Source organism: Qipengyuania flava (assembly GCF_011762005.1).
Lineage (GTDB): Bacteria > Pseudomonadota > Alphaproteobacteria > Sphingomonadales > Sphingomonadaceae > Qipengyuania > Qipengyuania flava.
Map to the genome: position 1 here is coordinate 55097 of NZ_JAASQU010000003.1, position 226115 is coordinate 281211.

The 226115-nt window shown below is 63.5% G+C and carries 221 protein-coding genes, 4 tRNA genes and 1 pseudogene (2 of these 226 running past the window's edge); 109 read left to right on the forward strand and 117 right to left on the reverse strand.

Annotation, left to right across the window (positions count from 1 at the left end):
• Nucleotides 1-196 carry the 5' portion of an ArsR/SmtB family transcription factor gene (locus tag FHS69_RS10745; RefSeq protein WP_166777705.1) on the reverse strand. 143 nt of this gene lie to the left of the window's left edge, so 196 of the gene's 339 nt are visible here — the first part of the coding sequence; its start codon is at nt 194-196; its stop codon lies off the left edge, out of view.
• Nucleotides 193-864 (reverse strand): peroxiredoxin, encoded by a 672-nt coding sequence (locus tag FHS69_RS10750; RefSeq protein WP_166777706.1) that lies wholly within the window; start codon nt 862-864, stop codon nt 193-195. The genes FHS69_RS10745 and FHS69_RS10750 overlap by 4 nt, the downstream gene beginning before the upstream one ends.
• A 75-nt stretch (nt 865-939) precedes the next feature.
• On the opposite strand from FHS69_RS10750, the gene FHS69_RS10755 reads away from it, so the two are divergent.
• The 12 genes from FHS69_RS10755 to FHS69_RS10810 all read left to right on the forward strand — a co-directional run bounded on the left by FHS69_RS10755 (nt 940) and on the right by FHS69_RS10810 (nt 10811).
• The gene (locus FHS69_RS10755; RefSeq protein WP_094062591.1) at nt 940-1869 is read left to right on the forward strand and encodes an MBL fold metallo-hydrolase; all 930 of its coding nucleotides are present in this window, start codon (nt 940-942) and stop codon (nt 1867-1869) included.
• Complete coding sequence (locus tag FHS69_RS10760) at nt 1866-2315, forward strand: YeeE/YedE family protein (protein ID WP_166777707.1); 450 nt, start codon at nt 1866-1868, stop codon at nt 2313-2315. Before FHS69_RS10755 ends, FHS69_RS10760 begins: the two co-directional genes overlap by 4 nt.
• On the forward strand, nt 2312-2734 hold the full coding sequence (locus tag FHS69_RS10765) for a DUF6691 family protein (protein ID WP_166777708.1): 423 nt from the start codon (nt 2312-2314) through the stop codon (nt 2732-2734). Before FHS69_RS10760 ends, FHS69_RS10765 begins: the two co-directional genes overlap by 4 nt.
• Entirely contained in the window at nt 2731-3153 is a 423-nt protein-coding gene (locus FHS69_RS10770) for a TIGR01244 family sulfur transferase (RefSeq protein ID WP_166777709.1), read from the forward strand. The genes FHS69_RS10765 and FHS69_RS10770 overlap by 4 nt, the downstream gene beginning before the upstream one ends.
• Before the next feature lie 14 nt (nt 3154-3167).
• Complete coding sequence (locus FHS69_RS10775; protein ID WP_166777710.1) at nt 3168-4394, forward strand: NAD(P)/FAD-dependent oxidoreductase; 1227 nt, start codon at nt 3168-3170, stop codon at nt 4392-4394.
• Between the two features lie 2 nt (nt 4395-4396).
• Nucleotides 4397-6205, forward strand: coding sequence for a SulP family inorganic anion transporter (locus FHS69_RS10780; protein ID WP_166777711.1), 1809 nt, complete (start codon nt 4397-4399; stop codon nt 6203-6205).
• On the forward strand, nt 6205-6366 hold the full coding sequence (locus tag FHS69_RS10785; protein ID WP_156492905.1) for a helix-turn-helix domain-containing protein: 162 nt from the start codon (nt 6205-6207) through the stop codon (nt 6364-6366). Before FHS69_RS10780 ends, FHS69_RS10785 begins: the two co-directional genes overlap by 1 nt.
• Nucleotides 6367-6423: 57 nt before the next feature.
• On the forward strand, nt 6424-7878 hold the full coding sequence (locus tag FHS69_RS10790; protein ID WP_166777712.1) for a cytochrome ubiquinol oxidase subunit I: 1455 nt from the start codon (nt 6424-6426) through the stop codon (nt 7876-7878).
• Nucleotides 7868-8875, forward strand: a complete 1008-nt coding sequence (gene cydB, locus FHS69_RS10795) for a cytochrome d ubiquinol oxidase subunit II (RefSeq protein ID WP_067467915.1) — start codon at nt 7868-7870, stop codon at nt 8873-8875. Before FHS69_RS10790 ends, cydB begins: the two co-directional genes overlap by 11 nt.
• Nucleotides 8875-8997 carry a DUF2474 domain-containing protein gene (locus tag FHS69_RS10800; protein ID WP_082834808.1) on the forward strand — a complete coding sequence of 41 codons (123 nt, stop codon included), beginning with the start codon at nt 8875-8877 and terminating at the stop codon, nt 8995-8997. The genes cydB and FHS69_RS10800 overlap by 1 nt, the downstream gene beginning before the upstream one ends.
• Before the next feature lie 301 nt (nt 8998-9298).
• Nucleotides 9299-9874: a PilZ domain-containing protein gene (locus FHS69_RS10805; RefSeq protein WP_166777713.1), complete on the forward strand. Its 576-nt coding sequence runs from the start codon at nt 9299-9301 to the stop codon at nt 9872-9874.
• Nucleotides 9875-10139: 265 nt separating this feature from the next.
• Entirely contained in the window at nt 10140-10811 is a 672-nt protein-coding gene (locus FHS69_RS10810; RefSeq protein WP_166777714.1) for a response regulator transcription factor, read from the forward strand.
• A gap of 3 nt (nt 10812-10814) precedes the next feature.
• Here the strand turns inward: FHS69_RS10810 and FHS69_RS10815 are convergent, their stop codons facing one another.
• Together FHS69_RS10815 and FHS69_RS10820 are read right to left on the reverse strand one after the other, a co-directional pair.
• Entirely contained in the window at nt 10815-13490 is a 2676-nt protein-coding gene (locus FHS69_RS10815; protein ID WP_166777715.1) for a PAS domain S-box protein, read from the reverse strand.
• A 45-nt stretch (nt 13491-13535) separates the two neighbouring features.
• Nucleotides 13536-13682 carry a hypothetical protein gene (locus tag FHS69_RS10820; RefSeq protein ID WP_166777716.1) on the reverse strand — a complete coding sequence of 49 codons (147 nt, stop codon included), beginning with the start codon at nt 13680-13682 and terminating at the stop codon, nt 13536-13538.
• Between the two features lie 219 nt (nt 13683-13901).
• On the opposite strand from FHS69_RS10820, the gene FHS69_RS10825 reads away from it, so the two are divergent.
• Complete coding sequence (locus tag FHS69_RS10825) at nt 13902-17468, forward strand: hydantoinase B/oxoprolinase family protein (protein WP_166777717.1); 3567 nt, start codon at nt 13902-13904, stop codon at nt 17466-17468.
• A gap of 6 nt (nt 17469-17474) precedes the next feature.
• On the opposite strand, the gene FHS69_RS10830 is transcribed toward FHS69_RS10825, so the two are convergent.
• Nucleotides 17475-18896, reverse strand: a complete 1422-nt coding sequence (locus FHS69_RS10830; protein ID WP_067672795.1) for an aldehyde dehydrogenase family protein — start codon at nt 18894-18896, stop codon at nt 17475-17477.
• 123 nt (nt 18897-19019) lie between these two features.
• Here FHS69_RS10830 and FHS69_RS10835 point away from each other — a divergent pair, with 123 nt between their 5' ends.
• The gene (locus tag FHS69_RS10835) at nt 19020-20156 is read left to right on the forward strand and encodes an acyl-CoA dehydrogenase family protein (protein WP_166777718.1); all 1137 of its coding nucleotides are present in this window, start codon (nt 19020-19022) and stop codon (nt 20154-20156) included.
• On the forward strand, nt 20153-20884 hold the full coding sequence (locus FHS69_RS10840; protein WP_166777719.1) for an acyl-CoA dehydrogenase family protein: 732 nt from the start codon (nt 20153-20155) through the stop codon (nt 20882-20884). Before FHS69_RS10835 ends, FHS69_RS10840 begins: the two co-directional genes overlap by 4 nt.
• Here the strand turns inward: FHS69_RS10840 and FHS69_RS10845 are convergent.
• Nucleotides 20881-21879, reverse strand: a complete 999-nt coding sequence (locus FHS69_RS10845; RefSeq protein ID WP_243844639.1) for a helix-turn-helix transcriptional regulator — start codon at nt 21877-21879, stop codon at nt 20881-20883. The two genes, FHS69_RS10840 and FHS69_RS10845, sit on opposite strands and share 4 nt — an antisense overlap.
• 84 nt (nt 21880-21963) lie before the next feature.
• On the opposite strand from FHS69_RS10845, the gene cysD reads away from it, so the two are divergent.
• Together cysD and cysN are read left to right on the forward strand one after the other, a co-directional pair.
• A complete protein-coding gene (gene cysD, locus FHS69_RS10850) occupies nt 21964-22884 on the forward strand; it encodes a sulfate adenylyltransferase subunit CysD (RefSeq protein WP_166777720.1) in 921 nt (306 codons plus the stop codon).
• Entirely contained in the window at nt 22884-24803 is a 1920-nt protein-coding gene (gene cysN, locus FHS69_RS10855) for a sulfate adenylyltransferase subunit CysN (RefSeq protein WP_166777721.1), read from the forward strand. Before cysD ends, cysN begins: the two co-directional genes overlap by 1 nt.
• An 83-nt stretch (nt 24804-24886) precedes the next feature.
• Here the strand turns inward: cysN and FHS69_RS10860 are convergent, their stop codons facing one another.
• The 4 genes from FHS69_RS10860 to FHS69_RS10875 form a co-directional block, all read right to left on the reverse strand.
• The gene (locus FHS69_RS10860) at nt 24887-27925 is read right to left on the reverse strand and encodes a CHAT domain-containing protein (RefSeq protein ID WP_243844640.1); all 3039 of its coding nucleotides are present in this window, start codon (nt 27923-27925) and stop codon (nt 24887-24889) included.
• Nucleotides 27918-34217 carry a beta strand repeat-containing protein gene (locus FHS69_RS13920; protein ID WP_166777722.1) on the reverse strand — a complete coding sequence of 2100 codons (6300 nt, stop codon included), beginning with the start codon at nt 34215-34217 and terminating at the stop codon, nt 27918-27920. The genes FHS69_RS10860 and FHS69_RS13920 overlap by 8 nt, the downstream gene beginning before the upstream one ends.
• Nucleotide 34218: 1 nt before the next feature.
• Complete coding sequence (locus tag FHS69_RS10870) at nt 34219-35892, reverse strand: ShlB/FhaC/HecB family hemolysin secretion/activation protein (RefSeq protein WP_243844641.1); 1674 nt, start codon at nt 35890-35892, stop codon at nt 34219-34221.
• A gap of 372 nt (nt 35893-36264) precedes the next feature.
• Nucleotides 36265-37989 (reverse strand): sensor domain-containing diguanylate cyclase, encoded by a 1725-nt coding sequence (locus FHS69_RS10875; RefSeq protein ID WP_166777724.1) that lies wholly within the window; start codon nt 37987-37989, stop codon nt 36265-36267.
• A gap of 448 nt (nt 37990-38437) precedes the next feature.
• Between FHS69_RS10875 and FHS69_RS10880 the strand changes: the two genes are divergently transcribed.
• Both FHS69_RS10880 and FHS69_RS10885 read left to right on the forward strand, forming a co-directional pair.
• Nucleotides 38438-39637: an acyl-CoA dehydrogenase family protein gene (locus FHS69_RS10880; RefSeq protein WP_130587161.1), complete on the forward strand. Its 1200-nt coding sequence runs from the start codon at nt 38438-38440 to the stop codon at nt 39635-39637.
• A 27-nt stretch (nt 39638-39664) separates the two neighbouring features.
• Nucleotides 39665-40795: an acyl-CoA dehydrogenase family protein gene (locus FHS69_RS10885; RefSeq protein ID WP_166777725.1), complete on the forward strand. Its 1131-nt coding sequence runs from the start codon at nt 39665-39667 to the stop codon at nt 40793-40795.
• Nucleotides 40796-40940: 145 nt separating this feature from the next.
• On the opposite strand, the gene FHS69_RS10890 is transcribed toward FHS69_RS10885, so the two are convergent.
• The 3 genes from FHS69_RS10890 to FHS69_RS10900 are packed head-to-tail and all read right to left on the reverse strand — an operon-like array spanning nt 40941 to nt 46511.
• The gene (locus FHS69_RS10890) at nt 40941-42329 is read right to left on the reverse strand and encodes an efflux transporter outer membrane subunit (protein WP_243844642.1); all 1389 of its coding nucleotides are present in this window, start codon (nt 42327-42329) and stop codon (nt 40941-40943) included.
• Complete coding sequence (locus FHS69_RS10895) at nt 42326-45430, reverse strand: efflux RND transporter permease subunit (RefSeq protein ID WP_166777726.1); 3105 nt, start codon at nt 45428-45430, stop codon at nt 42326-42328. Before FHS69_RS10895 ends, FHS69_RS10890 begins: the two co-directional genes overlap by 4 nt.
• A complete protein-coding gene (locus FHS69_RS10900) occupies nt 45420-46511 on the reverse strand; it encodes an efflux RND transporter periplasmic adaptor subunit (RefSeq protein WP_166777727.1) in 1092 nt (363 codons plus the stop codon). Before FHS69_RS10900 ends, FHS69_RS10895 begins: the two co-directional genes overlap by 11 nt.
• Nucleotides 46512-46827: 316 nt before the next feature.
• Between FHS69_RS10900 and FHS69_RS10905 the strand changes: the two genes are divergently transcribed.
• Nucleotides 46828-47448 (forward strand): DUF305 domain-containing protein, encoded by a 621-nt coding sequence (locus FHS69_RS10905; protein ID WP_166777728.1) that lies wholly within the window; start codon nt 46828-46830, stop codon nt 47446-47448.
• On the opposite strand, the gene FHS69_RS10910 is transcribed toward FHS69_RS10905, so the two are convergent.
• The 3 genes from FHS69_RS10910 to FHS69_RS10920 form a co-directional block, all read right to left on the reverse strand.
• Nucleotides 47449-48210, reverse strand: a complete 762-nt coding sequence (locus tag FHS69_RS10910; protein ID WP_208380325.1) for a glutaredoxin family protein — start codon at nt 48208-48210, stop codon at nt 47449-47451.
• Nucleotides 48210-48686, reverse strand: coding sequence for a DUF411 domain-containing protein (locus FHS69_RS10915; protein WP_166777729.1), 477 nt, complete (start codon nt 48684-48686; stop codon nt 48210-48212). Before FHS69_RS10915 ends, FHS69_RS10910 begins: the two co-directional genes overlap by 1 nt.
• A gap of 64 nt (nt 48687-48750) precedes the next feature.
• Nucleotides 48751-49023 carry a metal-sensitive transcriptional regulator gene (locus FHS69_RS10920; RefSeq protein ID WP_166777730.1) on the reverse strand — a complete coding sequence of 91 codons (273 nt, stop codon included), beginning with the start codon at nt 49021-49023 and terminating at the stop codon, nt 48751-48753.
• Nucleotides 49024-49098: 75 nt separating this feature from the next.
• Here FHS69_RS10920 and FHS69_RS10925 point away from each other — a divergent pair, with 75 nt between their 5' ends.
• Together FHS69_RS10925 and FHS69_RS10930 are read left to right on the forward strand one after the other, a co-directional pair.
• Nucleotides 49099-50799 carry a copper resistance system multicopper oxidase gene (locus FHS69_RS10925; RefSeq protein WP_166777731.1) on the forward strand — a complete coding sequence of 567 codons (1701 nt, stop codon included), beginning with the start codon at nt 49099-49101 and terminating at the stop codon, nt 50797-50799.
• The gene (locus tag FHS69_RS10930) at nt 50796-51797 is read left to right on the forward strand and encodes a copper resistance protein B (RefSeq protein WP_166777732.1); all 1002 of its coding nucleotides are present in this window, start codon (nt 50796-50798) and stop codon (nt 51795-51797) included. Before FHS69_RS10925 ends, FHS69_RS10930 begins: the two co-directional genes overlap by 4 nt.
• 161 nt (nt 51798-51958) lie before the next feature.
• On the opposite strand, the gene FHS69_RS10935 is transcribed toward FHS69_RS10930, so the two are convergent.
• From FHS69_RS10935 to FHS69_RS10960, 7 genes and pseudogenes are all read right to left on the reverse strand, one after another.
• Nucleotides 51959-52034 (reverse strand) — tRNA-Thr (locus tag FHS69_RS10935).
• 265 nt (nt 52035-52299) lie between these two features.
• On the reverse strand, nt 52300-53625 hold the full coding sequence (locus tag FHS69_RS10940; RefSeq protein ID WP_166777733.1) for a hypothetical protein: 1326 nt from the start codon (nt 53623-53625) through the stop codon (nt 52300-52302).
• Nucleotides 53626-53832: 207 nt separating this feature from the next.
• Nucleotides 53833-54294: pseudogene (locus FHS69_RS13975) on the reverse strand (TniQ family protein); the annotation flags it as partial.
• Nucleotides 54237-55268, reverse strand: a complete 1032-nt coding sequence (locus tag FHS69_RS10945; protein ID WP_166777734.1) for a TniB family NTP-binding protein — start codon at nt 55266-55268, stop codon at nt 54237-54239. The pseudogene FHS69_RS13975 and the gene FHS69_RS10945, both read right to left, overlap by 58 nt.
• On the reverse strand, nt 55265-57613 hold the full coding sequence (locus tag FHS69_RS10950; RefSeq protein ID WP_166777735.1) for a DDE-type integrase/transposase/recombinase: 2349 nt from the start codon (nt 57611-57613) through the stop codon (nt 55265-55267). The genes FHS69_RS10945 and FHS69_RS10950 overlap by 4 nt, the downstream gene beginning before the upstream one ends.
• A 96-nt stretch (nt 57614-57709) precedes the next feature.
• Nucleotides 57710-58525: a hypothetical protein gene (locus FHS69_RS10955; protein WP_166777736.1), complete on the reverse strand. Its 816-nt coding sequence runs from the start codon at nt 58523-58525 to the stop codon at nt 57710-57712.
• Nucleotides 58526-58777: 252 nt separating this feature from the next.
• Nucleotides 58778-59047 (reverse strand): hypothetical protein, encoded by a 270-nt coding sequence (locus FHS69_RS10960; protein ID WP_166777737.1) that lies wholly within the window; start codon nt 59045-59047, stop codon nt 58778-58780.
• A 475-nt stretch (nt 59048-59522) separates the two neighbouring features.
• Between FHS69_RS10960 and FHS69_RS10965 the strand changes: the two genes are divergently transcribed.
• The gene (locus FHS69_RS10965) at nt 59523-60296 is read left to right on the forward strand and encodes a hypothetical protein (protein WP_166777738.1); all 774 of its coding nucleotides are present in this window, start codon (nt 59523-59525) and stop codon (nt 60294-60296) included.
• A gap of 269 nt (nt 60297-60565) precedes the next feature.
• Here the strand turns inward: FHS69_RS10965 and FHS69_RS10970 are convergent, their stop codons facing one another.
• Entirely contained in the window at nt 60566-61312 is a 747-nt protein-coding gene (locus tag FHS69_RS10970) for a hypothetical protein (RefSeq protein ID WP_166777739.1), read from the reverse strand.
• A 358-nt stretch (nt 61313-61670) separates the two neighbouring features.
• On the reverse strand, nt 61671-62066 hold the full coding sequence (locus FHS69_RS10975; RefSeq protein WP_166777740.1) for a MerR family transcriptional regulator: 396 nt from the start codon (nt 62064-62066) through the stop codon (nt 61671-61673).
• 67 nt (nt 62067-62133) lie between these two features.
• Between FHS69_RS10975 and FHS69_RS10980 the strand changes: the two genes are divergently transcribed.
• From FHS69_RS10980 to FHS69_RS11020, 9 genes are all read left to right on the forward strand, one after another.
• On the forward strand, nt 62134-62754 hold the full coding sequence (locus FHS69_RS10980; RefSeq protein ID WP_166777741.1) for a cation efflux transmembrane domain-containing protein: 621 nt from the start codon (nt 62134-62136) through the stop codon (nt 62752-62754).
• Entirely contained in the window at nt 62747-63130 is a 384-nt protein-coding gene (locus FHS69_RS10985) for a DUF3703 domain-containing protein (protein WP_166777742.1), read from the forward strand. Before FHS69_RS10980 ends, FHS69_RS10985 begins: the two co-directional genes overlap by 8 nt.
• Nucleotides 63131-63213: 83 nt before the next feature.
• The gene (locus tag FHS69_RS10990) at nt 63214-63552 is read left to right on the forward strand and encodes a hypothetical protein (protein ID WP_166777743.1); all 339 of its coding nucleotides are present in this window, start codon (nt 63214-63216) and stop codon (nt 63550-63552) included.
• Between the two features lie 65 nt (nt 63553-63617).
• Complete coding sequence (locus FHS69_RS10995; protein ID WP_166777744.1) at nt 63618-64871, forward strand: TolC family protein; 1254 nt, start codon at nt 63618-63620, stop codon at nt 64869-64871.
• An 11-nt stretch (nt 64872-64882) separates the two neighbouring features.
• Nucleotides 64883-66046 carry an efflux RND transporter periplasmic adaptor subunit gene (locus FHS69_RS11000; RefSeq protein ID WP_166777745.1) on the forward strand — a complete coding sequence of 388 codons (1164 nt, stop codon included), beginning with the start codon at nt 64883-64885 and terminating at the stop codon, nt 66044-66046.
• A 58-nt stretch (nt 66047-66104) separates the two neighbouring features.
• The gene (locus FHS69_RS11005; protein ID WP_166777927.1) at nt 66105-69368 is read left to right on the forward strand and encodes an efflux RND transporter permease subunit; all 3264 of its coding nucleotides are present in this window, start codon (nt 66105-66107) and stop codon (nt 69366-69368) included.
• 22 nt (nt 69369-69390) lie between these two features.
• A complete protein-coding gene (locus tag FHS69_RS11010) occupies nt 69391-69762 on the forward strand; it encodes a SpoIIAA family protein (protein WP_243844643.1) in 372 nt (123 codons plus the stop codon).
• Nucleotides 69759-70397, forward strand: coding sequence for a cation diffusion facilitator family transporter (locus tag FHS69_RS11015; protein ID WP_166777746.1), 639 nt, complete (start codon nt 69759-69761; stop codon nt 70395-70397). Before FHS69_RS11010 ends, FHS69_RS11015 begins: the two co-directional genes overlap by 4 nt.
• A complete protein-coding gene (locus FHS69_RS11020) occupies nt 70394-71362 on the forward strand; it encodes a cation diffusion facilitator family transporter (RefSeq protein WP_166777747.1) in 969 nt (322 codons plus the stop codon). Before FHS69_RS11015 ends, FHS69_RS11020 begins: the two co-directional genes overlap by 4 nt.
• Here FHS69_RS11020 and FHS69_RS11025 read toward each other — a convergent pair.
• Genes FHS69_RS11025 through FHS69_RS11040 form a run of 4 tightly spaced genes read right to left on the reverse strand, consistent with a single transcriptional unit; the run spans nt 71359 to nt 75427 of the window.
• Nucleotides 71359-72498 carry a copper resistance protein B gene (locus tag FHS69_RS11025; RefSeq protein WP_166777748.1) on the reverse strand — a complete coding sequence of 380 codons (1140 nt, stop codon included), beginning with the start codon at nt 72496-72498 and terminating at the stop codon, nt 71359-71361. The genes FHS69_RS11020 and FHS69_RS11025 overlap by 4 nt on opposite strands.
• Nucleotides 72495-74363, reverse strand: coding sequence for a copper resistance system multicopper oxidase (locus tag FHS69_RS11030; RefSeq protein ID WP_166777749.1), 1869 nt, complete (start codon nt 74361-74363; stop codon nt 72495-72497). Before FHS69_RS11030 ends, FHS69_RS11025 begins: the two co-directional genes overlap by 4 nt.
• 55 nt (nt 74364-74418) lie before the next feature.
• A complete protein-coding gene (locus tag FHS69_RS11035; RefSeq protein WP_341801774.1) occupies nt 74419-74979 on the reverse strand; it encodes an RNA polymerase sigma factor in 561 nt (186 codons plus the stop codon).
• A 7-nt stretch (nt 74980-74986) separates the two neighbouring features.
• Complete coding sequence (locus FHS69_RS11040) at nt 74987-75427, reverse strand: periplasmic heavy metal sensor (RefSeq protein WP_166777750.1); 441 nt, start codon at nt 75425-75427, stop codon at nt 74987-74989.
• 427 nt (nt 75428-75854) lie between these two features.
• On the opposite strand from FHS69_RS11040, the gene FHS69_RS11045 reads away from it, so the two are divergent.
• From FHS69_RS11045 to FHS69_RS11075, 7 genes are all read left to right on the forward strand, one after another.
• Nucleotides 75855-76493 (forward strand): DUF2231 domain-containing protein, encoded by a 639-nt coding sequence (locus FHS69_RS11045; protein WP_166777751.1) that lies wholly within the window; start codon nt 75855-75857, stop codon nt 76491-76493.
• A gap of 615 nt (nt 76494-77108) precedes the next feature.
• On the forward strand, nt 77109-77387 hold the full coding sequence (locus tag FHS69_RS11050; protein ID WP_425128225.1) for a DUF411 domain-containing protein: 279 nt from the start codon (nt 77109-77111) through the stop codon (nt 77385-77387).
• The gene (locus FHS69_RS11055; protein WP_279588322.1) at nt 77384-78160 is read left to right on the forward strand and encodes a glutaredoxin family protein; all 777 of its coding nucleotides are present in this window, start codon (nt 77384-77386) and stop codon (nt 78158-78160) included. Before FHS69_RS11050 ends, FHS69_RS11055 begins: the two co-directional genes overlap by 4 nt.
• Nucleotides 78157-78573 carry a potassium channel family protein gene (locus FHS69_RS11060; RefSeq protein ID WP_166777753.1) on the forward strand — a complete coding sequence of 139 codons (417 nt, stop codon included), beginning with the start codon at nt 78157-78159 and terminating at the stop codon, nt 78571-78573. Before FHS69_RS11055 ends, FHS69_RS11060 begins: the two co-directional genes overlap by 4 nt.
• A gap of 64 nt (nt 78574-78637) precedes the next feature.
• Complete coding sequence (locus tag FHS69_RS11065; protein ID WP_166777931.1) at nt 78638-79168, forward strand: DUF305 domain-containing protein; 531 nt, start codon at nt 78638-78640, stop codon at nt 79166-79168.
• On the forward strand, nt 79165-79650 hold the full coding sequence (locus FHS69_RS11070; protein ID WP_166777754.1) for a DUF6692 family protein: 486 nt from the start codon (nt 79165-79167) through the stop codon (nt 79648-79650). The genes FHS69_RS11065 and FHS69_RS11070 overlap by 4 nt, the downstream gene beginning before the upstream one ends.
• Nucleotides 79651-79962: 312 nt before the next feature.
• Nucleotides 79963-81315 (forward strand): rhodanese-like domain-containing protein, encoded by a 1353-nt coding sequence (locus tag FHS69_RS11075; protein ID WP_166777755.1) that lies wholly within the window; start codon nt 79963-79965, stop codon nt 81313-81315.
• A gap of 131 nt (nt 81316-81446) precedes the next feature.
• Here the strand turns inward: FHS69_RS11075 and FHS69_RS11080 are convergent, their stop codons facing one another.
• Complete coding sequence (locus FHS69_RS11080) at nt 81447-81722, reverse strand: ArsR/SmtB family transcription factor (protein WP_166777756.1); 276 nt, start codon at nt 81720-81722, stop codon at nt 81447-81449.
• A gap of 138 nt (nt 81723-81860) precedes the next feature.
• On the opposite strand from FHS69_RS11080, the gene FHS69_RS11085 reads away from it, so the two are divergent.
• Both FHS69_RS11085 and FHS69_RS11090 read left to right on the forward strand, forming a co-directional pair.
• Nucleotides 81861-82244 (forward strand): hypothetical protein, encoded by a 384-nt coding sequence (locus FHS69_RS11085; RefSeq protein WP_166777757.1) that lies wholly within the window; start codon nt 81861-81863, stop codon nt 82242-82244.
• Entirely contained in the window at nt 82237-83094 is an 858-nt protein-coding gene (locus FHS69_RS11090; RefSeq protein WP_166777758.1) for a 3'-5' exonuclease, read from the forward strand. The genes FHS69_RS11085 and FHS69_RS11090 overlap by 8 nt, the downstream gene beginning before the upstream one ends.
• Before the next feature lie 36 nt (nt 83095-83130).
• Here the strand turns inward: FHS69_RS11090 and FHS69_RS11095 are convergent, their stop codons facing one another.
• From FHS69_RS11095 to FHS69_RS11115, 5 genes are all read right to left on the reverse strand, one after another.
• The gene (locus FHS69_RS11095) at nt 83131-84201 is read right to left on the reverse strand and encodes an SAVED domain-containing protein (RefSeq protein ID WP_166777759.1); all 1071 of its coding nucleotides are present in this window, start codon (nt 84199-84201) and stop codon (nt 83131-83133) included.
• A gap of 2 nt (nt 84202-84203) precedes the next feature.
• The gene (locus FHS69_RS11100) at nt 84204-84668 is read right to left on the reverse strand and encodes a Mov34/MPN/PAD-1 family protein (RefSeq protein WP_341801790.1); all 465 of its coding nucleotides are present in this window, start codon (nt 84666-84668) and stop codon (nt 84204-84206) included.
• On the reverse strand, nt 84652-86280 hold the full coding sequence (locus FHS69_RS11105; protein WP_341801776.1) for a ThiF family adenylyltransferase: 1629 nt from the start codon (nt 86278-86280) through the stop codon (nt 84652-84654). Before FHS69_RS11105 ends, FHS69_RS11100 begins: the two co-directional genes overlap by 17 nt.
• Before the next feature lie 86 nt (nt 86281-86366).
• Nucleotides 86367-87569 carry a nucleotidyltransferase domain-containing protein gene (locus FHS69_RS11110; protein ID WP_166777761.1) on the reverse strand — a complete coding sequence of 401 codons (1203 nt, stop codon included), beginning with the start codon at nt 87567-87569 and terminating at the stop codon, nt 86367-86369.
• Between the two features lie 556 nt (nt 87570-88125).
• Nucleotides 88126-88199: transfer RNA gene (locus FHS69_RS11115), tRNA-Cys, on the reverse strand.
• Between the two features lie 125 nt (nt 88200-88324).
• Between FHS69_RS11115 and FHS69_RS11120 the strand changes: the two genes are divergently transcribed.
• A complete protein-coding gene (locus FHS69_RS11120) occupies nt 88325-89104 on the forward strand; it encodes an acyl-CoA thioesterase (RefSeq protein WP_166777762.1) in 780 nt (259 codons plus the stop codon).
• 241 nt (nt 89105-89345) lie between these two features.
• On the opposite strand, the gene asd is transcribed toward FHS69_RS11120, so the two are convergent.
• The 6 genes from asd to FHS69_RS11150 form a co-directional block, all read right to left on the reverse strand.
• Entirely contained in the window at nt 89346-90203 is an 858-nt protein-coding gene (gene asd, locus FHS69_RS11125; RefSeq protein WP_243844645.1) for an archaetidylserine decarboxylase, read from the reverse strand.
• A 5-nt stretch (nt 90204-90208) separates the two neighbouring features.
• Nucleotides 90209-90469: a hypothetical protein gene (locus FHS69_RS11130; protein ID WP_166777763.1), complete on the reverse strand. Its 261-nt coding sequence runs from the start codon at nt 90467-90469 to the stop codon at nt 90209-90211.
• Nucleotides 90470-90707: 238 nt separating this feature from the next.
• Nucleotides 90708-90923, reverse strand: a complete 216-nt coding sequence (locus FHS69_RS11135; RefSeq protein ID WP_166777764.1) for a hypothetical protein — start codon at nt 90921-90923, stop codon at nt 90708-90710.
• 491 nt (nt 90924-91414) lie between these two features.
• Complete coding sequence (locus tag FHS69_RS11140) at nt 91415-92212, reverse strand: crotonase/enoyl-CoA hydratase family protein (RefSeq protein WP_166777765.1); 798 nt, start codon at nt 92210-92212, stop codon at nt 91415-91417.
• Nucleotides 92209-92943 carry a winged helix-turn-helix domain-containing protein gene (locus FHS69_RS13875; RefSeq protein WP_243844646.1) on the reverse strand — a complete coding sequence of 245 codons (735 nt, stop codon included), beginning with the start codon at nt 92941-92943 and terminating at the stop codon, nt 92209-92211. The genes FHS69_RS11140 and FHS69_RS13875 overlap by 4 nt, the downstream gene beginning before the upstream one ends.
• Nucleotides 92944-93049: 106 nt before the next feature.
• Complete coding sequence (locus tag FHS69_RS11150) at nt 93050-94237, reverse strand: LL-diaminopimelate aminotransferase (protein WP_094062558.1); 1188 nt, start codon at nt 94235-94237, stop codon at nt 93050-93052.
• 134 nt (nt 94238-94371) lie between these two features.
• On the opposite strand from FHS69_RS11150, the gene FHS69_RS11155 reads away from it, so the two are divergent.
• The 6 genes from FHS69_RS11155 to FHS69_RS11180 all read left to right on the forward strand — a co-directional run bounded on the left by FHS69_RS11155 (nt 94372) and on the right by FHS69_RS11180 (nt 100671).
• The gene (locus tag FHS69_RS11155) at nt 94372-96237 is read left to right on the forward strand and encodes a PHA/PHB synthase family protein (protein ID WP_166777935.1); all 1866 of its coding nucleotides are present in this window, start codon (nt 94372-94374) and stop codon (nt 96235-96237) included.
• A 106-nt stretch (nt 96238-96343) separates the two neighbouring features.
• A complete protein-coding gene (locus FHS69_RS11160; RefSeq protein ID WP_166777766.1) occupies nt 96344-97171 on the forward strand; it encodes a phasin family protein in 828 nt (275 codons plus the stop codon).
• Between the two features lie 210 nt (nt 97172-97381).
• Nucleotides 97382-97744, forward strand: coding sequence for an ATP-dependent Clp protease adapter ClpS (clpS, locus tag FHS69_RS11165; RefSeq protein ID WP_067468805.1), 363 nt, complete (start codon nt 97382-97384; stop codon nt 97742-97744).
• An 84-nt stretch (nt 97745-97828) separates the two neighbouring features.
• Nucleotides 97829-99052, forward strand: a complete 1224-nt coding sequence (locus FHS69_RS11170) for an LptF/LptG family permease (RefSeq protein WP_082834520.1) — start codon at nt 97829-97831, stop codon at nt 99050-99052.
• 9 nt (nt 99053-99061) lie between these two features.
• A complete protein-coding gene (gene lptG / locus FHS69_RS11175) occupies nt 99062-100159 on the forward strand; it encodes an LPS export ABC transporter permease LptG (RefSeq protein WP_166777767.1) in 1098 nt (365 codons plus the stop codon).
• A complete protein-coding gene (locus tag FHS69_RS11180; RefSeq protein ID WP_166777768.1) occupies nt 100156-100671 on the forward strand; it encodes a GNAT family N-acetyltransferase in 516 nt (171 codons plus the stop codon). The genes lptG and FHS69_RS11180 overlap by 4 nt, the downstream gene beginning before the upstream one ends.
• 12 nt (nt 100672-100683) lie before the next feature.
• On the opposite strand, the gene FHS69_RS11185 is transcribed toward FHS69_RS11180, so the two are convergent.
• Entirely contained in the window at nt 100684-101781 is a 1098-nt protein-coding gene (locus FHS69_RS11185; protein WP_166777769.1) for a fatty acid desaturase family protein, read from the reverse strand.
• A 148-nt stretch (nt 101782-101929) separates the two neighbouring features.
• Between FHS69_RS11185 and FHS69_RS11190 the strand changes: the two genes are divergently transcribed.
• Together FHS69_RS11190 and FHS69_RS11195 are read left to right on the forward strand one after the other, a co-directional pair.
• A complete protein-coding gene (locus FHS69_RS11190) occupies nt 101930-103093 on the forward strand; it encodes an N-acetyltransferase (protein WP_166777770.1) in 1164 nt (387 codons plus the stop codon).
• Nucleotides 103094-103217: 124 nt separating this feature from the next.
• Complete coding sequence (locus tag FHS69_RS11195; protein ID WP_166777771.1) at nt 103218-103649, forward strand: response regulator; 432 nt, start codon at nt 103218-103220, stop codon at nt 103647-103649.
• A 247-nt stretch (nt 103650-103896) separates the two neighbouring features.
• On the opposite strand, the gene FHS69_RS11200 is transcribed toward FHS69_RS11195, so the two are convergent.
• On the reverse strand, nt 103897-104643 hold the full coding sequence (locus tag FHS69_RS11200) for a Crp/Fnr family transcriptional regulator (RefSeq protein ID WP_166777772.1): 747 nt from the start codon (nt 104641-104643) through the stop codon (nt 103897-103899).
• A gap of 147 nt (nt 104644-104790) precedes the next feature.
• On the opposite strand from FHS69_RS11200, the gene FHS69_RS11205 reads away from it, so the two are divergent.
• Nucleotides 104791-105582 (forward strand): response regulator, encoded by a 792-nt coding sequence (locus FHS69_RS11205; protein ID WP_067468786.1) that lies wholly within the window; start codon nt 104791-104793, stop codon nt 105580-105582.
• Nucleotides 105583-105844: 262 nt separating this feature from the next.
• Here FHS69_RS11205 and FHS69_RS11210 read toward each other — a convergent pair whose 3' ends face one another.
• Nucleotides 105845-107563, reverse strand: a complete 1719-nt coding sequence (locus FHS69_RS11210; protein ID WP_166777773.1) for a CHASE domain-containing protein — start codon at nt 107561-107563, stop codon at nt 105845-105847.
• Between the two features lie 151 nt (nt 107564-107714).
• Between FHS69_RS11210 and FHS69_RS11215 the strand changes: the two genes are divergently transcribed.
• The 3 genes from FHS69_RS11215 to FHS69_RS11225 are packed head-to-tail and all read left to right on the forward strand — an operon-like array spanning nt 107715 to nt 109754.
• Nucleotides 107715-107906 carry a NepR family anti-sigma factor gene (locus FHS69_RS11215; protein ID WP_067575471.1) on the forward strand — a complete coding sequence of 64 codons (192 nt, stop codon included), beginning with the start codon at nt 107715-107717 and terminating at the stop codon, nt 107904-107906.
• Nucleotides 107906-108511 (forward strand): sigma-70 family RNA polymerase sigma factor, encoded by a 606-nt coding sequence (locus FHS69_RS11220; protein WP_067671574.1) that lies wholly within the window; start codon nt 107906-107908, stop codon nt 108509-108511. The genes FHS69_RS11215 and FHS69_RS11220 overlap by 1 nt, the downstream gene beginning before the upstream one ends.
• Nucleotides 108512-108569: 58 nt before the next feature.
• Entirely contained in the window at nt 108570-109754 is a 1185-nt protein-coding gene (locus FHS69_RS11225; RefSeq protein ID WP_166777774.1) for an AI-2E family transporter, read from the forward strand.
• Between the two features lie 55 nt (nt 109755-109809).
• On the opposite strand, the gene FHS69_RS11230 is transcribed toward FHS69_RS11225, so the two are convergent.
• The gene (locus FHS69_RS11230; RefSeq protein ID WP_166777775.1) at nt 109810-110421 is read right to left on the reverse strand and encodes a superoxide dismutase; all 612 of its coding nucleotides are present in this window, start codon (nt 110419-110421) and stop codon (nt 109810-109812) included.
• A 175-nt stretch (nt 110422-110596) separates the two neighbouring features.
• On the opposite strand from FHS69_RS11230, the gene glmM reads away from it, so the two are divergent.
• The 3 genes from glmM to thiD are packed head-to-tail and all read left to right on the forward strand — an operon-like array spanning nt 110597 to nt 113043.
• Entirely contained in the window at nt 110597-111934 is a 1338-nt protein-coding gene (gene glmM, locus FHS69_RS11235; RefSeq protein WP_166777776.1) for a phosphoglucosamine mutase, read from the forward strand.
• 54 nt (nt 111935-111988) lie between these two features.
• Nucleotides 111989-112213, forward strand: a complete 225-nt coding sequence (locus FHS69_RS11240; protein WP_166777777.1) for a DUF1272 domain-containing protein — start codon at nt 111989-111991, stop codon at nt 112211-112213.
• Complete coding sequence (thiD, locus tag FHS69_RS11245; RefSeq protein ID WP_166777778.1) at nt 112210-113043, forward strand: bifunctional hydroxymethylpyrimidine kinase/phosphomethylpyrimidine kinase; 834 nt, start codon at nt 112210-112212, stop codon at nt 113041-113043. The genes FHS69_RS11240 and thiD overlap by 4 nt, the downstream gene beginning before the upstream one ends.
• Here thiD and FHS69_RS11250 read toward each other — a convergent pair.
• Together FHS69_RS11250 and FHS69_RS11255 are read right to left on the reverse strand one after the other, a co-directional pair.
• Nucleotides 113025-113915, reverse strand: coding sequence for an LOG family protein (locus FHS69_RS11250; protein ID WP_067468926.1), 891 nt, complete (start codon nt 113913-113915; stop codon nt 113025-113027). The genes thiD and FHS69_RS11250 overlap by 19 nt on opposite strands.
• A 54-nt stretch (nt 113916-113969) precedes the next feature.
• Nucleotides 113970-114045, reverse strand: a tRNA-Trp gene (locus FHS69_RS11255).
• 84 nt (nt 114046-114129) lie between these two features.
• Between FHS69_RS11255 and aat the strand changes: the two genes are divergently transcribed.
• Entirely contained in the window at nt 114130-114813 is a 684-nt protein-coding gene (gene aat, locus FHS69_RS11260; RefSeq protein WP_067468765.1) for a leucyl/phenylalanyl-tRNA--protein transferase, read from the forward strand.
• Here the strand turns inward: aat and FHS69_RS11265 are convergent.
• The 4 genes from FHS69_RS11265 to FHS69_RS11280 form a co-directional block, all read right to left on the reverse strand.
• Nucleotides 114717-115250, reverse strand: coding sequence for a DUF2155 domain-containing protein (locus FHS69_RS11265; protein ID WP_067671562.1), 534 nt, complete (start codon nt 115248-115250; stop codon nt 114717-114719). The two genes, aat and FHS69_RS11265, sit on opposite strands and share 97 nt — an antisense overlap.
• A 2-nt stretch (nt 115251-115252) precedes the next feature.
• Nucleotides 115253-115651 carry an NADH:ubiquinone oxidoreductase subunit NDUFA12 gene (locus tag FHS69_RS11270; RefSeq protein WP_067468759.1) on the reverse strand — a complete coding sequence of 133 codons (399 nt, stop codon included), beginning with the start codon at nt 115649-115651 and terminating at the stop codon, nt 115253-115255.
• 62 nt (nt 115652-115713) lie between these two features.
• A complete protein-coding gene (locus FHS69_RS11275; protein WP_243844647.1) occupies nt 115714-116211 on the reverse strand; it encodes a DUF192 domain-containing protein in 498 nt (165 codons plus the stop codon).
• Entirely contained in the window at nt 116208-116792 is a 585-nt protein-coding gene (locus FHS69_RS11280; RefSeq protein WP_166777780.1) for a regulatory protein RecX, read from the reverse strand. Before FHS69_RS11280 ends, FHS69_RS11275 begins: the two co-directional genes overlap by 4 nt.
• Before the next feature lie 132 nt (nt 116793-116924).
• Here FHS69_RS11280 and FHS69_RS11285 point away from each other — a divergent pair, with 132 nt between their 5' ends.
• From FHS69_RS11285 to FHS69_RS11310, 6 genes are all read left to right on the forward strand, one after another.
• The gene (locus FHS69_RS11285) at nt 116925-118658 is read left to right on the forward strand and encodes a fatty acyl-AMP ligase (protein ID WP_166777781.1); all 1734 of its coding nucleotides are present in this window, start codon (nt 116925-116927) and stop codon (nt 118656-118658) included.
• 163 nt (nt 118659-118821) lie between these two features.
• Nucleotides 118822-120036: a toxic anion resistance protein gene (locus FHS69_RS11290; RefSeq protein WP_067468750.1), complete on the forward strand. Its 1215-nt coding sequence runs from the start codon at nt 118822-118824 to the stop codon at nt 120034-120036.
• Between the two features lie 10 nt (nt 120037-120046).
• Nucleotides 120047-120805, forward strand: a complete 759-nt coding sequence (locus FHS69_RS11295) for a hypothetical protein (protein WP_166777782.1) — start codon at nt 120047-120049, stop codon at nt 120803-120805.
• Nucleotides 120805-121107 carry a polyhydroxyalkanoic acid system family protein gene (locus FHS69_RS11300; RefSeq protein WP_067468744.1) on the forward strand — a complete coding sequence of 101 codons (303 nt, stop codon included), beginning with the start codon at nt 120805-120807 and terminating at the stop codon, nt 121105-121107. Before FHS69_RS11295 ends, FHS69_RS11300 begins: the two co-directional genes overlap by 1 nt.
• Before the next feature lie 157 nt (nt 121108-121264).
• Entirely contained in the window at nt 121265-121825 is a 561-nt protein-coding gene (locus tag FHS69_RS11305; protein ID WP_166777783.1) for a biliverdin-producing heme oxygenase, read from the forward strand.
• Nucleotides 121825-124374: an HWE histidine kinase domain-containing protein gene (locus tag FHS69_RS11310; protein WP_166777784.1), complete on the forward strand. Its 2550-nt coding sequence runs from the start codon at nt 121825-121827 to the stop codon at nt 124372-124374. The genes FHS69_RS11305 and FHS69_RS11310 overlap by 1 nt, the downstream gene beginning before the upstream one ends.
• A 24-nt stretch (nt 124375-124398) precedes the next feature.
• On the opposite strand, the gene FHS69_RS11315 is transcribed toward FHS69_RS11310, so the two are convergent.
• The 4 genes from FHS69_RS11315 to FHS69_RS11330 all read right to left on the reverse strand — a co-directional run bounded on the left by FHS69_RS11315 (nt 124399) and on the right by FHS69_RS11330 (nt 130325).
• Complete coding sequence (locus FHS69_RS11315) at nt 124399-125121, reverse strand: TonB family protein (protein WP_166777785.1); 723 nt, start codon at nt 125119-125121, stop codon at nt 124399-124401.
• 117 nt (nt 125122-125238) lie between these two features.
• Nucleotides 125239-127767, reverse strand: coding sequence for a TonB-dependent receptor (locus FHS69_RS11320; RefSeq protein WP_166777786.1), 2529 nt, complete (start codon nt 127765-127767; stop codon nt 125239-125241).
• Between the two features lie 255 nt (nt 127768-128022).
• Entirely contained in the window at nt 128023-128964 is a 942-nt protein-coding gene (locus FHS69_RS11325; RefSeq protein ID WP_166777787.1) for an isopenicillin N synthase family dioxygenase, read from the reverse strand.
• Nucleotides 128965-128978: 14 nt separating this feature from the next.
• Nucleotides 128979-130325, reverse strand: coding sequence for a NupC/NupG family nucleoside CNT transporter (locus FHS69_RS11330; RefSeq protein ID WP_166777788.1), 1347 nt, complete (start codon nt 130323-130325; stop codon nt 128979-128981).
• Nucleotides 130326-130451: 126 nt separating this feature from the next.
• Between FHS69_RS11330 and FHS69_RS11335 the strand changes: the two genes are divergently transcribed.
• On the forward strand, nt 130452-131135 hold the full coding sequence (locus FHS69_RS11335) for a queuosine precursor transporter (protein ID WP_166777789.1): 684 nt from the start codon (nt 130452-130454) through the stop codon (nt 131133-131135).
• Here the strand turns inward: FHS69_RS11335 and FHS69_RS11340 are convergent.
• From FHS69_RS11340 to FHS69_RS11380, 9 genes are all read right to left on the reverse strand, one after another.
• Nucleotides 131132-131647 (reverse strand): DUF421 domain-containing protein, encoded by a 516-nt coding sequence (locus tag FHS69_RS11340; RefSeq protein WP_166777790.1) that lies wholly within the window; start codon nt 131645-131647, stop codon nt 131132-131134. The genes FHS69_RS11335 and FHS69_RS11340 overlap by 4 nt on opposite strands.
• Before the next feature lie 44 nt (nt 131648-131691).
• On the reverse strand, nt 131692-132537 hold the full coding sequence (gene fghA / locus FHS69_RS11345) for an S-formylglutathione hydrolase (protein ID WP_208380328.1): 846 nt from the start codon (nt 132535-132537) through the stop codon (nt 131692-131694).
• Between the two features lie 2 nt (nt 132538-132539).
• On the reverse strand, nt 132540-133181 hold the full coding sequence (locus FHS69_RS11350; protein ID WP_166777791.1) for a CoA transferase subunit B: 642 nt from the start codon (nt 133179-133181) through the stop codon (nt 132540-132542).
• Nucleotides 133181-133906: a CoA transferase subunit A gene (locus FHS69_RS11355; protein ID WP_130587204.1), complete on the reverse strand. Its 726-nt coding sequence runs from the start codon at nt 133904-133906 to the stop codon at nt 133181-133183. Before FHS69_RS11355 ends, FHS69_RS11350 begins: the two co-directional genes overlap by 1 nt.
• A complete protein-coding gene (locus FHS69_RS11360) occupies nt 133906-135018 on the reverse strand; it encodes an S-(hydroxymethyl)glutathione dehydrogenase/class III alcohol dehydrogenase (protein WP_067468712.1) in 1113 nt (370 codons plus the stop codon). The genes FHS69_RS11355 and FHS69_RS11360 overlap by 1 nt, the downstream gene beginning before the upstream one ends.
• A 60-nt stretch (nt 135019-135078) precedes the next feature.
• A tRNA-Lys gene (locus tag FHS69_RS11365) sits at nt 135079-135154 on the reverse strand.
• A 63-nt stretch (nt 135155-135217) separates the two neighbouring features.
• Nucleotides 135218-135766, reverse strand: a complete 549-nt coding sequence (folK, locus tag FHS69_RS11370) for a 2-amino-4-hydroxy-6-hydroxymethyldihydropteridine diphosphokinase (RefSeq protein WP_341801784.1) — start codon at nt 135764-135766, stop codon at nt 135218-135220.
• A complete protein-coding gene (gene aguB, locus FHS69_RS11375) occupies nt 135750-136613 on the reverse strand; it encodes an N-carbamoylputrescine amidase (RefSeq protein WP_166777792.1) in 864 nt (287 codons plus the stop codon). Before aguB ends, folK begins: the two co-directional genes overlap by 17 nt.
• A 39-nt stretch (nt 136614-136652) precedes the next feature.
• Complete coding sequence (locus FHS69_RS11380; protein WP_067505781.1) at nt 136653-137477, reverse strand: class I SAM-dependent methyltransferase; 825 nt, start codon at nt 137475-137477, stop codon at nt 136653-136655.
• Nucleotides 137478-137583: 106 nt separating this feature from the next.
• Between FHS69_RS11380 and msrA the strand changes: the two genes are divergently transcribed.
• From msrA to FHS69_RS11395, 3 genes are all read left to right on the forward strand, one after another.
• Nucleotides 137584-138120, forward strand: coding sequence for a peptide-methionine (S)-S-oxide reductase MsrA (msrA, locus tag FHS69_RS11385; protein WP_067468699.1), 537 nt, complete (start codon nt 137584-137586; stop codon nt 138118-138120).
• Nucleotides 138113-139069, forward strand: coding sequence for an NAD(P)/FAD-dependent oxidoreductase (locus FHS69_RS11390; protein ID WP_208380329.1), 957 nt, complete (start codon nt 138113-138115; stop codon nt 139067-139069). The genes msrA and FHS69_RS11390 overlap by 8 nt, the downstream gene beginning before the upstream one ends.
• Nucleotides 139070-139164: 95 nt before the next feature.
• On the forward strand, nt 139165-140550 hold the full coding sequence (locus FHS69_RS11395; protein WP_166777793.1) for an alpha/beta fold hydrolase: 1386 nt from the start codon (nt 139165-139167) through the stop codon (nt 140548-140550).
• On the opposite strand, the gene FHS69_RS11400 is transcribed toward FHS69_RS11395, so the two are convergent.
• The gene (locus FHS69_RS11400; RefSeq protein ID WP_166777794.1) at nt 140551-141789 is read right to left on the reverse strand and encodes an RsmB/NOP family class I SAM-dependent RNA methyltransferase; all 1239 of its coding nucleotides are present in this window, start codon (nt 141787-141789) and stop codon (nt 140551-140553) included.
• 54 nt (nt 141790-141843) lie between these two features.
• Here FHS69_RS11400 and FHS69_RS11405 point away from each other — a divergent pair, with 54 nt between their 5' ends.
• Nucleotides 141844-142002: a DUF1674 domain-containing protein gene (locus FHS69_RS11405; RefSeq protein ID WP_151886399.1), complete on the forward strand. Its 159-nt coding sequence runs from the start codon at nt 141844-141846 to the stop codon at nt 142000-142002.
• A 39-nt stretch (nt 142003-142041) separates the two neighbouring features.
• Here FHS69_RS11405 and FHS69_RS11410 read toward each other — a convergent pair whose 3' ends face one another.
• The 4 genes from FHS69_RS11410 to FHS69_RS11425 are packed head-to-tail and all read right to left on the reverse strand — an operon-like array spanning nt 142042 to nt 147745.
• Nucleotides 142042-143442, reverse strand: coding sequence for a cytochrome P450 (locus FHS69_RS11410; RefSeq protein WP_166777795.1), 1401 nt, complete (start codon nt 143440-143442; stop codon nt 142042-142044).
• A 39-nt stretch (nt 143443-143481) separates the two neighbouring features.
• Nucleotides 143482-144510, reverse strand: a complete 1029-nt coding sequence (hemH, locus tag FHS69_RS11415; protein WP_166777796.1) for a ferrochelatase — start codon at nt 144508-144510, stop codon at nt 143482-143484.
• Complete coding sequence (locus tag FHS69_RS11420) at nt 144507-146804, reverse strand: xanthine dehydrogenase family protein molybdopterin-binding subunit (protein WP_166777797.1); 2298 nt, start codon at nt 146802-146804, stop codon at nt 144507-144509. Before FHS69_RS11420 ends, hemH begins: the two co-directional genes overlap by 4 nt.
• Entirely contained in the window at nt 146783-147745 is a 963-nt protein-coding gene (locus FHS69_RS11425) for an Mrp/NBP35 family ATP-binding protein (RefSeq protein ID WP_130587210.1), read from the reverse strand. Before FHS69_RS11425 ends, FHS69_RS11420 begins: the two co-directional genes overlap by 22 nt.
• Before the next feature lie 118 nt (nt 147746-147863).
• Between FHS69_RS11425 and hflK the strand changes: the two genes are divergently transcribed.
• The 3 genes from hflK to FHS69_RS11440 all read left to right on the forward strand — a co-directional run bounded on the left by hflK (nt 147864) and on the right by FHS69_RS11440 (nt 151505).
• Nucleotides 147864-148985, forward strand: a complete 1122-nt coding sequence (hflK, locus tag FHS69_RS11430; protein WP_067505422.1) for a protease modulator HflK — start codon at nt 147864-147866, stop codon at nt 148983-148985.
• A gap of 1 nt (nt 148986) precedes the next feature.
• Entirely contained in the window at nt 148987-149820 is an 834-nt protein-coding gene (hflC, locus tag FHS69_RS11435; protein ID WP_166777798.1) for a protease modulator HflC, read from the forward strand.
• A gap of 152 nt (nt 149821-149972) precedes the next feature.
• Nucleotides 149973-151505 carry a Do family serine endopeptidase gene (locus tag FHS69_RS11440; RefSeq protein WP_166777939.1) on the forward strand — a complete coding sequence of 511 codons (1533 nt, stop codon included), beginning with the start codon at nt 149973-149975 and terminating at the stop codon, nt 151503-151505.
• An 86-nt stretch (nt 151506-151591) separates the two neighbouring features.
• On the opposite strand, the gene FHS69_RS11445 is transcribed toward FHS69_RS11440, so the two are convergent.
• On the reverse strand, nt 151592-153775 hold the full coding sequence (locus FHS69_RS11445; RefSeq protein WP_166777799.1) for a transglycosylase domain-containing protein: 2184 nt from the start codon (nt 153773-153775) through the stop codon (nt 151592-151594).
• 102 nt (nt 153776-153877) lie between these two features.
• A complete protein-coding gene (msrB, locus tag FHS69_RS11450) occupies nt 153878-154294 on the reverse strand; it encodes a peptide-methionine (R)-S-oxide reductase MsrB (RefSeq protein WP_208380330.1) in 417 nt (138 codons plus the stop codon).
• A gap of 183 nt (nt 154295-154477) precedes the next feature.
• Here msrB and rpsT point away from each other — a divergent pair, with 183 nt between their 5' ends.
• The 4 genes from rpsT to FHS69_RS11470 all read left to right on the forward strand — a co-directional run bounded on the left by rpsT (nt 154478) and on the right by FHS69_RS11470 (nt 157963).
• Nucleotides 154478-154738 carry a 30S ribosomal protein S20 gene (rpsT, locus tag FHS69_RS11455; protein ID WP_067468665.1) on the forward strand — a complete coding sequence of 87 codons (261 nt, stop codon included), beginning with the start codon at nt 154478-154480 and terminating at the stop codon, nt 154736-154738.
• Between the two features lie 448 nt (nt 154739-155186).
• Nucleotides 155187-156647, forward strand: a complete 1461-nt coding sequence (gene dnaA, locus FHS69_RS11460) for a chromosomal replication initiator protein DnaA (RefSeq protein WP_067468907.1) — start codon at nt 155187-155189, stop codon at nt 156645-156647.
• A gap of 111 nt (nt 156648-156758) precedes the next feature.
• Entirely contained in the window at nt 156759-157193 is a 435-nt protein-coding gene (locus FHS69_RS11465; RefSeq protein ID WP_166777800.1) for a DUF983 domain-containing protein, read from the forward strand.
• On the forward strand, nt 157190-157963 hold the full coding sequence (locus FHS69_RS11470) for a HesA/MoeB/ThiF family protein (RefSeq protein WP_166777801.1): 774 nt from the start codon (nt 157190-157192) through the stop codon (nt 157961-157963). Before FHS69_RS11465 ends, FHS69_RS11470 begins: the two co-directional genes overlap by 4 nt.
• Here the strand turns inward: FHS69_RS11470 and FHS69_RS11475 are convergent.
• On the reverse strand, nt 157952-158653 hold the full coding sequence (locus tag FHS69_RS11475; protein WP_166777802.1) for an NAD-dependent deacylase: 702 nt from the start codon (nt 158651-158653) through the stop codon (nt 157952-157954). The genes FHS69_RS11470 and FHS69_RS11475 overlap by 12 nt on opposite strands.
• 72 nt (nt 158654-158725) lie before the next feature.
• Here FHS69_RS11475 and dapB point away from each other — a divergent pair, with 72 nt between their 5' ends.
• Genes dapB through nth form a run of 3 tightly spaced genes read left to right on the forward strand, consistent with a single transcriptional unit; the run spans nt 158726 to nt 160920 of the window.
• Nucleotides 158726-159454 (forward strand): 4-hydroxy-tetrahydrodipicolinate reductase, encoded by a 729-nt coding sequence (dapB, locus tag FHS69_RS11480; protein WP_166777803.1) that lies wholly within the window; start codon nt 158726-158728, stop codon nt 159452-159454.
• 4 nt (nt 159455-159458) lie between these two features.
• Nucleotides 159459-160256: an ion transporter gene (locus tag FHS69_RS11485; RefSeq protein ID WP_067505435.1), complete on the forward strand. Its 798-nt coding sequence runs from the start codon at nt 159459-159461 to the stop codon at nt 160254-160256.
• Between the two features lie 13 nt (nt 160257-160269).
• Nucleotides 160270-160920 carry an endonuclease III gene (nth, locus tag FHS69_RS11490; protein WP_166777804.1) on the forward strand — a complete coding sequence of 217 codons (651 nt, stop codon included), beginning with the start codon at nt 160270-160272 and terminating at the stop codon, nt 160918-160920.
• 312 nt (nt 160921-161232) lie between these two features.
• Here nth and FHS69_RS11495 read toward each other — a convergent pair whose 3' ends face one another.
• Together FHS69_RS11495 and dapE are read right to left on the reverse strand one after the other, a co-directional pair.
• Nucleotides 161233-162471 (reverse strand): dicarboxylate/amino acid:cation symporter, encoded by a 1239-nt coding sequence (locus FHS69_RS11495; protein WP_067468645.1) that lies wholly within the window; start codon nt 162469-162471, stop codon nt 161233-161235.
• 117 nt (nt 162472-162588) lie between these two features.
• Nucleotides 162589-163725 (reverse strand): succinyl-diaminopimelate desuccinylase, encoded by a 1137-nt coding sequence (dapE, locus tag FHS69_RS11500; RefSeq protein WP_166777805.1) that lies wholly within the window; start codon nt 163723-163725, stop codon nt 162589-162591.
• Between the two features lie 29 nt (nt 163726-163754).
• Here dapE and FHS69_RS11505 point away from each other — a divergent pair, with 29 nt between their 5' ends.
• Nucleotides 163755-164222, forward strand: a complete 468-nt coding sequence (locus FHS69_RS11505) for a cupin domain-containing protein (RefSeq protein WP_166777806.1) — start codon at nt 163755-163757, stop codon at nt 164220-164222.
• Here the strand turns inward: FHS69_RS11505 and FHS69_RS11510 are convergent.
• Nucleotides 164219-165109 (reverse strand): S1/P1 nuclease, encoded by an 891-nt coding sequence (locus tag FHS69_RS11510; RefSeq protein WP_166777807.1) that lies wholly within the window; start codon nt 165107-165109, stop codon nt 164219-164221. The two genes, FHS69_RS11505 and FHS69_RS11510, sit on opposite strands and share 4 nt — an antisense overlap.
• Complete coding sequence (locus FHS69_RS11515; protein ID WP_166777808.1) at nt 165076-165738, reverse strand: glutathione S-transferase family protein; 663 nt, start codon at nt 165736-165738, stop codon at nt 165076-165078. Before FHS69_RS11515 ends, FHS69_RS11510 begins: the two co-directional genes overlap by 34 nt.
• A gap of 214 nt (nt 165739-165952) precedes the next feature.
• Here FHS69_RS11515 and FHS69_RS11520 point away from each other — a divergent pair, with 214 nt between their 5' ends.
• A complete protein-coding gene (locus FHS69_RS11520) occupies nt 165953-166372 on the forward strand; it encodes a VOC family protein (RefSeq protein ID WP_166777809.1) in 420 nt (139 codons plus the stop codon).
• 7 nt (nt 166373-166379) lie between these two features.
• Here FHS69_RS11520 and FHS69_RS11525 read toward each other — a convergent pair whose 3' ends face one another.
• Complete coding sequence (locus FHS69_RS11525; RefSeq protein WP_166777810.1) at nt 166380-167309, reverse strand: LysR family transcriptional regulator; 930 nt, start codon at nt 167307-167309, stop codon at nt 166380-166382.
• 93 nt (nt 167310-167402) lie between these two features.
• Between FHS69_RS11525 and FHS69_RS11530 the strand changes: the two genes are divergently transcribed.
• A complete protein-coding gene (locus tag FHS69_RS11530; protein ID WP_166777811.1) occupies nt 167403-167900 on the forward strand; it encodes a lactoylglutathione lyase family protein in 498 nt (165 codons plus the stop codon).
• 71 nt (nt 167901-167971) lie between these two features.
• On the opposite strand, the gene yihA is transcribed toward FHS69_RS11530, so the two are convergent.
• From yihA to FHS69_RS11560, 6 genes are all read right to left on the reverse strand, one after another.
• On the reverse strand, nt 167972-168625 hold the full coding sequence (yihA, locus tag FHS69_RS11535; RefSeq protein ID WP_166777812.1) for a ribosome biogenesis GTP-binding protein YihA/YsxC: 654 nt from the start codon (nt 168623-168625) through the stop codon (nt 167972-167974).
• Nucleotides 168625-170403 carry a membrane protein insertase YidC gene (yidC, locus tag FHS69_RS11540; RefSeq protein WP_166777813.1) on the reverse strand — a complete coding sequence of 593 codons (1779 nt, stop codon included), beginning with the start codon at nt 170401-170403 and terminating at the stop codon, nt 168625-168627. Before yidC ends, yihA begins: the two co-directional genes overlap by 1 nt.
• A gap of 67 nt (nt 170404-170470) precedes the next feature.
• Nucleotides 170471-170680, reverse strand: coding sequence for a membrane protein insertion efficiency factor YidD (yidD, locus tag FHS69_RS11545; protein WP_067468619.1), 210 nt, complete (start codon nt 170678-170680; stop codon nt 170471-170473).
• The gene (gene rnpA / locus FHS69_RS11550) at nt 170677-171060 is read right to left on the reverse strand and encodes a ribonuclease P protein component (RefSeq protein WP_166777814.1); all 384 of its coding nucleotides are present in this window, start codon (nt 171058-171060) and stop codon (nt 170677-170679) included. The genes yidD and rnpA overlap by 4 nt, the downstream gene beginning before the upstream one ends.
• Nucleotides 171061-171147: 87 nt before the next feature.
• Complete coding sequence (rpmH, locus tag FHS69_RS11555; protein WP_067468613.1) at nt 171148-171282, reverse strand: 50S ribosomal protein L34; 135 nt, start codon at nt 171280-171282, stop codon at nt 171148-171150.
• Nucleotides 171283-171401: 119 nt separating this feature from the next.
• Nucleotides 171402-172307 (reverse strand): alpha/beta hydrolase, encoded by a 906-nt coding sequence (locus FHS69_RS11560; RefSeq protein ID WP_166777815.1) that lies wholly within the window; start codon nt 172305-172307, stop codon nt 171402-171404.
• Nucleotides 172308-172468: 161 nt separating this feature from the next.
• Here FHS69_RS11560 and FHS69_RS11565 point away from each other — a divergent pair, with 161 nt between their 5' ends.
• A complete protein-coding gene (locus FHS69_RS11565) occupies nt 172469-173977 on the forward strand; it encodes a YifB family Mg chelatase-like AAA ATPase (RefSeq protein ID WP_166777941.1) in 1509 nt (502 codons plus the stop codon).
• A 3-nt stretch (nt 173978-173980) separates the two neighbouring features.
• On the opposite strand, the gene FHS69_RS13790 is transcribed toward FHS69_RS11565, so the two are convergent.
• On the reverse strand, nt 173981-174331 hold the full coding sequence (locus FHS69_RS13790) for a hypothetical protein (RefSeq protein ID WP_199797105.1): 351 nt from the start codon (nt 174329-174331) through the stop codon (nt 173981-173983).
• A gap of 235 nt (nt 174332-174566) precedes the next feature.
• Between FHS69_RS13790 and FHS69_RS11575 the strand changes: the two genes are divergently transcribed.
• Nucleotides 174567-175376, forward strand: a complete 810-nt coding sequence (locus FHS69_RS11575; protein WP_166777816.1) for a hypothetical protein — start codon at nt 174567-174569, stop codon at nt 175374-175376.
• Here the strand turns inward: FHS69_RS11575 and FHS69_RS11580 are convergent.
• Together FHS69_RS11580 and FHS69_RS11585 are read right to left on the reverse strand one after the other, a co-directional pair.
• Nucleotides 175373-175648: a hypothetical protein gene (locus tag FHS69_RS11580; RefSeq protein WP_318254397.1), complete on the reverse strand. Its 276-nt coding sequence runs from the start codon at nt 175646-175648 to the stop codon at nt 175373-175375. The two genes, FHS69_RS11575 and FHS69_RS11580, sit on opposite strands and share 4 nt — an antisense overlap.
• 41 nt (nt 175649-175689) lie before the next feature.
• A complete protein-coding gene (locus FHS69_RS11585) occupies nt 175690-176244 on the reverse strand; it encodes a winged helix-turn-helix transcriptional regulator (protein ID WP_067463754.1) in 555 nt (184 codons plus the stop codon).
• A gap of 186 nt (nt 176245-176430) precedes the next feature.
• Here FHS69_RS11585 and FHS69_RS11590 point away from each other — a divergent pair, with 186 nt between their 5' ends.
• Complete coding sequence (locus tag FHS69_RS11590; RefSeq protein WP_067463751.1) at nt 176431-176754, forward strand: DUF8200 family protein; 324 nt, start codon at nt 176431-176433, stop codon at nt 176752-176754.
• A 74-nt stretch (nt 176755-176828) separates the two neighbouring features.
• On the opposite strand, the gene FHS69_RS11595 is transcribed toward FHS69_RS11590, so the two are convergent.
• The 9 genes from FHS69_RS11595 to hisB all read right to left on the reverse strand — a co-directional run bounded on the left by FHS69_RS11595 (nt 176829) and on the right by hisB (nt 181751).
• Nucleotides 176829-177437: an HAD-IA family hydrolase gene (locus FHS69_RS11595; RefSeq protein ID WP_425128226.1), complete on the reverse strand. Its 609-nt coding sequence runs from the start codon at nt 177435-177437 to the stop codon at nt 176829-176831.
• An 86-nt stretch (nt 177438-177523) separates the two neighbouring features.
• On the reverse strand, nt 177524-177649 hold the full coding sequence (gene ykgO / locus FHS69_RS11600) for a type B 50S ribosomal protein L36 (protein WP_050599643.1): 126 nt from the start codon (nt 177647-177649) through the stop codon (nt 177524-177526).
• Nucleotides 177650-177803: 154 nt separating this feature from the next.
• On the reverse strand, nt 177804-178187 hold the full coding sequence (locus tag FHS69_RS11605; RefSeq protein ID WP_067463748.1) for a histidine triad nucleotide-binding protein: 384 nt from the start codon (nt 178185-178187) through the stop codon (nt 177804-177806).
• Nucleotides 178188-178502 carry a phosphoribosyl-ATP diphosphatase gene (locus FHS69_RS11610; RefSeq protein WP_166777817.1) on the reverse strand — a complete coding sequence of 105 codons (315 nt, stop codon included), beginning with the start codon at nt 178500-178502 and terminating at the stop codon, nt 178188-178190. It abuts the gene before it with no gap.
• 39 nt (nt 178503-178541) lie between these two features.
• Nucleotides 178542-178697, reverse strand: a complete 156-nt coding sequence (locus tag FHS69_RS11615; RefSeq protein ID WP_156492848.1) for a hypothetical protein — start codon at nt 178695-178697, stop codon at nt 178542-178544.
• A 69-nt stretch (nt 178698-178766) separates the two neighbouring features.
• Entirely contained in the window at nt 178767-179537 is a 771-nt protein-coding gene (hisF, locus tag FHS69_RS11620; RefSeq protein WP_067500369.1) for an imidazole glycerol phosphate synthase subunit HisF, read from the reverse strand.
• 238 nt (nt 179538-179775) lie between these two features.
• The gene (hisA, locus tag FHS69_RS11625; RefSeq protein WP_166777818.1) at nt 179776-180504 is read right to left on the reverse strand and encodes a 1-(5-phosphoribosyl)-5-[(5-phosphoribosylamino)methylideneamino]imidazole-4-carboxamide isomerase; all 729 of its coding nucleotides are present in this window, start codon (nt 180502-180504) and stop codon (nt 179776-179778) included.
• Between the two features lie 34 nt (nt 180505-180538).
• A complete protein-coding gene (gene hisH, locus FHS69_RS11630; RefSeq protein WP_166777819.1) occupies nt 180539-181165 on the reverse strand; it encodes an imidazole glycerol phosphate synthase subunit HisH in 627 nt (208 codons plus the stop codon).
• Complete coding sequence (gene hisB / locus FHS69_RS11635) at nt 181158-181751, reverse strand: imidazoleglycerol-phosphate dehydratase HisB (protein WP_067500345.1); 594 nt, start codon at nt 181749-181751, stop codon at nt 181158-181160. Before hisB ends, hisH begins: the two co-directional genes overlap by 8 nt.
• 113 nt (nt 181752-181864) lie before the next feature.
• Here hisB and FHS69_RS11640 point away from each other — a divergent pair, with 113 nt between their 5' ends.
• The 4 genes from FHS69_RS11640 to FHS69_RS11655 are packed head-to-tail and all read left to right on the forward strand — an operon-like array spanning nt 181865 to nt 184508.
• Nucleotides 181865-182368, forward strand: a complete 504-nt coding sequence (locus tag FHS69_RS11640) for an SspB family protein (protein WP_166777820.1) — start codon at nt 181865-181867, stop codon at nt 182366-182368.
• Between the two features lie 35 nt (nt 182369-182403).
• The gene (locus FHS69_RS11645) at nt 182404-182820 is read left to right on the forward strand and encodes a hypothetical protein (RefSeq protein ID WP_082834735.1); all 417 of its coding nucleotides are present in this window, start codon (nt 182404-182406) and stop codon (nt 182818-182820) included.
• Nucleotides 182821-182857: 37 nt separating this feature from the next.
• A complete protein-coding gene (gene gmk / locus FHS69_RS11650) occupies nt 182858-183505 on the forward strand; it encodes a guanylate kinase (RefSeq protein ID WP_166777821.1) in 648 nt (215 codons plus the stop codon).
• A gap of 25 nt (nt 183506-183530) precedes the next feature.
• Nucleotides 183531-184508 (forward strand): GGDEF domain-containing protein, encoded by a 978-nt coding sequence (locus FHS69_RS11655; protein WP_166777822.1) that lies wholly within the window; start codon nt 183531-183533, stop codon nt 184506-184508.
• Between the two features lie 46 nt (nt 184509-184554).
• Here the strand turns inward: FHS69_RS11655 and FHS69_RS11660 are convergent, their stop codons facing one another.
• The 3 genes from FHS69_RS11660 to FHS69_RS11670 form a co-directional block, all read right to left on the reverse strand.
• Nucleotides 184555-185352 (reverse strand): SDR family NAD(P)-dependent oxidoreductase, encoded by a 798-nt coding sequence (locus FHS69_RS11660; protein ID WP_166777823.1) that lies wholly within the window; start codon nt 185350-185352, stop codon nt 184555-184557.
• A gap of 119 nt (nt 185353-185471) precedes the next feature.
• On the reverse strand, nt 185472-186611 hold the full coding sequence (locus tag FHS69_RS11665; RefSeq protein WP_166777824.1) for an acyl-CoA dehydrogenase family protein: 1140 nt from the start codon (nt 186609-186611) through the stop codon (nt 185472-185474).
• A gap of 3 nt (nt 186612-186614) precedes the next feature.
• Entirely contained in the window at nt 186615-187799 is a 1185-nt protein-coding gene (locus tag FHS69_RS11670; protein ID WP_166777825.1) for an acyl-CoA dehydrogenase family protein, read from the reverse strand.
• A gap of 179 nt (nt 187800-187978) precedes the next feature.
• Here FHS69_RS11670 and FHS69_RS11675 point away from each other — a divergent pair, with 179 nt between their 5' ends.
• The 10 genes from FHS69_RS11675 (at nt 187979) to FHS69_RS11720 (ending at nt 196045) form a co-directional block, all read left to right on the forward strand.
• Nucleotides 187979-188857 (forward strand): SDR family NAD(P)-dependent oxidoreductase, encoded by an 879-nt coding sequence (locus FHS69_RS11675; protein WP_166777826.1) that lies wholly within the window; start codon nt 187979-187981, stop codon nt 188855-188857.
• The gene (locus FHS69_RS11680) at nt 188857-190329 is read left to right on the forward strand and encodes an MFS transporter (RefSeq protein ID WP_166777827.1); all 1473 of its coding nucleotides are present in this window, start codon (nt 188857-188859) and stop codon (nt 190327-190329) included. Before FHS69_RS11675 ends, FHS69_RS11680 begins: the two co-directional genes overlap by 1 nt.
• A gap of 84 nt (nt 190330-190413) precedes the next feature.
• Nucleotides 190414-191748, forward strand: coding sequence for an acyl-CoA dehydrogenase family protein (locus FHS69_RS11685; RefSeq protein ID WP_067674819.1), 1335 nt, complete (start codon nt 190414-190416; stop codon nt 191746-191748).
• Complete coding sequence (locus FHS69_RS11690) at nt 191748-192833, forward strand: Zn-dependent alcohol dehydrogenase (protein WP_166777828.1); 1086 nt, start codon at nt 191748-191750, stop codon at nt 192831-192833. Before FHS69_RS11685 ends, FHS69_RS11690 begins: the two co-directional genes overlap by 1 nt.
• Entirely contained in the window at nt 192833-193912 is a 1080-nt protein-coding gene (locus FHS69_RS11695; RefSeq protein WP_151884702.1) for a phosphotransferase family protein, read from the forward strand. Before FHS69_RS11690 ends, FHS69_RS11695 begins: the two co-directional genes overlap by 1 nt.
• Before the next feature lie 49 nt (nt 193913-193961).
• The gene (gene dapD / locus FHS69_RS11700) at nt 193962-194786 is read left to right on the forward strand and encodes a 2,3,4,5-tetrahydropyridine-2,6-dicarboxylate N-succinyltransferase (protein WP_166777829.1); all 825 of its coding nucleotides are present in this window, start codon (nt 193962-193964) and stop codon (nt 194784-194786) included.
• An 82-nt stretch (nt 194787-194868) separates the two neighbouring features.
• Nucleotides 194869-195180, forward strand: coding sequence for a hypothetical protein (locus FHS69_RS11705; protein WP_067463702.1), 312 nt, complete (start codon nt 194869-194871; stop codon nt 195178-195180).
• A 22-nt stretch (nt 195181-195202) separates the two neighbouring features.
• Nucleotides 195203-195430 carry a hypervirulence associated TUDOR domain-containing protein gene (locus tag FHS69_RS11710; RefSeq protein ID WP_166777830.1) on the forward strand — a complete coding sequence of 76 codons (228 nt, stop codon included), beginning with the start codon at nt 195203-195205 and terminating at the stop codon, nt 195428-195430.
• Nucleotides 195430-195621 carry a DUF3008 family protein gene (locus FHS69_RS11715; RefSeq protein WP_067463695.1) on the forward strand — a complete coding sequence of 64 codons (192 nt, stop codon included), beginning with the start codon at nt 195430-195432 and terminating at the stop codon, nt 195619-195621. The genes FHS69_RS11710 and FHS69_RS11715 overlap by 1 nt, the downstream gene beginning before the upstream one ends.
• Complete coding sequence (locus tag FHS69_RS11720; protein WP_166777831.1) at nt 195602-196045, forward strand: DUF1810 domain-containing protein; 444 nt, start codon at nt 195602-195604, stop codon at nt 196043-196045. The genes FHS69_RS11715 and FHS69_RS11720 overlap by 20 nt, the downstream gene beginning before the upstream one ends.
• Before the next feature lie 13 nt (nt 196046-196058).
• Here the strand turns inward: FHS69_RS11720 and FHS69_RS11725 are convergent, their stop codons facing one another.
• On the reverse strand, nt 196059-197333 hold the full coding sequence (locus tag FHS69_RS11725) for a dipeptidase (RefSeq protein ID WP_166777832.1): 1275 nt from the start codon (nt 197331-197333) through the stop codon (nt 196059-196061).
• 177 nt (nt 197334-197510) lie between these two features.
• On the opposite strand from FHS69_RS11725, the gene FHS69_RS11730 reads away from it, so the two are divergent.
• Nucleotides 197511-197912 (forward strand): DoxX family protein, encoded by a 402-nt coding sequence (locus FHS69_RS11730; protein WP_166777833.1) that lies wholly within the window; start codon nt 197511-197513, stop codon nt 197910-197912.
• Nucleotides 197913-197916: 4 nt separating this feature from the next.
• On the opposite strand, the gene FHS69_RS11735 is transcribed toward FHS69_RS11730, so the two are convergent.
• Together FHS69_RS11735 and FHS69_RS11740 are read right to left on the reverse strand one after the other, a co-directional pair.
• Nucleotides 197917-198168: an SWIB/MDM2 domain-containing protein gene (locus FHS69_RS11735; protein ID WP_067463687.1), complete on the reverse strand. Its 252-nt coding sequence runs from the start codon at nt 198166-198168 to the stop codon at nt 197917-197919.
• A 25-nt stretch (nt 198169-198193) separates the two neighbouring features.
• Nucleotides 198194-198778: a YbhB/YbcL family Raf kinase inhibitor-like protein gene (locus FHS69_RS11740; RefSeq protein WP_166777834.1), complete on the reverse strand. Its 585-nt coding sequence runs from the start codon at nt 198776-198778 to the stop codon at nt 198194-198196.
• A gap of 221 nt (nt 198779-198999) precedes the next feature.
• Between FHS69_RS11740 and FHS69_RS11745 the strand changes: the two genes are divergently transcribed.
• Both FHS69_RS11745 and FHS69_RS11750 read left to right on the forward strand, forming a co-directional pair.
• Nucleotides 199000-200433, forward strand: a complete 1434-nt coding sequence (locus FHS69_RS11745) for a S41 family peptidase (protein ID WP_166777835.1) — start codon at nt 199000-199002, stop codon at nt 200431-200433.
• Complete coding sequence (locus tag FHS69_RS11750; protein WP_166777836.1) at nt 200430-200771, forward strand: Mpo1-like protein; 342 nt, start codon at nt 200430-200432, stop codon at nt 200769-200771. Before FHS69_RS11745 ends, FHS69_RS11750 begins: the two co-directional genes overlap by 4 nt.
• On the opposite strand, the gene FHS69_RS11755 is transcribed toward FHS69_RS11750, so the two are convergent.
• From FHS69_RS11755 to FHS69_RS11770, 4 genes are all read right to left on the reverse strand, one after another.
• The gene (locus FHS69_RS11755; protein WP_166777837.1) at nt 200768-201220 is read right to left on the reverse strand and encodes a DUF3429 domain-containing protein; all 453 of its coding nucleotides are present in this window, start codon (nt 201218-201220) and stop codon (nt 200768-200770) included. The genes FHS69_RS11750 and FHS69_RS11755 overlap by 4 nt on opposite strands.
• Nucleotide 201221: 1 nt before the next feature.
• On the reverse strand, nt 201222-201662 hold the full coding sequence (locus tag FHS69_RS11760) for a COG3650 family protein (protein ID WP_166777838.1): 441 nt from the start codon (nt 201660-201662) through the stop codon (nt 201222-201224).
• Complete coding sequence (locus FHS69_RS11765) at nt 201659-202576, reverse strand: alpha/beta hydrolase (RefSeq protein ID WP_166777839.1); 918 nt, start codon at nt 202574-202576, stop codon at nt 201659-201661. Before FHS69_RS11765 ends, FHS69_RS11760 begins: the two co-directional genes overlap by 4 nt.
• 195 nt (nt 202577-202771) lie before the next feature.
• Entirely contained in the window at nt 202772-203353 is a 582-nt protein-coding gene (locus FHS69_RS11770) for a fasciclin domain-containing protein (protein WP_067500302.1), read from the reverse strand.
• A gap of 248 nt (nt 203354-203601) precedes the next feature.
• Here FHS69_RS11770 and FHS69_RS11775 point away from each other — a divergent pair, with 248 nt between their 5' ends.
• Entirely contained in the window at nt 203602-203844 is a 243-nt protein-coding gene (locus tag FHS69_RS11775; RefSeq protein ID WP_166777840.1) for a DUF2061 domain-containing protein, read from the forward strand.
• A 25-nt stretch (nt 203845-203869) separates the two neighbouring features.
• Here FHS69_RS11775 and FHS69_RS11780 read toward each other — a convergent pair whose 3' ends face one another.
• Complete coding sequence (locus FHS69_RS11780) at nt 203870-204214, reverse strand: HPF/RaiA family ribosome-associated protein (RefSeq protein WP_166777841.1); 345 nt, start codon at nt 204212-204214, stop codon at nt 203870-203872.
• A 209-nt stretch (nt 204215-204423) separates the two neighbouring features.
• On the opposite strand from FHS69_RS11780, the gene FHS69_RS11785 reads away from it, so the two are divergent.
• Both FHS69_RS11785 and FHS69_RS11790 read left to right on the forward strand, forming a co-directional pair.
• A complete protein-coding gene (locus tag FHS69_RS11785) occupies nt 204424-204984 on the forward strand; it encodes a hypothetical protein (protein WP_166777842.1) in 561 nt (186 codons plus the stop codon).
• A 57-nt stretch (nt 204985-205041) separates the two neighbouring features.
• On the forward strand, nt 205042-205557 hold the full coding sequence (locus FHS69_RS11790; protein WP_166777843.1) for a YaiI/YqxD family protein: 516 nt from the start codon (nt 205042-205044) through the stop codon (nt 205555-205557).
• Between the two features lie 43 nt (nt 205558-205600).
• Here the strand turns inward: FHS69_RS11790 and FHS69_RS11795 are convergent, their stop codons facing one another.
• From FHS69_RS11795 to thiC, 7 genes are all read right to left on the reverse strand, one after another.
• On the reverse strand, nt 205601-205753 hold the full coding sequence (locus tag FHS69_RS11795; protein WP_166777844.1) for a hypothetical protein: 153 nt from the start codon (nt 205751-205753) through the stop codon (nt 205601-205603).
• A 309-nt stretch (nt 205754-206062) separates the two neighbouring features.
• On the reverse strand, nt 206063-206449 hold the full coding sequence (locus FHS69_RS11800; protein ID WP_166777845.1) for a type II toxin-antitoxin system death-on-curing family toxin: 387 nt from the start codon (nt 206447-206449) through the stop codon (nt 206063-206065).
• A 119-nt stretch (nt 206450-206568) separates the two neighbouring features.
• Nucleotides 206569-206796, reverse strand: a complete 228-nt coding sequence (locus FHS69_RS11805; protein ID WP_063506674.1) for an AbrB/MazE/SpoVT family DNA-binding domain-containing protein — start codon at nt 206794-206796, stop codon at nt 206569-206571.
• Nucleotides 206797-206993: 197 nt separating this feature from the next.
• Entirely contained in the window at nt 206994-207752 is a 759-nt protein-coding gene (locus tag FHS69_RS11810) for a DUF5131 family protein (RefSeq protein WP_166777846.1), read from the reverse strand.
• Entirely contained in the window at nt 207752-208651 is a 900-nt protein-coding gene (gene tcmP / locus FHS69_RS11815) for a three-Cys-motif partner protein TcmP (RefSeq protein WP_166777847.1), read from the reverse strand. The genes FHS69_RS11810 and tcmP overlap by 1 nt, the downstream gene beginning before the upstream one ends.
• Nucleotides 208652-208927: 276 nt before the next feature.
• Nucleotides 208928-209413 (reverse strand): Rid family hydrolase, encoded by a 486-nt coding sequence (locus tag FHS69_RS11820; protein ID WP_166777848.1) that lies wholly within the window; start codon nt 209411-209413, stop codon nt 208928-208930.
• 82 nt (nt 209414-209495) lie between these two features.
• Nucleotides 209496-211385: a phosphomethylpyrimidine synthase ThiC gene (thiC, locus tag FHS69_RS11825; RefSeq protein WP_166777849.1), complete on the reverse strand. Its 1890-nt coding sequence runs from the start codon at nt 211383-211385 to the stop codon at nt 209496-209498.
• 312 nt (nt 211386-211697) lie between these two features.
• Here thiC and FHS69_RS11830 point away from each other — a divergent pair, with 312 nt between their 5' ends.
• Nucleotides 211698-213752, forward strand: coding sequence for a S9 family peptidase (locus FHS69_RS11830; RefSeq protein WP_166777850.1), 2055 nt, complete (start codon nt 211698-211700; stop codon nt 213750-213752).
• Nucleotides 213753-213825: 73 nt separating this feature from the next.
• On the opposite strand, the gene FHS69_RS11835 is transcribed toward FHS69_RS11830, so the two are convergent.
• The 3 genes from FHS69_RS11835 to FHS69_RS11845 all read right to left on the reverse strand — a co-directional run bounded on the left by FHS69_RS11835 (nt 213826) and on the right by FHS69_RS11845 (nt 219302).
• On the reverse strand, nt 213826-215604 hold the full coding sequence (locus FHS69_RS11835; protein ID WP_166777851.1) for a DUF885 domain-containing protein: 1779 nt from the start codon (nt 215602-215604) through the stop codon (nt 213826-213828).
• Between the two features lie 4 nt (nt 215605-215608).
• Nucleotides 215609-217399 carry a DUF885 domain-containing protein gene (locus tag FHS69_RS11840; protein ID WP_166777852.1) on the reverse strand — a complete coding sequence of 597 codons (1791 nt, stop codon included), beginning with the start codon at nt 217397-217399 and terminating at the stop codon, nt 215609-215611.
• Between the two features lie 100 nt (nt 217400-217499).
• Nucleotides 217500-219302: a flavin-containing monooxygenase gene (locus FHS69_RS11845; RefSeq protein WP_166777853.1), complete on the reverse strand. Its 1803-nt coding sequence runs from the start codon at nt 219300-219302 to the stop codon at nt 217500-217502.
• A 304-nt stretch (nt 219303-219606) separates the two neighbouring features.
• On the opposite strand from FHS69_RS11845, the gene FHS69_RS11850 reads away from it, so the two are divergent.
• Both FHS69_RS11850 and FHS69_RS11855 read left to right on the forward strand, forming a co-directional pair.
• Nucleotides 219607-220881, forward strand: a complete 1275-nt coding sequence (locus tag FHS69_RS11850) for a sugar MFS transporter (RefSeq protein ID WP_166777943.1) — start codon at nt 219607-219609, stop codon at nt 220879-220881.
• 38 nt (nt 220882-220919) lie between these two features.
• A complete protein-coding gene (locus FHS69_RS11855) occupies nt 220920-222113 on the forward strand; it encodes an MFS transporter (protein WP_166777854.1) in 1194 nt (397 codons plus the stop codon).
• Nucleotides 222114-222139: 26 nt separating this feature from the next.
• Here the strand turns inward: FHS69_RS11855 and FHS69_RS11860 are convergent, their stop codons facing one another.
• Nucleotides 222140-224659, reverse strand: a complete 2520-nt coding sequence (locus tag FHS69_RS11860) for a glycoside hydrolase family 3 protein (protein ID WP_208380331.1) — start codon at nt 224657-224659, stop codon at nt 222140-222142.
• Nucleotides 224660-225024: 365 nt separating this feature from the next.
• Between FHS69_RS11860 and FHS69_RS11865 the strand changes: the two genes are divergently transcribed.
• On the forward strand, nt 225025-226115 hold the beginning of the coding sequence (locus tag FHS69_RS11865; protein ID WP_166777856.1) for a TonB-dependent receptor. 1837 nt of this gene lie beyond the right edge of the window; the window shows 1091 of its 2928 coding nt (coding positions 1-1091); the start codon lies at nt 225025-225027; its stop codon lies off the right edge, out of view.

The window sequence follows — 226115 nt, forward strand, 5'->3', positions numbered from 1 at the left end:
TGGCATCCTTGCGCGTGGTCACCAGCCCGGCATTGCGCAACACCGCGAGCTGCTGGGACAATGTCGGCTGGCCAATGTCGGCCGCATCGTCGATCTCGCCGACATTGCGCTCTACCCCGCTGAGCGTCTGCAGAATTCGCAGACGCACCGGATGCGCCACCGCTTTCAATCCATCGATCAATTCGTCCTGCGTCATTTGCGTTTGCCCGGCGATGCCTGGGTCAGGAACCAGTCGGTCTGACCCGGGGCGGCAAACACGTCGTCAAGCAACGCGCTGGGCTGCTGCAGCAGATCGTCGCCCGGCTCCCAGTTTGCAGGCGCCAGAACCGAACCGGAATCCACCGCCTGCAATGCGTCCAGCGTGCGGAGCATTTCCGGCGTCGAGCGCCCTACATTGGCGGGGTAGCAGGTCATCGCCCGCACCACCCCCTCGGGATCGATGAAGAAAGTGGTGCGCACAGTGCCGCTGTCATTGTCCTGCGGCGCCACCATCCCATAGGCGCGCCCGATCACCAGCGTGGGGTCTTCGACGATCGGGAACCGCACTTCGACGTCGAAGCGGTCGCGGATCATCCGCAACCACGCGAAATGCGAGAACAGGCTGTCCACCGACAGCGCCATCAACGCGCAATCCCGCCGGGCAAAATCGCCGGCCGCCCGCGCCAATGCGACAAACTCGGTCGTGCAGACGGGCGTGAAATCGGCCGGGTGCGAGAACAGCACCAGCCAGCGCCCGCGAAAGTCGGACAGGCGGATATCCCCTGCAGTGCTGCGCGCACTGAAATCGGGGGCGAGATCGCCGATGCGCAAGCCGGCACTGGATACGCCGTGAGCGGCTTCGGGACTGCTGGGCAACTGGGTCATGCCCTGTCTCTAGCACTTGACACCATCAATGCAATACATATACATAGTTTATGTAACTTATATGGAGTGAGTCGCATGACACACGACAAAGCCTTGGCCACTGCCACCGCCCAGATCAGGCGCGCCAGCGCCTCGGCATCGCATCGCCCTTCAATTGCCGGTTTCTTTGACGAGGCCACCAATACCGTCTCTTACGTAGTGCATGACCCGGCGACCAAGGAGGCCGCAATCATCGACTCCGTGCTCGATTTCGAGGCGGCTTCGGGACGCACTTCGAACGGGTCGGCCGATCTGATAATCGAATACATCACTTCCAATAATCTGAAAGTGATCTGGCTGATCGAGACGCATGCGCATGCCGATCACATCTCTGCCGCGCCCTATCTGCAAGACAAGCTCGGCGGGAAGCTGGCTATCGGACGCGAGATCATCCGCGTGCAGGAAGTCTTCGGCAAGCTGTTCAACGCCGGGACCGATTTCGAGCGCGATGGATCGCAATTCGACAAGCTGTTCGATGACGGCGAGACGTTCCAGATCGGCGAGCTCGAAGGCATCGCGCTGCACGTTCCCGGCCACACGCCCGCCGACATGGCCTTTATCATCGGCGACGCCGCTTTCGTGGGCGATACGATCTTCATGCCCGACTTCGGCACCGCCCGCGCGGATTTCCCCGGAGGCGATGCGCACCAATTGTTCCGCTCGATCCGCCGGCTGCTGTCGCTGCCAGACGCAACGCGGCTGTTCCTCTGCCACGATTACAAGGCCCCCGGGCGTGACGACTACGCTTGGGAGACCACGGTCAAACAGCAGCGCGAGGAAAACGTGCACGTAAAGGACGGCGTGACCGAAGAAGACTTCGTCGCCATGCGGACCAGCCGCGACAAGACGCTCGCCATGCCCAAGCTGATCATGCCTTCGGTGCAGGTGAACATCCGCGGCGGCCGACTGCCCGAACCCGAAGACAATGGCGTGAGCTACATCAAGATACCGGTGAACGCGGTATGACATTGCCCGGCTATCCCGAAGCGGCCCCGCTCGCGGGTCTCGCAGGCGGCGTGCTGATCGGGCTGGCTGCGGCGGTGATGCTGCTCGGCCTCGGGCGGATCGCCGGGGTCTCGGGCATCGCCGCGAAGGCGGCGGGGCTCGGCGGCAGCGGGATCGCGCGCGGCGGTGCGTGGACGTTCCTCATCGGGCTCCCCTTGGGCGCGCTGGTCGTATCGCTCGCGCAGGGGGGGATCGCAGCCAGTTTCGCGAGCGCCCCGGTGCTGGTGATCGCCGGCCTGCTGGTCGGGATCGGTACGCGCCTCGGCAGCGGCTGTACCAGCGGCCATGGCGTGTGCGGCATCAGCCGCTTCTCCGCCCGCTCGATCGTGGCGACGCTGACCTTCATGGCCGCCGGTATCGCGACCGTCGCCGCGATGAACGCGCTGGGGCTGGAGGTGCTGCCATGAATCGCACCACCCTGCCCTCGCTGCTCTCGGGTATCCTCTTCGGCGCGGGCCTCGCGCTGGGCGGCATGACCGACCCCGCCCGTGTCCGCGGCTTTCTCGACCTGTTCGGCGCCTGGGACCCAACGCTGGCCTTCGTCATGGGCGGCGCGGTCATCGTGATGGCAGTGGCCTGGCGGATGGTTGCCCGCATGCCCCAACCATGGCTCGCCGAAGCCTTCCATCTGCCGACACGCGCCGACCTCACCCCGCGCCTGATCGGCGGCGCTGCGCTGTTTGGCATGGGCTGGGGCATAGCCGGGCTATGCCCCGGACCGGGTATCGCGGCGCTGGTCATCGAACCGATGTCGGCGGCAGTTTTCGTCGCGGCAATGCTCGTCGGGATGGCCGCCGTCCGCCTGGTCGAAGGCACCCCGGCATGAACATCGCGGTCGTGTCCAAGCGTTTCGCGGTCGCACCGCAACTGGCCCCTGGGGACCTCGCGGCTGCCGCAGGCGCGGGTTACCGTGTGCTTATCTGCAACCGCCCCGATGGCGAAGAGGCGGGCCAGCCCGACGCGGCGGCCATGCACGCGGCGGCGACCGAAGCAGGCATGGAATTCCATCACATACCCATTTGGGGCGGCGCGTTTCCCGATGAAGCGATTGCTGCCTTCGGCGCGCTGCGCCGCACTGCGCCCGGCAAGGTGCTGGCCTATTGCCGCAGCGGAACGCGCTCGATCACGCTCGATGCGCTCGCCAATCCCGAAGGGCTCGATCCGGCCACGCTGATCGCGACGGCAAAGGCTGCGGGTTACGACCTGTCGGCGCTCGCGCCGCGGTTGAATGCACGGAACGGTTAGGAATGGAGAGGCTCATGGCACGCAATTCAACGCATGACATCGTCATCATCGGCGGCGGTGCCGGGGGCATCGCGACCGCCGCATCGCTGCTCAAGCGACGACCGCTGCTCGATATCGCGATCGTCGAGCCGCAGAGCGAGCATTACTATCAGCCGGGCTGGACAATGGTGGGCGGGGGCGTGTTCGATGCACCGGTAACCTGTCGCCCGATGGCCAGCGTGATGCCCGAGCGCGCGCATTGGATCCGCCGGGCCGCCGCCTCGTTCCAGCCGGAGGCGAACCGGGTCACACTCGATGACGGCAGCACGATCGAATACAAGCTGCTCGTCGTCGCTCCCGGTATCCGGCTCGCGTGGGAGCAGATCAAGGGGCTCGAAGAAGCGCTCGGTCGCAACGGCGTGACCTCCAACTATCGATACGATCTTGCACCCTACACCTGGGAGCTGGTGCGTAACCTCAAATCGGGCCGTGCGATCTTCAGCCAGCCGCCGATGCCGATCAAATGCGCGGGCGCACCGCAGAAAGCGATGTACCTGTCTTGCGACGCATGGGCCGAACGTGGCGTGCTCGATGCGATCGACGTCGAGTTTCGCAATGCGGGCGGCGTGCTGTTCGGGGTCGAGGCCTATGTCCCCGCGCTGATGGACTATGTCGCGCGCTACGGCATCGACCTCAAGCTGCAGCAGAAGCTGGCGGCCGTCGACGGCGAGGCGAAGACCGCCACTTTCGAAACCATAGAGGGGGGCGAAACCGTAGGCTTCGACATGCTGCATGCGGTGCCGCCGCAGGTCGCGCCCGATTTCCTTGCGCGGAGCCCCCTGGCACAGGCTGACAGCGGCTTCGTCGAGGTCGATAAGCACACGCTGCAGCACCCGCGCTTCGCGAATGTCTTCGGGCTTGGCGATGCCGCCTCGACACCCAATGCCAAGACTGCCGCTGCAGCGCGCAAGCAGGCACCGATCGTCGCGGTCAATGCGCTGGCGGTTCTCGACGGTCGCAAGCCAGCCGCACTGTATGACGGTTATGGCAGTTGTCCGCTGACGGTCGAGCGCGGTCGCATCGTGCTGGCCGAGTTCGGCTATGACGGCAAGTTGCTGCCGAGCTTCCCACGCTGGTTGATCGATGGCACCAAGCCGCACCGGTTGAGCTGGCTGCTCAAGTCCGAAGCGCTGCCGTGGATCTACTGGAACGGCATGCTCAAGGGTCACGAGTGGCTGGTGAAACCCAAGGAAGCCGCCTGACCATGGCCGATAGCCCCGGACCGGGCACAGCCGGCACTTCATCGCGCGGTAGCCATGCGCTTGCGCGCTACCTGCCGATCCTCGGCTGGGCGCGCAGCTACGATCGCCACGTGCTGACCAGCGATCTCGTGGCCGCGATCATCGTTACCATCATGCTGATTCCGCAAAGCCTTGCCTATGCGCTGCTTGCCGGGCTCCCTCCGGTTGTCGGTCTCTATGCTTCGATCCTCCCGCTCGTTGCCTATGCGATCTTCGGCACCAGCCGCACGCTCGCTGTCGGGCCGGTCGCAGTGGTTTCGCTGATGACCGCGAGCGCGGCAGGCGCAGTGGCGGCGCAAGGAACCGAGCTCTACCTCGAAGCGGCGATCACGCTTGCAGCGCTTTCGGGCATCATGCTGGCGGTGCTGGGTTTCCTGCGACTGGGATTCCTCGCCAATCTGCTGTCGCACCCGGTAATCAGCGGATTCATCACCGCAAGTGGGATATTGATCGCGACCAGCCAGCTCCGGCACATTCTCGGCGTCACGGCAGGCGGCGATACCTGGCCCGCAATGCTCGGCAGTCTCGCCCGGGCATTCGATACGATCAATCCCTGGACGCTGGCGATCGGACTACCCGCCACCGCCTTCCTGTTCTGGGTTCGCAAGGGATTGAAGCCCGCGCTCGTCTCGCTGAGGCTGCAACCGCGAGCGGCCGATATCGTCGCCAAAGCCGGGCCGGTGATTGCGGTCGTGGTTACCATCCTCGCCGCACTATCCTTCGACCTTGGTGCGCGCGGCGTCGACCTCGTCGGCGCGATCCCGCAAGGCCTGCCGCCATTCGCGCTGCCCTCGACCGATCCCGACCTGATCGCCCGACTGTGGGTCCCCGCCCTGCTGATCTCGGTGATCGGCTTCGTCGAGAGCGTCTCGGTCGCGCAGACGCTGGCCGCCAAACGGCGGCAGCGCATCGCTCCTGATCAGGAACTGATTGGACTGGGCGCAGCCAATATCGCGAGCGCGGTCTCGGGCGGTTACCCCGTCACCGGCGGTTTCGCGCGTTCGGTGGTCAATTTCGACGCGGGTGCCGAAACCCCCGCTGCCGGCGCCTACACTGCGCTCGGCATTGCATTGGCGGGACTGTTCCTCACCCCCCTGCTGTTTCACTTGCCGATCGCCACGCTCGCGGCAACCATCATCGTGGCGGTGCTCGCATTGGTCGACCTGAAAACCCCGGGGCAGTTGTGGCGCTATTCGAAAGGCGATTTCGCCGCCCATGTCGCAACTATAGCAATCACGCTTACCGCGGGTGTCGAACTGGGCGTCATCGCCGGGGTGGTGGTCGGCCTGCTGCTCTATCTGTGGCGCGCCAGCCGCCCGCATGCAGCGATCGTCGGGCGCGTCCCCGAAACCGAGCATTTCCGCAATGTCGAGCGACACCGCGTGTTCACCGTTCCGCATGTGCTGTCGATCCGTATCGACGAAAGCCTGACTTATCTCAACGCGCGCTGGCTCGAGGAATATGTGCTCGAAGAAGTCGCCGACCGGCCCGCGGTGCGTCACGTCATCCTGATGTGCAGCGCGGTCAACGAGATCGATGCCTCGGGCCTCGAAAGCCTCGAGGCAATCAACCATCGACTCATCGATGCCGGGATCGGCCTGCACCTTTCCGAAGTAAAGGGACCGGTCATGGATCGCCTGCAGCGAACCCATTTCACCGCCGAACTGAACGGGCGGGTCTACCTGTCGCAAAACCGCGCTTTCGGCGACCTCGCGAAGAATGGCGGTCCGCCCGAGGCGGTTCCTGCGGATATGGCGAGGGGGATGATCTGATGGCACGGATCGTGGACAAGGAAGCACGCTGCCAGCGCATCGCCGCGCTCATCGCCAGCGGCAGGGGCGTGTGCGAAAGTTGCCGCGAGATCGGCATCTCCGAAAAGACCTTTTACCGCTGGCGCGCCGAGCGCCAATCGAATGCAACACCCGTTGCGTAATTGGGGCGGGCCACCTTAGGCTGGCTCAGCTAGACCCGTCGCAAGACAGGAATGGATATGTTCGAACAGTTCGACGCCTTGCTTCTCGCCCGGATACAGTTCGCCTTCACGGTGAGCTTCCATTTCATCTTCCCGGCCTTCTCGATCGGGCTGGCGAGCTATCTCGCAGTGCTCGAGGGTTTGTGGCTCAAGACCGGCAAGCAGCTTTATCTCGACCTGTTCAAATACTGGCTCAAGATTTTCGCCATCGCTTTCGCCATGGGCGTCGTCTCGGGCATCGTGATGAGCTATCAATTCGGCACCAACTGGTCGGTCTTCTCCGACATCGCCGGGCCGGTCATCGGGCCGCTCATGGCCTATGAAGTGCTGACCGCCTTCTTCCTCGAGGCGGGTTTCCTCGGCGTGATGCTGTTCGGCATGAACAAGGTCGGCAGGAAGCTGCATTTCGCCGCCACACTCATGGTCGCGGCGGGGACGTTCATCTCGGCTTTCTGGATCCTGTCGGTAAACAGCTGGATGCAGACCCCGGTCGGCTACGAGATCGGCGCCAACGGCCAGTATCTGCCCGGCGAGAGCTGGCTGGAAATCATCTTCAATCCCAGCTTCCCCTACCGGCTCGTGCACACGGTGATCGCCGCCTATCTTACCACCGCTTTCGTGGTCGGCGGGGTCGGCGCATGGCACCTGCTGCGCGACCGGACGAATGCCCATGCGCGCAAGATGTTTTCCATGGCGATGTGGATGGCCGCCATCGTCGCGCCGATCCAGATTTTCGCGGGCGACCTCCATGGCCTCAATACGCTGGAGCACCAGCCGCAGAAGGTCATGGCGATGGAAGGACACTTCGACAGCCATCCCGACGGCGCGCCGCTTATCCTGTTCGGCATTCCGAACAGCGCGGAGAAGCGCGTCGATTACGCAATCGAGATCCCCAAGGCTTCCTCGCTCATCCTGAAGCACGATCTGGACGCGCCGCTGGCAGGGCTCGACACGATCCCCGACGACGAGGAACCGCCGGTCGGCATCGTGTTCTGGTCGTTCCGCATCATGGTCGGCATCGGTTTCGCCATGCTCGGACTTGGATTGTGGAGCCTGCTCGCGCGGGCGCGGCGCAGGCTTTACGACTGGCCGATGCTGCACCGTGCGGCGCTCGTTATGGCCCCGAGCGGTTTCGTGGCGGTGCTGGCAGGCTGGATCACCACCGAGGTCGGCCGCCAGCCCTATGTCATCTACAATTTGCTGCGCACCGCCGATGCGGCGAGCCCGCTCGATGCGCCGGCAGTCGGGGCCTCGTTGCTGGCCTTCGTCGTGGTGTACTTCTTCGTCTTCGGAGCGGGCGTCTGGTACATCCTGCACCTGATGCACAAACCGCCGCATGCCGGCGAAGTGGGTGTGAAGCGCGGCGACAAGGGCCCGATCCGGACTGCGGGCATCACGCCCGGGCCATCGCAGAACCCGGGAGATCCCGACACGCTGCCGCGCAATCACGAGGAGGCGACCGATGGCCGTTAATTTCGACCTCACTGTCATCTGGGCATTCATCATCGCCTTCGCGGTCTTCGCCTACGTGGTGATGGACGGTTTCGACCTCGGCATCGGCATCCTCTTCCCGACCTTCGAGGTCGGGCCGGAACGCGACCGCGCGATGAACTCGATCGCCCCCGTGTGGGACGGGAACGAAACGTGGCTGGTGCTGGGTGGCGGCGGCCTGTTCGCGGCATTCCCGCTGGCCTATGCGGTGGTGCTGCCCGCGACCTATCCGCTGATCATCGCGATGCTGCTGGGCCTCGTGTTCCGCGGCGTGGCCTTCGAATATCGCTGGCGCGATCCCGACCACCGGCGGCTGTGGGACGCGGCCTTCACCGGCGGCAGCCTCGTGGCGGCGATGGCACAGGGCATGACGCTGGGCGCGCTGCTGCAGGGTATCGAGGTGGTCGATCGCGCTTATGCGGGAAGCTGGTTCGACTGGCTCACTCCCTATACGCTGCTGACAGGGCTCGGAACCGTTGCTGGCTATGCCCTGCTCGGCGCGACCTGGCTGGTGTGGAAGCTCGACGGACCCAGCCAGCATCATGCGCGGCAACTGGCCAAACGTGCCGCATGGGCTACTTTGGTACTGATGGGCGGTGTAAGCCTGTACAATCTCGGCTTGCGCCCGGAATATGCCGTGCGCTGGCTGACTGCGCCGGAAATCTATTTCGTCGCGCCCGTCCCCGTCCTTACCGGCGTGGTCGCGATCATGCTGCTGCGCTCGCTATCGGTCGAACGGCACAGCAAGCCGTTCTGGCTGAGCCTCGCGCTGTTCTTCTTCGGAATGGCCGGACTTGGCGTGACCATGTGGCCCTTCGTCGTGCCTCCGGGACTGACGATCTGGGATGCCGCAGCGCCCGAACGCAGCCAGGTGTTCATGCTGGTCGGAGTTGCAATAACGATGCCGCTGATCATCGCCTACACAGCCTGGGCCTATTGGGTGTTTCGCGGCAAGGTTGCCGATGAAGGTTACCACTGATGGCTGCACCCGACGAACGCCCGCTGTGGCAGCGCTTGGGCTGGATGGCCGCGATCTGGCTGGGCAGCGTGACACTGCTCGGCGCCGTGGCCTTCGTAATCAGGACTTGGCTGAAGGTCTGACGGGCACGACCCGTAGCCCCAAACCTGCCTCCATGGACAAATCGAAGACGCGAGCCCTCGTGCTCTTCGCCGGGCACCGAGCTCGCGGCTGCGCGCTGGCTCGAATAGATCGGCTTATCGGAAGATAAGATCAGGGATTTGTTAACCATGAGAACATGGATTGGACTGGTCTTTGCCCCAAGAATCCTTGGTTAACTTGCACTAACCCGACCGATAGGAGTATTTCGATAGCACTGTTATAAGGTCTTTTACATACTCCGCCTAATCGGGCGGAGTTCGTCAAAGCCTCCGGAGACCCCCCATGGAGCGCATTCCGCAACCCGCCCCCGATTTCGACCAGGATCGTCGTCGTGTCGATCGCGCCATTCGCACGTTCCGCGCGGCCTGCATCGAGATCGACGGCAAGGCCTTTACGGTTACGATGAAGGACTTCTCCCGCCACGGCTGCGGCTTTGACGGAAAAGTGCCCATTTCCCGCGGCGATACGGTGCGCTATCGCTGGGGCAACCGTCCCTTCGTTATCGCCAATGTCATGTGGGTCGATGGCACCCGCTTCGGGCTCGAGAACGAGCGCCCCTACGATCCGGGCAGCGAGCGTGGTTTTCCCTATCGAGCCGTGCGAATACCGTTCGAGCAGGAAGCCGCTATCTATATTGCCGGACGCAGCATCGAAGGCAGCGCGATCAATATCGCGCAAAAAGGCCTCTGCGTATCGGTGACCGAGCGCGTGCCACCGGGCAATTTGTCGACGATCGAAATCGGCGGCAAGGTATTCGAGAACACCACACTGCGCTGGACCAAGGGCGCTCAGGCGGGCTTCGCGCTCAACAAGCCGATGTCGATTCCCGACCTCGCCAAATTCACCAACGACGCCTAGCCAACAATTCTTGCCCCGCGGCGCGCTGCATTTGTCGTTCGCCTTCCCAACTGATTGGCGTGCAATAACCGCAGCGCCAATTGCCGCGCTATTCGCACTTTATCGGCGCCCCTCCGCGTTGCGTTCCGCAATTGTTAATGATACTTACGGCATGTCCCGAGTAAGAACGGGGGCAGCGATCAGCTTTCGGGGCGCAAAGGTGTGCGGCCTGCCCTTTTCGAGACGAGGATCTTGCGTCCGACTTCGTTCAGCAGGGGAGGATCGATTGACTGCCGAGAACCATCAGGATTTTGCCGAAGCGAAGACTGCGCCACAGGTTGCCATCGTCGATGACGAGAGCGGAGTAAGGCAAACACTGGTGCGCGGGCTCGAGCGTCACGGCTTCCTATGTCGGCCGTTTCGCAGCGGGGTCGATTTCCTCGACAGCCTCGAATTCGAAATGCCCGATTGCGTCGTCCTCGACCTGAGGATGCCCGATCTCGACGGGATGGAAGTCCTAAACCGCATACCCGCCGAAGCGCAGGGTATCCCGATCATCTTGCTGACCTCGCATGGCGAGATCAGCCTGGCGGTCGAAGCGATGCAGAACGGCGCGGTCGATTTCGTCGAGAAGCCCGTGTCGATCAAGGAATTTGCCAAGAAGATCGGAGGTCATATCGATCAGTCGGTCGAACGTCGCCGCCAGATCGAGGAAATTCGCGAATGCCGCACGCTGATAGACCGGCTTACCCAGCGCGAACGCGAGATTGCCGACCAGATCGTGTTCGGTAGCAGCAACAAGGAAATTGCACGCGTGCTGGATATCAGCCCGCGCACGGTCGAAGTCCATCGCGCCAATATCTTCCGCAAGTTGGAAGTTCGCAATGCGGTCGAATTCGCACTGACTTTCGAAAAAGCGAAGTTCGCGGACGAAGGGGCAACTTCCACCGCCGCCTGAGCGTTACTCCTGCAGGATTTCGGCCAGGCACTCGCCCAGTTCGCGGCGCGAAAAAGGCTTGGGCAACCATGCGAACTCGCGCTGCTCGATCTTCTCGCGCAGCATCGGTTCGTTCGCCGAACCCGATGTAACCAAAACCTTCAGAGCGGGAAAACGTTCGCGCGCGGCCTGCGCCAGATCGAGCCCGTTCATATCGCCTGCAAGCGAAACTTCGGTGAACAGCAACGTGATACCCGGATCGTGCTCGAGCCGATCGAGCGCAGCCTTCGCATCCTTCGCCATGATCGCGGCATATCCTTCGGTTTCGAGAATGCGTTCGACATAGCGGCGGATGTGCTCATCGTTTTCAAGCATCAGCACCCTCGCCCTGTCGCTCGCCGGCAAGGCCGTTTCCGCGGGCTCGGTGCCCTCTGACGCTGGAACGGACTGCCGCGACTGCGGCAGGTAGATATCGATCCGTGTGCCTTCACCCGGCGTGCTGTCGATGAAGACATGTCCCCCGGATTGCTTGGCGAAGCCGAAGACCATGCTGAGACCCAGCCCGGTTCCGTCGCCGATCGGCTTGGTGGTGAAGAATGGCTCGAACACGCGCGAAGCCACTTCCGGCTCCATTCCGGTGCCGGTGTCGGCCAGCGAGATCACCACATATTCGCCCGGATCGAGAATGCCATCGAGCCGACCCGCTTCGACCGAAGTTGCGCGTGCCTCGAGCGATACCTTGCCGCCGTCCGGCATGGCATCTCGCGCATTGACCGCAAGGTTGACCAGCGCATTGTCGAACTGGCTCGGATCGACTTCCGCATTGAGCGGTGTGTCGGCGATGTCGAGTTCGAGCGTGATGTTCTCGGCCAACGCATGCCGGATGAGCTTGGCAGCCTGCGTTATGCGATTGCGAATATCCAGGCATTGCGGTGCCAACGGTTGCTGGCGCGCGAAGGACAGCAGCCGGCTGGTCAGTTCGGCGCCGTTGCGCGCGGCGTTCTGGATCAATTCGAGCAGTTCGCGCACGTCGGCACGCGGTTGCTCTTCCAGCAGCATTTCGGTGTTGCCCATGATGATCATGAGCATGTTGTTGAAATCGTGCGCTACGCCGCCGGTAAGCTTACCCAGCGCCTCGAGCGACTGGTTCTCGCGAATGTAGTCCTCGAGACGGCGGCTCTCGGTGATATCACGCACCGCTCCCACCACGCGGCTCGCGCGCCCGTCGCTGGACCGGATAATCGCCGCCCGGTCCTCCACCAACAGTGCTGATCCATCGGCGCGTTCGATGCGGTATTCCTCCTGCCAGCGGTCGACCGTCCCCTCGAGCGCGTCGCAGAAGCTCGCCACCACGCGCTGGCGGTCTTCGGGGACGATGAAGTCGTGCCATATCCCGCCTGAATAGGGTGCAAGTGAAGGATCGAGCCCCAGACGCTCGACCCCGTCGCCCGCGCGCCACAACAAATCGGTCCGCGGGTCGAGTTCCCACAACATGTCGCTCGACAGTTCGGCGACGATCCGCAGCCGTTCCTCGGAGGCCGCGAGCCGCTCCTCCTTGCGGCGCAGTTCGGTGAGGTCGCGGGTCGATCCGACGATGCGAAAGGGTTCGCCTGCTGCATCGTAATGGATCATGAATTCGGTCTGCGCGACACCCACGCCGCCGCTCGGCCTGAGGTAACGGAACTCGCGCGCAACGCGTTCCTCGCGCCGCTCGATCGCCCCCATCAGCGCTGCGGAATAATCCTCGCGGTCCTCCTCGATCACGAATTCGAAGGATTCGACGAGCGTCAACCTGGACGGCGGCTCCGATCCGAACACGGCGAGGAAGTTCTCGTTTCCCCAGAACTCACCGGTAATGAGATTCATGTCGAACACGAGGCTGTTGGTCGCGCGCGAAGCGAGTTCGAACCGTTCGCGCCCACGCTGCGCTTCCACCTTGTAGTGCCGCTGGTGAGTGATGTCGGTGAACGTCACCACGATGGCGGTGATTTCGCCGCCGAAGCCGAATATGGGGAAGGCATTGCAATTGAGCCACCGGATACTGGGTATGTCGGCAGGCTTGAGCCCCACGGTCATCCTGCGGACCGGGCGGCGCGTGGCGGCGACGCGGCGCGCGGGAAGTTCTTCGATCGGCATCGGCTCGCCATCCTCGCGCAGATAGCCGAGGTTGCGGATATTCTCCGCCGTTGCTTCCGCGGAAGAGGAAAGCCCCAGGAGCCGGCGCGCTTCCGGATTGACGCGCTCGGTCCTGCCGTCGGGTGCATGCACCACGACCCCTGCGCCGATATTCTCGAAGATCATCCGGAATTGTTCTTCGAGCTGGATGTTGCGCTGCCGCTGGACCTTGCGCTCGGTGATATCGCGGGTGATCCCGACAAAGCCGATCAGGCGCCCAAACTTGCTCCGTTGCGGTGTGATCGACAGGCTGTTCCAGAACGGCTTGCCGTCCTTGCGGTAGTTGAGGATCTCGCCCTCGAACGGCTGCCCTGCGGCGAGCGCCTTGCGTATGCGAACCCGCGTTTCGGGATCGGTATCGGGGCCCTGCAGAAAACGGCAGTTGCGTCCCACGATCTCGGAGCGGTCATAGCCGGTCAGCTCGCAGAACGAGCCGTTGGCATAGGTGATCAACTGCTCCGCATCGGAGAAGATCACGCCGTGGCCGATGGCCTCAATCACCTCGCGGCGAAACAATTTTTCCATAGCCAGCCGAACTCCCGGACCCGCGGGATAGCTCAGCCGCGCCGCTTACGCCAGTTTACGCGCTCCGATACCATGCGTCCTGCGCTTGTCACGGAAGCCGCCCTGCAGATCGACCACTGTTTCGCCGCGATGGATGATGGTGCAGGCCGCGGCTACGGGTTCGAAACCGCAGCGACCGTACCGCGTGCCCATGGCGTATCGATAGCTTGCACGACCGGCGCTCCTTGCCCGGCAACAGCAGTCTGCGACATGGTGATCCCGCGTGTCGTGCGGGCAGACCCCCTCCGCCCTGCGGCACCTGCCTACCGCACATAAGGCAACGTCCCCTTTGGGGGAATTGCGAAGGCTACGGGCACCGGTTCGACGCAGGCGGTTTGAATTTCCGGCAAACGCATGCGAGTGGCGGCGGACATGAGCGACGAGACAAACCAGCGCGCATGGCGCTTCGCGGTCGATCGCGGCGGGACCTTCACCGATGTCGTGGCAGTAACGCCCGACGGGCAGTTGGTGACCGACAAGCTGCTGTCGGAAAACCCCGGCCACTACGACGATGCCGCCAGCGAAGCGGTACGGCGCCTGATGGCGAAGCACGGAGCGGGGCCGGTGGCGGAGCTGCGCATCGGCACCACCGTGGCCACCAATGCGCTGCTCGAACGCAAAGGCGAACGGCTGGCTTTGGCGATTACGCGGGGATTCGGCGACGCGCTGCGGATCGGCAACCAGGCGCGGCCCGATATCTTCGCACGGCATATCGTCCTGCCCGAACAATTGCCCGCAGAGGTGGTCGAGATCGACGAGCGGGTCGGCGCCGATGGCACGGTGCTGCAACCGCTCGACGAGGCCGACGCACGTGCGACGTTCGCCAGGCTGCGCAAGGACGGGTTCGATGCGCTGGCAATCGTGCTGGTGCATGGGTGGAAGTATCGCGATCACGAGATGCGATTGGCCATGCTCGCACGCGACGCGGGTTTCGCGCAGGTCAGCGTCAGCCACGAAGTTGCACCGCTGATCCGGCTCGTCCCGCGCGGCGATACCAGCGTGGTCGATGCCTATCTCTCGCCCGTCCTACGGAGCTATACAGACACGCTGCAGGCCGGCCTTCCCGAAACCGAAAGCCTGCGCTTCATGCAGTCGAACGGCGGGCTTGCCGAAGTCGGCGCCTTCCGCGGGAAGGATGCGATCCTTTCGGGTCCTGCTGGCGGCGTCGTGGGCATGGTCGCGGCAAGCGAACCTCTGGGACACAACCGCCTGATCGGTTTCGATATGGGCGGCACCAGCACCGACGTGGCGCACTATGCGGGCGACTACGAACTCACCGGAAACAGCGTGGTGGCCGGGGTGCGCGTGGCGGCCCCGATGATGCAGATCCACACCGTCGCGGCAGGTGGCGGGTCGATCTGCCGCTACGACGCCGGGCGATTCCGCGTCGGCCCCGAAAGCGCCGGAGCGGACCCGGGACCCGCCTGCTACCGCAAGGGTGGCCCGCTCACGGTGACTGACTGCAACCTGTTTCTCGGCCGGATCGATCCGGCATTCTTTCCCAGCGTTTTCGGCCCTGGTGGAGACCAGCCGCTCGATCGCGATGCATCGCGCACGCGGCTTGCCGAAATCGCCGCCGCGTTGCCGGAGGAGCGCTCGCTCGAAGAGATTGCGGAAGGCTTCCTCGCCATCGCCGTCGACAGCATGGCCAATGCGATCCGCAAGATCAGCGTGGCTCGTGGGCACGATGTGACTAGCTATGCACTGGCCTGCTTTGGTGGCGCGGGCGGTCAGCACGCCTGCCGCGTAGCCGATGCACTGGGTATGGAAACCGTGCTGGTCCACCCGCTGGCAGGCATTCTGTCCGCTTATGGCATCGGCCTTTCCCCGGTAAAAGCGATCCGCGAAGTCAGTCTCGTCCGTCCGCTCGACGAGGGATTTGCTACCGAGCTCGGCGCATTGGAGGAAGAGGCGCGAACCGCGCTTGCCCAACAGGGCATCGCTCCCGACGTGGTGACTATCGAAAGCCGTGCGCGGCTGCGTTTTGCGGGTAGCGACAGCGTCATCGCAGTGACCTGCTCTCCCGACGGCGAAATGGACCGCACGTTCCGCATGCTGCATCGGCGCCAGTTCGGCTATTCGGACGATACCGCGCCGATCATTGTCGAAGCGCTCAGCGTCGAAGCGAGCGGCACTTCGGGCGGGCTCGGAGAGGCGCGCGCCGAACCTATCCCTGTGCGGGGCGAAGCGGAGGGTGGCTGGCCGACGGTAGAGCGCGCAAGCCTGTCGCTCGGGGAAAGCGTTGCGGGCCCGGTGCTGGTCATCGACCCGGCTTCGACCACGGTTGTCGAGCGTGGCTGGGAGGCTCGGCTGGCCGAGGAAGGCAGCCTGGTGTTGACGCGGTGCGAAGCGCTGGCGCGCGACCGCGCCGCCGGGACCGAGGCCGACCCGGTGCGGCTGGAGATATTCAACAACCTCTTCATGGCCATCGCCGAGGAAATGGGCGTCGTGCTCCAGTCGACCGCCACTTCGGTCAACATCAAGGAACGGCTCGACTTCTCCTGCGCGCTGTTCGATGCCGGTGGCGAACTGATCGCCAATGCCCCGCATATCCCGGTGCATCTCGGCAGCATGGGAGACAGCATTGCGCGTGTCATCGAGGCGCGCGGCCAGGCGCGCGACGGGCGGGGTTTCCGTCGCGGAGACGCCTACATGCTCAACGATCCCTATCGCGGCGGGACGCACCTGCCCGACATCACGGTAATCGTCCCTGTCTTCTACTCCGAGGACGGGAACGAGCCCGACGCCTTCGTCGCCGCGCGCGGGCACCATTCCGATGTGGGCGGGATCGCGCCCGGATCGATGCCACCCGAAAGCCGCACGATCGAAGAAGAAGGCGTTCTGATCGACAATGCGCTGCTCGTCGACGCGGGCCGCTTTCTCGAAACCGAGATCCGCGAGCTGCTAGCCTCCGCGCGCTTCCCCGCGCGCAACCCCGATCGCAACATCTCCGACCTTCGCGCACAGCTTGCCGCGTGCACGCGCGGGATGGAACTGCTGCATGGCGCGGCACGCGATCAGGGCGCAGATGTCGTCAGTGCCTACATGGCGCACGTGCTGGCTAATGCCGAAGAGAGCGTGCGCGGGCTGCTCGACCGGCTGAGCGACGGCGAATTCGCCTATGCGATGGACAATGGCGCAGTGGTCAGGACCGCAATCCGGATCGACCACGCCAATCGTTCGGCCGTGTTCGATTTTACCGGCACCAGCGACCAGCTGCCAGACAATTTCAATGCGCCGAAATCGATCACCCGCGCCGCGGCACTGTATGTCGTGCGGACGCTGGTGGACGATGCGATCCCGATGAACGATGGCTGCCTGCGGCCGGTCGAACTGATCGTTCCCGAAGGCTCGATGCTCAACCCCCGCCCCGGTGCCGCAGTGGTGGCCGGCAATGTGGAGACCAGCCAGGTGGTGACCGACACGCTGTTCGCCGCAACGGGCCGGCTCGCGCCGAGCCAGGGCACGATGAACAACTTCACCTTCGGCGATGGTGCCGACCAGTATTACGAAACGATTTGCGGCGGTTCGGGCGCGGGTCCCGACCATCCGGGTACCAGCGCGGTCCAGACGCACATGACCAATTCGCGGCTGACCGACCCTGAGATTCTCGAAACGCGCCTGCCCGTGCGGGTCGACGGTTTCGCCATCAGGCACGGGTCGGGCGGTGCCGGGCAAAATCGCGGCGGCGACGGTGTCGAGCGCCGGATAAGCTTTCTTGCGCCGGTGCGCGCCAACATGCTCGCCAATCGCCGCGCGGTCGCACCGCGTGGCATTGCCGGTGGCTGCGATGCCGAGCCGGGTCGCAACTGGGTGGAACGTGCCGACGGCTCGCGCGAGGAACTGGGTGCGACCGGCTGGGCCGACATGCGGCCGGGCGATCGCTTCGTGGTGCTGACCCCGGGCGGCGGCGGCTATGGTCCGCACCGCCCGGAGTGAAGCGGATCAGACCGCCGCGTCGCGCTTGACCGTGATGACCTGCGGATAGGTGAATTCCTTCAGACCATCGATGCCGTATTCGGCCCCGAAGCCCGATTGCTTGTGTCCACCGAAAGGCGCGAAAGGCGACAGCTGCATGAATTCGTTGATCCACACGGTGCCGGTTTCGAGCTGTTCGGCGATTTCGACGCCCTTGTCGGTATCCTTGGTCCAAACTGCGCCGGCGAGGCCGTATTCCGAATTGTTGGCGCGTTCGATCACCTCGTCGACGCTTTCGAACTTCATCAACGGCATCACCGGGCCGAACTGTTCCTCGGCGACGATGCGCGCGTCTTCGGGCGGATTGTCGAGGATCGTGATCGGCACGTAATAGCCCGTGCCCGACGGATCCTTGTCGCCCCCGGTCAGGAACTTGTAGCCATTGTCCTTCGCATCCTGGATCAGCTCGAGGACGCGCTCGTACTGTTTCTTGTTCTGGATCGGCCCGACACCCGTACCCTGCTGCGAACCGTCGCCCACGACCACGGTCTTGGCATATTCGGCGATCGCCTTGGACAGGTCGTCGTAGATGTCCTCGTGGATGTAGATCCGCTTCGCGGCGATGCAGACCTGGCCCGCATTGGAAAAGCTCGACCAGAACAGCTGTTCGGCGACCTTCTGCACATCGGCATCAGGCAGCACGATCGAGGCGTCGTTACCACCCAGCTCGAGCGTGATGCGCTTGAGGTCGCCCGCAGCACCTTCCATGATCTTCTTTCCGGTCGCGGTCGAGCCGGTGAAGGTGATCTTGTCGATATCGGGATGGCCGGTGATCAGCGGGCCGAGAGTGTCCTCGCCGGTGATGATGTTGACGGTGCCTGCCGGAACCACATCCTTGATCAGTTCGGCGATACGCAGCGTGGTCAGCGGGGTGAAGGGCGACGGCTTCAGCACGATCGTGCAGCCGGCTACCAGCGCAGGGACGATCTTCTGGATCGCCATCATGATCGGGAAGTTCCACGGCACGATGCCACCGACCACGCCCACGGGAACGCGGCGAGTGCGCGACAGGCGCGTATCGTCATCCTGATTGACGACGTCGTCGAGCGTCAGTGTCGACTGCGCCGCTGCCAGGCCAGCAGCGCCATAGATCTCCTGCTGCGCCTGCGCGTGCGGCTTGCCCTGCTCGGTGGTCAGCAAGCGGAACAGTTCATCCGCATTCTCCTTGATCGCCGCGGCGATGCCCTGGACGACTTGTTGGCGCTCCTCGTGCGAGGTTTTCTTCCAGCTCTTGAACGCACGACGGGCAGCGGCAACGGCGCGATCGAGTTCGTCCTTGCCCGCGGCAGGCACACGGCCGACGACCTGTTCGTTCGCGGGGTTCAGGACCTCCAGCCATTCGCCATTGTCGACCATCTCGCCGTCGATCAGGTTCTTGTAGTCGGTCATCCTCTCTCTCCTCGCCGATATGCCGGATTCGTTTGCACAACACAGTGTCGGGATTCGTTGCTCGATGCAACGGGTCTTGCGGGATCGCTGCAAATTGGGAATGAGGGCCGCGAGAGGAAAGCGATGCAAACCTTCGTTACCGAAGCGGTCGACTGGCCCGACAACGCTGCCGCGCTGCGCGAGCAGGTGCGCGCGCTGGTCGCCGAACATGGCGAGCGCGACCCGGTCAGGCGCGCCAATAGCTGGACCAAGGCGGACCCCGAATTCAGCCGCCGGCTGGGCGACGCCGGCCTGCTCGGTATGACCTGGCCCAAGGAGTATGGCGGGCACGAACGCAGCCAGCTCGAACGCTATGTCGTGATCGAGGAATTGCTTGCCGCGGGCGCCCCCGTGGGCGCGCACTGGATTGCCGATCGGCAGAGCGGTCCGCTGCTGTTGCGGCTCGGCAACGAGGAACTCAAGCGGCGCTGGGTGCCCGCGATCACGCGTGGTGAGGCTTTCGCCTGTATCGGCCTGAGCGAACCGAATTCAGGCTCCGACCTGGCCTCGGTCCGCACCGCTGCGCGCCGCGATGGCGATGAATGGGTACTCGACGGGCAGAAAGTGTGGACGACGGGTGCGCACGTCAGCCATTTCATGATCGCATTGGTGCGCACCGAGGCCGGAAGCGAGCGGCAGCAGGGGCTCTCGCAACTGGTGGTGCCGATGGATGCGCCCGGAGTTAGCGTGAAACCGATCATCGACCTGACCGGCGCGCATGAATTCAACGAGGTGTTTTTCGACAATGTCCGCCTTCCCGCGAACGCACTGCTGGGGGTCGAGGGCGAAGGATGGAGACAAGCCACCGCCGAACTGTCGCTCGAACGTTCGGGGCCCGAACGCTACCTTTCCTCGATGGTGCTGTTCCTCGAACTGGTGCGCCATGCACGGACGGAAAACGATCCGGCGCTTGTCGCACTGGTCGGCAGGCTCGCAGCCGAAGCCTGGACGCTGCGGCTGATGAGCGCCTCGGTGGCCGCCAAGCTCGCGCGCGGCGAGGACCCCGCGCTCGAGGCCACGATCGTCAAGGATCTCGGCAATTCGTACGAACAGGCGATCCCGCAACTGGTGCAGGCGGCAGTCGATTTCGGTGCAGCGGATACCGAAGTGCTGCGTTCAGTATGTTTCTACCTCCTGCAGGTCAGCCCGAGCTTCTCGCTTCGCGGCGGAACGCGCGAGATCGTGAAGGGCATTATCGCACGAGGACTCGGGCTACGATGAGTGAAAGCAGGCGCATGCTGGCCGAAATGGCCGACCCCTTGTTCGCTGAACTCGGTCCCGACGCAACCGGGGAAAGCGACGGCGCGAGGATCGATGAACTGGGGCTTCCCCTGCTGCTTGTCCCCGAGAGCGAGGGCGGCTTCGGCGGCGACTGGCTCGACGCGTTGACCGTGTTCCGTCTTGCGGGATACCACGCGCTGGGACCGGACCTGCCCGCACAGATCGTTGGCCGCGTGGCGGAAGCGGGATCGCCGCGCCAGTTCGCGCTGATGGCCTTTGCACGGACGGCGCAGATTGCGGGCGCGTTGGACGCGGCACTTGCGCTGTCGGTCGGGTACGTCAACGAACGCCGGCAATTCGGCCGCCCGCTGGGCAAGTTCCAGGCGGTGCAACAAGCGCTCGCAGGCTTTGCAGGCGAAGCCGCAGCAGCAAACTGCGCCGCAGTAGGCGCGGCGCAGGCCCTCGATCGCGAAGATGCCGCCTTCGAAATCGCCGCCGCCAAGCTGCGAGCCAACCGCGCGGTGGAAATCGGCACCACGGTCGCCCATCAGGTCCATGGTGCGATCGGTTTCACGCAGGAATACGGGCTGCACCCGTTGACGAGACGGCTGTGGCAATGGCGATCGGAGTTCGGCAACGATGCCTATTGGAGCCGCGAACTGGGCAGCAAAGTGGTTGCAGCGGGGGCAGTAGCCTTCTGGCCCGACCTGACCGCCCGCACCGGCTAGGCCAAAGCGAGAACGCCGGTGAGGATATTGCGCACCAGATCGACCTGCCCGCGGGCCCCGGTCTTGGCGTAGATCCGCTTCGAGTAATAGCGGGCGGTTTCGGTGGTAAGACCGTGAGCATCCGCCGCCTCGGCAATCGAAAGACCCTGCGCGAGCGCCCAAGCGAGACGCGCCTCAGCAGGCGTCAGGCCGAAGAGGTCGACCAGCTGTTCATGTCGGTCCGCGATCGAGCTCCGGTCGCCGCGCAGATAGACCGCCGCCACCGCCCTGCCCCCGCCTGCCAGCGTATCGACCCGCATCGGTGCCACGAGAATGTCGACCCACGGGTCCTGGCTGAGATTGATCGCGCGCGGGCGATGACGGCGGTCCTGCGCCATCGCCTTGACCAGTCCGGTCAATTGCCGATCGATTGTTGGCTGGGCCGGGACCAACCGGTCATAGGGGCCGCGCCGCAATGACCCCATCCGTTCGAGCAGGCGTTCGGCCTGTGCATCGAGCTCCACGATGCGGCAGCGCTCGTCGAGTGCGATCCAGCCGAAGTTCATCCGCCGGAACGCTTCGGCGCTGGCCGATGCGCGGCCACGTTCGCGTTCGATTGTCGAGAGCACCTGGAGCGCGACGCGCAGGTGCGGGACCAGCGCCGACAGCAGGCTGGCGATCTCCGCTCCAGGCGCGGGCGATCCGCTGACGGCGAGCGTGACCATTGCATCCGCAGCACCAACGCGCACCGCCCGAAGGCCGGATTCGGCGGCCTGCAATTCGTCGCCGGTATAAACCCTGGCTTCGCGCATCGCCTTGTCCGGGACGGCAACCCCTGCGCCTTCGCGCAGGACGACCTCGTGCCTTTCGCCCGATCCGGCGAGCATGATCGCAACTCCTTCTGCCGCGCAAACGCCCCGCAAACGGCGCATAAAGGTCTGCCACATGGGCTGTTCGAACATGCCCGAATGCAACGGCACCAACAGGTCGGTTTCACCAAGGTTGGGAATACGCATGCAAGCATTTCTATCACCTCCCATTTGGGAGGTCCAATTCGGAGATCGCGACTTATCTTGCGCGGACGAATTGCGGAGCTGACCATGATCGACACCATAACCTTGACCCATCTTCAGCGGCTCGAAGCGGAGAGTATCCACATCATGCGCGAGGTTGCCGCCGAGGCGGACAAGCCGGTGATGCTCTATTCGATCGGCAAGGACAGCGCGGTGATGCTGCATCTGGCCAAGAAGGCTTTCTATCCGTCGCCCCCGCCCTTCCCGCTGATGCATGTCGATACGACGTGGAAATTCCAGGACATGTACAAACTTCGCGAAAAGGCGGCGCAGGATGCTGGGATGGAACTGATCGTTCACCAGAATCCCGAGGCCGAAGAGCGCGGGATCAATCCGTTCGACCACGGTCCGCTGCACACCGACATGTGGAAGACCGAGGGGCTCAAGCAGGCGCTCGACAAGCACGGATTCGATGCAGCCTTCGGCGGTGCCCGCCGCGACGAGGAAAAGAGCCGCGCCAAAGAGCGCATCTTCTCCTTCCGCACCGCCACGCATGGCTGGGATCCCAAAAACCAGCGACCCGAGCTGTGGAACCTCTACAATGCGCGCAAGAAAAAGGGCGAGAGCATCCGCGTCTTCCCGCTCTCCAATTGGACCGAGCTGGATATCTGGCAGTACATCATGGCCGAGAATATCGAGATCGTGCCGCTCTATTTCAGCGCCAAGCGCCCGACCTACGAGCATGAAGGCGGGCTGTTCATGGCCGACGACATCGACCGGCTCGAAAAGGTGATGGGCTACAGGCCCGAGATCACCGAACGCTCGATCCGCTTCCGCACGCTCGGCTGCTTCCCGCTTACCGGCGCAGTAGAAAGCGAGGCAGCCACGCTGCAGGAAGTGGTGCAGGAAATGCTGCTGACCACCACCAGCGAACGGCAGGGCCGCGTGATCGACAAGGATGCGGGTGACGCCTCGATGGAGAAGAAGAAGCAGGAGGGGTACTTCTGATGACCGACCCTATCTACAAGACCGACGCGCTGATCGCCGAGGATATCGAGGCCTATCTCGACCAGCACCAGAACAAGTCGATGCTGCGCTTCATCACCTGTGGCAGCGTTGATGATGGGAAGTCCACGCTCATCGGCCGCCTGCTCTACGATTCGAAAATGATCTTCGAGGACCAGCTCGCCGCGCTCGAGAACGACAGCAAGCGCGTGGGCACGCAGGGCCAGGAGATCGACTTCGCCCTGCTCGTCGATGGCCTTGCCGCAGAACGCGAACAGGGCATCACGATCGACGTCGCCTACCGCTTCTTCGCCACCGAGAAACGCAAGTTCATCGTCGCCGACTGTCCGGGTCACGAGCAGTATACGCGCAACATGGTCACCGGCGCTTCCACCGCCGATTGCGCCGTGATCCTGACCGATGCGCGCAAGGGCGTGCTTGTGCAGACGAAACGGCACAGCTTCCTGTGCCACCAGCTCGGCATCAAGAACCTGGTGCTGGCGGTCAACAAGATGGACCTGATCGATTACGACCAGGCCAAGTTCGACGCGATCGTCGCGGATTACCGCGCCTTTGCCGACAGCATCGGCATCGTGGATTTCACGGTCATCCCCATCTCGGGACTGGCGGGTGACAACATCACGACGCGTTCGGATCACACGCCATGGTACGACGGACCGGTGCTGATCGACCATCTCGAGACGATGGAGGTCAACAACACCGCCAGCCAGGCAAAACCGTTCCGCATGCCGGTGCAATGGGTCAACCGGCCCAATCTCGATTTCCGTGGCTTCTCCGGCCTGATCGCGACGGGCGCGGTGAAACCGGGCGATGAACTGCGCTCTCTGCCCTCGGGCAAGACCAGCAAGGTCAAATCGATCGTAACCATGGATGGCGACCTCGACCGCGCCGTGGCCGGGCAGTCGGTCACCATCACGCTCGAAGACGAGATCGACTGCTCGCGCGGCGACGTGCTGGCGACGGCCGATGCGCCGCCCGAAGTTGCCGACCAGTTCGAAAGCACGCTGGTTTGGATGGACGACGAGCCGCTCGTCGCCGGACGCGGTTACTGGCTCAAGCTCGGCACGCAGATGGTCAGCGCCACCGTGGCAGAACCGAAATACGAGATCGACGTCAACAATCCATCGGGCTCGGGGTCACACCTCGCCTCGCAGCGATTGCACCTCAACCAGATCGGCGTGTGCGAGATCACAACCGACCGGCGCGTCGTGTTCGAACCCTATGCCGACAACCGCGCGCTTGGCGGATACATACTGATCGACAAGATCACCAACCGCACCGTCGCAGCAGGCATGCTGCATTTCAGCCTGCGCCGCAGCCAGAACGTTCACTGGCAGCCGACCGACATTACCCGCGAACACCACGCCGGGATGAAGAACCAGACCCCGCGCGTGCTATGGTTCACCGGGCTGTCGGGCTCGGGCAAGTCGACGATCGCCAACGAAGTGGAGAAGAAGCTGGCGTTGATGAACCGGCATACTTTCCTGCTCGACGGCGACAATGTCAGGCACGGGTTGAACAAGGACCTCGGCTTCACCGAAAGCGACCGGATCGAGAACATCCGCCGGATCGGCGAGGTTGCCAAGCTCATGACCGATGCCGGGCTGATCGTGCTGACCGCCTTTATCAGCCCGTTTCGCGCGGACCGGCAACTGGTGCGCGACATGATCACCGGTGGCGAGTTCATCGAGATTCACGTCGACACCCCGCTCGAGGTGGCCGAGGCGCGCGATGTGAAAGGGCTCTACAAGAAGGCCCGCGAAGGCAAGCTCAAGAACTTCACCGGCATCGACAGCCCCTATGAGGCGCCCGAGGATCCGGAAATCCGCGTGAACACGGTCGATATGTCGCCCGAGGAAGCGGCCGACTTCATCATCGGCAAGATCCTGCCATTGAAATAGGCAGGCAGGGCTCGAGAACAGCTAAAGGGGCGCCGCTTGGCGCCCCTTTTCATTCTCGGCGCGTCACCGCCTCGCCACCGCCGTTACTTATGCAATGGCGCCGCACCGTCGCCCACGATCGCGAAGGCGGCCCAGTAGAAGGGATGCGAGGTGTCGCTGTCGTCCATCAGCGCCTGCTGCGAACGGCGCATTGCTTCGGCAAGCTCGGCGCCTCGATCGGCGGCGAAAAACCCGTCGACCAGCCGGGTGGTCGCATCGTAATCGTCGGGCACCGGCCAGTGGCTCGCGATCACCGTCCGTCCCCCGGCGCCGACGAATGCGCGCACCAGTCCGTCGAGCGCAAAGCCGCCCCCTGCGACACCGGCCTCGAGGCTCGCGCCGAGCGTGGCTGCTCCCGCCGTATCGCAGGCCGACAGGATAACCAGATCGGCATCTATCTCCAGGTCGAAGATCTCGGCAAAGGACAGCAGCCCATCGGATTGCGCGTCTCCGAAGGAGGTGAGCAGTGCCGGCCGCGGCGGACATTCGGGCTGCGGCGCGGTAACCAGCCCGTGGGTGGCGAAATGCAGGATGCGGTATTCGTCGAGGTCCTTCATCGCGGAAACCGCCGTGTCGGTGAAGCGATCCCCGGTCAGGATTCGCTCTTCGGCACCGGCGGCTCCCAGGCTTCGCGCAGCAGTGTAAAGCTCGTCTGCCCGGATCGGGTAATCCCAGATCGATGGCGACCATAGGCAGTCTGCACCTCCGGCAAGCGCAGAGCGCGTGCCCGTGGTGCCACGCGCTTCGGTCAGCGGTGTGTTTTCGCCGAAGCCGATATACTCGTGCTGTGCGGACGAACGCGGCGCATTGCGCGCATCGCGAAAAGCCGATGGCGAGACGGCTGTCGAGATCCGCACCGCTCGTCCGAGCCAATTGGTGCCGGTAAAGTCGTATTCGTCGCCGCCTTGGGTGATCCGTTCGATGTAGCGGTCGACGCTGTCGTCGTCGCGCACGAGGAGATTGGCCGGCAACCGCAACATCGCTCCGTCGGGTTCGAACACCAGGTGCCTCAAACTGGCCAATTGGTCATCGACGGGATCGAACAGCGAACGATAGAGCGCCCGCGATCTCTCGATGTCGAACGGAAAGGTCAGCGTCTGCCCGCCTTCGACATAGGCAATAGTGGCGCGCAATGCGTCGACTTCCTCTTCCAGTGCCTCCGGGTCTATGTCCAAACGGTAGGCGCGCGCGGAATCCGCGGTGGCAAAGACAGCAAAAATAGCACCTTCGAGCGTCGCCAGCTTGAGGTAACCCTCGTCCGTGCCGAGCGTGGCTTGCAATTCCTCCAGCGTTACGCGGCCATCCGACACCGCGCGAAACCGAGGATATTGGGCCAGCCTGTCCTGCAGCGCCAATTGCTCGCTTTCGAGCCCCTGCAAGGTTGCACGCTGCGAGAGCAATTGCTCGGCTGCCATTGGATCGGTTTCTGCCTGCCCTTCGATCAGCGCTATCCGGTTGCGGAGTTGCTCGACCGAGCGGCGCAGGTTCACTGCCTTGCGGAACAGTTGCGAGGCTTCATCGCTGCCACCCGACAATTCGCGTGCGAGAACGGCCTGCGTCTGGGCAAGGCCGGGGCGTTGCAGCAGCTGGCTGGCATGGAAAAGATCCGCTGCCGCCTCATCCTGCGCAACGCCGCCATCGGTCAACAGGTCGAAGAACGGCACCAGCAGCCGACTGAGCGCGGCGGCGGGCTTGCCATCCACGGTGCCCACAAGCTCGCGATAGGTGGCCAGGGCGCGTTCCGTTTCGCCGCTGCGCGCGAGATATGCGGCCCATTGCGCCTTGCTGCTGAGCAGCGCGGGAGAGTTGGGATAGTTCGTCTCGAGCAAGCCGATCGCCTGCGCATGATAAGCTTCGACCGCCCCCGTATCGCCGCGCCCTTCGGCCAGATCGGCCAGCTCCCCCAGCACCTGAGCGCGCAACCACAAGATCGACCGCACCGATCCGTTCCGAACACCCGCCAGCTTTACATTGGCGGTGGCCAGATGGCTTTCGGCAGCGCTTCCGCGGCCGAGCAGGTTGAGCGCGGTTGCCTTGAGATACTCGGTCTGCCCGTCGAGCAATTCGGCGCGTTCGAGGACGGTGAGCCCACCGACCGTGTCGAGCGCGCCCGGTTGTTCCGCCGCGAGGCGCAATGCCAGCGCATCGGAAATTTCGAGAGCTTCGAGCGCGTCACGCGATCCGGTACCGGAAGGAAGCGGACGATCGAGTATCTCGAGCGCCACGAGCGGTGCGTCGGCATTGAGAGCATCGATCGCTTCGTAATTGCGTAACAGGCGTGCGAGCACGGGGCTGCCGGATACTTCCCCGCGCACGCTGGAGAAGCCGCGAGCCGCTTCGGCATAATTGCCGAGGTTGGACTGCAGCAAGGCCGCGTTTAGCCGGGCCTCGACGGCATCGCCACCCTGCGCCATTGCTGCCGTCTCAGCGAAGAATTCGGCAGCCTCGGCAAAATCGCCGCTGTTGCTGCGCCGATAGGCTTCGGCGAGCAATGCGTCTTCCGCCAAGGCGCGGGCCTGCGCACGCGCGAACGCAACCGCATCATCGCTCTCGGTCAGCGGTATCTCGACATTGCCTTCGACCAAACGGTCTTGGGCCAGCGCGACCAGACCAAGCCGTACCGCATCGGCATAGGCGGTAATCGCCTCGCCGGCATACAGTCTCCCATCCATCTCACCGGCGGCGAACACCCGGCGCGTGCCCATTTCGGGATCGGTGCATGCCGCGCTGGTCCCTGTGCCCAGCAGGTCCGGCAAGGCATCGCTGTCGGCCGCTTGGCAGTCAGCGTCGGGAAGAAGGCGCGTCGCCGCCTCGGCCAGATCGGCATTGCGCTGCACCCACAGCTTGCCGACCGGCGCGGCCGCATCGCGGCACACGATCGCATAGCTGCGATCGAACAAGCCTGCACCTGCTTCGGGTGGCAGGATCTGGGCCTCGCACAGGCCATTCGATCCGATCGGGAAACTGTCGGCATAGCTGATCGCGCGCGTGCTCTCCTGCGCCGGTGTCGGCACCGCGGTCAGCAGCATGGCTGCACCGCAGGCTGCAATCGCCAAGCCGCGCGAAAGCCTCGGGCTAGTCATCGTTGCCCTCCCCATCCGTATTGCTATCGGTGGATTCGCTTCCCGTCGCACCATAGAGCGCAACATCACCGCCGCTCGCGACCGGATCATCGATCGCGCCTCTCTGTCCCGCCAGCGACGCATTGAGCAGTCCGGGGAAGTCTGCGCCGAACTCGACATTGCTGTCTTGCTCGCTCTGCTCGACCGGCGCCGCCGCCACCGGCGCGGTAGTCGTCACCGCAGTGGCGGGTGCCTGCTTTTCGACCTGTTCGAGCACCTCGTTGCGGCCATCGCTTGGCGGCGGCGGTGGAGGGGGCGGTGGTGGTGGCGGAGGTTCGTCACCGCCGCAGTCACCGGTATTGATGACGCAGTCGTTCAATTGCGACCCATCGGTGTAGCTCACCACGATGTTGTCGTCCGTCTGCACGCGATTGTATTCGACCAGGCCGAAGAACTCCTCGCCGACAACGGCATTGCCATCGGCATCGACCTGACGCCCGTAAGCGAACACGTCGATCGGATCCTGGCCGGGGAACTGGGTGCTGCCATCCTCGTCGAGGAAGCCCGCGATCGAAAGCTGGCCGCTGACCGTGATACCCCCCGGCTCTGCCGTGGTGCCCGTATTGCGCACCAGCAGGCTGCTGCCGATGTTGAGCGACACGTCGCCCGCACGCAGATAGCCCAGCGGATCGTTGCTTGCGTCGGCAGCGGTGGCCAGCACCTCGTTGCGTCCGGCGAAATCCACATCGTCGCGCAATTGCGCGATCGTATCCGTATCAGCCATCCAGAAATCGCCGCCGAAGAAGCGGAAGATGCCGGTCGGATTCCCCTGCTGGTCGAGGATCCCGATGCCGCCAGGCGTGACGATTTCGAGCCGCGAGGCACTGATCGAAAGCGCGTCGCTCGGGGCGGCATCGACATAGCCTAGCGTGCCTTCGACACGCGCTATCCCGCCCGCCTGGATAAACACCGCGGCAGTGCCGTCGTCGAGCGTGCCGGAGATGGTCATGTCACGGATGAGGATATCGTCCGAAGCGGAGCCATCGAAGGACGAGGAGAAATAGGCGGTTCCGGCCTCGATCCGTTCGAGCTCGGCCTGCGTGAGCGTATAACCCGCGGTTTCCGTGGTTCCGCCAAGCACGGTGGTCGCGCCATTGCCCACGACATCCAACCCCAGCAAATCTGCCCCGATGCGGGCACCCGCGAGGATGTCCAGTTGCCGTGAACGAATGAATAGGCTGCTGCCGCCGAAACTGATCGTATTGTCGTTGTCGCCGGTAATCGTGACCCCGCCCTGGGTATCGATGTATATTTGGGCGGTCGGCGCAACGATGTCAGGTCCGCCGATCAGCCCGCCCTGCCCGGTCTCGATATCGAGATCGCCCGTCAGCACGATATCGGCGAAACCGGTGATCGGGATGCTGCCGCCGACCGCGCTGATCCGCGAGCTGTCGCCTGCAGCGGCGCCGACCGCACCCGCAAAAAGCTGGGTGAGTGTCATCGACCCGCCGTCCGCGAGAATGTCGAAAGCGCCCGCGGTCGTCGCGCCGTCGGCATTCATGTCGAGGAACGATGCCGTGAGGCTGCCCCCACTATCGGACAGCGCGCGGGTGAGACCGCCAATGGCGTCACCTCCCGGGGTGCCCGCCGCGCTGAGCCCACCGGTCCCGCTCGCAGACAGGCGCACCGTGGCAAAATCTATCTGTCCGCCGGCCTGGCTGCGCACATAGGCGAGTCCCCCGGTCCCGCTTCCCGCGGTCCCGCTGCCAAGCACTAGGCCGCCGAAGCCGTTGGCCGTGACCGTTGCCGTCCCGGCAAAACTGCCGGTTCCGGCAATGGCGTCGAAAATGGCGATGTCGGCACTGCCTCCCATGCCGTCGCCGCCATCGCCGTCGATCGACTGACCACCAAAACCGCTGGCATCGACATCGGCGGCGCCCGACACCGTCGTACTGCCGCCTTGCAGTCCGATAAACGCCGTGCCGCCCAGGCCGTCGCCGCCGGCGGTCTGACCGAGCCCACCATAGCCGAATGCGGTCGCCGAATAATCGCCGACTTCGATCATCCCGCCATCGCTTGTGACCATGCCAGCCTGGCCGCCGAACCCGTCGCCGCCGATCGCGCCGCCGCCGCCCTGCGCGTAATCGGTCAGGGTGATATTGTCGGCGGTCAGCAGACCGCCGCGGCTGGCGACCAGAATGGCCCCGCCCCGCGCTTCACCGCCGATACCGGTGAGGATTTCCTCGCCGTCGACCCCGCCCGTGCCACCAAGCGCAAAGCTGAAGGCAGCAAGATCGCCGAAGGCAGCGCTTCCCAACCGCGGACCACCGTCCACGGGGTCGAACACACCGACAAAGACATCGCCGCCGAATGCCGCGCCCCCCGGTCCGCCGACAGCCCCGATCGGAGCATCGCCGCCGCTGCCGCCCAGGCCGATCGAATATACGCTGGTCGCACCGGCTACGAGGAGTTGGCCGTAATCGACATTCACATTGATGTAGCTGCCGGTTCCCTGGCCCGAATCGACGAGGCTCGCAAAATCGCTGCGTCCTCCCCGGCCGGTGCCACCAGCGCCCGCCGCGTTCTGGTCGCCATCGCCTGCGCCTCCATCGCCGCCCGCGCCCGATACGAACATGTCGAGCGTGCCCTGCACGCTCATGCTGGCATCCCGAAGGGCATCCCCTTGCACAAGCAACACCGCGGCGCCGCCATAGCCATCGCCGCCATCACCGCCCGGTCCATTGGCATCGCCGCCCTCGCCGTCCGCCACAATCGCGAGGCTCTGATCGAAACCGGCATCGCCCCGGGACACGATGACCCCGGCGATCCCACCATAACCATCACCGCCGCTGCCCCCGGACTGCCCGCGTCCACCCGAACCGCTGGCAAGGATGTTCACGGGCCCGCTGGCGGTCAGATTGCCGCCCGAAAGAACTATTTGCGCGCTGCCGCCCAGCGCTTCGCCGCCCAGCTGATTGCCATCGCCGCCTTCGGCCGACGCAGCGAGGAAGACCGCGGCCAGGCTGGCCGTCGCTTCTTCGCCAACTTCGACGCTTGCCGTACCGGCAAAGGCATCGCCGCCGATTTCACCCGCTCCGCCATCGGCATAAGAAGTGAGATCGACATCGCCCGTGGCGTTGAACTCCGCACCCGCGACAACCCCGATCGCTGCCAGACCGCCGCGTCCGACACCGCCATTGCCCGTGCTTGATCCGCCACCGCGACCATTGCTGGCGAAATTGACCGCGGCGACGGTCGCGCTACCGTCGACATTGAGCGAGGCCTCGCCCCCAGTGCCGTCGCCACCATTGCCCGTCGATCCCGTGCCACCGTCGCCATGCGCCGAACTGGCGAGCGTATCGGCGATCAGCGTACCACCGACAACGCCGAAACCCGATGCGCCCCCCGTACCGTTTCCGCCGGTCGACCCATTGCCGCCGAGTCCATCGGCCAGAGTGGTGATATCGCCTGCGCTCACCAGAGAACCATTGGCGAAGACCGCGGCGAGGCCGCCAGTTCCGGCGCCGCCCAGGCCAAGGCCGGATGTGCCGGCGCCGCCTGCCCCGCCCGTTCCGTTGGCTTCGAGAATGAGCGCGTCGTAGATTGCTTGCCCGTCGCCGAGCGCACCGCTGCCCTGACCGGCAAACGTCCCCGCTTGTGCAGTTCCGCCAGTGCCGGCGCCGCCAGTGCCGCCCGCTTGGCCTGTGCCGCCGGTTCCGCCCGCACCGCCGAAGCCGTTGGCGACCAATATCGTCTCACCGCCGATCGAGAGCTCACCGGTATCGCGGCCGGCGATCGCGAAAGCGCCTCCCGAGCCGGGCGTGCCCTGGTAGGTTCCCCCGGTGCCGCTGCCTCCGGAGCCCGCTGCGATGGCGGCACCGTCGCCCGCGCCGCCAACACCGCCGCGACCCGAGGCCAGCATGGTGGCGTCTCCCGCAATCGTCAGCCTTGCGCCTTCTTCCTCCGAGCCGTCAGCCTGGATATAGGCTGTGCCACCCAGCGCGTTGCCGCCATTCCCACCAAAGCCGACAGTGGCATCGCCGCCGATCGCATCGGCCGACAATTGTACCGAACCGTCGACTGCAATGGTGCCGAACATGGCATAGACACCCGCTTCGCCACCGGTGGCGTCGCCTCCCGACTGCCCATCACCGCCGCCAGCGATCGCTTCGAGTGTGGCGCTTCCGGTCAGCGAGATATCGCCAATGCCTTCGGTGAGAATGAAGACACGTCCCCCCTCGCCCGAACCGCCTATCCCGTTTGCCGCCAATCCGTTCGCGCCTGTTCCGTGCGCGAATCCGGTGACATCGGCCAATGATATGGCCGCAGTATCGGTGGCGAAGACCTGGGCCAGCCCGGCAACGCCATCGCCACCCGAGCCGCCATCGCCGCCTGTCCCGCTTGCCGAAAGCGAGGTGAGGCCGACCACCGAAATGCTTCCACCCTGCAAAGCATTGAGAAGCGCGCTGCCACCCCCGCCTGACCCGCCCGTGTCTCCCGGACCGCCACCAAAGGCACTTGCGCCGCGGCCGCCGAAGCCTTGTGCATCGAGCGCAAGGCTACCGCCGAACAGAATGGTGCCGTCATCCGCCTCGACATTCGCGGTTCCGCCATTCCCCACGCCGCCGTCGATGATGCCCAAGGCCCCGTCGGCGTCTCCGCCGACGCCATTTGCGGAAAGCGTCACGTCGCCGGAAATGTCGACCAGGCCCCCGCTTTGCGCGGCCACGGTGCTCTGACCGCCGAAGGCGTCGAAGCCGCCCAAGCCTGCGGCGGATGCGCTCGTGTCGACCAGCAGCGTCCCGCCGATCTGCACCTGCCCGCTGTTCTGCGCGAGCAGAGTCGCGGTTCCGCCATTGTTGTCGCCACTCGCCGCGGCCAGATTGTCGTTCGCCTGTGCTCGCAGAACGACATCGCCGACTAGCGTCATCGTCGCGCCATCGGCGGTGACGTCGATCCTTCCGCCATTGGCCGCGCCGCCGCTCTGGAACGGCGTCGCATTGGCGGTGAGATCGCCATCGAAGGTGAAGTTCGAACCCTCGCGCGCCGTGATGGTGATAGTTCCCCCGGTCGCCTCGCCCGACGCCGCGAAAGTACCGCGCGCGAGCAGATTGGTGGCTCCGTCGATGCTCAGATTCGTGCCGTTTTCCGCGATCAGGCTGATCGCCCGAGCGGCTTCGACGGTCAGGCCGTCGATGAAGGATACCGCCCCGCTGCCCGAGTTCACAGTGAATCGACCGGTCGCAGCAGCGAACACGCTGGCCGAGAAATCGCTGAGACCGGCAACACCGATCGACTCTTCGATCGCATCGGCATCGACAGCGCCGGTCGTGACATCGCGCCCGAAGACGTCGTAGCCCGCCGACAGGATGATATCGCCATTGTCGATCGTGGCGCTTACCGCCGGATCGAAGCCAAGATTGCCGCTGAGCAGCAGCGATATCGGGTTGCTCGCCGCCGCCTTGCCGACGACGTAGATAACGTGATTGTCACCGGCGCCGACGCTTGCCGGGCCACCCGTGATGCCGGTGTGTTCGATTGCCGTCTCGACCCCGGTGCCCGCGGGAATCTCGATGTCGAACAGGCCGTTGTTATAGGTCAGATTGACCTGCTCGCCCGCGATATAGGCGGTCGAGCCGTTTACATAGGCTTCGCCTTGCATCGAGATCTGCGGTGCGGCCGCGACGAAATAGCTGCCCTCGGCCGACGCGTCGATCAGTGCATTGGCTTCGACCGTGATCCCCTCCGTCGCACCGGGAGAGCCGATAAGCTGTAGCGTTTCGCCCGCGGCAAAGCTGTCGAAACTGTCCAGGTCCGGATCGAGCGTTGTAAGCATCAGCTGACCGACATCGAAAACTGCAGTGCCGCCCACGAGAATGCCGGTCGGTGAATAGAAGGCAACCATCCCGCCGGCCGTCAGCCCCCCATCGGCATCCTGCAGGCGCGAGATCACCGTTCCTGCAAAAACGGTCACGTCCCCGCCGGTTGTAGGAAGAACCCGATTGAGGATGGCGAAACCACCCTGCCCCGGGCTATCCTGGAAATAGGCGGTCGCGCCTTCAGGCAGGAAAGTAAGAGCGTTGCCGACCTGATCTTCGAACGGGGTCCAGTCGACGACTGCGGTCGAAGAGGACACGGTGATCGTATCCTGTCCCGAGATCGTACGATCGATGTCCACCGTTCCACGGACGATTTCGGGAGTTGCGTTGAAGGCTTGCGCCTGCGCTTCGTCCGGCAGGGCGAGCACGGCTGCCATTGCGACCCCGGCCCCGCCCAGCAGCAGGGAAGTGCGGCGGTTGATCGAAGGGAGCATGTCAGAACCTCCAGGGTAGCAGGCGGGTGGTGAGCGAGACGAGGAACCGGATGTCTCCGCGATCGACGGCGAGATCGGGGCGTTCGAGCGGGACCGCGAGCGTCATGTCCGCCTGCAGCGCGCTACCATAGGCTAGCCGCAGGCCCGCGCCTGCCGACCACAACCGGTCTGGATTGAAGCGCGATCGGCTCGGGTCCTCGTTCCATGCCCAAGCCATGTCGGTGAAGAGATAGCCCTCCCAGCCCCAGGCGCGCGGACCGTCTGGCGCCAGGTCGCCATAGCCCAATTCCACACCCAGCGCGTAACCGCTGTCGCCCAGCACGCTGCCGGGATCGTAGCCGCGCCCGATCGAGTAATTGCCAGCAGAAAACTCCTCGAATGCGGGCAAGGGGTCGCGTGTGAACTGCGCACTCGCTTCGAGAGAGAACCGCAATTGCGGCAGCGGGCGATAATCGGCCGACCCGTCGACGCGAAGCAGAAACGGGGTCGGGTCCGCCTCGATCCGGTTGGGCGCCACCCCCGCGACGATGCAGTTCAGCGGCGCCGTGCGGCAATCGGGCGTCGCGTCGAACACGTCGAGCCCCTGCCGCAATTCGATCGCGCCCCGTGCGGCGAGTTGCGGCGCATAGGCACTGAACCCGTTCGCACCCGCGATGCTGTCGGGGTCGGCGTACAGCGTTTCAAGCCGCAGGAACGCCGTGCGCACGCGGTCGCGCGTCAAGCGCAGGTCGTTTACGGTCAGGTCCTGGTCGACGTGATCGTAGCCCCCGCTTAACACATGCGACAGGCTGCGGGTACGCAGGAGCGGGTAGGACAGTCCGAGCGTGGCGAACAGCGTTTCGGACTCGACGTCGAGACCGGGCAGGTCGAGATCGGGTTCGGTCCAGCTATAGGTGAACTGCCCGAACATTCGCAGCCCGGCCGTTCCAAGCGCGAAATCATGACCCAGTTGGACGGTCTGCTGTTCGTCGAAATCGACGGTCGAGAACAGCGCGACGCTGGTGCGATCGCCCAATCCGGTCAGGTCGTACATTTCGCCGCGCAGCAAGCCACCGTATCGCCCCAGCGATTTGGCGCCATAATTCTGCAGGTTGATGTCCAGCGAACCGCGATGCCGCACTACCGCGATATCGCCCACCAGGTCGCCCGGTGCACCACCCGCAGCTGGCCGCAGAGAGAGCCTTACGTCCACTCCGGGCAGGTCGTCGGCCAGAAGGAGATTGCGTTCGGCGCGGCGCGTGTTGAACACTTCATCTTGCGTCAGCGGTTCGAGGTAGCTCGCGACCAAATTCTCGGACGGTCCCGCTTCGCCGCGCACGCGCAAAGCGGTCAGCCGACCGAAGACGATCCGCATTTCCGCATCGCCATTGGCGAGCCGCTGTGCGGGGATCTCGACCGTGGCCAGATAACCGGCATCCCGCAGCCGCTGGTTTGCCGCCGCGCGCACGTCGCACAGAACCGAGATCGGCAGTTCGCGACCGAGATAGTTCTCATAGGCACTCGCCAGTGCGACGTCGGGCGCCTTCTCGGCTCCAATGAAACGCACTGCATTGAGCGTGACGGTGATATCGGCGAAATCGGGCGCATCGAGCGCGCAAGGAGTGCGGGCGAGGCCGCCGTCGATGGTCAGGGTTGTCGGTGCGCGGGCCTCCTCGCGCGCTTGCGGCGGAGTCAATTCGCTGCGACTGGGTACCGCCTGCGCGTGGGCGACCGCCGGCAGTGTCAGGAAACTCGCACCAAGGAAGAACGCCGCCGCATTTGTGGCCCTTGCAGCACCGTGGCCACGAGCACCGATAGTTCCGATTCGCTGGCTCAAGCCCATTCTGATCGCCCCCTTCATGCGCCCCCGCGCATCAGCAACTTCATCGGCGATCCGGCGAGCCCGTGGAACCGGGCTTCTTCGTTACCGGCGGTGCCTTAACACCACCCGAGGGCAGGTGTCATGTGTATTTTGGCCATTCTACGAAGCCGTTGCTCGCCGCGCGCCGGAGGTTACGAAGCCAAGCGGACCGCGCCGAAGGGGCAATCCCTTACTACCTTGCAGCCATCAGCGAACGCTGTGCGGGGGCCCAGCGCCATGAGTGAAAGTCGAACCTGCTCCATGGTCCGATCCATCTTCGACTGTGACCACGCGGTTCCGTCCCGCGCGCTTGGCAGCGTAAAGCGCGTCGTCGGCAAGGCGGTAGAGCGGCCCGAAAGGCCCGTCGGCCAATCCCTGCGCAATGCCGATACTCACAGTAATATTCAGGGCGGGGGCAATGGCGTCGAACGGGCATTTCGCCAGTTCGCTTCGCACATCCTCACCCAGGCGGCGGAGATCCGCCCCCGCGATCCCGCTTACACCAAGCACGAATTCCTCGCCGCCCAACCGCCCCGCATGGCAATCATGCGCGGCTTCGAAGGTCTTCAACTTGTCTGCCAGCAGGATCAGCGCTTCGTCGCCCGTCTGATGCCCGAACTCGTCATTGACCGCCTTGAAGCGATCGACATCGATCAGGATGAGGCCAAAGGGCATTGTGGTCCGCCCTCCGAAATCCTTGGCGCACCGGGCCAGGAACCCCCGGCGATTCAACAGCCCGGTCAGGGGATCGCGCTCGGCGAGCTCGGCGAGGCGCTTACCCGTCGCAATCGCGGTGTCGCGCTCAACCCGAAGCGCCCCCAGCCGCGTGGTTGCGAATGCGGTCAGGCACACGACCTGCAATGCCGAGGCAAAAAGCATCACGATCTTGTCGCCGCCGCCCCACAAAACCCCGCCAAGATCCACCACCAGAGTCAGCACCAGCGTCGCCATGGGAAGCGCCCAGCTTATCGCGAGGTCGCGTCCTTCCACATGGCCCTTGCGCCAAGCCGTAGCGATACAGATCACGGCCACCGCCACACTCATGAGCGTTCCGATCCCCAGCAATGGGGCGAAGAAAGTGATATCCGCGCCGGGAAGGCCACTCGCCACCCCCATGGCGAACATGGCCGAACCCAGACCGATGAGCAGACGCAGCACAGCCTTTTCGAGAATGCCGCGCAACGCAGAGGCGGTCGCCAAGGCGGCCAGCAATATGGCTAAACACGCAAGGCCGGTCGCCAATCGGCTCGTTATCGTGCCGGCGATGCCGGGCAGGACGAGCAAGCCGATCTGCGACCATACGACACCCCACAGCATGACCGCCGCCGACCAGCCGCCGTGCCAGAGAAAGAAACGCCGCCGCAAACCGATGGCAAGGCCGAAATTGAACAGCGCGGCTATTCCCAACAGCGCAAGGGCGGCCCCGATCGCCAGCGATGTTAGTTCGAATTGCCGCTGTGCTGCTGCACCGGAAACGATCCGCAGCTTGAGCAGGTCGTAACTTTCGAGCCCTTCCAGCCTCAGCCAGACAGCCTGGGTCGGGACATCGCCGGGCGCAGCAAAAGCGAGCTGCCCGCCGACATGCCATTTGTCCGCAAAAGCGCCCTCGGTCACCGTCTGCGGTATCTCGACCCCGTTCTGGTGCTCGAAATATACATCGAGCTGTTCGAAACGCGTGACCTGAACAGCAAGCGAAGCGTTCCGGGCCTGCGCCGGGGCTGTCGGCACGCGCAGCCACAGCGTTCCCTCGCTATAGCCCTGCGGCACACCTGTACATCGAAGCGAAGTTCGGTCCGGCACTTTCGCATCGGCCGAGACGACGAAACAGGTCTCAGCGGGCGGCGTTGCCTGCACGGCGGGCCCGAGGAGCATGGCGATTGCCATCGCCAGCCCGCACAGCATTGTCCGCCAGTTGCCTCGGCAAAATCCCATGGGCTGCGCCTTGTCTCCCCGTCTCGCCCAGTCCGCTCCCCTGCGACACCGTCAGCAAACGCTAGTCTCGATCCATCAAGATTCGCTAAAAGCCCACATTCCGGGCGCGGGCAAGTCTCGGCAAAATTCTCGGCATTTTTTGTTCGGCGGGCAAATCTGTCACCCGCCAGCCGGTCTGGCTGACGAGGGCATCGCTCGCCCTGCCCTTTTTCAGCTCCATACCGTAACGTCACAAAGCTACGTACTGCACGGAAAAGTACTTTGAATGCGAATGCCGATCGCTGCGATCGGGTTGCTTTATTACCCTTGCAGCCCGATCGATCGGTCGCGCTTGCCCTTGTCAAAGCCGTCCGGCTTCGCAAATAGCTGCGACCAGCCAAACGGTCCGAACCGCTGGAACCGGATCGGGAATACCCAGCCTTGGTGATAGAAACCGGAGCTTGAGCATATGAACCTCGAATTCACCCCCGAAGAGCAGGCCTTCCGCGACGAAGTGCGCGCCTTCATCGCTGAAAACTATCCCAAGCATCTCGGCGATGTGGGCCTGCGCGAAGACCTTTCCCGCGAGGATTTCCTCGCCTGGCACAAGATCCTCGGCGAAAAAGGCTGGTCGGTGCCGGCATGGCCGGTCGAATATGGCGGCACCGGATGGACTCCGACGCAGCGCTATATCTGGTCTGAAGAGAACGCGCGGGTGAATGCGGTCATGCCGCTGCCTTTCGGCGTCTCGATGGTCGGTCCGGTGATCTACACCTTCGGCAACGAAGAACAGAAGGCCAGGCATTTGCCGGGCATCCGGAGCGGAGAAGTGTGGTGGTGTCAGGGCTATTCCGAACCCGGCGCCGGATCGGACCTCGCCTCGCTCAAGACCACTGCGGTACGTGACGGCGATCACTACGTTATCAATGGCCAGAAAACTTGGACCACGCTCGCGCAATATGCCGATTGGGGTTTCTTCCTGTGCCGCACCGATCCCGATGCCGACAAGCCGCAGGAGGGCATCAGCTTCATTCTTGTCGACATGAAAACGCCCGGCGTCGAGGTGAAGCCGATCAAGCTGCTCGACGGCGGTTACGAGGTGAACGAAACCTGGTTGACCGACGTGCGCGTGCCGGTCGAGAACCTCGTCGGCGAGGAGAACAAGGGCTGGACCTACGCCAAGTTCCTGCTCGCGCACGAACGCAGCGGCATCGCTGGCGTGGCGCGCTCGAAGCGCGGCGTGGAAAAGCTGCGTGAAATCGCCGCCAACGAAACGCTGGATGGCGAACCGCTGATCGAAGATTTCGATTTCGCCCGCAAGGTGAGCCAGCTCGAGATCGATCTCGCCGCGCTCGAGATCACCGAGTTGCGTACGCTCGCGGGCGAACAGGCGGGCAAGGGCCCGGGGCCGGAGAGCTCGATCCTCAAGATCAAGGGCACCGAAATCCAGCAGCGCCTCACCGAGCTCACGCTCGAAGCGGTCGGCAGCTATTCGGCGCCCTATTACGGCAGCATCGCGAATGACACCGGGTCGAACGAATATCCCATCGGTCCCGACTATGCGCACCATTCGGCAGCGACCTATTTCAACATGCGCAAGACGTCGATCTACGGCGGATCGAACGAGATCCAGCGCAACATCATCACCAAAATGATCCTCGGCCTGTAAGGCCAGAGCACAAGCGGAGAGAGACCCTTGGATTTCAACTTCACCGAAGAGCAAGACATGGTACGCGACGGGCTGTCGCGTCTGGTCCGCGAGCAATATGACTGGGAAGCACGCCGCGAAGCGATCGCGAGCGAAGCCGGATGGCGTCCCGAGATCTGGGCGCAGCTCGCCGAACTGGGCATTCTCGGGATGCCGTTCAGCGAAGATGTCGGCGGCTTCGGCGGCGGCGCGATCGATGCGATGATCGTGATGGAAGAATTCGGCAAGGGCCTCGTCGTCGAACCCTTCGTCCCCACGGTCGTGTGCGCGGGCGGGTTCCTCGCACAGGCAGGAACCGACGCGCAGCGCGAAGAGCATCTCTCCGCGATCATCGACGGCAGCCGCGTATTCGCATTTGCCTATGCCGAACCGCGCGGACGCTACGACTACGCCGATCTCGAGACCACCGCGAAGAAGGACGGCAACGGCTACGTACTCAACGGGCACAAGGCGGTGGTGATCGGCGCGCCCTGGGCAAGCCATCTCGTCGTCACCGCCCGCACTGGCGGCGAACGTCGCGATCGCGAGGGAGTCAGCGTGTTCATCGTCGAGAAGTCGGCCGACGGCATCGTCACGCGCGATTACGAAACGGTCGACGGGCGCCGCGCTTCGGAGATCTATTTCGAGAACGTCTCGGTTCCCGGCGACGCGCTGATCGGCGAAGAAGGCGCCGGGCTGCAGCTGATCGAACGGGTGACCGACCATGCGATCGCGGCCCAGTGCGCCGAGGCCTGCGGTGCAATGAAAGTCGCGCATGCGATGACTCTTGAATATTCCAAGCAGCGCAAGCAGTTCGGCGTGCCGATCGGCAAGTTCCAGGTGCTGCAGCACCGCATGGTCGACATGTACACGGCTTACGAAACCTCGGTTTCGCTGACCTATCTCGCCACGCTCAAGCTCGATGCGGGCGAAGCGGAGCGCAAGCGCACCGTCTCGGCGGCGAAGGTCGGCGTGGGCCAGGCCGCACGGCTGATCGGGCAGGAAGCCGTGCAGATCCACGGCGGCAATGGCGTGACCGACGAATATGCGATCGGCCACTATTTCAAGCGTCTGACGATCTTCGAATCGGAGTTTGGCAGCGTCGACCACCATCTCAAGCGCCACGTTACGCTGTCTTAAGCGGCCTAGCCTAAGGGCTGTCTTAGACGCTCGATAAAGAACCGCTCCGCCGCCGGGCTGCGAGTCCGGCGGCCTAAGCGTGTACCTGCAGTTGCTGGACGCCAGCGGACAGCCCGGCTCCGGAGGGCGCAACCGACCGCACGGTTTACATGGGTATGGGCCCGGACATCTCACCTCCGTCCGCGGACGCGGCGGCAGAATGCAGCGCAATAAATGCGATCGCCAGATCGGCCCGGTTGTCGAGCAATGATTGACGACTGGCGATAAGCTGGCGCTGCGCGTCGAGTACGTCGAACAGCGAGGCGAGCCCTTCGCGGTACAGCGCGTTGGACTGGCTAAGCGCGGTTTCGCTTTGCTCGGTCGCTTCGGCAAGTGCCTCGGAACGCTGGCGGTAGGCGGAGATCGCGACCAGCGCGTTTTCGGCCTCTGCCAAAGCCAACAGGAAGGCCTGCCTGTATTCGGCCTGGCTGGCCTCGAGCTCGGCACGTGCGGCTTCAGCTTCCGCGCGACGTCGCCCGCCGTCGAACAGCGGCAGGTCCAGCGCGGCACCGAGCGTGGCGAGGAAGCTGGAGAACAGCCCATCGAGCGAACCGTCGCCGATCAGGATCGAGCCTGGCACCACCAGCGAGGGCCGCAGATCTGCCTGTTCGATGCCGACCTGCGCTGCGGCGGCGGCAAGCCGGGCCTCCGCTGCAAGCACGTCGCCGCGCCGCCGCAAGAGATTGGCTGGCCCTCCGATCGCCGGCCCCGCGCCGTAGTGGGGTATTGCCGATTCATTTTCCACGGTTGCGGGAATGGAGAGTGTGCCGGGCGTTTCTCCGAGCAGAACTGCAAGCGCATGCTTCGATTCTGCCCGGGCAACTTCGATCAGGCCGAGCCGCGCCCGCGTCTGCGCCAGATCGGCGGCCGCACGGCGCACGTCGAGATTGGCCGAAAGCCCCGCCTCGAACCTCAGAGTGACGATCCGGAGGGTCTGTCGTTGGAGCTCGGTCGATTCCTCGAGCAGTGCGAGCTGCGCTCCGGTCCGGCGATATTCGACATATTGCGCGGCGATCGCCGCCGCGACCAGACGGCGCTGGTCAGAGCGCAAGTAGTCAGCCTCGGCATAGCGCGCAGCGGCAAGGCGAACCTCAGCACCGGGGCGCCCGGACAAGTCAAGGTCGAACCTGCCAAGCAGACCGCCACCCGCTGTCCCACGCGTCCCATCGTTATCGCGTTCGACGCCGATTTGCGCAGAACCGTCGATGGTCGGAAGGCGGTCGCCCTGCTCGGCTCGCAGCAGCGCCGCGGCCGCAAGCACCCGGTCGCTTGCAGCGCTGATCTCGAGATTGGCGGAAAGACCGCGCGCGATCAGCGTGTCGAGCACCGGATCGGAGAAAGCCTGCCACCAGGCCTCGTCGAGGCCCGCCGCGGGCAGGTCAGCGGCATATGTGACCGGCGCGGCAATCGCGGCATCGGGCATCTCGACCGCAGTAGTCGCGCAGCCAGCCAACAGCATCGCACATGCCGGAAAGGCGATCCTCGCAACCGTCATGCCAGCGCCATCGTCGTGTCTTCGTCGACGTCCTCGATCTCTTCCTGCAGCCTTGCCAAGTCGACGCTGCGCGGTTGTCCGAAGCGTGCGACCCCGAGATATATCACCGGGGTTAGGAACAGGGTGAACACTCCTGCAATGCCTAGTCCGCCGAGAATGACCCAGCCGATCGACTGCCGCGCCTCGGCCCCGGCGCCCGATGCCAGGATCAGCGGCACCGCGCCGATCACGGTCGAGATCAATGTCATGCCGATCGGACGGAGGCGGATCGCCGCGGCTTCCTCGGCCGCTTGGCGCACGCTGCGCCCCTGGTGCCGCAGCTGATCGGCGAACTCGACGATCAGGATACCGTTCTTCGCCATCAGCCCGATCAGCATGACGAGACCGATCTGCGAGTAGATATTGAGCGAGACGCCGGAAAGGAACAGCGCGAGAATTGCAGCGGCAAGCGCGAAGGGCACGGTCAAGAGCACCACCAGCGCGCTGGTCAGGCTTTCGAATTGCGCGACCAGAACGAGGAAAACGATCACAAGCGCGAACAGATAGGTCATCAACACGTCGTTCGAGGTTTCCTCCAGGCTCTCCGCTTCGCCCTGCAGCAGTATGTCGATATCATCGGCCACGGACTCGGCGGCGAGACGTTCGATCTCGTCGATCGCCTCCTGCAGCGGCACTCCTTCGGCGATGTTGGCTTCCAGCTCGATCGCCCGGCGCTGTTCGGTGCGGTCAAGTTCCGCCGCGACACCCTGTTCGACGATCCGGGTGATGCTCGACAAAGGCACCAAGCCACCATTTTCCGTCCGGACGTAGAGATTGCGCAGGTCCGAGGGGTTGGTCACCGCGACCGCTTCGGAGGTCAGGAAAATCGGCACTGCCTGATCGCCGACGTTGAGATCGACGATGTCGTCGCCCCCGATCATCGCGCGCAAGGATTGGGCAACATCGTCGAGATCGACCCCGAGGTCCGACGCGCGCTGGCGATCGATCTGCACCGAGAGCTGCGGCTGGGTCGGCTGGTAGGAGATATCGGGATTGGAGAGGATTTGCGAACCGGTATCGATCGCCTCGCTGAGCGCGAGCGCCGACTGGAAAATGTTGTCGTACTCACCGCCGGTCAGCGCGACCTCGATATTGCCGCCGCCCCCGCCACCGAAGCTCAACGTGCCACGTCCGCGGGCATTGGTCCGCGAGCCGGGAATATCGCGAAGCGGGTCGTTCAGTGCCTCGACGATCGCTGTCTGGCTGCGATCGCGCTCGCTCCAGTCGGCAAGCTGCGCGGTGACGCGGACGCGATTGGGATCGTAACGACCGACGATCGAAAAGGTGCTCTGGATCTCTCCGCTCTCGAGATAGGGCTGGAGCACGACCTCGATCTCGTCGAGCTCGCGATCCATGAAATCGAGCCCAACGCCGTCCGGACCGGTCGCATCGACTTCGATCACGCCGCGATCCTCGTCCGGGACCAGTTCGGCATCTAGCTGGAGATAAAGCAGGCCCGTGAGCCCCGCGATGGCGACCGCGCTTGCGACCACGATCCGGCCATGGTCGAGGCACCGCCGCAGCAACGCCGTGTAGCGCTCGCGCACATTCGCCCCGAACCGCGTCAGTCGATCCGGCCCATCGTTACCACTGCGAAGGTCGAACTTGGCTGCCAGTGCCGGGACCAGCGATAGCGCGACGAAGGACGAGATCAGCACCGCAACCGACAGGACGAAGCCGAATTCGCGGAACAGCCGCCCCGCCTGCGAGGGCAGGAAACTGATCGGCAGGAACACCGACACCAGCACCGCGGTCGTCGCGATCACGGCGAAGAACACCTGCCGCGTGCCGACCACTGCCGCAGCTCGCCGTCCAAGCCCCTTGTTCTGGAGCCGCTGCGTATTCTCGAGCACGACGATCGCATCGTCGACGATGAGACCGGTGGCGAGCACCAGCGCGAGCAACGTCAGCAGATTGATCGAGAACCCCATCAGCCAGATCCCGGCGAGCACGCCGATCAGTGCGACCGGGATCGTGGTGCTCGGGATCATTGTCGGGCGCCACGCGCGAAAGAACAGCAGCATCGTTCCGACCACCACGAGGATGGTGAAGGCCAGCGTGATCAGCACTTCGCGGACCGAGACCTCGATGAAGTCGGCATCGTCCGAGACGACGCTGATATCGAGATCCTGGTACCGTGCCGCGACCCGATCGACCGACGCGCGGATCGCATTGGAAATCTGGATCGTGTTCGAGCTCGCCTGGCGAACGACGCCGAGCCCTACGATGGGGCGCCCGTCGAGCCGGACGAAATTGGTCGCGTCGGCGGGAGCCAGCGTCACTTCGGCGACATCGCCGACCCGGGTCGTCCCTGTGACGATGACTTCGCGGATGAGATCGGGATCGGTCGCGCTGGCATCCGCGCGGACCACCAATTCCTGCGATTCCGAACGGAACGATCCGACCGGCACGTCATAGGGCGCGCCTTCGAGCGCCGTGGCGACATCGCTCATGGTCAGTCCGAACCGGTTGAGCCGCGCGGGATCGACCGACACACGCATCTGCAAGGCACGCGTGCCGAACTGGTCTATGCTCGCGACCCCTTCGGCGGTCAGCAATTCGGGAATGACGTCGTTCTCGACGACCCGCGTCAGTTCGGCCTCGCCATAGCGGTCGCTCGACACCGCGAGGATCATGATCGGTTGGGCGTCGGCGTCGGCCTTGATGATGTTGACCTGTTCGACGCGGTCGGGAAGGTCGCGCGTTACGCGGCTGACGGCTTCGCGGACATCCGAAGCCGCGGTGTCGAGATCGACCCCTGGATTGAATTCGGCACGAATCCGGGTGTTGTTCTCCTCGCTCGAAGAATTGATCTGCCGCACCCCGGTAACGCGCGCAACCGCATCTTCGAGGACGCTCGTCACTTCGCTGTCCATGGTTTCGGGCGCAGCCCCCGGGAGCGAGGCGGTGACCGAGACGATCGGGCGATCGACATTAGGCAGTTCGCGAACTTCGATGCCGGCGAACGCGGCAAGACCGGCGATCACGATCAGGAGGTTGAGCACCCCGACCAGCAGCGGCCGCTTGACTGCAAGCATCGGCAGATCGGACTTATCCGCCATCGTTGTCGTCGCCGGCTTCGGCGGTCTCTCGCAATTCGACATCGGCCTTGGGCGCAACGACCGGACGTACCAGCCGGATCGCCTGTCCGTCGCGGATCTTCTGCACGCCTTCGACGATCACCCGGTCGCCAGCTTTCAGCGCCCCGTCGACCAATGCCAGGCCATCACGACGCGAAGTGATCGTAACCGGCATTCGCGCCGCCTCGCCCTCGCGCACGACAAACAGGTGAGAGCCCTCCCCGCCCCATACGATCGCCTCTTCGGCGACCGCCGCACGCGTGACGTCGTCGCGGGTAAAGGTCACCCGGAAACTCATGCCGGGACGGAAACGATCGCCCGAGTTTGCGATTGCCGCGCGAACGATGAAATTGCGGCTGTCGCTGGCGACGCGGGAATCGGTCGACACGATGCGCGCGTCGATCGGATTGTCCGGATCGGAAAAGGCCGCCACCTGCACGACCTGCCCTTCGCGCAGCGTCGTGAACACTTCCTCGGGGGCGGGAAAGTCAATGTAGAGCCGGCTGCGCTGGTCGATTTGCGCGATCGGGGTAGCGTCGCTCACGCGGTCGCCGGGATCGATATCGGTCAGACCGATATGGCCGGAGAACGGGGCCCGGATTACGCGGTCGGCGAGTTCGGCCTGCGCCTGCCGCAATGCAACCCGCGCCGAGGCGAGCGCGGTTTCGCCTGCCTCGATCTGGCTTTCGGAAATCGCGCCGGTATCCTCAATCCGACGGTAGCGACCAAGCAATTGCTCGGCTTCGAGCACCTGCACACGCGCGGCATCGACCGCGAGCCGCTCCTGCCGTTCGTCGAGTTGGAGGAGCGGCTGGCCCGAGCGGACGAAGTCGCCCGCGGAGAACATCACCCGGGTTACGCGGCCCGCGCTCTCGGGATAGATTTCCGCCGAAGTCATCGCGCGCGCCGTGCCGATTGCCTCGACCTCGGTCTGGTCGGGAAGGAACCGTACGGTTTCGGCAACCACCGGGATCGGTTCGTCGGAACGCCCCTCCTCTTCGGACGCGCAACTCGCGAGCAATACTGCGCCCAGCAAGCCGAGCGATCGTTTGATGGCAGCCATGACAAGCTGCGTAAACAAGCGCGCCAGCTATCGAAAGCCCATTCGTTCGAAGAAATTCAGCTTACAGTGTTCGCAACAAGGCGCGTTTCGCGAATGACAGTCGAACGGCCACGCAGGATATCAAGCGCAGCTCCAGACCCCGCCCCCCTTTAACGACGCAATTCAACGGCAGCTATTGGACCGTTAGCGGCCAATCCGATTTTGCGCGGAAGATCTTGAAGCACCAGACATTGCCTACACGACCCAAGCGTGGCGCGGCTGCTCTTCTCGGAACCGCATACCCCCGGGGGGTGTAGATCCGAGAGAGGAGGCGCAAATGGCAAACGAAAATTCGACCCCAACCGAACAGACTCACCAGAGCAAATGGCCGACTTTCGCGGCAATGATCGCGACATCGATCGTCACGATGTTCGTGCTCAAATATTCGAACGTCTACGAGGCGGGGCACATCTGGTTCAGCCAGACCCGCATGTGGATGGCGCTGATGATGGGGATGGCGATGATCGTCATCATGTTGGGCTTCATGTGGGGAATGTATCGCACCTTCATGACCAAGGTCATGGTCATGATCGGCGCGCTGATCGGCTTCGCGCTGTTTTTGATTCTTGCTCGCAGCCAGGCGACGGTAGACGACCAAGCCTACATGAAGGCGATGATCCCGCACCACTCGATCGCGGTACTGACCAGCCGCCGCGCGCAGATTTCGGACCCGCGCGTGCGCGAACTGGCCGATGCCATCATAGAGGCGCAGGTGAAGGAAATCGCGCAAATGGAGCTGTTGCTCGAAGACATCGAGACGAATGGCGAGATGGGCGGCGGGACGCCCCTGCCACCACGCACCGCCGCTCTCACTCCCGAGCTGCAAGCCGAAGCAGAGGCCGCTGTCGGTCGCGAAGTGACGCCAGAAATGCGCGAGGAGCTCGACTCCTCGCGCTGATCAATTCGCTATCCAGCCGAGCGCCTTGGCCCCCATCCACAGGCCCATGCCGATCATGAATAGGTTCTCGGTCAGCGAGACAAAGCCCAGCGGCACGTTGCTGTTGCCACCCACGCAGGCGCACTTGAGTTCGCGCTTGTCCATATAGACGGCCTTGAATACGCTGACCGCGCCGACCGTGCCGATGAACAGCGAGACCGGCACCGAAATGATCGGCAGGGCATGGGCGACCATCAGGACCCCAGCGAGTCCCTCGCCGAACGGATAGACAAAGCCGTAGGGCACCCAGCGCCGTGCCAGCAGATCGTAGTTCAGGAACATCGTCGAGAAACTGCGCACATCCTGCAATTTCTGGATCGCCAGCAAGGCCATCGAGAGGCTGACGAACCACTCGATCGCCTGAACGGTGAAGATGGTATCGAAGACATACCAGCTGATCGCCAGACCGAGCAGAAAAGCTACGCCGAAGATCGCGATGACCGGCTGATAGCTCGTCTCGCCCTCTTTCGGCTGACTGCGCGATTTCCCGAAGTGCTCGCGAAGGTCGTCGTAGCCGCCGATCCGCTTGCCATCGATAAAGGTCTGCGGCGTGGTTTCGACGCCGTGTTTCTTTTTGAAGGCGTCGGTCTCCTCGCGCGTGGTCAGGTGACGATCCTCGACCTCGAAGCCTTCGCGCTTCAACAGGTCCACGGTCTTCAGGCCATAAGGGCAGAGATGTTCGGGCATAACCATCCGGTAGACGGTGGCTTTCTTCGTGCTCATCAGTGGCTCGCGGGGTAGCTGGCCCAGACGCTGCGGCCTTCGGGCCCAAAGGCGATGACCTGGAACGCCTGCCGGTGGTTGCCGTGCTCCATTCCCGGCGAACCCATCGGCATCCCGGCGACAGCGAGACCCTTCACGCCTGCCGGACGTTCGACAAGCAGCCGCTCGACATCGGCGACGGGCACATGGCCTTCGATCACATAGCCTTCGACGATCGCGGTGTGACACGACTGCAGATCGCCGGGCACACCGTTCTCGGCCTTCACCGACGCCATATCGGGATGATCGATCGCTTTCACCTCATGTCCGTCGCTTCCTTCGATATGGTCCGCCCAAGCGAGGCAACAGCCGCAATTCGCATCGCGATACATGGTGAAGCTGGCGGCCTGCGCGGCGCAGGCCGCCAGCGTTGTGCTCAAACAGAGCGAGCCGGCGAGGCTGCGGCGAGCAATAGCGGAACGAAGCAGTAAAAGCATTGCAGTCTCCTACATGGAATGAAGTTCTGATCGCGGGAGGTCAGCAGCACGAGCGAAGCGCGTTCTACCGCTTCGCCTTCTCGAACAGCGTCACCAGTTCCTCGAACTTCTCGCGCTGTTCGGCTTCGTCGCCGCTGGCGATGGCTTCGGCGACGCAACAGGCGGCGTGATCCTTCAGCACCTGCGTCTCGACCTTGCCGAGCGCGGATCGGATCGCCTCGATTTGATGGAGGATGTCGATGCAGTAGCGATCGTTCTCGATCATCTGCGCCACACCGCGCACCTGCCCTTCGATCCGGTTGAGCCGATTGATTCTCGCGGTCTTCGCGTCTGCCATGGTCCAGAGTCCGATTGAAATACCCTATGGGGGTATATATAGCTTGGCGCAGAAGTTCAATCGGAAGCTTGCCCCATGGTCTCTTTCTCCCGCCGAAATCTGATCCGTAGCACTGCCGCGCTTGCCGCCGCCAGCGCGCTCCCCATGCCGGCTTGGGCGCGAGGACAATCGCTTACCCATGCGAAGAATGGCTTCGGCGAAGTATCGGGCGAAGACATCAGGCTGGCGATCGCCAACCATCACTTCACGACGGGATCGCGCTCGGGTCATGCAGTGGCGGTGAACGGCACCGTGCCCGGCCCGCTGGTGCGACTGCGCGAGGGGCAGACCGCGCGGTTGCAGGTCACCAACAATCTCGACGAAGACAGCTCGATCCACTGGCACGGCCTTTTGCTACCGTTCCAGTTCGACGGAGTGCCCGGCGTCAGCTTCCCCGGCATCAAGCCGGGCGAGACGTTCACCTACGAGTTCCCGGTGCGGCAGAATGGCACCTATTGGTGGCACTCGCACTCCGGCTTGCAGGAGCAGGCAGGGCATTACGGCCCGATCATCATCGATAGTGCCGATCCCGACCCGCGCTACGACCGCGACTACGTCGTGCTGTTATCCGAGTTCACCCCGATGCACCCCCACGAGATCATGCGGAAGCTGAAGGTGGGCGAGCACTACTTCCAGCGCGACATGCTGACTGCGACCGAGGGCGATATGTCGGGCGAGATGCGTCGCATGTGGGGCAAGATGCGGATGAACCCGCGTGACATCTCCGACGTGACGGGCAGCACCTACACCTTCCTCATCAACGGTCACGGTCCGCAGGACGACCTCCAGCTGGCTTTTCAGCCGGGGGAGCGCGTGCGCCTTCGCGTCATCAACGGTTCGGCGATGACCTTCTTCAACGTGCGCATCCCCGGCGTTCCGATGATGGTCATCCAGGCCGACGGGCAAGATGTGGATGAAGTCCAGGTGGACGAGTTCCAGATCGGCGTGGCGGAGACCTACGACGTGATCGTCAGTCCGCCCAATGGCAGCCACGCGATCGTTGCCGAAGCGATGGATCGCAGCGGGATGGGTGTTGCCAGCCTGACGAGCCACAAGGGCCACCGTGCCACTCCACCGCCGTTGCGCGAAATCCCGACGCTGACGATGGTCGATATGGGCATGATGGAGCATTCCGGCATGGCCGGGAAAGATAGCATGGGCGGCATGGACCACTCGATGCGCGACAAGTCGCTCGTGCCAGGCGATGTCGAGGTTGGCCCTGGCGTGGACATGATCGGGCCGAGCCCGATGGACCGGATGGATTTTCCGGGTCTCGGCCTCGACAAGGTCGGCCACCGCGTGCTGCGCTACACCGACCTCCAGGCCAAGCGGATGAACCCGCACCGCAGCGTGGACCGGGAGATGGAGATCCACCTTACCGGCAATATGGAACGGTATATGTGGTCGTTCGACGGCAAGAAGTTTACCGCCGTCACCGACGATCCGATCCGGTTCGGCTATGACGAACGCGTGCGCGTCAAGCTGGTGAATCAGACCATGATGGCGCACCCGATCCACCTGCACGGCCATTTCTTCGAGCTGGTCAATGGCGCGGACCATATGCACCAGCCGCTGAAACATACGGTGATCGTGCAGCCGGGCGGCACTGCGACCTTCGATCTCACCGCGAACGAGCCCGGCGACTGGGCCTTCCACTGCCACCTGCTCTACCACATGCACGCAGGCATGATGCAGGTGGTGACGGTGCGACCCTTCCCCGAAGGAGGCGCAGCATGATCCGCGTCGCCTTGCTTGCCGGATCGATGCTGGCTGCCAGTCCACTCGCCGCGCAGGATCATTCGGCCCATGGCGAAAAGCCTGCCTCGCAGCCGGAAATGGACCATTGTGCGATGGGCCACCTTCCGCCGGAGCAATGCCCCCCGAAGGATCGCCAAGAGGCAGATAAGCCTACGGCCGGCGACATGGAGGGCATGAATCATGCCTCGCACGGAAAGATGACCGACAAGTCCGCGCTCGGTGCAGCACTCGAGGAGGACATCCCTGCGCGAGCGTTCGACGGGCCTCGCCATGCTGCAGATGCCATCTGGGGGACTGTTGCGATGGAGTCGTCGCGCCAGCAGATCGTCCGCGAGAACGGCGGCATGACCACCGGCATGATCCTTGTGGAGCGCCTAGAAGCACGCATTCCAACCGATGGTGGCGAAGATGGCTACCTGTGGGACGCACAAGGTTGGTATGGCGGGGACATCAACTGCTTCGTCCTCAAGACCGAGGGCGAGGGAAAATTAGGCGGTGCGCTGGAAGACGCCGAGATACAGGCACTCTACAGCCGCGCTATCGGTCCGTTCTTCGATTTGCAGGCCGGCGTGCGGTTCGATCCCGAACCCGATGGCCGAACGCATCTCGTTGTCGGGGTCCAAGGGCTCGCACCGTATATGTTCCATGTGGACGGCGCGCTGTTCCTGTCCGGCCGAGGCGACCTGACCGCGCGGATCAAGGCCGAATACGATCAGAAGATCACCCAGCGTCTGATCCTCCAGCCGCGCATTGAAGCCGAGTTCGCGGCGCAGAACATACCGGAGCGCGAGATCGGCGCAGGCATCACCAGAGTCGAGCCGGGGCTACGACTGCGCTACGAGATCATGCCGGAATTCGCACCTTACATAGGCATCGAATACGAGGCCGAGGTCACCGAGACCGCCGATATTGCCCGCGCGAATGGAGAAGACCCTGATGGGCTAAAGGCCGTTATTGGGCTGCGTGCTTGGTTCTAGTCCGATTGGCGCGCGACCGCTTTCGGGCAATAGCGCACAACCTGTGAACGGCGACACTTAGGGCGCGAAGCTGACATGGGAGCGCTCTGCTCGTCGGAAAGTTCGCAGCAGTCAGGAGTGGGGTGGCCACGAAATGGCGGTTTTCTGGGGTTTATGAAAAGTGGTGCCGCTTACGTGACTCGAACACGTGACCCCATCATTACGAATGATGTGCTCTACCAACTGAGCTAAAGCGGCACTTCGCAACCGAATGCGAGATGTCCATTCTGAGCAAAACCTGCTCAGCTAGACCGCAGGAATCGGATGTCTTTGGATATCCTGTTGGCGGGCCGTTTGCACATAAGCCTGCTCAATCGCAACCCGTTTTGTGCATTGTTTTGCTCAAATATGCCCAGACATCCGCCGCTCGCAAGCCAAAGAGGGTTTTGCAAGACATGCAACTGTTCGGTCTATCATCGGGAAGATAGAGGATAGCCTTGTGAAATTGGGCAAGCGAGCCGAGTTAGATCGCGAAAATCTCACTTATGAATTTTCGGTCGTAAAACTTCCACGACAGAGGCACAGCCTGGGCCTCTGTTAAACGACGTGTAACCTTCCGCGGCTGACTGTCAGTAAGTCTTGCTATCTCGTAGGTATGGAGTGCTTTCGATCGGAAAGCTTCAACAGCGTGTCGATCATACAGCCTCGGCATCTTGCCTGAATGCGACAGAAACAGCAGGTGTTGGCCATCCTTCTCAAGCAAATTGAAACATTCGCAAACGTCCCTTTGAACCATGGTCTCACAGAAGACTTTCTCAGGAAAATCGGACCTTTCGAAGGTAAGAGTCCCGAGTTTCTCTGTATCATTGCGGTTGATGATTAAACGATCCATGCGGAACGGTTTCGTCTGCCCTAGAGCGAACGGAATCTCATCACCCAGCAAGCGGGAAATTGCGGGGCCCCAGCTCTTCGGCCGCAGATGAGTATGTCGGAGTGCGTCTGCGAGCGTGATGCCCTCATCGATACTTTCGCGTGCGAGCTCCACCAACTTGCCAATCAATTTATCGACCGAAGCGCGTGTAAAGTGTGGGCCTTCGTTCTGGAGGTGGGGAGCGTCGGGCGGTAAGGCTCCCATGGCTGCTAGTTGCTCTACGCCAAAGAGAGAGATGCCGAATTCAAAAGCCAGAGAGCTTGCCGAGATCCGGTTCTTCCAGCCCTCAGCTAAGATCAAAACCTCGTGTCGATCAAATGCAGGTAAAGTTCGCTTTCCGTGTTGACGTTCGCGATGCGTCAACAACCCGGCCTCTCGCGCTGCTAAGAGCGTGTCTGGATCCAAGCGAGCGAGTTCACTTGCCGGCCTCAAACCGATGGGTAGCAGGGCTTTTGCTTCGGCATTTGAAGCACGCGTAGCTGCCTCTCGCAGCCTCCTATTTTCCTTTTGCTCTTTCGTTCTGGTTGCCCTTCTGGACGAAGTGCTGTCGCCGGGTTTACCCGCCGCGGAGAGTCCCCTCCGTCGTCTTTCTCGCTTCTCTTTCAGCTGAAGCTTTAGCTCGACGAGTGAAGTATCGGCTTTCGTTCCTAACGCCAGATACGCATGTTTACGCGCGCCTACTGCAGACTCAGTTGCGCTGGGATCAATCCATTCACTGTGAAAGCCGTTTGGCCAATCGCGAAGTGCGATGCAGCCTGCCCTCAAGCGCGTCACACCATACGCAAATTCCGGAGGTAGCCCTGAGATGAGGTGCCCTCTTGCGATTTGCGAAAGTTGGATAATGGTCTCGAGGATCCTTCCAATACAGACGGCTCGAATTTGCGTTGGTAGCGCCGAGAGATCGCGAACCTCACCCAACGCGGGAGCAAGCATATCTCTTAGCAATCCTAGTCCCTCGCGTTCCGCGTGAGGAATAACGTGGGAAGTCAATCGAGCTAAAGGCTCGCCACATCGGTCGCATTCATCGACCCGCGTGAGGGTGCGGGTCCAACGCTGCTGAGTTGGCTCCTCGAAAGGACAGGGGCAAGTATCTTGCAACATCTCCCAGCTCGCCAAGCAGAATGGTAAGTCGCGCAGTTCCCAGACAGCAAGATGCCATGCGTCTGATGCCAGCTTGCCGGGTGCGAACCGACGGCGACGGTAGTCTATGCGTTGCCTGCTAAGTGGAACACCGAAAAACTCCCCGTGGCTGAGGGCAAGTTCGGGATAGAAACGAGAGCGCACTTCACTTTCTTGCGCGCCTGTCGCCGAAGCGAGTGCCGGGAGATCAATGTGAGGACTTTCCGATATGTTCACCACATTGCGATTGCGGAGTCCGAGATGCCTCAGCAGGCCCCAAGAGTTGGGAAGCCAGTTTGCAGAGCACGACCGGGCAACGAACCCCCTAAGGGATTCCCCTGGTAAAGGGCTGAGCGGCGTGCTGAGGGTTCTTATCGTGGGGTCGCTCAAGCAAGCTATCCGAGGATTTGTCATCCCAGAAGAACACTCAAGGGGTTCTCGGTGGCGAAGCCGTGCTCGATAGACCATCGATCGACGGCCTCGGCAACGTCCTCTAAATCTATGCTATCCCGACCGTCGTTGGCCGCCAACGGAATTGCGGTAAGCATGATCCGCATAATCCTGCCGATCACCCCCCCGCATATGGCATTGAGCGCTTCAGCTACATCATAATCAGCTATGCCGACGAGTTCCTTGCTAATGCCCTTCCGGACTATTTCTTGGTCGAGCGAAGCGAGAAATTCGGTCCAAAGTCCCCTCTCGTCTTCCATTGCCCAGTCGAGCGAGCCGAGCCGACACGGCGCCATTAACCGCCCGGCAAGCTCTTTATCGGCTCCTATAATGGGCACGGCCTCATCTGTGCCGAGCAGAACGATGGGCACCTCCCCCATATCTAGCATGAGCTTTAATTCGGCAGTTATGTCACCGCTGAAGCCGGAACGGCCCGGATGATGCGCCTCGTCCAGGATGAGCAGCTGAACTCCCTTCTCGCGCAAAGCCCTCATGGTCCGCAGACGTAACGTCGTTTCTGTTCCAGCCATGGCAAATCCATCGCCAAGCGCCGACATGATTGAAACGTATAGCTGTTTGGCGGTGCCCTTCGTGCTGAGACTGGCCAACAGCACCGGTATGGTGCCAGTTGCAGCAGTGGCCTGCTTCAGTAGGGCGTGTTGCCTAGCAGAGGTTGTTTTTCCCGTTCCGGTTTCGAAAAACACCCGCATGCCCAGTTGCGGCTGCCCCCTGGTTTCAAGGCCCAGTCGCAGCATGTTTTCGAAAGCCCACATACATTCGAGCATGCGGGGATAAGGCAGCACGATCCGCTGCAACGCGGCTTGCTTTTTAACCACCGTTTCCACGGAGGCGCGGACATTCGACAGTTTGCCGAATGCGTCTGAAATTGTGGGGCTGATGCTGCTCTTTTCTTTTTCTTCAGGGAGATCGGGGCGAGTGCTTGAACTAAGCTGAGGGCGGTGCTCGGGCGGGATGCCTTTCTCTGGAATCATACGATGTCCTTCCACGTAAGGCCGGCATAGCGACGGCGTTTCGTATGCTTCGGCTTATTTTCCGAAGTCTCCTCACGTTTCTTGGCGACGGACACACGGCGTTTTTCTGACTGCCGATCGTCAGCCAGCGCCGATCTCCGCCTGCGCGGGCGCGGGCTAGCATTCAGCCCGTCCTTCCTGGGAGTTAAATCAACGTCAATCGGAGAGAGCGCGGATTCCTCGGCCTCATATTCTGCCAAGTCGCCCGAATATCGTTCCTCAGGGCTGGAGCGATCTACACTCCAATCCTCATTCCGAACCTCGATCCAATTCTGTAAGGATTTGGCCACGTGGGGCGTATCCATTGCCTTTGCGTGATCGCGAATGTTACGTTCGCTCGACCGATCGGTGACATTGGTAATTTCTCGCTGGAGAGCTGCGTGGAGGCGATCCTCTGTGTTCTTACCTAGGTGACGATCTGCGGCCTGTTTGGAGAGTTCTAGTATGCGCTCATGAAGCCATTGAGGGCGTCCAATCATGGATTGATTCACGCACCGCAGTCTGACCCATTCTCCTTGGGGAAGAGCATGAGGGTTCCAGACCAAGATCGCGCCCAGATCATCCGGGTCGTATTTGATACGGACCTTGAAGGTCATTTTCCGCTTATGACTGCGCACGAAGCGCTTCTGATCGGGTCCTCCGTGATTGCAGCGTTTGCGGATGCATCGTTCATGGTCTTCGATTAGCTTTGAAGTCTTCCCCGCTTCTGAATAGCGCTGCCCGAAAACGCGAACCCCGCTATTGTCTATCTCAACGTCCTTTTGCCCTCGCATCAAAGCACGCTTAAGGATGCTCTCATCAACAATGCCAGGGACCTTATAACGGCTTAGATGCTCTCGATGGACAAGCGATGGCTGCTTTCCATCCAGACCATCGTGCCGCGTCATGTTATAAATTATGCACGCCATATTGAGCAGTTCACGCGCCCTTTTTAGCGTGCATAAGACTTGAACATCGGGGTCATAGCCGAACCGCTGCGCAAGCTCAGTGTCGAAGCGAGAGTCTGGAAGCCTTTTAAACAGCATCTGCTGTAAAGTTCCGAGAACACGTTCTACATGCGGTTTGGCCCGGGGCCGGTGTTTCTCCGTGAATTCGTGAGAGATTGTGGCATCCAGCAGCGCATCTTCGACTTCACGGCTGTGATATCCAGTCAAATTGTCTCCGAGGAGACGAGCAACGCGATAACCCCAGGTCAACGCTTGCTTCCTTATTTTCTCCAGCTCCATCTCGGTGTGCTCTGCAGCAAGATCCGATAAGGTGATTGGAAAATATTTGGGCCGATTGGAGTGAAGCACGGTCCGCAGGACTGTATTTGTAGAAGCGTGCTCCCAACTCAGGTCCCAGCCGATGAGCAACCGCGATACGGTGTCGATCATCAGGGTGAGCGTAGCGCCGCCCAAAGGTATAGAGGTGTCGTCGTCTACTAAAAACAGGTTGGGAACAGGTGTGTCATCGATCTGCCCGAGAACTCCGATACGAGATGGTGTTTCGCTAACGCCTCCGCCTTCGTATCGTTGTCGAGCTCCCTTGGCGCTGGTCTCGATTGCATAGCTCTTCTTAGAGCGCATCGTTCTTACCAGAGAGTAGAACGCATCCTGTGACATCGGAAGATATGGTGACGTGGGCTTCTCGTAGACCACGGGCTCCCGCGTAATCGACCAGACACCACCTTCTCCGATTTCAGCGCGAAAGCGGTGCAGTGGCCGCCCATTGTTAATGTCATCTAATTCCGCCCGATATTCGCGGATGATCTGCAAAGTTGGGGCTCGGGAGGCGGCTGCTTTTGATGACCAATATGCGATGATCTCAACTGGGTGGTTGATCTTTCGCGCCTTCGGAGATCGACCCGTGCTGGATATGCCGTCGCTCGTCCGGCGGGAGCCTTCTGCTCCCCTCGTCCTCCACCAATGACGAAGGGTAGCTGGGCTACATTTCCAAGCGCCCGGGAGTCGTCCGATCTCCTTCTTTCGCAGACATTTGGCGATGAAGGCTTCGAGCTGCCTATCGCTGCGCGACTGGTTGTCATGTTGAAGAGCGTCGTCGAGCGCGCGTAGCATCTGGATGCGAAAATCGCAGACTTCATCGAGAGCTCGCGCCTGTTCACCATTCGCGTCGGTTTTCCGGCGATCTTGAGCAGCGATGTCCTGTGGTGGTGGAACCACTCTAGTAAGCATGCCTTCGGAAATCAGCTCGAGAAGCTCTTCGCATATTGGTCGGCGAGGCATTCCATCAGAACCGGTTACAAGGAGATCACCGTGTCCACTGTTTATCCGGGCACGCAGGTAAACCACGCCGTCGGGGTCCACTCGCTCAAACGCGTAGGCTACGCCATCGTCTGAAAGAAAAGGATCTCCGGGAGCCAAGTCCCATGGAAGTGTAGTGATTGCGAGATTAGGCATCGATCAAAACCTGATCGTCCCGTGACGGTGCTTAGGGGTAACCGGATAAAGCAAGGTGCCTTCAGTGCGTTCGACATCCAGATCGAACCAGAAGAGACCTTGTGCGCAAGCGGTTTCAATCATCCAATCACCATCACGAGGATCGGAAGCGGCAAAGCGCTCGCGTAAGTCTGCCCACCGTATGCTACGTGCATCTGCCTGCGCAGCACGGCACGTATTCAAATCCTGTGGAGACAGCTTCCCGAACACACGGCCGTAGAGGGTTTCGATGTTTTCCCGGCTATGCTCGTTGGGAAGGATGTCTTGCCGATAGATGATCTGAAATTCCCATCCGCACTCACTCACGATCTCTTGGACATGATCCATCAGAGCGCGGTAGTCGGGATCCTCAATGTCTTTCTCGGTCCTCTTCACTTCGACCAGTTGAATACGCCCCTTTAAGAGGAGCCGAATTGCATCGGGTCGATAGGTCCTACGCTTTCCTCTGACGATCACATGCATCCTGAACGGGTGACATTGAAAGTCGATAACTTGTGCGTCGACCTCGTTCCGCATTGCAAACCATGGTTCACCTTTACCCTCAAAGACCTGTGTCAGACCAGTTTTTCGAGAGCGCAGACGGCCGCGCGCGTGCGCCCCTCCTCTCGTGATCACTGGGCGGCGATAACCGCCCTGCTCAAGAATCTCGATTTTGGCCCTAGGCGGAAGAGTCTTGCGTTCGGTATCGCCGCCACTCTTTTGGAGCGCTGATCGCCTAGGCGGGTTTTCCAGTCGCTCCGGAACGAAACGAATTGGTGCGGTCTTTGACTTGGGGGCCACGACCTTAATCGCTCCTTCGAAGGAGTTTGATGATCAGAGTAAGCCAAGAAACCCAGCTCGCCGCGAGCCGCTTGCCTACGCTGTGTGAGGTTGGTGCTTCCGGGGATACAATGGTCCTCGTGCGACCGGCATGGCCCTTGGAACGGCGCCAGGGGGGAGACCTGAGGGACCACGGCATCGGATGTGGGGAACGAAGCCTAAGGGCTGCGCTGGCTGCGGGATTGCTAGGATGTTCGAACGGGCCAGTGCTCATTAGAGCCTCCTCTCGTGCAATCGGACAAGAAGGGCATAGATCGTGCCGTAGTCGAGGCTTGGATCCTGCTCTGAGAGGTCAACAAGCCATGCCACTTCTTTCTCGATTACTTCCGCAAGCAGTTCCTCAGGAATGGCCGTGGCAACCTGGCTATCCCAACGGGGAACAGAGGCCGAACCGAGACCCTCGCGATCGGCTTTCGGGTTTACAGAGCTAGTTTTGTCTTGGCCGCCCCAGAACAGCCGGAACGACTTTTGCCAGGCCCTCATCGCTTACCACAACCTCATGCATTTATGAATAGACCATGCATTTATGGCTAGACATCAGCTGGGTCAAGGACATATCACTGGATTTCGTGAATTGTTTCGATAAATGTGCAGCATGACCGCGAGTATTCAGAATCCGGAACACCTCATTTCGCTCATTTGGCCGGAGGGAATGCCAGATCGCGAACGGATCGTTTTCGAGGGACTTTCGTCTCCTAAACGCGAGGCCGTGCTCAAGCGCCTAGAGGCCGTATGGCGTGCGGAAAATGGAGAACCCTGGGAGCCTCTTGCAACTACTGTCGGGCTGGGTAGGGCCGCGTTCTATAATCTCCGGAGGGCATGGCGCGAGCAGTCCCTCGAAGGAATAATTCCCTACGAAAGACGCTCTGCACGCTCCCTTGAAACGCCTGAAAGCGCGCCAATACGGCATTTGGCAAGGAGTATACTACTAAATAGTGAGCTCGAATTGAGCAATTCCATGGCTGCTCGCCGATTACTCGATGAAGCCGGCAATGACGCCGCAATCGGCGGCTCGAACCAGCAGACTAGAATACAGTGGGCTGAAAGATTGATCCGACACGAGCGACGTCGTTTGGCCCTCGACCCTCAGTTTTTACAAAGAAACTTTGCGAAACGGATCATTCTCGATCTGACAGCAATTCCGATCGTTATGAAGGGGGAAGAAGACCTTGCAGTAGTCGCAATCGTGATGGACGCCGCTAGCGGCCTCATCCTTGGTGATTGCTTCGGGTCTATCGATGACGCGATCGAACTTGAATTAGTGGCCACTAGAAATGCACTAAACTTTGTCGAGGATATGCGTGAGAGGGAGAACTGGGGATACACCGGCTATCCTGATTTAGATCTCATACTCCCTCCCAACAGCGACCGGACGAACCCTCCGGCTTCTCTTTTAGCGGCAAGCCGCTCATTGGAGATACGACCGCCCGGCACATACGCTTATGGACAGCGAATTGTTCAAACCGTCGGCCCCAAAATCGGCCGGATACCTTTAGCGCCCCGAAAGACACTGTCAGTCGAACGCGCCAAGTTCGCTCGAAGCAGAAAGACCTCGGTTCTCGACCCGGTCGAGGCAAGCGCCTCCTGGCAGCGGGAGGTGTTACGCCACAACGAGCCAATACTGCTCGCATTTGAAAAGACCAAATCGTCGCAAAGACAACGTTGTGACAATAAGCTAGGAGCACTGCTTTTTGCATTGGCAGAGTTCCTCATCTCTCTTCCCCCCGACTAATTTCTCGCGATGTCCTTGATAGTGATTATGCGAATGCGAGATTTAATCGTATACCGTTAGGATGTTATATGGGATCTGTTTGCGACGCCAAACCTTGCCCGCACGAATTTCTCCGCTTCATTCAGGTTCATTGGTTTAAGTGATCCGTTAACAGGATATTCGCGGCGCACGGGTGAAGCGAGAACCAAACGGGGTCTTAGACGGATTCCTTCATGGCGAAGACCAAAAAGTGCTTCGACACAGCGTCCATGTTCATAAGCCCCTGGCGTCTACTCGAGCACGGGGCCAATCTCAGTCTCAATCCCCATTCGAAGGTCCGCCCAATGGTTATCGTGCACTACCGGCAGGCCCACCGTGACGTGGGGAAGGCGGTCAATTCCCCCACCGCGCGAACCAACTGCGCTGGACAGAGCCCCTGCGATCTTGGCGGCTGAAGGCAGCCCTAGAGAGATATCCAAGCTTATGATCGAGTTGGATTGGGATTCGATCACTACCGTAGCGAGAGGACGCTGGGCGGTCGTGGTTTCATTCATAATAGGAATTTCGAGCACGGTATGATCGACGATCCAGTCTCCCAGTTTGGCCAGCTGCGCAGGTAGTATACGAGCCCGGTTTGCATGGATGTAGCGCTTCATCTTGTCACTCGATGGCATCGCAATGCCACCCGTGCTCGCCTGTCGCTCTGCGCTCTGGATTAGCTGCTCAGGCATAGCGTCCGGCTGAGATCTCATAAGATCATCGAGTATCTTGGCTTGAGAAGCCTCGATGTTCGTCTTCCGATTGCGAGGCCTTGAGCCGCCAGCAATTGCCGCAGGGTCCTGTAAAGTTCTCCACGCTTTGGCGAGATTATAGAATTGGGCCACTCCTAAGCCGAGGTGTGCCGCAAATTGCTCCGCCTTCTTTCGACTAGGGGACGATTCGAATTCAACCAGAGCCTTTAATCTTCGCCGAACCTCATCTCGCCGCTCCGGTTCGATGCCAGACAAATCGACTGAAACAGGTTGATTTTTGTTCATTGTTTGTTCTGAACTTTCCTCGATCTAAAATGTATCCCCTTCTTTTCATTTTTTATGCCTGTTCCAGGCCCGTAAACCTTCGTTAGATGTCGACATACCGCCGCTTTGCACGGCGACCTTCGTGCCCACGAAGGTATTCGGATTGCACGTCCGAAACCGTTTCTGTCGATGAACGTCGAATATGGCGTCGAAGGGGCTCCGCTCATTCGGTTCGCTGGAGCTGCTGTCCGGAGGTTGGGTGGGTCTAGTTCCGATTGCCCCTCGCACATTTTAAATGAAAGGTAGCGCTCGACGCGACGACTAAATGCTTACCGCCACCGAGGGAAGATCAAGCTTTTTCGAACCATAAGGTTCTCATCTATTTAAACGGGAGCGCTAGGCTTTCGACGATGCGACATTCTCCAATACGGTTTGCCTCACAGGATCGCAGCAGAAGCCGCAACTCATTTCGGAGTGACGAGAGGTCCACTATCTTTTGTTCCACTTCCTCCAGCTGCTCACGAACAAGTTCATCAACTTCTTGGCATGGCTTGTCGGCGCTATCCGATAAAGCGAGCAGCTCGCGCACCTGCGCCATGCTGAAGCCGAGTTGGCGCGCGCGGCGAACGAATGTAAGCGCTGCCAAGTGATTGTCCGAATAGTCGCGGTAATTGCTGTCTGTGCGATCCGCAGCAGGCAAGATGCCTTCTCGTTCATAATAGCGGATCGTCTCCGCCTTTGTGCCGGTGGCTTTTGCAAGTTCTCCGATACGCATCGCTTGACCTTGTAGTTGCTACAAGGTGCATATGTTCTTGCGACTCGAACGTTGCAAGGAGAGTGGCATGGCGAAGTCCTGCTGCCAGACACCGGAGCCTGACACCGCCGCGCACAAAGATCCGCGCTGGCGCCGCGTCCTGTGGATCGCACTCATCGCTAATGCAGCCATGTTCGTGGTGGAGATGGTGGCCGGTGTCGCTGCTGATTCCCGTTCGCTCCAGGCCGATGCGCTTGATTTCTTCGGGGATGCCGCGAACTACGCGATCAGTCTTGGCGTTGCAGGTCTGGCACTCTCATGGCGCGCCAAGGCCGCTCTAGTGAAGGCCGCGACCATGCTCGCTTTCGGCGTGTGGGTAATCGGCTACGCGATCTACGGCCTCGTCGCTGGTTCGGACCCGGAGCCCCAGACAATGGGAGTGGTCGGCACGCTGGCTTTGGCGACGAACGTGATCGTCGCGCTCATGCTCTTCCAGTTCCGCGAAGGCGATGCGAACATGCGATCGGTATGGATTTGCTCTCGCAACGACGCGATCGGAAACGTTGCGGTGCTCGGCGCCGCCCTCGGCGTGTTTGGAACGGGCGACGCGTGGCCCGACCTGCTCGTCGCCTCGATCATGGCCGGACTAGCCCTGTGGGGCAGTGCGGAGGTGTTCGGCCAAGCACGCCGGGAGCTGTCCCATGGATAGCAATACCATTCCCAGCAGGGATGCATTTCTCGCAGACGAATACCGACGCGCAGCAGAGGCTTCGGACGAGCAGAATTTCGAGGAAGCCTGGCACCATCTCGAACGGGCCCACGTAGTTGCTCAGGACCGCTTGAGACCGCACTGCGTCTCGCATTGGCGTATGCTGGAGCTTGCGTGGAGAACGCGTGATTGGCGCGAAGTTCACGGTCAGATATTCCGACTTTCCCTTGCCCCCATAGGCAACATCACCGGGAGACTTCCAATAGGAAACAGTGGTCGTTCGAATGTAAGCGCATTCGCTCGGATGGAAATAGAGCCGGAGATCAGTCGTGTGCTTGGTCAATCGCCAGCTCAAGATGTTCGTGGCTCGAAGTAGATCGATGGTTTTGTTATGAAATCACATTCCGTCTCGCGAGATAGTTCTTTCGAAGCCAAGCCGCCAATGCTACCGGACACGCCATGACCCGGCTCTTCGCCCGCTCCCTCTTGCTTCAGCTGATTACGCTGTGCACTGCATTCGGTGTCCTGTGGGCTCCGGTGGCGGAAGCGGCCGAATGCGCGGGAGAGCCTCCGGTAGCATCGCAGTTCGAGCAACACGACGAGCCCGGCGATGATGATCGTGGCCTGGAGAAGCACGGCGCCTGTGCTCATGGCCATTGCCATCATGCTTCGCAGGCTGTCGGGCGGTCGTCTGACGTCTTTGCCTTTGGCTCGGTCATGGGTGCCCTGCGCGCTGGCGACCAGCCCTCTTTTGCGTCCAATTTGACCGAACTGGCAACGCCCCCTCCTCGCGGCTGACATTCGCCGTGCGTCGGACCTGTTTTCCGATGCCGAACTGAACGTCAGAAGAGGAATACCCATCCATGTTCGCCATATCGTGGCGAGCAGCCCCCGTCTGGGGGCTGATACTCGCCCTGTCCACAGGACCTGCCAGCGCGCAGGACCCGGGTGTCGTCACGCTCGACGACGCCCTTGAACTCAGCGGGGTCGCCGCTGAGGCCGATACCGCCACCACCAACCCCCGCCTCGTGGGGCCCCGCGCTGAAACAGACGCGGCGGTCGCGCTTGTCGATCAAGCCCGTCTCCGGCCTAATCCCGAAGTGTCCTTCGAGGTCGAGAACGTCGCTGGCAGCGGGGCATTCTCGGGTCTCCAGTCTACCGAATATACGCTCTCCGTCGGCCAGCGTCTCGAACTCGGCGGCAAGCGATCTGCGCGGATCGGTGCGGCCGAATCCCAGGCCGAACTGGCATCTCTCAGGGCCGACCTTACCACGGCCGAACTGGGACAGCTGGTGCGCGAGCGATATCTCGCAGCTGCTGCCGCAGCCGCCCGGGTCGAACTCGCGCAGGATGTGGTCGCGCGAAATGAAGAGCTTGCCCGAATTGCCGGTGTCCTTGTGGAGGTCGGCCGCGAGCCACCTTTGCGCGCACTGAGGGCGGATGCGGCCCTTGCCGAAGCGCGCGCGCGCCTGGTTGAGGCGGAGGCGGAGAGCCTGTCGGCTCGGACTGCGCTCGCTGCTCTATGGGCCGGCAGGGAAGCGCCATTCGTCTCGGCGCAATTTCCGGTTATCCCTCCGCCCGCTTCCCTTTTGACCCAAGCAGCGGAAAGCCTCACCTATAGGGTCGCGCGAGCCGAGAGCACCGCTGCAGCGGCGGAGATCGAGCGGCAGCGGAGCCTGCGTATTCCCGATCCCACGGTCTCCGCAGGCGTGCGGCGCTTCGAAGAAAACGGCGATAATGCGTTCGTCGTTGGCGTTTCGATCCCGCTTCCGTTTCGCGATCGGAACCAGGGCAACATCGCTGCTGCCGAAGCTCGGCTGCGTGCAGCGAACGCTCGCGAAGCCGTGGCCCTCGCGGATTACGAGCAGGCGGTCGCCACGGCCCGGGCCAGGTATCTTGGTGCCGAAGCGCGCGTCGAGACCCTGTCGCAGACATCGCTCCCGCAGGCGGAGGAGGCACTGCGCCTCGTTCGCATCGGATATCGCAACGGACGTTTTCCCCTGATCGAAGTTCTCGCGGCCGCAGAGGCACGCGACACGATCCGCGAGGCGCTCATCGCCGCCCGCGAGCAGAGGGGCCTGGCCGCAGCCGAACTGATCGAGCTGGCCGCACAGTGAAGGATATATCAATGACACGCAGAAAGCTGGCGATCCTCGTCGGTATCGTGATCGCAATCGGCGCTATGGCGCTGATATTCTGGCCAACCTCCGAGGTCGACGACCATGCAGGTGAAGATGACCATGCGCAGGAAGAAGCTGCGACCGAGACACCTGAAGGGGTGATCACGCTTAGCGAAGAGCAGATTAGCGAGGCCGGGATACAGCTGGCCTCCGTCCGGTCTGGAGCCGCTGTCGAGCTTGTCTTTCCAGCGACTGTCGCGGCGAACCCCACTTCCACCGCCCGCATCGACGCCCGCGCTTCGGGTGTCGTCCGCTCGGTGGGCAAGACGCTGGGTGATTATGTGGCGCGCGGCGAGACCGTCGCCCGCATCGAAAGCGCGGATGCCGCTGCTCTCGCCTCCCAGGTGAGCGCAGCAAGCGCGCGGGTGAGCGAGCTGTCTGCCGCCTACGAACGCGAGCGGCGTCTGTTCGAGGAAAATGTTACGGCCCGCCAGGATCTGGAAGCCGCGCGGGCGAACCTCAGCGTAGCACGTTCGGAACTTCAGCGGGCGCAGGCCGCGGTAGCGGCAGCTGGCGTCAGCGGCGACGGGCGTTCGCTGGCGGTCACCTCTCCCTTGGCTGGCAGGATCACCGCGGCACCGATTGTGCTCGGGGCCTTCGTCGATGCCGGCGAGGAACTCTACCGCGTGGTCGATCCCAATGGCCTCCAGATCGAGGTGGCGCTGCCTTCAGCCGAAGCCTCTCGTATCCAACCTGGTGACGAGGCCGTGCTGGTGGTCGGCGACGGTCGGGAAATCGGCGCCCGGGTTCGTTCGGTGACGCCGTCGCTCGATCCGGAGAGCCGCAGTGCGACTGCGGTCCTGTCGTTATCACGCGGCGTTCCGGGGCTTCAGCCGGGTGCCTTCCTTCAGGCACGGATCAGGCCTTCGGGCGAAATCGACCGCGACCGCATCGCGGTGCCGGAAGACGCTATCCAGGTGGTGGAAGGACGCGACGTGGTCTTCGTCCGGACGAAGACCGGCTTCCAGGCTCGTAACGTGGAGCTCGGGACACGATCCGCTGGTCAAGTGACGATCCTTTCCGGCCTTCAGAAGGGATGGCGGATAGCTGTCGCCAATGCCTTCCTGCTCAAGGCGGAACTCGGGAAGGAGGGCGCGACCCATGGTCACTGAGACTCAGAACGAGTCCGCCGTGGACACCCACGTTGATGAGGCCAGCCATCGCCATGGTTTGATCGGGGCCATCCTCGACATTGCCGTGCGGTTCCGCTGGGCGGTCATCGTCCTTACCGTCTTCGCAGCGATCTACGGCGCCATGAACCTTTTGCGCCTTCCGATCGATGCGGTGCCGGACATCACCAACACACAGGTGCAGATCAACACCAGCGCGTCTGCGCTCTCTCCCTCGCAGGTGGAGACGCAGGTGACCTTCCCTATCGAGACCGGGCTTTCCGGGATCGAGGGGCTGGAGATGACCCGCTCGATCTCGCGTAACGGCTTCAGCCAGGTCACGGCGATCTTCGAAGAAGGCACCGACATCTACTTCGCGCGCAGCCAGGTGAACGAACGGCTCGCTCCGATCGGTGCCTCGCTGCCGGAAGGAGCGGAGCCCACGATGGGGCCGATCTCGACGGGCCTGGGCGAGGTCCTCATGTATACGATCGAATACGAGTATCCGGGAGGTCGCGATGCGCCGAAGGGTGGTCGAACAGGCTGGCAGTCGGACGGGAGCTTCATCACCGAACGCGGTGATCGCCTCGACACCGAGGTAGCCAAGGCAGCCTATCTTCGCACGGTGCAGGACTGGGTGGTGGCTCCGCTCATGCGCTCCATCGATGGGGTGGCGGGCGTGGACTCGATTGGCGGTTACGAGAAACAGTTTCTCGTTCAGCCCGATCCCGCCCGTCTCACTGGCTATGGCCTGTCGTTTAATTCGCTGATCGAGGCGCTGGAAGCGGCGAACCTCGCCGAGGGCGCCAACTTCGTGGATCGTGCCGGAGAGGCCCTGCTCGTCCGTGTCGATGCACGGCTTGGGGGCACCCAGGACATCGAACAGGCGGTGGTCGCGACCCGCGAGGGCGTTCCGATCCGGATCGGGGATGTCGCCTCGGTGCGCATCGGCGGCGATCTCAGAACCGGGGCTGCCTCGCTCAATGGCGAGGAGGCGGTCGTTGGCACGGTCCTGATGCGCAGTGGCGAGAACAGCCGCACCGTGGCTGCCGCCTCGGCCGAGCGACTGGAAGAAGTCCGCGCCTCGCTCCCTGCCGGAGTGGTCGCCGAGATCGTCTACAACCGCTCGTCGCTGGTCGATGCGACCATCGCCACGGTCGAGAAGAACCTCGTCGAGGGCGCGCTTCTGGTGATCGCAGTCCTGTTCCTGATGCTCGGCAATATCCGTGCTGCGATCATCGCCGCATTGGTCATTCCGATATCCATGCTGATGGCCGCCGTGGGAATGAACAGGCTTGGTGTCTCGGGCAACCTGATGAGCCTCGGGGCACTGGACTTCGGGCTTATCGTCGATGGCGCCGTTATCATCGTCGAGAACAGCGTCGCGCGGCTCGCCGCAAGACAGCACCGCGAAGGCAGATTGCTCAGCCTCGGCGAACGGCTGACGGAGACACGGCTGGCTGCACAGGAGATGATCAAGCCGACCGTCTACGGTCAAGCGATCATCCTCTTGGTCTACGCGCCGCTTCTCACCTTCACGGGGGTCGAGGGCAAGACGTTCTCGCCCATGGCCATCACGGTCATGCTGGCACTCGCCTCCGCCTTCGTGCTGTCCCTGACCTTCGTGCCGGCGATGATCGCGGTGCTTCTCAATCGCAAGCTGACCGAGAAGGAGGTCAAGCCCGTTCGGATGGCGAAGGAACGCTATGGCCCGGCGGTGCGCCGCGCCATCGCACGTCCCTGGCCGGTGATCGGTGCGGGCGCCGGGCTCTTCGCCGTGGCGGCTTTCGTGTTCACCTTCCTCGGCAGCGAGTTCACACCGCAGCTGGATGAACGCGACATCGCGGTTCAGTCGCTGCGGATACCGTCGACCTCGCTCGAACGATCACTCGCCATGCAGAGACAGGTGGAGGACAGGCTCGAGACCTTCCCGCAAGTCGAGCTGGTTTTTTCGCGCACCGGCACGGCCGAGGTCGCGAGCGATCCGATGCCGCCGAACGCGTCCGACGCCTATGTAATCTTGAAGCCGCGCGAAGAGTGGCCCGATCCCGACCTGTCGAAGGATGAACTCGTCACACAGATGGAGGAGTCGCTCAGCGGTCTGGTGGGCAACCTCTACGAATTCAGCCAACCCATCGAACTGCGCTTCAACGAGCTGATCGCGGGTGTTCGCGGCGACGTGGCGGTCAAGCTCTACGGAGACGACCTTACCGCGCTGACCCGGTCAGCCGAAGAAGTGGCCGAGGTGCTGCGCGGCGTCGAGGGTGCTGCCGACGTCAAGGTCCAGCAGGTCACTGGCTTTCCCACGCTCGACATCGCCTTCGATCGCCCGACGATCGCCCGATACGGTCTGACCGTGGAGGAGGTCGCACAATCAGTGGCCATCGCGCTGGGTGGTCGCCCGGCGGGACTGGTATTCGAGGGGGACCGCCGTTTCGATGTCGTCGTGCGGCTCGAGGATGCGACCCGGGACGATTTCGATCAGCTCGGCGCTCTGCCCATAGTCCTGGAAAGCGGGGTCACGGTCCCGCTTCGCACGCTGGCGGATTTCCAGGTGGTCGATGGTCTCGCCGAGGTTCGCCGGGAGCAGGGTCGCCGATTGGTGATCGTGTCGGCGAACGTGCGCGAACGCGATCTCGGGTCGTTTGTCGAGGAGGCCCGGGCAGGCGTCTCCGAAAGCGTCGAACTGCCGGCTGCCTCCTTCATCGAATGGGGCGGGCAATACCAGAACCTCCAGGCCGCGCAGGCGAGGCTCGCCCTCGTCGTTCCGGTCTGCTTCGCGCTGGTATTACTGCTCCTGTTCATGGCGCTCGGCGGATGGGTGCCAGCGCTGGCGGTGTTCAGCGCGATCCCGATGGCACTGGCAGGCGGGGTCTTCGCGCTTGCCTTACGGGGGATGCCGTTCTCGGTGTCCGCTGCCGTGGGCTTCATCGCTCTATCGGGTGTCGCGGTATTGAACGGGCTCGTGATGATGACCGCGATACGCCAGCGCCTCGACAAGGGAATGCCTCTCGATGAGGCGATCTCCGATGGCGCACTGGCGAGGCTGCGACCGGTGCTGATGACAGCGTTGGTGGCCTCGCTCGGCTTCGTGCCTATGGCCCTTGCGACCGGCACTGGCGCGGAAGTCCAGCGTCCGCTGGCCACTGTCGTGATCGGCGGATTGATTACCGCGACCGCGCTTACGCTCTTCGTCCTGCCCGCGATCGCGCGGCTCGTGCTCAATCGATCGGACGATGAGCGCAGCTGGCGCGAGAAGTGGTGGGATCGCCTGCGTCGAAACGTGACCAGCGACGAGCAGCGCGAACTGACGGACATCGCATGATGGTCCGGGAAAGGAGAATACGATGCTGAAGATAGACGAAGAGAACGGACTGCTGCGGATACGCGCGAGTGGCCAACTTGAAAGCTCGGACTACGATGACTTCGTGCCTCGGTTCGAACAGCTTGTCGGGCGAAAGCCCGGCAAGCTGCCGATTGTAATCGAACTCGCGTCCGATTTTGCAGGCTGGGATCTGCCCGGACTATGGCGCGATCTCAAGTTCGACACGCGTCATCAGGACAGCTTCGGCAAGATCGCCATCGTCGGCGATGCGAAATGGGAAGAGTGGGGCACCAGACTCTCCGATCCGCTCTTCCGCGCCGAAATGAAATTCTTTGAATCCTCCCAGCATCAGGTTGCCGAGAGCTGGGTCCGCTCCGGGGAGGACACGGCATGAGTGGTGACCATGATATCGATCTCGGTTCGGCCGGGAAGCGCCGGACGCTGTGGGTCGTGCTCTGGCTGAACGTTGCGATCGCAATCGGGTTCTTCGTCGTCGGCCACTTCGCGGACTCGAACGCGCTCTTGGCGAACGGGCTCGACAACTCGTCCGACGCGATAGTCTATGCGCTCAGCCTGCTCGCGCTGGCCCGCTCGCGCATCTGGCAGCGTGGTGCGGCGCGGTTCTCCGGGGTCATGCTCTTGGTGTTCGCGGCAGGTGTCATTGCCGATGCCGTGCGTCGGTTCGTGGAAGGCTCGGAGCCAGGTGGTTTCATGATGCTCGCGATGGCGGCAGTCGCAGCCGTGGTGAACCTTATCTGCCTGCGGATGCTCCAGCGGACGGAGGACAAGGACGTCAGCATGCGCGCAGCGACGACCTTCAGCTTCAATGATTTCATCGCTAATGGCGGGATCATCATCGCAGGCATCGTCGTGATGCTTACCGGCGCTAATTGGCCCGACCTGGTGGTAGGCGTCGCTGTGGCATGCATTGCCTTTTATGGCGGCATCCAGATCCTGCGCGATGCCCACATGGATATCCATGACGAGGAAGGGAGCGAGCATCGGAAGGGGGATCAGTTCCGGACATGAGCAATCAACACACACATGGTGGGCATGGCGGCCACAGCCACGGCGAGGAGAACCTGAGTGATCGCCAGCTGATCTTCGCGGTCGCGATCAACGTCCTGCTCACGCTCGCTCAGATCGTTGGCGGGATAGTCTCGGGTTCGCTCGCTCTCATTGCCGACGCCCTTCACAACTTCAGTGACGCCGCCTCGCTCGGCCTCGCGTGGTTCGCCCGTAGGATCGGCAGGCGTCCCGCCGACAGACGGATGACGTTCGGTTATGCGCAGGGCGAGGTCGTCGCTGCGCTCATCAATCTGACGACGCTGCTCATCATCGGCTTCTATCTGCTCGTGGAAGCGATCAACCGCTTCGCCGATCCGCAACCGATCGAAGGATGGACGGTGATCGCCGTTGCGGGCGTGGCGTTGGTGATCGATCTGGTTACCGCTTTCATCACCCACCGCGGCGCCAAGGACAGCATCAACATGAAGGCGGCGTTCCTGCACAATGTGTCCGATGCCATGGCCTCTGTCGGGGTAATTGTCGCCGGGATCATGATCCTGCTATACGATCTCTACGTGGCCGATCTGGTCATCACCGTCATCATCGCCGCCTATGTGATTTGGCAGGGGCTTTCGTTGATGCCACGCACGGTTCGCCTGCTCATGGGTGCGGTGCCCGATGACGTCGAACTGCATGAGATCATGGACGAGCTCGAGGCGATCGATGGGGTCGAGAGCATCCACCATCTGCATGTCTGGAACCTGGGAGAGCACCGCCGCGCCCTCGAAGTGCACATCGTTCCTTCCAGTTCATCACTCGAGCGCTTTGAAATCCTAAAACTGGCAATCAGGAGGCGGGTATCGTCGCAATTCGGTATAGAACACGCGACGTTGGAGGCCTGCCTTGCGGAGAACTGCAAAACGAATCTCATCGCTGTGACAGTGCGGGACGCCAATTGTAGAGAAAGCACCAAAAAAGGCGGCTAGAACCAGAACCGAACACCGACGACATAGTTCGTGACACTGGGATCCTCTCCCTCGTTACGCGCGTAGTTGGCGCTCTTGCCGATGCGCCATTCCTGATCGATCCCGATGTAGGGCGCGAACTCGCGGGCGACGTGGTATCGTAGGCGCACTCCGGCCTCGATTCTGTCGAGTCCTGCACCGATGCCCAGTTCGGGCACGTCCTGCGCCGAGAATGAGGCCTCTACCCGGGGCTGGATGACGAGCCTCTGTGTGATGCGTTGATCGAGTTCTGCCTCAACGCACGCAGTCAAGTCGCCCTTGTCGGACAGGAATGCGGCAGCATCGATCTCGAACAGGTAGGGCGCGAGACCTTGTATACCCACAACGGCATAAGTTCGGTCGATCGGAGCAAAGTCCTGTCGGATGCCAGCTTGCAAATCGAAGAAAGGAGCGATGGCGCGGCTGTATAGCGCCTGCACTTCGGCGCCTTCAATCTCCTCGTCGAAGCTTCCCTCGCCTTCCGATTTGAACCAGAACTTGTCGAGATCGCCGCCGTAGTATCCCTGCAGGTCGAACAGGTAGCCATCGGCGTCCTCGCGGGAGCGATACTCGACGCGGTCACCTTGGAACCAGAAATATTGTTGGCCGCCCTGCTCATGGCGTAACCGCTCACGGGCCTCATTCATGGCTTCGACGCCCCAGTAGGCATCTGCGGCGCTCGCCGGACCTGAACCCGCTGCGGCGGGAAACGGCCCTGAGGGTATATCAGCAGGCATACCTCCGTGACCCATGGCTGAATGATCCATGGTCGAGTGATCCATGGTCGAATGGTCTACCTGTTCGCCGGTTGCTTGCTGGTCCGTGCCTGCATCCTGGCTCATGGTCAAATGGTCCATCTGGGAATGGTGCATCGACGAATGATCCATCTGCGAGTGGTCCATAGCGCTATGGTTATCGTTTTCGTGACCCGTCGGCGCACATTCACCTTCGGGAACGGCGTGGCCCATCGCACGGTGGCGTGCCGCTTCCGCTTCACATGCACTCTGTTCCTGTGTCGCCGGGGACACTGTTTCGTCGCCTGACATGGCGTGGCCCTGGTGCTGCGCGTAGGCGGGCGTTGACGCACCAGCGAGAAGGATTGTGATCAGATACCTCATCCGCTCTCTCCTACGCGCTCAACATCCGACTGGTCGCCTCGCTGCGCTACGGTCACGATCTGGAACATCCCGGCGTGCATGTGATACAGAAGATGGCAGTGGAACGCCCAGTCCCCCGGCTCGTCGGCGGTGAGATCGAACTGGGCGAAGCCGCCCGGCTGCACGATGACAGTGTGCTTCTGCGGCTGCCGGTCGGCGGGTGCCCCGTTCACCAGCTCGAAGAAATGCCCGTGCAGGTGGATCGGGTGCGCCATCATAGTGTTGTTGACCAGCTTGACGCGCACGCGCTCGTTATAGGCGAAACGGATCGGCTCATCGCTGACGGCCGAGAACTTCTGACCGTCGAACGACCACATGTATCGCTCCATGTTGCCAGTCAGATGGATTTCCATCTGTCTGGAAGGCGTCCGCAGATCGTCATTGGGCTCGAGCGCCACGAGATCGCGATAGTTCAGCACCTTGTGCGGCACATCGGCTAGACCGATACCGGGATCGCCTATACGGTCCTGCGGACTCATGGCCACCATGTCGATACCGGGACCGACTTTGACGTCCGCCGGCAAACGGGAAGTGTCCCGCATATTCATGCCGTCCATCGACATCCCTGCCATCGCCCCGTCGCTTGCTTCTCCACCCATGTCCATTCCACCGGCGGGGCGCTCGCCATGCCCCATGCCGACATGACCCATCGCGCTGTGGTCCATGCCATCCATGCTCCCGCCGGTGTCACCACCATGCGAGCTGTGATCCATTCCGCCCATACCCATGTCGGCCATGGTCAGCAGCGGCGGATCGCGCAACGCAGGAACAGGAGCGCGGGCACTGGGCCGGCTGGCGAGCGTCGCCACGGCCATGCCCGATCGGTCCATGCTCTCGGCGACGATCGTGTGCGCCTCGCCGGTCGGTTCCACGACGATGTCGTAGGTTTCTGCGGTGCCGATCTGGAACTCTTCCACCTCGACCGGCCGGACGTTGAGACCGTCTGCGGCCACGACCCAGAACTTCATGCCCGGAATGCGCACGTTGAAGAAACTCATCGCGCTGCCGTTAATGACGCGGATCCTCACGCGCTGCCCGCGCGAGAACAGGTATTCCAGGCCCTCCTCGGGTCCGTGGCCGTTGGCGAGGTAGGTGTAGGTCGAGCCCGTCACGTCGAGGATGTCGGTCGGCATCATGCGCATCTCTGCCCACATTCGCCGTTCCTCGCCCGACAGCGGGTAGTCGTCGGTGAGCGTGCGCTGCTGGTAGTTGAAGTAGCCCTCGCCCTTCTTCAGCTTCGACATGATGGTGTGCGGATGCAGTGGCGTGAACTCGCTGAGCAGCATCACGTAGTCGGCGTCGGCCTGCACCGGATCGGGCCCGGCCGGATCGACGATGATTGGTCCGTAGTGGCCCGCCTGCTCCTGCAGCCCCGAATGGCTGTGCCACCAGTAGGTGCCGGCCTGACGCAAGGCGGGCATCTCATAGGTGAACGTCTGACCTGGCTCGATACCGGGGAAACTCACGCCCGGCACTCCGTCGAACTGAAACGGCACGAGCAGACCATGCCAGTGGATCGAACTGTCCTCGTCGAGTGTGTTGGTGACGTTGAGGTTCACCGGCTCGCCCTCCTTCAGCCGCACGAGCGGTCCGGGGACACTGCCGTTCACCGCAACACCCATTCCGCGGCGCCCCTGAACCGAGAAAGGACCGCGCGCGATAGTAAGATCGATGCTGCGGCCTGACACCTCGTCGAAACCCTGGCGGATCGCATGTCCGCTCATGTTGGCCCCTCGGGCCCAGGCCGGCATCGCGGCCGCGGCCCCGATCAAGCCACCTGCCGCCAAGCTTGATCCGAGAAAACTACGTCTAGTGACAGTCTGCATTATTGGTCCTGCGTGATAGCTTTTACCCCTTCTACGCAGCGGTCGTTCGTTTCCCTCACCCGAGTGAAATTTTTTCCTTCAGCGTCTTTCGGGCACGGTAGACCAGCGATTCCACTGCCTTTTCCGAGACACCCATCATCTCTCCCGCTTCGCGCTGGCTGTGCCCCTCGATGGCAACGAGTATGAGCGCCTCGCGCAGTCGTAACGGCAGGCGCTCGATCTCCAACTGCGTCCGACTCAGGATTTGTCGGTCCACCGTCTCGCTTTCCGGTGAGGGAGCAGGGTCGGGCGAGAAATCTGGCTCGGGGGAGGTGCCAAAGCCAAGAAAGCGGGCCGCTTTGCGGCGCCGCAGTTTATCACGGCATTTGTTGAGAGTGATTGTCGTGAGCAACGGTAACACGGGTCGCGACGGATCGAAGCGCGCGCGGGCAAGCCATGCCGAAGCCAAGGCGTTCTGCACCGCGTCCTCGGCCTCTTCACGGATCCCAAGCATCCGGGTAGAGGTCGTCAGCAGTTTGGGAATGAGCGGTTCGACCAGTCGTGTGAACGCACGGCGATCGCCAGCAACCACCTTGGCGACGAGAGCTTGTTCTTGAATGTCGACTTCGGTCGGCACTCCGCAATCATTCCGGTGGCGGACCGGTCAGCGACAGCGACACCTGCCGGTCGAACTCACGCTGCTGCTCTTCGTCGAGGATACTGCGCATCGCGAAAACGTGCCGGACGGTGGCCTTCTGTAGCTCACCCATCGCGGTGTGCACCTCGTCGATCGCCGCGCTAACTTCGGGGCCGTATTCATGCTCGCTGTCCATCGCGGCAGCGAGCGTTGCATTGGCCCGACGCACTTCAAGCTCTCTGCGTGCGTTCTCGATCGCATAACGTTCCTCGAGAAGGTCGAGCTCCTCCTCCTGATCCGCGGTAAGATTCAGACGCTCGTGCACGAAGTCGTGGAGCCCAACCGGTTCTTTTGATCCGAGCCAGCGTTCGGCACCGAGCGCTCCAAGGCATCCCGCAAACGCGGCGAGCACAACGGCGACGGCAATCTGGAACTTGGTGTTCTTCATCGTGAGACGTGCAGTAGATCGGCAGGAGAGAGTCGGGTCTGGTCGAGGAGGGTATACCGTGTGTCTTCGCTGTAGCCGGGCGCCTGAACGGTGAGTGCCCCAGCACCAAGACCGATGGTCAAAAGTCCCGCGAACAAGAAACTCCGCATCGTTCGATCACGTCTTGCAGTCAGTTCGCCGACCCGCTCCCAGACCCCTTCCATAAAATCGTCGCGCATACCGCCGGGGGCCTCATGGCTTAGCGCGTCAAGAATAGGGTCTAGCCTCTGTGTCATCGTCTCGTTCCAAGCCTCATAGCGCGGTCATTCTCACGATACGCCTCAAGCGCATCCATCCCTCACGGAAATAATTTTGCGGGAAAGCGCCTCGGCTTGCGTAGCAGACGGCATGACAACCGTTAACCGTTCGTGAAAGCTGGCAGGCCCTCGTGAAGTTTTTGTTTTCCCTGATACTGCTGTTCGCCGCCGTTCTGGCCACCAGCCCGGTCTACGCCCACGGTGATAATGCACACCGAAGTGAGGCGACTAGGGCTGCTGCTGACAAGAATGGCGACAGCTCCGCCGCTGCGCCCGCCACCGAAGCGGACGACGAAGCCGCAGGTGCTCATGGCCGCGCCTCCGAAGGCATCGATGGTGCCGAAACGAACCGTATGGTTCCGTTCCTTAAGACGCTCCATCCCGCAACGGTTCACTTCCCCATCGCCCTGCTTTTGACCGCGGCCTTCGTCGAACTGGCGGCTGCGATGGGCATGGTTGAAAGGGCCGGGCTGACAGTCCGGCTATTGATCTACACGGGAACAATCGGTGCAATTGCAGCGGCGTCGTTCGGTTGGATACATACCGGTTTCTGGTTCGGTGGCGATACGACCATGCAGCTCCACCGCTGGATGGGCATGCTGATCGCCGTCCTGGGCGTGGGCCTAGCTCTTATCGCGCATCGGGATGAGAGCGGCCGGATTCTGCTTCGGGCCGGTCTAGCCGTCATTGCCGTTCTTGTCGTCGCACAAGGGTTTCTGGGCGGTGAACTGGCCCATGGGCCAGATCATCTTGGATTGTCTCTTACGTGAGCGAGGTAGCTATGACGCATACAAAGCAGATGAAGATGATCGCGGTGGCGCTCGCGACTTCGTTGATGACCGGCCTTACGGCGTGTGACGCCCCGCCTGATCGCAAGGCAGAGGAGGAGCCTGCCATGGCGGCTGAGCCCGAAACGATGTCCGGCACCCAGCCCGACGCATCCCGAGCGAACCCGGAGCCAGGGGGCGACACGATGATGCCCGTCGAACCAGCGGGAAGAACCGATCCAGCTGGGATCTCAAAGCAGACGTCACGGCCTTCGGCATCACCTGCCGTTGCACCATCCCCAAGCGCCGCTCCTAAAGACGCATACGCATCGCCAACAGACGAGCACGCCGGGCACGACATGGCTTCAATGCCTGGCCACGAAATGGACAACCACTGAGGGGCGAATGATGAGCCAACGAAACTTCACCAGAGCTTGGAACCGGACCCGAAGGTCATTGGCCGCGAGCGGAATGGTCTTGCTAGCCGCCTGCACGAGCGCAGTGCAGGCCAGTCCCTACGTCATGTTCCGCGATCCTCAATGCGGATGCTGCGAGGAGTGGGCGAAGCACGTGCGTGCGGGTCTCGACCATGAGGTTGAGACACGAGAGGACCGCCCCATGGCTGAGGTCAAGGCCGAACTGGGCGTGCCGGATGCGCTCGCCTCATGTCATACAATGAAAGTAGATGGCTACATTATCGAAGGCCATGTCCCAGCTCGCGAGATCGCCCGTCTACTTGAAGAACGGCCAACTGGAGTGACAGGGCTCGCAGTTGCCGGCATGCCACTTGGCTCGCCCGGTATGGAGGTAGGTGGACGGGTGCAGCCCTATCAGGTCATCGCCTTTGGCCCTGCAGGACGCAATGTATGGGCAAGCTATTCGGAGAGCGCTTCATGAGCGGTCGATCCGGTCCTTCGAAAAAGGCCACCGTCTACCGGATGGTCATGCCCGACCATCTGTGTCCCTATGGTCTCAAGACCGTGGACCTGCTGAAGCGAGAAGGTTTCGAGGTCGAGGATCATCACCTGACCACGCGCAAGGAGACCGACGCGTTCAAGGAAAAGCACGGCGTCGAAACTACGCCGCAGACCTTCATCGATGGCAGGCGGATCGGCGGATACGACGATCTTCGCGAGCACTTCGGGAAATCGCGCAGTCAGCCGAAAGAGGGCGAGACGAGCTACCAGCCGGTCATCGCGATCTTCGGCGTGGCCTTCCTGCTCGGCCTGGCGATTAGCTGGTATGTCTTCGATACCATCTTCACCGTTCAGGCGATCGAGTGGTTCGTCAGCCTCTCGATGGCCTTGCTGGCGGTCCAGAAATTGCAGGACGTGCGCAGTTTCTCGACTATGTTCTTGAACTACGACCTGCTGGCGCGTCGCTGGGTGCCCTACGGCTTCGTCTATCCCTTCGGCGAGGGACTCGCTGGGGTCCTCATGGTCGCCCATGCTCTGCAAATCATTTCGGTCCCGGTCTCGCTGTTCATCGGCACGGTCGGCGCGGTCAGCGTGTTCAAGGCCGTTTATATCGACAAGCGGGAACTCAAGTGCGCCTGTGTTGGCGGCAACAGCAACGTGCCGCTGGGCTTCGTGTCGCTGACCGAGAACCTGTTCATGATCGGTATGGGTCTATGGATGGGAGCTAAGGCGCTTGGGTGGGTAGTCCTATGATTTGGGCGATCCTTCTCGGCTTCGCATTGTTCGCAATTTCGCTCTACTTCCACATGTGGATGCTGCGCGGAGCGAAGGCCGTGTCGCCGCCTGGCAAAGATCCTCGTCATCTGCGTCTACTGGCTGGGTCGAGCCTCGTTCTCGTTAGCCACTTGGTGATCGCGGGGATTTTCGCAGGAGGCATGTATCTCGCATCGGCTTGGGGCTTGGGCAGCCTTGAGAAGGACGTCATCGATAGCTGGATGGACTATTACTATTTCGCGTTGATCACGATTTCGACCGTCGGTCTCGGCGATATTCTCCCAGCGGGCCACATGCGTGCGCTTTCTGGGATCGCGTCGCTGACAGGTTTCCTGATGATCAGCTGCACCGCCCAATATGTCTACCAAACGATGAGCAAACAGGAGGAATGACATGGCGAACAGCGAGCAACACGAGCACGAGGGAGGCGGCGGCAACTACTGGCGCTTCATGGCGATGGTCTCGACCTCGACCGTCATCATGTTCTTCCTCATGTATGCCAACACCTTCGATGCCGATCACCTATTTTGGAGCGAAACCCGCTTCTGGATGATGTTCGTCATGGGCGCGATGATGATGGTCGTCATGCTCCTCTTCATGTGGGGCATGTATAAGGACCGGACGAAGAACTTCATCATCTTGGGCGTTGGGGCAATCGTTTTTGCGCTCGCCCTCTGGCTCGTGCGCAGTCAGACGACGGTCGACGACGAGGAATACATGGCGGCGATGATCCCGCACCACTCGATCGCGATCATGACCAGCGAGCGTGCGAGTATCAAGGATCCGCGGGTGCGGAAGCTCGCCCACGATATCATTCTCGCCCAGCGACGTGAGATCGCGCAGATGAAGTATCTCATCGCGGACATTGAAGAAAACGGCGTGCGGACGGAAGAGCGCCTGCCGGAAGAGATCGAGGCACCGCGCGCTCCTCCACCATCGCTCGCACCGGAACCGCTTGAGACACCCGAGGAAGGAGCAGAACAATGAAGACGCGACTGATACTACTGGCTAGCCTGTCTGCCGTTCTGGCCGGGTGCAACAAGAACACTGCCATCGGCAATGATCGGGAAGCACATCTCGACCCACCGGCCAAAGCTTCTTCGATCGAACCTGCCGCCAGTGCATTGCAGGGCGTGGCTACCGCACTGGTAAAGCCGGAGACAATGACCGATGCCGATATCGCCGCAATCGGTGGCGACCAGGGGCGCTGCGTGTTCCGCCTGACCGAGGTGGGTTTCCCAACCTTTGTCTACGAGCCAAACGGGTCCGGATTCATCAAGCTCAACGGCAAGTTGATACCGGTCGAGCCTGATGGCGCGGATCGCTTCACGAGCGGCGGACTGCTGGTCACAACGCAGATGCTCGATGACGAAGGAAACGCCGGTTTGCAGGCGCAGCAGTTGATCGTGGTTCCGCCGGGAGCGGAAGACGAACTAGGTTACAGAGGCTACGTCATTTGCGGCCGCTAGTGCTCTAAACCTGGACGTCTAAAAACCACGCGCTGCATGGGAGAGAAATTCGACATTTCTCCCGACCAGAGAGGCGATCACGATTGCCGTTGAAGTTGTCGCGCTGCGCGTCCCGTGGGGCTGGAAATACTCCGACCGAATGCCCGATTTTGGGGACATCGGATTGATCCCAGTCGCTATGTGGCTCGTGGCTCCACTCCCTGCACTCGGGCTCGCTGCGCGTAGCATCTTAAAATCCAAACGGAGTGGCGTTTCGATAACAATAGCGTCCAGGCATCTGCGCACAGCGAACAAACAAGAAAAGGAGAGAACGTGCTGCTCGAAAAGATCAAGACCCCCGGTCTATCCCACCTTTCCTATTTGATCGGATCGGGCGGTCAGGCCGCTGTTATCGACCCTCGAAGGGACTGCGAAATCTATGTGGAGAAAGCACGAAACGAAGGCCTGCGGATCACTCATATCTTCGAGACCCATCGCAACGAAGACCTGGTTTCCGGTGCGCCCATCCTCGCTGAGCTGACCGGGGCGGAAGTATTCCACGGCCCCAACGCGGACGGCGAGGTGGAATACGCAAAGACCACGAGAGAAGGCGACTGCTACGCGATCGGACAGCTCGAGATCCGCGTCCTCGAAACTCCGGGCCACACCTTCGACCACGTCGCCTATGCCATCTTCGATAGCGAGTATCCCGACAAGGCAGTCGGCGTGTTCACCGGCGACGCGCTGTTTGTCGGCGATGTCGGCCGAACCGATTTCTATCCCGATCGCAAGCGCGAGGTCGCGGGCCTTCTTTTCGAGTCGCTCCGCAAGATTTGCGATCTGGGCGACCAGGCGATCATTTATCCTGCCCATGGTGCCGGTTCGGTGTGCGGATCCGGTATGGCGGACAGGGAGTTTTCGACGGTCGGTCACGAGCGCCGCAACAACCCGATGCTCCAGATGAAGGACCGGGAGGCGTTCATCGATCGCAAGGTAAACGAACACCACTACCAGCCGCCTTATTTCCGGCTGATGGAACACCTCAACCTGGTGGGCGGCGATGCCGCACCGCGCGTGCTCAAACCCCAACCGATGAGCCTTGGCGAACTGTCGTCCTGCGATGCCGACAGGGTTATCGATGTCCGAGAGCCGCTTGCCTATGCGGCGGGGCATCTGCCGGGCAGCATCAACCTGCCGGTCGGCATGATCCCGGCCTTTGCCGGATGGTTCGTTGGCAAAGGCGAAAAGCTCGCGCTGGTGGCTTCGTCGCAGGACCAGCTATCAACCACGATGGAGCATCTGGTGAGGATTGCGCTCGATAACATCGTCGGGGGGTATGTCGGTGTGGTCCCAGCCGCAGCCTCGGGGAAAACCATGCGCTCGATCCCGATGATCGGGACGCAAGAAGTCGAGCGCCGTTTGCAGGAAAAATCCGGCGACTGGACCTTGCTCGACGTGCGAGATGCCGACGAGCGGCAGGCGCAAGCGATAAAGGGGTCTCGCCACATCTATGTCGGCGAACTGAACGAGAAGTGGAACGAGCTCGACCGCAGTCAGCGCTACACACTCATGTGCGCGAGCGGCATGCGCGCGACCGTCGCCGCCGGCTGGCTTGATGCGCATGGGTTCGACCATCTCGATGTCTTTTTGGGTTCGATGGGCGCTTGGAAGTCGGCACACGGGTGACCGGGTAGCAGTTCCTCAAATGGGGGGACGAATGGCCCAATTCCCTAGCTTTCCACAAGTAGCAAGAAGCCCAATTATCGGTGCATTTAAGGCCATGAACCGGAGCCCACGACGGTTCGAGAAGTCTCGGATCATCCAGCGGCTCTCAAGAGAAAAGCAACCAAGCTGCGCAACGCATCACGTTTCGCCCGGTAGGTGACTGAGCGGCCCTCCTTTGTCGAAGAGACCAGCCCTGCATTTCGTAATACCGATAAGTGGACCGAGGCATTATTGGGCATTGTGTCCGTTTGCTCAGCAACCTCACTAGATGTGATACCGTCGGCTGCTCTCGCAATGGCCAGAAAAATCTCCAGCCTCGTAGGCTGAGCAAGGGCACTGAGTTGCGCGACGATTTCCATTTTTTCCATTCTCCTGCTGATAGCGCTAGCAATCCCTACCGACAAGTTGATTCAATGCTTCAATACCTATTGAATTATTGAATTAACTGGTTATGTCGGATTTGCGAGGTGCCGGAATGTCCGGCGCGCAATACGAGGAGCGGTGCGATGAGCGATGCCGCAGACTTTAAATTCGACAACCCTTTGGAGCCCACTCCCGCAGATTGGAAACTCGATCCTCTCGAGGAAAATAGCGGGGGTATCATTACAGTTCAGCGCGTCTCTTTGGTGCGCATCGTGTGCGTTGCTGCTGAGACTGGGGCGCGTATGCAGCGCGACGGTTTGTCCGACGATCCGGTCAGTTGGATGATGTCGCCCCTGGAACTGTTTGGAGGCCTCGCTCCAATCGAGGCCTGCCTGGAACGGCTGCCCTGTTCGAAAGCAATCCTGTTGCACGGGCTGGGCCTCGCTCTCGACGCAGATTCTGAATCCATAGGTAAGCTGGTCGGCAGTGAGCAGCCAGTCAACCATCCGGAGCCGGTTCATGCCTGATCCGGCGAACTCTGATATCCGTCAACTTCGTCGTGTGGATCTGCGTGTCGGCGAAACAGGTGAAGGTGATCCGGACGCCCCCTCTCGGGTTGCGGCGGTGATTGACGTCGAGACTACGGGCCTCAATCAGGAGGCTGATAGCGTGATCGAGCTTGCCGTTCGCCGTTTCAGGTTTGATCCCGGTGGACACATCGTGGAGATCGGACGCTCATGGTGCTGGCGTGAAGACCCCGGCGTGCCCCTTAGCGATGACATTATCCGAATTACCGGCATCACCAACCAAGACCTCCGTGGGCATCAGATCGACGATTATCTAGCGACCCAGATTATCGCCTCAGCTGATCTGGTCATTGCTCATAATGCGTCTTTCGACCGCCCCATGGTTGAGAAACGACTGACCAACCTTCCTAGGAAGCAATGGGCCTGCTCTTGTCAGGAGATTGATTGGGTCAGTGCAGGCTTCGAGGGCCGCTCTCTCGGCTGGCTGTGCGCGCAAGCCGGCTGGTTCTACGACGCGCATAGGGCGCAGGGTGACGTCGACGCACTTATTCAGCTCCTTCGGCACGAGCGGACAGATGGCCGGCCCTTGCTCTTTGAGCTCGACGATAAGTCTTCGTCCTACAGCTTTCTTTTGGAGGCTGTGGGGTCAGCCTTTTCGACAAAGGACATGCTGCGGCTGCGCGGTTATCGCTGGGATCCTAAAGAGCAGGTCTGGTGGCGTGAAGTCTTCGAAGCCGATTTCGTTGCCGAACAGTCATGGCTCGAGATCGAAATTTACGCGCATGATAAAGGCGCTAGAGCCTTGGGGCCCCGTGTCACGCGCCGCGATGCATACAGCCGATACCGGTAAGAGTGCCCAATGCGCCAAGGCCTTCTACAGCGGCTCCTAGCGCTGAAATAGTTCGGGCCGACTACGCCCTGCGACCGGCATGACTACTGCCCAGGGAAATTTCAGTGGGTCAGCATTCTCATACTGGTTGACCAATAATTTCGGCAGATTGCGCTTATCATAGAGGGTTCCCAGCCTAATTGACAGGCTTGCGGGCGCTGCAAGAAAAAGTGAAATTTCTGAAATGCCATCTCTTGCCAGACCCATAATGGTATCCAAAAATTGCTGGCCTAGAGCCTGCTGCTTTTTCTCTGACCAGTGCGATGCTGTCGATCGATCCGCCAAGTCTAATCTTATGATCGGCGCACTGGGCTCTACCAATCTTATGTCAGCGTCAAGGACGTCATAAGATGCCGAAACAGCCAGAACGGCGCGAGAGTCTGTCTTGCAAACCTCACTCATGCCCGTGATCGCAAACCTTTTCCCATCGTCCTCATCATCTAAGGCGCGCCACATCTGCGACTTGCGGTCCCAGTCCATCAGGATGGTTTTGTGTTCGTCATCTACAATGACGCCCAACAAGAAAAGCAAAGGAACCGGCGCCAATCCTCCTAAGGCGAAGGTTACGTCAGATCGGTCGACGCCGCTTACGCGGCGCGCGATGTCATCAGGGAGGCCGGACAATCTCTCGAGGGCCCTATCCGGGCTTACGATTTGCCCATCTACGATCCTTTGCCGAACGTCGACGGTAAACGCGTCGCGACGCCCCTTCACTGCAGGAGATATTGCGTTCTCCAATGGCTCGCCGGCCCAATCTCGCAAGCCTCGAGCCTCAATCACAATCACTTTTTTACGATTTTCCAGCCGGACATCACGCACGATGAGGACCAGTCCGATAACGACGAGCGCTGTAGCGACAAGAAAGACAGCCCCAGTAAGAACGGCTGCTCCCCCTGAGCTGTCCCAGCTGAAGATAAAAGGCCCGTCTTTGGTCGGAATGGTAACGCCGACCGAAAGCCCGACCAAAGCCACAACGAAGAGACCAGCGCCAATTCTGGTTAACCTCAACCCGATGGATCGGCGACGGAAGAGCCAGTCGATCAGCGAACGCAAAAAATACTTGGTCAAGGTCACACCCCTTGGATTTCGGCCGGCGCTGCATCACGGCCGCGCTGAAAAAGAGTGCAAGATGCGCTCAGTTTCCACCACCAATCCAGCCGGACGATCAAAAGGACCGCGAAATCAATCTGTCTTTCTCCGTGCACAAGTTCGAACATCGACCCGGCATCTTGAATGCTCGGATTCACCGGGAAACTTGGATGGGAGTGCCATTCTCCCAAATAATTGAACCGGTCATATTCATTGCCCGTTCGTTCGAAAAAATCATGCAGGGCTTGTGAGTGAATCTCAGGGCTACGAACGAAATGCGCTCGACCGCCCGTTTCATTATCGACAGTAAGATCTACGATCCTGAAATGACCAGGGCTGAGTTGCTCGCCCATGATCACTCCACCAATCTCGCGTCTGCCGGAGCGACGCAGCGAACTACGTAGCTTCCACCTGATGGACGAACCTATCTCAACCCTCATCGTCATCGCTCGCCAAAAGTTCAGAAAGAAAAGCTTCAAGGGCCTCCTTATCAGCGGCTTTCGTCTTTTCACCCCATTGCTCGCCTTCGCCCAGATCGACAGGGCGAACGTCATAGGGAGCGGAGAAAATCCATTTCTCCTTTAGGCCGATGACGTAGGTGGAATATGGAAATTGCGAGGCCTCAGGACGAGACAAGTAATCGATGATGAAACGAGATAGGTGCGACGCTATGACTGTAACATCGGCGTCATCAGCTACGAGGGGCGTTCCATCGTCTGCATGGTCCGAATAGGGTTTTGACGGACCATCGTCTGGCCAAGGGACACCTTGATCTCGATACCAAGCCTCAATGCGTTGTCGTGCGACTAGTGGGGGTGGTTCAATCCCTGGACGGAGCCTCGCTACAACCCCGCCGGCACCCCCTCCGAAGACCTGAGCCCAGAAAAGTGGCCTTTCAAACCTGCGCGCGATCGCCCCGCAAAAATTGAAAACATTTGGTTCAGCGGTCGCATCAATGATGAGATCGCACGCTCTTATAGCTGCAATGGTCGCCGATGCAGATGCGCCGCTCTCTTGCCCACCGACTGGATTGGTCCTTGCGTCAACGACACAGTTCGGGTTGATTTCATTTAAACGCGAACCGAGGGCTGGCGCCTTGTGAACTCCGACCGAACGCCAATCCAACTCGTTGCGAACAAGATTTCCAGAAGCTAGAATGTCGCCGTCAATCAGAACGAAGTTCGTCACTTCAGAGCGTGCGAGCTGAACCGCAATCTTCGATCCTACCGACCCACACCCTACGATCGCCACCTTCGCGCTTTTCAAATTGTGATATTCAGAGTCGAGGCGCTGGTGGTCTGGCTCGGTGAAGATCGCTTCGTATTTAATCAGCCTCCGCTCGTCATCCCCAGAGAACACAATGCTTACATGCGGGCGTTCGCCATCGAACAAGACAACGAGTTTCGTTTCGGTGTCGTTCACAAGTTCGGTTGCAAAGTTTCCAAGACCATTTGACCAGAGCAGCGCACGAAGTTCCGCTAGGTCCTTGCAGGGCCGATTCAGTTTTTCAGCGATGCGTATTGCTACACCCGCTATCGGACGAGTCTCTCCTCCCCTTTTCGCTAAGCTCTCCCAGATCGGGGCCGCCGCGGGGCCAATCGAGTAAAGCTCCGCGACAAAGGTTTGAGCGGTCACCTGCTCATGGATCTCGGCCTCGACGAAATTCCCTGGCTTGATCTTCGAGAGACCAACGAGCGTCTCTGCGGAATAAAAGAATCGCAACGTGGAATGACGGAAACGTTGGGAGCGCGAGATTTGATGATCTGAAGGTGCGGGCCGGCCGGTCTCTTTTTCGGTTGAGAGAAGGCGATGCGCGCTTTCAATCATCATCGCGCCAGTGATATCCGTTGTCCAATTGTCTGGTCGATACTCCAAGCAGAGCTCGCCTTGAGGGCCATACTGATGACCGGATAGCCGTTGCCCATCCCGAGAGAAGACCGACGGGGCCGCGTCCGGAAAGAGTTCTGGATATCGGAGGCTTAATGGGATTACCTTGTCGTCTATCTCGAGGTTGAAATCGAATACGAGCGAGAACTGCTCGTTAAGACGAGTCTTCACGATGGTGAGCCAAGTGTGGAGCTCCGCGAGCTCACCGATCGCGACTTGCTCGTCACGCGCCCGACCGGGCTGCTCAGCCCACCAGATCAAGCAAAACCCTTCGGAGAGGTGGGTTCACGTCGCGTATTTGGAAATGCGGGAGCACCTGATGATGCGGCTCCGATGCCAACCGCGGCGGCTGCGGGGCGCAACATGCTGCTAGGAGGATTCATCCGTTCCGCAGCTCTGCTGGCAACGACACCGATCCGGGGTTTGACGCTTTCAACCAGTTGCCTTCGTTCAACTTGTTTGGCGAGATGGGCGAAATCTTGCCGCGCTTGGTCAAGCCACTCGAAAAAGGCATCCTCTCGCTCAGGATAGAGTGGCCATTTGTCCGCGAAGTTTTCCAAGGGGTCGGATGGGTTGCGAATTATCCGAATATCCCCGTTGTCTTCGATGGAATTATCCATCTTCGACAAAATCGCAAAGAGAGCATCAGCGACCTTTGCTTCGCCCTCATATGCATGCGCAGCGAGTGTAGTAATGATGATGGATATTGGCCGATCGTCATAGCGACCTTCAAACATACCGTCGCGATGACGCTTAAGTATCATGATAACCGATTGAAGAGGAGTCCTAACCCTGTAGATAGGTATTTCTTCGACGCTCGCACTGATTGTCTCAGCAAGTATTTGACGGCGCTCATCAAAGATTGGGCCCATCCGCTCTTGAAACCACTCAGCGTAACCCTTCGGGTTCGATGTTGGCCATTCGTCGGTCACGTCTTCGTAATTCGGAAGACGCCGATCCGTAATTACGATTGCTGAATCGGCCCAACGTGTATCGAAACCTCCAGCTTCGAGCAGAATGCGCCGTTGAGCGGAGTTCGGAATTGCAGGGACGATGTCCATGTGAAACTGGGCTTCATCTGCATAGGTTAGCACCCAACAGCGGTTGCCCTCATTCACCGGCTTTTGGATGCCTTTCGCGCGGCGATAGTCTTTGATCTCATCACCGACGAGCGCCTTTAAATCTGCCTGACTCAAGTCGCCAGTGTCGAGATCCCGAAGAACGCACACGGAATCGACATCGTATTCCTCTCCATCGTTCGAAGGGCGAATAGCCGTTCCAAGACGGAAGGATCCTTGCACATAAACTTGCGGGTCGTATTGACGAACGCTCGATTCTGGCCGGTGCAACCAGTCTCCCAGTGACTCGTAGCTACGGCAGGCTTGATCATAGCGCGCATCACTTATGGCCAACTCGTCAGCCAAGGCGGCAAGAAAGTCTTCTGCGACTTTAGTCGGCATCTTAGATTCCCCTCTTTCCGCATTTGTTGCTGATAAGAGAGGATTTCAATAGCTGACCAGCTTTTATGTGGTTTTTTGCCAGAGGCCCTAACGTGCTAGCATGAGCATCCGGTCCCCAGCCAACAATCCCACTATTGCGATAGGGATATGCGCATGACACGGAAGGGAGGTCGTAAGATCTTAGTTCCAAGACACGCATTATAAGAATTTGCGAGCGGTCATCGCGCGTAGATCAACCGAGACTACGTCGCAAAGCAGCCCAATCCTGACAGATTCTTATTTCCGAACCCGACGAAGCCATGTGCATGGGGCCTCCTCCCCTTAGCTCGGGGGAAATTGCCCCACCGCAATCGGTATAGGACGGCGAGTATTTCAACAGACAACTAAAAGCTGGGCGCAGCGTGCATCGCCGACAGTATGACGTCCGATGCCGAGGCAAAAACTTCTGAGTTATCGGCAAACGTCAGCAGCGGGAGGCAGACGTCTTTGTCTCAATCTATCCGGAAACTGCTCATGTCCAAAACTGAGCAACTCCTGCGCCGAAAGGACAGAGAAGTGGAGGCCCGAGCCGGAATCGAACCGGCGTGCAAGGATTTGCAGTCCTCTGCGTAACCACTCCGCCATCGGGCCTCGCCCCTCCCTCTCGGGAAGGAAGCGGCGCACTAGCGATTCTGTGCGACAAAGGCAATCGCCTCGTGATGCCTTACGTAACGTCAGTCTGGACGCCCTGGGCGATAGCGGCAATGACACCCATCATGAGCACTGCCAATCTCCTCGATCCGATCACCGCCGGCGCGGGTGAAACGCGCTTTTCCGGGCTCGACCACTGGATGCAGGGCCGCACGCTCTATGGCGGTGCGTCGGCTCTGATCGCCTACACCGCAGTGACGCGCGCCTTCCCGGACCTGCCCCCGCTGCGCGGCGCGCAGATCGCCTTCGTGGCGCCGACCGGACCCGAGATGGAACTGCGCCGGGAGATCGTGCGGCAGGGACGCAACGTGGCGCAGGTTTGCAGCGAGATCTGGTGCGCGGGCGCCTGCGCGCTGACCGCTTTCTGGCTGTTCGGCACCGATCGCGAGCCCAATGCGCTGCACCACGCGGCGCCGGTCGACGAATGGCCCGGCGCGCCCGAGGAGGCGGAACCCGCGATGCACGGCAAGGGCCCCGCCTTCATCCAGAACAACTTCGAGATCCTCCGTGCGCAGGAACAGCAGGGCCCCGGCGCGCCCGTGGTGCGTCGCTGGGCGCGCCTCACCGAGCGCAGCGGGCTCGACCCGGTCAGCGAGCTGATCCTGATGGGCGACGTGCTGCCACCGGGCGCGATGCGCGCAATGCAGCGGCAGGGCCCGCTGAGTTCGATCAACTGGTCGTTCAACCTGCTCGATTCCGCCCCGGCAACGCGCGACGGGTGGTGGCTGGCCGAAACCGCCAGCCAGCATGCCGACGCGGGCTATTCGTCCGAACGGCTGCGCCTGTGGAATGCCGACGGCAAGCAGATCCTCGACGGCATGCAGTGCGTGGCGGTGTTCGGCTGAAGCTGGACCGCGAAAGCCGCGCGCGAGAAGCGTGACCTTCGCTGAAATCCTTCGCATCCAGTGCCTTGGGTCGCACGACAGTGCCGCCCGTGTGACCTTTCAACTGCGCGGCGCTCCATGCTTCTGATCCGACTAGGGTAACCATCGCACACGATCGAAGGGCCGCAGCCATCATGGCGGGCGCAGGGCGAGTAGGAAAGCGGCCCTCGTGGCGGATCAAATTGCGGGGCCCGGGCGGGCATCAACGCGCGGGCGTGTTGCCCATCGCCTCGCCCAGCCGGACCGGCCCTTCGGGGCGCCAGTCCGCATTGAAATCGATGACATCCTTTTCAAACAGCATGATCACGGTCGATCCGAGCAGGAAGCGCCCCATCTCCTCGCCCTGCTCGAGCGCGATCGGGCGGTCTGCGTACTCCCATTCGGCGATCACCCCGGTGCGCCGCGGATTGACCACGCCGTGCCAAGTGGTCGCCATGCTGCCGACGATCGTCGCGCCGACCAGCACCATCACGAAGCGCCCATGCGTTTCGGAGTTGAATACGCAGACCACGCGTTCGTTGCGGGCGAACAGCCCGGGCACGCCGCGCGCGGTCGTGGGATTGACCGAGAACAGCGCGCCAGGGACATAAATCATGCGCTGCAGGCGGCCCGCGCACGGCATGTGCAGCCGGTGATAATCCTTCGGCGAGAGATAGAGATTCGCGAAGCTGCCGTGACGGAACCGGTCCGCCAGCGCGGCATCCCCGGCGAGCAACTGGGTCGTGGTAAAACGATGCCCCTTCGCCTGCAGGATATGATGGTCGTCGATCGCGCCGAACTGGCTGATGGCACCATCCACCGGAGAGATGAAATCGGCATCGGCCAGCGGCCGCACACCCGGTTTCAACGGGCGACCGAAGAAGTCGTTGAACGAGGCATAGCTGGCGATGTCCGGGTTTTCGGCCTCGCTCATGTCGACACCGTATTTCCCGACGAACCAGCGGATCAGCCGGGTCGTCGCCCGCCCCCCCTGCGCCCGCGCAACACGACCGGCAAATTGGGTGAGCCCACGTTTGGGCAAAAGGTATTGCGGCAGGACAGACAGGCGACCGAACATCATGACCTCTAACGTGGAACGCACCCGATCGTGCCGCCGGCTTGCCGCGGCTCTGAACCGGATCTTAGCAGCGTGTAGAAGAATGATCGGGCGATAACGGATGCATGCGTCTCCTGTCCATTGCGGTGAGCGACATGGAGCGCGAGCGTCTGCATGACATTGGATGCCCATTCGACAGTGTTGTCCGATCGCAGCAGCGCGAACAGCGTCTTATCGCCGGGCAGGTCGACCGCCACCGCTTCGCCCCGCACGCCACGCTCCACCGCCATACTTGCAGGGCTCGCCCCAGCGCGAAGCAGAGCATGACACGTCTGGGCCCACGAAGAATCTTATGCTCGGGCTTCTGCATAGCGGCATGCATTGGCGCAGATCGTCATAGATTTGTTCATGCACGCGCACGAGTTGGGCGCTTTAACCTACCAGCTATCCCGGCAGCCTCCTCGCAAAACGACGCGCCGATAGATTTGCTCATCGTGTTGGATGGGGCAGGCAGTGCCTGCCCCATCCCTATCTAGCGTCGCAATTGCCGTACGACACTGTGTAGTTGTTCGTATACGAACCGTCCATCACTTCGAAGCCGTTGCAGTACACGGTGAACTGACCAACGAATTGGCCGTTGTTATCGAAATAGTTGTACTGGATGTGAAACGTATCGAGTAGATTGGCCGATGCTGGCACAGCAAACATGATTGCAGCAGCGACACCGATAAGAGCTTTCTTCATCACTTACCTCCTTTGCCGAGAGATACCCGACGAGTCGAATGCTACACGATTATTTAGATAATAAAAGTCGCACAGCCACAGAAACAGTTTCCAACAAGGGTTAATCCATTTCGGACTAAGATTAAAACCGGCAGATCACACGCCACACCATCATTAATACTTTATCCTCTTAGGCAAATGGCTCGTTTGAGTTCCTTTTCGTTTCCGGCTCGCTGCCGTACCCCATCCGGATCGGATACGAACCCGTCTAGGTCGATCATTGTTCGCCATGGGGAATTCGGGCTGGAACGCCCGCACCAAGTAAGTCGGCAATCGGCGCGACGGCACTACCGCAATCTGCCGTGAGTTTGACCGGCGTAGAGCGGACCTGCTCGGCGGCGATGTCCGCACCGAGCTAATCTATCCCGTAGTGGTCGAACTGGTGCGTGACCGATTGTTCGTGGTGGTGGACCTATGCCGAACTGTTCGATGGGTAAGCGCAGTCCTCCGTGTCACACATCGGTAAACACCGGCGCGCGTTTCTGCATTTCGGCCATCACCGCCTCGATCTGGTTGGGCTTGCGGATGATGCCGTCCTGCTCCTCGCTTTCGGCCATCAGGATCGCGTCTTCGCCTTCCTCGTGCATGACGCGGAACAGGCGCTTGGCGCCGCGGATCGCGTGCGGGTTCTTGTTGGCGATAATTTCGGCGAGCGCGGTGGCGCGAGCATGCGGATCGTCTTCGAGCATGGTGGCGAAGCCGAGGCCCAACGCTTCCTCGCCCGTGAACTCGCGGTTGGTGTAGGTCAGTTCACGCAAAATATCGTCACGCACCAGCCCGCGCCACAGCGCATAGCCGCCCATGTCGGGAACAAGCCCCCATTTCATCTCCATCACCGCCATGCGCGTGGCGGGATGAACCACGCGGATATCGGCGCCGCTGGCAATCTGCAGCCCGCCGCCGAAGCACACGCCGTGCACCGCGGCAATCACCGGTACCGGGCATTTGCGCCAGGTCATCGCGGCTTCCTGCGCGCGGTTGGCATTGCCGTGGCTGCGTTCGGCGAGCGTGCCCGAACCGGTCGGGTCGCCGCCGAAGCTGGCGGTGTCCAGCCCCGCGCAGAAGGCACGCCCCTCGCCCGACAATACGGCGACGCGCAGTCCCTGCATGTCGCGCAGGGCTTCGCCCGCGGCGAGGACCGCTTCGAACTGGTCCGGGTCGAGCGCGTTCATCTTGTCGCCGCGCGTGAAGCGCACCTGCGCCACGCCGTTGTCGCCCAGTTCGATGGAAACGCGATCGTTGAAATTCATGGCGATGTCTCTCCCGGAAAAGCACTCTTGCGTCCTTGGTACGCATCATGCCCGACAAGTCCAGTTGTAGGCGGCGCATCGTGCCCCTGGCGCTGCGCCGGGATCGCGAGGCAGTAGCTGCCCTGCGCATCGGTGCGCACCAGCCAGCCGCAGCGCGCGGCGTGCAGCTTGGCCCGCAGGCGCGAGACGTGCACCGCCAGCGAATTGGTTTCTGGCGCGCGTTCCAGCCGCCAGACGTCGCGCAGCAATTGCGCGCGCGTGACGCTGGCACCGGGCGTTTCGGCCAGCCGCCATAGCAGCGCGAATTCCCGCGGATGCAGGCCAAGCCATCGTCCGCCGGCGCGCCCGTCGCGTTGGAACAGGTCGAGTGTGACGGGGCCCGCGTGCAGTTCGCGCGGCAAGGCGCGCGCACGGTTGCCGATTCGCGTGAGCCGCGCTTCAAGTTCGACATGGGTGACCCGGCTGCCAATGGCATCGCCCAATCCGCGCGCCAGCAGAAAGGTGCGCTCGCGGGGATCGTCCACCCCCACGGCGACAACGCGGGCGGGCGTTGACACCCCCTGCCAGCGCGGAAGGCGACTGTTCCGGCGCCAGTCGAGCACCACCGGAAGCATGCCGGCCGTAGCGCGTTCATCGACCACGTGCTGCATCGACCAGTCGGCCAGCCGCAAGTCCCACCGGATGGGAATGTGGGGACTGGTCGAAAGCCACTGGAACACCGGCCCGTGCATGAATCGCCCCCCGCCCCCTGGTTGAGGCGTGTGAGGGTAAGTCGATGGATTCGTTTGGGAACCACCCGACAGCACAGATGCTGCCGAAACGGATATATCTCCTGCGTCAGCCGCGCGCGTGTTCGGCGAGGAATCGCTTCACATTGCGCGCCGCCTGCCGGATGCGCTGCTCGTTCTCGACCATGGCAATGCGGACGAAGCCCTCGCCCTCCTCGCCGAAACCGACCCCTGCCGCGACCGCGACGCCGGCGTGTTCGAGCAATTGCTTGGAGAATTCGAGGCTGCCCATGTCCTCGAAGCCGGGGGGCAATTCGGCCCAGGTGAACATGCTGGCGGGCGGGTTGGGGATCGGCCATCCCGCGCGGGTGAAGCTTTCGACCATCACGTCGCGGCGGCTTTGGTAACGCAGCCGGTTCTCCTCGACCACGTCTTGCGGACCGTTCAGCGCGGCGCAGGCGGCCGCTTGGATCGGGGTGAAGGCACCGTAGTCGAGATAGGATTTCACGCGCGTCAGCGCGGCGACCAGTTCGGGGTTGCCGACGCAGAAGCCGATGCGCCAGCCCGCCATCGAGAAGGTCTTCGACATTGAGGTGAACTCGACCGCGACGTCCTTCGCGCCGGGCACTTCGAGGATCGAGCGGGTCGGCTTGCCGTCGTAATAGAGTTCGGAATAGGCGAGGTCGGAAAGGATCCAGACCCTGTTCTCGCGCGCCCAGGCCACGAGCCGCTCGTAGAAGGCGAGATCGACCGTTTCCGCAGTGGGATTGCTCGGGTAATTGACCACCAGCACCGTCGGACGCGGGACAGTGTAGGCCATCGCATTGTCGAGCGCCTTCCAGTAGCGTTCGTCGGGCGTGGTCGGCACCGAGCGGATCGTCGCACCCGCAATGATGAAGCCGTATGTGTGGATCGGATAGGCGGGACTGGGCGCAAGGATGACGTCGCCCGGCGCGCTGATCGCGGTCGCCATCGACGAGAGGCCTTCCTTCGAGCCCATCGTCACCACCACTTCGCGCTCGGGATCGAGATCGACGTTGAAGCGGCGGCCGTAGTAATTAGCCTGCGCCTTGCGCAGGCCCGGGATGCCTTTCGACTGCGAATAGCCATGCGCGGTCGGCTTGGCCGCGACCTCGCACAATTTGTCGATCACATGCTGCGGCGGGGGCTGGTCGGGATTGCCCATGCCCAGATCGATGATGTCGCGCCCCGCCTGCCGCGCGGCATGCCGCATCGCGTTGACTTCGGCGATGACATAGGGGGGCATGCGTTTGATGCGGTAGAATTCGTCGGACATCCTGTCTCTTTCGGCATTGGTCGAGTCACACTGATTACCTATTCACCCTGTAGGTGCAATCGCGACGGGTGCATGGCGGTGCGGAATATCCTATTGCCTGTCCAACACGCGCTTGGCACCACGGAGCAGCGATGATGACCGACGACGGCCCCGACCCCTTCACCAACATGTTCGAAGCCCCGGCCAAGCTGGCGCGCGCGCTGTTCGCGCCGATGGCGGAAGCGACCGCGGGCACGCCGGTTTCGGCGGAGGACATGCGTCACTGGGCCGATGTCGGGATGAAGCTGCAATCGATGTGGCTCGAATACCAGACCGAGCAGCTTGCCGATCCGCAGGCGCTTGCGCCCTTCTTCGATCCCGCGCGGTGGATGGAATTGGCGCAGGACTGGTACCGGCAGATGCCGCTCGCCGATCCGGCACAACAGCAGGCGCTGATGCAGGAAGGCATCGCTCTGTGGCAGCAGGTGCTGGGCCAGTACGGGCTCGGCCCCGATACCGCCGCGCAGGCTTCGCCCGAACCCGAACTGCCGCGCAGCGACCGCCGCTTCGCCGATCCGCGGTGGCGCGCGCATCCCGCCTATGCGCTGATCCATCAGACCTACCTGTTCCTCGCCGAGCGGGTTGCCGCCATGGTCGAAAGCGCGGAAGGCCTGTCGGACGAGCGGCGCGAGCAATTGCGCTTCACCACCCGCACGCTGACCGATGCGGCAAGCCCGGCGAACTACCCGCTGCTCAACCCGGTGGTGATGGAGCGCACGCTCGAGACGCGCGGCGAGAACCTGATCAAGGGGATGGAACACCTGCTGGCCGATTTGCGCCGCGGGCAATTGTCGCACACCGACCCCAGCGCATTTACGCTGGGCGAGAACATCGCGACCACGCCCGGCAAGGTCGTCCACGAAACGCCGCTCTACCAGCTGATCCAGTACACGCCGACAACCGAGACGGTGCTGGCCACCCCGCTGGTGATCTTCCCGCCGTGGATCAACCGTTTCTACATCCTCGACCTCAACGCGAAGAAAAGCTTCGTGCGCTGGGCGGTCGAACAGGGCGTGACCGTGTTCATGGTCAGCTGGAAATCGGCCGACGCCGACATGAAGGACGTGGTCTGGGACGATTACGTGCGGGCCCAGATCGACGCGATCGACCATATCCGCGCGCGGCTGAAAGTGCCGCAGGTCCATGCGATCGGCTATTGCGTGGCGGGTACCACGCTGGCGGCGACGCTCGCGGTGCTGCATCGCCGGGGCGAGCAGGACAAGGTGAAGAGCGCGACCTTCTTCACCGCGCAGGTCGACTTCGAGAAGGCAGGCGATCTGCTCAACTTCGTCGACGACCAGCAACTCGCCGCGATCAAGGCGCTCAGTCCCGACGGCTATCTCGATGGGCGCTACATGGCCGCGACCTTCAACATGCTGCGCGGCACCGACCTGATCTGGAACTACGTGGTCAACAATTACCTGCTGGGCGAAGACTACCCCGCCTTCGACCTGCTGCACTGGAACGGCGACGTCACCAATCTGCCGGCCAAATGGCACGAGCAATATCTGCGCGACCTCTATCGCGACAACCGACTGGTCGAGGCCGACGCGCTGCAGGTCGATGATACACCGGTCGACCTCGGGCTGGTCGAAACGCCCTGCTATATCCAGGCAGGCAAGGAAGACCATATCGCCCCGGCCGAAAGCGCGTGGCGGATCACCGAGCAGTTTTCCGGTCCGGTCAAGTTCGTGCTCGCGGGATCGGGCCATATTGCGGGTGTGGTCAATCCGCCCGGATCGGGCAAATACCAGTACTGGACCAATGACGGTGAAGCACGCAGCCTTGCCGAGTTCCGCGAGGGTGCGGAGGAACATCCGGGCAGTTGGTGGCCCGACTGGATCGAGTGGCTGCGCAATCAGGCCCCCGAAACGATTGCCGCGAAGGGCAAGCGCGCACCGGGCGGGCGCGGCGATAGCGTGATCGAGGATGCGCCCGGACGCTACGTCGCGACGCGCTGACCGGGCCTACGGCGACCACTTCGCCGCTATTGTGCAGCGCACAAAATTCGCTTGACTTCGCGACTGCAGCGCCTATTTTGTGCAGTGCAACAAAGCGAGGTTTCCCATGGCTGACAGCCAAAGCAAGATCGACGCCGAAGCCGAGAAGGCTTTTGCTGCCGCGGCCGAGAAGAAGGCTGCCGGCTCGATCAGCGCGCAGAAGGTCGAGAAGGCCGTCGCCGCCGAACCCGCTGCGCCGGTAGAAACCGCGGCAATTGCCAAGGCAGTCAAGCGCAAGTCGGCGAAAACCAAGCCTGCCGCCGCCGCCGGCAAGGCCCGGAAGAAGCCCGCGACCAAGCAAGCCGTTGCCAAGCAAGCCGTTGCCAAGAAAGCCGCATCGGCCAGCAAGCCGCTTCCCGCGAAAAAGGCCAAGCCGGCGGCCAAGAATCCCGCCGCGAAGCCCGCTATCCAGACCCCCCCGATCTCCCAGCTTAAGGAAACCATCATGGCTACCGCTGAAACCGCCACCACCATCGATTACACCACCAAGGCCAAGGAAATGGCTGCCGACATGCAGACCCGCGCCAAGGCCGCCTACGACAAGGGTACCGAGATGACCAAGGAAGCCGTCGAGTTCCAGAAGGGCAATCTCGAAGCCCTGGTCGAATCGGGCAAGATCCTCGTCTCGGGCATGCAGGACCTCGGCCGCACCTATGCGGACGAAGCCAAGTCGGCCGCCGAAACCGTGCAGGGCGACGTCAAGAAGGTTGCCGAAATCAAGTCGCCGACCGAGCTGTTCCAGCTTCAGGGCGATATCGCACGTCGCAATTTCGACGCCATGGTCTCGGCGACTTCGAAGAACACCGAAGCCATGCTCAAGCTCGTCAACGACGCTTTCGCGCCGGTTTCGAACCGCATGAGCCTGGCCGCAGAAAAGGTCGGCAAGGCCGCCTGATCGAACATCGCTTCAATTCCGTCGGGCACTCTCTCTCCTCTCTCTCGCCCGGCGAATTGGACACCGTGGACCGGATGGTTACGCACCATCCGGTCCTTTTCGTTTCCGGGCAGTCGCCCGTTGCGGCACCCTGTTGCCCACCCCGCAAACAGCGACGCCTGCCGCTCGTGCCTTGCGAATTGGCGAAGCGATACGATAATGGGTCCTGCAATGGCCGAGATTCCGACATTCCCCCCGATCCGCGCTGCCGGCGAGGACGACGATTCCCGCGAAGGCGACGGCCAGGTCGGCATCGCCACCAAGACCCGCGCGAAACCCAAGAAACCCAGCCAGTACAAGGTGTTGCTGCTGAACGACGATTACACGCCGATGGAGTTCGTGGTGATCGTCCTCAAGCGCTTCTTCCGCATGGACATGGAAGAGGCGACCCGCGTGATGCTGCATGTTCACCAGAAGGGCGTCGGCATATGCGGAATATTCCCCTATGAAGTGGCCGAAACCAAGGTCAACCAGGTGATGGAATTCGCCCGGCAGAACCAGCACCCGCTGCAATGCACGCTCGAAAAGGCCTGACCGCCGCACGCTCCGGACAAGGGGCATGACCTGCGCGCAAAACCGCGCTAGGGGCAGCGGCGGAGACAATTGACCGGCGGCCCCTTGCTCAAATTCCTGCCCAGCATCGATCGCTATATCTTCCGGCTCGTGACGGTGCCGATGGCCGCGGTGTTCGCCATTGCTGCCTCGCTGCTGGTGCTCGACAAGATGCTGCGCCTGTTCGATTTCGTCGCGGTCGAAGGCGGCCCGGTGGGTGTCGTGTTCAAGATGCTGGTCGCGCTGGTGCCCGAATATGCCAGCCTGGCGATCCCGCTCGGCCTGCTGCTCGGCATCCTGCTCGCTTTCCGAAAGCTCGCCACCACCAGTGAACTCGACGTGTTTCGCGCGGTCGGGCTTGGCTATGGCCGGCTGCTGCGCGTGCCCTTCGCGATCACCGCAGTGCTGATGGCGGTCAATGTCGCGCTGGTATTCTTCATCCAGCCGATCAGCCGGTATTATTACGAGCAGATGGAATACGAGCTGCGCTCGGGCGCGTTGGGCGCATCGATCAAGGTCGGCGAATTCACCACGCTGGCCGATCGCATGGCGCTGCGGATCGAGGAAAGCGAAGATGACGGGAGACGGCTCAAGGGTATCTTTGCGCGCGTCGCCAACGATCAGGACCAGGTCCTTTCGATCTCGGCCAAGGAAGGCGCCTTCCTCGCCACCACCGACAATCCCGACACGATCATCCTGCGGCTGACCAACGGCACCATCGTGCAGGATACGGGCAGCCAGACCCCGCGTGTCCTGACTTTCACGCGGCACGATCTGCCGATCGACCTGCCCGCGGTGGAGGAATTCCGTGCGCGTGGCGATGCCGAACGCGAATACATCCTGCCCGAACTCCTGCGCATCGGCTGGAGCGACGAACTGCCCGAAGAGGCACGCGACGCCAGCCAGGCCAGCTTCAATTTCCGGCTGGTCGAAGTGGTGATGATGGCACTGCTGCCGCTGCTGGCGGTGGCGCTGGGGGTCCCGCCCAAGCGATCGAGCAGCGCGCTGGGCGTGTTCATCTCGATCGTGATGGTGGTCGCCTATCACAAGGTGAACCAATATGGCGAAGATATCGCCGCGCTTGGCCGCGTCGATCCAATTCTCGCCCTGTGGGGGCCGTTCGCGATCTTTGCTGCGCTGATCATATGGATGTACTGGCGCGTCGCGCATGTTCCCGGCGGACAGGCTATCGGCGCGCTCGAAATCTGGTTCGACAAGCTGGCCAAGCGCGTGGGCGGGCTGTTCCGTCGCCGGCGCCGGCTCAAGATCGACCTCGCGGCAGCCGAATAGCGGGACCCCATGCAGCTTGATTTCTTCCCCTCGCGCACGCTGACGCTCTATCTTGCGAAGCTGTTCGTCGCGCGGATCGCCGCGATGCTGTTCGTGCTGGTGCTCGTGCTGATGATGCTCGACCTGCTGTCGAGCAGCGGCGAAATCCTCGCCGTGGCCGGTAACGGACAGGGCGAATTGCTGACCTATGCGGGATTGCGGATACCGCAGTTGATATCGCGTTTCCTGCCCTACTCGGTGCTGCTCGCCACGCTCATCACGCTGGTGACGCTCAACCAGAACAGCGAGGTAATCGCGATGAAGGCGGCCGGGCTGTCCGCGCATCAGGTGCTCGCCCCGCTGCTGCTCACTGCCGGGCTTGTCTCGCTGGCCACCTTCGCTTTCAACGAACGGGTGGTGACCCGCGCGACGGAGACGCTCAAGGCGTGGGAAGCGGTGGATTATGGCGCGATTCCCGACGAAGAGCGCGTGCGCACCAACATTTATCTCAACGACGACGGCAATATCCTCACCGCCGCCTATCTCGCCGGGCGCGGCGAGGCGATCGCCATGCGCAATGTCAGCTGGTATCGCCGCAATTCCGAAGGCATGATCATCGAGCAGGTCGACGCCGACCGCGCGCGTTATGCCGGCCCCGGCTGGCGACTCGAGGGGATCACCCGGTTCAGCGTGCAGAACGCGGTAACCGACAGGCCCGCCACGCTTGTGGTCGGCGAAGGCCTCACCCCGGACCAGATCGACCTCGCCAAGATCGATCCCGATGCCGAACCCTTCTGGACACTGACGACCTCGATCGCCGAGTTCGAGCGCGCAGGGCGCCAGACCGACGAATTGCGCGCCAAGTGGTGGCACAAGATATCGGGCCCGCTGTCGGCCTTCCTGATGCCGTTGCTTGGCGCGGTCGCGGCCTTCGGGCTGGCGCGCTCGGGCCAGCTGTTCGTGCGTGCAGTGATCGGCATGGCGCTGGGCTTTGCCTATTTCGTGGTCGACAACGCCGCGCTCGCGATGGGCAGCTTCGGCGGGTATCCGCCGTTCCTCGCCGCGTGGGCGCCTTTCTTCCTGTTCCTGCTGATCGGTGAAACGGTGCTGATCCGCACCGAGGAATGAGCGATTATTCGATCCGCCTCGCGCGTGCCGGGGATGCCGCGTACCTGCCTGCGATCGAACGCGCCGCGGCCACGCTCTTTGCGGATGATCCTGCCGCCGACCAGGTGGACTTCAACGACGTCCGGACCGAGGACGGACATCGCAAACTGATCGCCAAAGGGCATTGCCTGGTGGCCGAGATCGGCGAGACCATCGTCGGCTTCCTGGCCAGCCAGCCATTCGGCCGCGAACTGCATATCTGGGAAATGGATGTGCATCCCGATGCGCAGGGTCAGGGCGTCGGCGCGGTGTTGCTGCGGGCATGCCTGGTCGATGCAGCGAATTCGGGTTTCCGCGCGGTGACGCTTACCACCTTCCGCGATGTGGCCTGGAACGGCCCCTTCTACGGCCGTATCGGATTTACCGAAGTGGAGGACCTGAAAGCCCATCCACGGTTGGCGAAAGAGCTGGCGGAGGAAGCCGCAGCGGGACTTCCGCCCGAGCGGCGGATCGCCATGATCCGCTTTCTGTAGGAAGCGGAGCTCCTAGCTGCGCGGGCGCATCGTGTTGCGGGCGATCCGCCCCACCAGCACACCCATCCCGGCGTGGTTTGCCCCGTGATAGCTCGAATCGTCCGCGAGTTCGGTCACCAGCCTGCGGTGTGCTTCGGCCAGCGAGTGATAGGGCATCGAGGGCATCAGGTGGTGCAGCGCATGATAGCGCAGCCCGACCGGGGCCCACAGTTCGGCAATGCGGCCGGGCGGCGGCACGTTGACGCTGTCGAGGAACTGCGCGGTCACGGTCATGGCCTCGCCCTCATTCTCCCAGAGATGGGCGACCAGCGTGCGCAGCTGGTTGAGCAGCGCGACAACCGAGGCCACGGCCAGCGCGACCAGCAGGGGTTTCCAGCCAAAGGCGAAGACGCTGCCGATCAGCGCCCAGCTCCACACCATGCCGCCCGCTTCCTGCAGCATCACCCGGCGACGCAGGTCGCCTTCGGGGTTCTTGCGGCGAAAATCGGGATTGATCGCAAGCGCGCTGAGCCGCTGCCACGTCAGCCGGCGGATCGGCGGGATGATCGCTCCCAGCGGAACGAGCACTGCGAAACGCAGCAGCAGCGCGACCGGCGCGAGCAGCGCGATAAGCACGAATGCGGGCAGGCTCCACGGCTTCATCAGCGCCAGCGGAAGGTATTCGGGATCCGCGATCGTGCCATATTGCGTGCGCTTGTGATGCAGCGTGTGCACGCCTTCATACATGAAGGACGGCGTCAGCATGGGCACGCCGACCAGCGCGTTCCAAGCGGTCCGGAAGCCCGGCAGCGCTCCGTTACGGAAATGCGAGATTTCGTGGATGAACAGCAAGGCGCGATACAGCGCGAGCACCGAGACCACGCCCAGAACGATTGCCAGCGGGAGGCTGTCGACCAAAATCGCACCCGCCAGCGCGCCATATCCCACCAGCGCCGAACCGACCATGTCGGTCCAGTAGATGTCGGCGCGATGCGCAGCGATGTCCTTGGTCAGGTCGCGCGCGGCGCGCAGCATGGCCTTGTCGTCGGGAATCTGGGCATGCCACCCCGATCCCGCGTCGCGACGCGAAACGATATCGGCAGCCGAAATCTGGGTTTGTTGCACGTTCATGGTCGATTGTCCTGGGGGGTCTTTAGCCGAAAACACACACGCAATACAGCGCCGGGTGTCGATCATAGTGATCGCGTCCGTGCGTTTCCTTGACAAAGATCAGCTAGCGCACACAGGGCTAATCCAAGCTGAACGAAGGTATGCGCGAATGGGTAGTGTGGAAGTGGTGATCGATCGGGTCGAAGGCAAGCAGGGCCGCGCGGAATTCGTCGATCTCGGCCGCTCTTTCGCCAAGCGTGAGCCGCACTGGGTCCCGCAATTGCGCTCGGAGCAGCTCGAGCTGGTCGACCCGGCGCGCAACCCGTTCTTCGGCCATGCCGACCACCAGCTGTTCATCGCGCGGCGCAACGGCACGCCAGTGGGGCGCATCTCGGCACATATCGACCGGCTCGCGCTCGACCTCCCGCGCGAACAGGGTTTCGGCCCCGGCGCGGGCATGTTCGGCTATTTCGATGCCGAAGACCAAGCCGTCGCGCACGCGCTGCTGCACGCCGCCGAAGACTGGCTGCGCGAACAGGGCATGAACCGTGCGCTCGGCCCCATCTCGATGTCGATCTGGGAAGAGCCCGGCCTGCTGGTGAAGGGCCAGGATCACGACCCGATGATCATGATGGGGCATCACCCGGAACACTACCAGCACTGGATCGAAAGTGCGGGTTATGCGCGCGCCAAGACCCTGCTTACCTACGACCTCGACGTGACTGGCGAATTCCCGCCGCTGATCCGCCGGATCGTCCAATCGGGCCAGCGTAACGATCGCATCACTGTACGTCCGGTCGACACCGCACGCTGGGACGAGGAGGTCGCCATCATCCTCGAGATCCTCAACGATGCGTGGTCGGACAATTGGGGCTTCGTGCCCTTCACTTCTGCCGAGATTGCGAATGCAGGCAAGAAACTGAAACCGATCATCCATGCCGACATCAATCTGATCGCCGAACTCGACGGCAAGCCGGTCGCCTTCATGCTGACCTTCCCCGACGTCAATGCGGTGCTTCGCAAGATAAAGGGCAGACTGTTCCCCTTCGGCTGGTTCCACCTGCTGCGCTGGCTGCGCCGCCCGCGCAATGCGGCGATGCGTGTGCCGCTGATGGGCGTGCGCCGCGAACTGCACAATTCGCGGCTCGCGAGCCAGCTCGCCTTCATGATGATCGGGCAGATCCGCGATGTCGCCACCGTCCGCTATGGCACGCGGCGCGCAGAGATCGGCTGGATCCTCGACGACAATCAGGGAATGAAGGCGATTGCCGATGCAATCGGCAGCGAAATCAACCGCGAATATGCCATCTACGAACGCCGACTGGCCGACTGACCGCGTCACGGTGTCACCATGCGGCAACGCTGGGCGAACAAGCGGATGGCAACGGGAACTGTGCGGTAGCGCCTTCCGTTGAAACCGCATGCGCGGCAATCGGCCGCACGCCATACGAGGCCCGATGACGCAGCAAACCGATACGTCCGCCAGCGAACGCCTTCCCGCCCATGTGCTGGTGGTGGAAGACGATGCCGTGCTCGGTCTCACGATCGAACAGGCGTTGCTCGATGCGGGTGTGGCCCAGGTGGTGCTGTCGGCCTCGACCGAGGAGGCGCTGCGTCGGTTGCGCGAGGAACGCCCCGACGTGATCGTGCTCGACGTGCATCTGGCCGATCGCGACGACGGCTGGGCGATTGCCGAACTGGTCCGCACGCTGGGACCCGACAGTCCGCGCATCATCTTCTCGACCGGCGCACCGCAGGACATCCCGGAAAACGTCGCCGCGCTCGGTTGCACGCTGGAGAAACCCTACGACGCGGCAGTGCTGGTCGATCTGCTGCGTCAGCCAAGGCGCCGCGGGATTATTTCGCGCCTGCGCGGGGCACTGCGATAACCTTTCCCGATTCCGTTTCGACCGGCTAGTTTGCAGCACGCTGCACGGCGTCGCGCCACCTCTGACAACAGATCAAGAAAAAAGGCCTCCACTGCAGAGCAGTGAAGGCCTTTCGGGATCGTATCACCAGCCGCTTGGACGGGAGGGGGGGTCTCGGCGGTGACATAGAGGATACGCGCCACCAGAAAGGGGGTTCCCTCGCCTCACAAAATTTTTTCACCTCGGCGTGGAAACGCCCTGTTTCCAATTAGATGAAGGGTCTCGCACGCGCGGCACCACGGTCGTACTGCGCAAATTCGGCGGTATGATCGAGATCGGGAATGCGAATCTCGCGCGATCTCCATTCGACCAACCCCTCGCGGAGCAACTGTCGCAACGTGCGATTGGTGTGCACCAGCGACAGGCCCAGCATGTCGGCGATCTGGACCTGCGTAATCGGCAAGCCCACACGATTGCCGTCATCGGCAAGACAGGTCGCACGCGCGCGGTCGATCAACCAGACCGCGAGATAGGCCACCCGTTCGCGCGCACTGCGCTGGCCGAGCGAAACGATGTGCCCCTCCAGCGCGGTTTCCTCCTGCGCTGCCAGCCAGGTGATATCGTAGCCCAGCCCCGGGTGGCTGGCGATGAGTTCGGTGAAGCGACCGCGCGGAAACCGGCAGAGCCGCGCATCGACCAGTGCCTCCACCGCGTGCGCCGTGGGTTCGTCGAAGGCGCTCTGCAGGCCGACCAGGTCGCCGGGGAACATGAAATTGACGATCTGGCGCCGCCCGTCGTCGAGCGAGCGCCAACGGATCAGCACCCCTCCGAGCAGGGTATAGAGTTGCTGGTGCGACTGCCCCTCTGAAATCAACAGATCTCCGCGCGCGAGCGCGACTTCGCCCTCCTTGAACCCTTGCATGAAGACGAGTTGGTGTTCCTCGAGCGGCCGCAGCCCCGGGCAATCCTGCAGTGGGCAATCGATACATGCGATCGGGTCGGCAATCTCGTGCAAGGCGGCGTCCTCCCGCGCGGCGTCTCTCCTGTTTGAAGCGATGCGCTGGAAAGTCTATCGCTGTCAAACCGCGGGTTGCGGCAGCGCAGGCAGGAACCTAACCTGATGCGGTCCGTTAGAAGCGCGCACCTTAAGGAAGGGGTCTAAATGTCACTAGGTGATCAGATTGCTCGTAACCTGCCCTATCTCCGCCGCTATGCGCGTGCGCTGACTGGTTCGCAGGCCACGGGAGATGCATTTGTACGTGCCACGCTCGAAGCCGCACTGGCCGACAGCGAACTCAAGGAATCGCTCGAAGGCGGGCGCGTCCCGCTCTACCGCGCCTTTAACAAGGTCTGGTCGAGCGCATACATGGATGTGCCGGAAGCCGTCGGTGCCGACGGCCATGAAAGCGCCGCGCAGGACCGACTGAAATCGGTCACGCCGCTCAACCGGCAGGCGCTCTTGCTGACCACGCTGGAAGATTTCTCTTCCGAGCAGGCGGCAGAGATCATGGACATGTCGGCCGATGATATCGAGCGGCTGGCACAGGAAGCGGTCGCGGAGATCGACCGTGAATCGGCAACCAGCGTGCTCATCATCGAGGACGAGCCGCTGATCTCGATGCAGCTCGAGGATCTCGTGACCTCGCTTGGCCACGAAGTTTGCGGCACTGCGGCCACGCGCACGCAGGCACAGGAAGTGGTCGCTGAAAAGACCCCCGGCCTCGTGCTGGCAGATATCCAGCTTGCCGACGGGTCTTCGGGTCTCGACGCAGTGGATGACATCCTGGCCATCAGCAGCGTCCCGGTGATCTTCATTACCGCCTATCCCGAGCGCCTGCTGACCGGGGACCGGCCCGAACCGACCTATCTGGTCACCAAGCCGTTCCAGGAACAGACCGTGCGCGCGGCGATCAGCCAAGCCTTGTTCTTCGGATCGAGCCGACCGCTCGGCTGAGGCCAGTCTCCAGCGCAGACAATGAAAGACCCGGGCCTCACCGCCCGGGTTTTTCTTTGCCTCCGGCCAAGGCGGGGCGCTGCAGGATAGCGGGGCTTGGGAACCCCTGTGGCAGGGGCCGCCGGTTGCTTACCCGTCGTGTCGTTACAGGGGACGGGACCATTTGCCCGGGCATGGAAGGCGACCAGCAATGGGCGCTGTTCCAAGCGCGTGATCGGTCGGCCAACCGCGTGCGGGATCTTCTGGTCCGACCGTGATCAGATCACGCGCTGGTGCCACCCGGACCGCGGCGTCGCAGCTCGAATTCGCTGGGTTTGCGCACCGGGACCAGCAAAGTGCAGCGTACGCCCTCGGGCTGGAACTCCAGATCGACCGGATGGCGCAATTCGTGCGCGACGATCTTCTCGATGAGATCGGTGCCGAAGCCGCGACGCTGCGGCTTGGAGACCAGGGGCCCGCCGCTTTCGACCCATTCGATCTTGGCCAGCGTATCGTTGACTTGTGTCCAACAGACAGTGACGCTGCCGCCCGCGACGCTGAGCGCGCCGAATTTCGCCGCATTGGTGGCAAGCTCATGGATCGCGAGCCCCAGCGACAGCGCATCGTTGGGCGCCAGTTCGGTATGCGGGCCGACCAGTTCCAGCGAATGGTCTTCGTCACGGGCATAAGGTGCCAGTTCGACCTCGACCACCGAGCGGATCGGCGTGGTGCCCCACTCCGACTGGGTGAGCAGATCATGCGTGGCCGAAAGCGCACGGATGCGCCCGTCGAGCCCTTCGGCGAATTCATCGAGATCGTCCGACCGGCGCCGCGTGAGCGAAACGATCGAGAGCACGTTGGCGAGCGTGTTCTTGACCCGGTGATTGAGCTCGCGGGTCAGTGAATTGCGGATCGAGTTCTGCTCCTCGAACCAGCTGATCGCGCGGCGATCCTCCAGCGTCTGCTGCGTCAGCAATCGCGAGACGAGCATCAGCAGGCTGGCCACCGCGAGTCCGAACAGCAGCGTGATCATCGACATCGAGGACAGCCCCTCCTCGCGTGCGGACTGAACTTCGAGCAACATCATCCGGTTGGCGAGACTGACCTCGCGGGTGACGGTGGCACGGCCGTCGATCCAGCTATCGCTTTGCGCGAGCGCCGGCCCTCCCAGGGACTCACCGTCGAGCAGCCGCGCGCCGACCGCTTCGTAGCTGACCAGTTCGCTTGCCGAGTCGAGAAACTGCCCCGCGTTGAACGGGCTGTAGATGAACCCCTTGAGTCCGCGCGTGCTGCTGAGGCCTTCATAAACGGGCATGTAGACGAGGAATCCAGCCGCATCGCCCGCGCCTTCCTGTCGCAACACGATCGGACCGCTGGCGGTGGGACGGTCATTGGCAGCTGCGAGATCCATGGCCGCGCGGCGCACCGGCTCGGCATACATGTCGTAGCCCAGCGCCCGACGATTGCGCACCGTATCGGGCTGGAGGTAGAGGATCGGGGTCAGCATGTCGCGCGGCTGTTCGGTCAGCGTGGGAGTGACACGCTTTTCCTCCACCCGGCTCATGCCTAGCCGCGTTTCGAAACCGGCCACGTCGCCGGCATTGATAACGGGTGCCCAGCCGATCCCTTCGGCCCCGCGATAGTTCGCGTCGAGCCGCAGTTCGGAAACGAACCGGCGGAAAAGTTCGGGCGTGACCTCATCCTGCGTCGACAGCAGCGCCGCCCCCGCGCGCAGGTAAGCCGAACTGGTGTAGGCGCGACGTTCGATGGCCGAGGTCATCGCCTGCGCCTTGCGCGCGACATCCGCGGCATCGCGTTCCTTCTCGCCGCGTTCGATCGCGAAGACGCTCAGCACGGTGATGGCGGTGACGAGCACGAAGATCAGCACCGGAATTCCGCGCGGATAGTCGATCAGCCAACGCCTGCGGCGCCCTTTGCGTTGGAGTTCTTCGCTGACCAGCTTCCTGCCCCTGACGATTTGCCCGACCCGATAGTAAGGCATACTATGCCGCGCGGGCGGAAATGTTCCAACTTCCGATCTGCGGGAACCCGCGGACGATTGGCGCGTTGTGCGAAGCACATTCCGGGATCGAGGCGCTGGCGCATAGATGTCGCTTGCGCGAACCTATTCAGAGGGTACCAGTTTTCTTATCATGAGCTCAGAAACGCCGAAGAACCCGCAGCGGGCGCCCGCCGGCGGGCCGCCCGCCCCATCCGGTGCCAGCGACAAGGCAAAGGATCCGGATTGGGCCAATGGCCTGAAGCAATTGTACGATTCCGTCGTCGAGGAACCGCTGCCCGACAGTTTTCAGGACCTGCTCGATCAGCTGGGCGCCAAAGACTGATGGCCGGTGAAGAGCGGACGGCTTCCGAAAAAGCCGATTTCAAGCGCGAGCTGACCGAGGTGGTCCCCCACCTGCGTGCTTTCGCACGCGGCCTGTGCGGCCGCGCGGACATGGCGGACGACCTGGTTCAGGAAACGCTGCTCAAGGCCTGGGCCGCGCAGGAGCGGTTCCAGCCCGGCACCAGCATGCGCGCCTGGACCTTCGTGATCCTGCGCAACGCCTATCTCACCGACATGCGGCGCAACCGCTTCCGCGGCGAATATGACGAGACTGTCGCCGAACGCGTGCTGACCGCTCCCGCGGGGCAGGAAGAACCGATCCACCTGTCGGACATGCACCGCGCGCTGCTGACGCTGCCACCCGAACGCCGCGAGGCCTTGTTGCTGGTTGGCGCCGGCGGCTTCTCCTACGAGGAAGCGGCGACGATTTGCGGCTGCGCGGTCGGGACGATCAAGAGCCGGGTGGGCCGCGCTCGGGCTGCGCTCAACGCAATGCTCGCCGATGGTGACATTCCCAAGCGCTCGATCGACGACAGCGCCGCGCACCGCGCGATCCTGCAGGAACTCGACGATGTCGCGGCAGGACAGGGCGGCAGCCGCAACTAGAAAATCTTCCGCGTTCGGGCGCTTGTCACGATTCGCTACGCGAGGCAGATAGGCGCTGATGAGCGAGACCGATTTCTCCGAGCCGGCAAGCACGGCGCCGCACCAGCAGCGGCGCTCGAGCCGGCTTGCCTTCGCCGAACAGGAATTGCGGCTGATCTCGTCGCTCGTGCTGCTGATCGGTCTCGGGCTGTTCCTCGCGCTGCCCTTCGTGCTGTCGATCGGTTCGGTGGTCTTCCTGCCGGTCGTCACCGCGCTGGTGCTGACCGTGATCCTTTCGCCGCTGGCCGACAAGCTCAATGGCTGGGGCCTGCCCAATGCGCTCGCCTCGGTCGCGGCGCTGATGTTCTTCTTCGCGATCCTCGTTCTCGCGCTGGCACTGATCCTCCAGCCCGCCGTGGCGTTGTTCGACGACGTTCCGGCCATGGCACAGGGCGTGATGGCGCGCTTCGGCGAATTGCGCGAACGCTTCGCCTGGATCGCAACGCTCAACGAACAGCTGGCCGCGCTGATGAATAGCGATGGTTCACGCGAAGTGGTGCTCGCCGCGCCGAGCCTGCTCGAACAGGTCGCTTTCGCCACGCCCAGCCTGATCCTCGAGACGATCCTGACGCTGTTGATGGCCTATTTCATGATCGAGGCGCGCGTCAGGCTCCGCCAGCGGCTGCTGTTCGGCCGCGCCAGCTTCGGCACCAGCATCAAGGCCGCGCGCGTCATCCGCGAGGTACAGGACCGCGTCGCCGCCTATATCCTGACCGTCGGATCGATCAATGCGATGGTCGGCGTAGTGGTGGCGCTGGGGGCCTGGGCGTTGGGTGTCGATGCGCCGATCATGTGGGGTGGACTGGCCGCGCTGCTCAATTTCCTGCCCTATGTCGGGCCGATCGTAATGGTCGCGCTGCTCGGCCTGTTCGGAATCGGGACCGCGGACACGATCGTGCTCGGCCTCGTCCCCGCCACCGCCTATCTGGTGCTGCACACGATCGAGGCCAACCTCATCACCCCCGCCGTGCTCGGCGCGCGTTTCACGATGAACCCGGTGATGATCCTGATCGCGCTGTCCTATTTCACCTGGATATGGGGCGTGTTCGGGGCGCTGCTCTCAGTGCCAATCCTGCTGATGCTGACCGCCCTGTTCGACCATATCGGGCGCCCGAACCTGGTCGGCTTCGTGTTCGGCGAACCGCTGTTCGCAACCAGCCTGTTCGACGAACACGAACGCAGCGGGACCGCCACCGCGCAATAGAAAACCCGCCGCCATCGCTGGCAGCGGGTTTCCCTTTTTCAGACCGGCAATGGGTTCAGGCCGGATACTTCCAAGTCGTACCGCGCGCGAGGTTTTCGCTCGCGAAGCTCCAGTTGAGCTTGCCGTTGACCGCATCGAGATAGGCCGGACGCGCATTCTGGTGATCGAGGTAATAGGCGTGTTCCCACAGATCGATGACCAGCAGCGGGTTTACCCCGTCGAGATCAGCCAGCGTGTCGCCGTCATGGGTTTCCTCGATGCTGAGCTTGCCATCCTTGATGGCCAGCCACACCCAGCCGCTGGCGAAATGGCCTGCACCGCGCTCGGCGAGTTTTTCCTTCACCCCGTCGACCGAGCCGAAGACATCGTCGATCATGCTCTTGAGCTCGTCCGAAGGGCTGGTTTCCGAAGGCGCCATCGAATGCCAGTAGAAGCCGTGGTTCCAGCTCTGCGCCGAATTGTTGAACAGGCCCTGGTCGCTGTCACGTGCGGAAGCGATTACCGCTTCGAGATCCTTGCCCTCGAGGTCGGTGCCTTCGATCGCCTTGTTGGTCTTGTCGAGATAGGCCTTGTGGTGCTTGCCGTGGTGGAACGACAGCGTCTTGGCCGACACGGCGGGCTCCAGCGCGGTGTCGTCGTAAGGCAGGTCGATCAGCTCAAAAGCCATGGAATGTCCCCTCTTGGGTTGGTGTGAACAAATTTCGTACTTGCGTCCCTAACGCCCCTACAAGCGCGTGGTTGCACATAGCCGCGATATTGCGCGCGAAAAGGGGGGCGAACGGTCTTTTATTGTTCGCACATTCGCGGCATTGCGACCGCGACACAAGGGAGTTCATCGATCTATGGCGCGCAATTTCTTCGGGACGGACGGAATTCGCGGACGCACCAACAGCGGAGTCATGACCGCGGCCACGGCGATGCGCGTCGGGCAGGCGGCGGGCACGCATTTCCTGCGCGGCGACCATCGCCATCGGGTGGTGATCGGCAAGGACACGCGCCTGTCCGGATACATGATGGAAAGCGCGTTGGTGGCGGGCTTCACCAGCGTGGGCATGGATGTGATCATGACCGGCCCGCTCCCCACCCCCGCCATCGCGTTGCTCACGCGCGAGATGCGCGCCGACCTGGGTGTGATGATCTCCGCCAGCCACAATCCGTTCGAAGACAATGGCATCAAGCTGTTCGGTCCCGACGGATTCAAGCTGTCCGACGAGACCGAGGCGTCGCTCGAACGGTTGCTCGAACAGGAGCCGCAGCTGGTGGAGCCCGAGCGGATCGGGCGGGCGCGGCGGATCGAGGACGCGCGCGGTCGCTATATCCACGCGGTCAAGCAGTCGATTTCGGCCGACATCCGCTTCGACGGGCTCAAGGTGGTGGTCGATTGCGCGCACGGTGCCGCTTACGAGGTCGCCCCCAGTGCGATCTGGGAGTTGGGTGCCGAGGTCATCGCAATCGGGGTTACGCCGACAGGGACCAATATCAACGACGGGGTCGGCTCGACCTCGCTCGAGATGGTCAAGGCACGGGTGGTCGAAGAAGGGGCGGACATCGGCATTGCGCTCGATGGCGACGCGGACCGGCTGATCGTGATCGACGAGAAGGGCGAAACGGTCGATGGCGACCAGATCATGGCGCTGATCGCCACGCGGATGCAGCACCGCGGGAGCTTGCGCGGCGGTGGCGTGGTGGCAACCGTAATGTCCAACCTCGGCCTCGAACGCTATCTCGAGAGCATCGGCCTCACGCTCGAGCGCACCAAGGTCGGCGATCGCTACGTTCTCGAACGCATGCGCGAAGGTGGCTTCAATGTAGGGGGTGAGCAATCGGGCCACATGATCCTGACCGACCATGCGACCACCGGCGACGGCACCGTCGCCGCGCTCAGCGTGCTGTCGAGCATGGTGCGCACGGGCAAACCCGCCAGCGAATTGCTGCATGTCTTCGATCGCGTCCCTCAGTTGCTGAAGAACGTCCGCTATGAAGGCGGGGCCCCGCTCGAGAATGCGCAGGTCAAGCAGGTCATCGCCGGGGCCGAAAGCGAACTGGCAGACAGCGGCCGTCTGGTGATCCGTCCTTCGGGCACCGAACCGCTGATCCGGGTGATGGCCGAAGGCGATGACGCGGTGCAGGTCGAGGCCGTGGTCGATCGTATCTGCGACGCGGTTCGCGCCGCCGCCTGAATCCGGCCGGAATAACGGGGAGCGCCAGCCGATACCCGGCGCGAAGGAGAGACAATGCTCGAAATGCGACCCGACTGCGAACGCTGCGGCACCGACCTGCCGGCGCAGAACACCGGTGCCTTCATCTGCAGCTTCGAATGCACCTTCTGCATCGAGTGCGCCGATGCACTCGACGACATGTGCCCGAACTGTGGCGGCGAACTGATGGACCGTCCGACCCGCGCGAAGAAACTGCACGACGAATACCCACCCAGCACTGTGCGGAAGTTCGCGGCGTGAGCGAGACGGCATCCCCTCCCCGCATTCTCTCGATCGCCGGTTCGGACAGTTCGGGCGGTGCGGGTATCCAGGCGGATATCAAGACGGTAACCATGCTGGGTGGCTATGCCATGACAGCGATCACCGCCGTTACCGCTCAGAACACCCGCGGGGTGCAGGGCGTCGAGGCGTTGTCGCCGCAATTCGTGCTCGATCAGGTAGAGAGCTGCCTGTCCGACATCGGCGCCGACGCAATCAAGATCGGCATGCTCGGTTCACCGGATACCGCACGTTTGCTGGCCGAACGGCTCGACACCTTTGCCGGGCCGATCGTGTTCGACCCGGTGATGGTCGCAACCAGCGGATCGGTACTGGCTGACGAGGAAACGATCGCAGGCTTTGCCGCGCTGATGCAAATCGCCACCATCGTCACGCCCAACAAGCCCGAACTCGAGATCTTGACCGGGCGCGACGAAATTGCCGACGAAGACATGTTCGATGCCGCCAGGGTACTGGCCGAACGCCACGGCGTTCAGGTGCTGGCGAAAGGCGGGCATGCGGGTGATGAGACGCAGGTCGTCGATCGCATCGCCACACCGTCGGGCAAGCTCGCCAGTTTTGCACATTCGCGGATCGAGACACGGCACACGCATGGCACCGGCTGCACGCTGTCTGCAGCGCTGGCGACGCTGCTCGGCTATCGGCAGCCGCTGACACATGCGATCCGGCTGGCGCGCGGTTTCACACACGCGGCCATCATGCACGCCCCGGAATTCGGCGAAGGCGCGGGTCCGCTGGGCCATCAGGCCGTGCGCAATCCCGCGCCGTCGGATCAGCAACCCAGCTCGTAGAACTCGCAGAGATATTCCCACGCCTCGTCCGCGGTTTCGCACCAGCGGAACAGGTCGAGGTCCTTCTTCGAGATCGTACCTTCTTCGGCGATCGCTTCGAAGTTTACCACGCGCGACCAGAAGTCCTTGCCGAACAACAGGATCGGGATCGGCTTCATCTTGCCGGTCTGGATCAGCGTGAGCAGTTCGAAGAACTCGTCGAAGGTCCCGAACCCGCCGGGGAAGACCGCCACCGCGCGCGCGCGCAGCAGGAAGTGCATCTTGCGTAGTGCGAAATAGTGGAAGTTGAGCGACAGGTAGGGCGTCACATACTGGTTGGGCGCCTGCTCGTGCGGCAAGATGATGTTGAGGCCGATCGATTCGCCCCCCGCCTCGCTCGCCCCGCGGTTCGCCGCTTCCATGATCGAGGGCCCGCCGCCCGAGCAAACCACGAACTGGCGCTTGCCATTGTCGATGATCGACTTCTCGGTCGCCATCTTGGCCAGCTTGCGCGCCTCGTCGTAATATTTGGACTTGGCGACAAGGCTTTCCACGACCTTGCGCTCGTCCTCGGGCAGGTCCTTCGCGCCTTCGAGCGCGGTCTCGGCGGATTCGGGCGGGGGAATGCGTGCGCTGCCATACATTACCAGCGTCGACCCGACGCCCGCTTCGTCGAGGATCATCTCGGGCTTGAGCAGTTCAAGCTGGAACCGCACGGGGCGCAGTTCCTCGCGCAGGAGGAAATCCTTGTCCTGGAATGCGAGCTTGTAGCTGGGATGTTCGGTTTGCGGCGTATGCGTTGCAAGGCCCTGCTTCTCGAAACGGGCCTCCTGCTCTGCAGCGTAGAACTTGCGGTCTTCGATGCCGCGCTGGTGCTTTTCTTCTTCTGTCATGCGCCGCCCGATAGGGCGCGCGCGCGACATCGACAAGTCATCCGAAGAAGGAAATGGCAGGGGTGACAGGATTCGAACCCGTGGCCCTCGGTTTTGGAGACCGATGCTCTACCAGCTGAGCTACACCCCTGCAGGAGGGCGCGCATTAGTATGAGTGCCTCCGAATGGCAAGGCGCATATCGCGCGCGCCTCAGAAGTGTTAGGATTGCCCGCAATGCACGCACCCGCCACCTCCCGAATTCCCGTCGAACTGCTGCTCCGCGCATATCGCAGCGGAATATTTCCCATGGCCGATCATCGCAGCGATGCAGAGGTCTATTGGGTCGAGCCGCGCGAGCGCGCGATCATTCCGCTCGACGGGCTCCGCCTGTCGAAAAGTTTTCGCAAAGTGCTACGGCAGGACCGCTTCCGCGTGACCTGCGACACCGCCTTCGACCAGGTCATCGGCGAATGCGCCGCCCCGCGCGAGGAACATGCCGAAAGCTGGATCAGCCACCGGATCGAGGCAAGTTACAATGCGCTGCATCTGGCCGGCCATGCGCATTCGATCGAATGCTGGCGCGATGGCGAACTGGTCGGCGGGCTCTACGGCGTGGGCTTCGATCGCGTGTTCTGCGGCGAAAGCATGTTCAGCCGGACCGACGATGCGAGCAAGGTGGCGCTAGCCTGGCTGGTCGCAGCGATGCGCGCGGCGGGCTATGCGCTGCTCGACTGCCAGTTTATGACCGAACATCTGGCCAGAATGGGGGCGGTGGCACTGCCACAGGCGCGCTATATCGACCTGCTCGCGCAGGCCGAAGGTCACCCTTCAGTGTCGCTTCCCGAAGCGGTGTCGCGGTTCGGCGCCGCCTCTTCGCCCGGGAAAGCCATCGTACAATCCTTGACCCAGACGTCGTAGATCGGATGCTCGACCACGTTCAGGCTGGGCGAGTTCTTGAACAGCCAGCCCGAGAAAACCTTCAAGAACTGGTCTTCGGTGCCGCGTTCCTTGACCAGCAACTGCACGAAGGCACCCGTTTCCTTGGGCATTTCCCACGGTGCGGTGCGCTCGCAGGCCTGCAGGCGGACGATCACGTCGCCCACGCGCTGCTGCTGACCCGGCCGCAGTTCGAGGTCGCGGCTGACATTGTTGCGCTTGTTGAGCAGGCCGAGCGTTGCAACGCGCTCTTCCATCGGGGTTCCGATCCCCGCCTCATCGGCAGGCTGCACGGGCAGTTCGCCCTGCTGGAGTTCTTCGGGGACTTCGGTCTGCACTGCCGATTCGGGCGGCGCGGCCTCCTGCTCGCACGCGGCTAGCAGCGCGACCGGCAGGATGAGGGCAAGCGCCCCGCGCATCGTCACGCCTCGGGCGACCAGGCTTCGTAATCACCCGTCGCGCGGGCCCGCTGGCCACCACGCTCGAGCGCACCCGCGGGACGATAGGCCTTCGCGGTGCCCGTCGCATTGGGCGTGAAATCGGCTTCCCAGATCCGCGCCGGCGGCAGATGGCTCTCGGGCACGTCGTCGAACGCACCGTGGAGCCAGCCGTGCCATTCGCTCGGCACGCGGCTCGCATCGTTCGCGCCCTCGTAGATCACCCAGCGTCGCTCGCGGGCGCCCTCGGCGGCCTTCTTCGAGCGGTAGTACTTGTTGCCCTGCGCATCGGTACCGACGTGCTCGCCATTGCGGGCGGACCACAGGTGGGTGCCGATGGTGGCACCGTTCCACCAGGTGAAGATCTTAGCGAGGAAGTTCATGTCCGCGCGGTTAGCGCTTTATTCGCCCTGCCTCAAGCGCCCGCATGCGGGTGCTCGCGCAATTACCATTCGACCAGATCGCCCGGCTCGATTCCCAGTTCGGCAGCGCGGCCGCCGCGCAGTTCGAGCACGCCCAGCACTGGCCCCACCGAATAGACCGGTTCGAGCGAATAGGGTTCGGTTTCGGCCGCGATATTGCTGATCCGCCGGTCCGGCCCGATATAGATGATGTCGAGCGGCAATGGCGTATTCTTCATCCAGAAGCTTTGCGCGCGGGTTCCGTCATAGGGGAAGATCATTCCCTCGTTGTCGCCCAGATCTGTGCGGAACATCAGACCCCGGGCCTGCGCCTCGGGTGTATCGGCGACTTCGACCGAGAATGCGATCCTTTCGTCACCGCTGGTCACCGTGAGCGGTATGACCGCGAGACCGGAAACCGGGTGAACGCTTGCAGCAGGAGCAGGCGCCGATTCGGTCGGTTCGGAAGCCGCCCCCGCCTGCGTCTGCGGCGAACAGGCAACCAGCGCGGCGCCCCCCGCAAACGCGGCCAGTGTCCTCAAGCCGTGTCCTCGCGTGCTTCTGCGACCCATTCCTCGAGCTCCTTCTCGCTGCGCGCTTCGACCACGCGCCGTGCCATGTCGAAATCATGGCCCGCGCGTAGCATCGCGGCAAGCCGCTTCTCGCGCAGTTTGCGTTCTTCATCCCCCCCGGCAACGGGCTTGCGTTCGAACGGGCCGAAACCGCGCTTGCGCGCCAGCACCAGCGCGGCGTGCCGCCTGGCGTGTTCGCCCGGCTCGAGCGCGTGGCGCAGTTCCTCACCGATCCCCGCTGCGCGCAAGGCGTGCTCCACCCTGCGGGCGCCATAGCCGCGTGCGGCAAGATCGCCCGCTTTCGCACGGCCGTAGCTTTCGTCATCGACATAGCCGCGCTCGACAAACTTGCCGATGAGCGCGTCCAGATCGGGCGCTTCGTCCTCGACGAAGCCACGCTCGCGCAATTTGCGTTGCAAATAGGCTCTCAGCTTGCCCGCACTGGTCGCGAACCGTGCGACATATGCCACTGCGAGCTCTTCCAGCCGCGTGCGATCAAGCGGCTTTGCGCGGCGGCGAGTGCGCCCGGTTGTTGCGCGTTCATCATCCATCGGCCATATTACTGCCACAGTCCTTTAAGATTGGGAAACATGGGAGAGCGCGCGGAATTTTGGTTCGCGCGGCAAATCATGCAATGAGGGAGCCCGCAAGGCCCCAGCAATTTACGGGTATCGCCGATAATTATGACCGACGCCGCACTGACGCCGACGCCGAACGATTGCGAGCTACCGCGCCGCCGTTCGGACTTCGCGACTTTCAACGAGGCCCTCGAATACGCTGCACGCAGCGCGAAAGGCCTGAATTTCCACGACATGCGCGGGACGCTCGAACGCGTCTATCCCTATGCGCAGATGCGCGAGGATGCGCAGCAGGCCGCCTACCGGCTGGTCGCAATGGGGATCGAGAAGGAAGACCGCGTCGCGCTGGTCGCCGAAACCAGCGCCGAATTCGCCGCGCTGTTCTGCGCCTGCACCCTGATGGGCGCGTGGCCCGTGCCGTTGCCGCTGCCGACCACTTTCGGCGGCAAGGAAGGCTATATCGACCAGCTTGCCGTGCAATTGCAGAGCTCGGACCCCAAAGTCCTGATCTATCCGGGTGAAATCGCCGAAATGGCCAAGGCCGCTGCCGACCGGCAGGGTTGCGGCGGCGAAAGCTGGGACGATTTCGCGAAGCGCCCCGCGCCGCCCTGCGACCTGCCCGAGGCGCAGCCCGACGACATCTGCTATCTGCAATATTCCTCAGGCTCGACCCGCTTCCCTACGGGGGTGGCGGTGACGCATGAGGCGCTGCTGCACAATCTGCGCGGTCACGCGGAATCGATGGAAATCGGCACCAACGACCGGGTTGTCAGCTGGCTGCCGTGGTATCACGACATGGGGCTGGTCGGCTGCTTCCTGTCGTTGATCTCGAACCAGGTTTCCTGCGATTACCTGCGGACCGAGCATTTCGCGCGGCGCCCGCTCGCCTGGCTCGACCTCATCAGCCGCAACCAGGGCACCACGCTCAGCTATTCGCCGACCTTCGGTTACGATATCTGCGCGCGCCGGATTTCCAGCCAGAGCAGCGTTGCCGACCGCTTCGACCTGTCGCGCTGGCGCGTTGCGGGCAATGGCGCGGACATGATCCGTCCGGACGTGATGCAGAATTTCGTCAACGCCTTCGCCGGAGCGGGCTTCCAGGCGAACAGCTTCAACCCCAGCTACGGCCTTGCCGAGGCGACGCTAGCGGTCACCGTCATGCCGCCGGGTGAAGGCATTCGCGTCGAGCTGGTCGAAGAAGAGCGCCTCTCGGGCCGCCCGCGCGACCTGTCCAAGCCCGCGCGCTATCGCGCGATCGTCAATTGCGGCAAGCCGATCCCCGGGATGGAGGTCGAGATCCGCGGCGAGAACGACCAGGCCCGCGGTGACCACCAGATCGGCAAGGTCTGGTGCCGCGGCAAGAGCGTGATGCATTCCTATTTCCGCAACGAGGAAGCGACCACCGACTGCCTGGTCGATGGTTGGCTCGACACCGGCGACATGGGTTACATGGCGGATGGCTATCTGTTCATTGTCGGCCGCGCCAAGGACATGATCATCATCAACGGCAAGAATTTATGGCCGCAGGATATCGAGTGGGCGGTGGAGCAATTGCCGGGCTTCAACCATGGCGACATCGCTGCCTTTTCGATCGATACCGAGGCGGGCGAGGAAGCCCCCGCCGTGCTCGTGCATTGCCGCGTGTCCGACCCGGTCGAACGGATCAAGCTGCGCGACCAGATCGCAGACAAGGTCCGCGGTGTCACCGGGATGAGCTGCGTCGTAGAACTGGTGCCGCCGCGCACGCTGCCGCGCACGAGTTCGGGCAAGCTCAGCCGTGCCAAGGCGAAAAAGCAGTATCTCGCGGGCGAGATCGTCCCGCTCGACCTGGCCGCCTGACCGCGCTTCCCGCGCATTCGCGGATGCGCGGGCCCATTCCAGAATTGGCTTGCGCTCGGCGCCATGCGCGCGGCACTATCGCGCCAATGGGTGACTGCACGCTTGAAGATCGTGTATTGCCACCCTAATACAGGACTCTAGCCGCTTGGAGAGACCCGCGCCCATGAGCGATACGAAAACGCAGACTGCCACTGCCACCGAAACCGCCTTCGACCTGACGCCGCCCGATCCGGTGCCCGAGGTCAAGCCGGAAAAGGCGGCGGGTCTCGTGCCGGTCTCGGACGAGGTGAAGTCCAAGCTGGAGACCAAGGTCGACGGCTTCGTCGCCGACCTGATCGCCGAAGACGCCAATTCCCCCGAATTCGGCAAGAAGGTCGACCAGCTGACCAATATGGGCCGCAAGGAAATCATGGCCGCGGCGGGCATGTCGAACCGCTTCCTCGATCGCCCCGTACGCGCGATGGACAAGGACGAAGGCGTCGGCGCCAATCTTGCTGAACTGCGCCGCGTGGTCGAGGACCTCGACCCGGGAAAGCGCGGCAAGCTGTCGGGGCCGCGCAAGATCCTCGGAATCATCCCCTTCGGTAACAAGCTTACCAATTACTTCCGCAGCTACCAGAGCGCGCAGACGCATATCCAGTCGATCCTCAACAACCTCGCCAGCGGCAAGGACGAGTTGATCATGGACAATGCCGCGATCGACGTCGAACGGCAGAAGTTGTGGGAAGCGATGGGCAATCTGGAACAGATGATCCACATCTCCAACTCGCTCGACGCGAAGCTGGAGGAAAAGGCCGCCGAACTCGACGCGACCGATCCGGCGAAGGCCAAGGCGGTGCGCGAAACCGCGCTTTTCTATGTTCGCCAGCGCACGCAGGACCTGCTCACGCAGATGGCGGTCAGCGTGCAGGGCTATCTCGCGCTCGACCTAGTGAAGAAGAACAATGTCGAGCTGGTGAAGGGCGTCGACCGCGCCAGCACCACCACGGTGGGCGCGCTGCGCACGGCCGTGACCGTGGCCGAGGCGATGACCAACCAGCGGCTCGTGCTGGGCCAGATCACCGCGCTCAATGACACCACTGCGGGGATCATCGACAGCACCAGCACGCTGCTGCGCGACCAGACCGGCAAGATCCACGAACAGGCCGCCGCCAGCACGATCCCGCTCGAAACGCTGCAACGCGCATTCCAGAACATCTACGACACGATGGACGAGGTCGACAGTTTCAAACTGCGCGCGCTCGACAGCATGAAGCAAACTGTCACGCTGCTGAGCGACGAGGTCGAAAAATCGAAGGGCTACATCGCTCGCGCCGAGGGCCAGGCCCAGGCGCAGAAGCAGGTCGCGCAGAGCGATTTGCTGAGCATCGAGGGCTGAGGGCGGCACGGTGAACGACCTCACCCGCGAAAGCGATCGCATATTGTCCGAAGGCAAATCGCTGGTGCGCGACAATCGCGAGGGCGGCCGGCACCGCCGCGCGCCCTCGATCGGCCAGGGTTCGGCGCGCGTGAAGCGCAACAACTGGATGAAGCGGGTCACCTACTTCGTCGGTGCAGTCTTCGCGATTTTCGTTTCCGCGTCGATCGCGGGGCTGGTGCTCGACGGGATCGGTTTTGCGGGAGTCATGGCAGTGGCGCTGGCGATCGTTGTCGCCGCATGGGTGTTCACCAACTACCCCAAGGTAAAGGTCCCGACGCGGACCGACATCAACAAGGGCAACGTCCAGCAGATGGTCAGCCGCACCGAACTGTGGCTCGAAGCGCAGCGCCCCGCCCTGCCCCCGCCCGCGGCGAAAATCGTCGGTGACATGGGCGTCCAGCTCGATGCGCTGGGCCTGCAGCTCGACGGGCTCGACCAGAACCATCCCAAGGCGCGCGAAGTGCGCAGCCTGGTGGGCGAGCAATTGCCGCAGATGATCGACAGCTACCAGCGCATTCCGGCGCATCTGCGCCAGGAGGAACGCGCGGGCGCGACACCCGACCAGCATCTGACCGACAGCCTTGGCAAGATCAGCGGCGAGATCGATTCGATCACTCGCCAACTGGCGGAAGGATCGCTCGACGATCTGGCGATCAAGCATCGTTATCTCGACTACAAGTTCGGCGAAGGGGCGCAAACCAGCCCGCAGCTGGAGGACAAAAGCTGATGCGCGTCCCGATTTCGCACGATCTGGGCAAGGACGAAGTCCGCCGCCGGTTGAAGGACCATGGCCATGAGATCGGCCAGTACGTCCCTGGCGGATTGGCGGATGTCTCGACCAGCTGGCCGAGCGAGGACCGCATGGACCTCGCGGTGCGCGCCATGGGCCAGGGGGTGGACGGCTGCGTGATCATCGAGGACACGCAGGTGATTTTCGAGGTCAACCTCCCTCCCGCGCTGTCTTTCGTCGAGCCGATGGTCGCCAGCGCAATCCGCCAACAAGGCCAGAAGCTGATCGCGCCCAAGTAGATCCGTGCGCGGAGGTGAGACGGTCCGCGCTGACCGGTTTTAAAGACTTCGGAACGTTTCGCGCGCTAGCGCGCTTTGCTTTGAGGTGGTTTTGCGACCGGTTACCAACCGGTACGCCACCACGGGGGGCAATTTGTTGGTGAATGGGGCCGCGCGTATGCCGGTATCAAGCGGGACGGGATCCAGTCTCAGGGATTTTCTCAGGCGGGGCACGGCCGATGATCACGCTCGTCTCGACGAGCGGCTCGGCGCAATGGCGCTGGGCGATCGTGCAAGCTATGCGGCCTTCCTCGCAATGCAGTATCGAGCGCGGCGAGGGATCGAAAGCTGGCTGGGTCTGCACCTTCCCGACACCGCTCCGCCCAAACAATGCGCGCTGATCGCCGAAGATCTTGCATCCGTGGGCGAAACCGTGCCCGAAGATGTCCCGGGCTTCCAGCTCGAACAGGACGACGACCCATTCGGCCTGTGCTGGGTCCTGGCGGGATCGGCGCTGGGCAACCGGGCATTGCTGGTACAGCTCGAACGCGCCGAACCGGAACTGCCGGTGCGGTTCCTTTCCGATCCGGCGATGATGGAATACTGGCGCAGCCTCTTGCCCCGGCTCCGCCAACCCCACGCCCCAGGGGCCGATACGGGCGCGCTGCGCGCCGCACGGACGACCTTTGCGCATTTCGATGCGGTTGCCTCGGGCAGCGCAATGCGTAAGGCGGCATGATGAACCCGCAGGACGTCAATCTCACCAATTGCGATCGCGAGCCGATCCACCAGCTCGGTCGCATACAGGACTTCGGCGCGCTGATCGCGGTCAATGCCGATTGGTTCGTGGCGCATCGCTCGACCAATCTGGAAGAGATCCTCGGCGCGGGTCGCGACCTCGATATCGGGGCGCGGCTCAGCCGGATTATCGCCCCCGCTGCGCTCGAACAGCTGCGCAGTTCGGCGGCCGCGCTGTCCTTTCCCGATCAGGTCGAACGGATCTTCGGTATCGCCCTGTTCGAGGACGGTGACCTGTTAGACTGTGCGCTGCACACTTCGGGTGGCAACACCGTGATCGAGATCGAGCGGCATGTCGAAGGCGATCTGAATCGCCAGCTCGCTGTCCTGCGGCCGATCATGAACCGGCTCGAAAAGCATACCGAAGTCGAATCGCTGGTCGCCGAAGCGGCGCGCCAGCTGCGGATGGCGCTGCAGATCGACCGGGTGATGGTCTATCGCTTCCGCGACGATCTGTCGGGCGAAGTCATTGCCGAGGCAGCGCGCGACGATCTCGAGAAGTTCCATGGGCTGCGCTACCCGCGATCGGATATTCCCGACCAGGCGCGCGCGCTGTACGTGCGCAACCGCTTCCGCATCATCGCCGATGTCGATGCTCAACCGGTCCCGATCGAACCGGGCGTGTCGATCGATGGTGATCCGCTCGATCTCAGCATGAGTTCCCTCCGGGCGGTTTCACCGATCCATATCGAATATCTCAAGAACATGGGCGTGGGCGCCTCGCTGTCGATCTCGATCATCATCGGCGGCAAGCTGTGGGGGCTGTTCGCCTGCCACCATTACGGGCCCAAATTGCTGCCCTATTCGCAGCGCACCGCGGCGGAGCTGTTCTCGGAGTATTTCTCGCTGACGCTCGATCGCACGCTCGCCCGGCAGATCGCCGAGCGGCGCGAGCGCGGGCGCGAAATGCATACCAAGCTGATGCGCGATGTGGCCGCGGGTACGCCACTATCGTCCAGCCTGCCGATGATCGAGTCGGTCATCCAGCAGGCGATCCCGCATGACGGGGCCAGCATCTTCGTCGAGGATATCTACGACGCCCGCGGCGCCGCGCCGAACGAGGAAGAGTTCCGCGCGATCGTGCCGAGCCTCAACGCCGCTGCGACCAGTCGCATCCTCGCCAGCGATGCTATCGCTGATCGCTTGCCGCGTGCCGAGCGGTTCGCCGATCGTGCGGTCGGTGCGCTCATCATCCCCGTTTCGCGGACTCCGCGTGACTATCTGGTGCTGTGGCGCAAACCGCTGCAACAAACGGTAACCTGGGCGGGCAATCCCGAAAAGCCGGTCGAGACCGGCCCCAACGGGGCGCGTCTCACTCCCCGCAAGAGCTTCGAGGCATGGCAGGAAACGGTCGAGGGGCGCGCTGAGAAGTGGACCAGCGCGGAGGTCGAGATTGCCGAGGGCCTGCGTGTCACCTTGCTCGAGATCATCCTGCGCCTCACCGACGAAGCGGTAACCGAGCGCGCCCGCGCGCAGCAGCAGCAGGAATTGCTGATTGCCGAACTCAACCACCGCGTGCGCAACATCCTCAATCTCATCCGCGGATTGATCAACCAGTCGAAAGGCGAAGCACGCGATATCGAAGGGTTCGTCGAAATCGTCGCCGGCCGCGTCCGTTCGCTGGCCTCGGCGCATGACAACATCACCAAGGGCAACTGGTCGCACGCCCCGTTCTCGGAACTGATCGAGACCGAAATCAACGCTTATATCGCCGCGCAAAACGACCGGCTCGAACTGACCGGGCTCGAAGCGATGATCGCACCCGAAGCCTACACGGTCATGGCCCTGGTGATGCACGAAATGATCACCAACTCGGCCAAGTACGGGTCGTTGAGCGACCAGACCGGGACGCTAAAGATCGAAGTCAGTCGCGACGATGACGCCGGGCTCTGCGTCGACTGGCGCGAACGCGGCGGTCCTCCGGTCAAGCCACCGCAAAGGCGCGGTTTCGGCAGCACGATCATCGATCGCTCGATCCCGCACGAATTGGGCGGCACTGCCGAAATCAGCTATCGCCTCGAAGGCGTCGAGGCGCGCTTTTGCATTCCCGCCCGGTACGTCGAATGGCGCGCACGCGACGGCCGCGACGGCCCGGTGGACCCGCAGGCTGCCCCCTCTCGAACCCCGACCAATGACTTGCCCGAAAGCGTCCTGCTGGTCGAAGACAGCATGATCATCGCTCTCGATGCCGAGGATTGCTTGCACGAATTGGGGGTCGAGAAGGTCGAGGTCGAAAGTTCGGTGGCTGCGGCGCTCGATGCGCTGGGCAAGTCCACGCCCGCGCTGGCGATCCTCGATTACAACCTCGGCAAGGAAAACAGCGAGCCCATAGCACGCAAGCTCAAGGAACTGGGCGTGCCCTTCTGGCTGGCGACGGGTTACGGCGAGATGCAGGACCGGCTCGAAGAACTCGGTGCGGCAGGCCTCCTGACCAAGCCCTACGGCAAGGACGAACTGCGCGAGATCTTGGGTAGTGCCGCAGCAGAATAGCCCTTTCGCCATGCGCGGCGCGGTTCAGTTGAAGAAGCGCTGGCGATAGTAAAAGGTCGCTGCCACCGGATTACCCGCGCCATCGCGTGCAGGTTCGAACCGCAATTGCTCAAGCGCCAACCGGCAGACGGCGGCATCGGTCTCGGGAAACGGACTGGGGCGATAGATGCTGCACGCGGTAGCGCGGCCCTGAGCCGAAACGCTCAGGCGCACGATCACCGATTCACCGATCCGCGCCTGTCGCCCGCCCGGTGGGATGGGGAATGCGCTCGCATCGGTGATAGCACGCACGAGCACCGGCTTGGTTGCCGCGCCGCCGCCTTGGCCGCCGCCGCCTTCGCCACTGCCCGTACCCTCGCCGCTGCCCGTACGCCCGGTGCCCTGCCCCTCGTCCGTCGCACCCGCGCTGTCGGCGGTGCCGGTGGACGAGGCGCGCGGCGCGGGCGGATCCTCGCGCAGCCGCCGTTCCGGTTCGGGCGCCGTCACCGGGGCGGGCACCGCCTCGCGCCCCGGCTCGCCCTGCGCGCCCTCGGGTTCGGGCGCGGTCGGCTCGGGCTCCTCCTCGGGGGTGGTGACGGTGACGCTGAAGGCGGAAACGACGGTGCGCTCCACCCCGGCCACAGCCGTGGGGGCCAGCGCCCGCGCCAGCAGGTAGAACAGCGCGACATGGATCAGCGCGATCAGCGCGATCACCCATGGATTGAGGCGTTTGCGGGTCTGCGAATAGCGCGTCGAAGGCTGAACCATGGCGCGATCATGACAGCGACACCCACCCCGGTCCAGCACACACGAAAAAGGGCGGCCCTCGCGAAGAGGGCCGCCCCGTGTTCTGCCCGCGGGACCGAAGCCCCGCAGAAGCCGTGATTAGTAGCCGAGGATCAGCGAGACGCTGGCTGCACGCGGCGGGCCGATCTGCACGAAGGGCAGGTCGCCAGCGGTCAAACCACCACCGAAACCGCCGACGTAGAGTTCGTCGAAGAGGTTGGTGATGTTGAACTGTACCGCAGCATCGCGACCGTTGAAGTACTCGCCGAGGCGAATACGAAGGTCGAGATCGACCAGCGTGTAGGAATCTACAGTTGCCGGGAAGCCGGTCGTGAGCGGCAGGTTCTCGTCGTTCACGTAGCGCTTGCCAGTGTGCTTGACCTGAACGCCGAATTCGGCGGGGCCGAAGTTGTACTGACCGCGAGCACCGACAGTGAAGGTCGGGGCACCGCTTTCGCGCTTACCGGCCGTCTGGGCGAAGGATCCCGCACCCAGCTGCACGTCATCCTTGATTTCGGATTCGTTGAGCGAACCGAAAACGTAGAGCAGCGTGTCATTGGTCGGGCTGTACGCGATCGATGCGTCGATACCGTACTTGTCGACAACGCCGAGGTTACGCGTGATCGTTTCGTCGAGGATCGGATCGTAGGCTGTCGCACGCCGGTTGTTGTACTTGGTGTACCAGCCGACCAGCTGAGCCTGGATGTTGCCGCTCTGGTAACGCAGGCCAAGGTCGAAACTGTCGGTGGTTTCGGGTACCGGGCGCGCGCTTTCGACATCGGGGAAGTAGATCGAGTCGTAGAGCTCGTCCGTACCCGGGACCGACAGGCCCTTGCCGTAGTTACCGAAGATCGATGCATCACCGAACTCGTAGATGAAGCCGACGTTGGGCAGCAGCTTGTCGTAATTGTAGGTACGCGACTGCGGCGGAGCCGAACCGCTGATGACTTCACCCGTGGTCGGATCGGTCACATAGGGGTTAGCCGCTTCGTAGGCAGCGTTCACGCCACCGACGCAATCGAGGAAACCGCTAGCCGACGTCGTATAGCAGAACTGGTTCAGTTCGCGACGGAAGAACGGTGCGCTGAGGCCAAGGACCGCAGTGAAATCACCGAAGCGGCCGCGATATTCGCCCGCAACGCGATGCAGGGTCGCGAAGGACTGGCGGTCACGCTTGTTGAGCACGAAGCCGTCGGCCGTGACGAGCGGGTTGTTGACGGGGAATACATCGGCGATTTCGCCGTTGAACAGAGCGACCGAGGTCTGACCGGTCTGACGGTGGTTCGCATCGTCATAGGTATAGCTCAGGCGAACGCGGTGATCGGGCGTAATCTCGTAGGCGAGGTTTGCGATCACACCATAGCGGTGCGTACGCGTCTGGCTCGGATCGTGGCCGGTGACCTCGTCAAGCATGTCGCCGTCGCCGTTGAGGTCGCGACCGAAATAGTAGCGTCCCGCGATGAAGCCGGTCATGTCGACACCGCCGACATTGCGGGTGCCCTCCAGCAGCTCTTCGTCGCCGCCGCCATTGGCCTTGACGTACTGGTAGCTCGGATCGACCGTCAGGATGAGGCCGTCTGCCAGCGTGAAACGCGACGAACCGCGGATGTTGCCGGTGTTCGACGGATTGAAGCGACGATCGAATTCCGCGCCGCAATTGTTGTCGCTTCCAGCAGTTCCGGGCGTCGGGCCCTGCACGGTGCAGGGGTAGTTGATTTCGTAGAACCGTTCTTCCTTGGTGAAAGGGAAGCGATTGAAGAAGCCAGAACCCGGGCTGAGCGTCGGATCGTTGCGGAGCGGAACCGAACCGAAGAAATTGTTGCGGTTCTGGTTGTAGTGGCCGGCAACTGCGACGAAGTCGCCATTGTCGCCGAGATCCTGCCAAATGCGGCCGTTGTACTGCTGCTTCTCGACAACACCGTAATTATTGAACGGGTTGTTATAACGCGTGTAGCTGGCCGAGACGAAAGCCTTGGTGCCCATGCCGGTGATGTCGCCGGTGTCGATCATCACGAAGCCGCGACCGTAGAGGCGACTGCGGTCGTAGTTTTCGTTGTTGCCTTCGGCGAAGATGTCGCCGGCAGTCAGCGTCATGGTAACGCCGAAATCATCGGCGGGCTCGCGGGTGCGAATGTTGATCGTGCCGCCGACTGCCGAGGCGGTCGGGCTGTCGACATCGGTGATCCCGAGGTTGACGTTGATCTCTTCGAGGACTTCGGGGTCGACCTGCTGGTTGGTGTAGAGCGCGTAATTGCCCGAATCGTTCAGCGGCAGACCGTCGAGGGTCTGCGAGATACGGCTGTCGTCGAAGCCGCGGATCGTGAAGCTACCGCCCGACGAACCCCAGGGGTCGTTGTTCTGGAAACTGACGCCCGGAACCAGGTTTACGATGTCGTTGACCGTCTGGCCGGGGCGCTGGCGACGGATGATCTCTTCGCCGAGGACCTGCTTGGCCTTGGGCGTTTCGGGCACATCTACGCCACCGACGTCGCCTGCGCGGGCACCGGAAACGATGATGACTGAGTCTTCGAAATCGACCGAGCCGGTCGACTGTGCGGCTGCCGGAGCGGCAACCATGGCGCTGGCGGTGCTGACCACCGAAGCAGCCAGGAGATATTTGAACTTCATCGAGATGATCCCTTCGTCTCGTTAAAAGTGGGCTGATGCGTCAAAGCCGCGCTCCCTCTGGCGGGAGGACGTTGCGGCAAAGCTATCTTTTTATGACAAGATCAAGACATATGTTGCAGGTGCGAGACGCGTTCGCAGGGGCAGCATAAAAACCACCGAATTTCAGCCATTTATGGTAGTTGCAAAAAGGCAACGAATTCCGTTCTTCAGGGAACCGTTGCCAATTTGCCACAAATAGCGCTGCCCGGCAGGGCGTCAGGCGAGGTTGATCTCGCGCAGGCGCTGCATGAGAAAATCGTGACTCGAAATCGGCGCGGGGTGACCGTCAGGATGCGCAGGGTCGATGCAGGAAGGCAGCGTCTCGATGATGTAATCGGGACGGAAATGCAGGAAGAAGGGCATCGAATAGCGCGCCCGGTAAGCGGCGTCGCCGCGCGGGTTTACCACCCGGTGCGTGGTCGAACGCAGCCGGCCGTTGGTCAGCCGGTCGAGCATGTCGCCGACGTTGACCACGAGCGCACCTTCGGGCGGGGCGACGGCTTTCCAGTCCCCCTGCGCGGTCAGCAGTTCGAGCCCCGCTTCCTCTGCCCCAAGGAGCAGCGTGATGGTGTTGATGTCGCCGTGGGCGGCAGCACGGATCGCGCCTTCGGCTTCCGCACCCTCTAGCGGCGGATAGCGCAGCAGGCGCATTACCGAATTGCCATCTTCGACGGTGGGCGCAAAGAAGCCGCGATCGAGCCCGAGGTGCAACGCTATGCCTTCGAGCACGCGACCGCCGGCTTCCTCGAATGCACCATAAAGCTCGCCGAAGGTTTCTCGAAATCCCGCAACTTCGGAGGGCCAGACGTTCGCGGCCATGAATTCCGCGAGCGGATGCCCTTCGGGCAACTCGCGGCCGACATGCCAGAATTCCTTGAGATCGTGGACCTTGGCGTCCTTGGCTTTCTCCGTGCCGAACGGCGTGTAACCGCGCGCGCCGCCACCGCCGGGGATGTGATAGGCCCGCTTCACCTCGTCGGGCAGAGCGAAGAATTCCTTCGCCAGGGCTTCTGCCCGGTCGATCAATTCCTGCGGGATACCGTGATCGCGGATGACGGCGAAGCCGTATTCGCGAAAGCTGCGCCCCAGGTCGTCGGCAATGGTCTCGAGCGGCTGTGCCAGCGACACAACCGCGATATCGGTGTTCGAATCGGTCATAATGGACCGGTCCTTTAATACGGCAGGAAGAGTCCCGCCAGCGCCGCGCTCATCAGATTGGCCAGGCTGCCCGCCGCAAGCGCGCGCAGGCCGAGCTTGGCGATCACCGGGCGCTGGTTGGGAGCCAGCCCCCCGGTCACCGCCATCTGGATCGCGATCGAGCTGAAATTGGCGAAACCGCACAGCGCGAAAGTGACGATTGCACGGCTCCGGTCGGAAAGGACGCTGGCATCCATCGCCCCCAGATCGATGAAGGCGACGAATTCGTTGAGCACGATCTTGGTGCCGAACAGACCGCCAGCGGCACCCGCCTGCTCCCAGGGGATCCCGATCAGATACATGACCGGCGCGAAGACGAAGCCGAGCAATTGCTGGAAGCTGACGTCGGGATAACCGAACATCCCGCCGACCCCGCCGAGGATGCCATTCGCCAGCGCGACCAGCGCGACGAATACCATCACCATCGCCCCCACCGCGACCGCGAGCTTGACGCCCGTTTGCGTGCCCTGTGCCGCCGCCTCGATGACGTTGGCGGGCTTGTGCCCCTCCTCGAACGTCTCGGCCACCTCGACCTCGTGCGCCTTGCCGCCTTCGGTCAGCGCAGCGGGTCCTTCGGCGCTGATGCGCGTCTTCGGCAGCACGATCTCGCCTTCGGGATCGACCCCTGCCATCTGCGCCGCGTCACGCGCCAGCACGCTGTCGTCATCGGGCATGATGATCTTGGCCATGAGGATTCCGCCAGGCGCCGACATGAAGGCCGCCGCGAGCAGGAACGGCACCGCTTCGGCGCCGATGAAGCTGGCATAGGCGGCAAGGATGGTCCCTGCGACACCGGCCATGCCCACGCTCATCAGCGTGAACAGCCGGCTGGGCGTGAGTGCGGCAAGATAGGGGCGAACCACCAGCGGGCTTTCCGACTGGCCGACGAAGATATTGGCCGCGCTGCCCAGCGCTTCGACCTTGCTGATCCCCGTAATCCACCCGATTGCGCCGCCGACCCAGCGCACCAGCCGCTGCATGATCCCCCAATGATAGAGGATCGATACGATCGCGGCGAAGAAGACGATCACCGGAAGCGCGGCGATGACGAAGGTGTTGGTGAAGGGATTCTCTCCCATCGGCCCGAACACCGCCTCGATCCCGACCTTCGAGTAGTCGAGCAGCGCGATCACCCCGTTCGACAGCGCCTGGATCAGCTGGACGCCCCATGGCGTGCGCAGCACCAGTAGCGCCATCAGCGCCTGCAGCGCAAAAGCCGATGCGACCACCCGCAGGCTGATTCGGCGCTTGCCCGTCGAAAGCAGGAAAGCGATCAGCAGGATCGCCAGGATACCGACGAGATTGATCAGAATGGGTGTCATCGGTTTCCTTCGGCGGGGACAAGTTGCGGATGAAATCAGCCGCTGTCTTGCGTGCGCCGCCCCAATAGTCAATTTTCGGGAACCGCCGACGGCCTCGCCGTCCACGAAACTTGTCGAGGCCGAGTGATGACCCAACCCGCCAACGAGACCCGTCTCGCCGCTGCAGCCATGCCCTTGGGGTTGTTCGTCTATACGCTGGTCTATGGCGGGATGACGGTTCTGGCGGGCGTACTCGCGTACAAGCAGGTCCAGCTCTGGCCGACCGAACTGGCGGTCGAATCGGGCATTTTCGCCTTCCTGCTGCTGGTCGTCATCTCGAGCACGATGGCGCAGCTTTACGGCGAAAAAATCGCCAACCGCATCGTCTGGTGGGGTTTCGTGCCGCTCCTGCTCGCCTCCTTGCTGATGCAGCTGGTGCTCAACCTTCCCGCCTCGGTCGAGATGGTCGAGCTCCGCGGTGACGATCTGGCCGCCTTCGAGCGGGTCCATGCGACGCTGTGGCGCGTCTGGATGGCGGGCCCCGCCGCCTATATCGTCTCGCTGTTGCTCAATGTGTGGATATTCTCACGCTTGCGTGGGTCCTCCGAGGGCGGGTCCACGCTATCGCTGATGGCGCGCGGCGCGGTGGCTTCGGCACTCAGCCAGGCAATCGATTCGGTGATTTTCATCACGCTGGCATTCTACGGCCAGTTCGAAATCACCAACCTCCTGATCGGCCAGGTGCTTGCCAAGGTCGCGCTCAGCATCGTGCTGGTACCGTTCCTGATCACCGGGGGCGTCGTCTTCGCGCGCTGGCTCGACCGCCGCTAGACGCGCTTCACATTCTCGATGAGAGTCTCGTCGAGATGGTCGCCGTGCAGCACTGACACGTCGCCTGTGGTTTCGAGCACTACGGCGCGAACCTGCCCGTAATCGAGCACATTGGCCTCGCGCAGCTTGGCGATCAGATCGCTCTTGGCGACGCGCGTGTTCTTCAGAGCAGCGTCACAGAATTCGCCGTTGCGCATCAGGAAGACCGGATCGTTCTGCATCGCATCCTCAGCCCTGTCGGACGATTTGCGGATCCGCGCGGCTAGGAACTGAACGAGGAACAGCCCCGCCATGGCCACCATGGCCTGTGCAAAGGCTTTCCAGTCGCTCGCCTGCGCCGCACCCGCGACGAGGCTGCCGAGCGCGACGGTCATGACGAAGTCAAAATTGGTCATCTTGGACAGCGAGCGCAGCCCATTGATCCGCACCAAGACCACCACCCACAGTATGGCGGCGGCCGCCAGAAGTATGCCGCGCGCAGCGATATCGAGCCAAGTGGTATCGAAGATCATGCTGCCCCAACGCATGGCTGGCGCAAAACTATCCCGCCAAGCGTTCAGCCTTGCAGATGGCGCGCGTGCCAGCCGACATGCTCGGCCATGAAACTCGAGATGAAGTAATAGGAATGGTCGTAGCCGGTCTGCATGCGGATGTCCGCCGGAATGTCGGCGGATTTGCAGGCATCGACCAGCAGATCGATCTTGAGCTGTTCCTCGAGGAAATTGTCCGCCGTGCCCTGGTCGACCAGCAGGTTCGCATGGCGCGCACCGTCTTCGATCAGCGCGCAGGCATCGTACTCGCGCCAGGTGCCGCGAGCATCGCCCAGATAGCCACCCAGCGCCTTGTCGCCCCATGGGCAGTTCAGCGGGCTGACGATCGGCGAAAAGGCGCTGATCGAACGGAAACGGTCGGAATTGCGCAGGCCGATCGTCAGCGCGCCGTGGCCGCCCATCGAATGGCCGCTGATCGCCTGCCGCTGCATGTCGGCGGGAAAATGCTCGGCCAGCAGCGCGGGCAGTTCCTGCTCGATATAGCTGCGCATCCGGAAATGCCGCGCCCAGGGTGCCTGCGTCGCATCGACATAGAAGCCCGCGCCCTGCCCGAAGTCATAGGCCTCGTCGTCGGGCACGCCCTCACCGCGGGGCGAGGTGTCTGGCGCAACGAAGATGATCCCGTGCTCGGCGCAGGCGGCGCGGAATTCGCCCTTCTCGGTGACATTGGCGTGGGTGCAGGTCAGCCCCGACAGGAACCACAACACCGGCAGCTTCGCGCCGTCTTCATGTGGCGGGACGAAGACCGAGAAGGTCATCCCGGTCCCGGTACTGGCGGAGGCATGACGGTAGACGCCCTGCACGCCGCCATGGCTGCGATTTTCCGATACCGTCTCGATCCCGCCCGCCATGCTTAGAGCGCGACTTCGTATTTGGCGGTGGTCTTTGCAGCGATTTCATCGGCGGTAACACCCGGCGCCAGCTCGACGAGCCGGAAGGGGCTGTCGTGGTCGGGCCGCTGGAACACCGCCAGATTGGTGACGATCATGTCGACGACATTCTGCCCGGTCAGCGGAAGCGTGCATTCGGGAATGAACTTGGGGCTGCCGTCCTTGGCGTTGTGGTCCATCACCACGATGATTTTCTTGACCCCGGCGACGAGGTCCATCGCGCCGCCCATGCCCTTGATCATCTTGCCCGGGATCATCCAGTTGGCGATGTCGCCGTTCTGCGCGACTTCCATCGCGCCGAGCACGGTCAGGTCGATATGCCCGCCGCGGATCATGGCGAAGCTGGCGGCGCTGTCGAAATAGGCGCTGTGCGGCAGTTCGCTGATGGTCTGCTTGCCCGCATTGATCAGGTCCGCATCGACCTCGTCCGGGTAAGGGAACGGACCGATGCCGAGCATGCCGTTCTCGCTCTGCAACGTGACATGCATGCCTTCGGGAATGTGGTTGGCGACCAGCGTCGGGATACCGATGCCGAGATTGACGTAATAGCCGTCCTGCAGCTCCTGCGCGGCGCGGGCAGCCATCTGGTTGCGATCCCATCTCATCAGGCGCTCTCCCTTTCGCGGGTGGTCTCGAATTCGATCTTCTTGTCGTAGGGGGCGCCCACGATCATGCGCTGCACATAAACGCCCGGCAGGTGGATGCTGTCGGGATCGAGGGTTCCCGCGGGCACAACTTCCTCGACCTCGACCACACAGACCTTGCCACATGTCGCGGCAGGCAGGTTGAAATTGCGCGCGGTCTTGCGGAACACGAGATTGCCGGTTTCATCCGCCTTCCACGCCTTGACGATCGCGAGGTCGGCAAAAATGCCGTGTTCGAGGATATAGGTCTCGCTCACGCCGTCGCGATTGACGAAGTCCTTGTGCTCCTTCCCCTCGGCCACCTGCGTGCCGACACCGGTCTTGGTGTAGAACCCGGGGATGCCCGCGCCGCCGGCACGCATGCGCTCGGCCAGTGTGCCCTGCGGACAGAATTCGACCTCGAGCTCGCCCGAGAGAAACTGGCGCTCGAATTCCTTGTTCTCGCCGACATAGGAAGAGATCATCTTTTTCACCTGCTGCGTGCGCAGCAGCATGCCGATGCCTTCATTGTCGATCCCCGCATTGTTGCTGGCGAAAGTCAGCCCCTTCACCCCGCTGTCGCGGATGGCGGTCAGCAACCGTTCGGGAATGCCGCAAAGGCCGAAGCCGCCGCTGGCAATGAGCAGATCGTCCTTGAGCAGCCCGTCGAGGGCCGTCGCGGCATCGGGATAAAGTTTTCCTGCCATCAGAATACCACCACGCTGCGGATGCTTTCGCCCGAATGCATCAGGTCGAAGCCCTTGTTGATTTCCTCGAGCGACAAAACATGGGTGATCATCGGGTCGATCTCGATCTTGCCGTCCATGTACCAGTCGACGATCTTGGGCACGTCGGTGCGCCCCTTGGCTCCGCCGAAGGCAGTGCCGCGCCAGTTGCGACCCGTCACCAGCTGGAACGGACGCGTGGCAATTTCCTTGCCCGCCTCGGCCACGCCGATGACGATCGAGGTGCCCCAACCGCGATGGCAGGCTTCGAGCGCGGTGCGCATGACCTCGGTGTTGCCCGTGCAGTCGAACGTGTAGTCCGCCCCGCCATCGGTCATTTCGACCACCTTGGCGACAATTTCGTCGCGGCTCATGCCCTTGGTGTTGAGGAAGTGGGTCATGCCGAACTTGCGGCCCCATTCCTCGCGGTCGGAATTGATATCGATACCCACGATCATCCCCGCCCCGGCCAGCCGCGCGCCCTGGATCACGTTGAGCCCGATCCCGCCGAGGCCGAACACCACGACATTATCGCCCACCTGCACCTTGGCGGTATTGGTCACCGCGCCGACACCGGTGGTGACGCCGCAGCCGACGTAGCAGCTTGTCTGGAAGGGCGCGTCTTCGCGGATCTTAGCGACCGCGATTTCGGGCAGGACGGTGAAGTTCGAGAAGGTCGAGCAGCCCATGTAATGGAAGATCGGCTCGCCCTTGTAGGAAAAGCGCGTGGTCCCGTCGGGCATCAGCCCCTGACCCTGCGTGGCCCGGATCGCGGTACACAGATTGGTCTTGCCGCTGAGGCACGATTTACACTGGCGACACTCGGGCGTGTAGAGCGGGATGACGTGATCGCCCGGCTTCACGCTGGTAACGCCGGCGCCGACTTCACGCACGATCCCGGCGCCTTCGTGGCCGAGAACCGAGGGGAAGATGCCCTCGCTGTCGTGCCCGTCGAGCGTGTAGGCGTCGGTATGGCAGATGCCCGTGGCCATTATCTCGACCAGCACTTCGCCCGCCTTGGGCCCTTCGAGGTCCAGCTCGACGATTTCGAGCGGTTGCTTGGGGGCAAAGGCGACGGCGGCGCGGGTTTTCATGGGCAAGATGCTCCGGACGGTGGGTGCCGGCGCACCGGCCTTCGGGGCGAAAATCTGGGGTGGTGAGCCGTGCTGGGTTCGAACCAGCGACCTACTGATTAAAAGTCAGTTGCTCTACCGACTGAGCTAACGGCCCGACCACGGCGTGCCACCTAGGGGCGCTCTTGCGGGCGGTCAAGCGGGGGATGCGGCAATCGTGTCAGCTTTGTCGTCCATGCCGTGCGGCAAGTTGCCGCAGCGTCCGCCCGGTCACCGGGTCGCGCCAGTGCGGGGCGATTTGCGCGGCGGGCCGGAGGACGAAGTCCCGATCGCGAAAAAGCGGATGCGGAATAGTCAGGCACGGCTCGTGCCACGCGCCCCCGCTCCACAGCACGATGTCGAGATCGAGCGTGCGCGAGCGCCATCGCTGGCCGCGGCGGCGGCGTCCGAAGGCCGTTTCTATCCGCTGCAGGTCCAGCAACGCCGCGTGCGGATCGCGATCGCCGGCGATCAGCACGGCGCCATTGGCATAGCGGCGCAGCGACGGCCCGATCGGTGCGCTGGCGACCGGACGCGCGAATGCGACCACGCGCCAGCCACTTTCGCTCAGCGCAGCCACCGCCGCGTCCAGAACCGCACGCGGGCCGCCGATGCCGGGCAGCCTCCGGTTGGAGCCGAGCGCCACCAGATAGCGATGCTCGTGCCCCAGTCCGGGCTCGCTTCCCGACCCGCGCGCCGCGCGCATCGCGCGGTCAGATGTCTTCGGCAATGCGGCCGTAGAGCTGCGGGCGGCGATCGCGGAAGAAGCCCATCCCCGCGCGATGCTTTTTCGCCCGTTCGAGGTCGAGCGTCGCCAGCAACACGCCCTGCTGGTCGGCGCCGAACTGGCTGACCAGATCGCCCCATTCGTCGCTGATGAAGCTGTGGCCGTAGAAGCTTTGCTGGCGGTCGGCGGGCCCTTCGTGCCCGATCCGGTTGGCAGCGCAAACAGGCATGCAATTGGAAACGGCATGGCCGATCATCGCGCGGCGCCACATGCGGCTGGTGTCGAGATCCGCATCATAGGGTTCGGACCCGATGGCGGTGGGATAGAACAGCACTTCGGCGCCCTTGAGTGCCATCACCCGCGCACATTCGGGATACCACTGGTCCCAGCAGATCCCCACGCCGATGCGCGTGCCGAACACGTCCCATACCTTGAACCCGTCATTGCCAGGGCGGAAATAGTACTTTTCCTCGTAACCCGGCCCGTCGGGGATATGGCTCTTGCGATAGGTCCCCATGATTTCGCCGTCGGGTCCGACCATGGCCAGCGTGTTGTAATAGTGGTGGCCGTCGCGTTCGAAGAAACTCGTCGGGATCGCCACTTCGAGCTTCGCCGCGAGCTTCTGCATTGCCTGCACGCTCGGGCTCTCGAGCGTGGGATACGCGAGGTCGAACAAAGCCTCTTCTTCCTCGCGACAGAAATATTCGCCCGCAAATAGCTCCGGCGGCAAGATGACCTGCGCGCCCTTGCCAGCAGCGTCCTCCACCAGCGCGGAGACGGCAGCGATGTTATCGGCCGGCTCGGGACGGGCGAGCGGCAATTGCAGGACGGCGACGGTCAGTTCTCTCATACGCGCGGAGATAGGTAACCGCCGCCGCCCGGGCAATGCTTACTGCGCCTTGCGGAACAGCAGCGTCATGCGGTCGCTTTCACCGATCGCCTCGTATTTCGCACGATCCTTGTCGCCGTAACGCAGCACCGGCGGCAGCGTCCACACCCCGCCTTCCCAGTTCGCCGGGTCGTTCGGGTTGGCGTTGATTTCGCTTTCCCCGGCCAGTTCGAAACCGTTGGCGGCAAAGATAGCGACGACATCCTGCTTGCGCATGTAGCCGCGCTGGCGCGCGCCGTAATCGTCGTAGCTCGCTCCTTCGGGTGCGCGGTGCTGGACCACGCCGACCATGCCGTCATCCTTCAGCATGACCCGCGCTGCCTTGAGCACGTCGTCGGCCGCATTGCCGATGTTGAGCCCGTGCATCGAGCGGAAGATCAGCACGCGATCGACCGTCCCGGCTAGTTCCTCGGGCATTTCGTCGATCTCGAAAGCGGTTACCGTATCGGCCTCGACACCGGTCATCGCCGCCACATCCGCCTTGAAACGTTCGGTCCAGCCCTTCGCCCGCACTTCCTGGGCGCGGTTCTGGTAGGTGCGTCCGTCGCTGTCCTGATCGAAGGCGATATATTTGCCCGAACCCTGCAGATAGGGCGCGAGGACCCGGGTGTACCAGCCGCCACCCGGGCCGTATTCGGCCACGGTCATAGCGGGCGTGACTTGAAAGAACTCGAGCGTTTCTGCGGGGTTGCGGTATTGATCGCGCGCACGGTCATCGTCGCGCAGATCGGCCGCCAGAACGCCGGCGAGATCGCCCGCATGATGGTCGGCGGCAAGCGGGGTCGCAATGAAGGCGGCAACGGCGGCAGTCAGCATCAGGCGCATGGCAAAAGATCTCCCTGGAATTGATGGTGCATGTTCTGGACGTGCCGCAGGTGGATGACAAGGCGAAGACCGCTTCCTATCTGCTGCGCACAAGGAGATTGACGAGATGGCTCAACAACAAGCGATCGTTGCCGGTGGATGCTTCTGGTGCACCGAGGCGGTGATGAAGGACGTGATCGGTGTCAGCGAAGTCGAAAGCGGCTATATCGGCGGCGACAAGCCCGATCCGACCTACAAGGAGGTCTGCACCGGCAACACCGGCCATGCCGAAGGCGTCCGCGTGACCTTCGACGACGCGCAGATATCGCTCGAGCAGCTGTTCGACGTGTTCATGGGAACGCATGATCCGACCCAGCTCAACCGTCAGGGCAACGATGTCGGCACGCAATACCGCAGCGCCATCTTCCCGCTCGAAGGACAGGAAGAAGAAGCGCGCGCCGCGATTGCCCGGTGGAATGCCGAGCATCCCGGCCAGGAAGCCGTGACCACGATCGAAACCGGGACCTGGTACCCGGCCGAGGACTACCATCAGGAATATTGGGAAGGCGAAGGCCAGCGCAATCCCTACTGCCAGGCGGTAATCCCGCCGAAGCTGATGAAACTGCGCAGGAGTTTCCAGAAGTATCTCAAGGCCGATGCCTGAGGCGGACGGGGCGGTGCAGATTGCGATCGTCGGCGCCGGCATGGCCGGCCTCAGCTGCGCCACGCGGCTGGCCGCTCTCGGCCACGAAGTCGCCCTGTTCGACAAGGGCCGCGGCCCCGGCGGGCGCATGGCCACGCGCCGCGTGGAAGCGGACGGCACGATGCTGCGCTTCGATCACGGCGCGCAATATTTCACCGCGCGCGATCCGCGTTTCGTCGAGCAGGTTGCGCGATGGGAGCGCGAAGGCGTGGTCGCGCGCTGGGACGCGGCGGGCGAGGATGCGTGGGTCGGCACCCCGGCGATGAATGCGCCGATCAAGGCTATGGCTGGACGGCACGACGTACAGTTCGGAACGCGGATCGAGCAATTGTTGCGCGACGGTGACGGTTGGCAGCTGGACGGCGAAGGCGCGCCCGATCGGCGTTTCGATGCGGTGGTGGTCGCGCTCCCTGCGGAACAGGCGGGCCCTCTGCTCGAGCCGCACGCAAGCGCAATGGGCAATCTCGCCGATGCGACCAGGTCCGACCCCTGCTGGACAATCATGGCCGGCTTCGAACAGCGCCTGCCATCGGAGCAGGACTCGATCCGCCATCACGGCGCGATCGGCTGGGCGGCACGCAACAATGCCAAGCCCGGTCGCGGGTCCGCAGAGTGCTGGGTAGTCCAGGCCTCGCCCGACTGGTCGCGCGCGCATCTCGAAGACGAAGCAACGGCGGTCGAGACAGCTTTGCTCGATCAGCTGGCTGACGCCATCGGTGCTCCGCTTCCGCCCCGGCTAGCGATCACCGCGCATCGCTGGCGCTTCGCCCGATCGGGCTCGGCTGGCGAAGAGGCTCCGTGGGACGCGCAGCAGCGCATCGGCGTGTGCGGCGATTGGCTGATCGGGCCGCGTGTCGAAGCAGCCTATCTGTCGGGCCTAATACTGGCTGAAACCGTCGGCGGTCGATAACGGGCAGCGGTTCGCCGAAGCGGCGGGCGGCTCGCATTGCGGTGTGTAGAAAGGGCACCTACGCCCTGATTCTACCGTGATTGCCGGAGCTTAGCGTGCCACCCTTCACTCGATATCTCGCCGCCTGTGCCTTCCTCACCTTGGGTTCGGCCCATCCGGGGAACGCAGAAGAGCCTGTAGAGCAGCCGGATTTCATGGCCTGCGCCGATGCACAAGCGCACCAAGCTCTTCGTGGCACGCAATGCGCACAACTGGCCGTGCCACTCGATCATGACGCGGTTGAAACGGACACCATTGACCTCTTCGTCCGCAAGTTTCCGGCGCATGGAGCCCCGCGTGGCGAATTGTGGCTGATTGCCGGTGGTCCGGGGGAATCAGGCGCGTCCTTCTACCCTTTCGTCGACACGCTCCGCGCGGCGGCACCCGGTTACGACCTGATCGTTCCCGATCACCGCGGGACCGGCCTGTCCACGCGTCTGTGCCCCGAGGAAGAAAGCAATGGCAGCCCCGGTGGTATGGCGCTTGAAGGTGCAGAGTGGGGCAGTTGCATCGGCGCGATGCATGGCGATCCCCAGCGTACGCACTCCTTCTCGATCGGTAATGCGGCGCGGGATCTCGGCCTGCTGATGGACCGGCTCGGTGGAGACGGTCGCCGTTATCTCTATGGCGTATCCTACGGGACCCAGCTGGTACTGCGAGTGCTCACCACCGCCCCGCCTGCACGTCTGGATGGTGTAATCCTCGATTCGCTTGTCCCTGCCGACGACGACGTCCGCCACGACCTGAGTCGGCGTTCGCAAATCACCGACAGGATAGGTCGACAAGTGCTACGCGATTGCGACGCGCAGCCCGATTGCAGTCGCTATTTCAACCAACCGCTCGAACAGGAAGTGGCGGAGTTGCTCGCCGATGCCGAGCTTGCGAAACCGCTCGGCCCCAACCCGAAATACACGCTCGCTGCCTTACTCGATTTCCCGCGTACCCGGGCCATGCTGCCCTTCGTCATTGCAGGACTTCGGCGCGGCGATACCGCATGGCTCGACCATGCAAGGGCCGAACTGGGGAACATCCAGCAAAGCTTCAGCGCATTCCCGCAGTTCGGTTCCTCCATCCCGCTGGTGAGCCTGATCAGCCGCTCGGAAAACAATCGCCGCCCCGCGCAGACTGCGGAAGCGATCGATGCCGAAGAAGCCGGCCTGCTGTTTGCCAGCCCGCTCCCCCGCCACCTCCTGCCGGGCGGGTTCCCGACCTATGCCGAGCCGGACGATCTGGGCCGGATGCCCGAAAAGCTGCCGCCGACGCTGGTCTTGCATGGCAAGCGGGATCCCAAGACGGCATTCGCCGGGGCCGAGGCCTATGTTGCCCGCCTGCAGAAATCGGGCGACGTCACGCTGGCCGCAAGCGAGAACGCGCCGCACTATTTGCTGATGACCGACCCCGATTTCGTCAGCCAGGAATTGACGGCCTTCCTCGGCGAATAATCAGCCTTTCGCTCGCCACCGCGCAACGAAGAAGCCGTCCAGCCCGCCGTGTTCGGCGAGCATGCCGGGATCGGTGCGCAACCAGCCTTCCCCGGTAGGGGCCAGTCCCGCGGGCAATTCCTCTGGCGTGATCGGCGCCACGGGGAGCGGTACGCCTGTCGCCTGCGCCTCGCCCTCCTCGCGTTCGAGCGAGCAGGTCGCGTAAACCAGCGTTCCGCCCGGCTTGAGCCAGCCTCGCGCGCGTTCGAGCAGAGCAGACTGCAAATCGGCCATCTCATCGATCTGCCGCGCGCCGATCCGATGGAGCACCTCCGGGTGACGCCGCGCGGTGCCTGTCGCGGTGCAGGGCGCGTCAAGCAGGATGGCGTCGAACTGGTGCTTGGGCTCCCATGTCAGCGCGTCGGCGCGCACGGTATTTGCTTTCAGCCCGGTGCGTTTCAGATTGGCCTTGAGCAGGTCGAGCCGACGCTTGGAAATATCGAGCGCGGTAACCTGCCAGCCCTGCGCCGCCAGTTGCAGCGTCTTGCCGCCGGGCGCGGCGCACAGGTCGAGCACATGGCGCCCCTCCCCTTGTCCCAGGAGCCGCGCGGGTAGCGCGGCAGCAAGATCCTGCACCCACCACGCACCCTCGGCAAACCCGGGCAGCGTCTCGACATTCGCCCCGCGTGGCAGGCGCAGGTGGCCCGGCATCAGGCTATCGGCCGATAGCTGGACCTGCCAATGCGCGGTTTGCGCCGGATCGCGGAGCGTAAGGTCGAGCGGCGGCGGCTCGGCCAGCCCGGCGGCGATCGAAGGCGCGCGTTCGCCCCAACGGGCGGCGACGTCTTCCGGTAGGCCGGGCCTGTCTGGCAGCGCTGCTTCGCGCTTGCTCAGCGTTGAGAACACCCCATGCGCCAGTCGTCGCGGTCCGCCCGCGAGCAAGTCCAGACCCGTGGCGACCACAGCGTGCGGCGGCGTTTCCAGCCGCAACCATTGCGCCAGCATGAGCCGCAGGACCATGCGGGCCTTGGCATCGTGCGGGAGCGCTTTCCTCGTTGCACGGTCGATCAGAATATCCAGATCGACCAGCCAGCGCAGCGTCTCGCCCGCGATCGCGCGCGCGAGCGCCTTGTCCTCGAATTTGCGCACATCCTTGGTGGCGCCCGCAAAGGCGATATCGAGCGTTTCGCCGCGACGCAGGACCGCGTCGAGCAGGCGCAGCGCCGCACGGCGCGCATGAATTCCGGTAGGTTGAGCCATTGCGCGCCCCTACCCGCACTTGAAACCGTGCGCCAGCTTGCGCATTTCACACATATGACCGAGCGCGCTACCCAACGTCCCGAAGGGTTCGAGAAACCCGCCCACTGGACCAACGATCCGCCCCCTCCGCCCAAGTCGAGCGACGACAAGGAGGAGCTGAGCCCGACGCGCTACGGCGACTGGGTCAAGGACGGGATCGCGATCGACTTCTAGCGCCTGCCGTGCCGCGTCGCGCGCGGGCAAGGAAAAGTATCAGATTGCCTTCAGCGCAATCTTCAATCCGTCCTTCGGCTTGGGAATGGGCCAGGCTTGCCAGTCGGGATCGCCCGCCGCCAGTTCCACGCGGTAACGCGGCAACATCTGCGCCAGCAGCACCTTCACCTGCATATAGGCGAAGTGCAGCCCGAGACACATGTGCGCCCCGCCACCGAATGGCACCCAGGCATATTTGTGCCGCGCCTTCACCTGTTCGGGGGTGAAGCGCATCGGGTCGAAAGCGTAGGGATTGTCCCAGTACTCTTCGTCGTGATGCGTATAATGGATGTTGATGCCGACATGCGCTCCGGCGGGAATCCGGTAGCCGCCATATTCGAAACTCTTGAGCGCCCGGCGCGGCATCGAGGGCACCGGCGGGACGAATCGCAGGGCTTCCTTGAATGCCATGTCGGTCAGTTCGAGCTTGCCCAGATCATCATAGTCGAGATCGCGAACACGGCCTTGGGCATCGACACCCCCGGTAACCGCGATCACTTCGTCGCGCAGCCGATCCTGCCATTCGGGATGCTTGGCCAGCAGCCAGAGCAGCGAGGTCGCGCTCGAAGTGATCGTGTCGTGCGCCGCCATCATCAGGAAGTTCATGTGGTCGACCACCTCGTCGACCGGCATGAGGCTGCCGTCTTCATATTCGGCAGTCGCGAACTGGCTGAACATGTCCTGCCCGCCGCCCTCGGCCCGGCGGCGATGCGTTTCCCGGGTGAAATAATCGACGAGGAACGCGCGTCCGTCGACCCCGCGCTTCATCTGCGTGAACGGCAGCGGCTTGCGCACCGGCGCAACGCTGGCCTGCACCATGTCGACGAAGGCGCGGTTGATCCGGTCGGCCTCGGGGCCCCAGGGAATGCCGATGAAACTGTCCGCCGCAAGATCGAGCGTGAGTTCCTTGATCGCGGGGTAGAACCGCATTTCGCCCGTGCCCCATTCGTCTAGCCGCTTGGCGATGCCGCGATTCAGGCTGCCCGCGTAATGCCGCATGGGTCCGGGCTTGAACGCGATCGAGAGCGCCCGGCGATCGGCACGGTGGTGATCGAAATCGATCAGCATCAACCCACGCGGGAAGAGCTTGTCGAGCACCGGACCCCAGCCCTGTTCGGAGCTGAAAACCTTGTCGCGGTTCATCAGCACCATTTCATTGGCCTCGGCGCCGATCAGTGCGACGTTCCAGCCGCCGAAAGCCTTGCTCTTGTAGACTCGTCCGTATTTTTCGATCATCCGCCGGGTCTGGCCATGCGGGTCGGACAGCATCTTGAAGGTGTTGCCGACGATCGGCCAACCGGCTTCACCAGGGATATGCGCGAGCGCTTCGTCGCTCGGGGTTCCCTCGGTCCAATGCGCGGGGGCGAGTTCGGCAGGCTGGTGCGGGGCAAGCGTCGCCATTAGGTAGCTCCTTACAACTTACTTTGCTGTAAGTAGTTTCTAGCTACGAATCCACCCCGACAATTCACGACGCAGCAATTGCTCGAGCATGGTGAGCCCCGCGGGCGACGTATTGAGACAGGAAAGCGCAGCGAACTGCTCGCCCCCGGCTTCGGTAAACTGCTCGCGCCCCTGGATGGCGAGCTCTTCCAGCGTTTCGAGGCAATCTGCGGAAAAGCCGGGTGCCGCGATTGCGAGCCTTTTCGTCCCCGCCTGCGCTTCTTCCTCCAACGTGTCGTCGGTCGCCGGACCCAGCCATTTGGCGGGCCCGAAGCGCGACTGGAAAGTGGTCCGGAAGCGCAGCCCCGGGCGCGCCAGCCGTTCCTGAAGAAGTCGCGAAGTCTTCTGGCAGTGGCAGTGGTACGGATCGCCCAGTTCGAGCGTGCGCTGCGGCATGCCATGAAAACTAAGCAGCAGCACCTCGGGCGCGAAAGCCAGCGCATCGAGTTGGCGTGACAGGTCGTCTGCGAGCGCATCGATATAGGCAGGATCGTCGTGATAGGGTGGCAGTGTGCGGAGCGAAGGTTGCCACCGCATTGCCCGCAGCTTGTCCGCAGCCTTGTCCACAACCGTCGCCGTGGTGGCGGCCGAATATTGCGGGTAGAGCGGCGCCAGCAGGATCCGTTCGCAGCCTGCGTCCATCAACGCCTGGATCCGCTCGGGGATCGAGGGCGTGCCGTAGCGCATGGCCCAGTCGACCGTTACGTCGTCGCCCAGACGCGCCTGCATCGCTTCGGCCTGTTTGCGGGTGATCACCGCGAGCGGCGAGCCCTCCTCGCTCCAGACCTGACTATAGGCATGCGCGCTTTTCTTCGGACGCGTGTTGAGGATGATTCCGCGCAGAATGGGCTGCCAAGCGATAGCCGGGATTTCGACCACGCGCCTGTCGGAAAGGAATTCCGCGAGATAGCGTTTGACCGGGCCCTTCTCGGGCGCGTCGGGCGTTCCGAGATTGACGATCAGGACACCTACCCCACCCGATTTCACGGCGGGATGGTCTGCGGGAAGCTGCTGGTTCTGCCAGGTCATAGACCCTCCGATAGCAAGGGAAGGCGGCGAAAGCGCGCTCCGGTCGCGGAGTAAAGCGCATTCGCGATCGCCGGGGGCGCCACTGCAACGCCGAGTTCGCCCGGATCGAAAGGCGGCGCATCGCTGGCGAGGAACTCGATCACGATTTCGGGACAATCCGCCAATGTCGGCAGCGACAGGCCGGCCAGCCGTTGTGGCACCGGCTTGCCATTTTCGTAGGCCAGGCTCGAACCGGTGGCGAGAGAGAGGCCGAAAATGAGGCCGCCTTCGATTTGCTGGCGCGCGATGTCGTGATTGACCACCCGCCCGATATCGACCGCGGCATGGAGGCGTGTCACCCGTACCCCGCCTTCACCCAGCGCCGCCTGGGCGACACAGGCGATCCGACCGCCGGTGTCGGGCGCGCCTATCCGCGCCATGGCGAGGCCCTGACCCGTGCCGCGGCGGCCGCCATCCCAATTGGCCAGTCGTGTCGCGCGGCGCAGGCAATCGGCCATGCGCGGCATCCGCCCCAGCATTTCCATGCGATAGAGGAATGGATCGCGTCCGGCGCGTTCGGCCAGTTCATCGATGAAGCTCTCGGTGAAGAACGCCGTGTAGGCGGCCGAATTGCCGCGCAGGTGGCCCGTGGGGAATGGCAGGGCCACGGGAAGATGATCGATCGCGACATGGTCGATCGCATAGGGCGGCACCGCCCCCTCGCATGCCAGCGGATCGGCTTCGCCAGCAACGTGTCCGATCGCCGCTTCCGCAGTCTTGTTGTCGAACAGCCGCTGGCCGAATTCACGCATCGTAGACGGCATGGCGAGCTGGGCGCGCCAGGCAGCGATGCGGCCTCCGCTTGCCGGCAGGAAGCCCGCATCGAGCCGCGCAGTGACGGGCGTGCGCACGGGCATGGACTGCATTTCCTGCGCGCGCGGCCAGGTCAATTGCACCGGTTGCCCGATCTCCTTGGCGATCTGTGCGACCTCGATCGCATGGCGCCGTTCGAGCCGGGCGTCGAAACTTCCGCCTGCAGCCGTAGGATAAAGCACCACATCCTGCGCCGCGATGCCGATCGCTTTCGCGGCCGCGCGGCGGGTCAATTCGGGCGCCTGTGCCGCGATCCACAATTCGAGCTTGCCGTCATCGTACCGCGCGGTCGCGCTGGCGGTTTCGATCGTGGCATGGACGGCAGGGGCCACGCTGTAGGTTTGCGTATAGTCCGCGCGCTCCAACTGGCCATCGGGATCGCCCTGTTCGTGCAGACGCTCGGGGGCGACCTGGTCGAACGCGTCATCGAGCGTTTCCAACGCCGGCGCGCTTTCCACTGTGGCGGCACCGATGAAGCGCGGTTTCATCGCGCTGAGCGAACGCTCGGCGATCCACCAGCTCTCGGCCACTGCGGCGAGATAGCGTTTCGATCGCACCACACCAACCAGCCCTTTCAAACCGGCAATCGCCTCGGCATCGAAGGCCGACAATTCGGGTTTGCCCAGCGGCCCGTGGCGGATCGAGGCGTAGACCATGCCCGGCAGCCGGACGTCGCCAGCGAACAGGAATGAACCGTCGACCTTGGAGGGCAGGTCGAGCCGGGGAAACTCGGGCGCCAGTTCGGCCTCGGCGGGAGAAGGATTTTCTGCCGGAGGTTCCACGCGCAAGGGGGCAGGTTCGGGCGGCTCGAAGCTTGCCGCTTCGTCGGCCAGTTCGCCGAAGCCGAGCCGCTGCTCGCCGTGTCGCACCTGACCGGCCGCGACTTCGCATTCCTCCCAGTCGATCCCCCAGCGCTCGGCCGCCGCCATCGCCAGCATGGACCGGGCGCTGGCCGCGGCTTCGCGCAGCGGCGCTTCATAAGCGGCCAACGAAGTGCCATCGGCGGTGACACAAAAAGCGTTGTCGCGCGCGAACCGTTCGGCGAGCAGACTATCGGGATCGTCTGCCAATGCCGGGATGTTCGACCAAAGCGGCGCCCATTTGGCCGCCAGCGAGATATTCGCGTAAAGCCCGGTGGGCGGCGCCGGTTCGACCGCGACCTGCCGCCAGTCGGCGCCGAGTTCGATTGCCACCACCTGGGCGAGCACTGTGGTGACGCCCTGCCCCATTTCGAGCTGGGGAATTGCCACGGTCACCACCCCGTCGCTGCCGATTGTCAGCCAGCCGCCAAAGCCCTGTTCGCCCGGCGCTGGTCGCAAGGGGCTGGGATAGCTGCGCGGCCATAGCCACCAGGCCACGGCGAGCCCGCCACCAAGCGCAGCGCCAACAAAGAGTTGGCGGCGCGTGACGGGAAGGCGGTCTAGTTGTGCGCGCCAATCCATGCGTCGACCTTGGCGGCGATATCGTGGAAGGGAGCACCCAGCGCGCCGGTGTCGAGCGCGGGCGGCGCGCCGCGGTCGCTGCCCTCCCGGATCGCGAGATCGAGGGGGATGCGTCCGAGGAACGGCAGATCGAGCCGCCCGGCCGCGGTTTCGACGCCGCCCTTCCCGAAGGGATCGGATATTTCGCCGCAATGCGGGCAGGCATAGCCCGCCATGTTCTCGACCAAGCCGATGACCGGCACGCCCGCCTGGTCGAACAGTTGCCCGGCCCGCGCCGCATCGATCAGTGCAAGATCCTGCGGGGTCGAGACCAGCACCGCGCCCAGCGGCTTGAAGCGCTGCATCATGGTGAGCTGCACATCACCCGTACCCGGCGGCAGATCGACCACCAGTGTGTCGACATCGCCCCAATGCGCATCGATGAGTTGGGTGAGCGCATTGCCCGCCATCGGGCCACGCCATGCCAGTGCACGCCCCGGTTCGACCAGGTGCCCCATCGACAGCACCGGAATGCCGACCGCGCTCTCCACCGGAACCAGCTTCTTGTCGCGCGCAACCGGTTTTTCGCCCTGATTGCCGAGGATGACCGGCTGCGAAGGCCCGTAAATGTCGGCATCGACCAGCCCGACCTTGTGGCCGCGTTTGGCCAAGCCGATCGCGAGATTGGCGGTCAGCGTGGACTTGCCCACCCCGCCCTTGCCGCTGCCCACCGCGATAATGCGGCGCTGGGTGCGTTCGGCAGTCATCACCACGCGGGTTTCCTGCACGTCGTCGCGCTGGCCGAGGATATCCCCCAGTGCGCGCTCGATGTCGCTACGCTCGCGCTCGCCCAGACCGGCGGCATCGACCACCGCCATGGCTCGGCCATCCTTGATCGTCAGGGCAGAGACGCGGGCGGCGAGGCTGTCGGGGAGCAGCGATTTCGGATCGGTCGAACTCATGGCCGCGGCTGCTGTAGCATCGAAAAGCGCGCGGCAACCCCTGTTTTTCCCGCAAACCGCACCTATAAGAGTTGGCATGAGAATTTTTGACGGGTTCGGACAGAGGATTTCCCTCGCGATGGCGGGCAAGAAAAGCCCATGGGGCGGTGGCTCGGGCAATGATGGCGGCGGCGGTGATGAACCGACCGGTGCGCAGGGCGGCGACAAGCCCAAGGGCCCGCGCAATCCGTGGCTACCTCCCGGTGGCAACAGCGAAGACGGCCGCCGCGCGCCCAATATCGAGGATATCTTCAAGAGCCGCGGCCCCGAAGGCCCGCGCCGCAGCGGTGGCGGTGGCCCGGGCGGCCCCAACTTCCGCTTCCCCCAGCGCCCCGGCGGCAAGAGCTGGTTCCCGCTGGCGGTGGCCGGCATCGTGATCGTGGGCCTGCTGGCCACGAGCGTTCACCTCGTCGGTCCGCAGCAGGAAGGCGTCGTCAAAACGCTCGGCAATTACACGCGCAATATGGAACCGGGCCTGAACTTCTCGCTCCCCTTCCCGATCGAGACGGTCGATATCGAAGATGTCGAGGGCGTGCGCTCGGTCCGTATTCCGGGCAATGACAACCAGGCCAAGCTGATCCTGACCGGCGACCAGAACCTCGTCGATCTCAGCTATATCGTGCGCTGGAACATCAAGGATCTGGCCAATTACAAGTTCCGCGTCGTCGACCCGATCGAGACGGTGAACGAAGCGGCCGAGGCCGGAATGCGCGCAGCTGTCGCGGAAACCGAGCTCGACGAAACCTTCTCGGGCCAAGGCCGTGCGGCGATCGAGCTGGACGTGCGCGAACGCATGCAACGCACGCTCGACGGCTACCAGGCGGGTGTCCGCGTGCTAGGTGTCGAGATCGAAAAGGCCGACCCGCCGGCACAGGTGGTCGACGCGTTCCGCGACGTGCAGGTCGCCGAACAGAATGCCGACGCGGCGCGCAACCAGGCACGCGGCTACGCGCAGCAGGTGCTGGCACAGGCCGAAGGTGAAGCGGAGGCCTTCGACAAGGTCTATGCCCAGTATCGCCTCGCCCCGCAGGTGACGCGTCAGCGTCTTTATTACGAGACCATGGAACGCGTGCTCAGCCAGACCGACAAGACCATCGTCGAAACCAACAACGTCACGCCTTATCTGCCGCTGCCGGAAATCCGCCAGCGCGCGCAGAGGAGTGCCCCCGCCACCGTCGTGACCGCACCGGAGGGCCAGTGACATGAGCAATTTCCTGCAGAACCATCGCAATTCCGTCATCGCGCTTGCCGTGCTGGTGATCGGGTTCATGATGAGCGCCTATGTCGTTCCGGAAGAGGAACAGGTGGTCATCATCCGCACGGGTGAACCGGTTGGCGTGGTCAACACGCCCAACGGCTCGACCAATGCCGGGCTCTACTTCCGCATTCCCTTCATCGACAGCGTCAACCGCGTCGAAAAGCGGCTGCTCGATCTCGAGATGACCGACGAGGAAGTGCTGTCGGCCGACCAGCAGCGCCTGCTCGTCAACGCCTATGCGCGCTTCCGCATCACCGATCCGGTGCGCATGGTGGAACGTGCGGGCTCGACCGACGGCGTGCGCAATGCGCTGGAACCGATCCTCAACTCGGTACTGCGTCAGGAACTGGGCCGGCGCACCTTCCAGGCGATGCTGACCGCCGAACGCGGCAGCGCGCTGGCCAATGTGCGCACCAATCTCGACCGGCAGGCACGCCAGTACGGTGCCGAAGTGGTCGATGTGAAGATCATGCGCACCGACCTGCCCGAAGCGCCGCTGCAATCGGCGTTCCGGCGGATGGAATCGGACCGTGAACGCGAAGCGCGGACGATTCGCGCCCAGGGTAGCCGCGATGCGCGCATCATCCGTGCCGATGCCGATGCGGAAGCCGCGCGGATCTATGCCGAGGCGTTCGGCAAGGATGCCGAGTTCTACGATTTCTACCGTGCGATGCAGAGTTACGACGCGACCTTCTCGAATGACGAGAACCCGTCCGAAAGCAGCATCATTCTGTCGCCGGACAATGAATATCTGCGGCAGTTCCGCGGGCGGCGTTGATCGTTCGTCGAGCGAAGGCAACGCTGTTCAAACGGTATTCAGCGGCGGGCGCGACATTCGCCCGCCGAACCGCGGATCAGGCATGAAGGCAGGTTTCCTGCCGCGCGCCTGGCCCGCATAGAAGAGAAGAGGACGAAGAGGACGTGAAGCCCGTGCGATATGCATATTCCGTGACGAGCGCGCTGCTTGTGGGTGGCGCTGCGATCTCGCTCGCGACCGGCTATCCGGCCGGCGCGCAGGTCGCGCAGAACGACGACAGCCAGATGGCGCGCGTCGTGCCGCGCGCCGGTGCTCCCGAGAGTTTCGCCGATCTGACCGCGCAGCTCCAGCCGGCCGTGGTCAACATCTCGACCCGCCAGCGGATCGAGGTGTCGAACAATGCGGGCAATCCCTTTGCCGGCACGCCTTTCGAGGGCCTGTTCAACCGCCGCGGCGGCCAGCAGCAGGAGCCGCAATACCGCGAAGGCCAGTCGCTGGGTTCGGGCTTCATCATCTCTGCCGACGGCTATGTCGTGACCAACAATCACGTGGTCAGCCCGACGGGTCGCGGGACGGTCGAAGAAATCACCGTCACCATGCCCGATGGCACCGAATACAATGCCGAACTGGTGGGCACCGATCCACAAAGCGACCTTGCGGTGCTCAAGATCAGCCGCGGCGCGGCCTTCCCCTATGTCGAGTTCGGCGATTCCTCGCAGGCGCGCCCGGGCGACTGGGTGGTCGCGATCGGCAATCCCTTCGGTCTCGGCGGCACGGTGACCAGCGGGATCGTTTCGGCGGTCTATCGCAACACCGGCCAGGGCGGCGCGTACGACCGCTATATCCAGACCGATGCCGCCATCAATCGCGGCAATTCGGGCGGTCCGCTGTTCGACATGCAGGGCAATGTCATCGGCATCAACAATGCGATCTTCTCGCCCTCGGGCGGCAGCGTGGGCATCGGTTTCGCCATTCCTGCCGAGATCGCAGCGCCCATCGTCGCCCAGTTGCGTGATGGCGTCGAGATCGAGCGCGGCTATCTCGGCGTCTCGATTTCGCCGTTGACCGACGACCTCGCCGATTCGCTGGGTATCCCCCAGAACAGCGGTGAATTCATCCAGTCGGTCCAGCCGGGCGAAGCGGCTGAACAGGCCGGCATCCGTGCGGGCGATGTCGTGACCAAGATCAACGGCCGCGATGTCACCCCGGACCAGACGCTGTCCTATCTCGTGGCCAACATTGCGCCGGGCACCACGATCCCGGTCGAGCTGGTTCGTGAAGGGCAAACGCGCCGCGTCAACGTCACGGTCGGCAAGCGCCCGAGCGAGGAAGAACTGCGCCAGCAACAGCAGTTCAACCCCGATGGCGATGACGAAGATCCGATGGAGCCCGGCGACAACACGGTGATCGAGGAGAAGCTCGGCCTGCAGGTCCTGCCGCTCAACGCGCAGATCCGTCGTCAGCTGGGCGTAGGAAGCGACACCCAGGGCCTGGTGGTCGCGGGCGTCGACCAGAATGCCGATGCAGCGCGCAAGAACCTGCGACGCGGCGATATCATCCTGTCGGCCAATTACCGCGAAGTGACCACGCTGGAACAGCTCGAAGCCATCATCGAGACGGCCGAAAACGAAGGCCGCGACGCCGTGCTGCTGCGCGTGCAGCGACGCGGTTCGCAAGCCGCCTATGTCGCGGTGCGCTTGCGCTAGCGCGAGCCAACGACAAGCCGGCAGAACAAGGGCGGCCCTTCCTTACGGAGGGGCCGCCCTTTTCGTTGCTCGCGATCAGTCGGTTATTACTGAAGCTGTGGCTGAGTAGGCCGTGCAGTGGGCGCAGCGCGCGGTTCGCGCCGCGCCCCGGTCGCCTCGTCGAGGAAGTCGTCCCCGATCGCCTGCGGGGCACCGTCCGCGCCGCGCGGTGTCTTCTGCGGTACGCGCTGGCCGGGCTGTGCGGGAACCCGCGGCCGGTCGGGATCGAGCGTCCGATCGAAATCGTCGGCGAAGGGATCGCCGCGCGAACTGTCGCTGGTTCCGGGCTCGATCAGATTGCCCTGCTCGTCGATGAAGTAGTAATCCTCCGGATCGCCGAGCATGTATTCGTCGTCCGGCTCCAATTGCCATTCGGGCAATTGCAGATCGGTATCGAACTCCTCGACCGGGCGATCCTTGACCGCATAGCGCATGTAGGCGGCAAAGGCGCGTGCCGGGGCAGTCCCGCCCTGCAATCCGCCAACGCGGGCATTGTCGTCGCGGCCCATCCATACGCCGGTGGTGATGCCGCTGGAGAAGCCGACGAAATAGCCGTCCTTGTTCGAGCTGGTGGTCCCCGTCTTGCCTGCGACCGGGCGGCCGATCTGCGCTGCGCGTCCGGTGCCCGTAGCCACCGCGGTTTGCAGCAGATCCGTGATCCCGGCGGCCACGTAATCGGGCACCAGTTGCGACCGGCGAGGGGCTTCGTGCTGGTAGAGCAGCTCGCCCTCGGCGGTTTCGACCTTGAGGATGCCATAGGGTTCGACCGAACTCCCCTTGGCCGACACGACGGCGAAAGCGCGGGTCATGTCGATCAGGCGAACCTCGTTCGAGCCCAGCACCATGGCGGGATAGGTGTTGATCTCGGTGGTGATGCCGAAACGCCGCGCCATCGAGGCAACGGTGCCGAAGCCGACTTCGTTGCCGAGCTGCGCGGCCACCGTGTTGATCGAATAGGCGAAGGCGGTGCGCAGATCGATCTCCCCAACGTTGCGTCCGCTCGAATTGCGCGGCCTCCAGCCGTCGATATCGACCGGCGTATCGACCACCCGGTCGTCGGGCGTGTAGCCCGACTCGAGCGCGGCGAGATAGACGAACAGCTTCCACGAGGAACCCGGCTGGCGCATTGCATCGGTCGCGCGGTTGTAATTGGTCTGGACGTAGTCGGTACCGCCGACCAGCGCGAGCACGGCTCCGTCGCGATCCATGCTGACCATCGCGCCCTGCGCCCCATCGGGCGTGTTCGACTTGATCGATGCGGTCGCCGCGCGCTGCATGCCCACGTCGAGCGTGGTCCAGACCTCGATCGGTTCGAAGGTCTCGGGCAACAGCAGGTCGAGCTGCGGCAGCGCCCAGTCGGTGAAATAACGCACCGAGTTCTGGCTCGCCTCTTCCTTGAGCCGCACCGCGCTCGGGTCGACCGTGACATCGGGCGAAATGCGGCCCTGCTCCTTCATCAGCCGCAGCACCACGCTGGCGCGGCCGACCGCGGCATCTACATCGGCGGTGGGCGAATAGCGGCTGGGCGCCTTGACGAGGCCCGCGATGATCGCCGCCTCGGCCACCGACAGTTCGGTCGCGGGATGGCTGAAGAATTTCCGGCTGGCCGAATCGATGCCATAGGCTCCGCCACCGAAATAGACCTTGTTGAGATAGAGCTCGAGGATCTGCTCCTTCGAGAATTTCCACTCGAGCGCCATCGCCAAGATCGCCTCGCGCGCCTTGCGGTCGATCGAGCGGTTGTTGTTGAGGAAGACGTTGCGTGCAAGCTGCTGGCTGATGGTCGAGGTCCCGCCCACGCGTGCGCGCGACCCGGTGATGCCTTCGATGATCGCCCCGCCCGTACGCACCGGGTCGATCCCGAAATGCGAATGGAAACGCCGGTCCTCGACCGAAATCATCGCGTCTTTCATCACCTGCGGGATCTCGTCCGACGTCAGCCATTTGCCGAAGCTGGGGCCCAGTTCGACGATCTCGGTACCGTCGCGCGCGCGCACCACGATGGTCTGCGCGGTCTGCGTGGCCTTGAGCTGGTAGTAGCTTGGCATCGAACGCGCGGCGAAAGCCACCGCCAGAGCGATGAACAATGCCCCGAGCAGCGCAATCGCGCCGCCCCACACCAGCAGGCGCCGGGTCCAGCGTTGCAGGCGGCCCTGCGGCTTGTCCGCCGCTGCGCGTGCGGCGCGTTGCTTGCGCGCCGAACTCTTGCGGCGGCTCCCTCGTTTATCCATTGCTTATGCAGGCACCCTTGTTGCTTGCCGCCCTATAAAAGCCGCGCCCTCGCATGGCGAGAGCTAACCGGGCGTGAACGGGCGCGCCCCTGTTCCGCGCGATCAATTCTCGGGTTCGAAATCGAGCGCTGCCGAATTGATGCAATACCGCATGCCCCCGCGATCGCGCGGCCCGTCGGGGAAGACATGCCCCAGGTGGCCACCGCAATTGGAACAGGTCACTTCGGTGCGGACCATCCCATGCGAAGTATCGCGATGTTCGTCCACTGCCTCGCCTTCGGCAGGCGCGGTAAAGGCCGGCCAGCCGCAGCCGCTGTTGTATTTGGCGTCGCTCTCGAACAACTTCTGGCCGCAGCCCGCGCAGTAATATTCGCCTTCGTCGTAGTGCTTGTCGTATTTACCGGTGAAAGCACGCTCGGTCCCGGCCTCGCGCAGCACGTGGTATTGTTCGGGGCTGAGCTTCTCGCGCCATTCGGCTTCGCTGAGTTCGGGCTTGTCGGGCACGGCTTGTCCTTTCATCGCTGATCTCCCATATAGGGCGAACCGGAGCCGTTGCACGCGGTTCCGCGAATGGTCGACGATTTGCTTGACGATTCGCAGGGGCGGCGCTAAGTGCGCCGCTTTCCGGCGGCCCTTGCCGCCTTTTCGCACGCAATACAGAGATTTCCGCCGCGCATGTCGTGCGGCCTGACGAGGACAGATATGGCCAACACGCCGCAAGCCAAGAAGCGCATCCGTCGCAACGAAAAGCGCGCCGAGATCAACGGTGCCCGCATGAGCCGCATCCGCAACTTCCTTAAGAAGGTGGAAGTCGCGATCGAAGGCGGCGACAAGGATGGCGCGCAGAGCGCTCTCAAGAGCGCCCAGCCCGAACTGGCGCGTGGCGTGGCACGCGGCGTGCTCCACAAGAACACCGCTGCGCGCAAGATGAGCCGCCTCAGCAAGCGCGTCGGCGCTCTCTGATCACGGCTCCGTCCCAAACGGGACGGCTTGTCAGAAGCATTGCAAAGGGCTGCCGGGATCACCGGCGGCCCTTTTGTCGTATTCCGGTTGTGTAATGACACCGGTCCGCAATGACGCTGTAACATAAACCCCCGGAATTCCGCGATTCGCCGGTGCGCTTTCGTCTAAATTGTTTGTTTTCATCGACTTGAACGGGGGTCTGCGGGCTAGGGTCGAGTCAACAAGTATATTTCATAAAAATTGCAGTTATCCCCCTTGCGACTCATCCGGCGAGCGACCTACACAATGGTTCTCGGCCCGGGGCGGGACAGCCCGGGCTTTTAAATAATCGATGTGCGAGGGTGCCTCCGGATGATCTGATTCCGGAGATGGGCGATGCTGTGCCCGAACCTAGCCGATGTGTAAAAATAAGCAGGCGGCGTCGAAGCTGGCCGGGGGTGACAAGTATATGCGTAAGACATCGGACATCGGCGCGAAGAAAGCACAGGACGATTTCATGGAAGATCAAGACGCAGTGAACCTGGCGGCGGACTGGGCCGACATCAGCCAGGGCCTGCGCAAGGATCTGGGTCACCAATTGCACAGCCAGTGGATCAAACCGATCCAGGTCGGCGGGATCGACCGCGACACCGGCACACTCGACCTTTTCCTGCCGACCGAGTTCAGCGCGAACTGGGTGAAGGATCGCTTCGCCGATCGGCTGAGCCTCGCGTGGAAGATCGCGCGCAGCGAAGTGCGCGACGTTCGCATCCAGGTGCACCCCGGCCGCCGCCAGGTCGCCGATCTGCGGCTGCATGCGGACGGTCGCCGCCCAGCCAATGACGGCGCCGACAATTCGATGATGGCGATCAGCGCCGATACGCTTGGCGACGCCGGTTTCACCAGCTCGGTTGGGCTCGACCCCAGCCTGACCTTCGCCGCCTTCATCACCGGCGAAGCGAACGTGCTCGCCTTCAATGCCGCGCAGCGCATGGGCGCGACCGAGAAGCCGCAGTTCAGCCCGCTCTACCTCAAGGCCGCCACCGGCCAGGGCAAGACGCACCTGCTGCACGCAATCGGCCACAGCTTCCTTCAGGCGCATCCGCGCAGCCGGATCTTCTACTGCAGCGCCGAGCGCTTCATGGTCGAATTCGTCCAGGCGCTGAAGGCCAACCAGATGCTGGAATTCAAGGCCCGCCTGCGCAGTTTCGACCTGCTGTTGGTGGACGACATTCAGTTCATCATCGGCAAGGCCAGCGCGCAGGAAGAACTGCTCTACACGATCGATGCGCTGCTGGCCGAAGGCAAGCGACTGGTGTTCGCCGCAGACCGCGCGCCGCAGGCACTCGACGGGGTCGAACCGCGCTTGCTCAGCCGCCTGTCGATGGGGCTCGTCGCCGATATCCAGGCGGCCGATATCGAACTACGCAAGAAGATCCTCACCTCCAAGCTCACCCGCTTCGCGCCTCTCGAGGTTCCGGCGGACGTGCTCGATTTCCTCGCGCGCACCATCACGCGCAACATCCGCGAATTGGTCGGTGGCCTGAACAAGCTGATCGCCTATGCCCAGCTGACCGGGCAGGAAGTGTCGCTGCAGCTGGCCGAAGAGCAGCTGACCGACATCCTGTCGGCCAACCGCCGCCGGATCACGATCGACGAAATCCAGCGCACCGTGTGCCAGTTCTACCGCATCGACCGCAGCGAGATGAGCAGCAAGCGCCGTGCGCGCGCCGTCGTCCGGCCGCGGCAGGTGGCGATGTATCTTTCCAAGGTCCTCACCCCGCGCAGCTATCCCGAGATCGGGCGCAAGTTCGGCGGGCGCGATCATTCGACCGTTATCCACGCGGTGCGGCTGATCGAGGACCTGCGCCAGCGCGATGCCGACATGGATGGCGACGTGCGCAGCCTGCTGCGTCAGCTCGAGAGCTGACCGAGGACGCGGGGGCCGCCAGCGCCCCCTTCCCCAGGCTATCCACCCGTGATCGACAGCCTTGTGAACAGGGCTGTCGACAGCCGCGATGCGAGGCGTCAAAGAGCGCGCATGTCGCTTGAAGCACCCAAGGCGCTGCGCGCCGATGTCGCACTGCCCCGGTCGTTCGGTGCGGCGCTCCTGCGCGGTGTGCGGTGCCGCTGCCCACGCTGCGGCGACGCCCCGCTGTTCCGCAAATGGCTCAAGCCGCACGACAATTGCCCCGCCTGCGCGCTCGACATTTCGGGCCAGCGGGCGGACGATTTCCCCGCCTATGTCTCGATCTTCGTCACCGGGCATCTGCTCGCGCCCATCCTGATCATGCTGGGAAGCGACTTCGCGCTGTCGACCTTTGCGATCCTCGCGATCACGCTGCCGCTCGCGGTGGTCTTCATGCTTGCCACGCTGCAGCCCGCCAAGGGCGGCGTTATCGCATTGCAATGGTGGCATGGCATGCATGGCTTCAGGCGCGAACGGCATCCCGAAAGCGACGAGGACGCGGCATGAGCCTCGACGCCGAACGGCTCGATCGCTTCGCGCGCCATATCGTCCTGCCCGAGATCGGCGGCGCGGGGCAGGTCGCGCTTGCCGGCAAGCATCTGGTGCTGGTGGGGCTTGGCGGGATCGGTTCGCCCGCGCTGCAATATCTCGCCGCCGCGGGGATCGGACGCCTGACGCTGGTCGATGATGACAAGGTCGAGCTGTCCAACCTGCAACGCCAGACGTTGTTCAACACGCGCGATGTCGGTCATGGCAAGGCAGTGATCGCCAAGCGCTGGGTGACCGGCTTCGATCCCGCGCTGGACGTCACGATCAGTGATCGCCGGATCACCCGCGACAATGCACATGAGTTGGTGATCGACGCCGACCTCATTCTCGACGGAACCGACAATTTCGCCACGAGGCTCGCGGTATCCGACGCCTGCGTGGCTGAACGCGTGCCGCTGCTCTCGGCCGCCGTCGGCCGGTTCCAGGGGCAGGTCGGCGCCTTTGCCGGGCATTTGCCGGGCGAGGCCTGCTACCGCTGTTTCGTCGGCGATGCGTTCGACGCGGAAGACTGCGATACCTGCGCGGAGGACGGGATGCTGGGCGCGATGGCGGGCTGGGCCGCCAGCTTCGCCGCGCTGCAGGCAGTACGCATCCTGCTCGACGGGGCCAGCACGCTGGGCGAAAGCGACTGGGGCCGCGTGCACCTTCTCGACGGGCTGAAACCGGCGTTGCGCAGCTTCACCATCGCCAAGGATCCCGCCTGCAGCGGGTGCGGCTTAGCCGCCTAGAACCTCGTCCACCCATTGCGGCACGAGCTGCGATGCCGGCCCCTGCCGCGTCTCGTGGAACCAGCGCGAACCCTGGCTGGCTTCGAGGTTTAGTTCGAGCGTGCGCACCCGCATCGCCCGCGCTTCCTGCACGAACCCCGCCGCGGGATAGACCGCGCCAGACGTACCGATCGAGACGAACATATCCGCCTGGCGCAGCGCGGAGTGGATTCGATCCATCTCGTAAGGCATTTCGCCGAACCACACGACATCGGGACGCAGGCTGCGTGCACCGCATTCGGGGCAGGAGGGGCGATCGATCATCGGGCCCGTCCACGGAGTCCGTGCATCGCAAGCGGTGCACCAGGCATTGAGATGCGTGCCGTGCATGTGCAGCACCCGCCCCGCCCCGGCGCGCTCGTGCAGATCATCGACGTTCTGCGTGACAATCAGCAACTCGCCACCCCAATCGCGATCGAGACGCGCCAGCGCCTCATGCGCCGGATTGGGTTGCTTGGTCTGGATCGCCTCGCGGCGCATGTCGTAGAAGCGCAGCACGAGATCGGGATCACGCGCGAACCCTTCGGGCGTGGCGACGTCCTCCACCCGGTGCTGTTCCCACAACCCGCCCGCATCGCGGAAGGTATCGATGCCGCTTTCGGCGGAAATCCCCGCCCCGGTCAGGATCACGATGTTGCGCATCTCTCTCATTTGCCCTCAAGTAGCGATGCGGTAGGGCAAGTCAAAGAGCGGCCCCACCGCCGGGGGCGAAACGGAGCGAGAATGGCGCAAATCGGGATAATCGGCAGCGAAGGTGCAATGGGTCATGCGCTGGCGCGTGTCATCGAAGATGCCGGACACACATTGTCGGGCGGGATCGATCGCGGCGGCGATGCCGCGGCGTTGGCCGATGCGAGCGACGTACTGGTCGATTTCTCGGCACCGCAAGCGCTCGATGCCAATCTGCATGCCGCGATCGGGGCCGGCGTCCCGCTGGTGATCGGCACGACCGGGCTCGAGGATCGCCATCACGCCGCGATCGACGAGGCCGCGCGCGCGGTTGCCGTCCTGCAGACCGGCAACACCTCGCTCGGCGTCACGCTGCTGGCGCATTTGGTGCGCGAGGCCGCGGCGCGGCTTGGTCCGGACTGGGACGTGGAAATCGTGGAAATGCACCATCGCCGCAAGGTCGACGCACCAAGCGGGACCGCTCTGCTGCTAGGCGAGGCCGCCGCGGCAGGGCGCGGGATCGACCTCGCTGCGCATGCGGAACGCGGGCGCGATGGCCATACCGGCGCGCGACAGGAAGGCGCGATCGGCTTCGCGGCCTTGCGCGGGGGCACCGTTGCGGGCGAACACAGCGTGATCCTCGCAGGAGAGGAGGAACGCCTCACCCTGTCGCACAGCGCGGAGAATCGGAGCATTTTCGCGCGGGGCGCGATCCGTGCGGCGGAGTGGCTGATCGGCCGCGCACCCGGGCGCTATTCGATGGACGAGGTGCTGGGGCTCTGACGGGATGACGTTGCGCGCGCGCCTCCACCGGCAATTGCACATCGGATCATGGCCCGATGGCAAGCTTACCGGGCTCAACGTCTTCGTCGTCTGGACCATCCTCGCCGCGCTGCTGGTGGGCATCGTCGCCACCGAACCGCAGATCCGTATTCCCTACCAGCACGAAATACTGGTCGCCGAATTCGTGTTCGGCACGATCTTCCTGCTCGAATATCTCGGCCGCATCTTCGCTGCACCCGAGGCGGAGGGGCCCGGGTCGGCATGGGGCAAGCGCCTGCGCTTCATCTTTTCGCCCATCGGGCTGATAGACCTGCTGGTGGTGGTGGTCAGCCTCGCGCCCTTCTTCATCGCCAATGCGGCAGTCCTGCGCGTAATCCGGCTGCTGCGCATTATCTCCATCCTCAAGTTCAGCCGCTTTTCGGCCGCCATGCGCGAAATCGGCGCGGCGCTGCGCGAACGCAGCTACGACCTGCTGGTCTGTGCCACGCTGGCGCTGGTGCTGGTACTACTCGGCGCGGCCGGCCTGTACTGGGTGGAAGGCAGCCTGCAGCCCGAGCAGTTCGGCTCGATCCCCCGCGCGCTGTGGTGGGCAGTCATCACGCTGACCACGGTGGGATATGGCGACGCCTATCCTGTCACCACCGCCGGCCGCCTGATCGGCGCGCTGGTCGCGATCGGCGGGGTGCTGCTCGTGGCCCTGCCCACCGGTATCGTCGCCGCCGCCTTCTCCGATGCGATGCAGCGGCGCCGTGAAGCGATGGCGCGCGCGCTCGAGGAAATGGAGGGCGCGCTCCCCGAATAGGCGGCACTCGGATATGACCAAGGACCAGATCTTCGAATTCTTCCGTCGGCTGGCGGAGGACAATCCCTCGCCCGAGACCGAGCTCGAATACGGCAATGCCTACCAGCTTGTGGTGGCCGTGGCGCTGTCGGCGCAGGCGACCGACGTGGGCGTGAACAAGGCCACGCGCGCGCTGTTCCGGGGGGTCGAGACGCCCGCCCAGATGCTCGCGCTGGGCGAAGACGGGCTGAAGGAGCACATCAAGACCATCGGCCTGTTCAATTCGAAGGCCAAGAACGTGATCGCGCTCAGCCAACTGCTGGTCGACGAATATGGCGGTGAGGTTCCCGACACGCGCGAGGACCTCGTCCGCCTGCCGGGCGTCGGCCGCAAGACCGCCAATGTCGTGCTGAACTGTTGGTTCGGACAGGAGACCTTCGCGGTCGACACGCATATCCTGCGCGTCGGCAACCGCACCGGCCTCGCCAAGGGCAAGACGCCCGAGCAGGTCGAGGCGAAGCTAGAGAAGCGCGTGCCTGAGCCCTTTCGGCTGGGCGCGCATCATTGGCTGATCCTGCACGGCCGTTATGTCTGCAAGGCGCGCACGCCCGAATGCTGGCGTTGTCCGGTGGTCGATCTGTGCAGCTACCGGAAGAAAATGCTGGAGAAGCCCCAAGGGCGTTAATCAACTGTTCTCGTCTGATCAGTTCCGCACTTAGAACAAATTTTCGCAGGCACAGGACCGGGTAATGTGACAACTCCCCAAAGGTAGTCGTTCACGAAGAGTGATCGTCCGCAGCTTCGGCATCGGATCAGCAGAGATGCGAGGCTTGCCATTCCAAATATGATGAGAAACGCAAAGAGCACAGGCTCGCGATTCCGAGCTTCGACGCCCAAACTATCCAAAATTGTGGGAAGCCCAAACCATAGCGGAGCCAGCGCTATCAAACCTAGAGATAAGCGCAGCGCCCGGGAATAGGGACTGAGTTCCGACCAGCTAGACATCGTCCGCGGAGATCATCTCGCGCGTGTCGATCTCGCCCGTCATCACAGCCACCGTGGTCGCCACCGCAGCATCGCCGCTGACATTGGTGGTGGTGCGCATCATGTCCATGATCCGGTCCACCCCGGCGACGAAGGCGATCGTTTCGAGCGGTACGCCGACCGCACCGAACACCAGCGCCATCATGATCAGGCCCGCGCCCGGGATGCCCGCCGCGCCGACCGCGCCGAGCGTCGCAAGGATCGAGATGAGGAAATAATCGCCCATCGACAGGTCGACCCCGAAGATCTGCGCCCCGAACAGCGTGGCGAGGCCGAGGTACATCGCGGTGCCGTTCATGTTGATCGTCGCGCCGAGGCTGATGACGAAACTGGCCACCGAGTTCGACACGCCGAGATTGCGCTCCGCACAGCGCAGCGTCACCGGCAGCGTCGCATTGGAGCTGGCGGTGGAATAGCTCACCGCCATCGCATCGACGATGCCGCGGAAGAAGTCGCGCACCGGCAACCGGGCGAGGAACTTGATCATGCTGCCGTAGATCAGCGCGATGATCAGCAGGCAGCCGAGATAGTTGAGCCCGACCAGCTTGGCGAGGCTGACCAGCGCGTCGAGCCCCAGCGTACCCGCCACCCACGCCATCAGCGCGAAGACGCCGAAGGGGGTCAGTTCCATCACGATCATGGTGACCTTCTGCATGATCACCGCACCGCTATCGAAGACCTTCTGGACGGGCAGCCCGTCTTCCTTGGCCATCAAAATGCCGATGCCGATCAGCAGGCTGAAGACGATCAGCGGCAGCACCGCGACATCGGCCATCACCTGCACCGGGCTTTCGGGTACGATCGACAGGACCATGTCGACCGCGGTGGTTTCATTGGGTTCGGGGGTGGCCCCCTTCTGGATCACGCTGGTGTCGAGTCCCGCGCCCGGCTGGACCAGCGTGCCGAGGCCCAGCCCCATCCATACCGCGATCTGGCCTGTCACCACGAAGAGCAGCATCGCTCTGCCCCCGACCGCGCCGAGCTTGCGCAAATCCCCGATCGCCGCCACGCCCGAGACGAGGCTGAAGAAGATCAGCGGGACGACCAGCATCTTGATCGCCTTGATGAAGAAATCGCCGATCCACTTGATGCTTTCGGCTTCGGGGCCCCAGGCCCAGCCGGTCAGAACGCCGAGAATGAGCGCGGTAATCACGCGCTGCCACAGCGGAATCTCGAACCAGGTCTTCAGCAAATCCCAACCCCTTGTTTTCAGATCGTCGTCTTCAAATCACTGCGTGCAGCGCATGCCGCGCGGCAATTCATGCCGCAACTGTCGCGGCTTGCATAGCTTTGTGACCCCGCTGCCCGCTCAGCCGGCGAGCACGTCGCGCGCGATGCGCGTGTAGATCCGGCTCAGCGTGACGAGGTCCTCCACCGCCACCGCTTCGTTCGTCTTGTGCATGGTGGCGTTGACGAGCCCGAACTCGATCACGGGGCAGACCGCACGCAGGAAGCGCGCATCCGACGTGCCGCCGGTGGTGGAGGGCTCGGGATCGACACCGGTCTCTGCCTTGACCGCCGCCGCGATCGCATCGCTGAATGCGCCGGGCGGGGTCAGGAACGGCTCGCCGCTGATGATCGGCAGAGCGCTGCCACCATGCTTCTGCGCGATTGCGCCGACCTTCTCGGACAAGGAGGCGCCCGAATGCAGGTCGTTGAAGCGGATCGAGATGCGCGCCTTGCCCACTGCAGGGATCACATTGTGCGCATCGTTAGGCACGTCCACCTCGGTCACTTCGAGATTGCTCGGCTGGAACCAGTCGGTGCCCTCGTCGAGCACCAGCGCATCCAGTTCGGCAAGCATCGCGACCAGCTTGGGGATCGGGTTATCCGCCAGATGCGGATAGGCGACATGCCCCTGCGTCCCCTGCACTTCGAGCCAGATGTTGACCGAACCGCGGCGACCGATCTTCATCATATCGCCCAGCCGGTTGACGCTGGTGGGTTCACCGACGAGGCACAGATCGGGCTGGTGCCCCGCTTCGCGCATGAAGTCGATCAGCGCGCGCGTGCCGTGCAGCGCGGGGCCTTCCTCGTCGCCGGTGATGATGAAGCTGATCGTCCCCGCATCGGCAGGCACCTGCGCCGCCGCATCGACCATGCAGGCGATCGCGCCCTTCATGTCGACCGCGCCGCGGCCATAGAGCAACTCGCCGCGCACTTCGGGTTCGAAGGCCTCGCTGGTCCAGCCGCCACCGGGAGGGACCACGTCGAGATGGCCGGCAAAGGCGAAATGCTTCGAGCCTTCGGGCCCTCGGCGGATTGCGAAGAGGTTCTCGACCGGTGCTTCGGGGCTGCCTGCGGCGCCTTCTCCGCGGGTGAAGCGCGTTACCTCGAAACCGAGCGGAGCCAGCATCGCTTCGAGCGCATCGAACACTTCCCCCGTGGCGGGGGTGACACTGGGCGCGGCCATCAGCCGCTTGGCGAGATCGAGAACATCAGTCATGCTGCACGCGCTAGCAGGAGTGCGCAGCGATGCCCAAGCTCGATCTCGATGCCATCCCCCAGACCAATGCGACGGGCTATCCCGCGCCGTTCGATGCGCCCGTGAGCGGCCGCCGCTACCGCCGCCTTGCCCCGGCCTGCGGGCTCGAGCATCTGCGCGCGAGCCACGTCGTGCTCGAGCCGGGCGCCTGGTCGAGCCAGCGGCACTGGCACACCGATCTCGACGAACTGCTGGTGATGCTCGCAGGCGAAGCGGTGCTGGTCGAGGACGATGGCGAAACCGCCGTGCGCCCCGGCGATATCCTCGCCTGGCCCGCGGGCGCAGCCAATGGCCACCACCTGCAGAACCGTGGCGAGGAGCCTTGCGTCTTCGTGGTCGCTTCTGCGGGCGAGTTCGCCATCGACGGCGGCCAATATCCCGATATCGACATGCGGTTCAGCCCCAAAGGCTATTTCCGCCGCGATGGCAGCCGCTACGAGACCGAGCGCATTCCCTAGTCGCGATCCTCTTCGGGCAGCGGCCCGGGCTCGAAGGCGCGGTCGAGATATTCGGCCATGCGCAGGCCCGCCTGCAGCACGCGGCGCCGCGCGATCGGGGCCGAGCGTTCGATCAGTTCCTGCGACAGCGCGGTTTCGCGCGGCAGCTCGCCCTCGCACGGGTCGCAGCCGAAGGTTTCGGGATAGATGAAATCGCGCGCAATCTGCCAGCTTTCGCGGCCCCAGTCGGCGGCCTTGCCCCCAGCCAGTTCGGCGCGTTCGGCCGCGCCGTAGCGCCGCGCGATCGGCGGATCGCCGCTGATCGCGCGTTCGGCCAGCGGCCCGTCCCACACCCAGTGCAGGTTCAGCCCCGGGACGATGCCATAGGCGGCCTCGCGGTCGTTGCCGCCGCGGTCGTCGTGATCGCCCGAATGCAGCGGCATGTGGATGTCGCCGATGAAGTGGACGAGGAAGGCGAGCGCTTCCACCCGGACATTATCGGGCAGGCTCTCATCGGCGAGGATCCGCTGGTTGCGTTCGACCTGCGCGCTGACGCAGCCGAGGCCCGAGCAGTTCTTGCGCGCGTCATATTCCTCGGTGACCGGCTCGGTCTGGTAGTGCCAAGCGAAGGTATGCCCCCAGCGCCAGTACTGGCCGCGCAGGCAATCGGGCCACACGCTCGCATCCTGCAGGCTGTCCAGATCGCATTCGGGCGTGCCCAGCATGGGCGCGGCCTCGAGCAGCCGGTCGATCTCCGCACGCGTATCGGGGCGCACGTTCTCAAGCGCGATATCGGCAGTCACCGTATGCGCGTAGAAGCCCCAGGCCTGCGCCTGTACGGGCAGCAGCAGTGCGGCCAGCGCCGCACATGCGCTCAGGCAATGGTTTCGTATTGTTCGATGACCCATTCTTCGTTGTCCGATGCCTCGATCCAGGTTTGCAGCCACTCATGCTCCCACACCGCCTGCATATAGGCCGCGGCAAAACCGGGAACGGGGATCTGGTAGCTGATGAAACGTGACACGACCGGGGCGAAGTAGACATCCGCCGCGCCGAATGTGCCGAACAGGAAGGGGCCGCCGCTGCCAAAGCGGCTGCGTGCTTCCGCCCACAGGCCGAGGATGCGCAGGATGTCCTGCCGGCAGGCCTCGCTCGGCGTGAAGCCCTCGAAGCGCTTGCGCACGTTCATCGGGCATTCGCCGCGCAGCGCGTGGTATGAGGAATGCATTTCTGCGACCATCGAACGCGCCATGCCGCGCGCGACCGCGTCCTTGGGCCAGAACCGGTCGCGCCCGACCTTGTCAGCGAGATATTCGAGGATCGCGAGGCTGTCCCACACCACCGCTTCCTCGTCCCACAGGATCGGCACCTTGCCATGCGAAGGCTGCGTGCCGCCATCCTCGCTCTTGAGCGCATACCATTGCTTGCCGAACATCGGCACGGTGATTTCCTCGAAGGACAGGCCCGACTGCTTGGCCGCGAGCCAGCCGCGCAGGCTCCAGCTCGAGTAATTCTTGTTGCCGATGATCAGCTTCATGTGTGCACCCACCTTGCGTGGGGCGGCGGTAGAGGCCCGGCCGGGTACTGTCGAGGCTGAACAGGCAAGGTTGCCCGGCCCCGGATCGTCATTCCCGCGCAGGCGGGAATCCAGACAACGGCAGCGACGCTCGATACGGTTTCCATTGGGCGGAAGGTGTGCCAGCAAGACCCCTTATCTAGGTCCCTGCCTCCGCAGGGGCGACGGAGTAGACATGTCGCTCAGACCCTTCCACCTCGCCTTCCCCGTCCACGACCTCGCCGCTGCGCGCCGCTTCTATGGCGAAACGATGGGTTGCCCCGAAGGACGGTCGAGCGGCGAATGGGTCGATTTCGATTTCTACGGCCACCAGATCGTCGCGCACCTTGCTCCCGGCGAAGCGGGCGACCGTGCGAACAACCATGTCGACGGGCACGGCGTGCCCGTGCCGCATTTCGGGATCGTGCTGGCGATGGCGGACTGGCAGGACCTGGCGGAACGGCTCGAGGCCGCAGGCACCGAATTCGCGATCCCGCCGACCATCCGCTTCAAGGGACAACCCGGCGAACAGGCTACGATGTTCTTCCGCGACCCCAGCGGCAACGCGCTGGAGATGAAAGCCTTCGCCGACGACGCGATGCTGTTTGCAACCTGATTGTCCTTCAAGCCGCTAGCGCCCCGGGAGCGAACGATCCCGAAGCGAGTTTGGCAGCTCCCTTTCTGACTATACCAGCCAGCTTCTCGGCCCGTGGCGAGCGGGTCTTCCGTTTCAGTGTTATGAGGTGGAGTTGGAGGATGCTGGGTTCTGGAAATGGCGCGATCGAAAGGCGCTCCCTTTCGGGGAAGGCCAAGACACCGCTGCGCGGCAGGATCGAATAGGCCACCCCTTGCGCAACCGGCTCGGGGATCTGCCCGATTTGATTGACGAAGCTGCGCACGTGCAACCGTTCCGCACCGCGGTATTCGCTACCGAAATTGGCACCAAGAACCGCATCGGCATATGATGCCCCGTCGGGGTGCTCGACGAAGCCCAGCGACTGCAGTTGCTCGAAACCGGGCAAGCGTCCTTCCCATTCCAGCGGCAAGATGAGATCGAGGGGTTCCGGGCCGAGGTGCTCGCTCATCAAACGTGGATGGCGCGGCGCATCCCCCACGACACCAATGTCATAAGTACCCGCCAGAACCCCGGATACAATGCTTTCCTCTGGTGCCGCAGTCAGGCTCACACGAACGCCGGGAGCCTCGGCCATCCATGCGATCAGGCTGGGATAGAGCAGCATTGCGAAACTGCCCGAACAAGCGACGCTCACCGATCCTCGATCCTCGTCCGCGTCGTCGAGACTGTCGAGGAAATCGCGCTCGAGGCGCCAGCGTGCGCGGGCCATGGCGAGGGTTTTCTCCCCGGCATCGGTGAGGACGAAACCGCGCGTACCTCGCTCTACCAGGGCCAAGCCCAATTGCTCTTCCAGCTTCGAGATATGCTGGGACATTCCTGGCTGGGTCATCTTGAGACGCTCGGCCGCGCGCGTGAAATTACCTGCTTCGCACAGGACGGTAAAGGATCTCAGCCACCGGGAATTGAGCTCTGCCATAACGCAGCATTATCATATCCATGTGGAATGATAATTTCTAATTGTAGTGTGCAAGGTCGATATGGGCGCGATCAAGCAGTGAAAGGATACACGATGAACGTATCGCCCAAGACATTCTCGCACATCGGCCTTTCGGTCCCCGACCTCGAGGCCGCCGTGAAATTTTACACCGAGGTTCTCGGCCTATACACCATCATGGAGCCAACCGAGGTGATAGAGGACGACAGTCCAATCGGCGTGATGTGTACCGACGTGTTCGGCCCGAACTGGAAGTCGCTGAGGATCGCCCATCTTGCCACGGCTGACCGCATAGGCATCGAGATTTTCGAGTTTCCCGAGAACTATGCCCCAAGCGACAATCTCGACCACAAGCGCCACGGCACGTTCCACTTCTGCGTCCAGGACCCCGACGTTGAAGGACTGGTCGAAAAGATCGTGGCGGCTGGCGGCAAGCAGCGGATGCCGATCCGCGAATATTACCCCGGCGAGAAACCCTATCGCATGTGCTATGTCGAAGATCCGTTCGGCATCGTCTTCGAGGTCTACAGCCACAGCTACGAGCTGACCTACTCGGAAGGTGCCTACTCCTGAAGCCGGGGTCGGGTGGGAGACCCTCACCCGACCGACTGGCTTACACATTATGGCCTAGCAGCGCCTTGGCCCTAAACGCCCGCGTCCCCCAGCACAGCCGCTCTCAGTTCGCCGATACCCATGCCCTTTTCGGCGCTGGTCACGTGGATTTCGGGGAAGGCGGCGACGTGCTTGCGCGCTTCGGCTTCGGTCGCCTCGATCACCTTGGCAAGTTCGCTGGCCTTCATCTTGTCGGCCTTGGTCAGCACGACACGGTAACCCACCGCGGCCTCGTCGAGCATTTTCATCATCTCGCGGTCGACATCCTTGGGGCCGTGGCGCCCGTCGACCAGCACCAGCGTGCGCGCGAGCACCGGGCGGCCGCGGAGATAGGTCTTCACGAGGCTCTTCCACTTTTCGACGACCTTCACCGGCGCCTTGGCAAAGCCGTAGCCAGGCATGTCGACAAGGCGGAACAGCGTGGGATCGCCGATCTCGAAAAAGTTGAGTTCCTGCGTGCGGCCCGGCGTCACCGAGGCGCGCGCGATAGCCTTGCGCCCGGTAAGCGCGTTGAGCAGCGAGCTCTTACCCACGTTCGACCGGCCGCAGAAGGCGATCTCGGGCACGGTGGGTTCGGGCAGGAACTTGAGCTGCGGGGCCGAGAGGAGGAAATCCACCCGACCCGAAAACAGCTTGTTCGCACGCCGTTCGAGCGCGGCCCGCTCGGCGGCTTCCTGTTCGTCCATCAGCTTGCCTTGGCCGCTTCGGCCGCCTTCTTCTGTTTCTCTTCCTCAATCGAGGCGCGCAGCTGCGGATGCTTCGAATAGAGGTATTTCTGCTGCGCCAGCGTGAGGATGTTGGAGGTTACCCAGTAGAGCAGCAGGCCGGCCGCGAAGGGCGCCATCACGAACATCAGGATCCACGGCATGATGTCGAAGATCTTCTGCTGCATCGGGTCCATCTGGCTGGGGTTGAGGCGGAAGGTCAGCCACATAGTGAAGCCGAGCAGTACCGCGAGCACGCCGAGCCCGAAAATGATCATCAGGAACTGCGGCACGTCGATCCCGACATAGGCCAGCGCATTGGCGAGGTTGGCCGGATCGGGCGCAGACAGGTCCTTGACCCAGAGGAAATCGCGGTGGCGCATCTCGATCGCGAGGTAGAGCACCTTGTAGAGCGCGAAGAACACCGGGATCTGTAGCAGCATGGGAAGACAGCCCGCTACCGGGTTGACCTTCTCCTTCTTGTACAGCTCCATGATCTCCTGCTGCTGCTTGGGCTTGTCGTCCTTGTACTTCTCCTGGATCGCCTTCATTTTCGGCTGGATCGCCTTCATTTCGGCCATCGAGGCGAAGCCCTTCTGCGCGATCGGGAACATCAGCCCGCGCACGATGAAGGTCAGCGCGATGATCGCGATGCCGAAATTGCCCACCGCGTCGTAAATCGTGCGGAGCAGCCACAGCATCGGCTTCTCGAACCAGCGGAACCAGCCCCAGTCGATCGCGAGGCCGAATTTCTGCAGCCCGGCGTCCTCATAGCTGTCGAGCACCGCGCTTTCCTTGGCCCCGGCATACAGCCGCGAGGTGACCGTGAGCGCATTGCCAGAAGGCAGCGTGGTGGCTTCGTAGATCATGTCGGCGCGATAGGTTTCATTGCCCATCGCGCGGAAGGTGGTTTCGGGCGCAGCGTCGTCCTGCGGGACGAGTGCGGCGAGCCAGTAGATATCGGTAAAGCCCGCCCAGCTGGTGCGGCCTTCGGGCGAGACGCGCTGGTCTTCGTCGAGATCGTCATAGTCGACATCGTATTCGGCGGTATCGCCGAAGACGCCGATCGGGCCCGAATGAGCGATCCACAGATCCTCGCTCGCGGTGCGGCTGGTGCGATTGACGAGGCCGAACGGCTGGACGACCACCGGATTGCTCGCAGTGTTGGCGACCTTCTGTTCGGCGGTGACCATGAACTGGTCGTCGATCGAATAGCGGATCGAGAAGGTCAGCCCCTCGCCATTGTCATGCGTCAGCGTGACCGGCGTGTCGGCGGTCAGCACGTTGCCATCGGCTTCCCACAGCGTCTGCGGCCCGGGCACCTTGAGGTTCGAGCCGACCCAGCCGAACTGCGCGAACTGCTGCGCCGGCGTGCCATTGGGCGAGAAGATGCGAACCGGTTCGCTATCCTTGCGGGTGGTCTCGTTATAGCCCTTGAGCACCACGTCATCGATCACCCCGCCGCGCAGGTTGATCGAACCCGCCACGCGCGGCGCATCGATGCGCAGGCGGTCGGGGCTGGCCAGCGCAACCTTGAGATCGGCGACCTCCTGCGCGCGCATCGCCGGATCGACGAGCCCGCCGGTGCGCGAATGCTGCGTCGCCGCGGCCTGGCTGGCCTGTTCGGTCGGCGTGTCCGCCCGGTCTTCGACCAGCGCCTGTTCGGGCTGCGGGTAGAAATAGTCCATCGCCGAAGTCCACCCCAGCAACAGCAGGAAGGAAAGCGCGATGGCGAGGATCAGGTTACGCTGGTTGTCCAAGGTCGGTCCCGTCTTTGTCCGGTCGAATACAGAATGTGGGGAGGTGTCTTAGCCTGTCAAGACAGTGCTAGGGCACCGGGTCGTGGCCGTGACCGCCCCATGGGTTGCAGCGCAATATACGCTTGAATGCCATCCATCCACCCTTGATCGCGCCATGCCGGCCCAGCGCCTCGATCGCGTACTGGCTGCAGGATGGCTGGAAGCGGCAGGTGGGCGGCAGGACGCGGCTGGGGCCGAGCTGCCAAAGGCGGGCGATCCAGATCAGCGGATACTTCACGCCCGTCGGCTCCGGCGCTGGCGCGGACCGCGCGGACGATCGCCCTTGCCTGCAGCGGCGCGTGCGAGCGCGGCGGCCAGTTCCCCGCGCAGCATGGCAAAATCGCGCTCGATACCGCCTTCGCGGCCGATCAGTATGTGGTCGTGATCGGGCAGGCCAGCGTCGGGCAACGCCGCCCACAACAGCTCGCGGAAGCGACGCTTCATCCGGTTGCGCACCACCGCATTGCCGATCTTCTTGGTCACGGTAATGCCATAGCGCTTGCCCTGCCCGTCATTGGGACGCGCAAGCAGGACGAAGCCGGGCCGCGCCACTCGCAGTCCGCGATTCGCGGCGAGAAAATCGCGGCGCTTGCGGATGACGGAGAGATTCGGGTGCATGGACGTCAGATACGCGAACGGGCTCCCCGAGGGGAGCCCGCTGACTGGTCGTGACAACCGCCGCGCCCGAAAGCGCGGCGCTTCACATCACGCGCAGAGGTTCTTGCGGCCGCGCGAGCGACGCGCGCGCAGCACCTTGCGGCCACCCGGGGTAGCCTTGCGTGCAAAGAAACCGTGGCGACGGGCGCGCACGAGGTTCGAGGGCTGGAATGTCCGCTTCATCGGATCGTCCTTAAAAAGTGGTTGGTTGTCGGCACAAGCGATTCGCACCAACAAAAAGGGCCGCCCCTGCGAGCGACCGCCTTACAGGGCCGCGCGCCTAAGCGAAACGCGTTCGCGCGTCAAGAAAAAGTGACGTTGGCGTAAGCGAGCGTCGGGGCCTGCGTCGGCGCTGCCTGTACCGGCTTGCGACGCGCGGGCGACTTGGCCTGCTGCGGGCGACCCGACCAGCGGCGCATGTCGCTGGCGTCGAGCCACAGCGCACGTGCGTGCGGGACCGAGTTGGTGAAGTCGTAGAAGGCGCGCGCCTGTTCGATGGTCATGCCCATCTCGCGGTAATAGTCGAGATACTGGCGGTTCTCCGGCGCATGCATGGCGAAGTCGTCCGCCTCGCGGCCATAGGCATCCATCCAGCTGTGCACTGCGAATTCGGCGCCCTGCGCGATGTCGCGCTCGGCCCCGGCAAGGAACAGCTCGACCGCACCCGAACGCACCGAGCCGATCGCCGGAACATGTGTGACCAGGCCGGCAGCGCGAATCATCCGGCCGACCGCGAGATTGGCCCGGTCGTCGCGCGTGCCGGGGCATTCGACCATGTCGAGCTGCTCGAGCGCGGGGAAATCGCGCATCATCGCGCGGAAATAGCCCGGCGTGCTGGCATCGGTTTCGCCAACCAGCGCGACGCGGCGATCGTCGAGCACACGGAACGGGCCGTATTGCGCGATCCCGCGATTGTAGTTGCGGAAGCGGCGATCGATGAAAGCGGGGGCCTTCCATACGGGCAGCGCGGCGGGCTGGTAGGCCTGCGGGCGCACGGCGGCGAGACGGGTGGTCTCGCTGCGCTGCATGGTCGCTGGCTTGGCCTTCGGCGCCACCGGATCGATCGCGCGTCCCTGGTGCGTTTGCTGGACGACCGGGCTGGCGACATAGACCACCGGCAAGTTGACCAGCGTCAGCGACTGGGCGGAAAGCGGAGCGGCGGCAAGCGCGCCAAGGGCGGAAATAACAAAGGTGGCGATTCGGAACATGGCAATTATTTGCCGTCCGCCCACTTTCCACCGGCTCACCAGGTATAGTTAAGCCGCTGGTAACCACGATTCTTCACCGCCATTGCGGTTGTTCTTATTCCTCGACATTCAGGGACTTGCAGGGCATCATCTAAGCGCGAACACGGAGGTGGGGGTTAACGCTGGTCGCTCTGGTCAAAACGGTCGCCTATCTGGGGCTCGAAGCGCGCAGCGTGGAAGTGCAGTGCTCGGTCGCACCGGGCCTGCCCAAGTTCAATATCGTCGGCCTGGCGGACAAGGCGGTGGGCGAAAGCAAGGAACGCGTACGCGCCGCGCTGGCGGGAATGGGCCTCGCGCTGCCGCCCAAACGGATCACCATCAACCTCTCGCCCGCGGACCTGCCCAAGGAAGGATCGCATTACGATTTGCCGATCGCGTTGGCGCTGCTCGCGGCAATGGGGGTGACCGATGCCGAACAGCTTGGCGACTGGATGGCGGTCGGGGAACTCGCGCTCGATGCGCGGATCGTGCCCTCGCCCGGTGTGCTGCTGGCGGCAATCCATGCAAGCGAGGCGGAGGCCGGGCTCATCTGTCCCGCCGCACAGGGCAGCGAGGCGCGCTGGGCGAGCGCGGTCCCGATCTGCGCCGCGCCCGATCTCGCGAGCCTGCTCAACCATCTCAAGGGCACGCAGCAACTGCCTCAGCCCGAACCGGGCAGCGTCGAGGAATCGGCAACCGGCGCGGACCTGCGGCAGGTCAAGGGCCAGGAAACCGCCAAGCGCGCGCTCGAGATCGCTGCCGCAGGCGGGCATAATCTGCTGATGATCGGTCCACCAGGTGCGGGCAAGAGCCTGCTGGCGAGCTGCCTGCCCGCCATCCTGCCCCCGCTCTCGCCCGCCGAGGCGCTGGAGGTGAGCATGGTGCAGTCGGTCGCGGGGACACTCGAGGAAGGGCGGATCAGCCGCGCACGACCCTTTCGCGCACCGCATCATTCGGCCAGCATGGCGGCGCTCACCGGCGGCGGGCTGCGGGTCAAGCCGGGCGAAGTCAGCCTCGCGCATCTAGGCGTGCTGTTCCTCGACGAACTGCCCGAATTCCAGCGCGCGGTGCTCGATTCGTTGCGCCAGCCGCTCGAGACCGGCAAGGTCGACGTTGCACGCGCCAATGCGCATGTGACCTATCCCGCCAATGTACAATTGATCGCAGCGATGAACCCGTGCCGTTGCGGACATCTGGGCGATCCCGCGCTGGCGTGCAGCCGCGCGCCGCGCTGCGCCGCCGATTACCAGGGCAAGGTCTCGGGCCCGATGCTCGACCGGATCGACCTGCATGTCGAGGTCGAACCGGTCAGCGCAGCCGATCTGGCGCTGCCGCCGGCCGCCGAAGGCAGCGAGGCGGTGGCGGCGCGGGTTGCGGCAGCGCGGGCGGTTCAGAACGCCCGCGGCGGCGAAGACGGAGCACGGACGAATGCCGAACTCGATGGCGAAGCGCTGGAGAATTGGGCATCGCCCGATCGGCCCGGGCGCGATTTGCTGATGCAGGCGGCCACCGCGATGCGGCTGTCCGCGCGCAGCTATACGCGCATGCTGCGCGTGGCGCGCACGATTGCCGATCTGGCAGGAGCCGAGCAGGTCGGCCGGATCCACGTCGCCGAAGCGCTCAGCTACCGGCGGCAGGCCCCACGGGCGTAGCGGTCAGACGTCTTCGCTGAGGTCGAGGTTGAGCTTGACCGGTTCGTGTTCGTGATCGCCCTCAAACTTCTTGAGAAAATCCTCGATCGGCACCTGCTGGCCCTTGTCGACCAGCGGATTGGCCTCTCCTACGGAAGCGGTGCGCATATCGTCCGGAGTCATTCGGACATGGATGTAGGGCACCCAGATTTCGCCGAACTCGGCCTGCTGGTACCACACGTCGAGGATGTCGTAGGAAGCCCATTGCCCGCTGGGTTCGCGCAGGCGGATGCCTTCACCGATGCGCGGGACGGCCATCGCCTTGATGCGGTGGACGTTCTGATGCGTTTCGTTCTGGACTTCGATTTCGATCACAATGCAGGTCCGGCTCTGCTTTCAAGATTCGTCGATTTCGCGGTTTGTGACATGGACTTGTTGAGATCGTTTTAACGATGACGTCACGGTGCCACGAATGCGCGCCGCCCCAAGACGCATGCAAAGTGCACTTGAAGGCGGAGGCGGCTTGGCGCATTGAGCGCGCGAGGGGCAGGAACGCTCAACCGGCCGCGGCCGGCATCCGGCGAGACACTGCATTTTGAACGACACGACATTGCCCGATTCACTCCGCGGCCCCCGCGCTGCACTGCGCGAGCGCTACGCCAGCCTCAGCCCCGAAATGCGCGCGCGGCTGCCGGCCATTGCGCTGACGCTGGCGATCGAGCTGCTGCTGGTTGCACTGCTGCTGTCCATGGGAACGGTTACGCGCGAGATCGTGCAGATGCGCGATGCGCTAGTCGCCTTCGACATTGCGGGGGAGCAACAAGCGGAACAGGAAGAGGCACCGACCACGCGCCCCGAACCCGCGGCAGCGGCCCAGCAGCAGCAGACGGTGGACCGGCCGGTGCCGGCCGAAAATCCGGTGCGAGAAACCGAGTCGCTCACGCGCGAGACGCCCCCACCGATCCTGCGCAATGACTTTTCGCTCGAATCGGCCCCGCGCGAAAGCCGCGCTGCACCCGCACGGCCCCAGCAGGGTTACGGCCCGGCTTTCAGCCCCGCCCCCGGCGACACGCCGCGGATTGCGGGCATCGGGCCGAATGGCGAGCCCTTGTATGCCGCGCGCTGGTATCGCGAGCCCTATCCGGACGAGCTGGTGGGTTACCTATCGACAGCGCAGGGCCCGGGCTGGGGTCTGATCGACTGCCGGACCGCACCTGATTTCCGGGTGGAGGATTGCGTCATCGTGGGCGAATCGCCGCAGGGATCGGGCATTGCGCGGGCGGTGCAGGCAGCCGCCTGGCAGTTCAAGGTGCGACCGCCGCAACGCGGCGGTCGTCCGATGGTGGGCGAATGGGTCCGCATCCGGATCGATTACCAACGCCGGGCAGGCAGCACAGCCGGTCCCCGTTTCGGCAGCTAGCCGGAAGGCTCTGCGTCGTCGCGGTAGGGCGTGTTGGCGACCAGATGGCGATTGTAGTCGGGCGCACCGTCGTTCCACCAGACCGGTCCGCGTTCGCCCAGCGCGACCTTCGCATCATGCACGCGTGCCCGCGCTGCGCGCTCGGCCTCGCGGTCATCAGCCTTCTTCGCCTGGCCGACCGCGCGACGCGCGGCCATCAGCTCGTCGACCAGCTGCTGGCGGCGGGGTTCCGAAAGTCCGGGATTGCTCGCGCGCCAGAGCCGGCCGCGCACGATGATGTAGCGCCCGTCGTGCGTGCGCCCGACGCGATCGTTCAGGCCGCGCTCCGTCCGTTACGCGCGCGGGTGAAATCGACCACCTCGCCGCGGTCGGGCGTTTCACCCGCTTCGGCGAAGGTGCCGTCGGCGCGGACCCCAAGCTTGCTGCGATCGACGAGGTAGAGATCGGCAGGCCCGAGGATGCGGCCGTCATGACTAAGGATCGAGGTCGGCCCGATCGGCAGGCGATCGCGTTCGTCGACCAGCACCGGGTTCTCGACCACCTCGGCACCGTACTTTTGCCCCCATTGGCGCAGCGCCACCATTGCGGGCAGCAGGTCGAGACCCTTGTCGGTCAGCCGGTATTCGATCTTTCGCTTGTCCTCGGCGCAGGGGTCGCGCTTGAGGATGCCGTTCTCGACCAGCTTGGCGAGGCGATTGGACAGGATGTTGCGCGCAATGCCCAGTTCGCTGAGAAACTCCTCGAAATGGTGCAGGCCGTTGAAGCTCGCGCGCAGGATCATGAACGACCATCGTTCCCCCATAACCTCGAGCGCCTGCGGCAGGCCGCATTCGGTCAGTTCACGGAGCGGTTCGCGGATGTCACCCATAATTTCAGTCCTTTTCCTGCAACCTATCTAGCGCATTTCCGGATTTTGCCAAATGCAATGCGAAAATGGGTTGCGAGCCAAAACCTATAGCGTTAAGGGGCGCGCAGGCAATGGGTTGCTATTTGAAACTCAATTGCAAGGAACTCAATTCTGGTTGCGTAAAACGCAATAAACAAGGATCCCCCCATGACCTCCTTTCTCCCCCGCTTCGCCACGCTCGGCGCGATCGCCGCTGCGGCTTCGCTGTCCTTCGCCCCTGCTTCGGCCGACGCGCGCGCCAACGGTTTCTATTACACCGTCGAACTCGCCCAGCCGGTCGCCGAGAAGACCGTAACGGTCGCCGGTGGCGTTGCATGGGCCTGCAAGGGCACGACCTGCGTCGCCCGCAAGGGCAGCTCGCGCCCGCTGCGCCTGTGCCGCCAGCTGCAGCGCGAACATGGCGAGATCGTCGCCTTCACCGCCGACGAGAAGACGCTCGACGCCGACAAGCTGGCGCAGTGCAACGGCTGACCCGTTCAATCCCCCACCCCTCTCCACTGGGTGGCTGACTCAAGGCTCCGGCGTTCGTTCGCCGGGGCCTTTTTTCATATCAGCTTGCGGTCCGCGAGATCGCTTTCGAGTGCGGCCGCATCGGTGAAATGATGCACATGCCAGCCGCAGGCCGCCGCGGCGTCCACATTGACGCGATTGTCGTCGATGAAGAGCATCGTCGACGCGCTGCGCCCGAAACGCGCTTCCGCCAACGCGAAAATCGCCGGATCCGGCTTGGCCAGCTTCTCCTCGCCCGACACCACGATATCGCGAAACCGATCGAAGATCGACTCGGAAGGGCGGAACCCCGCCCAGAACTCAGCCCCGAAATTGGTGATCGCGTAGAGCGGCACGCCGCGCGCATCGAGCCGTTCAACCAGCGCATGGCTGCCCGGCACGGGCCCGGGAATGGTTTCGTTGAACCGCGTCGCATAGGCGCGAATCTCGGGCTCGAAGTCGGGATAGAGCGCGATCCGTTCGGGCACCATTTCGCCCAGCGTGCGTCCGCGGTCGTGCTCGAAGTGCCATTCCTCGGTCACGACCTCGCCCAGCAGCGTCTCGAGCCGCGCGCGATCATCGACGATCTTCTCGAACAGGTGGCGCAGGTGCCATTGATAGAGCACCCGCCCGACATCGAACACGACCGCCTCGACCTGCATCATCCCACTCCAAACGCGAACGGCCCGAACTCCCTGAAGGAGCCGGGCCGGTCTGCAAGACAGCCACCCCTCGCGGGGTGACGCGCCGTTTAGCCCTGGCGGGCCTTGAAGCGGCGATTGGTCTTGTTGATGACATAGGTGCGCCCGCGGCGGCGGATGACGCGGCAATCGCGATGGCGGCCCTTGAGCGACTTGAGGCTGTTGCGGATCTTCATGATGTCTCTCGTCAAATAAATGCGCGCCGGAAATGGTGTCCCGACGCGCCCAAATCAAGCGGCCCGTTAACCGGCAGGGGGGATTCGGTCAAGGAGAGAGTGCGACTTTCGCAGCCGCGTCGGCGACTTCGGTCGTCGGCTTGAACTGTCGCCCTCAGCGACGACGCGCGATCATCGGCCCCAGTGGCTCCCCGCCGAATATATGGACATGCAGATGCGGGACTTCCTGCCCGCCATGCGCACCGACATTGGCCATCATCCGGTAACCGGGTTCTACCAGCCCCTTGTCGCGCGCCACCTTGCCCACTGCACGGACGAATCCGGCGATCTCCTCGGCCTCGGCCTTCGCGCTGAAATCGTCCCAGCTGACATAGCGGCCCTTGGGGATCACCAGCGTGTGCACTTCCGCCTGCGGATTGATGTCCTCGAAGGCATAGGCCCATTCGTCCTCATAGACCTTGGTCGAGGGAATTTCGCCGCGCAGGATCTTGGCGAAGATGTTCTCGTCATCATAGGGCAGCGTGGGATCGATCGGCATTCAGGCGCTCCGGCTGGCTTTTTCCTCGATGCCCGAGCGGCCTTCGCGGCGGTCGAGCTCGGCAAGGACAGCGGCAAGGGGAATGTCGCGCGCCTGCAGCGCCACGACAAGATGGAACAGGATATCGGCCGCTTCACCGACCAGTTCATCGCGGCTGCCTGAAAGCGTGGCCACGGCAGCCTCGACCCCTTCCTCGCCCAGCTTGCGCGCGATTTGCGGCAGGCCCTTGGCATGCAGGCTGGCGACATAGCTTTGCGAAGGGTCCGCGGTGCGGCGCTCGGCGACGGTCCGTTCGAGGCGGGAGAGCGTATCCATGCCGCGCGCTATGCACGGCGCGGGGTCGCAGCGTCAATCTCAGTTGCGACCGAGCAGGAAACGCCCCACGACCACACCCGCGATCCCAATCGCGACCAGCGTGATCGCGCTGGGTTCGGCGAGCCGCGCGGACAGGCCGAGCGGGCCGGCCGCGTCCGCGAATTGCGCGGCCATGGAAATCATCTGGCTGGACATGCGTGATCTATATCAAATGTTATTTTACGGGAGGTGAACGGTGGCTGGCCAGCGGCGACCCGAGCCGGCTCAGCCGCGTGCGGGTAGCCCCGCTGCGCGCAGGGCGGCATGCGCTTCGGCCACCGTGTGATCGCCGAAATGAAAGATCGATGCAGCCAGCACTGCGCTGGCATGGCCGCGGGTTACGCCTTCGACGAGATGGTCGAGCGTGCCCACCCCGCCGCTGGCAATGACCGGCACGCTGACCGCATCGGCGATCGCGCGGGTCAGCTCGACATCGTAACCGTTCTTGGTGCCGTCGCCATCCATCGAGGTGACGAGCAATTCGCCCGCCCCAAGCTCGGCCAGCCGGATCGCGTGTTCGACCGCGTCGATCCCGGTCGGCTTGCGCCCGCCATGCGTGTAGATTTCCCAGCCGCGGACATCGCCGCTGGTCGAAGCGCGCGCATCGACGCTGGCGACGACACACTGGCTGCCGAATTTCTCGGCGATCTCGCGCACCAGTTCGGGGCGCGTTACCGCAGCAGAATTGACCGCCACCTTGTCGGCTCCCGCAAGCAGCAGGGCGCGCGCATCCTCGACGCTGCGTACCCCGCCGCCAACGGTCAGCGGCATGAAACAGACCTCGGCGGTGCGCCTGACCATATCGAGCAGCGTTCCGCGGCCCTCGTGGCTGGCCGAGATGTCGAGAAAGCAAAGCTCGTCCGCGCCCGCCGCGTCATAGGCCTGCGCCTGTTCGACCGGGTCGCCGGCATCCTTCAGATCGACGAAATTGACGCCCTTGACCACGCGCCCGTCGCGCACGTCGAGGCAGGGGATGACGCGAATGCGGACGGTCATGATGTTGTCGACCAAGATACGTAGATGACAGGCAGCACTGCAGCACATCCAATTATGATCGGATCGGAGCCCACCCTGATCGGACCCAACTTGCAAGCTACCGCAACGATCGCTGTAAGTGAAACGAACAGCACGAGGAATTCGATCACAGACAGCAGTATGATCTCGCCGCTGGAACCAAAGGCTACGCCCGCGCCTACTGCGACAAGACAGCCGATCGCAACGACTACAAGGCGTTTCATACGCCCCCCGCCACACGCAGCGCTGCAGTGAGGTCGAGCCGCCCGTCATAGAGCGCCCGGCCGGTGATGACGCCCTCGATCCCGTCGCCCGCGAACTGCATCAGCGTGTCGATGTCGATCAGGCCCTTCACCCCGCCGCTGGCAATTACCGGGATATCGACCTGTCGCGCCAGGCCCACGGTGGCATCGATGTTGACGCCCTTGAGCAAGCCGTCGCGACCGATGTCGGTAAACAGCAGGCTGGCGACGCCGGCATCCTCGAAGCGGCGCGCCATGTCGACGATCGACACGTCGGAAACCTCGGCCCAGCCATCGGTCGCGACCATGCCGTCGCGCGCATCGACCGCCACGACGATACGGCTCGCATGCGCGCGCGCCATGTCCTTGACGAATTGCGGGTCCTTGAGCGCGGCGGTACCGATCACGATGCGTTCGACCCCCGCTTCGAGCCAGCCCTCGACATCAACGGGCGTACGGATCCCGCCGCCCAGCTGGACCTTGCCCGGGAAAGCGGCGACGATACTCTCGACCGCCTCGCGGTTCTGCGCCGAACCCGCGAAGGAGCCATCGAGATCGACCACATGCAAATGGCTGGCGCCGGCTTCGGCGAACAGCCGTGCCTGCGCCGCCGGGTCGTCGCCGTAGACGGTGGCGCGATCCATATCGCCCTCGGCAAGGCGCACGACTTCGCCGTTCTTCAGGTCGATGGCGGGAAAGACGATCATGAGCGGAGTTCCGGATAGGGGAGCATGGATGCGGTCACGGCTTCCATTCGAGGAAACGCGACAAGAGATCGAGCCCGTAGGCTTGGCTTTTCTCGGGATGGAACTGCACGCCAAGGAAATTGTCGCGCCCGATGGCAGCGACCAGCCCGCCGCCGTGATCGGTCATGGCGAGCACGTCTTCGTGGTGGCGCAGCTTGAAATGGTAGGAGTGGAGGAAATAGGCCTCGCCGCCGACCAGCACGTCATGGCCATGCGCGTGCGGCAACGGCGCAACGTCGTTCCACCCCATATGCGGCACCTTGACGCTGGTATCGGTGGGTTCGATCAGCCGCACTGTCCCGTCGATCCATCCCAGACCGGGTGTTTCGCCATGTTCGAGCCCGCGCGTCGCGAGCAATTGCATGCCGACGCAGATACCGAGGAAAGGGGCGCCGCCGACGAAAACGCGTTCGTGCATCGCCTCGATCACGCCCGTTTCCGCGCGCAGCCCTTCTGCGCAGGCGCGAAACGAGCCGACGCCCGGCAGCACGATGCGGTCCGCCGCGCGCAAGACGTCGGGATCGGCGGTTACGGTGACGTTCGCCCCGACCCTGCGCAACGCATTCTCGACCGAATGGAGATTGCCGGCCCCGTAATCGACCAGGGCGACCACTTCAGCCACCGAGCTGCCCCTTGGTGCTGGGAATCGCCCCGCCCTTGCGCGGATCCACTTCCACCGCAGCGCGCATCGCCCGGGCGAAGCCCTTGTAGATCGCTTCGCAGATATGGTGATTGTTGGTCCCGTAGAGCAGCTCGACATGCAGCGTCAGCCCGCAGGTCTGTGCGACCGAATGGAACCAGTGCTCGATCAGCTCGGTGTCCCATTCGCCGAGCTTTTCCTGGCTGAAGCCGGCTTTCCAGACGAAATAGGGCCGGCCCGAGATATCGAGCGCGACGCGGGCGAGCGTTTCATCCATCGGCGAATAGGCGCTGCCGTAGCGCGCGATCCCGCCCTTGTCGCCCAGCGCGGCGGAGAGCGCCTGCCCCAGCGCCAGCGCGCTGTCTTCGGTCGTATGATGCTGGTCGACATGCAGGTCGCCATCGACCTTCATGGTCACGTCGATCAGCGAATGCTTGGCGAATTGTTCGACCATATGGTCGAGGAAACCGATGCCGGTGGCGACATCGTAGCTGCCGCTCCCGTCGAGATCGACCTCGACCAGAATCTTGGTTTCCGCAGTGTTTCGTTCGATCCGGCCTGTACGCATGCGAGCCGCGCTAGAGCGGCGGAGGACGACGCGCAAGGAATTGCACCTATCGACAGGGTAAAGGCGCGCTTAAAGCGCTTGACCCTCGCGACATGCGACGCCACCTAGCGGGCATGAGCGACGATACGCCCGACAGCCTGATCCCCTATGATTCCATCGTCCAGGAAGCCCTGCGTGCGGTGGTCGGCCGGGTGCTGGGCGAAATCGAGCAGGGCGGCAGCGAACTGCCCGGCGCGCACCATTTCTACATCACCTTCAAGACCCATGCCCCGGGTGTCTCGATCCCGGCGAATCTGCGCGAGCGGTTCCCCGACGAGATGACCATCGTGCTGCAGAACAAGTTCTGGAACCTGAACGTGCGCGAGGATGGCTTTGCCGTCGGCCTGTCGTTCAACCAGGTTCCCGCCGAACTCGACATCCCCTATGCCGCGATCACGCAATTCGTCGATCCGGCGGTCGATTTCGGGTTGCAGTTCCAGGCCACCGTCGCCGACATGGCGCCGGCTGAGACCGAACATCCCGAAAATGACGGGGCGGAACGGGGCGATGGTCCGCCCGTTGAAGGCAGTGAAGACGGCTCGAATGTCGTCACGGTCGATTTCGGCCGCAAGAAGTAGGGTTCGCTGCGAACCCCAGCCGACGGGGACAGATCATGGCGAAGCATATCACCGCTTACGGCGCCAAGGCGATCAAGAAGGTTCGCAAGAAAACGCCTGCAAAGACCGAACAGATGCCCGGTCCGACCGAGAACCCGGCGACCAATCTGATGATGGTCGATGTCGCAATCCGCGCCGGTTCCTATATCGCGCGCCGGTCGCTCGAAAAGGGCATGCTGCGCGGCCGCTATGGCAAGGACACGGCGCGCGAGATCGTCCAGAACAAGACGCTGGGCCAGACGCTGGTCAGCTTCGGACTGGCCAAGCTGGCGACCAAAAACCTGCCCGGCGCGCTGCTGGTTGGCGGCGGCGCGGTGGTCAAGTCGCTCTACGACCGGCGGCGCAGCCGGCTGGCGCAGCGCCGTGAGGGCGATCGCGACCTGATCGAACAGGCGCATCGCGGCGACGACTGAACTTGATTTGTCCGCGCGCCCTGCTTCATAGGCGCGCATGGCCGAATCCCAGACCTCATCCTCCACGCTTGCCCGTCGCGGGCTGATGTTCATCCTGTCCTCTCCCAGTGGAGCGGGCAAGACGACGATCTCGCGCATGCTGCTGGGCGCCGACGACGAGATCAAGCTGTCGGTCAGCGTGACCACGCGCCCGCCCCGTCCGGGCGAGGTCGACGGGGTGCACTATTATTTCGTCGACGAGGACGAGTTCGACCGCATGGTCGAAGAAGACGATTTCTACGAATGGGCGCATGTCTTCGGCCATCGTTACGGCACCCCCAAGGGGCGGATCCGCAACGCGTTGAAGGAAGGGCAGGATTTCCTGTTCGACATCGACTGGCAGGGCACGCAGCAGCTGTTCCAGAAGGACCAGCAGGACGTGGTGCGCGTGTTCATCCTGCCGCCCAGCATCGCCGAGCTCGAACGGCGCCTGCGCGGCCGCGACACCGACAGCGACGAAGTGATCGACGCGCGGATGGAACGGGCGCGCGCCGAGATCAGCCACTGGGATGCCTATGACTATGTGGTGATCAACGAGGACGTCGGCGGCTGCTTTGCCAAGGTGCGCGAGATCCTCGACGCCGAACGCATGAAGCGCCAGCGGCAGACCGGCCTCATTCCCTTCGTCCGCGAACTGATGTCCTGACAGCCGCAACTGGATCTGGATCGCGATGTCCGCCAAACTCCCCGAAGACGCCGCCAAGCCGCTCGAATTCCTCGTCCGGCACCGGCTGGCCGCCACGCCGCAGAACTATACGCTGGCCTATGTCGCGTTGAGCGACCCGGGATCGCCGATCGGTCGCGCGGTCGCCGAGATCATCGCCGAAGGGTATCGCATAAAGCAGGACGAGGCCGACCATATTCTCGAGGCGCATGGCACCACGACCTTCTTCGGCGCCTATGAGCGCAAGAACGGCGAACTGAGCGCGCACCTGCGCCACCAGACGATCAAGATCGGCGAACTCGCCTCTTCGGCCGCCGATGCTACGGGTGCACTGGCCCGGGAATTGAGCGAGGAAGCCACCACGCTATCGGGCGGCGGGGCGGATTCGACCTCGATCGTGGCGCGCATGATCGAGCATTCGCTGCAGGCGCAGGCAAGGCTGACCGCAGCGATGGACGAGGTGAAGACGTTGCGCGAAGAGCTCGAGGCGGCGCGCAACGATGCGCAGCGCGACGAGCTTACCGGACTTGCCAACCGCCGGGCAATCGATGCGCATCTCGCCGAACTGGCCGAGAAGGGCGAACCGCGGGTCATCGCGCTGTGCGATATCGACCACTTCAAATCGGTCAACGACCGTTACGGCCACGGGGTCGGCGACCGCGTCATCAAGCTGGTCGCATCGACGCTCGAAGACGCCTGCACCGCACAATTCGTCGGGCGCTGGGGCGGCGAGGAATTTATCGTGATCATGCCCTCGAGCGACATCGCGGCCGTGATCAAGCGGCTCAACCAGGCGCGCCAGACGCTGGCCGACACCAAGTTCAAACTGCGCGAGACCGACGAGCCGATGGGGCTCATCTCGTTCTCGGGCGGGGTCGCGCTGGCGGTGGGCGGCCAGCAAGCCAATGTCACCGCGCTGCAACAGGCGGACAAGGCGCTCTATCGCGCCAAGGACGAGGGCCGCAACTGCATCCTCAGCGCCTGAGGGCAGACCGGCGATGGTAGCCGGGGCCGAAGCCCCGGCCGCCGGATCAATCGTGGCTGGCGAAGTGCGTCGGCAGCAGCGCGTTCACGATGCCCCCGTCGACAGTCAGCGTTTCGCCGATCGTGTAGTCGCCCGCGCGGCTGGCGAGATAGACTGCCGTACCGCCCATATCGAGCTTGTCGCCCACGCGCTTGCTGGGGATCCCCGCGGCGCTGGCTTCTTCATGATCGCGGGCAGCACGGTTCATATTCGACGGGAAGGCTCCCGGCGCCAGGCTGGTGACATAGACGTGATCCTTGACCAGCCGCGCCGCCATGCGCCGCGTCAGGTGGATCAGCGCGGCCTTCGACGCCTGGTAGCTGTAGGTTTCCCACGGATTGACGCGCTGGCCGTCGATCGAGGTGATGTTGATCACCTTGCCCGGCTTGTCCGCGCTCGCCCCGGCAATCAGCAGCTTGTGCAGCTTCTGCGTGAGGAAGAAGGGCGTCTTGACGTTGAGGTCCATGACCTTGTCCCAGCCCGCTTCGGGGAATTCGAGGTAATCGACGCCCCAGGCTGCGCCCGCATTGTTGACGAGGATGTCGAGCTGGCTTTCGCGGCCCGACAGTTCCTCGACCAGCGCCTCGATCCCCTCGATGGTGGACAGGTCACCCTGGATGCCGATGACGCGGTCGCCCAGTTCGGCGCAGGTTTCCTCGATTTCGTTGATCTTGCGCGCACTGATGTACACGCGCTCGATCCCAGCCGCGAGGAAGCCCTCGACGATCATTCTGCCGATACCGCGGCTACCGCCGGTAACCAGCGCGACGCGCCCCTTGAGGCTGAACAGGTCTTCTAGGTTCATTCGATTTTCTCCCACTTCAGTCATTGCGAGGAGCCGCAGGCGACGCGGCACTCCATAGTGCCGCTCCCTGAATTGCTTCGCTTCGCTCGCAATGACTGGGTTTGGTACTGGTCCTGGTTCTAGTAGCCGCTGAGCTCCGCGACGCGGCCGGTGTGATAGTACTGGTCACCAAGGAACTCCTGCAGCGCGCGATCGCGCTTCATGTAGAGCCCGATGTCGTATTCGTCGGTCATTCCGATGCCGCCGTGCATCTGCACGCCTTCGCGCACTGCCAGACCGGCGACCTTGGCGACCTTCGCCTTGGCAACCGAAGCCATCAGGTCGGCCTTCTCGCTACCGCCATCAACCAGTTGCGCGGCCTTGATGGTAACCGCACGCGCGATCTCGACCTCGGAATAGAGGTGCGAGGCGCGGTGCTGCAGCGCCTGGAACTCGCCGATCACCTTGCCGAACTGCTTGCGTTGCCGGAGGTAGTCGACGGTCATGTCCATCGCGCCGCGCGCGACGCCGACGCCTTCTGCGGCCGAACCGACACGGCCCGCCACCAGCATGGCGTCGAGCACCTCGCGCCCGCCGTCGACTTCGCCGATCACGGCATCGCCGTCGAGCTCGACGCCGTCGAAGGTAATGTGGCTGGCCATCGAGCTGTCGACGAGACGGACGCTGTCGTGGCTCATGCCGGCGGCATCCTGCGGCACGGCGAACAGCGTGACGCCGTCGCGGTCGCTATCGCTGCCCGAAGTGCGGGCCGCCACCACGATCATCTCGCTGCTGGCGCCATAGATTACGAAGTCCTTCTTGCCCGAAAGCTTGAAGCCGTTGCCCGATTTCTCGGCCTTGCAGCCGATGGTTTCGGGGCGGTGCTTGCGGCCTTCGTCGATCGCGACGCCATAGACTTTCTCGCCCGACAGGAGGCTGGGGAGCCAACGCCCCTTCACGTCATTGCTGCCGTGCTTGAGCGCGGTCGCGGCCAGCACCGAGGAGGACAGGAACGGCGAAGGCGTGAGGTTGCGGCCGATTTCCTCGAGCACGATATTCGCCTCGACCTGGCCCATGCCCAGCCCGCCATCGTCTTCGTCCACCAATATGCCGGTGAACCCCATTTCGGCGAATTGCTGCCACAGGCCGTGGCCGAAACCATCCTTGCAGTCGCGGTCGCGCCAGTGGCGCAGCTGGTTCTTGATCGAACCTTCCTCGGCCATGAACTGGCCAGCGGTATCGGCCAGCATCGTCTGGTCGTCGTCGTAGTAAAGAGGCATCGATCAGGCTCCCGGCAGGTCGAGGATACGCTTGGAAATGACGTTGAGCATGACTTCGGACGTGCCGCCCTCGATGCTGTTCGCCTTGGTCCGCAGCCAGTTGCGCGAGGGCTTGCCGCCGCTCGTCTCCTCGCTCTCCCATTCCAGCGCGTGGCTGCCTCCGGCGGCCATCATCAGTTCGTGGCGCCGCTTGTTCAGCTCGGTGCCCGCATATTTCATCATGTTCGGCTGTGCGGGATGCGCCTTGCCAACCTTGATCTCGTCGAGGAACTTCTCCCCCATCGCGCCATAGGCCAGCGCATCGACGTCGAACTGCGCCAGCTCGGCGCGCAGAACCGGATCGATGGCACCATTGGCGCGGGCCAGCGCGGCGCCGATCGTGCCGGTGTTGCCGCCGTCGGCGCCCGAGATCATCTCGCGCTCGTGGCCGAGCAAATATTTCGCCACGTCCCAGCCGCGGTTCACCTCGCCGACCTGGGCGGGCACGTCCTCGCCATAGCTCTTGGGCACCTTCACGTCGTCGAAGAAGGTCTCGCAGAACGGGCTGTTGCCGCTGATCAGCAGGATCGGCTTGGTCGACACGCCTGCGCTGGCCATGTCGTAAAGCATGAAGGTGATGCCCTGGTACTTGTTATCCTTGTCGGTGCGGACAAGGCAGAAGATCCAGTCGGCCTTGTCGGCATAGGAGGTCCAGATCTTCTGGCCGTTGACCACCCAGTGGTCGCCCTTGTCTTCGCCGAAAGTCTGCAGGCTCACCAGATCCGAGCCCGAACCCGGTTCCGAATAGCCCTGGCACCAGCGGATTTCACCGCGCGCGATCTCGTTCAGAAAACGCTGTTTCTGGCCTTCGGTGCCGAAATGCAGCAGCGCCGGCCCGAGCATCCAGATGCCGAAGCTCGACAGCGGCGGACGCGCATTGATCGCGGCCATTTCCTCGCGCAGCACCTTGGCCTGCGCGGGCGAGAGCCCCGCCCCGCCATAATCCCTGGGCCATGCGGGCACGGTATAGCCCTTGTCGCGGCAGGCCTCGAACCACGCCTTCTGCGCGTCGGATTTGAAGGTCGCGTTGCGGCCGCCCCAGTAGATGTCGTCTTCGTCGCGGACGGGTTCGCGCATTTCGGGCGGGCAGTTGGCTTCGAGCCATGCGCGCGTTTCCGCGCGGAAGGCTTCCAGGTCGCTGTCGGACATATGCCGGATCCTCTCTCTTTTAAAACAGCGGTATGTTGACGCTTACGTTAGGGTGATTCGCCCCACCTGTGCAAGACCAGTCGAGACGACCCGCATTGCCGTAACGTCAGCCGGAATTCGTTGACGCGCGGCCTCGCTGGCCTAAGCTGACGGCGGAGAAATTCGGGGAGAGAGTAGGGATGCGATTCTCGGGCAGGACCGTGATCGTCACGGGTGCCGCGTCGGGTATCGGCGCTGCTGCGACAGCATTGTTCGCACGCGAAGGCGCGACCGTCTATGCGAGCGATATCGATGTCGAGGGAGGCACGGCACTGGCCGCCGCCACCGAGGGCGAGGTCCGTTTCGCCGAATGCGATGTCTGCGAACCCGCCGCGATCAAGGCGCTGATGGATCGCGCTGCCGAGGAGACCGGCGGCATCGACACCTTGTTCAACAATGCAGGTGCGGGCGGCGCCCGCGAAAGCATCGACGAGATCGAACCCGAGGACTGGGACCGGACGATGGACCTGCTGCTGCGTTCAGTCGCGATGGGCATTCGTTACGCCGCGCCGCATATGAAGGGCCGCCCGAGCACCAAGACCGGGGGGGCGAGCATCGTCAACGTCTCGAGCGTCGCGGCCGTCGGTCCGGGCTATTCGCCCACCGCCTATGCCATCGCCAAGGCCGGCGTGCTGCATCTGACCAAATGCGCCGCGACCGATCTCGCGCAGCACGGCATCCGCGTGAACGCGGTCCAGCCGGGCTTCATCAACACGAACATCTTCACCGCTTCGCTCGAGATACCCGATGCGGTCAAAGACCAGGCGAAGGCGATGATCGCGCAGATGTCTTCCAACGCGCAGCCGGTGGCACGCGGCGGCCAGCCCGACGATATCGCCAATGCGGTGGCCTTCCTTGCGAGCGAGGAGGCGGGCTTCATGACCGGCGCCTCGATGATTGTCGACGGCGGCATCACGCTGGGTCCGCGGCATAGCTGGGACCCCGAGGAAGCGGGTGCATTCGAAGCGCTGACGGCGCTGGAAGAACAGGTGAAAGCGGCGGCGCAGCAGACCACCTGATGCCTTTCGTCACCGGTCCCCTCCCCCAGCGCCTCAAGCTGGTCCACGGCTTCGGCGCGGTGGCCTTCGGCGTGAAGGACAGCGGGTTCAGCTTTTTCCTGCTGCCATTCTACAACCTCGTGCTCGGGGTCGATGCCGGCACGGTGGGCGCCGCGCTGGCCACTGCACTGGTGATTGATGCGATCGTCGACCCGCTGATCGGCCATTTTTCCGACCGCACCTATACCCGCTGGGGCCGCCGCTTACCCTGGCTCTACCTCGCCCCGTGGCCGCTGGCACTGCTGTGGACGATGCTGTGGTCCCCGCCCTTCACCGGGACACCCGGTTTCTGGGACATCGTCGCGCTGGCCGTAGGCGTGCGACTGCTGCTGTCCGCCTGCGAAGTCCCCTCGGTCAGCCTCGTGCCCGAAATCACCGACGATTACGACGATCGCACCACGCTGTTCCGCTATCGCTTCCTGTCGGGCTGGCTCGGCGGCCTGCTGATGATGGTGCTGTCGTTCACCGTGTTCCTCCCCACTCCCGCATCGCAGCTACAGCCCGAAGGCTATGCCAGCTACGGCCTGTTCGGCGCTGCGCTGATGGTGCTGGCGGTGGTCGGATCGGCGGCGGCGCAGCACCGGATCGTGGCGCAATTGCCCGAACGGCGACCCCCGCCCTTTTCGATCACCGGCGCGTTTGCCGAAATCTTCGATGCCTTCCGCGAGAAGGCCTTCGTCATTTTCGCGCTGGGCGGGCTGGCCGCCTATGTGCTGCAGGGCATGACCTTTTCGATCACGCAATATGTGAACCTCTATGTCTGGCGGTTCTCCGAACTTGCTTTCCAGCTCTATCCCGCGGTCCTGTTCCTGTCCGTGCTGCTGATGTTCGTGATCGTGGGCCCGTTGCACCGCAAATGGGGCAAGCCGCGCTCCGCAGCGGGCGGTGCGATCGTCGGCATGGCATTCTATTGCAGCCCCTACGCGCTGTACCAGGCGGGCGCTTGGCCCGATCCCGGATCGACCGCCTCGACCGGGCTGCTCTACGCCTTCCTGATCTGTGCCAATACTGCCAGCGTGGTGTCGATCATCTCGGCCACCTCGATGGTCGCCGAAATCGTCGAGGCTTACGAGGAACGCACCGGCCAGCGCGCCGAAGGCACGTTCTATGCGGGCAACTGGCTGGTGCAGAAATGCGCCACCGGCGGCGGCATCCTGCTCACCAGCCTGATCGTCCAGTCGATCGATCTCGCCCCGGGCACGCCGCAGGCCGATGTCGCGCCCGAAACCGTTACCCAGCTGGTCTGGCTGTTCATGCTGACCGCGGCGGCGCTGGCCCTGATCGCGGCCTACTGGCTCGCCCGTTTCCCGATCTCGCGCGAACAGCACGAGGCGCGCGTCGCCGCGCGCGGCGCGCGCGCACCGCAACCCCAGTCCGATCCGCTTGACGAGGCGGTCCGGGCCGATCCCGACGCACACACGATTACACCCTGAACCCGGCGCAGGGGCTTGGCGGGACGCGTTGCTTCTGCCAGTTTCACGCCGAAACCGAATTGAGAGAGAAGAGGATAGCCGAAGATGGATTTCCAACCGACAGAACGGCAAGCATACTGGCGCGACCGGGTGAAGAACTTCATCGAGGACCACGTCCGCCCCGCGGTGCCGACCTACAAGGCGCAGGATGCCGAAGGCGACCGCTGGAAGGTCATCCCCGTGGTCGAGGAACTGAAGGCCAAGGCCAAGAAGGAAGGCATCTGGAACCTCTTCATGCCGCCGCGCAATGACGGGCACCACCATGTCGAGGAAAGCTTCGAATTCGAAGGTCCCGGCCTCACCAATCTGGAATATGCGCTGTGCGCCGAGGAAATGGGCCGCATCGGTTTTGCTTCGGAAGTGTTCAACTGCTCCGCCCCCGACACCGGCAATATGGAGGTGTTCCACCGCTACGGGACGCGCGCACAGAAGGACAAGTGGCTGACGCCGCTGATGAACGGGGAAATCCGTTCGGCCTTCCTGATGACCGAACCCTATACCGCGAGCTCGGACGCCACCAATATCGAGTGCCGCATCGAACGCGACGGCGATGAATATGTCATCAACGGACGCAAATGGTGGTCATCGGGCGTGGGCGATCCGCGCTGCAAGGTCGCGATCGTGATGGGCAAGACCGATTTCTCGGCGGGCCGCCATGCCGCGCAATCGATGATCCTGATGCCGATGGATGCGCCCGGCGTGAACATCCTGCGCCACCTTCCCGTGTTCGGCTATGACGATGCGCCGCACGGCCACATGGAAGTCGAACTCAAGGACGTGCGCGTTCCGGTCGACAACATGCTGCTGGGCGAAGGTCGCGGCTTCGAGATCGCGCAGGGCCGCCTCGGCCCGGGCCGTATCCACCACTGCATGCGCACCATCGGCGTCGCCGAGGAAGCGTTGCACAAGATGTGCAAGCGCCTTCAGGAACGCGAAGCCTTCGGCAAGCCGATCTACAAGCACTCGGTTTGGGAAGAGCGCGTCGCGCAGGCGCGGATCGACATCGACATGACCCGCCTGCTGTGCCTCAAGGCCGCCGACATGATGGACAAGGTCGGCAACAAGGCGGCCAAGCAGGAAATCGCGATGATCAAGGTCCAAGCGCCCAACATGGCGTTGCGGATCATCGACAATGCGATCCAGGCGCATGGCGGCGGCGGCGTAAGCGACGATTACGGTCTCGCCAATGCCTATGCCCACCAGCGTACGCTGCGGCTCGCCGATGGCCCCGACGAGGTCCACGCGCGCTCGATCGCACGGATGGAATTCGCCAAGCACCTGCCCGAGGAAGGGCCCAGCGCCAATGCGCTGCGCGACGGCAAGGCGCCCAATGCCGGCAATGACAGCCTCAGCTCGGGCGACATGGGGGCCACGCGCTGATGGCGAAGGCGGCAATCCTCGAACAGGTCGGCGGCCTCACCATCGGTGAAGTCGAGCTGGCCGATCCCGCCCCGCACGAGGTGCTGATCGACACCAAGGCCTGCGGCCTGTGCCACTCGGACCTGCACTTCATCGACGGTGCTTATCCGCACCCGCTGCCGGCCATCCCGGGCCATGAGGCGGCGGGCGTGGTGCGCGCCGTCGGCAGCGAAGTGAAGACCGTGAAGCCGGGCGATCACGTGGTCTCCTGCCTGTCCGCCTTCTGTGGTCACTGCGAATTCTGCGTGACCGGCCGGATGGCCTTGTGTCTCGGCGGCGATACCCGCCGCGCGCAGACCGCCGCGCCGCGCATCACACGCAATGGCGGCGAACTCGTGGCGCAGATGCTCAACCTGTCGGCCTTTGCCGACCAGATGCTGATCCACGAACATGCCTGCGTCGCGATCGACAAGGACATGCCGCTCGACCGCGCGGCAGTGATCGGCTGCGCGGTGACCACCGGCGCGGGGGCGATCTTCAACGCCTGTTCGGTCGTGCCGGGCGAAACCGTGGCGGTGATCGGCTGCGGCGGCGTGGGACTGGCGACGGTCAATGCCGCCAAGATCGCCGGCGCGGGCAAGGTGATCGCGATCGACCCGCTGGCGGAAAAACGCCAGCTGGCCGAAGTGCTTGGCGCGACGCATACGGTCGACGCCATGGCCGACGACGCGGTCGAACAGGTGATGAAGATCACCGGCGGCGGCGTGCACCACGCGATCGAGGCGGTCGGCCGGCAGGCGTCCGCCGATCTCGCGGTCAAGGTGCTGCGCCGTGGCGGGACAGCCACGATCCTCGGCATGATGCCGCTCGACTGCAAGGTCGGGCTCGGCGCGATGGACCTGCTGTCGGGCAAGAAGCTGCAGGGCGCGATCATGGGAATGAACCATTTCCCCGTCGATCTGCCGCGGCTGGTCGATTTCTACCTGCGCGGCCTGCTCGATCTCGACACGATCATTGCCGAACGCATCCCGTTGGAAAAGATCAACGAAGGCTTCGAGAAGATGAAACAGGGCACGTCCGCCCGCAGCGTGGTGGTGTTCGACTGATGGCGGAAGAACAGCCCATCGATTTCGACAAGGAGATGGTCGGCACCATCGCGGTGCCCGAAGCCGATCGCATGGACCTCGACGCGCTCACTGCGTGGTTCGAAGCCCATGTCGAAGGCTATGAAGGCCCGATCAGCTACACCAAGTTCAAGGGCGGCCAGTCGAATCCGACCTATCGCATCGACACGCCTGGGCGCAGTTACGTGCTGCGCCGCCAGCCCTTCGGCAAATTGTTGCCCAGCGCGCATGCGGTCGACCGCGAATACAAGGCGATGCACGCGCTTGGCCCCACGGGCTTCCCCGTGCCCAAGACCTATGGCCTGTGCGAGGATCCCGAGGTCATCGGGAGCAAGTTCTTCGTCATGGGTCTCGCCGACGGCCGATCCTTGTGGAACGGATCGCTGCCCAACAACACGCCCGAGGAACGCCGCGCGATCTACGATGCGATGATCGACACCTTCGCCGATCTGCACCTGAAGGATCCCGAGGCGATCGGGCTGGGCGATTACGGCAAGCCGACCGATTACTGCGCGCGGCAGATCAGCCGCTGGTCGAAGCAGTACAAGCTGTCCGAGACCGAGCACATGCCGCAGATGGAACGTCTGATCGAATGGCTTCCGCAAACGATCCCGCCACAGCATGAATCGAGCGTGGTCCATGGCGACTACCGGCTCGACAACATGATCTTCCACAAGACCGAGAACCGCGTGATCGCGGTGCTCGACTGGGAACTGTCGACGCTGGGCGATCCGATCGCCGACTTCAGCTACCTCATGCTCAACTGGCACAACCCGCATGACGGACGAGCCGGGCTGGAAGGGCTCGACCTGAAGGAACTGGGCATTCCGACGCAGGACGAGGCGGTCGAGCGCTATGTGGCGCGCACCGGCTACCCGGTCCCGCCGATGGACTGGTATTTCGCCTACAACCTCTTCCGGCTCGCGGGAATCATGCAGGGCATCAAGAAACGCGTGATCGACGGCACCGCCTCGAGCGCACACGCCAAGTCGATGTCCGAACGCGTCGCCCCTCTGGTGGAGCGTGCCTATCACTTCGCCAAGGAAGCGGGGATGGACTAGCGCAGCGGGGCTGCTAACGAGCGCTCCGGAATTGCAAACGGAGACCAGCATGAGCGCCGACCTCGAAAGCCGTATCACCGCCGCGTGGGAAGACCGCGCGAACGTCACGCCGCAAAACGCGGATGCGCGCGAGGCGGTCGAGGCGGCGCTGGGCATGCTCGACAGCGGTGAAGGCCGCGTCGCCGAGCCCGATGGCAAGGGTGGCTGGACGGTCAACCAGTGGCTCAAGAAGGCGGTGCTGCTCAGCTTCCGGCTCAACGACAACCGCGTGATGGATGGTGGCAGCGCAGGCCACCCTGCGTTCGACAAGGTTCCGAGCAAGTTCGCCGGGTGGGACGATGCCCGCTTTCGCGAAGCCGGTTTCCGTGTCGTACCCGGCGCCGTCGCGCGCGAAGGCGCCTATATCGCACCCGGCTGCGTGCTGATGCCCAGTTTCGTCAATATCGGTGCCTATGTCGGCAAGGGCACCATGGTCGACACCTGGGCCAGCATCGGCAGCTGCGCCCAGATCGGCGAGAACTGCCATATCTCGGCCGGCGCAGGGATCGGTGGCGTGCTCGAACCGATGCAGGCCAACCCGACGATCATCGGCGACAATTGCTTCATCGGCGCGCGCAGCGAAATCGTCGAAGGCGTGATCGTCGGCGAAGGCAGCGTGGTCGCGATGGGTGTCTTCATCACCCAGTCGACCAAGATCGTCTATCGCGACACGGGCGAAGTGATCCGCGGCCACATCCCGCCCTATTCGGTGGTCGTGCCCGGTACGATGCCCGGTAAGGACGGTGGCCCCGGCCTCGCCTGCGCAGTGATCGTCAAGACGGTGGACGCGCAGACGCGCGAGAAAACGGGCATCAACGAGCTGCTGCGCGACTGAGCGAAACCGGAACATTCGTCCCGACGAAGCGTAAATCTCCCTGCAACCCGCGTTCTCGCGGTCATTCAGGGAGTACAGTTCCGTGCATAAGCAAGGCGAAGAAGTCCACCTTACCGATACCGAGGCCAGCGGTGGCTCGAAGGAAGGCGTGGTCCGCTGGGTGCTGGCCGGCGGCCTGCTGCTCGCGATCATCCTGCTGTCGGTCACCTGGATCATCCCCGCGCTCAGCACGGGCGACGTCGAGGAAGAAGGCACCGTCAGCGGACAGATATCCTCCGAGGAGAGCGACGGCGACGATACCGACAGCATCGTGACCGATCTGGGCGACGACCAGGTGGCGACTCCCGGCGACCAGGTCACGACCGACGACGGGCTCGAAGTCGTCGAAAACTGATCGGACGCCGAGGAGAACACGCATGAGCAATCCGAACAGCTACCAGACCGACCAGTATGTCGAATGGGATTGGGGCAACGGCAAGGGCAAAGGCCAGATCAAGGAGCGTTTCGAACGTGAGGTCACCCGCACCCTGCAGGGCAGCGAAATCACCAAGGACGGTGGCGAGGACAACCCCGCTTACTTGATCAAGCAGGAAGACGGCGACGAAGTGCTCAAGCGCGGCTCCGAACTGCAGGCGCAGAACTGATGCCCGCGCAGTCGAAAGCCCAGCAGCGCGCCGCGGGCGCCGCTCTCTCTGCCAAGCGCGGCGAGACCAAGGTGGGCGAGCTACAGGGCGCCTCGAAACAGATGTACGATTCCATGAGCGAGGACGAGCTGGAGGATTACGCCTCGACCGATCTCGATGGCCTGCCCGAGCATGTCGACGACGACGATTGAACGGGGTCGCTTCGCCCATTTCCTGAGCGCGCAGGATGATGGCACTTTTGAACGCGCGCTCGGCGAAATCCGACGCGGTGCCAAGACCACGCACTGGATGTGGTTCATCTTCCCCCAGATCACCGGCCTCGGCAGCAGTGCCAATGCGCGCAAATTTGCGCTCGCCAACGCTGCGGAGGCCGCGCATTTCGCTGCACATGACGAATTGGGACCGCGGCTTTTCGAAGCGACCGAGGCCCTGCTCGACTGGGCGGGAACGCTATCGGCCGAGGATATTCTCGGCCCCGTCGACACGGTCAAGCTGCGCAGCTCGATGACCCTTTTCGAAGCGGCCTGCAGCGCAGAAGACGCGCAGGTTTTTGCCGACGTGCTCGACCGGTTCTTCGATGGCGAGCGCGATCCCCTCACGCTCGCCAAACTTTGATTTTCGCTGCCGCTCAGTCGCCCGCGTCGCGTGGCTCACCCGCCGGATATTCGATCGGCGCCATGTTGGTGACGCTGGCGGCATACACTTCGGCATCACGCATCACGCGCAGCATGTTGCGTGACGCGATCTTCTCCAGATCTTCCTGCGAATAGCCGCGCTTGGCCAGTTCCACGAACAGTGCTGGATAACCGGTGACGTCCTCCATTCCGATCGGTCCGGTGGGCATGCCGTCGTAATCGCCGCCGATACCGATATGGTCGATCCCCGCCACGTCGCGGATGTGGTCGATGTGGTCGGCGAGATCGGAAATAGTCGAGACCGGCGCGCGGTTCTCGGCATCCCATTTCGCAAGCCGCGCTTCGACCGTGTCGGGCAGCCCCGGGAAAAGCGCCTCCAGCCGCGCGCGTTCGGCTGTCCGCGACGCCGCATGCTGACGCAGGTCTTCCGTTATGAACCACGGCAGCGCCACCGCCATCACGATGCCGCCATTCTCGGGCATGCGCGCCAGCACGCTGTCGGGCACGTTGCGCAAGTGGCCGGTAACCGCCCGGGCTCCCGAATGGCTGAAGATGACCGGAGCCTGCGCGACATCGAGCGCATCCATCATCGCCGCTTCGCTGACGTGGCTGAGATCGACGAGCATCCCGATGCGGTTCATCTCGCGCACGACATCCTTGCCGAAGGTGTTGAGCCCGTCGTGCTGCGGTGCGTCGGTGGCGCTGTCGGCCCAGCTCAGCGTCTTGCCATGCGTCAGCGTCATGTAGCGCGCGCCCATGTCGTACATCTGGCGCAATACGGCGAGGCTCGACCCGATCGAATGGCCGCCTTCCATGCCCAGCAGCGAAGCGATGCGACCTGCCGCCATCGCTTCCTCAACATCGTCGGCGGTCAGCGCAAGCTGCAGGTCCTGCGGATAGCGCGCGATCAAACGCTTGGTGACGTCGATCTGCTCGACGGTGGCCTGCACCGCCTCCGCTTCGGGGAGGCTGGCGCTGACATAGACCGACCACCATTGTGCGCCGACCTTGCCCTGCCGCATACGGTTAAGGTCCGAATGCATCGCGTTGCGCGCATCGGTAGCGGTGTCGAGCGTATCACCGAAATCGAACTGGTTGATCACATTGCCGAGCCGCGAGCGCAGCTGGATCGGAACGTCATTGTGGCCATCCCACACCGGCGCCGCCTCGAGCGCCGCGGAAGCTGTGCGTTCGGCTTCGGTCTGCGCAGCGACGGGTGCGGAAACGGCCAGCACGGCAGCGGCGGTGGCGAACAGGAAATGACGCATGACAGGAACCCCTTGATGTCTCGCCCGCAGTCCTAGCAAAGAGGCACGGCAAGGAAAGGGGCCAATCCATGACGACAGACGCCCGCCGCTTCAGCGCGGCCACATTGCGCAGGTGAGTGCCGCAGTGGATAGCATTGCGCGGCTCGCGCCCGCATCCGCCGGCAGGAGGCCCGTGGCATGATCCGCAAAGTCTTGCGCTGGGTGCTCGCCGCATTCTACGCGCTGGCGGGCTATCTGCACCTCGCCCGTCCGGCCCCCTTCCTGACCATCATGCCGGATTGGGTACCCGCGCCCGAGCCGGTGGTGTTCTGGACCGGGATCGCCGAGATCCTCGGGGCGGTGGCGCTGGTCCAATGGAACAGTTTGCGCATTCGCCATGCCGGGGCGATCGGCCTGGCTGCCTATGCGGTCTGCGTGTTTCCGGCGAATATTCATCATTTCGCGCTCGATATGGCGCGCCCCGATGGCGGGCTTGGTCTCGAATATCATCTGCCGAGGATGGTCGCGCAGCCGCTGTTCGTCTGGCTGGCGTTGTGGACCGGCGGCGTCACGGACTGGCCGTGGCGCCGCCGGTCCTGATCGATCAGCTCATGTGCTTCGAGACGGCGCCCGTCATCTTGAACATGGAGATCTGTTCCTTGCCGATCACCGCGCCGAGCTTGTCGTCGGGGTTGATCATGCGCTTGTCCTTGGAATCCTGCAGGTCGTTAGCCTTGATGTGATCCCACACCTTCGAAGTGACCTGGGCGCGCGTCATCGGGCCCTTGCCGACCACGTTTTCCAGTTCCGGCGACAGGTTCACCGGCTTCTGCAGTGCGTTGTTCTTGCCAGCCATGACTAATCCTTTCCTTGGCTATGCTTCAATCTACGTCGTCGAGGTCGTCGACATCCAGTTCCTCGACCTCATGGCCTTCGAACCGGGCTGTCAGGACCGCGGCGGCGGTCACGTGTCCGTCCAGATTGCGGACGAGTTCTTCATGCGTTGCCCCCGGCATCAATGTCAGCGGGAGGTCGATCGCGAACAGTTGGAAGACGTAGCGGTGCTCTTCGCCCAGCGGCGGGTCGGGCAACAGCCATTCCGAATTGCCCTGCGCGTTCTTACCGGTGCGCGGCGGTGTTTCGCCTTCCATCAGCTTGCCCTTCTGCGGCGCAAGGCCCCAGACGGTCCAGTGGACGTGGCCCTTGTCGGCATCTTCCGCCACCAGCACCAGTTCCTGCGCGCCGGGAGGCGGAGCAGTCCATTCGAGCGGCGGCGCGACCGCATCTTCCTCGATCGCGGTAAAGGACGGATCGAGTTCCTTGCCATGGCTGAAGGCTGCGCTGGTCAGGCTGAAGCCGCTCCGCCCGAGCACACGCTCATCGGCGACCTTCTCCAGCGTAAGCGTGTGACCGACCGGACTTCCGCCGACCGCATTCTGAACCCAGGGCGCGACGCCGCTAGCCATGTAAACTCCTCTGCTTTCGCCCTCTCGGGCCTCCTAGGGGCACCCTTTAAGGCATAGCTGTCCGCAACAAACCATCCCGAAGCCCGATATTTGCACCGTTTTCGGGGGGAAACGGCGCCCGCGCGGGACCGGCGGCGCTATTGCCGGGCGCTGCTTTCGCCGTCATGGATGGCACGATGGTCGTCGCGGCACCATGCGCGACCGGATCAGGGAGATTGGATATGGGATTGGGTCGCACCGTTTTGACTGCCTTGCTGGCCACTTCGCTGACCGCATGCGGCGGTGGGGGCTCGAGCTCCGGCACGGGAGGCGGCGGAAGCGGCGCCGGTGGCGGAACCGGGGGTGGGAGTGCGGACACGTGCTCGCTCGCCAGCCGCCAGGACTGGGCCTTCGCCCAACTCGACGAGACCTATCTCTTCCCCACGCTGCTCGACCGGACGGTCAACCGCGCCAGCTATTCCTCGGTGCAAAGCTATATCGACGCGCTGGTCGCCCCGGCGCGCGCGCAGGACCGTGACCGGTTCTTCACCTATATCACCTCGATTGCCGAGGAGAATGCACTGATCAACAGCGGGTCGAACGCGGGGCTCGGCATCCGGCTCGCCTACGATCAGGCCGCGCGCCGGGTATTCGTGCTCGAGGCGTTCGAGAGTGCGCCTGCCTTCGCACAGGGTATCGATCGCGGCAGCGAGATCATCGCGATCGGGGGACAGACCGTCGATGCGCTGATGAGCAGCGGCGGTCCGCAGGCGGTGGTCGATGCACTCGGCCCGAACGACGCGGGAGTCACGCGCCAGTTGCGGATCCGCCAACCCAACGGCAGCGAAGTCACCGCCAGTGTGACCAAGGCGGAATATGCGCTCGACCCGATCTCCGATCGCTACGGCGCGCAGATCATCGACGACGGCGGGACGAAGGTCGGCTACGTCAATCTGCGCACCTTCATCATCGACGATGCCAAGCGCCAGCTGCGCGAGGCTTTTGCGGTGTTCCGCAGCGAAGGCGTGATACGGATCATCCTCGACTTCCGCTACAACGGCGGCGGCCTGCTGTCGGTCGCGGACGTACTCGGCGACTTGCTCGCCGAAGGCCGGGCGGGTCAGGTGTTCAGCAAGACCGTCTTCCGCGACTCCCTGAGCAGTTCCAACGAAACGCAAGTGTTCGGCACCGAAGCCAATGCGATCGCGACCACCCGGATCGCCGTGATCGGCACCGAAGCGACTGCCTCGGCCAGTGAGCTGGTGGCCAATGCGTTCATTCCCTATCTCGGCAGCAATATCGCGCTGATCGGCACCGATACCTTCGGCAAGCCGGTCGGCCAGATCGCACGCGACCGCTCCGCCTGCGACGACCGTCTACGCGTGGTCGCCTTCCGCGCGGTCAATGCGAACGACCAGGGCGATTATTATTCGGGGCTCGCCAGCGTGATGCCGCGCACATGCCGGGCCGATGACGACATCACACGCGCACTAGGCGATCCCGCAGAGGCGTCGGTCGCGACTGCGCTCGACTTCCTCGCCGGCCGCAGCTGCACCGCCATCGGCGCAGCGTCCAGCCCGGTCGCCGCGAGTGCTCCGGCAGCGCCCGCCAAGCGCGAGCTGCTCATGCCGACCGCTCCGAGCCCCGCCCAGATCGAGATCCCGGGCCTGCAATGACCGACCGCCAATACACCACCTTCGCCGAGTTCTGGCCCTTCTACCTGCGCGAGCACGCGCGTCCGGGCACCCGCGCGCTGCACTATATCGGCACCACGCTGGTTGTAGCGCTGGCAGTGGCTGCGCTGGTTACGGGCGAATGGCTGATGCTGGTCGCACTGCCGCTCGCGGGCTACTTCTTTGCCTGGGTCGCGCATTTCGCGCATGAGAAGAACCGCCCCGCGACATTTACCTATCCGCTGTGGAGCATGCGCGCGGATTTCCGCATGTGGTGGCTATGGCTTACTGGCCGACTTGGCCCCGAACTCGATGCGGCCGGGGTTGAGCGTGAACGCTAGGCCAGAGCAGCGGCGATCGTGGCGAGGCCCAATCCCGTTGACAGCGGCACACGCAGCGTCATCCACCAGCGCGGGGCGAGCGCACCCAGCTTGGCATCGACACCAAGGGTGACCAGCAGCGCGCCACCCAGCATGACCAGCGAAGGTTCGGGCCACGCCCAATCCAGCGCCCATGGCAAGAAGCAGGCCAGCGCGACGAGGCTGGGCAGCACGGCGGCGATCCACAGCCAGCCGAGCGTCTTGCGCCGCTGCGCCGCAGGTGCGGCGGCGGCGATGCCCCACCACATTCCGCCAAGGAAGGACAGGATCAGTGCGGCATAGGCGAAGGCAATCGCCAAGGCTGCTTCGCGCCACTCGACGGGACCTGCGTAAAGCACTGCGACACAGGCGAACTGTGGCAGCAACCCGGCAAGGCCAAGCCAGCGTGGCAACGCGGGAACCGACTGCATCTCAGGGCATCTCCGCCCCGCTGAAGGGTTGGCTATCGGTCCAGGCGCAACCCTGCCGCTGCTCCGAGCCCAGTAGCAGGGTCGCGGTGTAGGGATAGCTGCGATCGCTCATCCCGTCCGAACATTCGCCCGGGGTGATCGTCAGGTCGAAACCCGCCCCGTCGATCGCACCGCTGATGCCGAGGCCATTGTTGCCCGCGAACCGCTCGACCGCGAATTCGCGTCCCTCGGGCTGTTCGGGTGTCGCATAGGTCGCCATGCCGCCGCCCGCACTGCCGCTCCAGAAGGGTTCGGTGCCCGCGAAATGGACCGTCTCGCCCTCGGCGATCGCCGTGAAGGTCCCTTCGCCCGGTGCGCCGGTTGCGGCATCAGTGTTGCCGCTGCCACAGGCCGCCAGCAGCGCCATGCCGATCAGTGCTAAGGAGGAGCGGAGAAGCGTCATTCGGATATCCTGTGCTGGCGGATGAAATCCACGGTCTCGCTGCGCGCCCGCTGCGCCTCAGGGAGCGGAAGCAGCATCCAGACGTGGAACATGTCCTGGTACTCGCGATAGATATGTGCGGGCATACCGGGACGGTCCAGCTTTTCCGCAAGCCGGCTTCCGTCGACCAGCAGAATGTCCGATGTGCCTGAGAATATTGCCATGGGGGGCAGGTCTTCAAGAGGACCGAACAACGGGCTGACGCGCGGGTCGTCCACCGGCAGATCGCCGCGGTACATCTCGCCGCAGGCCTCGAGACCGGCCACCGCCAGCATTCGGTCACGCCGTTCGATCGCGCGCTGCCCTTCCGCTGTCGCGGTCGCGTCGAGCCACGGCGAATAGAGCACGAGGCTGCCCGGCAGCGGCGCGCCTTCGGCTTTCAACATCTGCGCCAGCGCGAGGCTCATGCCTCCGCCCGCGCTGTCGCCCATAACCGTGATGTTCGCCGCACCATGCAATGTCGCGAGATCGAGGTAGAGCGCACGCATCTGCGCGAGCGTGTCGGCCGCCTTGTGTTCGGGAGCGAGTGGATAGAGCGGCACGCTGGCCGATGCGCGAAGGCGCTCGCACAAATCGGCCACCGCGTCCCAATGGACTGCGGCGATATCCATCACATAGCCACCGCCATGCAGATACAGCAGGTGCGGCGCGCCCGGTAGATGGCCACCGGGCGGTTCGATCGTCACCAGTGCAAAGCCGCGATCCGCGTTTTCGCGGATGGTGAATTGGCGATGCCATTTCGCCCGCGGCCGGATCGGTTTCTGGCGCCGCAGCTTGGTGATGCGTTCGGGCATCTTTTCCGGTTCGCCGAAAAAGCGTTTGATCCCGAGCAGCGGGAGGGCGAGATTGACGAGCCGCGCGCGCAGGCTGGTCATGCCATCCTCCCGATTACGTCAGCGGCGAATGCTGTGGCTGCTTGCATGGCGGTTCCCTCTCTCCCTTGCGGGCGAGGCTAGCGCGCGCATCGTCCGATGCAAGCGTCGCCATGTTCCGCTCGCCGCTCGCTGCCACGGCAAAGGGCGGCCCCCACCCGGGGGACCGCCCTTCGCACTTTGGTTTGCCGAATGCGCTTACTGCGGCATCAGCACCGTATCGATGACGTGGATCACGCCGTTCGAAGCTTCGACATCGGTTGCGGTCACCGTGGCGGTGCCACCCGCGGCGTCGGTCAGCACGACATTCCCGTCGACCACGGTTGCGGTCAGCGTGCCGCCATTGACGGTGTTGATCGTGTAGCCGGCTTCGCCCGCATCCTCGATCGCCTGGGTCAGCGTGGCGGCATCCACATTGCCTTCGACCACGTGGTACGTGAGGATGTTGCCGAGCGTTTCGGTGTCGTTCGTGGTCAGCTCGGTCAGCGTGGCTTCGGGGATCTTGGCGAAGGCGTCATTGGTGGGCGCGAAAACGGTGAACGGACCTTCGCCCGACAGCGTCGCACCGAGATCGGCGGCGGTTACTGCGCTCACCAGCGTCGAGAAGCTTTCATCGCCCTGCGCGACTTCGACCAGCGTGCCCGGTGCCGCATCGGCATTGGCCATCTGGTCGGCGGCGACGGTGGTGTCGTCATAGGCATCGGTTTCGGCGGGCTCTTCGGCGCAGGCGGCAATGGCCAGCGAGGCGGCGGAGGCGAGCGCGATGGTCAGCTTGTTCATGGTAACTTCCCTTTTCGATTGGATAATCCGGCACTTTCGCAGCCGGACCATCCGGCTGGTGCATCAAGGTACGAACCGACACGCGCTGCGGATGTGCCCCATTTTCGCCCAATTGTGCCAAGCCGAGGCACTTGTGCGACAGGTCGAGCTCCCAACCGGCGGGGCACTTCGTTCCCTTTGCCCTTCCGATCACACTGTCCGCTTTTCATCGCTTCACTCGATCACAGGCTAGCTTTATCTTCAATTTCATGAAACGCGACCTGTCCAAGACCATCAGCTTCCTCGTCCTCCACCTGCTGGTGGGGTTCACGGTCGCCTATCTGTTCACCGGTTCGTGGGTGATTGCGGGCGGGATTGCGCTGGTCGAGCCGCTGGTGAATGCGGTGGTGTTCTTCTTCCACGAACGCGCGTGGGAGCGCGGCAGGCAACCTGCCGCGCTCGACGTACTGCTGCACCGCCACAGCACCGAGGAGCGATCGCTCCCCGGCTGAGCCGCCGCGCCGCCCAGCGCGGCGCTTACATCACCTTGTCGGGGCGCGGATCGTGGCCGTGGCGCGCTTCCTTGCCAAAATGCCGTTCGAGCCGCTGCGCGAGCGTGCCCGCGGCCTTGCGCGCCGCGTCGTCGACCTTGGAGGCATGTTCGGTCACCCCGATCGCCCGGCCGCCGCGCGGGCGCGCCTCGATCGTGCAGGCCTTGTCGTCCGCCCCGCCCTTCGCACCGTTCTCGTCGCGCACGTGGATCTCGACCCGCGTCAGCCGCTCTTCGAAGCGGGCAAGCTTTTCGCGCACCGCGGCCTCGATCCTCTCGGCGACGTTCTCGGTACCCATCACGCTGCTGTCGGAGTTGAACTGGACCTGCATTGGCTTGCTCCTCTTTTCTGTGTTTCTCTCCTTCCGAGATGGGGTGCCGTGCGCGCTTGTCCAGCACATTGCGGCGCGATTTTCGCGCCTCCGGTCGCGCCCGCCCAGCTCTGCCCGACCGTCCGCATTCCCAGCGCGATTGCTCTTCGCACCCGCTTCTGGTAAACCGGTGTCAAAGCCCGCATCCGGGCGTTTCGGGGGAATGGACGATGTCGATCGAACACACTGTGCGCCACGGCGCTGCCGCATTTGCGCTCGCGCTGGTACTGGCCGGCTGCAGCGAGGCCGAAAGCGATACCGCGGCCGGGGCCGATAGCGCGATCCTCGAGGATGGCCCCGAGGCGGTGATTACCGAACTTGGCGCTGACGAAATCCCCGAAGGCGCACGCGCCGCCGCGCTCGAGGCGGTGCCGGGGATGAGCTTCGCCGGGGCCGAGCGCAAGGAGCGCGACGGCATGGTGTTCTACGACGTCGAGGGCACCCGCGCCGATGGCAGCGAGGTCGAGCTCGACATGCTGGTCGAGGACGGCGCCTTCCGCGTGGTCGAGATCCAGCGCGATCTCGCCTGGGCCGATGTCCCCGCGCCTGCGCGCGCTGCCGCCGAAGCCGCGCCCGACATGTTCGCCCCCGTCCGCGTGATCGAGAGCGTGCAGGAAGACGGCGCGGTTATCTACGAACTGTTCCGCGAAGGCCAGCCGGGCGAACCCGCCGCCGAGGTCAAGCTGGTGGACGGCAAGGCGGAAATGCTCACCGAGCGCTGGGCCTACTGACGCCCCGCCACCGCGATCGGGCTGGCTCGCGCGCGCCGGTATGGCTAGGCACGCGCCATGCCCGATCCCGCACCCGCACCCGCTCCAGTTCCAGTTCCGGCCCCCACCCCCGTCACGATCCTGGTCGATGCCGACGCCTGCCCGGTGAAGGAAGAGATCTACCGCGTTGCCGAACGGTTCGGCGCCGAGGTGCGCGTGGTCAGCAACAGCCCCTTCCGCGTGCCGGTGAGCGCGCGGGTCAAGCGCGTGGTCGTCTCCGACGGGACCGGCGGGCCCAAGTTCGACGCGGCGGACGACTGGATCGCCGAGCAAGCGGACGCGCGCAGCGTGGTAATCACCGCCGACATACTGCTCGCCGAGCGCTGCCTGAAAGCGGGTGCGCGCGTGCTCAAGCACGACGGGCGCGAATTCGACGCTGCCAGCATCGGCAGCGCGGTGGCCACCCGTGCGATCATGGAGGATCTGCGCGCGGGAATGGACGGCGTGGGAGGCGGCCCCCCGCCCTTCAGCAAAGCCGACAGGTCTAACTTCCTGCAGGCGCTCGACCGGGTGTTGGTGCAGCTGCGCCGCTAGCGCACGGTGGCTGCTCGCACGGGCGCCGCCGCAAAGCGGGGCGCTAGGCCTTCTTCGCCTTGTGCGCGGCAATCGCCTCGTCGATCGCGACGATCCGCTGCCGCTCGAGCGTGCCCTTGGCCAGTCCCTTGAGACGGCAGGTCGCCCACAGCTGGCGGCGTTCGGATTCGAGGTTCTTGAGATAGAGATCGGCCATGCCCGCGCATATGGGCGTGTTGGGCACCGGTAGCTAGGGGGCGTGAGGCCAAGTGTACCGACCCCGGAATTGCGGAATGGCTGCAGGCGCTGGCCCGAGTGCCGGTGAAGCGCGCACGCGGCTAGGCGGCGTGTAGGACGATTGCAGGATTTGCCCCCTGCCAGTCCCATCACATGGACCGCATGGACCACGGTCCATCGCGAAAAAAGTCCGGGCCTGCGCGCGGAGGCGTGGCGGAGCGGTTTCGCGAGAGGACGGAGCGCGGGCATGGCCTGCAGCAAGACAGGTTTGCGCGGAGTAGGAAAGGTCTCAGGCGAGGTGCCGGCGGAACCAGTCGGCCAGTTCTTCCTCGCTCAGCTCTCCTTCGGCGAGAGCCAGCACCACGTCGATAGCCATTCTCGGCGTAAACGAGAGTGTCTGCCCGTTCAGCATCAGGAACAGGCGCGCGAACACCCATGCGGTGCGCTTGTTGCCATCGGCAAAGGGATGGTTGCGCGCGATGCCATAGGCATAGGCAGCGGCGAGCGCGCACAGATCGTCTTCACCGTAAGTCCACTGGTTGAGCGGCCTTGCCAGCGCGCTCTCGAGCATACCCTGGTCGCGCACCCCGGTCGGCCCGCCATGTTCGGCAAGCTGCCGGTCATGAACCGCGAGCGCAATGTCGAGCGAGAGCCATTCGGGTTCGGTGCGGGCCATCTAAGCCCCCTCTTCTTCAGAGGAGGGGGTTTGGGGGTGGTGGCTGCCCAGCACGATGCTGTCGCATCGCAACCACCCCTCGATCCCCTCCTTTGAAAAGGAGGGGAAGCCTGTGGCCATCACTTGGCCAGTTCGCGCAAGATATCGCGATCCTCGCGCATGATCGCCTCGGCCGCTTCCATCTTGGCGGCAAAATCCGGATCGACCGCCGACAGCCGCACCCCGTCGGGCGCCTCGGACAGATAGAGCTGGTCCCCCGGCCCGACCCGCAGCCGCGCCAGCACCTCCTTGGGCAGGACGATCCCGGCCGAGTTGCCGATTTTAGTGATCTTGAGCGGCTTGTTCATACGGGTGTTATAACGCGGAAGACGGCGCGCGACAAGCACCGCCGCACGCGATGCGGTGAAGAAGGACGCCCGTCCTCAAGTAGCGGAGCGATAGGACAGCAAAGGCGCAAGGCGGGTATCAGCTATCGCGAGATCGTCACCGGCCACACCACACCAAGCGAACTCAGGGCGTTGGTCGAGAATCTGGGTCCGACGGGCTAGACTTCCAACTCGAGAGGATATTCGTCAAAAGTTTGACCGTGCAGTTCTCGACCTGCCGCTTTCTTGTTTCGACCACCCCATTGTTTAAAGAAAAACGCCACATCATCGCGACGGCAAATTTCGAGAAGTCGTTCGACCCAAGCCTCTTCCATAGGCCGTGCGCGAGGACCCGATTCCCCGCCTACGATAGCCCAGTGAATCCCTTTGAGATTGATGTCTTTAATTTCACCGATCAGCGGCTCGAATGAAATGAACAAAGTCGCTTTTTTGATGGCTGCTAGGTGTCTTACACGATCTGCGACTTCATTGCTCTCGACGGACGTTCCAATCCAAATGTGCGTTTCGGCTTGGATCAATCCTGACGCGAACAATTCGGCCATCCGGCCAGGTCGCTTAGTCAAAATCTGGAAATGATGCTGTGGACATTCTATCATCGTTTCCCAAACACGCCGAATGAAGGCGTCAGGAACGTCGGGATGGAACAAATCCGACATCGAGTTCACGAAAATTCGTTTGGGTTTGCGCCACTCCAATGGAGCAGACAGACTGCTCTCGTCGGTGTTTACTCGGCCAGTCCACACATAGCGGCCACCGCTTTTTCGGGTCGTGCCTGCATACTTATGATGACCCATCGCTTGAAGGCGAGCCGCCATCCTCATCGCGTAACAGTTGGTGCACCCACTTGACGCAAGCGAGCACCCGGCGACCGGATTCCATGTGACATCAGTCCACTCAATATCGGAGGTCCCAGCCATCAGACGAGAACCGCTTTTGCCAACTTGGCGGCCAACTTCGCCTTTTCACGAGGATTAGCCCAAGCGAACATCAGAGAGAACTCCTGTATTCCATTGCGCCCAAGTGGCAGCGTCTCGTCAAGTATGCGACCTCCGAAAGCCGCACCTATTCGTTCTTTAGCGACCGCCTCAAACCAAGCAACGTCGACAGCTCTTTTCGGCTTCAGTTGCGGCTGATCAAAGAGTCCACCCAACTCCTCTTCCTCCACTACCGCGACGTCTCGCCAAGTAGAAGTGCCGAGAGCCGAGTCTACGCGGGGGCCACCATCAGGGTTGATTTCTCCCGACCCTGAGACTTGTCGGTACATGGCAAAAACCGGGACAAGATACCAAACATCAACTGCTTGGGTACTCGCCAAAATTTGAAGGGTTTCGTAATCAATCTGAAGCCCAAACGGATCTAGGAATACGACGGCTCTTGTTTTCGTCCAGTCATACTTGGAGCAGATGCTTCGCAGCATTTCATTCGCATCCAGACGGCTGAAACCGATTCGATCGATCAGGTAAGGATATTGATCCTTAACGGTTTTCTTTAAAGCGTCGACGTTCGCCTTTTTCGAGTCATTGAAAAGGTACTTAGCGAAGGGTGGATTCACACCAAGCGCGCGGACAGCCGAGCCGACGATTAATTCATCCGTATCGGCAACAGGACTTACTAAGCCCTCAAATTCGGTCTGCCGAAACGCCTCTTCTTCTTTAAATGCTGACTTCGGCACGGATGAACCAGATCCAGCGCACGCATCGATATAGATCAGATCAAAAGGCTGAAATTTGAGTGCCGTGGCATATGTCTGCAAGTAACGTTGCACGACATCCAACTTCTGAACCGTGTGAGTATCACCGAAAGCCTGCGCTGACATACCTGAACTCCCTCCAGAGAACATAATAAGAACTCTAGTGGGAATATGGGATGATGCAAGCTCTCACCCCTCCGGCAGATACAATTTCGTGCCCTTCTCGCGGTGAACCTCGCTCATCTACTCCATGCCCTTCTCCGCTTCCTCAACCTCTTGCGGAGAGGTCCCGCGCTTGATGTTTTCGCTCGTGAGATCGCTGTCCGAGTTATGCTTCAAGGCGAATTCCCGCACTTCTTGCGCGGCCATCACCGCGCAGAAGCAGCCGCCCGAAATTTCGCGTTACTCCTCGCCCGCGGCCGGATTCCGCACGGTTAGCCGGATCTCGACCAGCGCGGTCGGCTCGTACAGCTCGGTGACGCCCACCGCGGTCCAGGCGGGAAAGGGGGCCTTAATGTAGCGGTTCTTGACCGGCACCAGCGCGTCGAGCTGCGGGCCCATCGGCCCCTGGTGGAAGGTATCGAACACCAGCACGTCGTCCCATGTCGCGCCCAGCCGTTCGAGCGTGCGGGTCAGATGATCGAACACGCGGGTAAAGGCGGGCTCCATCCCCTCCTCGCCTTCCAGCGGGCCCGCGACCACGCCCGAAAGGTAGATGGTGTCGCCATGGATGACCGCTTCGGAATAGCCGACCTCCTCCTGGAAGGCGCGCGCGCCCGCATCCTCGGGCATCAGCACCTGCTTGGGCGGCGCCTCGCGCGCACCCGCGCCGGTCGCCGCCAGCGCTGCCAGTGTGAGCCCCGCGGCGATGTTCAATCCGGTCCGCATCGTAATTCCCCCCTTTCCGATAAAGAAAGGGAGACTGCGTTAGCGCGCGCGATCTAGCAAGCCCGGAGGCGGACAGGCCCGGTCAGTCGGCCTCCCCCTCGGGCAGATACAACCGCTCGCCCTTCTCGCGGTAAACCTCGCTCATCTTTTCCATCCCCTCACGCGCTTCCTCGGCCTCTGCGGCTGAGGTCTCGCGCTTGATGTTCTCGCTCGCCAGGTAGCTGTCCGAGTTCTGCTTCGCGGCGAAGTCGCGCACTTCCTGCGTGATCTTCATCGAGCAGAACTTGGGGCCGCACATCGAGCAGAAATGCGCGGTCTTGGCGCCTTCGGCGGGGAGCGTCTGGTCGTGATATTGCTCGGCGGTTTCGGGGTCGAGCGACAGGTTGAACTGGTCGCGCCAGCGGAATTCGAAGCGCGCCTTTGATAGCGCGTCGTCGCGGACCTTGGCGGCCGGGTGGCCCTTCGCAAGGTCGGCGGCGTGCGCGGCGAGCTTGTAGGTCACCACGCCCACCTTCACATCGTCGCGGTCGGGCAGGCCGAGGTGTTCCTTGGGCGTGACGTAGCAGAGCATGGCGGTGCCGTACCAGCCGATCTGCGCCGCGCCGATGCCGCTGGTGATGTGATCGTATCCCGGCGCGATATCGGTGACGAGCGGCCCGAGCGTGTAGAACGGCGCTTCGCCGCAGGCCTCGAGCTGCTTGTCCATGTTCTCCTTGATCTTGTGCATCGGCACGTGGCCGGGGCCTTCGATCATCACCTGCACGTCCTGCTCCCAGGCGCGCTTGGTGAGCTCGCCCAGCGTGTAGAGCTCGGCGAATTGCGCTTCGTCGTTCGCGTCGGCGATACTGCCGGGGCGCAGGCCGTCGCCGAGGCTGTAGGCGATGTCATAGGCCTTCATGATCTCGGTGATCTCGTCGAAGCGCTCGTAGAGGAAGCTCTCCTTGTGATGCGCGAGGCACCATTTCGCCATGATCGAGCCGCCGCGGCTGACGATGCCGGTGACGCGCTTGGCGGTCATCGGGACATAGGGCAGCCGCACGCCGGCGTGGATGGTGAAATAGTCGACACCCTGTTCGGCCTGTTCGATCAGCGTGTCGCGGAAGATTTCCCAGGTCAGGTCCTCGGCAATGCCGCCGACCTTTTCCAGCGCCTGGTAGATCGGCACGGTGCCGATGGGGACGGGGCTGTTGCGGATGATCCATTCGCGTGTGTCGTGGATGTTGCGGCCCGTGGAGAGGTCCATCACCGTGTCCGCGCCCCAGCGGATCGACCAGACCATCTTGTCGACCTCGCTCGCCACGTCGCTGGCCACGGCGGAGTTGCCGATATTGGCGTTGATCTTGACGAGGAAGTTGCGCCCGATCGCCATCGGTTCGGTTTCGGGGTGGTTGATGTTGTTGGGAATGATCGCGCGGCCGCGGGCGATCTCGTCACGCACGAATTCGGGGGTGACATATTCGGGGATCGCCGCGCCCCACGAATTGCCGTCGAGTTCGCGGCGCACCTGTTCGCGGCCGAGGTTCTCGCGCTCGGCGACATATTCCATCTCGGGCGTGATGATGCCCTGCCTCGCGTAGTGCATCTGGCTGACGTTCATGCCGGCACGCGCGCGCAGCACCTTCTTCGCGACATTGGGAAAGCCGGGGACGCCGCCCGACCGGTCGGGGCCGAGCTGGCCGTTATCCTCGGGCTTTACCTCGCGCGCGGTGTATTCCTCGACATCGCCGCGCGCCATGATCCATTCGCGGCGTTTCTGTTCGAGGCCGGCGCGGATGTCGATCGTGGCATCGGGATCGGTGTAGGGGCCGGAGGTGTCGTAGACGCGCACGCTGGGTTCGCCGCCCTCGAGATCGATCTCGCGCATGGCGACGCGCACGCCGCTGCCGCTCTTGGCGCCGACATGGACCTTGCGGCTGCCGCGGATCGGGCCGGTGGTGACGCCGATGTCGAATTTGCTGTTGATGTCGGCCATGCGAAGTCTCTCCTCGAAGGCGGAGCGCGGACTTCGGGCACGGCAATGGCAGCCCGGTCCACTCCCTCCGCCGATGCTAATCGGTTCAGGTTCGACGGGTCGTGGGGTGCGATGCCCACCTCTCAGCCACTGCCCTTGCGGACTCGCTGGCTCCCCGGGGATGGCGGCGTTGTAGGCGCTCGCGCCGCGCCTGTCGAGCGGTGCCTTGAGGGTGCGCGGGACCGTACGCGCGGACGCCGGGCGGCGCGGTTTGCCCTCGCGCGCGGCGGCGCTATAGCGGCGCCAGTAATTTCCACGAGAGGACTTCACCGCATGACATTTCGCGCGCCGCTGACCGCCGCCGCCCTGCTCGCCACCGCCTCGCTCGCCGCGCAGGCACAGGCCCGCCCGATGACGCCCGAAGACGTCGCCAAGCTCGAAGCCGTGGGCGCCATTGCCGTCTCGCCCGACGGCAGCCGCATCGCCTACACCACCGCCAGCCTGCCCGACGTGACCGAGGGCGAGGAGAACGGGACCACGCAGCAGCAGCTCAAGCTTGCCTATGGCCCGAACAATGCGCGTGACTTCCTGCCCGACGACATCAGCGTGTCGGGCGTGACCTTCTCGCCCGATGGCCGGATGGTCACCTTCACCTGGGCCGACGGGGACGAGAAGACCGCGGTCTGGGGCATCCCCGTCGATGGCGGCGCGCAGCGCAAGCTGGCCGCGGTCGAGGGCGCGGCGGTGCGCTCCTACGCCTGGTCGCCCGACGGCAGCACGATCTGGATGCTGGCCGGCGCCGAGGAAGACAAGGCCCGCACGAAGCAGGCCAAGGCCGGGTTCAATTCGGTCGTCTACGAGGAAGAGGCCAAGCTGACGCGGCTGTTCTCCGCGCGTGTCGGCACCGAGGTCGATGCCGAGCCCAAGACAGTCGCGATCCCCGGCTATGTCAGCGCCTTCCGCGTCGCGCCCGACGGCCGCCACGCGGTCGTCGACAGCGCGCCCACGCCGCAGATCGACGATGCCTATACCTCCAAGCGCGCGCATGTGATCGACCTCACGAACGGCAAGGTGCTGCGCGTGGTCGAAACGCCGGGCAAGCTGGGCGATATCGAGATCTCGCCCGACGGCACGCAGCTGTCGATGATCGCGGGCGTCGACATGAACGACCCGGCGGACACCACGCTGCATCTGGTCGACGTGGCGAGCGGCAGCTACCGTGCGCTCAATGCGGGTGCGCTCGAAGCGGCGGTCGATGCCGAATGGCTTGCCGACGGACGGCTTGCCGCGGTGATCCACAAGGGCGCACAGAGCGCGCTGCGGATCTACAATGCCGACGGTTCGGTCGCGGAAGAACATGACGGCGGCGCGCTGATCCTCACTGGCGTCGAAGCGGGCGGCGGTACGCTGGCGGTCGAGGCCAACAGCCCGCAGCACCCGGGCGAACTGTTCGTCTGGAAAGACGGCGCCTTCCACCGCTGGACACAGCACAATGCCTGGCTGTCCGAAATCGACTTCGGCAAGCAGCGCGCCTTCACCTATACCGCGCGCGACGGGCAGGAAGTCGAGGGCGTGCTGATCGAGCCGGTCGGCGGCGCACCGCGCGGTGGCGCCCCGCTGATCCTCAACGTACACGGCGGGCCGGAAGCGCATGACAGCAATGGCTGGCAGACCGCCTATTCCAAGCCCGGCCAGGTCGCCGCGGGCCAGGGCTATGCGGTGTTCCTGCCCAACTATCGCGGTTCGACCGGCTATGGCACCGCGTTTTCCAAGCAGCACACGGGCAATTACACCGATCCCGAGTTCACCGACCTGGTCGACGCCAAGCACGCGCTGGTCGCCGAAGGGATCGCCGATGCCGACCGCACCGGCGTCACCGGCGGCTCCTACGGCGGCTATGCGACCGCATGGTCATCGACCCGCTGGAGCGAGGAATTCGCGGCGGGCGTGATGTTCGTCGGCATTTCGAACCAGGTCAGCAAATTCGGCACGGGCGACATCCCTTACGAGATGTACAATGTGCACAGCGGCAAATGGCCGTGGGACGACTGGATGGCGATGCTCGAAGTCTCGCCGATCTTCCATGTCGACAAGGCCAGCACCCCGCTGCTGATCATGCATGGCGAGGAAGACACGCGTGTCGACCCGGGCCAGAGCCTCGAGCTGTATCGTGCGATGAAGATCCGCAAGCCCGATGTCCCGGTGCGTCTGGTGTTCTATCCCGGCGAAGGGCACGGCAACCGCAAGGCTGCCGCGCGCTACGATTACAATTTGCGCATGATGCGCTGGTTCGACACCTATCTGAAGACGGGTGACCGCGATGCGCCGCTGCCGGCCGAGCGTCCGGAACTGCCCGCCGGGACGACGGGAACCTCCAGCGAGGACTGATCCCCGGGACGCAGAAAAGGGGCCGCGCGACAGTCGATCGCGCGGCCCCTTTTTCATGCGTTGGGAACAGTGGTTAGCCGTCGCCTGCCGCGATCCAGGCGTCGATCTTGGCTTCGAGCACGGTGAGCGGGATATTGCCGCTGTCGAGCACCTGTTCGTGGAAGTGGCGGATATCGAAATCCTCGCCCAGCGCCGCTTCGGCGCGCGCGCGCAGTTCCTTGATCTTCAATTCGCCGATCTTGTAGCCCAGCGCCTGCCCCGGCATCGCGATGTATCGGGCAATTTCATTCTCCGAATAATCGCGCGGATTGCCGTTCTCGACCATGTATTCGACCGCCTGCTCGCGGGTCCAGCCGAGCGCATGCATGCCGGTATCGACCACCAGCCGCACCGCGCGCTTCAGTTCTCCGTCTTCCAGCGCCTGCAGCCGGTCGACCGGGTCGTCATACAGGCCGAGCTCGTAACCGAGGCTTTCGGCATAGAGCGCCCAGCCCTCGCCATAGGCGGTGAACCAGCCGTGGCGCAGCAAATCGGGCAGGCTTTCGTCCTCGACCGCGAACATGACCTGGAAGTGATGGCCCGGATTGCCTTCGTGCATGTACAGCCGGATCGAAGTGCTCAGTTCGCGTTCAGCCGCGTTCCACCCGCTGAAATAGAAGGTGCCCGGGCGCGATCCGTCCGCCTTGCCCGGCTGGTAGGACGCGGCGAGGAAGAACTGCTCGCGATAGGGCTCGTAAGGTTCGATCCGCAGCTCGGTTTCGGGCTGGCGCAGAAACAGCGGGCCGATCTTCGCATCAACCTTGCGCCCGACCTCGTACCAGGCCTGCTGCAGCCCTTCCTTGGTCTTGTAGACCGGCGGACGGCGGTCGCCGCGCTCGGCAATCGCCTGCCGCCGCGCCTCATTGATGCGCTCGACTTCCGACAGGCCCAGCCGATGCACCTCCTCCGCGGTCAGCGGCAGCGTGGTCATTTCCGCGATGCGATAGGCGTAATAGGCGTCGCCGCCCGGGGTTTCGGTGGCCCCGATGGTGGAGCGCGCCTGCGGCAGATAGATGTCCGCCAGATAGGCGCGCAGACGCCGGATCGCGGGATTAAGCGTGCCCTCGACCGCCGAAACCAGCGCCGCGCGCGCCTGTCCTTTTTCGGCTTCGGTGAAGCTGTCGGGCAATTCACGCAGCGGCGCGTAATAGGGATTGCTGTCCTCCGGCGCGGCAAGCTGCGTGTCGAGCTGCTCGATCATCAGTTCGACGGTGAGCTTCGGCAGGGTGATGCCCTGCTCGAGCCCGGTATCGAAGCGCGCGATCACGTCTTCCACCATCTGCGCATAGGCTGCGTGCCGGGCGACATTGTTCGCATAGTCTTCTGGCGTTGCGAAAGGCATCACGCCGCCGGGCGCGGAGAGCCCCGGATAGGATCCCTGGATACCCTGGAAATGGTCGAGCGGCAGCGCGAGCACGGTCTTGAGCACTTCGGGTTCGGTCTTGGCGAGCGTGCGTTCCTGCGAATAGCGAAAGGTGTCGTAAGCGATCTTCTCGCTCGCGGAGAGCGCCGCGCGGTCGATCGTCGCCAGCGCGGCAATATCGCACATCGCCGCCGCGCGCTCGACCTCATAGGCCGCGGGAGAGAAATCGCCGAGGCTGCCCGCATTGGAAAAGTCGCCGCGATAGAACGCCGCGCGCGGGTTGCGGTCGAGGAAAGCAGCGTCGCTTTCGGCCATCAGCGTGCGCAGACGCTGGCTGTCGCTGTGCGCGGTTTCGATCCGATCGCAGGCCTGCGCTGCCGGGGCCGCCACCGCGGCGCCAGCGATTGCCAGCGCCGAGGCGAGTTGCAGGAAGGTGTGCTTCATGATCATGCGCTTACTGCCCCCCGCCCGCGATCCAGGCGTCGATCTTGGCTTCGAGCACCGGCAGCGGGATGTCGCCCGTGTCGAGCACCTGTTCGTGGAAGGCGCGGACATCGAATGCATCGCCCAGCGCGGCCTCGGCGCGCGCGCGCAACTGTTTGATCTTCAATTCGCCCGTCTTGTAGGCCAGCGCCTGCGCGGGCATCACGATATAGCGTGCGCTTTCCGCCTCGGCGAAATCGCGCGCCGCGCCATTGGCGACCATATATTCGATCGCCTTCTCGCGGCTCCAGCCCAGCGCATGCATGCCGGTATCGACCACCAGCCGCACCGCGCGCAGCATTTCGCCGCCTTCGAGCGCCTTCAGCCGTTCGACCGGGTCGTCATAGAGGCCGAGCTCGTAACCGAGGCTCTCGGCATAGAGGCCCCAGCCTTCGCTGAAGGCAGTAAAGCCGCCGTAGCGCATGAACTCGGGCAGGTCCTCGTTCTCGATCGCGAACATCGACTGGAAGTGATGCCCCGGATTGCCTTCGTGCATGTAGAGCGAAACCGAAGTGCCGAGCTGCCGTTCGGCGACATTGTAGCCGCTGAAATAGAAGGTGCCCGGCCGCGTGCCGTCGGCCTTGCCCGCCGAATAGCTGGCGGCGAGGCTGAACTTCTCGCGATAAGGTTCGTAGGGTTCGATCCGCAGTTCGGTCTTGGGCTGGCGCAGGAACACCCGGTCCATCAGCGGATCGACCTGTTCGGCCACTTCGTACCATGCCGCCTGCAGATCGGCCTTGCTGGTATAGGTTTCGCCCGTGCGGCCATCGGCCTCGGCTTCGGCGGCGTCGATCGCCGCATTGATCCGCGCGACTTCGGCCAGCCCGGTCTCGTGGATCTGCTGCGCGGTCAGCGGCAGCGTGGTGTTTTCCTCGATCCGGTAGGAATAATAGGCATCGCCCCCGGGATTGTCGGTCGCCGCGATGCTGGTGCGCGACTGTTCGAGATACTCGCTGGCGAGAAAATCGCGCAGCTTCTGCAGTGCGGGCATCAACGTGCCCGTAAGCACAGCGCGGTGTTCGCCCAGCAGGCGTTCGCGTTCGGTCGCGGTAAAGCCGTCGGGGAAATTGGCAACGGGTGCCCAATAGGGACTTTTCTCGACCGCGGTGCCCGTCTGCAGGTCGAGCTGTTCGATCATCAGTTCGACCGACATGCGCGGCAGCGTGATCCCCTGCGCCGCCCCGGTACGGAATCGCTCGATCGCCTGGTCGACGATCTGCGCGAATTCGCGATGCCGCGCGAAATTGTTGCGATAGTCCTCGACCGTGTCGAACGGCATCAGCGCGCCGGGGGCCGACAGCCGCGGATAGAAAACATGCAGCCCGCGGAAATGGTCGATCGGCAGCGCGAGTACGGTGGGCAGCACGTCGGGCGCGGTCTGTGCCAGCGTGCGCTGCTGCGTGTATTCGAACACGTCGTAGGCAATGCGATCGGTCTCGCCCAGGCTCTCGCGGTCGATCGTCGCGAGCTCGGCAAGGTATTCTTCGGCCGCGGCGCGGTCGGCGGCGTAGCTGGCGGACGAATAGTCGCCGATCCGGTCGGCATCGCTGAAATCGCCGCGGAAGAAGGCCGCTACCGGATTGCGGTCGAGCATTTCGGCCTCGCTCCGTTCGAACAGCGCATGCAGCCGGTGCGAAGCCTGTTCGGCGGCCGATACTTGCGCGTCGTGCCTCGAATGGTCCTGCGCGCCCGCAGCGGGTGCGGCGGCAAGCGCGGTGGCCATGGCCAGCGCCGAGGCGAGCCGGGTGAAAGTGACAGTCATGCGTGATCCTCTCCTCGATTCCTTGGCACGAGGCTAGCGGGCTGCCGGAGCGCAGCAAAGCCCTATCGACAAAGCGTTTCCCGGCGTACCGCCAAAGGGGTCAGGCGAAATCGAGCCCGCTGAAGGTCCCCGCTTTGCGCCATTGGTCGATATGTCCGAAATAGCCGAGCGGACCCGCGGGATGGCCAAGCGCGAAGCGTTCCTGCTCGCCGTAGCCCTGCCCCTCATTGTTGTAATAGCCCGGCGTGCATTCGGTGCTGCCAAGCCGCGCGGCGGGGCCGGTGAGCAGGAAGTCGAGCCATTGCTGCTCGGCCTCTTCGCTGGGTTCGACCGTCGCGTAGCCCTTTTCTTCGGCATGGCACACGACGCAGGCAACGGTTTCGGCGTGATCGACCAGATTGTGCGGGTAATTGGCGATGAACGCCGCCGCCTGGTTCTGCTGGACGAAGAACATGTTGGGGAAGCCGTTGACATGCAGCCCGTGGAAGCTGCGCATCCCGTCCGCCCAGTATTCGGACAGCTTCCGGCCGCCGCGCCCGGTGACATCGTAGCCCGCGCGCTCGGTGAAGCCGGTGCCGACCTCGAAACCCGAGGCATAGACGATGCAATCGACCTCGTACTCCTTGCCGTTGGCGACGACTCCGCGGGAGGTGATCCGCTCGACACCCTTGCCATCGGTATCGACCAGATGCGTGCTGGGCCGGGTGAAGGCCTGCAGATATTCGTCATGGAAGCAGGGTCGCTTGCACAATTGGCGATACCACGCCTTGAGCTTTTCGCCCGCCTCGCCGCCGACGATTTGCTCGGCGCGTGCGCGGATCTCGCTCATCTTCTGGTTATCGGCATCCTCGAAGGCGGTCATGATGCCTTCGGGGGTGCGCTGTTCGGGCGGCATGTCGATCACCTGCGCACGGATGCGCTTGCCGAGATCGGTCCAGCCATCGTCGACCAGATCTTCTGCCGGGAAGCCAACGCCGAGATTGGCGACGAAATTTTCCTGCCACGTCTTCTGCCAGCCGGGACCGGTGACGCTGTCGAACCAGTCGCGCTCCAGCGGGCGGTTGTTGCGCTCGTCGACCGAGGACGGCGTGCGCTGGAAAACGTAGAGTTCCTGTGCATCGCGCGCGACATTGGGCACCACCTGCACCGCGGTCGCGCCGGTGCCGATCACCGCCACGCGCTTGTCCGCCAGCCCGGTCATCGGTTCGCCTTCGGGCGTGCCGCCGGTATAGCCATAGTCCCACCGACTGGTGTGGAAGCTCTTGCCTTCGAACAGCTCGATCCCGGGCAGGCCGGGCAGCTTGGCGACATGCAACGGGCCGGTGCCCATGCCGACATATTTGGCGGTGAACGCGTCCCCGCGATCGGTGCGCACGATCCACAGCTGGCGCGCCTCGTCCCATGCGAGATCGGTCACCTGCGTGTGGAACAGCGCATTGTCATAGAGATCGTATTGCCGGCCGATGCGGCTGCAATGGTCGCGGATTTCGGGGGCATGCGCGTATTTCTCACTCGGCATGTGCCCGGTTTCCTCGAGCAGCGGCATGTAGATCATGCTCGCGGTGTCGCATTGCGCGCCGGGATAGCGGTTCCAGTACCAGGTGCCGCCGAAATCGCCGCCTTTCTCGACCACGCGATAGTCTGTGATCCCGGCTTCTTTCAACCGCGCCCCCACCACCAGCCCGGCGAAGCCGCCCCCGATAAAGGCGAAGGTAACGTGATAGGTGACCGGCTCGCGTTCTTGCCGCGGAGTGTAGGGATCGGCGGCGAGATCGGAGAACCCGCTTTCGAGCCGGACATATTGCGCCGCACCGTCCGCGCGCAGGCGCTTGTCGCGTTCCTCGGCATATTTGCGCCGCAGCGCCTCCGTATCGATCGCCGCAGCGGTCCCTGCCTTAGCCATGTCCCTCTCCCCGTCGCGCCAGTCTCGATTCGCAACCTTTCCATCATGTCGCGCGACCGGTGCCGCTGCAAGGGCATCGCCCGGTGGGCAAGTGCGCGCGGGATATTGCCTCGCCCTCGCGACCGGCTAGTCTGCGCTCCTCCCTGCACAAGCGGGGAGCCGTTCTGACAACGTTGACAATGCGCGGCGCGTCTCGTACCGCTTCGCGCGGGATGCCCGGGTCGCAACACCTGTCCGCGGGCATGGATTGGGAGAGACACAAGTGGTGACAGCGACGGGACCCGCCGCGGATGCGGCGACGGAAATTTCATCGAGCGACCCGCTGCCCGCGGAAGGCGAAGGCCATGTCCACGCGCCCAGCCTGCCGCCCTTCGTGTTTGCGCTGTTCTTCATCTTCGGCGGGATCACCAGCCTCAACGATATCCTCATTCCCAAGCTGAAAGAGCTGTTCACGCTCAACTACACCCAGGCGATGCTGGTGCAGTTCTGCTTCTTCACCGCCTATTTGGTAATCGGCATTCCGGGGGCCAAGCTGGTCAAGAAGATCGGCTACATGCGCGGCGCCGTGGCCGGCCTGATGACGATGACCGCGGGCTGCCTGCTGTTCATCCCGGCAAGCACCACCGCCACCTATGCGCTGTTCCTGCTCGCGCTGTTCATCCTCGCCAGCGGGGTGGTGATCGTGCAGGTGGTGGCGAACCCGCTGATCAGCCTGTTGGGGCCGCAGAAGACCGCGCACAGCCGGCTGACCTTCGCGCAGGCATTCAATTCTTTCGGCACTTTCGTCTTCCCGCTGGTCGGCGCGGGACTGATCCTCGGCAAGCTGGCCGATGTTTCGGCGGAGGATTTCGAAGGCGCCGCACTGGCCGCCTATCGCACTGCGGAATCGGCGATGATCGTGAAGACCTATCTCGGCCTCGCAGTGGCGATCACCGTGGTCGCGGGCGCGGTCTGGCTGTTCCGCAACCGGCTGCAGGGCGAGAAGCACGAGGCCTCGAGCGGGCTCGCCGGTTTCGACCTGCTCAAGCGCCCGCGCTTCGGCTTCGGCGCGCTGTGCATCTTCCTCTATGTCGGCGCCGAGGTCGCGATCGGCTCGGTCGTGATCAACTACCTGATGCTCGACGACGTGCTGGGCGAACCCGAGAACGTCATCGGCTGGATGGTCAGCCTCTACTGGGGCGGCGCGATGGTGGGCCGGTTCATCGGCTCCGCGCTGTTGCGGATGGTCAGCCCGGGCAAGATCCTCGCCGCAGTGGCCGTGGGCGCGATTGCGCTGATCGCGCTGTCGACCAACAGCAGCGGCACGCTGGCCGCCTATAGCCTGCTGGCGATCGGCCTGATGAACTCGATCATGTTCCCGACCATCTTCTCGCTCGCCTGCGAGCGTCTAGGCAGCCGTGCGGCCGACGGTTCGGGGATAATCAATGTTGCGATCTTCGGTGGCGCGGTGATCCCGGTCGCCACGGGCGCGCTTGCCGATATGAGCGGGAGCCTCGCCTTCTCGCTGGTGCTTCCCGCCGCCTGCTACGCCGTGATCGCCGTCTTCGGCCTCTACGCGAGGCGCCCCGCGACCGCCTGATTGCCTTGCGCCCCGGCGCGGGGCAAGACTGTCACGCGATGGACCATGCCCCGCCTCGCCCGCGCACGGCGCCGCTGCTGCTCGCGGTCGGGCTTGCGCATGCCGGCGGGGTGGTCGCCTATCTGCCGCTTATAACGCTGCTGCTGCCGATGCGGGTGGAGGCGCTGGCGCATCTCGCCAAGATCGACCTGCTGACCGCGGCAGTGCTGGCGGGGGGAATGGCGGCGAGCCTTGCCAATATCGTGTTCGGCTGGCTCAGCGATGTGTCGGTGGCGCGTGGCGGCGGGCGGCGGCGTTGGGTAATTACCGGGCTGGTCGCACTGGCAGCGTCCTATCCGGCCATGGCATTCGCGCGCACGCCGGTGGAGCTGGTGGGCGCGGTGGTGCTGGCACAGGCGGCGATCAACGCTGTGCTCGGTCCGCTGTTCGCGATCATTGCCGAAGAGGTGCCCACGCAGCGCAAGGGCATGGCCGGCGGCTTGCTGGCGCTGGGCAATCCGGTGGCGGCCGGTTTCTCGGTGCTGCTGATGGGATATGCCGGACTGGGCGAAAACGTCCGGTTCCTGCTGGTGCCGGTCGCAGCGGTTGCGCTAATGCTGCCGCTGCTGGCGCTGAGGGCGGATCCGGCAAGGGGCGATATCGACGCCGCCACAAGCTGGCCGCGCCGCGATATCGTGATCGCCTCGCTCGCGCGGTTGCTGGTCCAGCTCGCCTGCGCGACGCTGGGTCTGTACCTGCTCTATTATTTCCATACGTTGCGCCCCGGTGGTCGCGACACCGCCGCCTGGGTCGGCAGCGTCTTGATGCTGTCCTATCTGATCCCGCTGCCCGTGGCGCTGATCGCCGGGCGCTGGTCCGACCGCCTCAGCACGCGGAAGCCCTTCCAATGCGCGGCAGCGCTGGTGGGCGCGGTCGGGCTGGCGGGCATGGCGCTTGCCAAGACGCCATGGCAGGGCGCGGCGGCCTTCTGCCTGTTCTCGGCGGGGTCCGCGGTGTTCCTGAGCCTGAACGCGACCTTCGCCATGCAATTGCTCCCGCGGCCCGACCGGCGCGGGCGCGATCTCGGCCTCGTCAATCTGGCCAACACGCTACCCGCGATGATCGGGACGCTGCTGGTCTGGCGGCTGGCGACGCCCGACGATTTCACCAACGTGCTGCTCGCCTTCGCTGCGCTGACCGTGGCCGGTGCGCTGGCGATCCTCGCGGTGCGCGAAGACCCTGCGTGGCCCTGAGCGCCCGAGCCTGAGCGCTCTCTGGCCTAACCGGTCGGGCAATCGGCAATCACGTCGGCTTCGGACAGACTGCCCAAGGCCACGCGGGCAATGCTGATTTCCGCTGCGCCATCGGTTGCGATCCGGAACGGCGCAGTGATGCGCGTCATGTCGGCGCCGGTTGCGCGGAAGCATTTGAGCAGCACGCCGACGGTCTGCCATTCGCCCAGCGCCAGCGCGCCTAATTCGCGAACCGGCACCGCCTCGCCGCATGGTGCGCTGTCGCAACTCACCGCCATGGACAAGGTGCGGGCGATCGGCGCGTCGCGCCGCACGGTGGTGAGCAAGAGCATGTCGCCATTGGTCTCGCGGCTGAGATCGATCGGGTCGAAGGTCGACAGTTCGATCGCCGCGCCTTGCGCATGCGCATCGACCGCGAAGCTGCGTGCGCCCTCCTGTACGCCGTGATCGGTCGCCGCAACCCGGACGCGCCCGTCGAGCGCTTCGGCGGGGACAGTGGTTACGCGCAGCGCGTTGGTGCCATCCGCCTGCGACACCGTCAGCGACCACGACGATGCCGGGACGCCGCGTTCGAAGAACACGCCGCTATCGCCGCCATCGTCGGTGACGCCGCTGTCTTCGGGAAGCGGTGTCCACGCCGCCGGTCCATCGGCATAGCGCATGCCGTAACCGAAAGGGAACAGCGTCGCCCCGCCATGCCGTGCAGTCGCCGGCCAGGCAGTCGGCAGCAGTCCCTGGAATTCGAATGCCGGTGCGCCGTCCGCACCTGCAAACAGCATGTCGGCGACTCCCGCGCCTTCCGATCCGGGGAGCCAGGCAGCGACGAATGCATCGGCGGTGTTGAGCGCCTCGTTTACATAGAGCGGACGGCCGGTGATCATCACCGCGACGACCGGTATGCCCTGTTCCTTGAGCCGCCGCATGGTGGCGATCGGTCCGCGCAGTTCGGGGCGCAATTGCAGCGTGGCGATGTCCCCCTGAAACTCCGCATAGGGGGTTTCGCCAAAGATCACGATCGCGGCATCGGGCCGCTGCGTGAACGTGCCGTCTTCCGAAAGCTGGGCGCTGCCGCCGGTGGCCGTTGCGGCCTGTTCGATCCCCGACCAGAGCGAGGTGGCCCCGGGGAAAAGGTCGTTTTCGAGCCCGGTGCCCTGCCAGCTCAGCGTCCAGCCACCCGACTGGCGCGCGATGTCGTTCGCCGCATCGCCCGCGACGAGGATGCGGCTGCCCGGCTGCAAGGGCAGCACGCCGGTGTTCTTGAGCAGCACCATCGACTTGCGCACCGCCTCGCGCGCGACCGCGCGATGATCGGGCGCCCCGAGCAGATCATACTCGCCCGACAGCGCGCGCTGTGACGGTTTGCCCATTTCGAACAGGCCGAGCCGTTCCTTCAGCCGCAACACGCGCGCAACCGCGTCGTCGAGCCGGTCCATCGCGATCGTGCCGTCGCGGACCTGTGCCAGCGTGCTGTCGTAGAACATGCGCCAGCTGTCGGGTGCCATGAACATGTCGATCCCCGCATCGACCGCCCGGGGGCAACTGGCGTTGCTGCACCCGGCGACCTGGCCGTGCGCATTCCAGTCGGTGATCACCATGCCGTCGAAATTCATCCGGCCCTTGAGCACGTCGGTCACCAGCCCGCGATGCGCGGACAGCTTGACCCCGTTCCAGCTCGAGAAGCTGGTCATGATCGTGGCGACGCCGTTCTCGATCGCCGGGATATAGGGTGCGCCGTGGATCAGCCGCAGCTCGAGTTCGGAGATCGCCGCATCGCCCTGGTCCCGGCCATCGGTGGTCCCGCCGTCGGCGAGATAATGCTTGGTACTCGCGGCGACGTGCGGGCCGGCGAGGATCGGGCTGGTCGAGGGTGCCCCCTGGAGGCCGCGGATCATGCTGCCGACATAGGCGGCGACCAGCGAAGGATCGGAGGAATAGCCTTCGTAGGCCCGTCCCCAGCGATAATCCTGCGGGACGGCCACGGTAGGCGCGAAGGTCCATTCCTGCCCGGTGACCCGGATCTCGACCGCGGTGACCTGTCCGATGCGTTCGATCAGTTCGGGATCGCGCGTCGCTCCCAGTCCGACATTGTGCGGAAAGATCGTGGCGCCAATGATATTGCTGTGGCCGTGCACCGCATCGGTGCCCCACACGATCGGGATCGCGGGCTCGCCCACCACGACACCCATCGAGGCATCGTAGAACGCGTCGGCCAGTTCGAGCCATTTCTCCGCCGGAGCCAGATCGTCGCCGCCCGGCCCCGAATTGCCCCCGTTGAGGACCGAGCCGAGGCGGTAACGGCGCACATCCTCGGGCGTGACGCTGGCGATGTCGGCCTGGATGATCTGACCCACCTTCTGTTCTACCGTCATGCGCGCGAGGATCGCCTGGACGCGCGCCTCGCCCGCTTCGGTGAGCACGCGCGGGAAGGCGATCTCGGGCCATTGTTCGGGATGAACGCGCGCTTCGACGGGCATGTCGCCCGGCGCATCGGCAGCCGCGACCGTATCGGGCTGCGGCGTTTGAGCAAGCGCCGGTTGCGCGGCCATGATCAAGGCGACCGGCGAGGCGGTCAGAACTAGCAATCTGGAAAGCATAAACCCCATCCCATTCGGTCGCCCGTGTTTCGGTTTCGACCACCTTTTCCTGACAACCTTGACATAAATGTCGCGGAAACAGGCTGTTTCGCAGCAAATGTGCGGCATTGTTTGACAACGTTGACAAAAATATGCAACCAGTAATGTCGCGTAAGGGGCATAGCGTTTCCGATTCGGGGACGCGCACAAGCCTCGCGTTCTTGAGAGGTCCGCACGGGGGTGCGGTTTGGGAGGATACTGAAATGGACAGCGGGATTTTGCGTAATCGGTCGACGTTGCTGGCCGCCGCATCGATATTGGCAGTGGGAACGGGCAGCATGCCCACCCTCGCTCAGGCGCAGGCCGCAGCCGAGGCGGGCCAGCAGACGGGTGTCGAGGACGACAACGTCATCGTGGTCACCGGTTTTCGCGCATCGCTCGAAGATGCACTCAATGCCAAGCGCGAATCGAACCTGATTATCGAATCGGTCACCGCCGAAGACATCGGCAAGTTTCCCGACCAGAACGTGGCGGAATCGCTGCAGCGCCTGCCGGGCATCCAGATCGATCGCGAGAACGGGCAGGGTTCGAAGGTCCGCATCCGCGGGCTCGACCAGAATGTGACGCTGCTCAACGGCGAGCTCTTCGTCACCGGTCTCGAAGTCTACAAGGTCGGCGAAGGCAATTACAACCGCAACGACAGCCTCGAGGGCGTGCCTTCCGAACTGATCGGCGGCATCGAAGTGTTTAAATCGCCCAATGCCTCGCTGCTCGAGGGCGGGCTCGGCGGGATCGTCAATCTCAAGACGCGCAACCCGCTCGATCTCGATGAAGGTCTGACGCTCGCGGGCAATGCCAAGATGAGCAAGGGCAGCGAGATTTCGGGCTGGGAGCCCGCCGGCGCCGCCGTGCTGGGTTACAATTTCAACGACCGGCTCGGCGTGATCGCCTCGTTCAGCTACGAAAAGACCAACAACCACGTCAATGTGCTTGGCGGCGACAACCGCGGCAACTGGGCGTTCAGCGAAGGGCGCCGCGACACCGCGACCGTGCCGACCAATTACTACGCGCCCGAATATCGCTACGTCACCGACCGCGACCAGTATCGCCGGCGCTGGGGTGCCTCGCTGGGCATCACCTATCGCGCGACCGACAATCTCGAGGTCAGCGCGCAATATTTCCATTCGGACCTGAAGATCGACACGCGCGAAGCCTCGGTCAAATTCCCTTTCGGACAGGGCGAATCCCAGGGCCTCGTCGGCAGCTATACGATCAATGAGAACGGCGTGCTGCTCGACGGGACGGTCCGCGCGCAATCGGCGGAGGCGATTTCCTTCGTCGATGTGTCCAACATCAAGTCGGACAATCTCCAGTTCGGGCTGGAGTGGGACAACGATACCAATTTCCGCGCCTCGGTGATGGCGAATTA

Bases quoted from the DNA above. Each gene is read 5' to 3' on its own strand.
- FHS69_RS10750 (WP_166777706.1), bottom strand. From the start codon at position 864: ATGACCCAGTTGCCCAGCAGTCCCGAAGCCGCTCACGGCGTATCCAGT.
- FHS69_RS10755 (WP_094062591.1), top strand. From the start codon at position 940: ATGACACACGACAAAGCCTTGGCCACTGCCACCGCCCAGATCAGGCGC.
- FHS69_RS10760 (WP_166777707.1), top strand. From the start codon at position 1,866: ATGACATTGCCCGGCTATCCCGAAGCGGCCCCGCTCGCGGGTCTCGCA.
- FHS69_RS10765 (WP_166777708.1), top strand. From the start codon at position 2,312: ATGAATCGCACCACCCTGCCCTCGCTGCTCTCGGGTATCCTCTTCGGC.
- FHS69_RS10770 (WP_166777709.1), top strand. From the start codon at position 2,731: ATGAACATCGCGGTCGTGTCCAAGCGTTTCGCGGTCGCACCGCAACTG.
- FHS69_RS10775 (WP_166777710.1), top strand. From the start codon at position 3,168: ATGGCACGCAATTCAACGCATGACATCGTCATCATCGGCGGCGGTGCC.
- FHS69_RS10780 (WP_166777711.1), top strand. From the start codon at position 4,397: ATGGCCGATAGCCCCGGACCGGGCACAGCCGGCACTTCATCGCGCGGT.
- FHS69_RS10785 (WP_156492905.1), top strand. From the start codon at position 6,205: ATGGCACGGATCGTGGACAAGGAAGCACGCTGCCAGCGCATCGCCGCG.
- FHS69_RS10790 (WP_166777712.1), top strand. From the start codon at position 6,424: ATGTTCGAACAGTTCGACGCCTTGCTTCTCGCCCGGATACAGTTCGCC.
- cydB (WP_067467915.1), top strand. From the start codon at position 7,868: ATGGCCGTTAATTTCGACCTCACTGTCATCTGGGCATTCATCATCGCC.
- FHS69_RS10800 (WP_082834808.1), top strand. From the start codon at position 8,875: ATGGCTGCACCCGACGAACGCCCGCTGTGGCAGCGCTTGGGCTGGATG.
- FHS69_RS10805 (WP_166777713.1), top strand. From the start codon at position 9,299: ATGGAGCGCATTCCGCAACCCGCCCCCGATTTCGACCAGGATCGTCGT.
- FHS69_RS10815 (WP_166777715.1), bottom strand. From the start codon at position 13,490: ATGGAAAAATTGTTTCGCCGCGAGGTGATTGAGGCCATCGGCCACGGC.
- FHS69_RS10820 (WP_166777716.1), bottom strand. From the start codon at position 13,682: ATGGGCACGCGGTACGGTCGCTGCGGTTTCGAACCCGTAGCCGCGGCC.
- FHS69_RS10825 (WP_166777717.1), top strand. From the start codon at position 13,902: ATGAGCGACGAGACAAACCAGCGCGCATGGCGCTTCGCGGTCGATCGC.
- FHS69_RS10830 (WP_067672795.1), bottom strand. From the start codon at position 18,896: ATGACCGACTACAAGAACCTGATCGACGGCGAGATGGTCGACAATGGC.
- FHS69_RS10835 (WP_166777718.1), top strand. From the start codon at position 19,020: ATGCAAACCTTCGTTACCGAAGCGGTCGACTGGCCCGACAACGCTGCC.
- FHS69_RS10840 (WP_166777719.1), top strand. From the start codon at position 20,153: ATGAGTGAAAGCAGGCGCATGCTGGCCGAAATGGCCGACCCCTTGTTC.
- FHS69_RS10845 (WP_243844639.1), bottom strand. From the start codon at position 21,879: ATGCGTATTCCCAACCTTGGTGAAACCGACCTGTTGGTGCCGTTGCAT.
- cysD (WP_166777720.1), top strand. From the start codon at position 21,964: ATGATCGACACCATAACCTTGACCCATCTTCAGCGGCTCGAAGCGGAG.
- cysN (WP_166777721.1), top strand. From the start codon at position 22,884: ATGACCGACCCTATCTACAAGACCGACGCGCTGATCGCCGAGGATATC.
- FHS69_RS10860 (WP_243844640.1), bottom strand. From the start codon at position 27,925: ATGACTAGCCCGAGGCTTTCGCGCGGCTTGGCGATTGCAGCCTGCGGT.
- FHS69_RS13920 (WP_166777722.1), bottom strand. From the start codon at position 34,217: ATGCTCCCTTCGATCAACCGCCGCACTTCCCTGCTGCTGGGCGGGGCC.
- FHS69_RS10875 (WP_166777724.1), bottom strand. From the start codon at position 37,989: ATGGGATTTTGCCGAGGCAACTGGCGGACAATGCTGTGCGGGCTGGCG.
- FHS69_RS10880 (WP_130587161.1), top strand. From the start codon at position 38,438: ATGAACCTCGAATTCACCCCCGAAGAGCAGGCCTTCCGCGACGAAGTG.
- FHS69_RS10890 (WP_243844642.1), bottom strand. From the start codon at position 42,329: ATGACGGTTGCGAGGATCGCCTTTCCGGCATGTGCGATGCTGTTGGCT.
- FHS69_RS10895 (WP_166777726.1), bottom strand. From the start codon at position 45,430: ATGGCGGATAAGTCCGATCTGCCGATGCTTGCAGTCAAGCGGCCGCTG.
- FHS69_RS10900 (WP_166777727.1), bottom strand. From the start codon at position 46,511: ATGGCTGCCATCAAACGATCGCTCGGCTTGCTGGGCGCAGTATTGCTC.
- FHS69_RS10905 (WP_166777728.1), top strand. From the start codon at position 46,828: ATGGCAAACGAAAATTCGACCCCAACCGAACAGACTCACCAGAGCAAA.
- FHS69_RS10910 (WP_208380325.1), bottom strand. From the start codon at position 48,210: ATGAGCACGAAGAAAGCCACCGTCTACCGGATGGTTATGCCCGAACAT.
- FHS69_RS10915 (WP_166777729.1), bottom strand. From the start codon at position 48,686: ATGCTTTTACTGCTTCGTTCCGCTATTGCTCGCCGCAGCCTCGCCGGC.
- FHS69_RS10920 (WP_166777730.1), bottom strand. From the start codon at position 49,023: ATGGCAGACGCGAAGACCGCGAGAATCAATCGGCTCAACCGGATCGAA.
- FHS69_RS10925 (WP_166777731.1), top strand. From the start codon at position 49,099: ATGGTCTCTTTCTCCCGCCGAAATCTGATCCGTAGCACTGCCGCGCTT.
- FHS69_RS10930 (WP_166777732.1), top strand. From the start codon at position 50,796: ATGATCCGCGTCGCCTTGCTTGCCGGATCGATGCTGGCTGCCAGTCCA.
- FHS69_RS10945 (WP_166777734.1), bottom strand. From the start codon at position 55,268: ATGATTCCAGAGAAAGGCATCCCGCCCGAGCACCGCCCTCAGCTTAGT.
- FHS69_RS10960 (WP_166777737.1), bottom strand. From the start codon at position 59,047: ATGAGGGCCTGGCAAAAGTCGTTCCGGCTGTTCTGGGGCGGCCAAGAC.
- FHS69_RS10965 (WP_166777738.1), top strand. From the start codon at position 59,523: ATGGCTGCTCGCCGATTACTCGATGAAGCCGGCAATGACGCCGCAATC.
- FHS69_RS10970 (WP_166777739.1), bottom strand. From the start codon at position 61,312: ATGAACAAAAATCAACCTGTTTCAGTCGATTTGTCTGGCATCGAACCG.
- FHS69_RS10975 (WP_166777740.1), bottom strand. From the start codon at position 62,066: ATGCGTATCGGAGAACTTGCAAAAGCCACCGGCACAAAGGCGGAGACG.
- FHS69_RS10980 (WP_166777741.1), top strand. From the start codon at position 62,134: ATGGCGAAGTCCTGCTGCCAGACACCGGAGCCTGACACCGCCGCGCAC.
- FHS69_RS10985 (WP_166777742.1), top strand. From the start codon at position 62,747: ATGGATAGCAATACCATTCCCAGCAGGGATGCATTTCTCGCAGACGAA.
- FHS69_RS10990 (WP_166777743.1), top strand. From the start codon at position 63,214: ATGACCCGGCTCTTCGCCCGCTCCCTCTTGCTTCAGCTGATTACGCTG.
- FHS69_RS10995 (WP_166777744.1), top strand. From the start codon at position 63,618: ATGTTCGCCATATCGTGGCGAGCAGCCCCCGTCTGGGGGCTGATACTC.
- FHS69_RS11000 (WP_166777745.1), top strand. From the start codon at position 64,883: ATGACACGCAGAAAGCTGGCGATCCTCGTCGGTATCGTGATCGCAATC.
- FHS69_RS11010 (WP_243844643.1), top strand. From the start codon at position 69,391: ATGCTGAAGATAGACGAAGAGAACGGACTGCTGCGGATACGCGCGAGT.
- FHS69_RS11015 (WP_166777746.1), top strand. From the start codon at position 69,759: ATGAGTGGTGACCATGATATCGATCTCGGTTCGGCCGGGAAGCGCCGG.
- FHS69_RS11020 (WP_166777747.1), top strand. From the start codon at position 70,394: ATGAGCAATCAACACACACATGGTGGGCATGGCGGCCACAGCCACGGC.
- FHS69_RS11025 (WP_166777748.1), bottom strand. From the start codon at position 72,498: ATGAGGTATCTGATCACAATCCTTCTCGCTGGTGCGTCAACGCCCGCC.
- FHS69_RS11030 (WP_166777749.1), bottom strand. From the start codon at position 74,363: ATGCAGACTGTCACTAGACGTAGTTTTCTCGGATCAAGCTTGGCGGCA.
- FHS69_RS11040 (WP_166777750.1), bottom strand. From the start codon at position 75,427: ATGAAGAACACCAAGTTCCAGATTGCCGTCGCCGTTGTGCTCGCCGCG.
- FHS69_RS11050 (WP_425128225.1), top strand. From the start codon at position 77,109: ATGGCTGAGGTCAAGGCCGAACTGGGCGTGCCGGATGCGCTCGCCTCA.
- FHS69_RS11055 (WP_279588322.1), top strand. From the start codon at position 77,384: ATGAGCGGTCGATCCGGTCCTTCGAAAAAGGCCACCGTCTACCGGATG.
- FHS69_RS11060 (WP_166777753.1), top strand. From the start codon at position 78,157: ATGATTTGGGCGATCCTTCTCGGCTTCGCATTGTTCGCAATTTCGCTC.
- FHS69_RS11065 (WP_166777931.1), top strand. From the start codon at position 78,638: ATGGTCTCGACCTCGACCGTCATCATGTTCTTCCTCATGTATGCCAAC.
- FHS69_RS11070 (WP_166777754.1), top strand. From the start codon at position 79,165: ATGAAGACGCGACTGATACTACTGGCTAGCCTGTCTGCCGTTCTGGCC.
- FHS69_RS11080 (WP_166777756.1), bottom strand. From the start codon at position 81,722: ATGGAAAAAATGGAAATCGTCGCGCAACTCAGTGCCCTTGCTCAGCCT.
- FHS69_RS11085 (WP_166777757.1), top strand. From the start codon at position 81,861: ATGAGCGATGCCGCAGACTTTAAATTCGACAACCCTTTGGAGCCCACT.
- FHS69_RS11090 (WP_166777758.1), top strand. From the start codon at position 82,237: ATGCCTGATCCGGCGAACTCTGATATCCGTCAACTTCGTCGTGTGGAT.
- FHS69_RS11100 (WP_341801790.1), bottom strand. From the start codon at position 84,668: ATGACGATGAGGGTTGAGATAGGTTCGTCCATCAGGTGGAAGCTACGT.
- FHS69_RS11110 (WP_166777761.1), bottom strand. From the start codon at position 87,569: ATGCCGACTAAAGTCGCAGAAGACTTTCTTGCCGCCTTGGCTGACGAG.
- FHS69_RS11120 (WP_166777762.1), top strand. From the start codon at position 88,325: ATGAGCACTGCCAATCTCCTCGATCCGATCACCGCCGGCGCGGGTGAA.
- asd (WP_243844645.1), bottom strand. From the start codon at position 90,203: ATGATGTTCGGTCGCCTGTCTGTCCTGCCGCAATACCTTTTGCCCAAA.
- FHS69_RS11130 (WP_166777763.1), bottom strand. From the start codon at position 90,469: ATGGCGGTGGAGCGTGGCGTGCGGGGCGAAGCGGTGGCGGTCGACCTG.
- FHS69_RS11135 (WP_166777764.1), bottom strand. From the start codon at position 90,923: ATGAAGAAAGCTCTTATCGGTGTCGCTGCTGCAATCATGTTTGCTGTG.
- FHS69_RS11140 (WP_166777765.1), bottom strand. From the start codon at position 92,212: ATGAATTTCAACGATCGCGTTTCCATCGAACTGGGCGACAACGGCGTG.
- FHS69_RS13875 (WP_243844646.1), bottom strand. From the start codon at position 92,943: ATGCACGGGCCGGTGTTCCAGTGGCTTTCGACCAGTCCCCACATTCCC.
- FHS69_RS11150 (WP_094062558.1), bottom strand. From the start codon at position 94,237: ATGTCCGACGAATTCTACCGCATCAAACGCATGCCCCCCTATGTCATC.
- FHS69_RS11155 (WP_166777935.1), top strand. From the start codon at position 94,372: ATGACCGACGACGGCCCCGACCCCTTCACCAACATGTTCGAAGCCCCG.
- FHS69_RS11160 (WP_166777766.1), top strand. From the start codon at position 96,344: ATGGCTGACAGCCAAAGCAAGATCGACGCCGAAGCCGAGAAGGCTTTT.
- clpS (WP_067468805.1), top strand. From the start codon at position 97,382: ATGGCCGAGATTCCGACATTCCCCCCGATCCGCGCTGCCGGCGAGGAC.
- lptG (WP_166777767.1), top strand. From the start codon at position 99,062: ATGCAGCTTGATTTCTTCCCCTCGCGCACGCTGACGCTCTATCTTGCG.
- FHS69_RS11180 (WP_166777768.1), top strand. From the start codon at position 100,156: ATGAGCGATTATTCGATCCGCCTCGCGCGTGCCGGGGATGCCGCGTAC.
- FHS69_RS11185 (WP_166777769.1), bottom strand. From the start codon at position 101,781: ATGAACGTGCAACAAACCCAGATTTCGGCTGCCGATATCGTTTCGCGT.
- FHS69_RS11190 (WP_166777770.1), top strand. From the start codon at position 101,930: ATGGGTAGTGTGGAAGTGGTGATCGATCGGGTCGAAGGCAAGCAGGGC.
- FHS69_RS11195 (WP_166777771.1), top strand. From the start codon at position 103,218: ATGACGCAGCAAACCGATACGTCCGCCAGCGAACGCCTTCCCGCCCAT.
- FHS69_RS11205 (WP_067468786.1), top strand. From the start codon at position 104,791: ATGTCACTAGGTGATCAGATTGCTCGTAACCTGCCCTATCTCCGCCGC.
- FHS69_RS11210 (WP_166777773.1), bottom strand. From the start codon at position 107,563: ATGCCTTACTATCGGGTCGGGCAAATCGTCAGGGGCAGGAAGCTGGTC.
- FHS69_RS11215 (WP_067575471.1), top strand. From the start codon at position 107,715: ATGAGCTCAGAAACGCCGAAGAACCCGCAGCGGGCGCCCGCCGGCGGG.
- FHS69_RS11220 (WP_067671574.1), top strand. From the start codon at position 107,906: ATGGCCGGTGAAGAGCGGACGGCTTCCGAAAAAGCCGATTTCAAGCGC.
- FHS69_RS11225 (WP_166777774.1), top strand. From the start codon at position 108,570: ATGAGCGAGACCGATTTCTCCGAGCCGGCAAGCACGGCGCCGCACCAG.
- FHS69_RS11230 (WP_166777775.1), bottom strand. From the start codon at position 110,421: ATGGCTTTTGAGCTGATCGACCTGCCTTACGACGACACCGCGCTGGAG.
- glmM (WP_166777776.1), top strand. From the start codon at position 110,597: ATGGCGCGCAATTTCTTCGGGACGGACGGAATTCGCGGACGCACCAAC.
- FHS69_RS11240 (WP_166777777.1), top strand. From the start codon at position 111,989: ATGCTCGAAATGCGACCCGACTGCGAACGCTGCGGCACCGACCTGCCG.
- FHS69_RS11250 (WP_067468926.1), bottom strand. From the start codon at position 113,915: ATGACAGAAGAAGAAAAGCACCAGCGCGGCATCGAAGACCGCAAGTTC.
- aat (WP_067468765.1), top strand. From the start codon at position 114,130: ATGCACGCACCCGCCACCTCCCGAATTCCCGTCGAACTGCTGCTCCGC.
- FHS69_RS11265 (WP_067671562.1), bottom strand. From the start codon at position 115,250: ATGCGCGGGGCGCTTGCCCTCATCCTGCCGGTCGCGCTGCTAGCCGCG.
- FHS69_RS11270 (WP_067468759.1), bottom strand. From the start codon at position 115,651: ATGAACTTCCTCGCTAAGATCTTCACCTGGTGGAACGGTGCCACCATC.
- FHS69_RS11280 (WP_166777780.1), bottom strand. From the start codon at position 116,792: ATGGATGATGAACGCGCAACAACCGGGCGCACTCGCCGCCGCGCAAAG.
- FHS69_RS11285 (WP_166777781.1), top strand. From the start codon at position 116,925: ATGACCGACGCCGCACTGACGCCGACGCCGAACGATTGCGAGCTACCG.
- FHS69_RS11290 (WP_067468750.1), top strand. From the start codon at position 118,822: ATGAGCGATACGAAAACGCAGACTGCCACTGCCACCGAAACCGCCTTC.
- FHS69_RS11300 (WP_067468744.1), top strand. From the start codon at position 120,805: ATGCGCGTCCCGATTTCGCACGATCTGGGCAAGGACGAAGTCCGCCGC.
- FHS69_RS11305 (WP_166777783.1), top strand. From the start codon at position 121,265: ATGCCGGTATCAAGCGGGACGGGATCCAGTCTCAGGGATTTTCTCAGG.
- FHS69_RS11310 (WP_166777784.1), top strand. From the start codon at position 121,825: ATGAACCCGCAGGACGTCAATCTCACCAATTGCGATCGCGAGCCGATC.
- FHS69_RS11315 (WP_166777785.1), bottom strand. From the start codon at position 125,121: ATGGTTCAGCCTTCGACGCGCTATTCGCAGACCCGCAAACGCCTCAAT.
- FHS69_RS11320 (WP_166777786.1), bottom strand. From the start codon at position 127,767: ATGAAGTTCAAATATCTCCTGGCTGCTTCGGTGGTCAGCACCGCCAGC.
- FHS69_RS11325 (WP_166777787.1), bottom strand. From the start codon at position 128,964: ATGACCGATTCGAACACCGATATCGCGGTTGTGTCGCTGGCACAGCCG.
- FHS69_RS11330 (WP_166777788.1), bottom strand. From the start codon at position 130,325: ATGACACCCATTCTGATCAATCTCGTCGGTATCCTGGCGATCCTGCTG.
- FHS69_RS11335 (WP_166777789.1), top strand. From the start codon at position 130,452: ATGACCCAACCCGCCAACGAGACCCGTCTCGCCGCTGCAGCCATGCCC.
- FHS69_RS11340 (WP_166777790.1), bottom strand. From the start codon at position 131,647: ATGATCTTCGATACCACTTGGCTCGATATCGCTGCGCGCGGCATACTT.
- fghA (WP_208380328.1), bottom strand. From the start codon at position 132,537: ATGGCGGGCGGGATCGAGACGGTATCGGAAAATCGCAGCCATGGCGGC.
- FHS69_RS11350 (WP_166777791.1), bottom strand. From the start codon at position 133,181: ATGAGATGGGATCGCAACCAGATGGCTGCCCGCGCCGCGCAGGAGCTG.
- FHS69_RS11355 (WP_130587204.1), bottom strand. From the start codon at position 133,906: ATGGCAGGAAAACTTTATCCCGATGCCGCGACGGCCCTCGACGGGCTG.
- FHS69_RS11360 (WP_067468712.1), bottom strand. From the start codon at position 135,018: ATGAAAACCCGCGCCGCCGTCGCCTTTGCCCCCAAGCAACCGCTCGAA.
- aguB (WP_166777792.1), bottom strand. From the start codon at position 136,613: ATGAGAGAACTGACCGTCGCCGTCCTGCAATTGCCGCTCGCCCGTCCC.
- FHS69_RS11380 (WP_067505781.1), bottom strand. From the start codon at position 137,477: ATGCGCCTGATGCTGACTGCCGCCGTTGCCGCCTTCATTGCGACCCCG.
- msrA (WP_067468699.1), top strand. From the start codon at position 137,584: ATGGCTCAACAACAAGCGATCGTTGCCGGTGGATGCTTCTGGTGCACC.
- FHS69_RS11390 (WP_208380329.1), top strand. From the start codon at position 138,113: ATGCCTGAGGCGGACGGGGCGGTGCAGATTGCGATCGTCGGCGCCGGC.
- FHS69_RS11400 (WP_166777794.1), bottom strand. From the start codon at position 141,789: ATGGCTCAACCTACCGGAATTCATGCGCGCCGTGCGGCGCTGCGCCTG.
- FHS69_RS11405 (WP_151886399.1), top strand. From the start codon at position 141,844: ATGACCGAGCGCGCTACCCAACGTCCCGAAGGGTTCGAGAAACCCGCC.
- FHS69_RS11410 (WP_166777795.1), bottom strand. From the start codon at position 143,442: ATGGCGACGCTTGCCCCGCACCAGCCTGCCGAACTCGCCCCCGCGCAT.
- hemH (WP_166777796.1), bottom strand. From the start codon at position 144,510: ATGACCTGGCAGAACCAGCAGCTTCCCGCAGACCATCCCGCCGTGAAA.
- FHS69_RS11420 (WP_166777797.1), bottom strand. From the start codon at position 146,804: ATGGATTGGCGCGCACAACTAGACCGCCTTCCCGTCACGCGCCGCCAA.
- FHS69_RS11425 (WP_130587210.1), bottom strand. From the start codon at position 147,745: ATGAGTTCGACCGATCCGAAATCGCTGCTCCCCGACAGCCTCGCCGCC.
- hflK (WP_067505422.1), top strand. From the start codon at position 147,864: ATGGCGGGCAAGAAAAGCCCATGGGGCGGTGGCTCGGGCAATGATGGC.
- hflC (WP_166777798.1), top strand. From the start codon at position 148,987: ATGAGCAATTTCCTGCAGAACCATCGCAATTCCGTCATCGCGCTTGCC.
- FHS69_RS11445 (WP_166777799.1), bottom strand. From the start codon at position 153,775: ATGGATAAACGAGGGAGCCGCCGCAAGAGTTCGGCGCGCAAGCAACGC.
- msrB (WP_208380330.1), bottom strand. From the start codon at position 154,294: ATGAAAGGACAAGCCGTGCCCGACAAGCCCGAACTCAGCGAAGCCGAA.
- rpsT (WP_067468665.1), top strand. From the start codon at position 154,478: ATGGCCAACACGCCGCAAGCCAAGAAGCGCATCCGTCGCAACGAAAAG.
- dnaA (WP_067468907.1), top strand. From the start codon at position 155,187: ATGCGTAAGACATCGGACATCGGCGCGAAGAAAGCACAGGACGATTTC.
- FHS69_RS11465 (WP_166777800.1), top strand. From the start codon at position 156,759: ATGTCGCTTGAAGCACCCAAGGCGCTGCGCGCCGATGTCGCACTGCCC.
- FHS69_RS11470 (WP_166777801.1), top strand. From the start codon at position 157,190: ATGAGCCTCGACGCCGAACGGCTCGATCGCTTCGCGCGCCATATCGTC.
- FHS69_RS11475 (WP_166777802.1), bottom strand. From the start codon at position 158,653: ATGAGAGAGATGCGCAACATCGTGATCCTGACCGGGGCGGGGATTTCC.
- dapB (WP_166777803.1), top strand. From the start codon at position 158,726: ATGGCGCAAATCGGGATAATCGGCAGCGAAGGTGCAATGGGTCATGCG.
- FHS69_RS11485 (WP_067505435.1), top strand. From the start codon at position 159,459: ATGACGTTGCGCGCGCGCCTCCACCGGCAATTGCACATCGGATCATGG.
- nth (WP_166777804.1), top strand. From the start codon at position 160,270: ATGACCAAGGACCAGATCTTCGAATTCTTCCGTCGGCTGGCGGAGGAC.
- dapE (WP_166777805.1), bottom strand. From the start codon at position 163,725: ATGACTGATGTTCTCGATCTCGCCAAGCGGCTGATGGCCGCGCCCAGT.
- FHS69_RS11505 (WP_166777806.1), top strand. From the start codon at position 163,755: ATGCCCAAGCTCGATCTCGATGCCATCCCCCAGACCAATGCGACGGGC.
- FHS69_RS11510 (WP_166777807.1), bottom strand. From the start codon at position 165,109: ATGGGTCATCGAACAATACGAAACCATTGCCTGAGCGCATGTGCGGCG.
- FHS69_RS11515 (WP_166777808.1), bottom strand. From the start codon at position 165,738: ATGAAGCTGATCATCGGCAACAAGAATTACTCGAGCTGGAGCCTGCGC.
- FHS69_RS11520 (WP_166777809.1), top strand. From the start codon at position 165,953: ATGTCGCTCAGACCCTTCCACCTCGCCTTCCCCGTCCACGACCTCGCC.
- FHS69_RS11525 (WP_166777810.1), bottom strand. From the start codon at position 167,309: ATGGCAGAGCTCAATTCCCGGTGGCTGAGATCCTTTACCGTCCTGTGC.
- FHS69_RS11530 (WP_166777811.1), top strand. From the start codon at position 167,403: ATGAACGTATCGCCCAAGACATTCTCGCACATCGGCCTTTCGGTCCCC.
- yihA (WP_166777812.1), bottom strand. From the start codon at position 168,625: ATGGACGAACAGGAAGCCGCCGAGCGGGCCGCGCTCGAACGGCGTGCG.
- rnpA (WP_166777814.1), bottom strand. From the start codon at position 171,060: ATGCACCCGAATCTCTCCGTCATCCGCAAGCGCCGCGATTTTCTCGCC.
- rpmH (WP_067468613.1), bottom strand. From the start codon at position 171,282: ATGAAGCGGACATTCCAGCCCTCGAACCTCGTGCGCGCCCGTCGCCAC.
- FHS69_RS11560 (WP_166777815.1), bottom strand. From the start codon at position 172,307: ATGTTCCGAATCGCCACCTTTGTTATTTCCGCCCTTGGCGCGCTTGCC.
- FHS69_RS11585 (WP_067463754.1), bottom strand. From the start codon at position 176,244: ATGGGTGACATCCGCGAACCGCTCCGTGAACTGACCGAATGCGGCCTG.
- FHS69_RS11590 (WP_067463751.1), top strand. From the start codon at position 176,431: ATGACCTCCTTTCTCCCCCGCTTCGCCACGCTCGGCGCGATCGCCGCT.
- FHS69_RS11595 (WP_425128226.1), bottom strand. From the start codon at position 177,437: ATGATGCAGGTCGAGGCGGTCGTGTTCGATGTCGGGCGGGTGCTCTAT.
- ykgO (WP_050599643.1), bottom strand. From the start codon at position 177,649: ATGAAGATCCGCAACAGCCTCAAGTCGCTCAAGGGCCGCCATCGCGAT.
- FHS69_RS11605 (WP_067463748.1), bottom strand. From the start codon at position 178,187: ATGCCGATCGATCCCACGCTGCCCTATGATGACGAGAACATCTTCGCC.
- FHS69_RS11610 (WP_166777817.1), bottom strand. From the start codon at position 178,502: ATGGATACGCTCTCCCGCCTCGAACGGACCGTCGCCGAGCGCCGCACC.
- FHS69_RS11615 (WP_156492848.1), bottom strand. From the start codon at position 178,697: ATGTCCAGCCAGATGATTTCCATGGCCGCGCAATTCGCGGACGCGGCC.
- hisF (WP_067500369.1), bottom strand. From the start codon at position 179,537: ATGACCGTCCGCATTCGCGTCATCCCCTGCCTCGACGTGCGCGACGGG.
- hisA (WP_166777818.1), bottom strand. From the start codon at position 180,504: ATGATCGTCTTTCCCGCCATCGACCTGAAGAACGGCGAAGTCGTGCGC.
- hisB (WP_067500345.1), bottom strand. From the start codon at position 181,751: ATGCGTACAGGCCGGATCGAACGAAACACTGCGGAAACCAAGATTCTG.
- FHS69_RS11640 (WP_166777820.1), top strand. From the start codon at position 181,865: ATGAGCGACGATACGCCCGACAGCCTGATCCCCTATGATTCCATCGTC.
- FHS69_RS11645 (WP_082834735.1), top strand. From the start codon at position 182,404: ATGGCGAAGCATATCACCGCTTACGGCGCCAAGGCGATCAAGAAGGTT.
- gmk (WP_166777821.1), top strand. From the start codon at position 182,858: ATGGCCGAATCCCAGACCTCATCCTCCACGCTTGCCCGTCGCGGGCTG.
- FHS69_RS11655 (WP_166777822.1), top strand. From the start codon at position 183,531: ATGTCCGCCAAACTCCCCGAAGACGCCGCCAAGCCGCTCGAATTCCTC.
- FHS69_RS11660 (WP_166777823.1), bottom strand. From the start codon at position 185,352: ATGAACCTAGAAGACCTGTTCAGCCTCAAGGGGCGCGTCGCGCTGGTT.
- FHS69_RS11665 (WP_166777824.1), bottom strand. From the start codon at position 186,611: ATGCCTCTTTACTACGACGACGACCAGACGATGCTGGCCGATACCGCT.
- FHS69_RS11670 (WP_166777825.1), bottom strand. From the start codon at position 187,799: ATGTCCGACAGCGACCTGGAAGCCTTCCGCGCGGAAACGCGCGCATGG.
- FHS69_RS11675 (WP_166777826.1), top strand. From the start codon at position 187,979: ATGCGATTCTCGGGCAGGACCGTGATCGTCACGGGTGCCGCGTCGGGT.
- FHS69_RS11680 (WP_166777827.1), top strand. From the start codon at position 188,857: ATGCCTTTCGTCACCGGTCCCCTCCCCCAGCGCCTCAAGCTGGTCCAC.
- FHS69_RS11685 (WP_067674819.1), top strand. From the start codon at position 190,414: ATGGATTTCCAACCGACAGAACGGCAAGCATACTGGCGCGACCGGGTG.
- FHS69_RS11690 (WP_166777828.1), top strand. From the start codon at position 191,748: ATGGCGAAGGCGGCAATCCTCGAACAGGTCGGCGGCCTCACCATCGGT.
- FHS69_RS11695 (WP_151884702.1), top strand. From the start codon at position 192,833: ATGGCGGAAGAACAGCCCATCGATTTCGACAAGGAGATGGTCGGCACC.
- dapD (WP_166777829.1), top strand. From the start codon at position 193,962: ATGAGCGCCGACCTCGAAAGCCGTATCACCGCCGCGTGGGAAGACCGC.
- FHS69_RS11710 (WP_166777830.1), top strand. From the start codon at position 195,203: ATGAGCAATCCGAACAGCTACCAGACCGACCAGTATGTCGAATGGGAT.
- FHS69_RS11715 (WP_067463695.1), top strand. From the start codon at position 195,430: ATGCCCGCGCAGTCGAAAGCCCAGCAGCGCGCCGCGGGCGCCGCTCTC.
- FHS69_RS11720 (WP_166777831.1), top strand. From the start codon at position 195,602: ATGTCGACGACGACGATTGAACGGGGTCGCTTCGCCCATTTCCTGAGC.
- FHS69_RS11725 (WP_166777832.1), bottom strand. From the start codon at position 197,333: ATGCGTCATTTCCTGTTCGCCACCGCCGCTGCCGTGCTGGCCGTTTCC.
- FHS69_RS11730 (WP_166777833.1), top strand. From the start codon at position 197,511: ATGATCCGCAAAGTCTTGCGCTGGGTGCTCGCCGCATTCTACGCGCTG.
- FHS69_RS11735 (WP_067463687.1), bottom strand. From the start codon at position 198,168: ATGGCTGGCAAGAACAACGCACTGCAGAAGCCGGTGAACCTGTCGCCG.
- FHS69_RS11740 (WP_166777834.1), bottom strand. From the start codon at position 198,778: ATGGCTAGCGGCGTCGCGCCCTGGGTTCAGAATGCGGTCGGCGGAAGT.
- FHS69_RS11745 (WP_166777835.1), top strand. From the start codon at position 199,000: ATGGGATTGGGTCGCACCGTTTTGACTGCCTTGCTGGCCACTTCGCTG.
- FHS69_RS11750 (WP_166777836.1), top strand. From the start codon at position 200,430: ATGACCGACCGCCAATACACCACCTTCGCCGAGTTCTGGCCCTTCTAC.
- FHS69_RS11755 (WP_166777837.1), bottom strand. From the start codon at position 201,220: ATGCAGTCGGTTCCCGCGTTGCCACGCTGGCTTGGCCTTGCCGGGTTG.
- FHS69_RS11760 (WP_166777838.1), bottom strand. From the start codon at position 201,662: ATGACGCTTCTCCGCTCCTCCTTAGCACTGATCGGCATGGCGCTGCTG.
- FHS69_RS11765 (WP_166777839.1), bottom strand. From the start codon at position 202,576: ATGACCAGCCTGCGCGCGCGGCTCGTCAATCTCGCCCTCCCGCTGCTC.
- FHS69_RS11770 (WP_067500302.1), bottom strand. From the start codon at position 203,353: ATGAACAAGCTGACCATCGCGCTCGCCTCCGCCGCCTCGCTGGCCATT.
- FHS69_RS11775 (WP_166777840.1), top strand. From the start codon at position 203,602: ATGAAACGCGACCTGTCCAAGACCATCAGCTTCCTCGTCCTCCACCTG.
- FHS69_RS11780 (WP_166777841.1), bottom strand. From the start codon at position 204,214: ATGCAGGTCCAGTTCAACTCCGACAGCAGCGTGATGGGTACCGAGAAC.
- FHS69_RS11785 (WP_166777842.1), top strand. From the start codon at position 204,424: ATGTCGATCGAACACACTGTGCGCCACGGCGCTGCCGCATTTGCGCTC.
- FHS69_RS11790 (WP_166777843.1), top strand. From the start codon at position 205,042: ATGCCCGATCCCGCACCCGCACCCGCTCCAGTTCCAGTTCCGGCCCCC.
- FHS69_RS11795 (WP_166777844.1), bottom strand. From the start codon at position 205,753: ATGGCCGATCTCTATCTCAAGAACCTCGAATCCGAACGCCGCCAGCTG.
- FHS69_RS11800 (WP_166777845.1), bottom strand. From the start codon at position 206,449: ATGGCCCGCACCGAACCCGAATGGCTCTCGCTCGACATTGCGCTCGCG.
- FHS69_RS11805 (WP_063506674.1), bottom strand. From the start codon at position 206,796: ATGAACAAGCCGCTCAAGATCACTAAAATCGGCAACTCGGCCGGGATC.
- FHS69_RS11810 (WP_166777846.1), bottom strand. From the start codon at position 207,752: ATGGCTGGGACCTCCGATATTGAGTGGACTGATGTCACATGGAATCCG.
- tcmP (WP_166777847.1), bottom strand. From the start codon at position 208,651: ATGTCAGCGCAGGCTTTCGGTGATACTCACACGGTTCAGAAGTTGGAT.
- FHS69_RS11820 (WP_166777848.1), bottom strand. From the start codon at position 209,413: ATGCGGACCGGATTGAACATCGCCGCGGGGCTCACACTGGCAGCGCTG.
- thiC (WP_166777849.1), bottom strand. From the start codon at position 211,385: ATGGCCGACATCAACAGCAAATTCGACATCGGCGTCACCACCGGCCCG.
- FHS69_RS11830 (WP_166777850.1), top strand. From the start codon at position 211,698: ATGACATTTCGCGCGCCGCTGACCGCCGCCGCCCTGCTCGCCACCGCC.
- FHS69_RS11835 (WP_166777851.1), bottom strand. From the start codon at position 215,604: ATGATCATGAAGCACACCTTCCTGCAACTCGCCTCGGCGCTGGCAATC.
- FHS69_RS11840 (WP_166777852.1), bottom strand. From the start codon at position 217,399: ATGACTGTCACTTTCACCCGGCTCGCCTCGGCGCTGGCCATGGCCACC.
- FHS69_RS11845 (WP_166777853.1), bottom strand. From the start codon at position 219,302: ATGGCTAAGGCAGGGACCGCTGCGGCGATCGATACGGAGGCGCTGCGG.
- FHS69_RS11855 (WP_166777854.1), top strand. From the start codon at position 220,920: ATGGACCATGCCCCGCCTCGCCCGCGCACGGCGCCGCTGCTGCTCGCG.
- FHS69_RS11860 (WP_208380331.1), bottom strand. From the start codon at position 224,659: ATGGCCGCGCAACCGGCGCTTGCTCAAACGCCGCAGCCCGATACGGTC.